The following is a 230,686-nucleotide window of genomic DNA, read 5'->3' as shown; positions in this document are numbered from 1 at the left end:
ACCCAGCCTTTGTAGCTAATGTTAGTACGTCCGACTATATCAGAAAAATCGCCTTCGAGCCCAATGCCGTCTGCAAGTACTACATTTTGTCCCGTTATGCGCCATGACTGCCCAATAAGTATATCCGTGGTAAAATCACCGCCTTCATAACGCCACCTAACACCTAGGGTGGCGCGGCTACCTTCTTCAAACAGATCAAAGCCAGATGAGCGATCAGGCGAAAACAGATTAAGATCGTTTAATTCGAAAGCGCGGCTGTCTTCATTGATAATATTGTTTGGGGTGCCGCGACGCGGCGACACACTGACCTCGAGGATAGGTTCAATCGTATGTGTTCCAGTGCCAGCATATTTCACGAGCGGCCAGCTTATTGTGCCGGTCGCGCGTGCCAAAGTACGCAATTCTCCACCGTCAGCACCGCCAAACGAGCCAGAAAAGGCAGGATCATCTGGTCGATCCGTCTCGTCGAGGTTATAGAGATCCGCGCGCGCAAAGGCGTCGACATCAAGTACAAACCCTTTGGGTGTAATCCAGCGTCTTTGCCAATTTGCACTTGTTGATACACGCTGTGTATCCAGACCGCTTGTCCTGTGTAGGGCAAGTGCATTTCCTCTCAAGCTGATCGTGCCACCTAGCGGTTTAATGGTCGGAATATATTCTACATCAATTAATGGGAGCGCAAATGCGGCTAAGCCTGCATTATCCTCAATGCGAAGGCCCTGAAATGCTATTGTACGAGCAGAGGCATAGGACTCTCCAAAAAAACCTTCCAGTAAGTACTCACTAACTAAAGTATCAACATTTGAGATTTCATACCTGCCAAGATAGGTATCGTCTGAGGCATAATTCAAGCGGTATTGCGAGCGCCAGTTTTTCGAGTGGTTAAATAACCCTTCTGAAGAAATATGCCCGCGAAATTCTTTGTCCCCCGTCAAAGCATTATTGATGTCACGAGCATCTGTATAGGTGATGCTTCCATCGAATTTAAACTGACCATTGCCTATATGTTGACGGTATTGGCCTTTGAGAACCAAACCTTCGCGCGTTGTAATGACAGGAGTTACCGTTGCATCAATGCTTTCATTGAACACATGATAATATGGTATGCCAGCAACGAAACCGAGGTTTCGACTGGTTTGAATGTCGAGTGGTAATAAGCCACTTGCCCGATCAACCGTTGGGTCTGGATGTGAGAAATATGGTGTCCAGAAAATGGGAATGCCAAAAACCTCAAGAAAGGCATCATCGTAGTAAAGGCGGCGTTTGCCCTTGTCGTGCACTACTTTAACCGCTTTTAATTGCCAAAGTGGCTGTTTGCCACTGCCGTCAGCGCAAACTTGGCAAGGGCTGTATGCCGCGCGCTTTAGCGTTGTTCGGCCAGTTTCAGAAATACGCTCACCGGAAAGAGCAACAGCTTGAGAACCGTCAGTCATGATCAGGCGAATATTTTCGACAAACGCGTCCCTTAGTTGGTTCTCAAGTTTTATCTGCGGCGCAATAATGACGTCACCATTTGGTGTTGTCAGTTCCACGGCGCCAACAGCAAGCCCTTCGCCGCTTATTTCGTTATAAAAGACCTCACCGGCTTTGAGTGTATATCCATCGCGTGCAAGTGTTACATTGCCAATCGCACGCACTTCTCGTGTGTCAGGATTGTAGACGAGCTGATCTGCAATAAATTCTACTTGTTCAGATGAAGTTGCAAATGCTTTGTCAGGTGCAGCTACTTTTGTAGTTGCCTTGGGCACATTTTCCTGAGCAGTGGCTTGCCACCACGGAGATGATACTGATGTACCAATAAGTAGTAACGCAATTTTTGCTGGCCTAATGGCGCGTTGAATGAAGTGAATGGATGCAGACACTGGCAATGTTATCCTCAAGTTCTTTGTGTCTTGATAGCGGTCATTGGGCGTGTTCGCAATTACCGATCGACGGGTTTTTCAAGCTTTTAACCTTGTTAGGTAAAAATATGGCAATTTGGTGGGCGTATACTTGCCAATTGTGCCAATAACAGTCATTACACATATTACATCTAATTTTGTAAAGAAAACTGGATTAATGGAAAAGATAGAGGGTTTCATGCAGGTAAACTTTGGGTCATTAGAATTACCAAACGACGGAGCCATTGCGTTTTTGGTAGAAAAAGACAAGCCGTTCTCAGGTTTGGCAGCTGAAGCAGATAGCCTGTCGGGTGGCATGTTATCCAAGGCGCGTGAAGTCAGTCGCTTTACTGGTGCATCGGGCCAAACAAAAGAGATAGTCGCGGTTACTGGATTATCGGCTGATCGTGTGTTGTTAGTTGGCATTGGTGATTTGGAAGCAACGACGGATACAACGTGGATAGAAATCGGAGCAAAAGTTACAGCTGCTTTGGCAAGTTCTGGTAGCAAGTCAGCCGCTATTATTGCGGATATTGATGGTGTTGTTGTTGTTGATATCGCTGAAGGTGCGCGTTTGCGTTCATACAGGTTTGATAAGTATAGAACAAAAGAACCCGAGGCGAAAAAACCAACTCTCAAGGCAATCAGTATTTTATCTAATGATAGTGAGCAAAGCCAAGCAGCTTATGTTGCCAGAGATAAGGTAATAGACGGCGTTTTCATGACGCGTGACCTTGTGTCTGAGCCGGCAAATATTCTGTATCCGGCAAGTTTTGCTGAAGAGGTACAAACATTAACCAAGCTTGGTGTTGTGGTTGAGGTTCTTGGCGAAGCCGAGATGGAAAAACTCGGTATGGGCGCGCTTCTGGGTGTTGGTCAAGGGTCTGCAAAAGAAAGCCAGCTTGCGATCATGCATTGGAATGGTGGCAACAAAGATGACCAACCTATTTCATTTGTTGGCAAGGGTGTTACGTTTGATACAGGTGGTATTTCCCTTAAGCCTGGTCCTGGTATGGAGCAGATGAAATGGGATATGGGCGGAGCTGGGACCGTAACTGGTTTGATGAAAGCACTTGCTGGTCGTAAGGCAAAAGTGAATGTTATCGGTGTAGTTGGCCTTGTTGAAAATATGCCATCAAGTAATGCGCAACGTCCCGGCGATGTTGTTACAAGTATGTCAGGACAGACTATTGAGATCCTGAATACAGATGCAGAAGGCCGCTTGGTGCTTTGTGATGCCATTTGGTATACGCAGGATCGATTTAAGCCAAAGTTTATCATTGACCTTGCAACACTTACCGGAGCCATTATCACAAGCCTTGGGCATGAGCATGCGGGCATATTCAGTGATAGTGATGAGCTCTGTGACCAATTGTCGAAGGCCGGCGCATCAACTGGTGATAAAGTTTGGCGCCTGCCACTGCATGCTAATTACGACAAACTTATTGATTGTGCGGTTGCCGATATGAAAAATATAGGTGGTGCACCTGCCGGTTCCATTACAGCAGCGCAGTTCCTGAAACGGTTCACTAACGATGTGCCGTGGGTACACATTGATATCGCTGGTACTGTTTGGTCAGAAAAAGATCTTCCTTTGTCAGAAAAAGGCGGAACAGGACATGGTGTAAGGCTGCTGGATCGTTTTGTTGCTGAAAACTACGAAGGCTAGAAGGTTTATTAATGACCGATATCCGCTTTTATCATTTGCAAAACCAATCACTTGAGCAGGCATTGCCCAAGCTGATGGAGAAGGTTGTGGGTGGCGGATTTAAGGCGGTGATTAAGGCTGAAACGCAATCACAGATTGATGTACTTGATAAAGTCTTGTGGGATTACGATCCCGCAAGCTTTCTACCACATGATAAGTCTGGTTGCGATTTTCCTGATGTGCAAACGCTATACCTGACAACAAATGATGAAAACCCAAACGAAGCTAATGTTCTGGTTTTAGTTGATGCTGTTAAAACTGCGGACTTGGAAAGCTATGAACGCTGTCTCTATATGTTTGATGGTCGAAACGAAGATATTGTAGCTGCAGCTCGTGAAGACTGGAAATCCTTGAAAGAGGGCGCGCACACCATGTCTTATTGGCAGCAGCGTGAAATGGGCGGTTGGGAACAAAAAGTCTAGCTTACTTACCCCTTTTAAATGTCAGCAAGAATGCTGTTTAAGGCAGCAACTAATTTCCGCATATCTTTCGGTGTATTGTAAAAAGAAGGCGTTACGCGGATACAGTCACCAGCATGTGGGCCCGTTCTGCGCGTTGTCAGCACGCCGTATTCATCGGCGAGCTTTCGCATGAGAGCATTATTTGCTTGTGTTGATGTTACGCCGTCTATCCGGAAAGATGTTAATCCTGCCACCATTTGAGGATCATCTGGCGTCAAGATTGTTATGCCCTTTTTACCACGTATTTCATTAACCCATAGGCTGCGTAAATAGCGAACACGCGCTTCTTTTTGTGCTGTACCAATGAGATTGTGAAACTCGAGCGCTTTGGGGATAGTCATATGTGCCGCAAAATTCCATGTGCCAGTATCAATACGTGCAGAGATGCTTTTGGAATCAGGGGATTTACCCATGTAAGTATCGATGTCAGATATATGATCTTTCTGGATGTAAATCACACCGCAGCCGATTGGTGCACCAACCCATTTGTGAAGATTTACGCCAACGAAGTTGCAACCTAATGATTTAATATCAAAATCTACTTGCCCCACTGAATGCGCAGCATCCAGGATAACGTCTACACCGCGTGCTTTTGCCATTGCCGAAATCTTGGCAACAGGAATGATCAATCCAGTCCAATTGTTGAGGTGGGTAAGCAGCAGAAGTTTTGTGCCGGGGTTTGCGTTTAGTGAACGTTCATAAAAATCAACGATTTGATCTTCCGTTAATGGTTCGCTCTTTGTTGGTTCCGGAAAATTAATTTTGATGACATTAACACTGCGTCGATCTTCCAGCCAACGCATGGCGTTTTTCATCTCTGAATAATCAAGGTCGGCGTACATTACGGTGTCGCCAGCATTTAATTTGTTGTAGCCACCAATAAGGGCCTGCAGCGTTTCTGTTGCGCCGCGTGTTAATTCAATTTCATCAACCGAAACATTGAGGAACGCTGCAACTTTTTCCCGGATTGCGTCAAATGTGTTGCCGAGTTCACGTCGGGCAAAATAGGTGTTGTTGTTGTTTACCCACTCGGTTTGCTGTTTGTACTCATCGAGCACTGGGCGTGCCATGATGCCCCAATATCCATTTTCGAGGTTAGTGATTTGGTCTGTTACATCGTATTGGCTAGCAATGTGTTGCCATACTGATTCTGTCCGCGCACTGTCTTCCAATGAACGTTCTAGACGGACAATTGTTTGATTTGCTCGATTCTTTGCCTTAGCGCTTTCAGCGAAAGTTAAGCTGGCAACGCTAGCTGCTGCGCTTTGCGACAAAAAGTTGCGACGAGACAATGAGCGATTAATTTTACTATCGTTTGTCATCAATAATTCCTTTTAATCGCGGTACAGAATAAAAACCGCGGCCAGCAACACAGCATCTTTAATCAAAAACAGACCTGTGCCTGATAAAAAAGGAAATGTGCCGGTCCAGCTACTTGCGAAGGTTACCAAAAAGCTAAGTGTTACAAGAAATGTTGCCGCCGATAGTATAAGTCCAATATCGTATGCTTTGTTGTTCCACCAGTAGCCTGTTAGCAAAGCAACGGTGATCAGCTCTATAATACCAATGACATTAGACGCTATTTGCTTGCCAAGGCCCGGTAACCACCAGTTGAAGACCGGACTGGATGTTAAAAGTGGCCATACGCCTTCGGCTTCAGGGCCTGTGAATTTCATGGCGCCAATCCACCCAAGAACAAGAATAAGCCCGAGTAACATAATCTCTTTGGCACCGCGTAAGCCTAGAAACCACATGGCGACACCAATTATTGTGAGATATTTTATCAGGCCTTGCCCCGAGCCAATGGCAGGGAAGCCACCAAGGCTGCTGATCCATACAGGATTAGTAAACATTAAGCTTAGAGCGCCAACGCCATATAAAACAATGAAAGCATAACTTAACCGCTTAAAGCGTTGAGGTACGGCATAAACCACAATCAAGATGCCGGTAGCTGTCTGTAAACCTGCAATAGCTAGCAAAATTAGGTCTTTGTATGGCTTCAAATTCGCAGAGAATAAATGCCCATTGATCCAGCCAGTTCCTGCGCTTTCAGATGTGCCAGACATGCCCATAGCGCCCATCCATAAAAATAAACCTGCAAGTGATATAACGGCAAAAAGGTGCGCATTACTTGCTGACGGCATGATTCGATTTAAAAGTGACACTGTATACTCCCCATCATGGGAAGCAGTGTGCAGGCTAGAGGTATTTCGTCAAGTGACTTTTGTTAGCCCTGTTGCTCTGCCTGTGCAGATGCATAAGCTTCTTCAGCCAGTACCCATTTCTCTTCGGCTTTTGCCAAGTCGTTCTTGATCGATCGCAATCTCAGTTGATAACGCGTTACAAGAATGGCTGCATTTTCATCTTCCTGATCCTCGTAAAGATCAGGGTCGGCGAGCGCGTCTTCAAGCTTTGTCTTCTCGTTCTCAAACTTTTCAATAGCTTTCTCAGCGTTCTCTACCGCTCGTTTCATGGGGGCCAGCAATTTGCGTTGCTCTGCAGCTTGTTGTCTCGCTGCTTTTTTGTTTTCGCTTTGTTTCGCGCTACGGTTTTCTGCTTTTGCTCCTGAGCGCAGGGCAAGAAGGTGTTTGCGGTAATCGTCAAGGTCGCCTTCGAATGTTTTTACATCGCCGTCTTCAACTATCCATAATCGGTCGACACAGGCGTCAACAAGGTGACGGTCATGGCTGATCAATAATACAGCGCCGTCATAGCCATTGATGGCATGGATCAGTGCTTCGCGACTATCAACATCAAGGTGGTTGGTTGGCTCATCCAAAATAAGTAACTGTGGCTTCTGGAATGTGGCAATCGCGAACATCAAGCGTGCTTTTTCACCACCAGATAAGTTTTCAACCGCGCGTGTTGCTTTATCTGCGCCGAACCCGAAGCTACCAAGCCTTGCTCGTACCTTTGATTCTATAGCATCCGGCATAAGCTTACTGAGATGAAACAAGGGTGTTTCCGTTGGGATCAGCTCATCAAGTTGATGCTGAGCAAAGTAGCCAATGCCAAGAACGCGGGATTTACTCATTTTACCGGTCATGGGAGCGAGCTTGCTGGCAAGAAGCTTGGCAAAGGTGGATTTGCCGTTTCCGTTCGCGCCTAAAAGCGCAATACGGTCATCCATATCGATGCGGAGATCAAGATTCCTGAGGATAGGCTTGCCTTCCTCGTAACCAACACTGGCCTCATCAAGTGCAATCAATGGTGAAGATAACGGTTCTGGTTTTGGAAAATTAAACGGAATTGTGCTGGATTCCATCATCGTCACAATGGGCTGCATGCGTGCCAGGGCTTTCATGCGGCTCTGTGCTTGCTTTGCTTTACTTGCTTTTGCTTTGAAACGGTCAACAAACGACTGAATGTGACGCCGTTCAGTCTCTTGCTTGGACTTGAGCGCCATCTGGTGCTCCATATGCTGACGGCGCAGTTGTTCGAAACGGTCATAGCCGCCGGTGTAACTATTTAGTTTGCCGTGTTCCAGATGGACAATATGTGTGACAGCTTTATTCAACAAATCCCTGTCATGACTAATGATCAGAACTGTATATGGATATGTCCTCAGGAAACTCTCCAACCACATCACGCCCTCAAGGTCGAGATAGTTGGTGGGCTCATCAAGCAAGAGCAGATCAGGTTCGTTAAATAATACGCAGGCCAATGCAACCCGCATACGCCAACCACCGGAGTAGCTACTGCAAGGCCTCGCTTGAGCAGCTCCATCGAAGCCGAGGCCTGCCAGGATAGTTGCCGCTCGTGCTTCTGCTGAGTGAGCGCCTATATCAGCGAGTCTTGTATGAATGTAAGAAATGCGTTCAGGGTCTGTCGCCGTTAAGGCCTCTGTATTAAGTGATGACATTTCATGGTTGGAATCGAGAACTGTCTGAAGCAGGCTTTGAGGCCCACCAGGAGCTTCTTGTCCTACATGACCGATGCGCGCTGTTGCACGTACCTTTATGTCGCCTGCTTCAGGTGAAAGATCACCGAGTATCATATTAAAGAGTGTTGATTTACCTGCACCGTTACGGCCCACGAGGCCTACCTTATGTCCAGGAGGGATAGCAACCGTTGCTTGTTCAAAAAGCAATCGGTCAGCGATACGGAATGTTATGTCGTTAATATGAAGCATGGACCGGCACCTATCACATCACGTTGCACACTGCAAAGCAAAGCTTGGCAATGTGTGAGAATGCCGTTATAAGGCGCGCGAATCTATTCAACGGCGCAGCGGCGTCGAATTTATTAAGGACAGCACAATGGCTATTCAACGTACATTTTCTATTATCAAACCAGACGCTACTAACCGTAACCTGACTGGTTCAATCAACGCTATTTTTGAAAAAGCTGGTTTGCGTATTGTTGCCCAAAAGCGCATTCATATGACACAGGCTCAAGCTGAAACATTTTATGCCGTTCACAGTGAGCGTCCATTCTTCGGCGAGTTGGTTGAATTCATGACATCTGCACCGGTAGTTGTTCAGGTTCTTGAAGGTGAAAATGCTGTTCTTGCGCACCGTGAAGTAATGGGTGCAACAAACCCTGCTGAGGCGGCTGAAGGCACAGTTCGTAAAGAGTTCGCGCTTTCAATTGGTGAAAACTCTGTACATGGTTCAGACAGCGAAGAAAATGCGGCAATTGAAATTGCTCAGTTCTTCTCAGGTAACGAGATTGTTGGTTAATACCCAATCTTAGTACTAAGCGTTTTATAAAGGCTGCTCTTAATGGAGTGGCCTTTATGCTTTTCAGGCCAAATACATGTGTGTTGTTTGTGTTTTCAAATATTTTGAAAGGGCGAGGTATGCATGGATTTAATAGATTGGCTTTCGCCTTAACAGTGTCATTAGCCTCAAGCGGTGCGTTTGCTAAGCAGGATATCGAAAAAACCGTAAACCTACATTTTCAATATGCTTCACTGTATAAACGTTCAGCCGGGAAGGTGATATTCACTTCTGTATGTTCGCTTTCAACCGGGGATACAGTCATGTACCCGTTATGTAATTTTATGAATCGCTGTGCGAGTGTTAAGGCTAATCCGGTGCCGCGTTGACCAGCTGTCAGATCATCTGTCGCATAAATTTGCGAATCTTGTGCAGTGCCGATACGCTCAACATTGATGCTGGCGCCTTCGTCCGTCACGCTAACAGTAAGAGAGCCTCTTTTGTTAACTGACACTTCGCACTTAACATTGCCTTTTTCTGGAGAAAACTTAATCGCATCTGATAGAAGGTTAATAATCGCTTGTTTTATAAGTCTTTTATCAGCTTTAATTCGATTTTTAGGGTTGAGTTTTCTGGTAATTTTTATTGATTTTTTTTCTGCCTGTAGAGACATGAGATACAAGCACTCATTAATTGCGTCTTCAATACAAAATAATTCATCGTCGAGTACATATTCATGTGAAGCGAGGTCTGTCAGTGTTTGAATTTCGTTGACAGTTGATAGCAGGTGATTTGCACTTTTTTTAATGATGGAACTATATTCCAGATATTTATCAACTGATAGCGCAATAAACTGAGGGTCAGCCATGATTTCCGAGAAACCGATTATTGCATTAAGGGGGGTGCGCAATTCATGGCTCACAGTCGACATAAACTGATCTTTGGCGTTATTGGCACGCTCAACATCAATGAAAGCCTGCTTGAGTTCTTGTTCAGCAATTTCGCGTTGTGTGATCTCAGCTTTTAAAAGCAACGTCATTTTTAACCAGTCTACAAACCCATAACATACTAACAGGCCACCTGGTGCATATCCGAAAATGGGGATAATGAAATCCCAACCAGCTTCATCAGTGAAAGCCAGCATTAAATACCCCAAGGGTGTTTCTTCCAGATAATTAAGGAAACTTGCAATCATGAAAAGCGTGATGCCAAAAAGCGTTAATGCGAGGCCCCGCGTGTTGCCATCAAATTTGCGATACAGATTTGCAAATACCGTTAATCCGATGACCGCGGCAATAAACAACACCATATCTGGATGAATGTATGACATTATTTTACTTCAACCCCATTCGTTGAAATAAGCATACAGAAGCGTGGAATTACCAGCAAGCAACTAATTTATTGCTGATTAAGGGGTAGGGCTTATTAAATTTGTTTCTGGCCAGTTTGTATCTTTGAATACGCATTTTCTTCCAGAAACGCGCACGCGACCTTCGGCAATCATCCGTATGCCGGCAGTGTATATAATATGCTCTTGCACCAGTACCCTCTGGATGAGGCTTTGTTCAGTGTCATCAGGCGTAATCGGCACAGCAGCTTGCATGATTATAGGACCATCATCCATTTCAGGCCTGACGAAATGAAGTGTGCAGCCGCCGAACTTGGCACCGTCTTCTATCGCACGTTCATGAGTATGCAGGCCTTTGTATGAAGGAAGTAAGGATGGGTGAATGTTGATCATACGGTCTTTCCAGCGGCTCACAAAGTCAGCGCCTAAAAGGCGCATGAACCCTGCAAGACATACAAGTTCAACCTCGTTTTCCTTAAGGCGTGTATGTAGCTCTGCTTCAAAGTCAGCTCTGTTTTCATATTCTGTATGATCAATGCAAACTGCAGTTAAGCCACTCTGTCGGGCTCTCTCTAAGCCTTTTGCAGTTGGTCGGTTAGATATTACAACCATAATTTCGGCAGGGTATTCTGGTGCATTGCAAGCGTCTATAATGGCTTGCAGGTTTGTACCGCTGCCAGAAATCATAACTGCAAGTTTAAGTTTGCGCATGGCTTACACATCTCCCGTCATGGATGTCCAAGACTCGCTTGACCCCCATGTGCCAGCCTTGCCTGAAACGCGGCATTTTGGTTTGCCTGTACCTGATCTGATAACGCCAATTTCAAATACGGTTTCACCGTTTGCTTCCAGAATTTTCTTGGTTGCATCAACATTGTTTGGGCCAACGACTGCAACCATACCGATGCCGCAATTAAATGTGCGCGCCATTTCGCGGGTTTCGATATTGCCTTTAGCTTGAAGCCACTGGAATATATCTGGTAGTTCCCATGTTCCTGTATCAATGTCAGCTAACAGGTCATTGGGCATTACACGCGGAATGTTTTCAAGAAAGCCACCACCGGTGATATGGGATAATCCCTTGATATATCCTGCTTTAATTGCAGCAAGGGTGCTTTTTACATAGATTTTTGTTGGTTCTAGAAATGCTTCGCCTAAAGAGCAATCCGCAAAAGGTGCTTTATCGGCGTATGAGTGCTGGTTTCCTTCGATCAATCTGCGAATAAGTGAATAACCGTTTGAATGCGGACCACTTGATGCCAGCCCCAGCAAGACATCGCCTTCGGCTATTGATCTGCCGTCCAGCAGTGTTCCACGTTCAGCTGCGCCCACGCTGAAACCCGCAAGGTCATAATCTCCGGATCGGTACATACCTGGCATTTCCGCAGTTTCACCGCCAATAAGGCCGCAGCCGGACTGCCGACATCCGTCAGCTATACCGGATACCACATCTGTCATTTGCCCAACGTCTAAAGCGCCAGTTGCAATATAATCAAGAAACAGAAGAGGTTCTGCGCCCTGAACAACCAAATCATTGACACACATGGCAACAAGATCAATTCCTACCGTGTCATGGATGCCTGCTTCAATCGCAACTTTTAGCTTTGTTCCGACGCCGTCATTAGCAGCGACTAAAATCGGGTCGGTGTAACCGGCGGCTTTTAGATCAAACAAGCCCCCAAACCCACCAAGGTCTGCGTCCGCACCTGAGCGACGAGTACTTGCTGCGAGCGGTTTAATGTTTTCAACAAGCGCATCGCCTGCATCAATATCTACGCCAGCATCTTTATATGTGTATGATTGTGCGTTTTTAGTTGCCATTTCAACTCACTTTGCCCTGAAGTTGGCGCAATCTTTTGACTATGATGTTTTGCCACTGATTGAGATACTATTTGATCTCGCAATTGTCACATGTGGCGTTATAGTGTCGCCCGATAATTTATGAAAGCACTTATGAGTAACCTATTTAAAAATATGGCATTCTTTTTCCGTGTTTTTCGGATGTTTGTTGCTGTTTTAATATTTTTGCCTATTGGTATTCAGGGTTTATGGGCGCAAACTGATACTACACTGGACCAGTTGTTCACTATTCGTGAAGTCCGGGTTGATGAAATTGCTCGTAGTGCTAATCAAGCACGTCAAGCCGCATTGTTAAAGGCCGAAGAAGATGCTTACACGCGACTTATCAGGAAAATCACACAAGCGGAGCATCGTGATAGGTTGCCAGTACTCGGCACTGCTGAGCGGCAAGCGCTTATTAGTGGTATAGAACTGGTAGACGAGTTGTCTTCAAACCGGCGTTATGTCGCAACGCTAAATGTACGATTTGCACCTAGTCGGGTTAGCGAGTTCCTTGCTGAGTATAATGTTCCGCATGTGCTTGGTACCGGTAATGATATTCTTGTGCTTCATGCCCATAAACGGGGACTTACTGAAATACTCTGGAAACAGGATCAGGTAATTGATGCAGCAAGGGATGAAGTAGATTGGCTTAATCGTATTCGTGGTTATCGTTTTGCACGGGGGGAAATTTCAGAACGGATGTCGATTAGCGCTCATGCTGTGGATGCTTTTGATACAGAAGCTGCCATAAATACCAGTAAAATAAGTGGTCTCGAATCGGTTCTGTTAATCAGTTCTAATATTGGTTTATCGGTGGCTGGTGAAAAGCAGCTTTTTTACCGATTTATTGCAACAGACAGCGGTGTTTCTGCTGAAGGTGCTGTTCCTATTGCTGATGATCAGGCTTCAAGTGAATTAACAGGTGAAGCTGCGGCACTGGCCTTGATGTATGAGCAGGTACTAGAGGCAATCGACGGCGCTTGGCGAGAAAGGTTGCTGGTTGATACTGGTTCACAGGACATTATAGACGTTTTTGTGGCGACATTATCACTTGATGAAATGGCTCAGATTGAACTCAAGCTCTCTGAAATTTCGTTAGTGCAGAATTATAAAATTATTGAAATAGGACTGCCAACAAGCCGGTTTGCTATTTCTTATACTGGTCGCTTGGACCAATTGATCCTTGCAATGCAATTTGCCGGTCTTGAATTAAAGCCGTATGGTTCTCAAATGATATTGGAACATCGTTAATTTAGAAGCTCGAACTTTTCCAGGTTTCGACGGGGAGATGCAGTATGAATCGGTGGGTGTGGATCGCCAGTGTCCTCGTTTTTGTGCTTTTTGTCTATTTGACGAAGGGTGTTTTATTACCGTTTATTGCGGGTCTTGCGATTGCTTATTTTCTTGACCCGGTTGCTGATGCTCTTGAGATGCGAAAAGTCCCGCGTGGTATGGCTGCTGCTATAGTGATTGCCTTATTTTTCTTTATTATCATTGGTGTTCTCCTCGCTTTTTGGCCTGTGCTTCAGTCGCAGTTGGCAGCGGTTGCGAAAACGCTTCCAAACACGCTTGCCAGCTTCAAACCATGGTTAAACCAGGTCATGGCGAACCTAATGGACAACTATGGCGTCGATTTTGGCGCAGACGCGGATAGTATGCTTGCAAACCTTTCCAGCGGACTACTGTCACAAGGGCGCGAAGCTGCGGCTGGTGCACTTAAAGGTGGGTTAGCTTTCTTTAATATTTTGACGCTGATTCTTATTTCGCCGGTTGTCGCGTTTTATCTTTTAAGAGACTGGGACCTGATTATTGCAAAATTGGACAGCTGGTTACCTTCCAAGGGCGGTAATATTGTTCGTGAGCAAGCAAAAAAGATTGATAGCGTTCTTGCTGGTTTTGTTCGTGGACAGTTGCTTGTCAGCACTATAATGGGTGTTTTGTACGGTGTGGGTTGGGCATTAACGGGCCTTGATTTCGCTATTGTTCTTGGTGTTCTCGCCGGTGTTATGTCGTTTGTTCCCTTTGTTGGTGCCCTGTTTGCTGCCATTGTTGCTGTTGCTATGGCAATTGGTCAGTGGGGCTTTGACCCAATGCAAATAGCTTTAGTTGTTGGCGTTTTCTTCGTGGTTCAGACGATTGAAAGTGCGTTTTTGACCCCAAGATTGGTTGGGGAGAGGGTAGGTCTGCACCCCGTTTGGGTATTGTTTGCCGTGTTTGCTGGCGGCGAGGTGATGGGTTTCGTTGGTGTGTTGGTGGCGGTGCCTGCAACTGCAGCTATTGCGGTATTAGTGCGGTACTGGATCGAGCGTTATCTCGAGCATTACCAAGACAAGCCAATAATTTCGCACGATAGTAATGACGATACGGAAACAGAAACAAATGAAATTGCTGCGCCAGACGACTCTGAGGTACTTCAAAGTTAAGTCATGGCTACAGTAAACAATCAAATACCGCTGGACCTTAAGGCACCTGTTAGCTTCGATATGGCTGACTTCATTGTTTCTGACTCCAACAATGAGGCCGTTGAGTTTATAAGCAGGTGGCAGGGGTGGTCGCACCATTTTGTGGCGCTTGTTGGCCCCCGTGCATGCGGAAAATCTCATCTTTTGCATGGTTGGGCCGCTGATGTTGGTGCTGAATTCATTGAGCCGGACGTTGATATTGCGGCCATGAAGCCTGCAGGTTTTTACGTGCTTGATGATGTAAACCAGAAAGATGAATGTGGTAATTTACTTTACGATGATGTTGCGTTGTTTCATTTATACAATTGGCTCAGTGAAATAGGGGCGACTTTGTTGGTAACAGCTGAGGATGCGCCAACTTTGTGGCCGCGTGTTTTACCAGATTTAAAGTCACGCCTGGGCACTGTACCAGTTGCAGCAATTACAGAGCCTGATGATAATTTACTTATTATGCTTCTTGTCAAATTGTTTTCTGATAGACAGTTAGAGGTGAATATAGATGTGATACATTATATACTGAAGCATATTGAAAGATCATTTTCTGCGGTACATAAACTTGTGGAAACTGTTGATAAAGACGCGCTTGCCAGACGACGAAAAGTAACGAAAGCTTTGGTGCGCGAATGTTTAAATTATCAATAACGTTAGACTATAGCTAACTTCGTAGCGCGACTGATGCTGGACCCCTTTGATATTCAATGATATTTGTTAATTACTGAACATGTATTAACTGTAATAAATCTAATGTAAGTCATGCTCTTTTATGATTGAGCGATGAAATAAAGGCAGTTAAATGGCTGATGGCGCAAATACAGAACTGGTTAACTCCGTTAAAGATGACCGACATGACATTAAGCATGCCATTGCCAGTATAAGTAAGGGCGAAAGGTACCTCAACCGTGAGCTGAGCTGGTTACAGTTTAATATCCGAGTTCTTGAAGAGGCACAAAATAATCGCCACCCTTTGCTGGAAAGACTGCGCTTTCTATCCATCTCTGGCGATAACCTTGATGAATTTTACATGGTGCGCGTGGCAGGGCTTCGTGGCCAGTTGGCTTTGGGCGTGGATGTCGTTTCAAGTGACGGCTTAACGCCTGCAATGCAACTTGAGAAAATTAACGTACTTGCTGAAAAGCTTCTGGAAAAGCAACAAGAAGTATGGGCGCTTTTAAATGTTGAAATGCGCAAGGCTGGCATGTCGGTTCTTGAAGCAAATGAGCTTGATGAAACGGAACAAGTGTGGGTGAAAGATTACTTCTTTGACAACATTATGCCTTTGTTAACGCCCATTGCTGTTGACCCTGCACATCCATTTCCATTTATTCCAAATCTTGGGTTTACCATAGCTTTGTCGCTGAAACGGCAATCTGACGGTGAGCCTATGGTTGCTTTGCTGCCAGTACCAAGCCATCTAAAACGTTTTATTCGTCTTCCCAGTACCAGCTCTATTCGATTTATTTCGATTGAACGCATGATTGCCTTGTTCTTTGATCAGCTATTTCCTGGATACAAAATCAAAGGGAGCGGGGTTTTCCGCGTTGTTAGAGACAGTGATATTGAGATCGAGGAAGAGGCGGAAGATCTTGTACGTGTTTTTGAAAGTGCACTGAAACGCCGTAAACGTGGTCGTGTGATCAGACTTAAGGTTGATGCCGATATGCCAAAGCATCTGCGTAAAATTATTGTTTCGCGCCTGAATGCTACAGATGATGTTGTTGTAATGGTTGATGGTATTCTTGGTATTAACGAGACTAATCAGTTAATTGTTGATGATAACCCTGACTTGATCTTCAAGCCATATAACCCGCGCTATCCTGAGCGCGTAAAAGACTTTAACGGTGATATTTTCAAATCAATCGCAGCTAAGGATTTTGTGGTTCATCATCCATACGAGTCTTTTGAGGTTGTGCATTTATTCTTGCGGCAGGCAGCACGTGATCCTGACGTGGTGGCTATCAAGCAAACACTATACCGGGCTGGTTCGCAGTCTATGATTATTGGTGCGTTGATTGAAGCCGCGGAAGCCGGGAAATCTGTTACTGCGGTTGTTGAACTTAAAGCACGCTTCGATGAAGAGCAGAACATCAAGTGGGCACGTGATCTCGAGCGTGCAGGTGTTCATGTCGTTTTTGGCTCTATTGAGCTTAAGACCCACGGTAAGGTGTCCATGATTGTGCGCCGGGAAAATGGCAAACTGAAAAGCTATATGCATTTCGGTACAGGTAATTATCACCCCATTACCGCACGCATATATACTGATCTGTCATTTTTTACCGCTGATCAGGCTCTGGCGCGTGACGCAAACAAAATGTTTAACTATTTGACAGGTTATGTAGAGCCAATTGGTCTTGAGAAACTAGTATTATCGCCTTTTGATCTACGCCGTCATTTGGTTGGCTTGATAGAGCGTGAAATTGAATTTGCACGTGATGGTAAGCCCGCCGCAATATGGGTTAAGCTAAATTCACTTCTTGATAGCAAGATCATTGATAAACTGTATGAGGCGTCTCAGAACGGTGTGCAGATTGATCTGATTATCAGGGGTATTTGCACGCTTAGGCCCGGTTTAAAGGGATTGAGTGAAAATATAAGAGTGCATTCTGTGATAGGCCGTTTTCTGGAGCATGCGCGTATCTGTTGCTTTGGCAATGGTCATAAATTACCGTCTCGTCACGCGAAAGTATATATTTCGTCCGCTGATTGGATGCCGCGTAATTTTAACCGGCGAGTAGAAACGCTTGTTCCTATCGAAAACCCGACAGTACATGATCAAATCATGGGGCAGGTTATGGCAGCCAACTTGAAAGACAACTGTCAGACTTGGCTTATGGACTCGGATGGCAATTTCTCAAAAAGAGAACCAGCAGAGTCTGATGATTTATTTAGCGTTCATGATTACTTCATGAATAATTCGTCGTTGTCCGGGCGAGGTTCTGCGGGTGATGGGGTGCAGGTGGCACCGGTAATGGCATATGGATTGGACGAATAAACTAAGTGTTTGATGTCAGTGGTCATAGTGAACGATATGTAGCCGTTATAGATATCGGTTCAAACTCTGTGCGATTGGTTGTTTTTTCAGGCCGCTCTCGCGTACCTGCAACTGTATTTAACGAAAAACTAATGTGTGGCTTGGGCGCGGAAGTTGGCCGGTCAGGTTTGATGGATAAAAATGCTATTGCACTTGCTGTCTCCACCCTGAAGCGATTTAAAGCTCTGTGTGACCAAATGCAGGTTACCGACACACTTGTTGTTGCAACCGCAGCAGTTAGGGACGCGACTAATGGTGGTGAGTTTGTTGACCTTATTCGGCGGGAAACAGGATTTGAAATCTCTGTTATTGAAGGTAGTGAAGAGGCTAGGCTGGCGGGTTTAGGTGTTTTATCCAGTGACCCTGACGCTTCAGGTATTGTTGGTGACCTCGGTGGTGGTTCGCTTGAACTTGCGCAGGTTCATAAGGGTGAAGTGTTGCAAACGATTAGCCTGCCGCTTGGACCGCTGCGTTTGATGAGCAAGTTTGGCAATAAATCTCGATCAATTCGAAAATTTCTTCGCGCACAATTTACTGCCATAGACTGGCTTGGCGAAATTGATGATCAAAACCTTTATATGGTGGGTGGGGCATGGCGTAATATTGCTAAACTTATGATGAGCGAAAAGTCTAATCCGCTTCCCATCTTGCAAGGTTATAAATCAAACCGGAATGAACTGAGTAGTTATTGCAAGAGGTTAAGTAATCTTGACCCTCAAAACATACCGTTTGCCAGTGATATTCCTGTTAAACGAGTAGAGGTGCTGCCGACAGCCGCTATTGTCCTAAGTGAGCTATTAAACGCAACGCGCGCAAAGAACGGTATTGTATCGGCTTACGGCCTGCGTGAAGGATTGATCTTTGACCAATTAACTGTTTCAGAGAAGAAGTTTGACCCTTTCATTCATGCTTGCCGTGTGTTGGCTGATGAGCGATGCCGTTTTGCAGAACATGCTGACGTAATTTACGATTGGACGCGGTCATTGTTCAAGAAAGAGGCACGCAAACCAAAGCAGCAGCGTAAGTTACACTATGCCATATGTTTGCTGAGCGATATCGCATGGCGTGGTCATCCGGATTTTCGCGCCGAAAAGGCGGTCGAAACGATCTTGCATGGTAATTTTGTTGGTATTAGTCATGTTGAGCGTGCCTATATTGCCGTTGCTCTCAATCAAGCATACGGTGCACCGATTGACGCCCCTCACATTTCGCACATTCTAAATTTGCTCAAGATACGTGAAATCATTGAGGCACGTATGATGGGTGCTGCGCTTCGTTTGGCTCAGCGGCTTTCAGGAGGAACAGTAACAGCCCTTATGGTAACACAGCTGCGTGTCACCCGTAACAAGCTGTGGCTTGGGGTGCCTCAAAGTTACCGTGATATCGCCAATGAAGTTGTTGCCAAGCGTTTGTCTCACCTTGCCCAATTAATGGGTCGTAAATCTGTGATAGAATTCCCTGACGACTTAAACGATATTTCTGTTGGCTAATTAATTTTGACGGTTAATTTGATGGAGCAGCGTTTGTTTTGTTTCTTTTGACAGAGCACCCCAGTGTTGTTCATTAAGGGCTCCTTCTAACGAATAAAGATAGTAGCAGACCGGCATGTTCTTTTCCGGGTGATTTGCGCTAATTCTCATGTAAGCACCCGCTGCGCCCATTTCTTTTAGGTCGTCGTATGTGTGAACGCCGATTTCCCTAAGACGCTTGGCAACAGTTGTACCAATGTTCATGAGTTCATTTACTGGTTTGTTCCTAGCTTGCATGTAAATACCCTCTATATGGATAAATATGTCAGTTTAAATTATCGCTCCTGTCAATATGTGTCAGCAATAAGTTGTTTATTACGTATAGTTCCAGAAATTCGTAACTATGATGATGAAAAGAGAACATTGCGGTATTAGTTGTTTAGCGTTTATGTCTTATTCAAATATTTGACCGGGGGAATTTAAATGAAGGTATTTTTAAAACGCATCGCTGCCGTTTCAGTTTTAGTTTATTCGGTAACGTTAGGTGTGCAGGCGGATGTGCGTCAACTAATCCCTGAAACAACTTTAAAAGCTTTTGCTGAGGAAACCTCGGGCGTTGCAGCGAAAAGAAACCTTGATCAGATTACCTTGTTTCACCGTACACGTGCAAGCCGTCAGTATCATGACGCGGTGGTTCATATTGAAAATCAGCTAAAAGAATATGGATTTGACACAGTTGAAGTCATGGAGTTTCCTGCCGATGGTAAAACGATGTTTGGCACGCAAAAGTCGCGCTATGCCTGGAATGTAGACTTTGCAGAACTATGGTTGCTGGATGGTGAAGGCAATAAAGACAGGCGTTTAGCCAGTTGGGATGCGATGCCCTTGAGTGTTGCACAAGACAGTTTGTCTGGTGCTGCAACAGCCAGCCTTGTTGATATTGGTGAAGGAACGACTGATGCGCACTACGAAGGTTTGGATATTCGCGGTAAGCTTGTTTTAACAGAGAGTCAGCCCGGTGCTGTTGCTGATCTTGCTGTTGGGAAATACGGCGCCGCCGGCATTGTTTCTTATGCGCCTAATCAGAAGACAGCATGGTGGAAAGAAGATGACCGTTTGGTGCGGTGGGGTCATTTATCATCTTTTCCGAACGAGAATGCCAAAACATTTGGGTTTATGATTTCACTGGGTGAAGCGCGAAAACTGCAGGCGCGTCTGCAAAACGGAGAAGAAGTGCACTTGAATGCTAAAATTGATGCACACCATACCGTTGGTACATATGAATTAATAACAGCTACTATTGATGGTGCTGATCCTGTTTTGAAAGAACAGGAAATTGCGTTCACCTGCCACCTTGATCATCCACGACCCGGCGCTAACGATAACGCATCAGGTTGTGTTGCAATCCTTGAATCCGCACGTGCAATGAAGAAGCTGATTGATGAGGGTAGTCTGCCGCGCCCTAAACGGACCATTCGCTTTATCTGGCCCGCTGAAATCGAAGGCAGTATTATCTTTCTTGCTGCACGCCCGGATATTGCCGCGCGTATCAAAGCTAACATTCATATGGATATGGTTGGCGGAGGCCTCGATAGTAAGGCTGTGTTTCGTATTGCAAGTTCACCTTACAGCGTGCCAAGTTTTATCCCTGATGTAGGGCATGCCATTGGTCAATTTGTAAACAATGAGACACTGGCGTTTGCGAGTGGTCTAGCAACAAACTTTCCACTGCATTCTGCTGAAGGTGGTAAAGAACCTTTGATGGCAATCATGGAAGGGTTTTCTTCTGGCAGTGATCATCAGGTGTTTAATGAAGGTAGTTGGGGTATTCCGGGTATATACCTGCATGACTGGCCTGACCGGTATATTCACACCAACTTTGACACCGCAGCGACAATAGACCCAACCAAATTGAAGCGTGCTTCGTTTGTTGGTTCATCAACTGCATGGTTTTTGGCTAACATAGGTGCTGAGAGCATTGAACCATTGCTCGCTTTGTTAAAGAATAATGCTGTCGCAAGAACAGCGGTGTTGATGATGCAAGCACAAGGTATGAACAGCGATGATCGGACAAGGATGAATGATGTCCATTGGAAACATGAGGCAGGCAAGCTCGATAGTCTGTCCATATTTTTGCCTGATGCGAAACAAGAGGTTTCTAAATCAACTAATTTTCTGGACGAATTAAGAGCAGTAGTATCAACATCGACAATTGCTGTGGTTAACGGAAATGCTGCCACTGTATTTACGCGCAATGCAGGGATTAAAGGACCAATGAGCGCATTTGGATATGGCTATCTTGAAGACAAGCTGAATGCTGACGAACGCTCGCTTGTAAAACTTTCAGGTACCTATGCGTATGAAGCGCTTAATCTAGTAAACGGCAAGCGCACAGTGCAAGACATCCGTGATGTACTGTCAGCGCAATTTGGCCTTGTTAGCGTCAGTGATGTTTATGATTACTTGTCAGCGCTTGAAAGCATCAATGTAATTAGTAGATGAAAAACTTTGGAGGCGGGTTAATCTTCGTCTTCAAGTTCAACAACTTCAATGTTTCCACGGTTGGCAGTTAAGGCAAGATTGCCAGCCATTAGTTTACGAGCGTCCTTGCCGAAAATGTCGTTGCGCCATCCATGAAAAGCGCGCAGGTCAATTTTTTCAGGTTCAGCAGCCCATGCTTCAAGTTCTGATGCATTGGCAATCATGCGAGTTGCAACACGTGCTTGTTCGCATTTTATCTTTAGTAGGACTTTCAACAAGTCAGCCATGGGTGGTGTTGCCGGGCGTGGTTTTGCACGTGCAATTTGAGGTAAATCATCATCTGGAATATTACGGCCGCGATCCAGTGCGTCCATGAGGTTCTTACCTGAGCGAGAACGCCCAAATCCATTAGGTACACCACGTATTTTATCAAGGCCGGATGTATCTTTTGGTGGATGCGCCGCTATCTCAAACAAAACTTCGTCCTTAGCGACACGGTTACGTGGAATATCGCGTTCTTGTGCCTCTACTTCTCGCCATTCAGCAAGGCTTTGCAATATACCAAGAAAACGCGGTTTATTGGTTCGAACTTTCAGTCGCTTCCACGCTTCTTTCGGCTCAATTGTGTACAAACCGACCTCGGTCAATGGCGCTATTTCTTCTGCGACCCAAGATTCGCGTCCGGTTTTTTCAAGCTCGCTCTTCAGCTTGCGATATATATCACGCAGGTAAGTCACGTCGCCTATTGCATATGATAGTTGTGTATCTGATAGTGGACGCTTGGACCAATCAGTATAACGCGCAGATTTATCAAGTTGCCCACCGGTTAACTTATTCACCAATGTTTCATAACCAACCGAATCGCCAAAGCCACACACCATAGCTGCTACCTGTGTGTCAAAAATAGGCCTTGGAAGTTGACCAACCATATTAACGAATATTTCAAGATCCTGGCGACAGGCGTGCAATACCTTAACTACATTTTCATTTGCCATCAGGTCAAAAAATGGCGCCAGATCGATGCCTTCAGCAAGCGGATCAATGGCTGAAGCGTCCTCGTCATCAGCAATTTGTATAAGGCAAAGCTTGGAATAATAGGTGTTGTCGCGCAAAAATTCCGTATCGACTGTAACAAATTCCGCCGTTTTTAGGCGGTCACATAATTTGATGAGTTCACTGGTTGTCGTAATCGGCTGAATTGAAGAAGGCTTCATGTAGGTTTCCGTATTTGTTTGGCGCTTCTAATACACAGTTAAGGGCGCTGCGTCACCCTTTCTGTTATGTAATTCTCCTCAGGCCTTGACAATCGGGTTTATTCATGCGTTTTTCCGGCCAAAATCAGCGATAAAATTTCGCCTCATTTACTCTTGTTTATGGTTGTTGTTATGCACGAATTTCGGTCACACACTTGTTCCGCACTCCGCAAAGAAAACGTAGGCGATACTGTCCGCCTTTCTGGTTGGGTACACCGTAAACGTGATCATGGTGGCCTATTGTTCATTGACCTGCGCGATAACTACGGCATGACTCAGTGTGTTTTTGACGTGGACAGTGCATGCTTTGCTGAAGCAGAAGCTGTGCGTGCTGAAAGCGTAATACGTATTGATGGACGCGTAAAAGCGCGCAGTGAAGAGACGATCAACAAAGATCTCGATACTGGTGATGTTGAGATTTACGTTGATGAGATGGAAATTTTGTCAGCTGCTGGCGAGCTACCACTACCCGTGTTTGGTGATACTGATTATCCTGAAGATGTGCGCCTTAAGTATCGTTTTCTTGATTTGCGCCGCGAACGGATTCACAACAATATTCTTCTGCGTTCAGATGTCATATCTGAATTGCGGTCACAAATGACAGGGCAGGGGTTTCGCGAGTTTCAAACGCCAATCCTGACGGCCTCCAGTCCTGAAGGTGCGCGTGATTTTCTTGTGCCAGCGCGTCAGCACCCTGGTAAGTTTTATGCATTGCCGCAAGCGCCACAGCAGTTCAAGCAATTGATCATGGTGTCTGGTTTTGATCGCTATTTCCAGATTGCACCATGTTTCCGTGATGAAGATGCCCGTGCAGACCGTAGCCCGGGCGAATTTTACCAACTTGATGTGGAAATGAGTTTCGTTACACAAGAAGATGTTTTCAACGCGATTGAGCCAGTGATGGTAAACGTCTTCAAAAAGTTTTCGAACAAGAAAATGGATGACGGCGCATTCCCGCGTATCCCGTTCAAAGAATCCATGCTGAAATACGGGAACGATAAACCAGATCTTCGCAACCCGATTGAAATTCAGGATGTGACCGAAATATTCCGCGGTTCTGGCTTTGGCATTTTTGCCAGCATGATCGAAAGTGGTTCAATTGTGCGCGCCATACCTGCGCCTGGTGCTGGTTTGAAATCGCGCCGTTTCTTTGACAGTACAAATGATTGGGCGAAGAAAGAAGGCTTCGCAGGGCTGGGCTATATCAATATTAAAGAAGGCGTACCAGGTGGGCCAATTGCCAAAAACCTTGGTGAAGAAACAACGCAAAAATTGATTGATCAGTTAAACCTCGGGCCGAATGACGGTGTTTTCTTTGCTTGTGATAAAGAATCAGGCGCCGCTAAGCTTGCTGGTGTTGCGCGGACCAAGGTTGGTGAAGATTTGGAACTTATCAGCGATGATGAATTCAAATTCTGCTGGATCGTCGATTATCCAATGTTTGAATATGATGAAGAAGAAAAACGGATTGATTTCTCTCACAACCCGTTCTCAATGCCGCAAGGTGGAATGGAAGCACTTGAGACAATGGATCCGCTTGATGTACTTGCGTACCAATACGACATTGTTTGTAACGGTATAGAGTTGTCTTCTGGCGCAATTCGTAATCACCGCCCAGATATTATGATCAAGGCATTTGGTATTGCTGGTTACGATGAAGCAACAGTGGAAGCCGAGTTTGGTGGTATGTTGAATGCATTCAAATACGGTGCACCGCCGCACGGTGGTTTGGCACCGGGTGTTGATCGTATCGTCATGTTGCTCGCGGACGAGCCAAATATCCGCGAGGTTATTCTGTTCCCGATGAACCAAAAAGCGGAAGATTTAATGATGGGTGCACCGAGCACGGTTGACCCTAAGCAGCTCCGAGAGCTTTATATTCGGACGGTTGAGCCGCCGAAGAAAGAGCAAGAATAACGAGATTTAAATGGAGCCTGATGGCTCCATTTTGCCTTCTAAGACCTAAACCATAATATAAATAGGAAACCGTTCATGAGTGACAATATTCTCATCATCGATTTTGGATCACAAGTAACACAATTGATTGCACGCCGTGTACGGGAGGCTGGTGTTTACAGTGAGATTGTACCGTTCAATCAGGTTGATGATGAAGTATTGAGCAATTTCGGTGCGGCGGGCATTATATTGTCTGGTGGGCCAGCCAGTGTAACAAACGAAGACACACCACGTGCCCCAGCAAAAGTATTTGAGATGGATATCCCTGTTTTGGGTATCTGTTACGGCCAGCAAACAATGGTGGCACAAATGGGTGGCAGTGTTACTGCATCGGACCATCAAGAATTTGGCCGTGCTTTTATTGATATTACTAAGCCATGCGCGCTTTTTGAAGGTGTATTGGGGCAAGGTGACAATGAACAAGTGTGGATGAGCCACGGTGACCATGTGGATGCATTACCTGATGGTTTTGAGGTTGTTGCTACCAGTGAAGGCGCACCGTTTGCTGCTATAGCAAATGAAGAAAAATGTTTTTACGGTGTTCAGTTCCATCCCGAGGTTGTGCATACACCGAAAGGAACGGAACTCCTGCAAAACTTCGTAAGCAATATATGTGGTTGTTCGGGTGATTGGACAATGGCTAGCTTCAGGGAAACAAAAATACAGGAAATCCGCGAGCAAGTTGGTGCAGGCAAGGTAATTTGCGGTTTGTCAGGTGGAGTAGATAGCTCTGTTGTCGCTGTTTTATTGCATGAAGCCATCGGTGACCAGCTAACATGTGTTTATGTAGATCATGGTTTGATGCGGGCAGGGGAAAGCGATCAGGTCGTTACCTTGTTCCGAGAGCATTATAATATAAATCTGGTGCACCGGGATGCATCTGAGCTGTTTCTTGGTGAGCTTGCTGAGGTTACAGATCCTGAACAGAAACGTAAAATTATTGGCAAGCTGTTCATTGATGTATTCGAGGAAGAAGCAAAGAAGGTTGGCGGCGCAGACTTCTTGGCGCAAGGGACGCTTTATCCTGATGTAATCGAATCTGTATCTTTCATTGGTGGCCCGTCGGTTACGATTAAATCACATCATAATGTTGGCGGCTTACCTGAGCGTATGAATATGGATTTGGTTGAGCCACTACGCGAACTTTTTAAAGATGAAGTGCGGGCTCTTGGACGTGAACTTGGCTTACATGATGATTTTGTTAGCCGACATCCTTTTCCAGGGCCCGGCCTTGCTATTCGTATCCCGGGTGAAATTACGCGCAAAAAAGCTGATATTCTACGCAAAGCAGATGCTATTTATCTTGATGAAATCAGGAAAGCTGGTTTGTACGACAACATATGGCAGGCATTCGCTGTTTTGTTACCGGTTAAAACTGTTGGTGTAATGGGTGACGCACGCACATATGATCATGTGTGTGCCATTCGTGCAGTGAATTCAACGGACGGTATGACAGCTGATTATTATCCGTTTCCGCATGATTTTCTGGGGCGCGTTGCCACGCGCATCATTAACGAAGTGCGTGGTATTAACCGGGTTGTTTATGACATTACATCGAAACCACCTGGTACGATTGAATGGGAATAGTTTATGTCATATGTTGGCTAAAAATATGGAGAGGAAATGAAACGTCATAAGTTGATTACATTGTTTTTTTTCCTGGTCATAAGCTTTGTTTATGGTGCCGGAGTTGGAATTTATAAATGGTTTCCATTTGATATTGTACAGTCGGCAAAGCGCAAGCTGGAAATTGCTACCGTTGGTAGGCTGGAATTCTTATCGATAGCGGCTCGAAATGATATCCTGAAATTTGATAGCAAGAGAAAAGAGGTAGCTTGTCCTGCATCAACCGATGGAACCGGGGTAATAGTTTCCTTGGGTCAGAGTAATGCGGCAAATTCGGCAAGCTATCTCTATTCCCCTGATGAAGTGCCTAATGTTATCAACTGGTATGATGGGCGGTGTTATAGAGCACAATCACCACTTTTGGGTGCTACTGGGAGCAAAGGTGAATGGATAAGCCGTACGGCACAGTTTTTGGTTGAAAACGGCACATATGATAATGTGATAGTGCTTTCATTAGGAGTAGGGAGCTCGCCAATAGCCGCTTGGACTTCAGGCAGCAAACTTAATGATAGATTGCTGCAAAACCTTAAAAATATTGGAAACTTATACAATGTTACGGACTTGATTTGGCATCAAGGGGAAACCGATTTGTTATGGGGCGTGGGGCAGTCTCAATATTATAATTCCTTTTTAAACCTCAAACACTCAATAAGATCTGCTGGAATTGATGCACCTATATTTATGTCAATTGCTAGTTACTGCAATGGGGGAGTTTACCCTAACAGTATTACGATGGCTCAAATGGAATTAGTTGAGAAAATTGACGGCATTGAGTTAGGTGTTAATACAGATTTGATGATTACACCACAAATGAGGCACGATAATTGTCATTTTAACCTGACTGGCCAAGATGCTGCTGCGAGTGAACTTGCGTCATTAATTGCAAGTTTTCATAAAACAAGCTGATCAGTATGTCAGGTTGAAATTGGGACACTAACCGTTAAATTGAGACAGTAGCCACAATCAAACAAAGCATTACATTTTAAAGCTTTGTTTGATTAATTGTTAAGTAAGTTTTGGTCTTAACTGTTCTGTTTCCGCAGCCAAAACATTTGCACTGTAACGCCAACCAAATATGTAATCAGGAATGCAAGATAGAAGCCCTGCAATAGCGGGTCTTCTTGTTGTGTTACGATTGGGGCATCAACTGGTAGCCTTCTTAGACCATCGGTGATAGCTGGGATCATATGGAACAGGAAAGTTGCGCTGTAAGCAATGGTTTGCAAATAGATTGATAGCCCGCGGAAAATGTTAGTGGCTTCAGCAATTCGCCCACCAGCAAGCGCAATTAAGGTTAGAACGGCAAGGCCGTGCGCCGGGTTAAATGACCCTGTTGCGTGATATATGCCGAGAGCAGAAGAGGCAGCAATCAACGTGCATATTAAGTATATTTTGCCGCTTGTGTTATCGAAGTGAATAATCTTGTGCTTAAAAAGCGATATAACGCCAGATAAGATAGCGATAATACCTACAATTGTATGAAACCAGCCAAATAGTGTGATCTCAGGCATGCTATTCTCCCTTTCATGCGGATCAAATTCTGAATTTAATCTATAGCATTATATTAGAAAAGCGAATCTAACCCACAGGAAAGTCTACGATGTGTAGGGGTTGAGTATATAAAGATTATCCTGAATTCTCGTAAATTTGATTGGTAACAGCGCACAATAATTCTAAGTTGCTGCCATATTGATTAGATTCGAAGGAATTATCATGTCGACAACACAAAAGGGTATTGCTGTTGATGCACGCCCAAAACGTCAAGCTACAGCAAAGAACATTGCATCGATGAAGGGTGGTACACCTATTGTGTGTTTGACTGCCTATATCACGCCTATGGCAGCAAGGCTTGATAAGCATTGCGATCTGCTTCTGGTTGGCGACAGTGTTGGTATGGTGCTTTACGGTATGGACAGCACTCTCGGTGTGGACTTAGATACAATGATTCGCCATGGCCGTGCGGTTTGTCGCGGTGCAGAGCAGGCACTTGTTGTCATAGACCTGCCTTTTGGTACATACGAAGAATCGAAAGAACAGGCGTTTCGTAATGCAGCACGCGCGCTATCTGAAACAGGTGCTGGTGCCGTTAAGCTTGAAGGTGGCCGCGAAATGGCCGAAACAGTCAGCTTTTTGTCTAACCGTGGCATTCCTGTGCTTGGTCATGTTGGACTGATGCCGCAAAGTGTACATGCTCATGGTGGTTACGGTGCCCGTGGCCGCAGCGTGGATGAATGGCAACCCATTATTGATGATGCCATTGCCATTGCTGAAGCCGGTGCATTTGCTGTTGTGCTTGAGGGGGTTGCCGAACCACTGGCGCGCAAAGTTACTGAAGCCGTGCAATGCCCGGTAATTGGTATTGGTGCCTCAAATGCATGCGATGGGCAGATATTGGTTACTGAAGATATGCTTGGTCTTTTTGCAATTAACCCCAAGTTTGTAAAGCGTTTTGCCGAGATTGGACGCGATATTGAAGACGCTATTGGTGGCTATGCAGATGAAGTGCGTAAGCGTTCATTTCCTGCCGAAGAGCACACTTATAAAATGCGCGGATCAAATTCCTGAATACCTGCCGCACGATTACCACAATTTACTGGTGTCTTCTCGTTGCTAATCGGAAAGCCTTTGGCTATGGTAGCCGCGAATTTAAGAACGAGTCGCGTGCATTTTGTTTAATGCCGCAAGAATTTGGCTCTGCCAAGCAACCACATGAGTTTCCAAGGAGTATGGTGTGTCGGACCTGAATTCAGACCTCCTAACGCAAGAAGTCGATGATGAGGTGCGCAGTGAGCGCATGAAGCAGCTTTGGTCTGCTTATGGAAAATATTTGATTGGGCTTGCCGTTGGTATTGTCATTATCGTTGGTGGACGTGAAGCATATACTGCGTATGTGCAATCTAAAGAAGAAGCTAGCTCTACAGCGTTTGAAGCTGCTCGCGATGCCAGTAGTATTGACGGTATTGATGCTGCTCAAGCATGGACTGATGCGCTACCAGACCTTGAGGGTGGTTACAAAACGATTGGTCGTATGCGTATTGCTGCTGCGGCGGCAAAAGACGGCAATATAACCGAGGCGGTGGCTGCTTATGATGCAATTGCCGCCGACGCTTCTGCTGATGAAAGTCTTCGCAGTTTGGCTCAATTGTTCGCTGGTATGCTCATCACGCGTGAAGGGACAGATTATGAAGACGCTCGCAGCCGTTTGTCTGTGGTCGCTATTAAGGGTGAGCCTTGGTATTATTCTGCTTTAGAACAGTTGGCATTGGTTGATCTTGAAACAGGAGATCAAGAAGCCGCACTTTCTGGTTTTAAGCAACTCACAGATGATCCGGAAACGCCGCAGGCTATACGTGCTCGTGCCCAAGAATTGCGATCTGCGCTTGAGAAAGCACTTGGTGTTGACCCGATTGCTTCAGTAGATGTGTTTGTTCCAGATGGGGGCTCACAATAATGGCTGCTGTGCAAAAAATAACATTGTTAAAACCAACCTTGTTGGCAACTTTGATGTTGTCGTTAAGTGCTTGCAGTTTCTTTGAAGGTGACGGAAAGCCAAAAGATGCTTACGACGACGAAGGCCGTGAGCGTATTTCTATCCTGACGTCTACGCAGACGTTGGATGCGGATTCTGCGATTGCCGGTTTGTCTGTCGTTTTACCAAGACCATACCGTAATGGTAATTGGGCTCTGCCGGGCGGTAATGCGTCACATAGTCTGCATCATTTGGAGATCGGCGATACTTTATCACTTGCTTGGCGTAGTAATATTGGTCGTGGCAATGAAAAATATGAACGCGTTATATCCGGCCCTGTGGCCGCCGATGGGCGCGTCTTTGTTGTTGATATTGAAGGCGATGTGTCTGCCGTGTCATTAGCTACAGGGCAGATTCTATGGAAAACTGAACTCCGTAACCCTGATGAACAAAGTGATGTTGGTTTTGGCGGCGGCGTTGCCTATGCTGGCGGTGTTGTTTATGCGACATCGGGTTTTGGTTATCTTGCTGCCTTTGATGCAACCACCGGAGCAGAGCGTTGGCGATATGATGCCGGAGTTCCATTTCGAGGTGCGCCTACTCTTGAAGGCGCAAGGGTTTTCGCCGTAACGCACGATAACCAAATGATTGCGCTCAATATTGCTGATGGCAGTTTACTTTGGGATCAGGTTGGTATTGCTGAAAACGCTGGCATGCTCGGTGCTGCAACACCTGCGGTTGATAATGGTACAGTTGTAAGTGCTCTGTCTTCTGGTGAGTTGATCGCCATGCTTGGTGGCAATGGTCGGATTTTGTGGCAGGATACACTTTCTAGCTCCCGCAGATTAACGCCGCTTGCAACGCTCGCGGACATTGATGGAAATCCTGTGATTGATCGTGGTAAAGTTTATGCGCTTAGCCATGCCGGTAGTATGGTTGCGATTGATATGCGTAGTGGTGAGCGTTCATGGGAAGCTGATATTGCCGGCGTAAACATGCCGTGGATTGCGGGTAATTTTGCATTTTTAACAACGATTGATGGACAAGTTGTTTGTGTGGCCCTTGGTGATGGTCGTGTGCGTTGGGTGACACAGCTGCAGCGCTTCCTGGATCAAGAGAAACGCCGTGATCTTATCAAATGGAATGGCCCTGTGCTTGCAGGTGACAGATTGCTTGTAACAAGCACGCATGGATATGCACTCAGCATTTCTCCGTACACTGGTGAAGTTATCAGCGGTATTGAATTGCCTGCCGGTAGTAGCACACCGCCAATTGTTGTTGATGGTACAATGGTTCTATTGACTGATAAAGGAGAGCTGGTGGCATACCGCTAAGGTGCCGCCGGATTATCTGTAATGACATTCACACTCGCAATTGTTGGCCGACCAAACGTCGGTAAATCAACGCTGTTCAATCGTTTGGTTGGCAAAAAGCTAGCTATTGTTGATGACACGCCTGGTGTAACCCGGGATAGGCGCGTGGGGCATGGACGAATTGCAGACCTTGAGTTCATCATCATGGACACTGCAGGTCTGGAAGACGGCAACCCGGGGTCGCTGCCTGATCGCATGCGTGTGCAAACTGAACGCGCACTGAAAGAGGCAGATGTTGCGCTGATGTTATACGATGCACGCGCCGGTGTAACACCGACAGACGAGCATTTTGCATCATGGCTCCGCCGCCTTGGTAAACCAGTAATTTTGGGCGCAAACAAATGCGAAGGTAATGCTGTTGTTGACGGTATATACGAAGCATACAGCCTTGGTATAGGCGAACCTATTGGTTTGTCTGCAGAACACGGAGAAGGGCTTGCAGAGCTTTATCAGGCAATTGTTGATGCACTGAATGAGCAAGGTATTGATCCATACGCTAACGAAAAAGTTGATGATGAAAAAACGAAAGAAATTGATACAGGCCCCGTTGAAGGTGACCTTGAGTATGAATTCGTTGATCATGATGAAGAACAAGATGATCGGCCTTTAAGATTGGCGGTTGTTGGTCGGCCTAATGCTGGCAAATCCACACTAATTAATTTTCTCGTTGATGAGGACCGTTTAATCACGGGCCCAGAAGCTGGTTTGACGCGCGATTCCATCGCAGTTGACTGGGAATGGGAAGGCATGGCCGTTAAGCTGTTTGATACAGCAGGCTTACGTAAACGCGCCAGGGTAACTGAAAAACTTGAGAAACTTTCTGTCGCAGATACGTTGCGCGCGGTTCAGTTTGCTGAAGTTGTTGTTTTGCTGTTGGATGCAGAAATTGGAATTGAAAAGCAAGACCTCAAGATTGCTGAACGCGTTGTGGACGAGGGGCGTGCATTAGTAATTGCTCTCAATAAATGGGATGCTGTTGACGACCGTCTTGAAGTGCATCGCCAGTTGAAAGACGCCCTGACAACGAGTTTGCCGCAGCTAAAAGGTGTTACTGTAATAAACTTCTCTGCATTAACAGGGCAAGGCACGCAAAAATTGATGCCTGCAGTTGCAGAGGCCTATGAACTATGGAATTCACGTATTCCCACTGCTGGTTTTAATAGATGGCTTGCCGATACCTTAGAAAAGCATCCAGCCCCGTCTGTTGGCGGTAGACGTATTAAAATCCGGTACGGTGCACAAATTAAAACGCGACCACCGACATTTTCGTTGTTTTGTAACAGACCAGAGTCACTGCCGGACAGTTACAAACGGTATCTGGAGAATGAATTACGCCGCGACTTTGATTTGCCTGGTGTCCCTTTGCGGTTGCACTTGAAAAAAGGTGAAAACCCTTATGAAGGCAGACGTAACAAACCGAAGAATAGTAAGCGCGGTACATATTCTCGCTAGTATCTATGCTTTGAGCAGGCGCCTATCAATACCTTTCTCATGAAGGGTACCATAAAGGTTTAACTGCATTAGTCGTTGTTTTCTGGTCTATTTCTCCGTGTACGTTGACGTGTGTGCGTGATGATTTATATTTCACTCCATGAAATATTTATTGACTGTCGCCGTTATTTTCCTGACAGCAGGTTCAATCAACGCGCAAGAATTGACAAAAATTACATTTGCTACTGACTGGAAGGCGCAAGCCGAACACGGTGGTTTTTATCAAGCCTTGGCGAAGGGTTATTACCGTGACGCTGGGCTTGATGTTACTATTCGCCCAGGTGGCCCTCAATCCGATAACCCAAGGCTTATTGCCGCGGGCGCTCTTGAGGTTGCGATGGCCTCCAATAGTTTTCAGCCTATTAACATGCGGGCTGTTGGCGTTGATGTGAAAGTGGTTATGGCCTCTTTTCAAAAAGACCCACAGGTGATGATGGTGCACCCTCATGTCGAAGCACAATCATTAGCAGATCTGCAAGGGCGTCCTGTTTTCTTATCCGATGCCGCTATCGCGGCATTTTGGCCTTGGTTAAAAGCTGAATTTGGTTTTGAAGATAAACAGATCAGAAAATACAACTACTCATTAGCTCCGTGGCTGGTGAATAAAGAGACCGTTCAGGAAGGATACTTGTCTTCTGAGCCTTTCACTGCTGTAAGAGAGGGAGTGAAGCCAAAGGTCTTCCTATTTGCTGATGCCGGCTATCCGGGCTACGCGGGCATGGTGATGGTGCGCGGTGCATACCTTAAGCAGAATAAAGATGTGGTTAAGGCCTTTGTTGAAGCATCAATAAAAGGTTGGCAAGATTATATGTACGGTAACCCCAATGCCGCCAATAAACTGATATTAAAAGATAATCCAGAGATGACGCAGCCGCTAATTGATTATGCAATTGCTGCTTTTAGGGCAAATAATATGACAGGGAAAAAGGAAAATATTGGCCATATGACGCTGGCACGATGGCGACAATTTTATAATGAAATGAGCTCACTGGATGCGGTGCCGAAAGGTGTCGATGTGGAAAGTATTTTATCGCCTGACTTTATAATGCATGAGCGGGCAAGTGATGGTGAGCGTTAATGCTAACCGCTAAAAACCTTGCTTTTTCATATGACAATGCAAAGCCTGTTTTAGATGGGTTTTCTTTGTCACTTAAAGCAGGCGAAGTGGTTTCATTGTTAGGTCCAAGTGGGTGCGGAAAATCTACCGTGCTACGCATTGTATCTGGTTTGCTGGACGCTGAGCAGGGCAGAGTGGAGTGGCATTCAGACCCTGATGTTGCCTTTGTCTTCCAAGACCCAGCCTTGATGCCGTGGGCAAGCATTGAACAGAATGTTGCACTGCCAAGTCGATTAAGCGGCAAAGTTGATGATAGCCGTGTTGCCGAAGCGCTTGCTGCGGTTAACCTGACAAGCTTGGAAAAACGCTTTCCTGCCATGCTGTCAGGTGGTCAGCGTATGCGGGCCTCTGTGGCGCGCGCCTTGTCTGCAAATCCATCCACATTGTTAATGGACGAGCCATTTGCAGCCCTCGATGAGATTTTGCGTTTTCAAATGAATGACTTGTTGCTTGATTTAGTTGCTGAGCGCGGTTTTGGTGTGCTTTTTGTTACGCATAGTTTGTTTGAGGCCGCTTATTTATCTGACCGCGTGCTTGTTATGCAGGAAGGGAAAGTTGCTGGTGAAGTGATACCGTCACTTGACCGATCTTTGACACCAAATGCGCAACGTGGGTCCAGTGCTTTCGTTAGTGCGGTTGATGCAATGACAACTCTATTGAAGGTGATCGAGCAATGAAGCGCTTTCTATTGCCAATTGCTGCTTTCACTGCGTTGTTATTGTTCTGGCAATATTATGTGACGACAAATGATGTTCCTAAATTTGTCTTGCCCAGCCCAAGCCTTATCTGGCTGGCCATTATTGATAATATGCCATTATGGCTTGATGCGTCTCTTTCGACACTGTCCGTAACAATTAAAGCGCTTTCTGCCGCTATTATCAGTGGCGTTTTACTCGCGCTTGCGTTCAGTTTAAGCAGAACATTTGAAGCCACAATTTACCCTTTTGCCATCATTCTACAAGTGACGCCAGTTGTTGCTATAGCGCCGTTAGTGATCATATGGGTTGGCATTGACAACGTTGAGCGCGCGCAGGTCATTATTGCCTGGATTGTCGCTTTCTTCCCCATTCTGGCCAATATGTCAGCCGGGTTGAAGTCTGTGGATGCAAATTTAAGTGACTTGTTTACTTTATACGGGGCCACACGATTGCAGCGGTTCCGGTTGTTGCTTTGGCCAACTGCGCTGCCCTATTTGCTTGCAAGCCTTAAAGTAAGTGGTGGTTTGGCGCTTATTGGCGGTGTGGTTGCTGAATTTGTTGCAGGCTCGGGGACGGCAACTGGTCTTGCTTGGCGCATTATCGAGGCAGGTAATCGGCTACAAATCGAAAAAATGTTTGCTGGTTTGTTCATGCTGGCCATCATCGGTATGTTGGTTTTCTACAGTTTTGCTTTGCTGGAATATTATGTTTTGAAACGCTTCGGGCAAGAGAATACTTAAGCATTTATTCCTGTGTTTTTAGACACAATACCCACTGTTGCCACTGGTGTTCCGTCTTTGTTAAAGAACGGTGTTGGTTTACTGCCATCTCGTATTTTCCATTTGATAAATTTTGATAAAACTCGAAGGCCGCTAACAAACTTTGAAGATTTCACCTTCAAATCATTTGGTAAAGGTGGCTGTGAAAATTTGACCATAATTTGATTGCTAATAGGTCCGAGCGCAGCAGCTTTGTCATTAGATTTGGCAAAGAAGGTTGTTATAAACCCAATGAAGGGCACTTTGGCGTTAACGGTGTTGCCGATCGGTGTTTTGCAGCAACCAGTGTACCAACGATGCATGCCTTTAGGGTTTAGGCGCATGCAGCATAAGTGTTCAGTGCCAGTTGTTATCTCTATAGTTGCCGGCGACATTTGGAATATGTCTGTACCACCATGACGGTCTAGTATTGTATTCTGTTGACCAAGTTCTCTTGCAAATGCCTGGCAGTCATCACAGTAACAAACAACGTGAATGCCTGTTTTCGGTGAAATATCACGCGCAACACCTTTTACAGAACCACACGAGCATTCAAGATTTAGGTCTGTCATATATTCACCCTCAGTTTATTGCTCTTAATTACACGAAATGTTGGCCTGCATAAACACCGATGCGACAGTTTAGTCCTTGAACGCCATATATTTCCCCGCTACCAAGGCGTCATGATTTTTCAAACGCAAGATAAAGATCGCCGCGTGGTTGGCTATTGGCTACTGTTTATGGTCGCTGTTGTGTTCCTAATGGTGATGGTTGGCGGCGCGACACGCCTGACAGAGTCCGGCTTGTCTATGACTGATTGGCGACCAGTAACGGGCACATTGCCGCCTTTATCAGACACAGCATGGCAAGCTGAATTTGATAAATACCAACAGAGTCCCGAGTACCGGTTACGTAATAGCGGTATGAGCCTCGAAGACTTCAAAGGGATTTTCTATTGGGAGTGGGGGCACCGGCTGTTGGGGCGGTTGATCGGCTTGTTTTTCTTTGTACCCCTTGTTTGGTTCTGGATACGGAAACGTATTCCAGCTGGATACAAGCCGCGCTTGTTAGTGTTGTTTATCCTTGGTGGGTCTCAGGGTCTGCTTGGCTGGTATATGGTGATGTCGGGCCTCGTTGATGAACCTGCGGTCAGTCATTACCGTCTCACTGCACACTTGATGCTTGCGCTGTTTATATTGGCTGCATTGCTTTGGACTGCATTGTCTCTGTTAAACCCAAAACCTGTATCAGGTTCGCCGAAGCCATTGAAAATACTCACTCATATAACAATGAGCGTATTGTTATTGCAGTTAATCATGGGGGCATTGGTTGCAGGGCTGAAGGCTGGTTTAATATTCAATACTTGGCCAATGATGGGCGAGGGCTTTGCCCCGGATGGTTTGTTTGCCATGTCTCCAATTTGGCGCAATGTGATTGATAATGCCATCACTGTTCAATTTGATCACCGTATCGGTGCATACGTTCTTACAAGTTTAGTATTGCTAATAGTTTGGTATGCACGTCGCGCGCCTCTTGAGATAAAGCACGCAGCTACCTATGTATTGATTGCAATTGTTGTCCAAATGTTGCTGGGTATAATAACTTTAGTTTATGAAGTGCCAGTATTTTGGGGAACAGCGCACCAAGGTGGTGGTGCCTTGGTTTTAATAACAATAATAAACCTGATGCATAAGCAGCGAAAAGGGGATGCCATATGACCGAAACAGAGAATTCGGAATATGTAACTATTTATTCAACCGTAGAAAATGAAGACGCCGCAGTGCATATGGCGACCAGTTTGGTGAGAGACAAACTGATTGCTTGCGCTAATCTCAAAAGCGGTATGCGTTCGATCTATGAAGTAGATGGAATTATCCAGTTTGAAAGTGAAGTTATGTTGATCATGAAATCACAGCGTATTCTGGTTGATAAAGTGATTGAACGAATTAAAGAAATGCATAGCTACCAAACACCTTGTATCACAGTTTGGCCTATCATTGATGGTAATGTCGATTACTTATCTTGGATTAAGCATCAAACAATAAATACCCATTAATAATAATTAGTTATTTAGTTATCCAAATGTTTTGAATTATGATGTTATTGTCACTTGTTTGACTAACAGAATATTCATTTGAATTTGCAAAGGCTGTGCTACCGCTTACAGATATGCCCCAGCCTTTGCCATTCATACTGCTACTTACTGCCCATGGATATAAAGAACTGTTACCGAATGGGCTATTGACTGCTGTGTCTCCGGCGATATGGAATTGTGGTGATAGCAAAAGGTCAATATTCTGACTTTTCAAGTACGTATTAACGCTTTCATCCAGAGTGTCGCTTCCGATGACGACGGCATACTTGATGCCGTTTAGGGAGAAAGTAGGTATGAATTCAGCGAGTGATTTTTTGGCAACATGTTGTTCGGCTGCATTTGGGGTTGCTTGCCGAATGGCGTCACCTTGAGGTTTGCCGTCTGGACCAAAAACAAAGCTGGCATGAAATATTGGACCATGACCGTATGTAATGCCGTCGGGATAAATCCCGGGTGTCATCATTAACATAGAGCCCGCAACAATTGTAACGCCGTAGTTTTGAGCGATTGCCGAAAATGCAATCTGATATGTATCAGCGGCGTTTTTGGTTTGCGCCCTTATTGTGGCAGCGATCAAGGGGTCTTCGGCATCGAAAACATAATAGTTCTTTAAAAAGGCGGGCAGGTTGTAAGCGAGCAATGGTATCATTGCTGATTTGATACTAGCTGCACTATAAACGCGTGATTTATGTCCAGTAGCAAGTAGTGGTGTGCCAATATGTGCTGGAAGAACAACAATGGTATTGTCGTTAAACCAGCCTTTTTCCTTTGCTGCATCAAAATAGTCGTTCAATTTAGCTTTAAAATGCCTGCCAGTAGCATAATCTTCTGGCTGCATTACGGGAGCAATGCTTACAACATTAATTGAAGCAGAATCGCTGTTACCGTGATTTTCAAATGTGACCGTGTTGTTTGGTGCCTCAGGTAACTTAACGCTGAATCCTGGCCAATATAGATAGGTAACGGCCCCAAGGAGGGCCGCTATCGTTATTGTCTTTTTCAAATGCCGTTTTAACACAGCTGTTACGATCACTTAAACATCCGACAATTTCACAACTTGTTTGCCAAAGTTTTTACCGCCAAGCATATCAATGAAAGCTTGTGGGGCGTTTTCTAGGCCTTCAGCAACGCTTTCGCGGTACTGCATTTTACCTTCTTTTAACCAGCCAGCACCAATGCCGACCCATTCACGGCAAAGTTCAGGGTAATTTGATACAATAAAGCCCTGCATGCGTACGCTGCGACCTACCAGAATAGCCATATTGCGCGGCCCGGCGGGCATATCGTCAAGTGTTGAGTTGTACATTGAAATCATACCGCATAGTGCAACCCGTGCATTCATGCGCAGGTTAGATATGACAGCTTCAAGAACAGGGCCGCCAACATTCTCAAAGTAGACATCAATGCCTTTCGGGTTTGTTGCTGCCACTGCTTTGTAAACGTCTTCGGTCTTATAGTTGAACGCAGCATCGAAACCGAGTTCGTCTTTGAGGTATGCGACTTTGTCATCAGTGCCAGCGCTTCCCGCCACGTGACATCCCATGTTTTTACCAATCTGCCCGACAACTTGGCCAACAGCACCGCTGGCAGCAGAGACGAATAGGTTTTCGCCTTCTTTCATCTCAGCAACACCTTTCAGGCCCACGTATGCTGTCATGCCTGGCATGCCAAGAATGCCAAGATAATAGGAAAGGGGAGCTAGGTCAGGGTCAACGGCATTATAGCCAGCGCCGTCAGTGACCGTGTAGTTGGCCCAGTCACCCATACCAACAACATATGTACCTTCTTTGAAAGGCCCATCATTTGAAGCAATAACCTTGCCGACAATACCGCCTTGCAGTGGTGCGCCGATCTGGAACGGTGGCACATAGCTTTTTACATCATTCATTCGGCCACGCATGTATGGATCCACAGACATATAAGCTGTTTCAATAACTATTTGACCTGCTGCGGGCTCTGGCACATTGCCTTCAGAAACTTCAAAATTATCAGCGGTTGGCCAACCATGTGGTCGGCTTTTTAGTAGTACCTGCTTGTTAGACATTATGTTTTATCTTTCATTTATGCGGATATCTGAATTTATACTTAGGGCGAGTTTGTTGAGTGAGAACGCCTAAGTTCATTTATTTTTCTGTTGAGAAAATAACGTTGCTTGAAACCCAACGGATGTCGCCGTCAGTAGTGAAGAAGAAGTATTTGCCATTCGGTGACATTGTTGGCGTAAAATCAAACTCTTTTGTGTTAATAACTTGCCCTAGATTTTTGAGATTACCCCATTTTCCATTGGCGCTACGATGGCTTATGTATAGGTCTCCTTTTCCAAACGTGTCGTCTCGGCCTCCAACTGCAACGATCAAGTAGCTTTCATCTGGCGCAACAAACACATCGCCTTCACGCCCTGCGCTATTCACTGGTTTACCTAGATTCTCAGGTGGCTGGTATTGGCCGTCAACGTACTTTGCGACATAAATATCATACCCACCAAGGCCGCCTTCTCTTGTGGAGCTGAAATATAAGTTGCCGCTGTTTGTATAGACAGGGTATATTTCACGAGCATTACTGTTGATAGGGGCAGGTAGTAGCTTTGGTGCACCCCACGTATCTCCTTCGCGCTGCATAACCCACAGATTAACTGAACCTTTTGCAAAGGTACTGGTTGGTGCATTTGAAATGTATATCATGCGTTGCCCATCTGGAGAAATCCAAGGGTCAACTATTTCATAGTCATCCATTTCCTTTAAATGAACACGTTCAGGTAAAGACCAATTATCGTTTGCGTGCTTTTTTATAACAAATAGCCGATACACATCGTTCACTCGCCTGCAAAAATAGAACTCTTTACCATTGGGGTGAAACACTGCGTTCAACTCGACCTGTTCAGTGAGCGATATAATTTCAGGAGCAAGAACAATTGGAACATCTTGAGGTGGAGTGAGCCCCAGAAATGTGTTGTCGTCTTTACTGTGTGCAATGTTGGTTAACCATGTGAGTGCTATCACACAGACTGACATTAGGTATTTTGTATTTAAATAGGTCATATATGTGTTTCTCATGCATGCTTGCGGAGTTAAACAGGTTGATAAGATTTATATTGGTAATGTTACTATGTTTCAATTTTAATTCCATAAACGAGTCGAGAAGTTAGTGTATTACCATATAAATATATGGGGTATATGAATACCGTTTATCTATGGCATTGTTTATATTAATGAATTAAAGATCTTGGTCTGTTTTTAGGCATTGACACTACGTTAAATACCCCTATAACTCGCGCCTGAAATGAATTCGGGCTGCGCAATGTGTGGCTCTCGCTTAAACTGGGACTGCAGCATGAAGTGTTGTGATCCAAACCTAAGGTAAAATTGCGATGAAAACTTATTCCGCAAAACCTTCGGAGATCGAAAAGAAATGGCTCATTGTTGACGCCGAGGACGTAGTTCTTGGTCGTATGGCACAGGCTGTTGCTGTTGTTCTTCGTGGTAAACACAAGCCAATGTACACACCGCACATGGATTGTGGTGACAATGTCATCATCATTAATGCTGCTAAGGTGAAACTAACTGGCAAAAAAATGAGTGACAAAGTTTATTACCGTCACACAGGCCACCCTGGTGGTATCAAATCAGCAACTGCTGGTGAAATTCTGACTGGTCGTTTTCCTGAGCGTGTTGTTGAAAAAGCAATTGAGCGTATGATCCCAAAAGGTCCGCTTGGTCGCCAGCAACTCCGCAATCTGCGCGTATATGCAGGCAGCGAACACCCACATGCAGCTCAAGAACCAGAAGTTTTTGACGTTGCTGCTCTCAATCCTAAGAATAAAAGGTAAGCGTCATGGCAGATCTTCAAGACCTTAAAGAACTGACAGGCCAAGTAGCCGCAGTTGAAGAAGAAAGCGTTGAGCGTAAGCCTGTAGTTGATGCGCAGGGCCGTTCATACGCAACTGGTAAACGTAAAGATGCTGTAGCACGCGTTTGGATCAAGCCTGGTTCAGGTAAGATCACTGTAAACGGTCGTGACCAGGAAACTTACTTTGCACGCCCGACATTGCGTTTGGTTGTAAATCAGCCGTTTCAGGTTTCTGGTCGTGTAGACCAGTATGATGTTGTTGCAACTGTAAAAGGCGGCGGTCTTTCCGGTCAAGCCGGTGCGGTTAAGCACGGTATTTCACAAGCTATCCAGCTTGCTGAACCAGAATTGCGCGCAGCATTGAAAGCTGCAGGCTTCCTGACACGCGATAGCCGTGTTGTTGAACGTAAGAAATATGGCCGTGCTAAAGCGCGTCGTAGCTTCCAGTTCTCGAAGCGTTAATTCACGAACAAATTTCAGTTTCGAGTATTGTTCGAGTACGAAAGGTCGCCCAAATGGGCGGCCTTTTTTGTTTGACTATGAAATGTTTTGGGTCATTGTCTGGTTAAATAAATTCACCTTATTTTCATGTATTGGAATCTTTGATGCGCGCATCCCTTAAGACACTTTTCATCGCTTTTTTCTTTTCGTCTGCTGTATGTGCGGATGATTTTGATGATGAAACGCGGCGTATGCTGGAACTTAGCAATACATTGCAACCCATGACGCAAGTTATGGATCAATTGTTGGCTGCGCAGGCTCCATTGATGGCGCAACAAATGTATCAAGGCATGAGAAATGAAGGCAAAGATGTTACGCAGGAAGATGTGAGCCAGCTGGTTGCGGATTTCCGAGAGCAAATGGTTTCGCAGTTCAGTGTTGAAATTGTACCTATTGTTATTGACGAATATCGCAAGCATTTCACGCTTGAAGAAATGATTGCTTTAAACGAATTGATATCAAAGCCTGCCTTTCAAGCATTTGCGGCTAAAACACCTGCATTGATGCAAGCATCCCAGCAAGCTGGGCAAGAACTGGGTCAAAAGATCGGTGCTGAAGTGATGCAGCGTCTCATTGCGTTAAATCCTAAATTTCAGTAGTACTACCAATGAATTGTAGGGCAAACTTAAATTGCTTTATATGTAGTTATGATCGATAAACGTCAAACGATTGCCGGCATGGCGCTGGGCATGATGGGTGTTGTCACGTTTAGCCTTACGCTGCCGATGACACGCATTGTTGTGGAAACGCTGGACCCGCTTCAGGTTTCCATATGGCGCAGTCTGGCAGCAAGCATTGTTGCTGCATTTATTCTTTTGATTGTTCGTCCTGTTAAACCACAAGCAGCTGATTGGCAGCGTTTACTTGTCTGTGCAGGTGGTCTGGTATTTGGCTTTCCAATTTTCATTGCCCTTGCCATGCAAACTGTGTCGGCAGCTCACGGGGCGGTAGTGGTTGGTTTGTTGCCGCTTGGAACATCAGTGGCGAGCGTGTTCATCAGCCATGAGAGACCTTCAAAAGCATTTTGGGCAGTCAGCACTGTTGGTACAGTGTTGACTTTGATGTTTGTTTTGCGCCAAGCGGAGGGCGCGCTGGCAATCGGTCATGTGTATTCAATGATTGCAGTTATTGTTGCATCTATTGGCTATGCAAATGGTGGCCTTTTGGCGAAACGTCTTGGTGGATGGCAAGTTAGTTGCTGGACACTCATTGCTGCTTTACCGTTTTTAGGTATAGCCACGTTTTTTGTACCACCAATTCCACTTTCGATAGATGTGGTATCTTTTGGTGCATTCACATATTTAGCGCTGATGTCCCAGCTGATTGGTTTTATATTATGGTACAAGGGCATGGCGCTGGCAGGTATTGCGCGTGTTTCGCAACTTCAGCTCTTGCAGCTATTTTTAACTGTGATTGCAGCCAACCTTATATTGAGCGAACCTATTGACGGCGAAATTGCAACGTTTGGGTCCCTTGTTGTGTTGTCTGTCTGGTTGAGCAGTAAAATGAAAGTATCAACATAGATTCTGTACAGGCCTGTTACCACAGGTTTGGACATGGCCTTGCTGACAAGGTAAATGCTGGGAATTTATTTACTAAAAACAACAATTAAAAATTATGTGTTACTTAGCAGATAAACCATTTATCATTGCGATAACATTATCACCGAGAGCTTCAATTGCGTAACCGCCTTCCAGAATTGTTGCGGTTGGTATCTCCAATTTTGCAATGGCGGCACCAATCTCAATAAAATGGTTAGTATCAAGCTTGAAAAAACCAAGAGGGTCATCTTTGTAGGTATCAGCTCCGAAAGATACAACAAGCGCATCGGGTGCGAACTGTTCAAGCGAATGAAGCGCTTTGTTCAATGTTGGCAGGTATTTATCCCAGCCTGTGCCTTTGGGCAGCGGTAAATTTACATTAAAGCCATTTCCTGCCCCGTCACCGACTTCGTCAGCGTGGCCCAAATAATATGGATATTCGTGTTTTGGATCACTGTGAACGTTAACGACCAACACATCTGCGCGGTTATAGAAGATAGCTTGTGTGCCGTTACCATGATGGTAGTCAACATCAAGCACTGCGACTTTTTTTGCGCCGTTATCGCGCATATATTGTGCCGCAATTGCTGCATTATTGAGGAAACAGTAGCCGCCATATTGGCCGGGCATGGCATGGTGGCCTGGTGGGCGCGAGAAAGAAAACGCATGTTGTGTTTGCTTTCTCATTACAGCATCAGCGGTTGATATTGCGGCCTGTGCTCCTTGATAGACAACGCCCCACGTACCAGCGCAAATTGGCGTACCTGAATCAAAGGCATATATGCCGAGTTTCCCATCTATATTTTCAGGTTGAACTTCACGGCGCATTCCGGCGCCTGGCCAAACAAGCGGGAAAATATCACCTTTGCGTCCAATGGCTTGCCACTCTTGCCAAGCAGTATGCAGGAATTCAATGTAGTCAGCATCATGAACTTTTAAAACTGGCTCTAATCCAAAGTCACTAGGAGTATAAAGTGTATCAAAACCATTCTGTTTAAATGCTTGGTCTATTGCGTCTGCGCGGCTAGGGTTTTCAAAACAAGGTTTTAACTCCCCATCCTTTATCTCGCCAGCGCAGTCATGGGCGGCATGTTTGTCGCTATAAAATATCTTCATCGGTTATTACCTATAGTTTCGGTCTTGCCTGAGCCGCACCCAATTCTGCTTCTAGCATGTTGGCAACATGAACCATGGGCCCTTCTGCGAACAAAGGACCAAATACGCTAAACGCCTGAGGTACATTATATTTAATACCTAATGGGTCGAGCTTTGCCTTGAAAACAGGGCGTGTTTCCATAGCGTTGAATCCAGCACGGAATGCAATTTGAGGTTGGCCAGTGTAGTTGGTGATCAAAAGCATGCTTTCGGCATAATTAGGACCAATGATGACATCCACATCTTTGTAAACATCATGCATGACTTGCATGACCTGACGGCGTAGCCGTTCCATGTTGATATAATCTACGGCTGATAACATTCGCGAAATACGAGCGCTGGATGAACGGGCAGGGAACCGAAGCGTATCAATGCCGCCAGAGCGAATTAACTTATCAAATGCGGCTGCTGATTCTGCACGAATGATAGGAAACAGAGCACTGTAGGGCATGTCGGGAATAGATACTTCCTTCAGTTTCATCCCGAGAGCACGTGCAGCATGTAATGCGTCTTTATCAACCTGTGTGATGTTATCGCCCTCAAACGCACTTGGCATAAACCCGATACGCAGGTCTTTATATTTTTCAGGCGTGTAATCAAACCCGTGATCAATGCTGGAAGCATCTTGAGGGTCGTAATGATTGAGTGTGTTTAGGATAATAGCTGTGTCTTCAACGAAGCGTGTCATAGGGCCAGCTTTATCCAGAGACCACGCCAAAGCCATTAGGCCGTGGCGACTAACGCGGCCAAACGTTGGGCGCATACCAGCAACACCGCAACGGTTTGCAGGGCTAATAATTGATCCTAAGGTTTCCGTTCCAATTGCAAAACCGGCAAGCCCGGCTGCAACAGAAGATGCAGGCCCGGCACTAGAGCCGGATGAGCCTTCGTCTAAATTCCATGGGTTTCGCGTAATGCCGCCAAACCAAACATCCCCAAGTGCAAGGGCACCTGATGTAGCCTTACCGAGCAAAACGGCACCATTATCGCGCAATAGCTTAACCAGAGTTGCATCTTGTTCTGCGATGCGATTTTTATAAGGTTCGGCACCCCAAGTGGTGCGAATGCCTTTGGTGTCAGCCAGATCTTTCACTGCATATGGAATACCGTGGAGTGGGCCAAGGTATGTTCCTGCAGCTAGTAACTTATCTGCTGCAGCTGCTTGTTGGCGGGCCAATTCGGCAGTGATGGTTACAAAGCATTCAAGTGAGGGTCCATATTTTTTGACACGCTTAAGGTATATTTCGGTTAACGCAGCGCTTGTAATAGCTCGACCTTTTATCCAGTGCCCCAATTGCGCGACAGAAGCAAAGGCAATGTCTTCCCCTGAAGCAGGCAGTGGTCTGTTGCTAGGTGCTATTGTTAATGTGTTGCCTTGTGGTTTGTAACTAACGCCGGGGAGGCGTGGTTCAAAAGCCGGGGCAGGTGCCTCACCGTTTGAAAAGTCGTGATTGCGGACAGCTTTTACCGCATCAATTTGTCGAGGGTAATTTTCAATGAAGTCCTCACGTTGTTCAGCAGTGTAAGAAATGCCAAGAACACGTTCTGCGCCTCGAATATCTTCGGTTGTTAAGGCATTAGCTGCGCCTTCAGAATCTGCAGGCTGTAATGCACTGGCAGGCGTGGAGTTGACGGCAAAGCTTGCAGTAACCGCTGAAGCCCCCGCTAATGCCAGAAATGAGCGACGATCCGCTACAAGGCTATTTTCCAAATCATGCGCTTCTTGTTCACATGATTCTGCGTTTTCTTTTTTATATTTTTCCACGACATTTCCCCATACCCGTAAATTACTTCAATTCATTGGCACGAAAGACCATGTCTGTCTATTGCAACACAAAATGTTGAAATAGTTGATAGTCTATAAGCAGAGGTAGAGCTTTAGTGTTCATGACTGCAGTGAGGGTCGTCGCAATCATGATTGTGCTTCAGTTGCTTGTGCATTTTCTTCAATAGACGATCACGTTTCATTTTTGAGAGATTATCCAGAAATGTGCGGCCATCAAGGTATTCAATCTCATGCTGAATAACTGTTGCCAGCCAATCGCTTGCCTCTAGTGTATGTTTCTCGCCGCTCTGGTCTTGATAGGATAATGTAATTGTATTGGGGCGCTTAATTTCTGCACGTATCCCAGGGAAACACAAAGAGGCTTCTTCTCGTGCTTCCATCTCTTTTGATGCTTTGATGATTTTCGGATTGATGCAAATAAGTGGTTTGCGAACGCCTTCTTCTTGCAAATCAACGACAATAACACGTTTAAGTATGCCGACCATATTAGCACCTATGCCGATACCGCGCTCTGCATAGAGTGTTTCCAGCATATTGTCGCATAGCTCCCTGATTTCATCATCAATAACCTTAACAGGTAAAGCCTTTTGACGAAAAACAGGATCAGGTCCGATAACAAGGTCGAGTACAGGCATGGGCACTCCAGAAGATAATTACTTTGTTGCTCTCTATAGAGTGATTTTCTTTTTTAGAAAATATATATGATAGTGTCGCGAAAATTAGAGCTAATCGTTATGTTCTTATTGGTAATCGTCGCATTTCAACTGTTAAAGTGAGTAAAATGAGCAAAAATTCCATTTTTCTTGGTGTATTTCTGGTTTTTATATCCACGTTTTCTGCGCAAGCTCAAGAAACACCATCCGTTGAGAATACGAGGCTATATTTCATTGCTCCGAATGACGGCGATGTAATAAATGGTCCAATTACAGTTAGGTTTGGTTTAGCTGGTATGGGGGTTGCACCTGCCGGTATTGAAAAAGCGGGTACAGGTCATCACCATCTTATCATAGATGCGCCTTTACCTCCGTTTGACGAGAATATACCGCTTGACGAAAATCATATGCACTTTGGTGGTGGTCATACCGAAGTAACCATATCCTTGGCACCGGGTAAGCACACACTGCAGTTGTTATTAGGTGATCAAAATCACTTGCCTCACTTGCCGCCGGTTTTTTCTAAAATTATAAACATCACTGTTACAGAGTAAAAGTAGCACAAGTAATGGAGTGGGCTTATGCCACATATTATTATTGAGCATACAGTTAGCGATCAGGCGACTGATCAAACAGCCATAATGCAAACGGTGCATGATGCGGCGATGGCAAGTGGACTGTTCGGTGAAAAAGCTATCAAAGTGCGTGTTAAAACATACGATGCTGCACTTATCGGCGGTGTTGCTGCCGATTTTGCTCACATTACAATTTACCTAATTGAAGGGCGTGATGACGCAACGAAGAAGCAACTAACGGAGGTCTTGCATCAGGCTTTACTGGTGCATTTTAAGAACTACGATTCTATTAGTGTGGATGCGCGTGATTTAACCAAGGCGGTCTATACAAAAACGACTAAATGAGGGAGAGGGTCTCACATGAAACTAAAGAAATATATGATATCAGCGCTGGCGGCATCAATGCTCGCTTCACCGCTGATGGCGAATGACCATGAAAGTATTCCGAACGAAGTTGAGCGTATGCATGGTTTTGCTGCAGGCGTTTCAGCGGATCGTATCGAGAAAGATATTCGTAAGCTGGTGAGTTTTGGCACGCGCCATACACTATCAGATACGAAATCGGAAACACGCGGTATTGGGGCTGCGCGGCGTTGGATCGAGGCTGAATTCAAACGCATCGCTGAAACATGTACTGCGCAATTAGATGTTTACACTATTTCGGATGTGGTGTCGGGCAACCGCATTCCGGAGCCAACCGAGGTTGTAAACGTTATTGCTGTTCAGCGAGGCATTTTGGATCCGGACCGTGTTGTTCTTATGTCAGGCGATATCGACAGCCGCGTATCTGACAATATGAACGCTACAAGCGATTCACCTGGAGCCAATGATAATGCATCCGGCATGGCTGGCACGATTGAGGCTGCGCGTGTTCTTTGCAAAACCAAGTTTCCGGGTACAATTGTGTACGCTGGTTTGTCTGGTGAAGAGCAGGGGCTATACGGCGGCAATATCTTGACAGCACACGCAAACGAGCAGGGCTGGCGCGTTATGGGTGTGCTTAACAACGATATGATTGGTAATATTGAAGGTGTTAATGGTGTTATCAACAATACAACGGCACGTGTGTTCTCTGAGGGCACTCGGGTAACTGAAACAGAGCGTGAAGCACGTATTCGCCGTTTTTCTGGTGGTGAAGTTGATAGCCCAAGCCGTAACATTGCCCGGTTAGTTGATCGTTTGGCTGACCAATATATCCCAAACCTTGATGTTATGATGATTTACCGTCTGGACCGCTTTGGTCGTGGTGGTCATCACCGTCCCTTCAATGAAGCTGGAATGCCCGGTGTGCGGATCATGGAGACCAATGAGAACTATAATCGCCAACACCAAGACATTCGTACAGAAGGCGGTATTGAATACGGTGATGTCATTGAAGGTGTGAACTTCGATTATGCACGTAAGCTTACAGCATTAAATGTTGTAACACTGGCATCAATGGCTGGTGCGCCGCCGTTTCCGGCTGACGTAGCGCTGCAAGGTGCAGTGCGGCCTTCTACGACTATCAAGTGGGACTTGCGCGGTGATGAGCGCGAAACAGCGAACCTACGAGCATTCAAGGTATACTGGCGTTTAACAACAGATAGCCAGTGGCGTTGGAGTAAAACTGTAAGCAAAGATACGCGTGAATTAACTCTCGATAACGTCGTAATTGATAACTATTTCTTTGGTGTTGCTTCAGTTGCGAATGATGGTCTTGAAAGCCCGGTCGTATTCCCGGGTCCGATGGGGGCGTTTGAAAAGCCGCTCGCATCTGAATAAACAAGATAAAGATGATAGCCGGCCATGATGACAAAAGCCTGTTGAAGCAGTCAGAGTTATCGTGGCCGTTTTTTTGTGAAAAGCTTTTTGATGCTGCCATTGCCGCAGTGTTGCCAGACAAATGCTTGCCAAAATATCTACCGGATCCCAAGGATTATGATGCTGTGAAGGTTATTGCCTTTGGCAAAGCTGCAGCTGATATGGCAGCTATTGTTGAACAGCAATGGGTCGGTGTCAATTTAACAGGCGTTGTAATTTGCCCGTATGGTAAAACAAAACACAGTAATGTTTTTGATATTGTCGAAGCATCTCACCCTTTACCCGATAAAAATAGTATTAAAGCCGCTGATTGTGCATTGCGTATAGCTGAACAAACCGGACCTCATGACTTGTTGTTAATTTTGGCTTCAGGGGGAGGCAGTGCGTTAATGGCCAAGCCTGCTCATGGCTTATCACTTGATGATAAAAGGCAGGTAATCAAAGGTTTACTGCATGCTGGTGCGACGATTGATGAAGTTAATCACATTCGCCGTTCAATTTCTGCGATTAAAGGCGGTAAACTCCTGTCTGCTGCTAAGTCGGCCAAGCACGTTGTTACACTCGCTATATCGGATGTGGTTAATGACGATCCGTCCATAATTGCATCTGGGCCATCCGTTCCGTGCCATAATGCCAACCAGGTGAGTATTCAGGATTTGTTTGAAAAATACCCTGCAATACTTCCGAAAAGCCTGGAGGTGTCAGCGCCTGTTGATAGTAAGAGGGTTCCACAAAACAGTTTTAAGGTGATAGCCAACGCCGCCAAAGCGCTCAGTGCTGCTGAAGCCATGTTGGAGCAAAGTGGATGTGACATTGTCAATCTTGGATATAATGTTGAAGGTGAAGCTCGGGACATTGCAGCAAGGCATGCAGACCAGATTGTTAGCCATTACAAGAATAATCAGAAGGGCATGAAACCGATAGCTTTTCTGTCAGGCGGTGAGTTGACGGTTACTGTGCAGGGTAATGGTATGGGGGGCCCAAATCAGGAATATGTATTGGCCATGATGCAGTCTCTGCCCCAAGGAGAATATTATGTATTTGCAGCTGATACAGACGGCCTTGACGGTATTGGTGGTGCTGCGGGAGCATTTATTACGCCTGAAACTTATAGTGCAGCGCGTAATGCAGAATTAAACACAAAAGATCATTTAATAAATAACGATAGTTTTAATTTTTTCAATAAATTAAAGTGTAATTTTAAGGTAAAAAATAAAGCGATTAACGTTAACGATCTTCGTGTCGTTATCTGGCTTTCACAATCAATGCGTTAGCTTGACCTTTCTAAACACGATGATGGGCTCACCGATGCCTGACATACATGTGATATGCAATATATAACAATTTAATATACCACAGGCTCAAATTTGGTTGGATGTGCACAAAGGGGCGGCTTATCCAATTTTACTGCATATGAGCATTTCGTGAGGGCATCGACGTGATAACAATGCGTGAACTTTCAAAGAAAACATTAACGCTTGCTACTGTTCTGCTTGGAATAACTGGCGCGTTTTCAAATGCTGTGACAGCGACAGACTTGGGCACCGTTGAAGCAAGTCACAGTAAGGCCACGCTTATTTCAGAATATTCATCTGCGGCGGCAGGTGAAACAATATGGGTAGGCTTAGAGCTTACACCGCGTGAAGGTTGGCATTCATATTGGAAAAACTACGGCGACAGTGGCGCTGCACCAATATTTGAATGGGTATTGCCGGAGGGCGTCACAGCAGGTGATGCGCTATACCCAACGCCGCACCGGATGCCTATCGGCCCTTTGATGAATTATGGTTATGAGGCGCCGTCAACGCTTTTGGTGCCGCTAACTTTTGATTCAGGATACACCGCGAATGCGCTTCCGATTGAGTTAATCGTTGAATGGCTTGTTTGTGAGATTGAATGTGTACCTCAAGAAGGAACCTGGTCAGGATCATTACCAGTTGGTGACTTGAGTTATGATGAAGGCGCCCGTTCATTTTTTACAGATGCACGTGACCAATTACCAGAAATGGCTATATGGACTGCTGACCTCACGGTCTATCCAGCACAATCAAGACTTAAGGTTTATGCTGGCGCAGATGAAATTGGCACTGTGAAGGAAGCTTATTTTTATCCGGAAGGCGAGGGTATTACTGAGTATGCTGCTGCACAGCAATGGGCATCATCACCTGATGGCTTCTTTGTTGACATGGTCCGCACTGAAGGCGGCCTTGAAGCCAATAGCGGTAAGGGCATTTTGGTTATTACATCCGAAGATGACCAAGATCGCGCCTATGAAATAGATGCTGAGTTGAAAGTTGAGGCGTTGCCTGCTGCTGGAAGCAGCAATGCTACTCCGCCGCAGGTCAATGCAGATTTCCCACTGTGGCAAGCTGGGCTGTTTGCGCTGCTTGGTGGTCTTGTGCTGAACCTGATGCCGTGTGTGTTCCCGGTACTGTCTTTAAAAGCGTTTTCGTTCATTGCTGCTAACAGCAAAACGGCAGGCGAGCGCAAACAAGAAGGTTGGGCATACACTGCAGGTATTTGGGTCAGTTTTATGATCATTGTGTCCGCATTGTTAATTATTAAATCCAGCGGTACAGCTATTGGTTGGGGCTTCCAGCTTCAGGAACCCGCTTTCGTTGGTGCTTTAGTCCTTATTATGGTGCTGGTGGCTTTGTCCCTTTCCGGCATGTTTAACATACAAGTTGGTGTGGAGGGCGCAGGCCAGCAGCTTGCATCGCAGGATGGCAACAAAGGTGCATTTTTCCAAGGCGTACTGGCGACGTTGGTTGCAACACCCTGTACAGCACCGTTAATGGCACCGGCTATTGGTTTTGCGTTAACGCAAAGTGCGCCGGTTGTCTTCCTGATTTTCAGTTTGCTTGCTTTTGGTTTGGCATTGCCGTTTCTCGCGCTTTCATATAGCCCTGCACTTGCCCGGTTGATGCCGCGACCTGGACCATGGATGGAAAAACTTAAAGAAGCACTCGCATTTCCTATGTACCTCACTGCAGCATGGCTTCTGTATGTATTTACCTTGCAAGCTGGGGCGACAGCGACCTTAGCTCTTTTGGTTGCTATTATTATCGCTATTTTCGGCGTTTGGTTATGGCAGGCATTTTCTGGCCGCGTAGGTAAAGCAATTGCAGTTATTATTATGATTTCTGCGGCATCAGCTATCATTATTCAGCCATTCGGTGGCTCGCCGGTATCTAATCCTGTTGAAACAGCAAGTGATATTACGCCGTATACTGAGGAAGCACTTGCAGAATTGCTTGCCGATGATGAAACCGTGTTTGCGTATTTTAGCGCTGAGTGGTGCATTACCTGCAAGGTAAATGAGCAAGTTGCATTGTTCACTGATGAAACACAGGCTTTGTTTGCGCAGAAGGGTATCCGCGTAATGAAAGGTGACTGGACAAACCGTAACGCGGAAATTGCTGAAATTTTAGCACGCTATGGTCGTGCAGGTGTGCCGTTATACTTGCTGTTCCCTAAAGGGCAATCAGAAGCAATTGTTCTGCCTGAAATTCTGACACCCGGCATTGTTGCTGACGCCATTGCTAATATTTAATTACTAATCATCGTTGGAACAAACAGCATGAAAAAGACACTTATTTCATTGTTAATCGTTGCTATCTCTAGCTTTAGTGCATTTGCAGCGCCAGTTAGTGGTCAAAAAGCACCCGAATTTAGCGGCAAAACCATGACAGGTGAAACAATCAGCTTGTCCGATTTTGTTGGCAAACCTGTTGTGCTTGAGTGGACCAATCATGAATGTCCATATGTTGGTAAGCATTATAATAGCGGTAATATGCAGAAAACGCAGCGTGCTTTAACTGAAGAGGGTGCGGTATGGATATCTATTGCTTCGTCAGCGCCCGGCAAGCATGGTTATATCACTGCCGACTTGGCACAGGAGTTAACCACGTCACGCGGTTCTTATACTAACCATTTCATTCTTGATCCTGAAGGCACAATTGGGCGTATGTATAACGCTACATCAACGCCTCATATGTACATTATTGATGAAAAAGGCACGCTTGTTTATCAGGGCGCGATTGATGATATTCCATCAGCATCAGTTCGTAGCCTTCCCAAAGCGACAAACTTGGTGCTGCAAGCTTGGAAAGAACTGAAGGCAGGCGAACCTGTTAGTGAGCCGCACACCAGTTCATATGGTTGCGCCATAAAATACTAGAGTTGTTCACACAGAGATGGAACGGCGCCTTATTGGGCGCCGTTTTTGTTTAAACGCAGGATTAAAGTTTCATTATTGAAGTTAACAGCTTGTTAAGTCTAATGAGCGACACTCTCGCCTAAGTAAAAACTTGTTTTTTAATTGGCACGGGTTTCATCAGGCTATGTTTTTAATCATTGGATTAATTGTTGTTTTAGGAATGGTAACGGGTGGCTTTGTGCTGTCTGGCGGTAATTTCACCATTATTGCTAAGGCCTTACCAACTGAAATGATGATGATCATGGGTGGGTCTATTGGTGGGTTCATCATGGGCAACTCTGGCGGTGTTCTTGGCGGCGCACTAAAAGGGCTTGGTTCGGTTATCAAGGGATCAAAGTGGAGCGCAGAAGATTATAAAGATCTACTGTGTCTCATGTTCCTTTTGGTGAAAACCATTCGCTCGAAAGGTGTGGTGGCCATTGAGGCCCATATTGAAAATCCGGAAGAGTCCAAAATTTTCCAACAGTTCCCCAAGATTGTCGAAGACCATCATGTGCTGGAATTTATCTGTGATTATATTCGTATGCTTACGATGAACTTTGACGATCCAAACTTGATGGAAGACGCGATGAATGCGGACCTTGAGCAACACCATAAAGAAGCTCATGAGCCACAGCATGCATTGCAGAATATGTCAGATGGATTGCCGGCAATCGGTATTGTTGCTGCAGTACTTGGTATCGTTAAAACCATGGGTGCTATCGCGGAGCCTGTTGAGGTGCTTGGTGGACTAGTGGGCGGTGCCTTAGTGGGTACTTTCCTTGGTATTTTCCTCTCTTACCTGCTGGTTGGCCCAATGGCGAACCGCCTTTCTCAGGTTTTGGATGAGGAAGCGTATTTCATGGAAATTATTAAGGTGGTTTTGGTTTCCCACCTGCATGGTAATGCACCGCAAATATCGGCTGAGCTTGGCCGAAGAACGGTACCTAGTCCTTTGATGCCCACTTTCCTTGAGCTAGAAGAAGCATTTGCAGAGTTGCCGCCTGACGTATAACGCATTTACCTAATCGGTAGATTGCATCCTGCCACAATTAAACGTTATAAAAGAACACACTCAAACTATGGGTGTGTTCTTTTATGTGAGTATCAAGGCAATGCAGAACCAACGGAAATTTAGGGTAGGGATACTCGGCGCTAGTGGCTACACAGGAGCTGATCTTGTAAGATTGTTGATCGCACACCCTCATATTGAAATTGTGTTGATGACAGCTGAACGTAAAGCCGGACTTCCAATCGCGCAGATATTTCCTCACCTTGGTACTTATGATTTGCCAGATTTAATAAGTATTGACGAAATAGAATGGCCCGCTGTTGAGTTAGATGTTGTTTTTTGTGCATTGCCACATGCAACTAGCCAACAGGTCATTAAGGGCCTGATGCATGCGACGGGTCATAGTTTGTTAGATGAGTTGTTGGTTGAAACACGTGCAGATATGGCAAACCAGATAGTTGGTGAGATCAAGGTGATTGATCTATCTGCCGATTTTCGCCTGCGCGACCCTAGTGTATACGCCAAGTGGTATGAACGTGAGCACACAGCCAAAAGCCTGCAGGCAAGTGCTATCTATGGTTTGCCAGAATGGTACCGTGAAGATATTCGCGGTGCAAAGCTTGTAGCGTGCCCGGGGTGCTACCCAACAGCGGCTCTTTTGTCACTTATGCCACTACTACACAGCGGTACCATTTTGCCCGATGATATTATTATTGATGCCAAGTCGGGCGTTTCTGGCGCAGGGCGGTCGTTGAAGGAAGCAAATCTGTTTGTCGAGGTTTCGGAAGCGATGCACCCATACGGTCTTGGTGCGCATCGGCATATGCCTGAGATTGAGCAGGAATTATCCGTAGCAAGCGGCAATGATGTAACGATTAGTTTTACACCGCATTTGGTGCCAATGAATCGCGGTGAGTTAGAGACAATATATGTGAAGCTTGCTGAAGGTGTTACTGTTGCTGATGTTAAAGCTAAGCTGAGCGCAGTGTATGCTGATGAGCCATTTGTGACTGTATTGCCGGGTAATGATGCGCCAGCAACGCGGATGGTGCGCGGTTCAAATCATTGCGTTATGAATGTCTTTGCTGATCGTATCAACGGGCGCGCCATTGTTGTCGCCGCAATTGATAACTTGGTAAAAGGCTCTTCAGGGCAAGCCATACAGAATATGAACCTGATGTTAGGTATCGACGAAACAACCGGCCTGATGCAGGCGCCGCTTTTCCCGTAATAGTTTTCCAAGAGTATAATCATGACCACAACTGCCATTTATAAAGACACCAAGCATGGTGGTCGTTTAACCTCATTTCAGGGTATTTGGCCAACGGTGGATGAGGGTGCATTTGTATTTCACGGTGCACAGGTGGTGGGAGATGTGTCTATCGGTGCAGGCGCAAGTATTTGGCATAACTGTGTGCTACGCGGTGATGTGAACAAAATAATGATTGGCACCCGTAGTAATATTCAAGACGGCACCATTATTCATGTAAGCACACGTACGTTTCCTACCATTATTGAAAACGATGTGTTGGTTGCTCATAAAGCGATGTTGCATGGTTGCCGCCTAGCCGACAATTCCTTTGTTGGTATGGGTAGTATGGTTATGGATAATGCGGTTGTTGAAACTGACGGTATGCTGGCTGCTGGCGCAATGCTGACGCCGGGAAAATGTGTTAAGCGCGGTGAATTATGGGCGGGAAGCCCTGCTAAGTTCGTGCGTTTTGTAAAAGATGCTGAAATCGAAAAAAACCGCAGTATGGCTGAACACTACCGTCAGCTTGCCGTGCAGCATAGTTATGATGCTGTAGGGGCTGTTGCACCGACACAGTATCCTTGAATTTTAACAAACTGTCTCTACATGTAGCGCGTTCATAAGCATTTGTTTATGAACCAGTATTTAATTGTAGTGAGAAAGTTTCGTAACCATGCCGCACATCCTCCCTGAACTCCCATATGCACAAACCGCTTTAGAACCTTATGTTTCTGCTGAAACGCTTAGCTTCCATTACGGTAAGCATCATAATGCTTATGTTGGCAAGCTGAATGCCTTGATTGAGGGTACAGAGTTTGAGGATATGTCTCTTGAAGATATTATCAAGGCAACAGCTGGTGTTGCTGCACATGCCGGTATTTTTAACAATGCTGCTCAAATATGGAACCATACTTTTTATTGGCACTCCATGACGCCTGATGGAGGCGGAAAGCCTACTGGTGCACTTGCAGAAATGATTGAGAGAGACTTTGGTGGCTACGATCAGTTTGTTGCTGCTTTTAAGGATGCTGGCGCTACACAGTTTGGCTCAGGTTGGGCATGGTTAGTTTATAAAGATAGCAAGCTGTCCGTTGTTAAAACGGCAAATGCTGAGTGTCCATTAACTGATGGTGTTATCCCATTGTTAACGATGGATGTATGGGAGCACGCTTATTACCTTGATTATCAAAATAAGCGCCCGGACTATATTCAAGTGTTTTTGGATAAGCTGGTAAATTGGAGTTTTGTTGAAGAAAACCTAAGTGCAGCAAAATAAAGGTACAAAAAAAGGGCCGAGTAATCGGCCCTTTTTCGTTAAGTATTGGTTAGCTTAAAATCCTGCAGCGCCGTTTTGTGCGCTGACCATGCAATAAAGCATTGGGATTGAAAGAAGAGTGTTTGTGCGACTGAATAGCATCGCCTTACGCGCGGCAGCAGGTTTAGCGTCTGCATCAGCCTCAACAATACCAAGGGCAATCTTCTGATTTGGCCATATAATGAACCATACGTTAAACCACATGATGATCGCCATCCACATGCCGATACCGATCAGTCGTGCACTTTCATCAAGCGTTAGCGCATCAATCAAATAGCCATTCACCATCGCAAGCACGAGGCCACTAATCAGTGTAAACATGGCGCCCCAGCGGAACCACCACAACGCGTTTGGTGCAATGTGCTTGCCAATAGCGGGCTTCATCTCATCTGGAATAGACGGCATAGTTGGTATTTGAACGAAGTTGAAATACCATAGTAAGCCAATCCACATTACACCTGACAGTACATGAATATAGCGTGCATAAAATGCAATATCATATGGATACCCGGATTGGCTAACCGCCAAAACCAACAGTATCATGATAACAAAACCTGCAATAACAGTGCTTTGTATCGACTCGAGAATTTTACCCATCAATATGCTCCCCTGGATGATCTCAATGTCAAACTGAACAAATCCTAATGATTTAATAGTAAATTAACAAGAGAAACCAAACGAAGCATACTGTTACATTTGGGTAAGCGGGCAAAATGCGTGAAGTAAATAATTCTAATATTTGCTATTTGGATAACGTGGTTGCGTTTTGAAGTCGTTGAGGTCATTTTGCCGCTATGGATAAGACCAGTGCAAATAATAGTTATTGCCGAGACATGGTGCGCGCAGATGATCGAGCGCGTTATGACACAACATTGTTTGCTCCGCGGCACCAGCGTGCGCCGCTTTGGGCGTTGTATGCTTTCAATCAGGAAGTTGCGAAAACGCGAGAGAGTGTCTCAGAATCGGCCTTGGGCGAAATTCGCCTGCAGTGGTGGCAGGATGCGATTGAGGAATTGAAATCTGGAAATTACCGAGAACATCCGGTTGTTGCAGAAATGAAGCAGCATTTGACTGAACCAGCGGTATTGAAATTGATGTCCGAGATTGTTAGTGCACGTAAAAACGATATGTATGATGACGGGCCAGCTGATACAATTGCATTGGCGACTTATGCGCGTAGTGTAGGTGGTGCTTTAAGCGAAGCTGCCGTAAGAGTTTGCGCTGAGAATAGTGAGCACCTTGACGCGGATGTTGTTGAAGCGGCACGTAAGTCTGGCAGTGCGTGGGCTATGATTGGTTTGGTGCGTGCCATACCATTCCACTGGGCAGCAAATCGTAATTTTGTTCCTGGTGATGATGGTAAAGCGGCACTTGCAACCACGAGTGCAGAAAAAATGTATGAGCTGGCTGCTTCTTCCATTTCTGAAATGATTACTTATGCCAAGAGAGAACAGGAAGCGTCTGCAAAGCTGGCTAATGACGCTTCTGCGAAAGTGAAACACATCTTTTTGTTAAATGCGCTATCCAATATTTATTTAAAAAATATGGCTGCAGCTGGTAATAATCCATTCAAGTACCAAGAACCGACCGACCTCAAGCGAATGTGGTCTTTGATGAAAGCATCAATTATCGGATGGTAATAAGCTTTATACCCTTGAGACAAAATAAAACCCGCAAGAATGACTTTTGGTCAATCTAGCAGGCTTTAACTTTAGAAAGTCGTTTAAGCGCTTATGTCAACATTTTCACCTACACCTGGTGCAGTTGAAGATGATTCAATTTCCTTACGCTCAATTTCAGAATCATCCGCGTTGCGGCGTTCTTGTGCTGCTGATTCCAGTGAACCAGAACGACCTGGCGCTGAAATGCTTTGCGCATTAGCAGACGAAGTACTTTGAATATCCACTTTACTTCTCCAATGCCATGCGCTTACCCATTACACACGGCTTCTCTCAGACATTGATAATATAGCCCAGAAAGAGTTAACTTTCTATTTGTAAGCCTAAAAGTCGCTGTTTTTCAGTGTTTTTACTGGGTTTTGTCACTTTTTTCTATTATTGCGAGCATTCTGTGTCGAAAAAAATAATTAAAATTTTATCCATTCGAATCAATTTGGCCGGTATTTTTGTGCTTCTTGCTGGCTGCGCCGCGCCGGTTCCAGAGAGGGCGATTGAGGATGTTGGACCCGTTACTGCATATGCCCGCAACGTATTGGCGGATGAAAATCCAGCTGGTCTTATAAGGTTGGGGGAAGGTTTTGAGCGCTCTGGTGATTATGTCGGTGCAAGGCGACTTTATGCACAAGCTATGGCAGTTGCGCCGGAGTTAATCGATGCACAAATTTCATATGCTCGGGCTAGTGCCAAAGTAGGGCGCGGTGATGAGGCTGTCGCAATTCTCATAAGTATTTTGAATAAAGCGCCTAACAATAGACAAGCGAACAGCACACTGGCCGCTATTCATGCTGAGGCTGCGCGTTACAAGTCTGCAGTAGATATTTTGGTGAAAATAGAAAACCCAACACCGCAGGAGTTGGTTGATTTAGGTAAAGTTTCATATGCACTAGGACTGCAGGATCGTGCGGTTGAGGCTTTCGCAAGCGCTATAAATGCAGCGCCTAATGATCCCGCAGTACTTGAAGCTGCCGCTTTGTCCTATGGTTTAAGCGGTAACTATGCGAGTGCGGTTGGGCTATTGAGTAGAGCCATGGACAATCCAGAACACACAAGTGCTGCACGAGCAAGCCTCGCCAAAATATATGCGCTTTCAGGACAACGTTCAGCTGCAGTGAATCTTGCACGCGGCGTTATGTCAGCAGAAGAAGTAAATAGACTAGAGTTCTTTTACCGTTTATTGCCACGATTTACACCGGCTGAACAGGCAGCTGCGCTGTATTTTAACCATATCCCAAAAGATGCAGTAGCTCGGTTATCGGGAAATGCGACCAATTGACTCTTGAACCAAACGGCACGCGCGGTTAAGCAATGCAGGTAAACCTTCAATTTGTGTTGATACAGGAAGATATGCGTTGAAAGACTGCAAAGACATGACAGAATTAAGGGCAGAGATTGATCGTGTCGATCGATTGATTGTACCGCTTTTGTTGGAGCGCATAAAATTAATTGCGCAAGCAGGGCATATCAAAGCTGATAGAGATGCCGTGCGTGACAATTGGCGCATAGAAGATGTGGTTTCAAAAGTTGTTGCCGAGGCAAAGAAACAAGCAGGTGACGTTGCTTATATAGAAGCGATTTATCGCCATTTGATTGAATATAGTATCAATCATGAATTCACGGTTTGGGATGACGTCAACGAATCTTGAGCTTCATCAAGTGAGCTTTGATATGCGTCACGTTATATCTAGCTAATCGTTATCAGTTTTGTTTTTTTCCGGTCTGTCACCCAACAGAAAACGAGGTCCTGCACCTTTGATGTTGGCGCGGTCTTCAGGGTTGTAAAGCTGACATGCTTTCAGAGACAAACATCCACAGCCAATACAGCTATCAAGTCTATCACGCATTGTTGTCATTGCAGTAATGCGTTGATCAAGGATACTGCGAAAACGTTCGCTTGTTGTTGCCCAGTCAGCTTTAGTGGGAGTGCGTCCATGTGGCAGGTCGGATAATTCATTGGCTATGTCCTGTATTGAAAAGCCGAGTTGTTGAGCAATTAATACAAAAGATAATCTACGCACATCTGAACGCAGGAAACGCCTTTGCCCACCGGCATTCCGAATGCAGCTGATTAAGCCTTTGCTTTCGTAAAACCGTATTGCAGAGACTGAAACGCCGACGCGTTCTGCCAGTTTTCCTATAGATATAAAGTCTGTTCCGCGCATTTCAGAATCTCTCAAAAAATATCTTGACCTCAAGTTAACTTGAGGAATTACGATCGCTAAATCAAGTACATAAATAAACTGAAAGAAGAAGATTATGCGTACAGGAATATTAGAGCATGTGAACTTAACAGTAACTGACCCTGGTAAAACAGCTGAAATGCTAAGTGTTTTATTTGATTGGAAAATACGCTGGAAAGGTCCATCCAGTTTAGGTGGTTTTACCGTTCATGTTGGCGCTGATTCCAGTTACCTTGCATTATATACGCCTACAAAAGACATGAAGCAGGGACCGTCTAAGGACTTGTCCGTTGGTGGGCTTAACCACATCGGTGTTGTTGTGGGTGATTTAGATGCTGTTGAAGCACGCGTTATAAAAGCCGGGTTTGAGCCTAATAATTATGGTGATTACGAGCCAGGCCGTCGTTTTTATTTCTATGATGATAACGGCATTGAGTTTGAGGTCGTAAGTTACACCTAACTAATTAGCTGGAACAAGACAGGCACACTGCTGCTGTAGGGTCTTGTTCCAGTCTTTTGCGAGGAATATCATCTCCGCATTTAAGGCAATAGCCATATTCACCTTCTTCAAGCCTACGTAACGCTGTTTCTATAGCAATTAATTTTTGTTTGCGGCGGGCGGCAATGGCATTGTTCATCGCTTGCCCTTGCATAGCATCGATGCGTGAGAGACGACCAACTCTAGATTGGTCAAGTTCGACCGTACCGCGTGCACCTGAACTGCCTGCATGCAATGCTTCCAGTTCGTGTTTTAACGCCAGAAGAAGTGTTTTCCAATGGTCATCCATATATCAAGTGTCACATGGCACCTTGCGTGGTGCAATGAATATCGTATTACCTGTGACATATATTGGTGAGAGGTTTTGATACCTCTCACCTTATCGATCAAAACTTTTGAGACCCTTTACCAAATTCTGGGTATGCTTCCATACCAAGCTCTGCAAGATCTGAACCGCGTTCTTCATCTTCAGGGGAAAGGCGAATACCGACCGAATATTTTAGTCCAAACCAGACGAGAGCACTTGTCACTGACACGAATAGGCCAACAGCTATTACTCCAGTAAGTTGAGATGAAAACGGTACTTCTGAGTTTGTAATAGGTACTGCTAGAGTGCCCCATATGCCGCATACTAAATGTACGGAGATTGCGCCAACTACATCATCAATCTTGAGCTTATCCAGAAAAGGTACAGCAAAAACAACAAGTGTTCCGCCAACAAGGCCGATTAATGTTGCTTCAATAGGCAGCGGTGTAAGTGGTTCAGCCGTGATGGAAACAAGGCCAGCAAGAGCGCCGTTTAGGACCATTGACAAGTCTACCTTTCCATAAACAAATTTTGTTGTCACAAGGGCTGCAACAGCACCACCTGCCGCAGCCATATTTGTGTTTACGAAGATATTAGAGATGGACACAGCATCAGCCACAGTACCAAGTGCGAGTTGTGATGCGCCGTTAAAGCCGAACCAGCCAAACCAAAGGATGAATGTACCAAGTGTGGCTAATGGCATGCTGGAGCCTGGCATGGGACGCGCTTGGCCATCCACATACCGTCCGAGGCGAGGGCCCAGAATTATGGCTCCCATCAACGCAGCCCACCCACCTGTTGAATGTACAAGCGTTGATCCGGCAAAATCTGAAAACCCCATTTGGTCGAGCCAACCGCCGCCCCATTCCCATGAGCCTTGTATAGGATAGATAAAACCAGCCAGAATAACGGTGAAAACAAGAAAAGGGAGTAACTTGATGCGCTCTGCTACAGTACCAGAGACAATTGATGCGGTTGTTGCAACAAAGACCATCTGAAAGAAGAAATCTGAACCTGCACCGTAACTTGCGGCGTTTACTTTGACATCAGCGGCGAGAGATGCGGCATCATCTGGCGACCATAAAGAGAAAAATGAACCAAAATACTGGCCTACATCTGCATACATTAAGTTGTAACCCATCAGCATCCACATGATGCAGGCAACTGCATATAAGGCGACATTTTTTACACATATTTCTGCAACGTTTTTAGACCGAACCAGTCCTGCTTCCAACATGGCGAAACCAGCGGCCATCCACATCACGAGCACACCACCGATCAGAAACAGGAGCGTATTGAAAATGTACGATGTGTCTGCATCAGCTGCCATTGCAGGCGTTGTTGCAAACATTGCAAAAGCTATCATGGGAATTTTGTTTTTGATTGAGTATTTAGTGAACATTGATAGGTACCTATTGTATTAAATTATAAGGCGTCGGTATTTGTTTCGCCTGTTCGCACACGAACGGCTTGTGCAAGGTCTAGAACAAAGACTTTTCCGTCACCGATCTGGCCTGTTTTTGCAGTGGTTTGGATGACTTCGATGATTTGTTCTGTCAGGTCAGCTGGGACAGCAATTTCCAGTTTCACTTTGGGCAAGAAGTGAATTTCATATTCCGCCCCGCGATAAATTTCTTTTTGACCGCGCTGGCGTCCATAGCCCTGAACTTCAGAAACGGTCATACCCGTAATGCCGATGTCTGCGAGGGCATCACGTACCGGGTCAAGGCGGTGTGGTTTAATGATGGCAATAATATAATTCATAACGCTCCCTGATCGTAACTTCATGATAAAGGCTCATGATCCGGGTGCTGTTTCGCATTAACCATGCCAACCAATAAGCGGTATATTTTTCAATATGTTAGATGTTTCATAAATCAAATTTAATGTTGATTTTGCCTAAAAATTAGAAGGTGATTAAAAATTAATCATTAAGATTAACTAATCACGACCATTCAGATAAACTCGTTCTAACTATGCCAACAAAATTGATACGTTGTTCAGTGGAGGCGTATTGTGTTGTGACAGGCTTGATATAGAAGGGTGTATTATATGAAAATATATGGGGACAAGATTTCAGGAAACTGCCTGAAGGTTAAATATGTCTGCGACTTGTTGAATATTTCATACAATTGGATTGATGTCGATGTGGTGGCTGGCGAAGCAAAGCGCCCTGAAATGGTCGCAAAAAACGCCGTTGGTCAGGTTCCATTCATTGAATTGGATGATGGTCGTACCTTGTCACAATCAAACGCTATTATGCGTTTCCTTTCAGAAGGTTCACACCTCATCCCCAATGATGGATATCAACGTGCGTTAATGGATCAGTGGTTGTTCTGGGAGCAATATAGCCATGAAACTGCTATTGCTGTTGCACGTTTTCAGGTTCGTTTTGCAGGAAAAGCAGTAACGGAACTAAATGAGGCATTGGTTGAAAAAGGCAACAGTGCTCTGGCTGTGATGGAAATGCACCTGAGCGAAGCTGACTGGTTTGTTGGCGATAGATTGTCGTTAGCTGATATTGCACTATTCGCATACACTCAGTACGCGGAAGAGGGTGGCTTTTCTCTATCCAGCAAACCATTTATCACCGCTTGGCTAAAACGTGTTCGTGAGGTTGTGCAATAAACTTAAACTGTTAATTTTGTTCTGATTCAGCTTTGCCTAACGCTAAAAAATACTCTTTCATATCTTGTTTGATCTCGGGAGCCATAATGTAAAGCCCGAGTAGATTGGGGATGGCCATAACAAAAATAAGCGCATCCGCAAATCCAAGAATAGCATCAAGTTTAACAGCAGCACCTATGATAATGAAAACGCAGAAGATGATACAAAACGTATATTCTTTGCCCCGGCTTTCGCCGAAAATGTATGTCCAGGCTTTGGTGCCATAGTAAGCCCAGGCAAGCATGGTTGAAAAAGCAAACATAAGTGCAGCAAAGGATAACGGTAACGGCGACCATGAAATGCTGTTTTCAAACGCAGCAGAAGTCATTTCAATGCCACTGAGGGGTCCATTCATCAATGTTTCAGTAGGGAATGACGTGACAAGGACTAACCCGGTTAATGAGCATATGACAACAGTATCAATAAAAGGTTCCAATAGAGCGACAAACCCTTCTGTCATGGGATTGTTTGTTTGCACCGCTGAGTGAGCAATAGCAGCAGAGCCGATGCCGGCTTCATTGGAAAAGGCGGCACGCTGGAAGCCAATAATCATAATACCAATAACACCGCCGGTCACTCCTTCCATTGTGAAAGCACCAACAAAAATAGCAGAGATGGCTCGTGGTAATTCTGCCGCGTTCATCATGATGACGATAAGTGCGCCAACGATATAGAGTAGGACCATAAACGGTACGAGTTTTGATGTCGTGCGAGCGATTGATTTAATGCCGCCGATGATAATAAGAGCAACGAAAACCGCTAGTGCCAAACCGACAAGCCAACCTTTGCCAATGAGGAAACTATCTGTCCCGCCTGTTACCTGCAGTAATTGGACATATGCCTGATTGGATTGAAACATGTTACCAATGCCAAGGCAGCCTATTACAATGCTGACCGCGTAGAATGAACCAAGAAATTTGCCTAATCTAGTATAACCACGTTTTTCCAAGCCAGACCTGAGATAATACATAGGTCCGCCTGAAACTGATCCGTCGTCGTTAATTTGTCGGTATTTAACACCGAGCGTACATTCAACGAACTTTGTCGTCATACCAATAAGCCCGGCAAACATTAACCAGAATATTGCACCTGGACCACCGAGTGAAACAGTGATCGCAACGCCTGCAATATTACCGATGCCTACTGTGCCTGAAACTGCTGCTGTTAAAGCCTCAAAATGGCTGATTTCACCGTCTACTTCTTTTTTTGTATGCTTTCCACTTACAAGCTCAATCGCATGCTTGAAGCCGCGAATGTTGATGAAGCCAAGGTAAATTGTGAAAAAACAAGCGCCGAATATCAACCAACAAACAATGAGAGGAACATCGGTGCCGTTTATATGTATCGAGTAAAATATGAAACTGGATACAGCATCCGTAAATGGTTGAACCACATTATTAATAGTGGTGTCTATATCATTGGCATTTGCGGGTGAGGCGATGATCATCACGGTGAAGACGGCAATGTAATGCCTGAGTAATTTAATGTATGACATAGCCTTCACTGTCACATTTATTTTTAGCTATGTATAGCTGTCGATTTTGCAACTTTGATATTGATTAAGATAGGTGACCTTCAAGAGTAGTTAAAGTTAGCTACTCTTAAGCGTGTCACCGTTAACTGTGATACGGTAGATCAATCGCTCATATTGCTCATAGTCATTAAGAGCAGCGTGTTGAACAATGCGGTTGTCCCACATAGCGACCATGCCTTTTTCCCAGCGAAAACGGCATTGAAAATCGATACGTGTGGCATGCGCACAAAGATATTCGATTAACGGTTGGCTTTCTTCAACGCTCCAGCCTTTAAAGTGGCTTGTGAACATGGAATTCACATAAAGCGCTTTCTTGCCCGTGACAGGGTGTTGAATAATAACGGGGTGTTCCACCGACTGTGTAACTATCTCGCTTTTCTTATACGAAATAGGTCCATCACCATCATATTTTTCAAGTGCAGAAGGTGATGTATATGCATCTTGCGCAGAATGAATAGCAACAAGCCCTTCGAGTGTTTCTTTCAGCCCCTCTGATAAGTGTTGGTATGCCAACTGTTGATTTGCAAACAGAGTATCACCGCCAACTGGTGGGATAATTTCGGCATACAAAATAGAGCCAAGGCTTGGCTTCTCAAAAAATGAGTTATCAGTGTGCCACCCCACGCCGAAACTTGCAGCTGTGCCTGCAGGCTTATGCATCTTGATAATTTCAGGGTGCTCATCCATGCCATTCACGATGGGGTGCACTTCAAGCGAACCAAAACGTTTGGCAAATCGGCTGTGTTCCCCAAAGGACAAATTTTGATTTCGAAATCCGATAGCACCGTATGTGAATAGTGCGTCCCGAATTTCTGTAAATTGCTCATCGCTGATATTCTCAGATAAATTCACACCCGAGATCATCGCGCCCATTGCGCCGGTTAGCTTTTCGATTTTTAATGTTTTGAAGTTTGTTTCAGTCACGATGAACTTCTCCATACCCTTGCAATATTATGCAGTGAAGTAAATACAGATCAAGGTAAGAGATGAGGCGTTAGAAACCAAGTTTTGCGTCCACCAATTGATTCAGGTTCAACTGCTGGCAGTTTTAGCTTGATAAAGGCGCCTGATGCATACTGCAGGCTGTTATTCGTCTATGATATATATGCCATCACGTTTCAATTCTTCAGCACTAGCTAAGCGTGCCTGATTGTGCGGTTTTTCACGGTACCATGTGTCTGGACTGTATGCTTGATCAGCGGAGCGCACTTTCAAAATGGTAAACATACCACCCATAGTGATGTAACCCATGGGGCCTTGGCCGCCGATCATCGGAATACTGTTGTCAGGTATGACCATGTGTCCTTTCTCAATATGAACACCATGATCGCCCATACCATTTGCGCCCATAATCATATTGTCAGGTAAAGCGTTGGACAATATCTTGCTCAACTCTTGAGGGTCAGTGCCTATTATGAGGTCGAGTTCGTGCCCCATCTGATTCATAACATGATGTGTCATGTGGCAATGCATGGCCCAGTCACCAGGGTTGTCCGCGACAAATTCAATAGTACGCGTTGCACCAGTTGGCACTAGAACCGTTGTTTCAGGCCATTGTGCAGCCTCAGGAATTGGACCGCCATCTGTTTCAGTGACATGAAAAGCATATCCGTGCAAATGGATTGGGTGATGGTCCATTGCAGACAGGTTTCCAAAGCGAATTCGGACGCGTTCTCCAAGCGTTGCTTGTAATGGTTCGGTACCAGGAAAGGCACGGGCGTTGAATGTGAGCACATTAAAGTCGGACATTTCGTTGGGGTCAGGTCTGTGTGTGCCGGGTTTGATGGACCATTCGCTCAGCATCATGACATAATCTCTGTCTGGCACAGGGTTAGCGGGCTGTCGTGGATGAATAACAATCATACCCATCATGCCCATGGCCATTTGAGTCATTTCGTCATGATGACTATGGTACATGAAGGTGCCGTGCTGTTTCAGCTTGAATTCATAAAAGAATGTTTCCTCCGGTTCGATGGGAGGTTGATTCAAACCGCCAACACCGTCCATACCACTTGGCAAAATTATACCATGCCAGTGCACGGTTGTGGGTGCTGGTAGACGATTGGTTACATATACACGTATTGTATCGCCTTCCATTGCCTCAATGGTAGGACCATGAACATGACCATTGTATCCCCAGCAGTTGGCGCTTAGCCCATCAGCAAAGCTATGCATAACTTCTTCTGCGATGAGGTGAAAAACTTTGACCCCATCCACCACTTTAAACGGTAGGGTGGCGCCATTTGGGGTAATAACTGGTTTATAGTCAATATCCGGTATTGCAGGTTTGTAGGTGTCTTCCGCGTTCACAGTTTGTGAAATTCCGATTGAGTGTTTCGCATTTGAACGGCCAGCAAGCATGCTGGTTAAAGACAGAGCACCGCCAATTCGAAACGTATCACGTCGTGAATAGGTCATTAGTGGCCTCCTTCTTTAGTTGTCATGTTACTACTCATCATATTTTCCGTGGTTGTGTTGGAGAGTGTAATGCCTGCAATCATTGCATTGGCGTCTAGCGTGGCCATTGAAAATTGGTATTGAATATCAATAGTTTGCATTTGTTTTTGGGTGAGCTCTCTGCGTGCACGCAGTAACATTAACGGACCGATCTGCATGGCATTGAGTTGGCTTTGATCAAATGCATAAGCGTTATCGGCATTGTTGATATAATTTTCAGTCATTCGGGCTGATGCCGCTTTTAATGATACAATATACTGATGCATCACATCGGCACGATTTCGAATGTATATATAGTAAGCTTTGTAACGGTAACTTGTAGCGTCTAACATTGCTTGTGCACGACCTGTGCGTACTTGCCCCCAATCAAATATTGGTACTGGTACTGTGACGGAAAAACCTTCACCTGCGCCGTCCTCCTCCCGCTCGTAAACGGCTTCAAGTTCAAGGTGTTCAAGCCATGCGGATATTTTGGCCAGTTTAAAGCGTGCTCCTAATGCCTTTAATTTTTGACGTTCGCCATTCAGCTTAAGGTTTGCTTCAATAGCGCCCTTAATGAAAGTGTCGGAATTCATATCAAAGGAAGTGTCAATTATATTGGTACTTGCGCTGACATTGGTGCTGAGAGGTGTGCCTGTTGAAGAAGCTAATGCTTCGCGTGCGTTAAGAACCAACAATTGTGCCTGAGTTTTTTGTACCAACGTTATATCTAGTACACCCATGTATTCTGCTAACATGCCGTCAGTGACATTGCCGGCATCGTGCAATAATTGGACAGTTTTGGCTCCAGCCTCGGCGATAATGAGCTGTTCGTTATAGAGGCGAAGCATTGCCTCGGCGCGCCATAGCCGTAGAAGGTTAGACTGCGCAGAGGTAATAGTGGTAATGATCGCTCGCGTTACGTTTGCTTGCATATTCTTGCGCTCATTTACAGCAGCTTTAACACGTTGATTACGCGTTAAGATGTGACCTACATCAAGAGCAAGCATAAAATCCAGGAGAGGCCGCATGCCATTCCCATTGAAAACAAATTCCCCTTGAAAGGTTGGATTAATGAGTAATCCGGCTTGCAATTCATCGGCGGAAGCAATGTTTAAGTCTTCCATGTAAGCTTGCAAACTGGGGTTATGTTGTAAGGCAGTTTTTATCACTTGATCGTAGGTTAGAGTACCAGATAACGGTGCTGCAGGTGGTAGTTCTCCAAAACGTTCAAGTGTATATGATGTGCGAGATCGAACATCGTCTTGCACTGTTTTTAACTGATTATCTTTTTGATACATACTGCACGCACTAAGGGCGATTGCACTTGCCATTGCGGCAAGATTTTTTGCTGAAGTCATGATTTGCCTCTTATGATTTGGGTTTGCCTTGATATGGCTAGCCTAAATCAGGAGACGGTCTCTGTTCTGAATGGGGCTTAGGTGCTTAAAGTGCCTTTGCTGCGCTTGCTTGGTATAAATAAGAAAACGAGTACGTTCTTCTACCACCTTTGCAGGTTGAACAGCGTAGAATGCTTTATTAATGTCACGTAAGATTTCGTTTTCTGACTGATGGGCTATGGTATCATTGGTAGTGCAGCAATCTTTACATGCGTAATCAAATGTAGTTTTAGCTTTGGACGATTGATCCTCATGACAGGCCGTATTTACTTGAAGGCGTTCACTAGAGGCATCTTGCGTTATTGTGCTGTTGTTATAATCAAACAATGAGCCGCATGGGCACATGTTGATTATGAGCAAAAACGTTAGTGCTATGCGAACAAAGTTAGGCAAATGAAATATTCTCCATGAAACCAATATTTACTTCTTATGTAAATTGAGAGTTATTGTCGAGAGAATGAATTATCACGTTTGCGATAGTAATGATCGCATTTCATAAATTAACTTTACATTTATGAAGTGGCGGGCAGGGTGGGATTCGAACCCACGAAGGACTTGCATCCTTGCCGGTTTTCAAGACCGGTGCATTCAACCGCTCTGCCACCTGCCCGGATAAGAAGATTGATTGAATCTGGAGCGGGTTTTAACGGCAGAATTTGCTGCCGTCCAGCCAAAACTTACCTTATCTGCAAATTCCTTCTTAAAAGCGTCGATAAATTACTGAATTTTGCATGAAAAACGATGTCATTCACCTTGCGCGTCGGTGCGGTAGTTGCTAGAAACTATGCATAGTTAGCCACAACATATCGGGGTTAAGGGATTTGTTGTGACTATATGTTTGTTTTAGTGTCTGCAGGTGAGCCTGCACTCAAAGGGGTTATAGCTGGTGAGCGATAACACACCAATTCCGCCACAAGAGCGCGATATTCAGTCAATTAAAATTGAAGACGAGATGAAGGCTTCGTACCTCGATTACGCTATGAGCGTAATCGTATCACGCGCGCTGCCTGATGTGCGAGACGGCCTTAAGCCGGTTCATCGTCGCATTCTCTTCTCGATGCATGAAAATGGCTATGAGTGGAACAAGCCGTTCCGTAAGTCTGCGCGTATTGTCGGGGATGTGATGGGTAAATATCACCCACACGGTGATAGTGCCATCTATGACGCTCTCGTGCGCATGGCGCAGGATTTTTCTATGCGCGCGCCGCTTGTGGACGGGCAGGGTAACTTTGGCTCTATGGACGGTGATAACGCTGCAGCTATGCGTTATACTGAAGCCCGGATGGCAAAAGTTTCATCTGTCTTGCTTGGTGATATTGATAAAGATACGGTCAATTTTCGCCCTAACTACGATGAAAGTGAACACGAGCCTGTTGTTCTTCCCGCACGGTTCCCAAACCTGCTGGTGAACGGTGGTACGGGTATTGCTGTTGGTATGGCAACCAATATACCGCCGCATAACTTGCATGAAGTTATTAACGGCGTGTTTGCGCTAATCGATGACCCGGATATCGACACCGCTGGTTTGATGGAGCATGTAAAAGGGCCGGATTTGCCAACAGGTGCCAGCATTCTTGGCATAAGTGGCATTAGGCAAGCTTATGAAACGGGTAAAGGCTCGATTACAATCCGAAGCAAAACCCATGTAGAGGAAATTCGCAAAGACCGCGAAGCGATTGTCATCACTGAAACACCTTTTCAGGTGAACAAGTCTTCCATGATTGAGAAGATTGCTGAATGCGTTCAGACTAAGCGTATCGAAGGTATTTCTGATATTCGCGACGAGAGTGACCGGGATGGTGTGCGGGTCGTCATTGAGCTTAAGCGTGATGCAGTTGCTGACGTTGTTTTGAACCAGCTTTATCGATTCACACAAGTGCAAACCAGCTTCGGCATCAATATGCTTGCTATTAATGGTGGCAAGCCGGAGCAGTTGACGCTTAAGGGTGTTTTGCGCGCTTTCATTGACTTCCGTGAAGAAGTGATCACGCGTCGTACGAAGTTTGAGCTGGCAAAAGCACGAGACCGTGCGCACCTGATGGTTGGTTTGGTAACGGCGGTTGCTAATATTGATGAAGTGGTTGCCATTATACGCGGGGCTAGTTCTCCGGCTGCCGCGCGAGAAGCGCTAGGTGCCAAACGTTGGGATTCTGCTGAGATATTGCCTTATCTTGAGTTGATCAACGAGGCAGGTCGGATCAATGATGATGGTACGTTCCAGCTTTCTGAGTTACAAATCAAAGCTATTCTTGACCTTCGTTTACACCGTCTAACAGCACTTGGCCGTGATGAAATTGGCGGCGAACTTGAAGAACTTGCAGAAAAAATAAGAGGTTTTCTCGAAATTCTACAATCGCGTGAGCGTTTGTATGAAGTATTACGCGCGGAGTTGTTGGCTGTTCAGGAAGAATTTGGCAATGATCGCCGTACCGAGATTGATACTCATACGATAAGCTCCTTCGAAGATGAAGACCTGATTGCACGCGAAGATATGGTCGTAACCGTTACACATTCTGGTTATATCAAACGTGTGCCTTTATCGACATACCGCGCTCAACGCCGCGGTGGTAAAGGCCGTTCTGGCATGCAGACTAAGGATGAGGATTTCCTCTCTACAGTGTTTGTTGCCGATACGCACACGCCGGTATTGTTCTTCTCTAACCTTGGTCAAGTATACAAGATGAAGGTTTGGAAACTGCCGGTGGGCAGCCCTACATCCAAAGGTAAGGCTGTTATCAATCTTCTGCCGCTAAAACAGGACGAAACCATTGCAACGATCCTGCCATTGCCTGAAGACGAAAGTACATGGGGTAATTTGCATGTAATGTTCGCTACGGCGAAGGGTAATGTGCGTCGTAATTTGCTGTCTGATTTCTCTAACGTTATGGCAAATGGTAAAATTGCGATCCGTTTCTCGGATGAAGATGATAAATTGATTGGTGTCGATGTTTGCACCGAAGATGATCATATTCTCATGGCGGCTAAAGGTGGTCGAGCGATTCGTTTCAAAGCGACCGATGTTCGCTTGTTCGCTGGTCGTACATCGACCGGTGTGCGCGGTATGAAGTTTGCTGAAGGCGACGAAGTTGTATCCATGTGCGTAATTAATGGCACAAACGCTACAACTGAAGAGCGCGACGCATACCTGAGGGCTGCTGCGTGGAAGTCTGAACCTGGTGAGCAAACTCTAAGTGATGAATTAACCGCAACTATGCAAGCATCAGAGCAGTTCATCATTACAATTACGAATGGTGGTTTTGGTAAACGCACTAGTACTTACGAGTATCGAATTACCAATCGTGGCGGGCAGGGCATATGGAATGTACCCTCAGATGCTGGTATGCGCGCTCAGATTGGTGATGTGATTGCAGCTTTCCCGATTACAGAAGGTGAGCAATTGATGATGGTTACCGATCAAGGCAAGCTTATCCGTACACCTGTATTTGATGTGCGTATTGCCAGCCGGAACACTAAAGGTGTTACGCTGTTTAAGGTTGCTGATGATGAAAAAATTGTTTCAGTTGCCAAGCTTCAGGACGATGAGGAAGAAGATGCTGATGAGGCGCTGACAGATGGTGTAGAAGTAGCTACTGATGAAAATAAAAACTCCGAAAATAATTCGGAAGAATAATTATTATAAATGGTTAGCCTTTTTTGCTTATGTAAAACATTAGGTTAACCATTTATGAAGAGCATTAACAGCGCACCAGTGGCAAGCACGCTGCCGGCAATTTTATTTGTAAATGCTAGTTTATCCTTGTGCTTCAAGAATTGCCGCGCTTTGTTAGCTGTAAACACCCAGCCCATATCCATAATAAAGCTGATAATCAGAAATGTGATAGATAATACAATTAGCTGATTTGCAAGCGGTAGTTCATCACTTACAAATTGTGGAAAGAAGGCGGCAAAAAACAATATTGTTTTTGGGCTGGTTGACGCAATTAACAATGATTTCCTGAAGCTTCTTAGAAAAATAGATTGTGATTTGTTTGCTGTCTTAGTTTGATTGGTTAAATCAGGCGAGTGTCTGTATGCAGTCCACGCCAAATAGAATAGATATGCGGCGCCCAGATAACGGATGCTATCAAGGATTATGGCTGGGAGCGCGGCGATACTGGCAAAACCAAAAAAGTTAATGGCTAAATAAATTATTGATACTAACTGCGCACCCATTGCGACTGCCACGCCGTTTGAATGACTGCCACGCAAGGTCTCTGATACAATCAGGCTTACGATTGGGCCGGGCGTAAAGATAAATCCAACGGTCGCCAGAATAAATAACACATATAACAACGGGTCAATTGGTAGCATTGATGTATCTCTTGGTCGTTGCGATCAGAATTTGGTGAAAAACCTTGTTTTTTCACACATATTCAGGAATGTTGACTGAAAGCAAATTAAATAGCCTCCTTGCAAAGGAATCCCTATGGCGAAGCAACGCATTGGTATTTACCCAGGAACATTTGACCCTATTACTAATGGGCACCTGGATATTATAAAGCGTGGTCTTCGTTTAGTAGACAAGCTTGTGATTGGTGTTGCAACTAACCCAAGCAAAGATCCGATGTTTTCATTATCCGAGCGTGTTGCAGTTGTTGAGCGTGAAACGCACGATATGGCTAAAGTTGCAGGCGTTGAAATTGATGTTATGCCGTTCGATGAATTGTTAATGAAATTCGCTGAACGTGTAGGTGCGGATATCATTATTCGTGGATTAAGAGCTGTTGCCGATTTTGAATATGAGTTTCAAATGACAGGTATGAACTATCAAATTAACCCGAATATAGAGACGGTGTTTTTGATGGCTGATCCCAGATATCAAACCATTGCATCACGGCTTGTTAAAGAAGTAGCAAGATATGATGGCAATATTGAAGCTTTTGTGCCGTCCATGGTTGCAAGTGAAGTTGTTAAAAGAGTAAACGAATCAAAAGTTTAATAAAGTTTAGCAATCTAATTTTAGTGTATAAGTAATGAATAATCTCGACGTTTTGGGAATATTCAAGTTTAAACGAGCATACGATATGAAACAGTTTTTAATTATTATTTCAACGATGATAGGTTTGATAATGAGCGAAGCAAGTAATGCGCAGGATATTGAGTTGAATCTGGACAAAGATAATACGCTGTATATGGATTTGGAATTTGGACGTGTCATCATTGCCATGCGTCCAGATATTGCCCCTAAGCATGTTACACGCATTAAAGAGCTTGCCCGTGAAGGCTTTTATGACGGGTTAACGTTCCACCGTGTTATTGAAGGCTTTATGGCTCAAGGGGGGGACCCACTTGGCACTGGAACTGGCGGATCAGGTGTTAATATACCTGCAGAATTTAATGATGTTCCACATCTGCGCGGTACAACTTCAATGGCACGTGCAAATGATCCCGATAGCGCAGATAGCCAGTTTTTCATATGCTTCACACGCTGTAATGCGCTGGATAATAGTTACACTGTGTGGGGGCGGGTTGTTAGTGGCATGGAGTTTGTCGACATGATCCAACGTGGCGAGCCACCAAGAAACCCAACCAAAATGTTGAAAGTGCAAGTTGCGGCTGATGTTGACAAGTAACACTTAGAACACTCTGCGCAGTTTGAATTGGCTAAAAATGAGCAGCAGCTGGCTTCATTAATACATTTGCTTGTCCTTGGCTTTGGCTTCGGTTAAAAGCCGCGTCATGAACATAGAGCTATTTGATTTTGATCTTCCAAAGGAATCTATCGCGTTGCGCCCAGTGGTGCCGCGCGATAGCGCACGTATGCTTGTCGTTGGGCAGCACCCGGTATTGCAAGATCAAACGGTAACAGACTTACCTGATTTTCTGGAAGCTGGAGATGTTTTGGTTTTCAATGATACGCGCGTAATACCGGGCCGGTTAACTGGACGTCGTGGTGAAGCCAAAATCGAATTGACACTACATAAACGTGAAAGTGCAACAACGTGGCGTGTCTTTGCGAAGCCAGCACGGAAGGCCCGCGAAAATGATATTATTGATTTTGATGGTTTGAAAGCAACAGTGATTGCTGTTGGTGAAGAAGGCGAGCGCACTGTTCGATTCGATATCCCGGGTGTGGAAATGAGCAGCGCGCTTGAAGCACACGGCGTTATGCCTTTGCCGCCATATATTGCCTCACAACGCCCTGTCGATGAGCAAGATAAAATAGATTATCAGACTATATACGCAAGGTCTGATGGTGCTGTTGCTGCGCCTACCGCGGGTTTGCATTATACGCCCGAGTTGATTTCCCGGCTGGATGCAAAGGGCATAAAACGCGCCGTAATTACACTGCACGTAGGTGCCGGTACTTTCTTGCCCGTAAAGGTTGATAATACCGATGATCATAAAATGCATAGTGAATGGGGTGAGATAACACCTGAAACTGCATCAGTGTTGAACACTGCGCGCGGTCGCGGCAAACGTATTGTTTCGGTTGGTACAACGTCTCTACGGTTGCTGGAAAGTGCAGCTGATGAAGTGGGTATTATTCATCCTTTTTCAGGCGATACAGATATTTTTATTAAACCCGGCTATCGATTTAAGGCTGTTGACGCTTTGATGACCAATTTTCATTTACCTAAATCGACACTTTTCATGCTTGTTTCTGCTTTCGCTGGATTAGACGTTATGCAGGAAGCTTATAAGCATGCGGTGAATGGTGATTATCGGTTTTATTCATACGGGGATAGCAGCCTTTTATTTCCTGCAGGCGATACAAAATGAACGAACGTTTCAAGCTTAATATTACTGCCACAGACGGTGCAGCACGCACAGGCAGCATTCAAATGTTGCGAGGCGAAATTAGAACGCCAGCGTTTATGCCAGTTGGTACTGCCGGGACTGTTAAGGCAATGCTGCCTGAGAATGTCCGTGCTACAGGTGCGGATATTTTGCTTGGCAATACCTATCATTTGATGTTGCGGCCAACTGCTGAACGTGTTGCACACCTTGGCGGACTTCATAAATTTATGAACTGGGACCGACCGATATTGACAGATTCAGGTGGCTTTCAGGTTATGTCTTTAACTGAGCTGCGGAAAATGACGGAAGAAGGCGTCACTTTCCGATCCCATCTTGATGGTAGTAAAATATTGCTGACGCCAGAGCGTTCTATGGAAATCCAGCGTTTGCTTGGGTCCGACATTGTTATGGCGTTTGATGAATGTACACCATTCCCAGCCACAGAAGATGAAGCACGCAAGTCGATGGAATTATCTATGCGATGGGCACAGCGTTCACGTGATGGCTTCGATAGCGGTGATGAACATGCTGCGCGTTCTGCATTATTCGGCATTGTTCAGGGCGGTGTATATGAAGAGCTGCGATTCCGTTCAATTGATGCACTGACAGATATTGGCTTTGATGGTTATGCCGTTGGCGGCCTTGCTGTTGGTGAAGGTCAGAAAACGATGTTTGAGGTTCTGGATTTTACAATGCCTCGCATGCCAAAGGATGCACCGCGGTATTTAATGGGTGTTGGAAAGCCTGATGACATTGTAGGCGCTGTTGAACGCGGCATTGATATGTTTGACTGTGTCATGCCGACCCGTTCCGGGCGTACCGGGCAGGGCTTTACATGGCGTGGTGCCATCAACATGAAGAACGCTCGCCATAAAGATGATGATCGCCCGATTGAGGCGTCTTGCAGTTGTCCCGCTTGTACACAGTATAGCCGAGCGTACATTCACCACCTCATTCGAGCAGGTGAAATATTAGGTGCGATGTTGCTTACATGGCATAATTTGCAATTCTATCAGGATTTGATGGAAGGTTTGCGTAACGCTATTGCAGAAGGAAATTTGACACAGCATGCTGCTAATTTCCGAGAAACGTATACTCTTGGTGATATAGACCCTCTATAGATTTATAGCTGATCAATTTACCTCACGAATCAAACGACTGAACTCTATAACCAAGCTTTAGCGGCCTATATGCCGATAATAGCTTTAACTAAAGAGGGAGCAGTCAATGAAATACCTAAATGTGTTTGGCGTAACAATACTGTGGAGTTTGATATCCAGTATATCACTTGTGCATGCACAGCAATCTGATGCGGAATCTGGCCAAAACTATAATATAACAGGGAATGGTCGCACGGCGATAATCGCAACTGAGCGCCAAAAAAAGGGCTGGTATGAAGGTCGGTATAATTATTCGCCAGCAGTCCGCGCAGGTGATTACATATATGTTTCTGGCGCTGTTGCTAGCGCAAGGAGTAGTGATGGCAAACCTATTAGCAGGGAAGAATTTAAAGCGAGCGTAAGGCGCGCCTTTGAAGGAATAAAGGATATACTTGCTGCTGGAGGCGCTGACATTAACAGCATAATTAAAATAACCAGCTTTCACGTTTTTGACAGCCCGTTGATCTCGATTGACAAGAATGATCAAGTTGTTGCTATGGCCGAAGTTAAGAATGAATATGTCGGTGAACCACATCCTGCTTGGACCGCAATCGGCACGACAGCTTTGTTGCCGGATAGAGGTTTGGTCGAGATCGATGTTATCGTTTATGACCCGCAGGAAAAGTAATAAAAAGAATTAAAGATCAACTAACTTAGCTCAGGTTGGTTTGTAGTTTTTTTCTTAGTTTTTGGCTTATTCGGCTTTTTGATAGTCCACTAAGCTTAGTAGTTTTAAAAAAAGTTGTGAAAAGGTAATAGTTTTCCTTGACCAGTCAGCTTCTTGGCCATATGTTCCGCCGCGTTCAGGAGCAATGCTTTTGAATAGTGAAAAATGGGCCCGTAGCTCAGCTGGTAGAGCGGCTGACTTTTAATCAGTAGGTCACAGGTTCGAACCCTGTCGGGCTCACCATTTTCAAAAAGGCTGATGCTTAGGCGTCAGCCTTTTTTGTTTTTGAACTCATTTTATATCTTAAGTATGCGTTGTTGGCCTATTAACAACAAAGTTTATGCGATTTGCCTTGAAAATGACGTGATTGCGGGTTGTTTTCTACCCTTCCTCGCGCCTAATCTAGGCAGATGAATTTGGGGAGTATATATTTAATGAGACAGGCTTTGCGTTCTTTACTTTTAACAGCATCCCTTGCAGGCTGCGTGATGGTAGCAACACCGCTATTGGCATTGCAGGAAACCGCTAATAGTGAAGTGGACGTGCAGGCCGAAAAAGATCCTGAATTTGAAGCGTGGCTGATAGCATTACGTACGGAAGCGCGTGAGCGTGGTATTTCGGATGCAACAATTGAGAAAGCGCTGACAGATGTTACGCCAATTGTTCGAGTTATTCGCCGAGACCGTAATCAGCCTGAGGTGAAACAAACATATGCGCGTTACCTTAAGGCTCGTGTGAGTGATTGGCGCAAAAGCAAGGGTGCACAGGCTCTTTTGGATAATGAACAAAGCCTTGATGCTGCCGCTGAGAAATACGGTGTTCAACCCAGATTTATTACTGCTATTTGGGGTGTTGAAACCAATTACGGCACAGTGCCATTAACGTACTCAGTTTTTGATGCGACTGCGACACTCGCATACGATAAACGACGGGGCCCTCGTTTTCGCCGTGAATTATTCGCAGCTCTTGAAATTTTAGACAGAGGCATGACAACCTTTGATAAATTAAAAGGATCATGGGCAGGGGCCATGGGGCAGTCTCAGTTTATGCCAGAAAGCTATTTGAAGTATTCTGTTGATATGGACGGAGACGGTGAGCATGACATATGGGACAATAAAGCAGATGTTCAGGGCTCGATTGCTAATTATTTAAAGTCTTTTGGCTGGCGTAATGATCAAACCTGGGGGCGTAAGGTGAGGTTGCCTGAGGGCGGCGTTAAGTCTCTTATTGGTAAACAGGAAGATGGCTTAACACCAGACAGGCAATGCAGGTCATTCAAGTCTATGGGGGTATGGCGCGACCTTCAGGACTGGCAGGCAATGGGTATTCGTCGACTAGATGGATCAGATTTGCCGAAGGTGTCAATTCCAGCTGCTTTTATTGAAGGTGATGAGGGTGACGGTGAAGGTTACCTAGTTTACCGGAATTTCTGTTCAATCATGCGTTATAATCCCTCATTTAAGTACGCACTGTCGGTTGGTTTATTGTCAGATGCAATTAATGCTGGTGCCGCAACGCTTGCAGGTGCCCGTTGATTGCCATTTCTAAAGATATGAAGCCAGCCAAGGCGAAGTTAACTCAAGTATTAATCCTGGGTTTTATTGCTGTTGCTCTTGTTGCGTGTTCATCGTCGGCACCAACCCGTACAGTGGGGCGCATGCCACGCAACGATGAAATGCCAAAAGGTGATCAGGGCGTTAAGCGCAAGGTCGGAAACCCGTATAAGGTTGCAGGTGTTTGGTATCACCCCAAAGAAGACCCAACATATGATCAAGTTGGCTTCGCATCCTGGTATGGCCGCGATTTTCACGGTAAGAAAACCGCGAATGGCGAAATATATAATATGAACGCACTTACGGCGGCGCATAAAACGCTGCCGATGCCCACATATGTCAAAGTGACTAACCTAGAAAATAATCGTTCAATAGTTTTGCGTGTTAATGATCGGGGTCCATTTGTTGCCGGACGACTGATCGATGTTTCAAGGCGTGGCGCTCAGCTTCTTGGTTTTGAAAAACAAGGTGTTACACGTGTACGAATTCAGGCGTCCGACGAGCAGGGACGTGTAGCGAGTAGAAGGTCTACTAGCCATCAGGTAAGTGCCGCACCAAGCAGGTCTTCACGGCAATCCCCACAGACAGCATCTGAGGATATGCATTTTGTGCAAATAGGGTCGTATTCCAGTAGGCAAAATGCTGATGTTCAGATATCTGCACTTAGGCGTGCCGGGCATCGTGCTGAATCAAGCAGGCAGGTTAGTGGCAGCCAAACATTCTGGCGTGTAAGGGTAGGGCCTTTTCAAGAACGTAATCTTGCAGAGGATAAGCTTGACCAAATAGTGGCAGATGGGTTTTATGAAGCTCGAATTTTTACGGAACAAAATCGTTAAACATAGTTAAGTGAATAGTAGTGAAAAAGGTTCAGACAATGATAGCTATAGTCAAAAACATACTCCGAAGCACATGTATACTCCTTGGCTTCTCGATTATGGCAGTGCCTGTTGTTGCGCAATCTATGGCTACACCAGCGCGCCAAGCTATTTTATTGGATGCCACAACAAATAGTATTCTATTTGAGAAAGACGCGGATACACCGTTTCCTCCAGCCTCAATGAGTAAACTCATGACGGTTTATCTCGCTTTTGAAGCTATCAAGGAAGGCGAGTTGTCGCTGGATGATGAGGTAGTGGTCTCTGATGAAGCATGGACCGAGTGGAATAACCGTGGCTCGACTATGTTTTTGCGCGCGCGTGATGTTGTGACAGTTGCAGACATATTGCGCGGTATCATTGTTTTATCTGGTAATGATGCGTGTGTTGTTCTTGCTGAACATATGGCAGGCTCTCATGAAACTTTTGTTGATTGGTTGAATGCCAAAGCTATTGATTTGGGAATGACAAATAGCCATTTTGCAAACGCCAATGGTTGGCCTGCTGAAGGCCATGTGATGTCTGCACGAGATCTGGCAACGTTGTCACTGCGGCTTTCTACCGATTTCCCTGATTTGTATCCAATGTTTGGTGAGCGTGAATATCTATACAAAGACTTCCGCTCGAACCGTTACAATCGTAATCCTCTGTTGGGCCGGTTCCCTGGCGCAGACGGCCTTAAAACAGGACACACAGAAGAGTCTGGTTACGGGCTGGCAGCTTCGGCGGAACGTGAAGGCCGCAGACTTGTGCTCGTTGTCGGCGGGCTGAGTTCAACAAGTGAGCGAAACCGGGAAAGTCAGCGTTTGATGCAATACGGTTTCCGTAACTTTAGTCATTACCCTTTATTTCGTGCAGGCGAAACAGTTGAACATGCAGAAGTATGGCTTGGTGAGGATGCAACAGTGCCTATGGCGATTGGTGAAGATTTAGCAATCACTATGTCGCGCCGTCAACGTGCCGAAATGAACGTGTCAGTTAATTATCTTAACCCTGTTGCTGCACCTATTGTTCGGGGTCAACAGCTTGGTGAATTAACTGTTGAGATGCCTGGCCGTCAAACCGTGACAGTACCATTAGTTGCAGCGGAATCAGTTGAGGAAGTTGGCGGGTTTGGTAAAATTGGCGCTGCTTTTGAGTATTTACTGTTTGGTTCGGCGCGTGCAGTTGTTGAAAAACAGTAAGTCTGATTATTGGGTAATTCCATGACACCGCAATTTATCAGCTTTGAAGGCGGCGAGGGTGCAGGCAAATCTACGCAAATCGCGCTTTTGTCGGCGTGGCTTGAACAGCAGAAAGTAGATCACATCATAACCCGTGAACCTGGTGGATCAGCTGGGGCAGAGTTGATCCGCGATTTGCTGGTTAAGGGAGCTACAGATCGCTGGGAGCCAATGACTGAAGCATTGTTGATGACAGCTTCTAGAACCGAGCATATTCACCGGACGATTTTACCTGCGCTTGCGGCTGGGAAATGGGTTCTTTGTGATCGTTTTTTTGACTCTACTATTGCATATCAAGGTGCAGCGCGTGGTTTAGGCATGGATAGTATGCGTCAATTGCAAACTTTGGCATTTGGTGACGTTGCGCCTCATATAACGTTTTTCCTCAACATTCCTGTTGTTGAAGGGCTGATGCGAGCGCGTGGACGCGAAGGCGATAAGCAACTTGAAAACACACGCGAAGACAGGTTTGAACGGATGGATACATCATTTCATGAAGCGTTACATGATGGTTTTGTTCGTCTTACAGAGCAAGAACCGGAACGTATTAAAATGATTAATGCGTCAAAATCTATTTCTGATATTCAAGCTGATATCCGCGGCTATTTTCATCAAATATTGAACAATGCTGATGGATAAAGAAGCATTACATGATCACCCACGTTTCACGCAGGCATTGATCGGCCATGAAGTCGCAGAACGGCAATTCCTTGAAGCAGTAAACGGCGAGCGTATTCATCATGGGTGGCTAATTTCAGGCCCCAAAGGAATAGGAAAAGCGAGTTTAGCGTGGCGTATTGCGAAGTTTTTACTGGTTAATAACCCAGGTAAAGAGGATGCGGGACTGTTTGGTGAAGCATTGCCGGCAGAACCATTTCATTCTTTGTCTACCGATAATGAAAATGACGCTGTCGCGCGTGTCGAAGCGGGCGGTCACGGCGGACTTTTTCTTGTTGAGCGTAGCGAGAATGAAAAAACAGGTAAAATGCGTAATGATATTGTCATTGATGATGTGCGCGGCCTGATTAAGTTTTTTAGTCAAACTGCAGCAGAAGGTGGTTGGCGCGTCGCAATTGTTGACGCTGCCGACGAATTGAATGTGAATGCAGCCAATGCGCTTTTGAAGATACTCGAAGAGCCGCCAGAAAAGGCAATTCTGCTACTTGTAGCTCATTCGCCTGGTAAACTTTTGCCAACCATCAAAAGTCGGTGCCGCAGCTTGGCGCTCAAGCCGCTTCAAAATGATAGCCTAAGTGCCGTATTGGCGATGCGATACCCTGATATGGACATTGCTGAGATGAATGCTATTTCAATGATGGCGGAGGGTGCACCCGGGCGAGCTGTTGAGTTGGTGTCTCAGGGAGGTAGTGGCTTGTACCGTGAACTCGCTGCATTACTTGCGCCATTGCCGCGTTTGGATATGGTAAATGTGCATGCTTTTGCTGCGAAGCTGGGTGCGATCAAGGCTGACGCAGAATACCGTCTATTTGTACAAATGTTAACGGGCTGGTTACAACGCCTGATACGCCAATATGTTACCGGTCAGGCCGCGGATGACATAATGCCGGGCGAAAGTGAGCAAATTACACGGATTTCCGCCTTAGCAAGGGTTGATCAGTGGTTGGACCTGTGGGAAAAGGTTGGACATTTAACGGCGCGGGCTGATGCTGTAAACCTTGATAGGAAACAAGTGATCATATCGATCTTTGCATCATTGAAAGCGACCACACAGGCTTAACCTTTTGGCATTAGTGCCACTACCATTGGTAATGAGATTTTTATGAGCGAACGCCCTTCTTTCTATGTCACGACGCCAATTTATTACGTGAATGACGTGCCTCATATTGGACATGCATACACAACGCTTGCCTGTGACGTGCTGGCACGTTTTAAGCGGTTGGATGGGTATAACGTCATGTTCCTGACCGGAACAGACGAGCATGGCCAGAAAGTTGAGAAATCTGCTGAAGCGGCAGGCGTTGACCCTCAAGCTTTCTGCGACAAGGTGTCTGCGCGCTTTAATGATCTGGCTCAGGCGATGAATTTTTCCAATGATCAATTTATTCGTACAACGGAGCCAAGGCATAAACTAGCGGTTCAACACCTTTGGCGTGTGCTTGAAGAAAAAGGCTATATTTACGCTGATAACTACGCAGGCTGGTATTCTGTACGCGATGAAGCTTTTTATGCTGAATCGGAACTGATGGAAGGTGAGGGTGGTGCAAAGTTAGCTCCCACTGGCGCTGCGGTTGAATGGGTTGAAGAGCCTAGCTACTTTTTTAAACTGTCAGCCTTTGAAGATAGGCTGCTTGAACTGTATGACAGCCAAACAGATTTCGTGATGCCAAAATCACGGCTGAACGAGGTGCGCAGCTTTGTTGCTGGTGGTCTGCAGGACTTATCTATCTCTCGGACGACATTCAATTGGGGTGTGCCTGTTCCAGATGCTGATGGTCATATCATGTATGTCTGGATTGATGCGCTCACGAACTATCTTACAGCCATTGGGTATCCTGATGAAGCAGGGCAAGCATACAAGGATTTTTGGCCTGCTGATGTACATATGGTTGGCAAAGATATTCTGAGGTTTCATGCTGTGTATTGGCCCGCATTCTTGATGGCTGCAGAGCTACCGCTTCCAAAGCGTGTTTTTGCTCACGGGTGGTGGACAAACGAAGGTCAGAAAATATCAAAGTCTCTTGGTAATGTTATTGACCCATTTGAATTGATTGAAAGTTATGGCCTAGATGCCGTGCGTTTCTTCATGCTGCGGGAAGTGCCATTTGGCAATGATGGTGACTTTTCGCGCAGTGCTTTTATTGCTCGTTGCAATGCTGATCTCGCAAATGGAATGGGCAACTTAAGTCAGCGTACTTTAGCGATGATCTTTAAAAATTGTGATGGATCAATTCCTCACCCCGGTATTTTATCTAATGAAGACAGTGAGCTATTAAATAATATTGATAGTTTACTTGATGAAGTGCGCAAGCATATAGATATGCAGGCATTTAATCGGGCGTTCGATGCAATATGGAAGCAGTCAGCTGCTGCGGACACATATATTTCATCGCAGGAACCTTGGAAATTAAAGAAAACTGACCCTGACAGAATGTATACGGTTCTTTACGTTTTGGCGGAAGTTATAAGGCAATTAGCCATTTTGATGCAGCCAATTATGCCTGAATCTGCATGTAAGGTACTTGATCAATTGAAGATTGAAGACCGTGCATTTACCGCACTCGGAGCGACAGGAAGACTTGCATCCGGAACAGTGATTGATAAGCCGGTAGGGGTATTCCCGCGCCTTGAATTGGACGCGGAAGAAAGTGCATAAGCATGACTGAATACGGTTACATCGTCGATAGTCATTGTCATTTAAACTATAAAGGTTTGAAGGAAGAGCAAGCAGCTGTTGTTGAACGCGCCCGTGTAGCAGGTGTGGGGTGTATGCTCGCTATCAATACTAAGCTGAAAGAATATCAGGAAATTATTGATATTATTGAAACATATTCTGATGTTTATGGCTCTGTCGGTATCCATCCGCATGAAGCCGAAAATGAACCGGATGTAGCGCTTGATGCGCTACTGAGCCGAGCAAAACATCCCAAAATTGTTGGTATTGGCGAAACAGGCCTGGATTATTATTACGATAATGCCCCGCGTGATATGCAGATGGTTAATTTCAAAGCGCACATAGCGGCATCTCGTGAGACAGGTTTGCCTGTTATTGTACACACGAGGGATGCGGACGAGGATTGTGTGTCTGTCCTGCGGGAAGAAATGACGAAAGGGCCTTTTCCCGGGGTAATACACTGCTTTACGGCTAGCCAGATGTTGGCTGATGCTGTTTTGGAGTTAGGGTTTTACATTTCGATTTCTGGTATTGCGACGTTCAAAAGCGCAAAAAACTTGCAAGATACAGTGAAAACAATACCTCTTGACCGTTTGCTTGTTGAAACAGATGCACCGTTTTTGGCACCTGTGCCTAATCGCGGGAAAACATGTGAGCCTGCATTTGTGATGGATACTGCTCGCTTTGTTGCTGACCTTAAGAGCGTGCCGTTTGAAGAATTGCAGCAAAAAACCAGTCAGAACTTCTTTGATTTATTCAATAAGGCTGTTCCGCCAGTGCGTGAGGTTGCAGCGTGAAACTGACTATTCTTGGATGTGGTACGTCTGGTGGCGTTCCTAAAATGCCCGAATACTGGGGCGTGTGTGACCCATCCAATCCTAAAAACCGGCGCCGTAGAGCTAGCGTATTAGTTGAAGATACTGATACGACGTTACTTATCGACACAACGCCTGACCTTCGGGAGCAGATGCTCGCTGCGAAGGTTAAAAAACTTGATGCGGTGTTTTATACGCATGACCATGCAGACCATACGCATGGTATTGACGATTTGCGCGGGTTTTTCCATAGCACACGATCGCCGGTACCTGTTTACGGTGATGCACAAACGATTGATTTGCTTAAGCGTCGGTTTGATTATGTTTTTAGAAGTCAGGATGGCTATCCTGCAATATGCCATGCAGGTGTGATCGAAAGTTCGAAGAAGGTTGGATCAATTAAGGTTATCCCGTTTGAGCAAGGCCACGGCAATGGCATAAGTTTAGGTTATCGATTCGGCGATATAGCGTACTCAACTGACTTAAACCGCATGCCTGAAACGGCTTTTCAGGCACTTAGCGGTGTTAAGGTGTGGGTTGTTGATGCATTGCGTTATGAACCTCATCCTACACATTCTCATTTAGCGCAAACTCTTGATTGGATTGAGAAAGTGCAGCCTGAGCGCGCGATTTTGACTCATATGACTTGGGATATGGACTATGAAACACTGCGTCAAGAATTGCCAAAAGGTGTGGTGCCTGCATATGATGGGATGGTCATAGACCTTTAAATGGCGTAACAATAAAGCTGACAAAGACAGCGAATTCGTCCGCCGGAGACAAAAATGGCACAAGAGCCGTGGCGTGTACCAGATTATGACCCTGAAAAACACAAGATCACCCATGATCTTGATGGTAAGCCTCTGCGGTCCAATTACAGCGGTCACACTAGTCCACTCACGCGTGCACTAGCTTTCATCATTGGTATGCTGTTGTTGATCATTGGATTGGCGTTAGCGTTTCCAGCTTCAGGTTTCATTGACCCGTATCTTGTTAAAGCTATCGTCATTATGTTTATTTTTGGCGGTGCTGCTGCGTTTTGGAGCAGATCAAGCATTTTGCGCCTTGTTAAGGTAATGGGTGTCTGGATTATCATTATCGCTTCAATATCAGGGTTTTACTTATATCGGTCCGATTTTAGCGAACGCTTTATGTCTGCTGTAGACCCTGCCGGGGTTGTTACTAGTGGTGACGCGCTGGTTGTAAGGCGCGGCAATGATGGGCACTTTTGGCTAAGGGCAAGCTTTAACGGTGTTCCGATTAAGCTGATGGTTGATACAGGCGCTTCCAATATTGTGTTGAGTCCAGACGATGCGAGTGCGGTTGGACTTCATTCTGGTATACTAGAGTTTAATGGACGTGCTGAAACTGCAAATGGATCTGTGCCATTTGCGCGGTCAACTGTTTCTGTTGTTGGAGTAGGGGATCGGAAGTATTTTGATGTACCTGTAACTGTCAACGGTGCAGAGATGCAGGGCTCACTGTTTGGCATGACAATGTTGAATAAGTTCACCAGTGTTGAATTTAGAGGTGATACGTTAATTTTGAGGCCTTGATCTCAAAATACTGTTAAGTTTCTATTTATATTGTCTTTTCTTAGATGACATAAGAATTTCGTGCTTTCTCTCATTACTCGCTTCTGACCACTCACCAATTTCACTAACTAAGCGATAACAGCCGATACATAGCGTTTGTGTAGTATCTAGCTTACATACGTTGCGACAAGGGCTAACGATTTCTTTTGTTCCTTGCGTCATGTTGTTACGTACATACCCTATTATTAGCAGGATTATTTACCCACTCAATGGCACCTCGTGCCGCCTGATGCCCTTGTGCAAGACACGCTGATAACAAATACCCACCGGTTGGTGCTTCCCAGTCATTCATTTCACCTGCGCTAAAGACACCGGGCAGGGCGTCTATCATTAAGTCACCATTCAAGGCTGTGGATTTCACGCCTCCAGCAACGCTAATTGCCTCTTCTATTGGTCGAGGGCTATCGATTGTGATTGATAATGCCTTGATATTTTCAACAAGTTTTGCTGGTATTTTCATCGCTTCAGCAGATGCAAACTCGTATAATAAACCGAGTTTGACGCCGTCAATACCGATACGTTTGCGGATATGGTTGCTGATAGAGTGTTTGCCGCGAGGGTGTTTTAGCCTCTCTATTAGTCTTTCCGAGGAATAGTCCGGTGCAAGGTCAATTGTTAAACTTGCTGGTTCATCTTTTTTCAGTTGTTCTCGAAGTGCGGATGAAACGGTGTAAATCAGGCTTCCTTCCACGCCGTTTGCGGTGATAACAAAATCTCCTTTTCTGAGAGTGTTACCACAATGGGTCATCACATTCTTGACAGGGCTGCCAGCAAATCGTGTTTTGAAATGGTCACTCCAACCTACATTAAAACCGCAATTCGTGGGTTCAAAAGGACTGAGTGATACATTTCTTTCAGTTAATAAATTCGTCCATTCCCCAACGGAACCAAGTTTTGGCCAGCTTGTCCCCCCAAGCGCCAGGATTGTTGCTTTTGCGTTGACGTGTAGTTTGTTATCTGGCGTCGAGAAACACAGTTGCGCGGAATTTTTCCATCCAGTCCAAGTGTGGCGTGTGTATAGTTTTACGCCTAACGCATCGAGTTTTGATAACCAGTTTCTCAAAAGTGGGGAGGCTTTCATTGTTTTTGGAAATATGCGTCCTGATGATCCGGTAAACGGGTCTATACCAAGTTCATGCATCCATGACGTTATATCTTGGGGGGTAAGTTTATCGAGTGCAGGCTGGATCCATTTTTGTGCCGTTCCGTATCGCGATGTAAAATCGTTATAATTTTCGCTATGAGTGATATTGAGACCAGACTTGCCTGCCATTAAAAACTTGCGCGCAGGTGTGGGCATCCGCTCATAAATATGCACTTTAAGTCCGGCAGTTGCTGCTATTTCAGCCGCCGAAAGGCCGGCAGGCCCGCCGCCTATAATAGCAATATCACAATTATGTTGCTCTGAATTCAATGAAGTTTCCCTTTTAGAACTTGCTTTTACGCGCCGTAGTTTCCTTGGGCAACCTGTTCCATAAAAATTGATCACCCGTTGGTCACGAACATTTGTCAGGCCTTGAGTATCTCATGGCGCGAATTCTTGTTTATGTCGTTCTTAGTTTAGGTGGTTAAGGCGATATAAAACATGTTTGATGCACATGCAGAAAAAGAAGTGCCGTTTTGGCAAGGCAGCACAGATTTAACGGTTCTAGGGACAGGGGCCTGTCTGCCCGGCCAGGCCATTTCCACTGAGGAGTTGCTTGCACATATCGATAGTACATTTGATGTTGATGTTGCTCATCGTGGCAGGGTTTATGCAAAAAAGCTGAATATACAGCAACGATTTCTGAGCCGGGATTTGTTGACACAGTGTGAAGCGCCACGTGTGGGTCATCGCAACCCGGAGCTTGCAGCAGACGCTGTACGTGCAGCACTTGCTGACGCTGGCCTGAATGTTGATGATCTCGGGTATTTAATTGGTCATACAGCGACCCCTGCGATGCCGGTACCGTCCAATATATCCTTCGTAGCGGATAACTTAGCGTTTAGCGGTCCTCATATGGAGCTGAGACAGGCTTGCACTGGGTTTGCTAATGCATTGGTTATTGCTGAAGGGCTTTTGTCTAATCCTGATGCCAAACCTGTTGCTATTGTGGGTTCAGAAACCGGATCCGTATTCTTTAATCCTGACCGTTTAAAAGACGACAGTGGTCAACTTGTGAACATGGTTCAAATGGGGGATGCAGCAGCAGCGATTATATTATGCCCGGCTGGCAGTAAATATAACAAAGCAGCAAAAAGCACAGGAACACTTAGCAAAAATTTTTACGGTCAAATCGGGCTTCAGCGTGAGCCTGGCTTTAGTTTGGATAGCGGCGGATCAAACCAGCCAGTGTCCCCAACAGGTATGCCTGAATTTTCCCATGCATTTGCAGATGTGCGTACAAATGGACCGGAGTTGTTTATGGCGGGTTTGAAAGCTGCGGCGCAGTGTGGCTTATCTGTGGATAATATGGACTATATTCTTCCGCATCAGGCGAATGGTCTGATGGGTATTTTGATGGAACAACATCTAGGTGTACCGCAAAGCAAAGTTGTTGTGAACGCCGATACAGTTGGAAATACTGGTTCAGCAGCTATTTGGCTCGCATTTTCATCAATGCGCAACAGTATGCAATGCGGTGAAAAGCTTCTAACGCTTGGCGCTGAAGCAACTAAATATATGTTTGGTGGCTTTTTATACACGCACGGTAAGCAGGGCCCTTATGTTGCAAAGTGAGCTGCAAATGCTTGTTGAAGCCAAGAACATTAGCAAATCATATGGCAAAAACACTGTTCTACATCCGCTTTCTTTTAGTGTGAAAGCTGGAGAAGTACTTGGCCTTTTAGGTGCGAATGGCGGCGGAAAAACAACAATTTTACGTATAATTACTGGCCTGATTCCGCACACTGGTGGCAAATTAAGTGTGTTGGGCAAGAATTTACCTGAAAACGCTGACAAAGCAGGTAGAGAGATTGCCTATATGGCGCAAGGTTTCAGTATGTACGGTGAGCTTACAGTTCGAGAGAACTTAAAGTTTCGTGCGGATATGTATGGTATTGAGCAACCACAAGCTGTTATTGATGCGTTGCTTCAACAATTTGGTCTGGAAGCATATGTAAACACCCGAGCAATGCACTTGTCAGGCGGATGGGCGCGAATACTACAGCTCGCTGCATCGGTTTTGCCTCAGCCTAAACTTTTGCTTTTGGATGAGCCTACAGCTGGTCTTGACGCGTATGCCCGTCAATTGGTTTGGCAACATATCGACGAGTTGGCGAAAACGGGTACCGGAATTGTGATATCAACGCATGATCTGAATGAAGCATCACAATGTAGCAATGTGTTGTTTTTATCGGATGGTAAACTATTGGCTTCAGGTACTCCAAAAGAAGCTGTTCAATCTTCTGATTCATGTACATACTTATTTAAAAGCAATATATTAAGCAGCATTGCTGATGTTTTAGATGATCGAAGTGTTACATATTCGATTACTCGCGAATATGAGAATGTACGCATTGTCTTAGCGCGCAGTAATCGCAGTGACTTTATGACTGCTGTAAAAGGGCTTGATGCTAACATTGTGGAGCTGGAGCCCACTTTGGTTGATGCAAGCACTATGCTCATACTGCGGCAAAAGTTAAAAGCCGAATATGATTATGTTTGACCGCATTTGGAAAACAGTAAAGCGAGTTATCGCAGTTGCGACGGTAGAAATATACCGTATCCTGAGAGATAGAACCAGTTTTTCGCTCGTTGTGCTGGTACCGGCTTTGCAGGTTATTTTATTTGGATATGCCATTAACTTGGACGCCAAGAATGTACGCCTGGCTGTTGCTGGCGGCACGCCAAGTGCGCAGATACGCATCGTAGAGGCTGCTGATAAATCAGGATATTTTAATGACGTTATACAAAGTATTACGTCCGGCGAGGCTAAATTTTTGCTTGAAAGCGGTAATGTGGATGTCGCGATTGAGCTTGCTGATGCTTCTCGTATTTTTGATGAGTTGGAGAATGATGAAGTTACGGCTTCTGGCAATACGAATAGTGACGTGATTACAAATGTTTATGCTGATGGTGCCAATGTGAATGCAATTGCACCGGCATTGGCTGCTTTAGAGCGCAGCTTATTCCTACAGGTGATGAACAAAAGCGCGCCTGAAAGTGCGGTGATTAGTGGATACGAGTCTATTCGTAGAATATGGCTGTATAATCCGGAAATGCATACATCATGGACAATTCTGCCTGCGTTAATGGGGGTAATTGTAATGATAAGTATGTTGTTGCTAGGTGCTTTAACGTTGGTGAGAGAGCGAGAGCAGGGCACATGGGAAGCCCTTATGATTATGCCAGTTGGCAAGTTTGAAGTGCTTGCTGGTAAGCTTGCACCGTATCTGATTATTGCATTGATCCAATTGTTGTTGGCTCTTGCGGCCTGTCATATCTTATTCCAGTTACCAGTTGTTGGCTCTTTAATGTTGTTTTTAGTAGGTGGACTAATCCTGTCATTTGCGCATTTGGTGCTTGGTTTTGTCATTTCGGCATGTGTGTCCAGTCAATTACAGGCGCTGCAATCGGCTGTTGCGTTTTATCTGCCGTCTATGCTGTTGTCAGGCTTTATGTTTCCATTTTCAGGAATGCCTGAATGGGCGCAATACATCGGAAATGTTCTGCCATTAACTCATTTTGTCAGGTTCTCGAGAAATATTTTGCTAAAAGGTGCAGAGGTAAACGATGTTTACCTAAACCTGCTGCCTATTTTAACGTTCACAGCCATTATAATGTTATGCGTTATACCTTTATATCGGCGTCGTTTAATATAGTCTTATCAAAGCGTTGATTGCTTAAATAGCGCATCAACATGAACAAGAGCAGCGTCAATAACTGGAAAACCTGGACTTTGCCCATCGAAGGCCAAAAATAGATCCGTGCCACCAAGTAAAACGGCATCCGCACCATAATGGGTGTGCATTTGTTTCCCAATATCAAACATGTACGTGCGTTGTTCAGCGGTTGCGTGGCCTGCACGTGCCATATTCATGTATTCGGTACTGACTTTTTCGAAATCCTCACCTTGCGGTAAAATCACATCGACTGATGGAATGCCGCCGTATACATGCGTTTTCATTACTGTCCCGGAGCCAAGAATGCCAATGGTTCGAACCTCTTTAGATATAAAATGCGCATCAAGGGCAGGGATCGCATTAATAACCGGCAGAGGAGAGCGCTCAATCAATTCGTTGATACAAAAATGACCAGCCATTGAAGTAACGGCAACTGCGTCACATCCTGCTGATTTCATGCGATCAACATAAGTAAGGAAAACATCTGCTTGAGCATCATTTTTTCCTGCGATCATGTTATTAATTAATATATCCGTTTCTGCGTGGCAAATGGTTAGCTCCAACTTTGCGCCAGCATCTTTATGGGTTTTAACAAGATTACGGTAATAAAATTCAGTTGCAGCGGGCCCAATCCCGCCAATAAGTCCAAGGTGCATGACAATACCTGTTCATTAATGTTTGCGTGCCCAAAATGCACAATGTTAACGTTTTATGTATCATACAGGCCGTGCAGTTCATTGTTGAACAGTGTTTTGTGATGTGTTTCGATACTTTTCCTTTTCTTTCTATGGTTTTACTTGGTGTGTAAATGGATATTTATGAATAAAAACAATCGACAATCTCCAAATGCTATAGTGATGGTGCGGCCAACTTTCTTTACACCCAATCCGCAAACTGCAGCTGATAATATGTTTCAGATATTAATCAATGACGCTGAGAAAGTGGCTATTGCCAAGAAAGCATACGAACAGGTTACTCAAGCTGCAGATATTCTGCGAGAGCAGGGTGTAACTGTTCACCTTTTTGATGATATAACTACAAGAACACCGGATTCTGTTTTCCCTAACAATTGGTTTTCCACACATGATGACGGTACGGTCGTTATTTATCCCATGTATGTCGAAAACCGCCGCCTTGAGCGTAGAAACGACATAATCGAAGCGCTCAGAATGACATATAATGTTGGTCGCGTACTTGATTATACGGCGCATGAAAACAACGGCCTCTACTTGGAAGGCACAGGCGCCATGGTACTGGATCATGAAGCAAGAATTGCTTATGCCGTGCGATCACACCGTGCGCACAGTGAGTTATTCAAGCAGTTTTGTAATGATTTAGGATACCAGTCGGTGATGTTTGATGCCTGTGACAGTAATGGTGTGCCTGTGTACCATACTAATGTCATGATGTGTGTCGCTTCACATTTCGCGATGATTGGCCTTGAAATGATCAGTGATGCAGATGAGCGCCAAATGGTTGCAGAAAAGCTTAAAGCTTCTGGCAGAGAGGTAATTCCTTTAACGTCGCAACAAGTACATTCATTCGCAGGTAATGCTATAGAGCTATCTGCAGCGCGCGGGAATATTCTTGTCTTGTCACAAACCGCATATGATGCGCTTGAGCGTGATCAAATTCGACTTATTGAGCAGACGACAGTGATAGTGCCGATTGATGTTAGCGCAATTGAGATGGCTGGCGGCTCAATACGCTGCATGATTGCTGGTATACATTTTAATTAAGGATATTTATTTCCCATAATATAAATTATGCGAATATAATAGCAACTAGAATACGGCGATATATCAAAGGGTTAAAAAAGCGTCTTCTGGACGCTCTCTCCTTTAATTTGTACGCTACTCAATCTTAATACGAAGATTTGGGGGCTGTATGAAGACTATTCCTGAGATGCCGTTTGTTAATAATGCACATGATGGTGAGCAACTTGTAATGAACCTTCACAGGGTTCCAGACGAGGCAACTTTAATAACCGCACGTTTCTTTGAAGATGCAGCACTTACCTTACGTAAGCGACATAAAATATGGCAACGTTATCAAGCAATTAAACGCCACGCTAAAAGTATGAATAGAGGTATTGCAAGAAGCCCTATTCGCGTTTTGGATAAGCTGCAACAAGGTCTTGATTTTGATACTGCGGCGCAAGTTGTAGCGGACGAACACGGCATACCGCGAGAGACAATTCACCGCCATTGGCTCAAGGAAATGAAGGCGTTAGAGGCCAAGGCAAAAGAGGCACGAAACGCCGAGATTATCAGCCTTTACAAGTCCGGTAGTACCGATATGGAAATAGCGGACATCGTGTCATTATCTGATCGTCAGGTAAGGCGCATAATCCGTGATTTTATCCAGAAACAAGGTAATAATGCAGACTGATATTGAAGACTTGATTGCACCAAAGCGCCCTTCCCGCACCAGCTATCCGGGCGGCAAAAATGGCATGGGCGTGTATCAGACTATTATCAATAATCAGCCGCCGCATGATACCTATATCGAATGCTTTGTTGGTGGCGGTGCTATCCTCAAACGTAAACGTCCTGCCGGATCTAACATCGTCATAGATAGCGATGCTGCAGCAATTGTGGCGCTGAAAGAAAATCTGATCAAACGTGATGATATTCGCTACCTGATTGGTGATGGTGTCCAGTTTCTACGTGAGTTCAACTTTACAGGCCGTGAGCTGGTGTATGCCGACCCGCCTTATCCGTTTGATACAAGAAGCTGTCAGCGTGACCTGTACAAGCAAGAATGGTCTGACAGTGACCACGAGGCGTTTTTAACGCTTGTCAGGCGTCTGCCGTGCATGGTGATGGTGTCAAGCTACGAGAACGCCTTATACGGCGATATGCTGCATGATTGGCACTGTGTGACCTTTACAGGCTGCACACGCGGCGGACCGCGCACAGAATGCTTGTGGTTTAACTTTCCGCCACCCACTGCCCTTCACGATTATCAGTATTTGGGTGATGGTTTCCGGGAGCGTGAGCGCATTAAACGTAAAGCTTTGAGGTGGAAAGCTAAGTTAGCAAACATGGAGGAACTTGAACGCAAGGCAGTGTTGAGTGCTTTACTAAATTATAATGAGCCTCCAAGCTGCTAAAGCTACGCTTATTAGTGACACTAAAACTGGAGCAACAAAATCAAATAAGATGTACCTGTAGTTACCCTGCAACCTTCTTCCAATAGTTACTCTTCTCGCATCCTTATATGTCATCACCTCAGAATTAAGATGGCTGTCTACTCTGTCGAAATACTCCAGTTGGCGAATACGCATGTCTTCAATATCTTTTATCTGGGCATCACGGTGAGGTTCTGTTTTCGGTAAGCGATCTGTGAGGCGAATAGCTAATATATTAGCTTCATCTTTTGCAGCTACGTGAAGTTCCATCACCTTATCGGCAGAGGTACTTGCTTTTTTTACTCTTTCTCGAAGATTTTTAAATGAGTTACCATCAAATTCTATCCAAAACCGCCAACCATAGGACAATCCATTCACTATTATGAGCAGCATCAAGGCCTTAAGTGCATATTCATACTCTACTTTCAAATTAGTGGCCAAAAGCATGACTTTACCGCACATAGGTTCGTGAAGAACAAGCGTTATTAATAATATGCAAAGTGATATCAGTGTTGTTCTTTGAGCAGTCATAAAAGCTCCTTTTTTATCACCATAAATTACACGTAAAACGATAGCAAATACACAATTGTTCTCTTTTTGTTCTTATGCAATTCTCCGCTCCCCCCCAAAGCACAGGAGAAACCCCAATGGCACAACGAACAAAACGCAGCGACGATCTATGCCCACTCTTGAAAGAAAAATATCTAAAGGCCGTTTGGACGGCACGAAATGTAGCAATTGAAGCTATGACAGACCTTAGCCCGTTCGGTGCAGAGTACCTTCACATGCAAAGCCTACTTCGGTTTGTTGATAGCCATCAGGAACGATACACGGGCAACCGCGAACATTTCCAGTCTGCTGCACCACAAACCCCAACCATTGCACAGCATCACAATGATGCATGAACGCCGTATCTATACTGGCCTAAATGACCCCCTGCTTTTAATGCAAAACGCTGCTCGTATTGGCCACATTGCTGAATGGATACGCATTTACGGTAGTAAGCAGCCCTATGTGATCAGAAACGCCACAGAAGCACGCGACCTCGCTCGCGTGCTGGTTTCTATGGCTGGGCGCGACTATGCAGCCAAAAGCACACCAAAGCGCACAGAGCGCGCCATTCTGTCGTCTATAAGGTATCTGGAAAGGTGTGAAGTTGCTGCTGGTGAATATGCTGGATTTGAAAAAGCATGCTACGATGCACGAAAAAGCTTTAACCACATGCACAAGAGCTTATGCGGCGGCTGGCATCAAAAAATGTTCCCCATGCTTGATAACGGCACTTATCGTAAATCGTGAACCACAGCCTAGAATGGATACTATTAGAATATTATTCCTATCTGTTTTTTACTACACACCAATAATGCGATTTATTCTCGTATAAGGTGGTAAATTAGATCTCGAGATCTTGACCAGGTTGAATGCCGGCTGGAATAATATTCTAATAACGACTGTGGCCGTTACCACCATTTCTGACGATGCTGGAATCAACCCACGCTGCATTTGACGATGATCGATAAAAAAAGGCGGTCACACGGACCGCCTGAGTTGCTTGGGAGGAGTTTGTTAGTTAGCGCCGTTTTCGTTTGCGTGCTGCTGCCTTGCCGCCTTTGCGTCCTGCTCGTTTCGCTGCCAGACTGCCTTTTTTAAAGCGGCCTTTTGCCGTGCGTGATTTTGATGCTGCCATGTCAGGCTCCTTTTGCTTTGCTGCCGAATGTTCTGGATGCAAACCAGAATGAGAGAATGCTTGCGTATGTGGCTTGCACTTCTGGCGTCCAGATAACCTTGCTTGCTTCAAAAGCATCCATGCCAGACTTCATGGCTATCCAGAACAATGAAACCTCAACAAAGATGAAGATAAGCGTATAGAGATACGTCACCACAGGCCGCACGCTGCCCCTGAGTGCGTCAACCTTGCTGTTGCCACTTGGCACGCTCTCGGAGCGCATAGCTGCCTTGTAAGCATCTATTTCACCTTGTGTGGTGGTTTGCTCCATCGTGTTGCCGTGGCGCAGCTTCATGTTTTCGCGCTGCTGTTCCATCATGGCAAGGTCATGCTTCTGGTCGCGGCGCCTTTCAAAATAGCCAAGAATGCGCGGTGCAATGCCAGTACCAAACCCTAACAGCGATCCCAATAGCGACAACATCAACTTGCCGCCTTGATATAGCGAATGACCGTTTCGTCTTTCCAGCGAGGCGACACCGGAATGCCCTTCGCTTGCGCAATAGCATCCAGTTCGGTGCGTGGAAGGCTGTGAAGGTCCAAAGCGCAAGCGCGCTGCTGGTTACGGCGTTTTGCAAATGATCGCCTCATGATGGTTTCCTTTCGCTTTCAACAACAACAAGGCGGCGGTCCATCTTCCAGAGAACATAGAGCACCAAATAGGTCAGCATGTCGCTGCCAGTGGATAAGAGTTTGAGGGCTTCCCATTCCATTATTTGAGCACCTTGTTTGCGGCACTGGCGATAAGGTCACGGTTTTCCCAAGCTAAGTAGCCAGCGGCACCCCATAAGGCGACACGCGACACGCTGTTAACGAGATTGGTGGTTTTCTCGGCGGCACGGCCAAAGTCGTCAACCGTGTCTGTAACGGCAAGTGTTGCAACACCACCAACAACAAACGTAACAGCAGCAACACCGCCCCAAATGATCAAAGGAAGAGGCATTACGCGATCCCCCGATAAAAGATGTGATTGCCAATGTCTGCGACTACTTTGTCAGGCTCTGCCCAGAACGGGTTAACCGTCTTGGTGTGATAGTGCGTGGCACCGCCTGTATTGTCTGGCAATTTGCCTTCATAGACGTTTGCCGCGATTGAAAGTGCCGCTGCAAAGTCAGGGTTGCTATCATCAACAGCAAGCATCTTGTTGCGGTTCGGGTCGCCCTCGTTCCATGCGCTGAACTGCTCAGGCTTAAGCGCTACCGTAACAACGCTGTTGCCCCACCATCCGCCCTGCTCGGCGCGGTTCATGATCACATGGCAAACGGAGCGCATACCTGTCAGGCCTTCGCCGCGTGCTTCGCCCCATGCGGTGCGCGCCATAATGTCGATAGCCTTGTTCATATACAAAACCCTTCCGATTAAGATCAGCCCTATTCCGGCTGTGATTGCTGCAATGCGTGCCATGCTTCAAGCGTGTATTCTGTTGTGCCGTCTTCATCAGTTACGATAACGCAGCCGTTTGGGTACAGGCCGTGACCTTCTGGAAAAACTTGAATGTCTAGTGGTTCAATATCCATTCTTCATTCCTCACAAAATATCGTAATTGATGCGAATTAAGGCGGTAACACCGGCAGGCGTTGAATAAGCTATTGCTGTCCCAGCCGGTACGTGGACTTCGTTCCTCATTCGCTCATACAAATTGTGTTGGTTGCACCACACGATCAGATCATGACCAGCGGCTATGTACGACGGAGCATTACCAGCACCAGCGGTAAGGCACATATTGGCATCGCGTATGCGCACACCGTTAAGGTTAGCCGCTGCCGTGACAACATCTGCTGTCTCACCAGTTGGTTGATAGACGCGCACACTTGTGCCGATCCCACCAATCGATCCACCTTGATCAGTCAGCGGTGCTGTGTTGGTTACAATCCCGCCATCAACAGCAACTTGTGCAGCAAGCTCGCGATCATCAAAAAAGCCGCGCACAGGTAACTCTGGTATGTACAGATTGATAATCGTTACCGTTTGCGCGCTGCCTGTATCGTTATTGACAGTCACTTTCTCAAACGGTGCTTGCCAGCCTGTACCGCGATCAAGCGGCAACGTGCGCTCACCTGCACTGGTTTCAATAGTGAAGGTGAGTTCTTGCGTTGCCGCATAGCAATAAAAATAATTGGCTTGACCACTTAGGATAAATTCACCGCCTGCGGGGATGGTTTCAATGATTGGATCACTCATGCCGCTTTTTTCCTTCCAAGGTAGACACTCGCACCGATACCAACGGCGGCAACCCCTGTCATGATCAGCACATTGCGCTGTGACAGTTTGCTAAAGCTTGCTTCTGTTTGACTGAGCGCGCCGTTCACCAGATTAGTGCTGGCTTGGCTGTATTTTTCAGCAACAGCTTCGGCAAAATCAAAGGCTTCAGATACCGCATCATTGTCGATTTCATTGATGGTGATAGATGCGTTTTGGCCTGCGAATATACCGCCGTCAGCAACATGCACGCTTTCATCAACAAAGTTGTTTGTTGTTGAGCGATTATCGTTGAACTGGCGGTTATCCTGCCTGCTATCAATATTGGTGACATTGGTTGTTTTAATCGTGCGGCTGTTGTCGATAAACTGGCGGTTATCTTGGCGCGCATCAATACGCGTTGTATTGTAAACCCGCGCATCAGTGAACTTGCGATTATCCTGACGATTATCGTTGAACACATTGGTTGTGTTCGTGTTGACCGTGGTTGATGTTGTGCTTCTGGAGCTGCCACCGAACAGTCCCATGCCAGCCCCCTATTTTTTGAAGTACGCAACCGCAAGCGCTGTTGCAGACAAGGCACCAACAGCAGCCACAGGCCACGAAAGGCCCGATAAACCGCCATTACTGTGCGCACCAGCAAAGAAAGCGGGTTGTCTCAGAAATGACGGCTGTGCTGCGGCAATCTGGAAAACCGGACTGCCACCAGAGATAGCTGGGCCGCTGTTGCCGCCGAGCTGTCCAATGCTATCAAAAATGCCAGGTGTCATTTGAAGGCCCACTTCGCTGCTACTGCCAACACCACAACAACACCGCCGCCAATAAGCCACGGCTTGTATTTTGCAAACGTGTCCGTTTGTGCTGGCACTGCGCCTGTCGCTGTTGCACTGCCTGCACGCTGCTCGGCAGTTGCGATCTGTGCTTCAAGGTTGGTTATTTTGAGTTGGTCACGCAGAATAGACTTCTGCGCTTCAAACCCTAATGCAGCCAGCCCAATCTGTCCGGCACCGTCAAGCAGGCGACCGAAGAACCCGCCGCCCGATGGTTGAGCGGCAGATTGCTGTTGTTCATTGTAGGCTGCTAGTCCCGGTGCTACGAATGACATGGTTTTTACCTCTTAGGTGATCCAAGTTCTTCGATAAGAACGTCAAAGCTGTTAGCTGCGTCCATTTCAAACTCCCAGCGCAAAACGCTGTCGCCTGAAACCATTGCGTCAACATAGCGGGATGAAAGCAGTTCGCCGCCAAATGACCATACGTCCGCCTGCGGTACGTAAGCATTGTCTTCAAGCAGATCATCCAGATGTTGCTTGTCGACAAAATCCCATATCAGGAGTTGGTCCAGATACACTTTGAGCGATGTAATATCAGCGCTGAATGCGTGGAATGTATGGAATGCACGACCTTGTAACTGTATGAAGGTGGCTTCGTTTTCACCATCACTGTCGATCAGCACGTTTTTCTTTTTGTACGTGATGATGCTGCCTTGATTGGGCTGCTTTAGGTCAGCAGCAACAAGCGGCGTCGAAACGTGACGTGCGATCAACTTGCGGGCTGTTGCCTGCGCGTTGAGTTTCACATCAATGGTGACTTGCCCGATTTCATTCAGGAAGATGATCGTGCGATCTTCGCCGATGTCAGTGCGGCGTTCCGGCTGCGTAAAGCGGATAGGCAAGCGCCCTGCTTTGACAGTTTGACCTCGCAACTTCTCAAGCGTGAATAGCTGTGCTGGTGTAAAGCGGCGCTGTGTCGTGCCACCAATTTTAAGTTCGATTTCGTCAATGTCTGCGATCATCTCCGCTTCCGTGGCGCGGGTGCCATTTAGCGTATAGATCAGATCGATCTGGTTCAGCGCATGATTTGCCGCTGGTAGCGTCATATTCGCCGTACCAGCCTGCGCACTGACATTGTAAAACTCGGTGTTATTAGGGACAACAAACCGCATGATTTTTACCCCTTATGCCACGTACTTGATGAGCGGCGCATTCGGCCATTTTTTAGCGGCATACGACACCGCGATAAATGCGGTTGCGGCTGCGCCAACAAGAAATGTGAACTCTATAGCCCTATCCATTGTTCTGTCCTTTGATGTGTTTGTAAGTTTCGATTGCAGCAAAGGCGAGCAACGACACAGTGAGGCCAGATATGATAATTTTTGCGTCTAAATATTTGCTCATGAGGTCGATTTTCGCCTTGCGTTAAACAGGCTTCATGAGACTCAGATTTGAGGCAGGCTGTCAAATTTAGGACAAATAACCTTAAGGATAATTTTGAGCCTCGTTATAGCTGGCGAGGAGCGAATCACCCCTCGCCGTGTTTGGCGATGCTTATGGAAAAGCCCGATTGATTGTCGGTTTTCTCGTGTTGTTTGTAGCGATGTATGCCTTGTCGCGGAAGTAAGCATAATGGAACTGCTTAATCGCTTTAAGGCGTGCCATATGGTCGCCGCCGACATTCTCATTCACCTTTTTGAACGTGGCATCACCAGAGAGCCGTAAGGAATAAAAATTGGTGATGTTATCTCTAAAGATCGGATGAATGTTAACGGGCCGCTGTGTACCCACTAGCAAGTTTATTCCCCAATCCCTGCCCTCAGACACTGCCCACGTAAAGGCGTGGCCTTTCTGTGCCTCGGAATGCGGGAAGAAACGCTGCACCTCATCAACATTCAGAACGATCTGGCGATTGTCTTTTTCATCAGCATAACCTTGCTGCCATTTCCAGAGGTTTCGGCAAATCCAATCAAGTGCCTTGATCTGTTTGTTGTTGTCGCCCGGTTCGGAAAACACACGCCAGACGATGCGAAAGCCCTTCTTGCTGTTCCAGTTGCGTTTGATGTACTTCAGCACATCAACAGATTTGCGCGCCTCATGATAGCCCTTGGTGAAACACTTGGCTTTAGGCTTGGTGGTTAACACGATGATACGGCGGCAATGCTTTGTCAGCCCTTCCGCCAATGTCGTCTTGCCGCCACCAGTAACGCCGACAATGATGGTGTGCTCTGCTTCAGTCATCATGATTTATCCACCTGTGGATAAAATACCGTGCACATACCATTAATGGTAATTGACAAGCACCCCAAAGGGTGACTTTATGGCTAACGTTCTCAGCGAGCGATTTTATATTTTCAAGCTGGAGAACGACCCAATGAAATCCCCTGTTAAGTTTAGTTTTGAAGCGCCCGGCAGCGTTGTAATTGCGATTGTAATCGCACTGTTGATTGTTGGCGGCTACAACATCGAACCTTTGCTGGACTATGTCAGAAGGTAACATTACGCGGCCTCCTGTTGCTGTGCTTCCTGCTGTTCAGCGTAAGCTGCTTGGCGGGCATTTACTTCCTTGATGGTTTCCTCTGCCATTTCCACCATCAGCAACCATATGGCACCCCACTCCTGCTTGAGCTTGTTAGCGTGCTTCAGTTTGCGGAGTGTGGCGCGCATAAATTCAGCCGTTTTCCAAAGCTTATCAAACACCTGATCAGACGCCATGCGACCAACAGCACCACGGTTTTTCAATTGCATGGCAGCGATCGGCTCGCCCATAGGGATACGCTGTCCAGCAATTTTCGCGGCTTGGTTCGATACAGCACACATAACACCATAGAAAGCATCTTTGAGCGGGTCGGTTTCCAAAGTGTAAGCATCGTGCTCGGCTTTTTCTTCGGCTTCCTGCCTGAGTTCTTCCTCAGATTTTTCACCGGGCTTAAGGACTTCACCTTCAAGCGGTTCACTATCGTCAAAATCAGGTGTGAACGCTTCGTTTTCAGACCCGTTTACCGCTTCCCCACTTTCTTCTGGCTGGCTTGTTGACTTGTTCTCTGGCTCCGGCGGTATCTTCGCTACATCTGGTATCGTCATTTCCGGCGATGCTGCAGGCGTCTGTTCCGGTGTTTTCACTGGTTCCGGTTTCGCCTTCTGAGGCTGCTTCGCTTTCGGCTGCGATTTCCGCGCCAGTTTCTTCACTTTCAACGGTGTCTTGCTCATGGTCTTCTCTTTCGGTTTCGGACGTTGCGTCCAGATAATCTTGTTTAAGGTCACGGTCAGGGAAGGCACCAGCGGTGCCACGGCATCCACGCGGGCATGCCATAACGGTGCGATTGCCCTTCTGTGCGCCGACCATTGCTTCGGCGGCGGAACCACAAAACGGGCATTTCACCTCACCTATGACAGTTCTTGGCTCAATGCTCATGACTGCACCTCCTGCATGTCTTCCAGTTTGGCATTCAGCATGGCAATTTCTTCCTTGAGCCATTTGGCGGCGGCGTTGGCGGATTTAATTTGAACGGCCAACATGTCATCAATGGCAAAACAAGTTTGAAAAAACGAGTTCATCATTTTGTCACTGTCACGGCCAAGGTCATTCATCTGGAACATGTCATCCCAAATGGCGCTTCGCACAGCGAGCAACTCGGTCAGTGTAGGTGGTGGTTTCTTATCGGGTTTCACGATGCTTTCTCCATCATAACAAGGTTGATTTTGTCCCCGGTAAGTCGTGAGAGCTTGGTAACAATCTCTACACGGCCATTCTGTGCGATCTGGTCTTGCTGAAACGGCGTCAGATCGAAAATCTTTGCTGTGCCACCCTCTATCGGGCCTAATGTTGCGCTTTCTGGTATGCGAAAGTCGGCTGTCTTCCCCTGAAGACAATTGCTCCACATCTCTCGCGCCTCGCTGCTGGTGGCTTCACTGAATTTCGGCATCACCCCGCCCGTGGCAGCGCCACGGTTAACAGCGGGTTCCTTTTTTCTTCTCTTTTGATGTTTCGCCGCAGGGCCGTGAGGTCCGGTGCGCGGCGGCATTTTCCTCGCGTGCGCGTGCGTCACGCGTTTATTATTTATATTATTTATATTGTAGGGTGCAGATTTCGCACCTTTTACGGAGGATTTCGCACCTTTTACGGAGGATTTCGCACCTTTTTCATCGACCAAATTTTTTTGCTCTGGTGCATCATAAGGGTGCAGATTTCGCACCTTTTCGAGCACCATTTCATAGATGTTGTAAGCACCGCGCCCCCATCCGCGCCGCACAGTAATGAGGCCCATTTCCTCAAGCTTTATGACCGCTTCTTGAGTGGTGCGAGGGCTATAGCCAGCCTCTTTACCAAGCGTGCCTACTGTGAGGTGTGCTTCTTCGTCTGTGTCATATGTGCGGATTGCAATGGCCATAAGGACGCCTTTAACGGAACCCCTTAAGGTTGATCTTGATATTGGAATGATCACGTCATGCCTGAGCATATTTGATCCTGATCCCCGTTCCCCAGAGAACACCTTCCGTGCCGGGGATAGGTCACGGAAGGTGTGTTCGAGTGTCTCGAATAGTTCGAGTGACCCGAACAAACACTAAATATTGTGTGATTGTCAAGATATTGTTTTTAATGCGTGCATTTGAGCTATATTTGGTAGCAAAACTTTGTTCACTTGTCGTTAAGGATAACTGGTGTTATATCCTTAAGGATAGAAACGGGGATTTAAGTATGTCGAACATTGAATTTAAACGCATCGGTATCACTGAGTATTTAGATGCGGCCTTAAGGAAGCAAAACCTTCCTTCTGACCGGCAATTGTGCTTAAGGATTGGTGAACCACCAGCAACAATATGTGGGTGGCGATTAGGTAAGAGTTTGCCCCGAAAAGACGCAACTATGATCCGATTGGCAGAGCTGGCAGGGAAAGATGTTGAGCAAGCGTTAATTGATCTCGGTGAATGGCGTGCGGAGCGTGCCAATGATGCCGCAACTGCATCCGTTTATGCCACCATGAGAAAGCACCTACAGCAAGCGCGTCAGGCCACTGCTGGTGCTGCTATGATGATGTGTGTGGCGGTTGGTTTTTCTGCTATTCCAGATAGTCCAGTACACGCTAGTACAAACGCGGTACAGCCGGACATGCAGGGTTCTTCGCATATAAATTATACGCATAAAATATATTCCAAGTAGCCTCAATCATTCTCAAAAATTGTGATGTAATCGTTCACAGAACTTGTCACTCATTGTTCACAGTTGTGACATCAAATACTTTATGAAAAAATTGAAAGCGGCTTCCTACTTTTAGATATAATACATAGCGCCTTACAATAGATTTATTCTATTTTTTCCGCCTTAATTATATAGGTAAGAACATATGGTTCACTACTGTTACCTGAACGGCTTTTCGAACTAAATGTATACGATCCATCTTTGTAAGAAACTGTTTCTCTCTGATCAATAATGCTGCCGCTAACCAATCCAGTTTGTTCCCGCGTAAAACTCCAGTCATTCTCTAAATCGTCTTTATCAATACCGCTTAGCTCATAGATATGAACAATAGGCTTGCTGTATTTTGTGTTGTTAAAAGAGATATGAAGTTTGTTTTCCGTTGGGTCATAAACACTAACATCATGAGTAAAAGATTCATTGTCCATAGGTTCAGAAATTGGACCACTTTCACTAATCAATATCTTATCATTCCGCGCCACATAATAGTTAACTTGATAAGGCATTTGAGCAACTATCGTTTTCCCCTCCTTATAGGCAAAAAACTCACCCTCCCATTGACCTTGGAGGCTGCTATAAATCATTTCAATTTTGGCATCAACAATGTCGTCTCCATTAAAAAATGAGGAAGCCGGTATTGATAGCGCCCCTAAAAAAACAATTATCATTAGTAATTTTATTATCATTATCGTGTCCCTCAATGTGTACTTGCGGAAACGTATAACCAGCTATTATTTTTTCAAGCCCGACGCGATCAAGAGAGCATCTTCTGTGTTAAAATGATTTTTTGTGCAGAATGAAAGTATTCACGAACTTGCGAATGGGCATGCAGCAGCGACAGAATTATCAAATACGTGAAGCTATGTTAACGAGTTGTCGTGCAAATATTAGTCACTGCTTCCTCAAGTCTCGTTTCAAGTGGTTTGGTAATTCTTTTGCCTGTGATCGATTGTGCTCTAGCGCAAAACGCTAGACCCAAACGCTAACAGGCCTTGAAAAGAAATCTGTAACTGCAAAATTTACTTTTACCTAATAATTACAACATTTATAATGTAAATAACTAAATTAAATTTTTAAAATCAATAGTTTATAAAAATTATTGAAACCTAAATTGCATCCTTTGCGAATTAACTATTACCCAGGTAGCCTCACTCGCTCTCAAAAATATCCAATGGTAATATGGCGGTTACCCCTACGTTTGGCACATCAACTAACTGCCCTATTCTTAGATCCACAGCTACGCTTGCAATAATGTAAGCTTGAGGCCTGTCATAGCCGTAAGTGGCAATGATATAGTCAACAATACCATCGAGAGCGTTGCGTGCAGCCAAGTTTATATCATTAGACAAGTTCTCTAAGTCAGCAACCTTGGCGGATTGTAGATATTCCATGCGTGGTGGCACTGACCCTGCTTTTTTAACCGGAAACCCTGTTACAGCGTAAAATTTGGTTGATGGGATATCCAGCAAAGTTGAGGCACCGCTGTAATGAGGGCCGTGACTAAGGTCAGGACCATCCTTAATTATTTCAGCAACCCCCCATACATCTGCGGACATTTCAATAGCCGTTCCGCTTACTTCACCATCTCCTTGAGCATAATGAAGGTCTCCTATGGCAAGTGCGCAGCCATCAATGTAACATGGCAGGTATATTGTTACGCCGGTTTTCAGGTAACGTATATCCATATTGCCACCATGTTCACGAGGTGGAATTGTGCGTAGGCATTCGTCGCGCCTGTTTCCATCTGGGCCGCATATGGCCGCAGGTGAAGCATCATCTGCACTAGGTAAGCGAACGGCACCGCCTGCTTCGGCCAATGCCTGCTCACGATTACGCATTTGTGCAAGTTTAGCTCGGTCAGGCATCGTTGTAACAACACCGGGGAAGCTGGCATTTGGAATCTTGATGCCAGGAATATCATCCGTTACGGCATAGTCCGAGGTTAGACGCCATGATGCAGTTAATGACCCTGGCCCCATCAAATCAGCCGCAAAGCCTCCTGTTCTGGTGTAGGCATGTTTTCCCGGTTTAATTTTGTGAATCGTGAAAGCAACAACATCACCAGCTTTTGAACCTTCAATGTAGACTGGTCCTGTCATGGGATGAACCCGCCCAAAACCGCGATCGCCCTGCTCTTTCATTACATCAGTTTGACTATCAACCGTCCCGAGAAAATCAGCTGCATCACGCGTATGAAATAAAATGGTTTGCCCAGGTTTGGCCCGAGCAGTCATAGGGATGTCAGGGTGTATACGATTGATACACTGCGGGTCCTCAAGACAGCTATCACCCTGGCCACCAACCTCAACTACATCCTGCGCTGTAATCGTTGAGGAAATAAATAAAATGCCTAATGTTGCCGTTAAAGATGAGGCATAACGTTTGTTTAAGTGCATATTATTCTCATTTCTGTTCAACCAAGTTATCGACTTGATGGGGCTGGCGTCTTGCCTGTCATTTCGGCCATGAAAGGTTTAATGCATATTATCTTATGGTGATCAGGATCATATTACTAATATTTTGTAGACTAGGCATGTTCAATCGAGCTCAATATGTTTGACATTTATTGATGCGCACATTATCGGCGAAAGTATGAAACGCATCCTCAAGGTATTCAACCAATTAAATAAAGCACACTGGCTTATCTCGTTGGTCATTGTGAGTATGTGTTTCGCTTATGCTTCATTACCTGTGGCCGCTGACACCGTACATGTTGCTGTTGCTTCAAATTTTTTAAAACCTGCCCAAGATATAAAAATACAGTTTGAGCGTGAAACTAATCATAGTGTGATCTTAAGTGCAGCTTCTACTGGCCAACTCTATAACCAAATCACACAAGGCGCCCCTTTTGATGTGTTTTTGGCTGCAGATCAGATGCGTCCTTTGTTGCTCTCCCAGCATGGTCTCGCAGTCAAAAATAGCCAATATACATACGCTTATGGGAAACTTGCACTTTATTCCGCCAACAGTAGTAGCGAGATTAATGCTACTAGTTTAACGGATATTAAATATCAACGACTTGCGATTGCTAATCCAAACACTGCCCCATACGGTGCTGCTGCAATTCAGGTGTTGAAGAGTTTGGATTTACTCTCGCAAACAGAGCCTCTTTTAGTGCGCGGTGCCAACATTGCACAGGCCTACCAGTTTGTAGAAACAGGAAATGCTGATGTTGGCTTGGTTGCTTTGGCTCAAGTTATTAATAGGCCGGCAACCACGATTTGGCGTGTTCCCCAAACTCATTATACACCAATTGCTCAAGATTTTGTTTTACTGGAACATGGCCGTCTAAATGCTACGGCAAGTGAATTCCTGCATTTCCTCAAGAGTTCAAAAGCTGGCATGCTCATAAAAAAATATGGTTATGATGTCGATCTGCAGGCAAAGTAACACTTATGAATGAGTTACTTATATTTTGGCCACCTATTCAGCTTACATTGCAGCTTGCATTCGCGACGACTATTATTTTGTTGTTGATTGGTGTTCCGATTGCTTGGTGGTTGGCGCGTTCTCGAGCAATTTGGCGAGAAGTTGTCGCTACAATCGTGGCCCTGCCTCTCGTGCTGCCGCCAACTGTACTGGGTTTTTACATGTTAATTGCTCTTGGGCCTGATGGTGCCGGTGGTTGGCTGTCAAGCGTAACTGGTATGCGTTCACTTGCCTTTACGTTTGAGGGGTTAGTGATTGGGTCTGTTATTTATTCTATGCCTTTTGTTGTGCAACCAATCCGTAATGCATTTGAAGCTGTTGGTGACAGGCCACTGGAAGTGGCTGCTACCTTAAGGGCATCGCCTTGGCAGGTTTTTTGGCACGTTGCCCTACCCCTTGCCCGTCCTGGTATTATTACAGGGGCGGTGCTTGGTTTTGCTCATACTATTGGTGAATTTGGTATGGTTCTGATGATTGGTGGTAATATCCCCGGTGAAACAAGAGTACTGTCTGTTGCAATATACGAATATGTTGAAAATTTAGAGTGGGTAAGCGCACATATCCTGTCGGCCGGCATGTTGTTATTTGCCTTTATTGTCATTCTTATCGTTATGTTGCAGCAAAACCGTATTAGGACAAACCGTAATAATGGGTAATCACAGTGAGATTGATGTTTCACTTGCCGGGCGCATTGGTGCGTTTGAGCTAAACTGTAATTTTACTGTCCCGGCCAATGGTGTTACCGCTTTATTGGGCCCCTCAGGGTGTGGAAAAACCACCGTGCTACGATGCATTGCGGGATTGGAAGGGTATCCGGGAAGAATATCAGTGCGCGGCAATATATGGCAAGATAGCGAGGCTTCTAGCCATATGCCAACACATAAGCGTTCGGTCGGGTATGTGTTTCAGGAAGCGAGCCTTTTCCCGCATTTAAGCGTGCGCGACAATCTTTTGTTTGGGACGCTTTTCTCAAGAAGAAAGTTGACTAACGAAGAAGAGAAATCACCATCTATTCCAGAAGTTATTTCTTTATTTGGATTGAAGAACTTACTTGAGCGTTTTCCTACAGCTTTGTCTGGCGGTGAGCGTCAACGTGTTGCGATGGGACGAGCGCTTTTAGCCCACCCCGCTCTGTTGCTTATGGATGAGCCATTGTCTGGCCTTGATCAGCAAACCAAAGACGACATTTTACCTTACCTTGATCGGTTGCATCAAACATTGAAAGTGCCGATGCTATATGTCAGCCATGATATGGCGGAGGTTGCTCGGATTGCTGATCAGGTTGTCATGATGGCAAATGGTCGTGTCGTTAACCAAGGGCCTACTGCTGAGGTATTAGAGCGACTAAACTTCAATGATATTGCAGATCACGGAAATATTGGCGCGATCATTGAGGCTACAATTAACACGCATGACAAAACTATGCATATGACAGAGCTCAAGTTTGGGAGCCAGTCTATCTCCGTTCCATATGTTAATGCGGCTACAGGTACAGAGGTACGTGTTTTAGTGAAATCCAGCGATGTTTCACTTGCTACTGAGCGACCTGAACATATCAGTATAAGAAATGTTTTGAGCGGAAAACTCATTGCCCTCGAGGTAATCGAAGGTACAGCGTTTGTTGATGCTGTCATTGATGTAGATGGTGAAAAAATACGTGCCCAAATAACGCGCTCTGCCGCCAATGATCTTTCATTGGCGACAGGTCAAGCCGTTTATGCACTCGTTAAATCAGTTACGTTTGACCCGCGTTCATTAAGTGCATCGGGTTAAGGTCTAGCGTAAATTATGGCTTTTTAATCATCGTACTACCCTGCAAAACGAATGAAGGGCTACGCAAGGTGCTTATGTCTTTTATCGGATCGCCGCGCACTGCTATTATTTCAGCAAGCATACCCTCTTTTATTGCGCCAATTTTACTCTCCATGTGTAAAAGTTTGGCATTGATGGATGTAGCGCTCATGAGAACATCGATTGGTGCCATACCGTATTCAACCATGAGTTCCAATTCCCATGCATTGTCACCGTGGTCAAAAACACCAACATCTGAACCTGCACACATCGTCACGCCCGCATCCAATGCGGCCTTAAAAGCAGCCTTTTGATCAGTAATGCGTTGTGGGTCAGCCATTTCGCCTTTTTTCCAGCCTTGATATGCTGAAATAGCTTCGCCTGCAGCAAGTGTTGAACACCATGCAACATTGTTATCTTTCATAAGTTTGAATATTTCAGGTGTACCTTGACTGCCATGCTCTATGGTTTCAACACCGCCCAGTATAGCGCGGCGCATGGCTTCCGGTGTTGACGCATGTGCCACAGTATAACGGCCAGAAGAGCGGGCTGTTTCAACAATGGTCTTTATCTCTTCGATTGAGAAAGTCGGCATTGCTTCGCCGTTAGGCCCCCACCGATAGTCAGCATATACTTTAATAAAATCAGCGCCGTTGCCAATCTGGTCGCGAGTGATGCGAATAAGATCATTACCATCACCCTCTTCCGCCCCCAGCGGTACAGACACGTGTTCACCAAACCCTTTAGGGCCGTATGAGCCAGTTGCAACAATAGCTTTACCTGCAACAAGTAGCCGTGGCCCCTCTATCACACCTTTATTAAGCGTGTCTCGGACGCCGACGTCCAGATAGCCTGCACCTTCACTGCCTAAATCACGTAGTGTGGTGTAACCGGCATGAAGGCTGTGTTTAAGATGATTGGATGCACGAATGGCGCGCTCGGCATAGGTTTCTTTTAAAACCTGATCGTTCCAGCTTACTTCGTCGTATGGGTGCAGCAATACATGACTATGTAAGTCAATTAAGCCAGGCATTAACGTATGTCCATTGAGATTGATAACTTCTGCAGTGCTACTGGCGAATGCGCTTGGATCAGCGATACGTGCAATTTTACCGTCTTTTACCAATACAGCCTTACCGGTAATGAGTTTATTGGAAACGCCATCAAATATAGCGTCTGGAACAAGTAAAATATCAGCTGATGCAGCACTGCTTATCATCAGCGCACTGATGGCGATAACTGTTTTAAGTTTATTTAACATAATGGACCCTCCCAATTAAGTTGGCTACTGTATCGGCAAGACTGAGAACAGCAAAATTAAAATGCATGCCATAAGCCTTTCAGGAAACATTTTGGTACATGACTGCATCAACGATACGGGATGGATATGTGACAGAAAAAGTTGACTGTATTGTCATTGGTGCTGGTGTGATTGGTCTGTCGGTTGCGCGCGAACTACAGCAAGCTGGGCGTGAGGTTTTGTTGCTTGAAAAGGCAAACATGATTGGCACCGAAACGTCTTCTCGAAACAGTGAAGTTATCCACGCAGGCATTTATTACCCGAAAGATAGCCTAAAGGCGCAATTGTGTGTCGCTGGTCGCGACATGCTTTATGATTATTGCGATAGACACCATGTACCCGTTAACCGTTACGGAAAACTGATTGTTGCAACGGATGAAACTCAGCGAGACAGCCTTAATGATATATACCAAAAAGGCGTTCAAAACGGTGTTTCTGATCTTGAGCGCCTAGATGCTAAAGCTGTGAATGCTATCGCTCCCGCAGTTAAGGCAGTTGCTGCGATTAACAGTCCCTCCACGGGAGTTGTTGATAGTCATCAGCTAATGCTCTCCTTATTAGGAGACTTTGAAACTTCTGGCGGAATACTGGCTGTAAACTCTCCGGTAAAAGGTGGGCGGTTAACTGAATATGGCATTCAGCTTGATATAAACTGCGAGCCTTCAATATCGATTGAGGCGAAAATAGTCGTAAACTGTGCTGGATTATCGGCAACCGATATTGCTCACAGCATAATCGGAATGACTAAGCAACATATCCCACAAACAAGGTATGCCAAAGGTAGTTACTTTGCTTATGATGGGAAGTCACCGTTTGATAGATTGATCTACCCTATTCCATTTGTGGGAGGTCTCGGTATCCACCTTACGCTTGATGCTGCCGGAGCCGCGCGAATTGGTCCCGATATCGAATGGGTGGATCGTATTGACTACAATGTGAATGCTGATTTGCATGAAAAATTTGTAACAGCTGTACAAACATATTGGCCTGATATTGATCCGTCAAAACTTCACCCTTCCTATGCAGGTGTTCGCCCCAAGATAGTTGCGCCACAAGTGGGGGATCAGGATTTTGTAATTTCAGATATTAGAAGTCATGGGGTTGATGGCCTTTATCATCTATTTGGCTATGACTCTCCCGGATTGACGTCTTGTCTCGCTATTGGCGCCTATATAAAACGTATCATATTGGAACGATCTGCTTGATATTCTTGGCTATATCAATCAGCATGTAAAAAGCTAATTGATTGAATAAACTATAGTTAACCTAAGTGTTTCAGCGCTGTTGCGGGTGGTACAAGATAGAAATGTCTTTATACAAATATAAGGCTTTCATTAGTTATAGTCATGCTGACAAGGCGACTTCGAAACAGCTGCTTAATTACCTAGAGCGTTTTCGAATACCCAAGTATTTAAACAATGATTACTCACACCTTAAAACCTCATATTCGCTTGGGCGATTTTTTCGCGATAGAGAAGAACTTGCCGCTACAGGTTCTTTAGAAGATAAAATAATAAATGCTATAGAACAATCTGAGTATCTCATTGTTTTGTGTTCTCTTGCATCTGCCAAGTCTAAGCGTGTTGCTTTTGAAATTGATGTTTTTTTACGGAGCAACTCCCCTTCCAATATTCTTTGTATCTTGATTGATGGTGAACCAAACTTTGATGTTTCAATAGGTACTGATAGTGAAAACTGTATACCTGAGCCTTTGCGAGAGCTCTCGCAAAAGCGAGGAAAGACACCGCTTGCTGCGGATATGCGTAGCATCGGTGATGGACATAACCTTGCATTTAAGAAAATTGTTGCGGCGTTGCTAGAGGTTGATATGCACGACCTGATGCAGCGCGAAGCCCGTAGATTACAAAAGAAAGTCATGTCACTTTCCGTTGTCGGTGCGGCTGTGATATTCGCTTTGCTTGGTCTTGTGGTTAATGTCCAACTTGCGAAAAATGCCGAAGAATCGGCGAAAAACCTTGCGCTATCTCAGCAGAAACGAGCAGAAGATCTGATCGGGTTTATGGTTGATGATCTCGTTGTTTCGAAATTGCAAAAACTTGGACGCATAGAAGTAATCGACGCTGTGGTGAATGAGCTTGTTACTCATTATGTGCAGCAAGATGACAATAGTTTAACGCCGGATGCTCTGGGTCGTAAGGCGCGTGTGTTTATGGAGCTTGGTCGTGTTTATCTGCGGCGACAAGACGAGAAACAAGCCAAACAAATGTTTGATCAAGCTTATTTCGTGACTAAGAAAATGCTTGAAATTCACCCTGAGTCAACAAGTGCGCTTTATGATCATATACACACTTTGTACTGGCTTGGCCGATATGAATTGGTACTAGGTCGCTTTCAAGAATCCGCAAACTACTGGCGTGAACGTGTTGCGTTATTTGACCGGCTTATAGCGCAACCAGACCTTAATCGACGCGCCTATGCCGAAGTAGGGAATTTACATATTCACCTTGGCTGGGCACTGATGGAATTAGGTGACTATAAAGAGGCCAAAGCTCTTTTTGAACAAGGCCTTAAGGTTCGTATGCATGTTGCTGAGTTGTTTCAATCTGACATTGCATGGATGAACAATGTTGCTGGTGCATATCATCACTTGGCTTGGGCAGATGAGTTTCTTGGTGATAAGGAAAGCTCAATTGAATACTCGCGCAAGTCTATGGAGATATACAAAAAACTATGGGTTGCTGATAAAACAGATCAGCGCGCGCATTTAAACTTGGCGCGCAGCTACCGTTGGCTTGCGGAAAGTAAATATAGCGCTGGTCAATTTAGGCAAGCTAAACAGAATTTAGTTGAATCATTGGAGCACTTAAAGCCTGTGTTAGCCTTTGAACCTGATGATGAAGATAAGCAACTTCAATATTGTTGGAGTGCAGTGCAACTTATTGAAGTTAATGAAAAATTGAATGAGCATGTCCCTTTGGATCAAATGTTGAAAACATATTGTCCAATGGCTGATAGCATAATTCATCAAGGACACGTTAAGGCATATAACAGGCTGCTTAGTTACCGGATAGCAATCACAGATATTGAGCATCAAATAAATGAAGGAGTATCAACACCTCAGCTTCAGCAGAGTATAAATTCATTAACTGCTCAACTTAATCGTGAAACAGATCAAGTACTAAAATCTGTGATGGGAAAACGGATTAAACTCCGTCATGCAATTGCAGTTTTAAAAACAAAAAATAATATCGAAAATAAAGTAATGTTAGATATTAGAAATACTGTAGAACATACTGAAAATAATATAAATATAGCTCATCCTGAAATGGAAAAAATGTTAGGTGTTGCAAAGAGATTGCTCTCATCTAGTTATCAAAGATAGCCTCATTCTACCTTGGCATTGTCTGAGGTTTTATTTTCAATCTCTTTTAATCTGCTCTGATAGGCTCTTGCATAGGGGGCTAAACGAATAGCTTTCCTATATGCAGTTAAAGCTTCTTCACGCAACCCAATGCGTTCTTTAGCTTCGGCGATCAATGAAAGTGCGTAATGGTCACCCGGGGCTTTTAAAAAAGCTTCTTCAAGTAACTCTATGGCCTCATTTGGCTTATTGTGCCGATAAAGCTGTATTGCTGCTTTATCAACGATTTCAGTGTGCGTCTTTACGCCACTGGATATTGGATCTGTTGCAATTGAGCTGTAATCATTAAGGTCTATCTGGTTATTTGAAGCAACAAGTTGTTCGCGCCAGCGTGCCATCAAGGCCTCCTCGGTTGCGAGCACTTGCTTTGTTGTTTGTTTTTCGTCAGCTATTGCCGTGAGATAACTATATGCTTTATTGGCGGCGCTAGGGTTTGACAGGTGCATGTAATAACGAGCGTTCCAATAACGTAAGTCTTCGTTTGGTGCTTTATTATCGATTGGGCGTTTTACAACTGAAAGACGATCGAGCATCATGGACAATGTGCCAAACAAGCTCTCACTGCCTGAATTTACTTTGTGCAGGCCAGTCCATAAAACTTCATCCGTTTTTGGTTCTGACAAGATGAATGTAACAATATTGCCTGTGTCTTCCTTTAGTAGCGTTGCCTTAAGTGAATAAACCGGTGTGGCGTTACCGTACCGCGTGTATATGCCGCCTGTCGGATCTGGTGCATCCAGGTTCCACCAATGGCGTATAACCAGAATATCTGGAACTTGAGCTAGAAAAAAGGAAGATAGTTCACTAATCGCAATTGCTTGGTCAATTTTGTCTTCAGTCGCTTTTGTTGTCCGTACATCGTTAATTGTTACGATCACGCCGGGTTTTTCCGCATTCGCTAGTTGGATGCGATCAGGTGTAAGATTTTCATTGCCTGTGAATAAATAGAGGCCTCCAAGTACCGCGATAGCAATCATTGCAGTATAGAAGATGATACGTTCTGTTGGTTTAGATGTTTCCGAAACAGAATGTGCTTTCCTTTTCGGCAACTCATCAAGCAATCGATATCCACGCCGCGGGATAGTTTCTAGCATTTTGGGATTATTGATATCGTCTCCAAGTGCTTTTCGTAATTTTGATATGGCGACAGGAATGGTTTGTTCGCTTAATTCTCTACCGTCCCAGACAGCTGCAATGATATCGCTTTTTGTCACTAGCCGCCCACGGTTCATGCAAAATGTCAGCAGTAATTTTGCTATCTTATCTTCGAGTTTTACAGCGTGACCATCAGAATGTTGCAGCAGTTTTTCACCGGGAATGAAGACCCAGTGATAAATGTTATGCCTTTGATTTTCAGGATTTTTTGTCATGCTATCTCAGTGAAAATTAAGTGTTCCTATAAGATTAATATACAGTGTGTCATTTGTGGAAAGCTAGCAAGAAGCCGTGAATATGGCTCTGTATTGTAGATTTAAGGTTTCTTAAGGAACCTTAAACGCGCTCATCGTTTAAGTTTTGTATACTAAAAACAACGAAGAGCGAGGAATGTCCTATGCGAAACACAATATTTATTATCACCTGTGTCTTCTTGAGTGCGGTGTTTGGTTCAGTAGCTGGATATACGCAAGAGATGAATGAAGATAACTGGAGCCTTTCAGAACAGGGTGCCGGTTTTGTAGAGCATATGGGTCGTAAGAGTTTGCGATTGAATAATGGTTTTGCTGTCCTGAATAACGGAAATTTTAAGGACGGTATCATTACTTTCGATATATCTATGCCTAAAGAACGAGGTTTTGCCGGTATTTATTTTCGCTGGAATGATAATACGGCAGAGCACTTTTACTTACGATCTCACTTGTCTGAAAAGCCTGACGCTACACAGTACACACCGCGGTTTAATGGTTTAGGTGGTTGGCAGATTTATCACGGTGAACGCTATAGCGTGCCATCAAAATATGATCTTGGATCATGGGCATCAGTAAAGTTAGTGATCAAAGACAATAAAATGGATGTCTACATCAATAGCGACAAACCTAGTTTACATGTCGATAATTTGATGGCTCCGAATGTTGCGGGAAGCATTCGATTTTCTGGTGCTCGGCAAGATTTCCATATTTCAAACTTCCGTGCCGTAGCCGATGCGACTGTTGAAACTATTGGAGAACCAAAACCTCGAGTGCCGTTTCCTGAAAACTTAATAACATCATTTAACGTAGGGAAAACAACAGTTGCTAGTGCCGATGTTGAGAAAGAGGCCATTCTTGATAGCGACTTACTGGCGCAGCAGTCATGGCAAACACTTGAAGTAGACGAGTCTGGGGCAGCTAATTTAGCACGAATATCTGGCCGAACTGGCGATGTTAATACGTTACTGGTGAAACTAGATATCAGCTCTGATGCCGAGCGAATTATACCTATTCAGTATGGTTTTAGCGACAGAGTTACTGTTTTCCTAAATGGTAAAGCAATCGCTTATGGTGACGACACTTATCGTTCTCGTGATTACCGTCATTTAGGCACTGTTGGCTTGTATGACAGTGTGTTTCTTCCGCTTAAAAAGGGCGAAAACCAACTTGTGTTTGCTGTTACTGAAGCCTTTGGCGGATGGGCTATAAAAGCTGCAATGGATCCGGTCTCTGGTGTGACAGTGCGTTAAGCTCCCACATGTCGCATCACTACAGGGAGGTTCAGCGCAATTTGCGCTGAACTTTCATTGTTACTTTAAAGAATTTCAAAGGTTAGGCCAGCATTGCTTATTAAGCGTTTGGTCAGCGGACGCCCCATAATGGATGCTGGAGTCCAAATTCCACCAGTCATGGGGATGTCATCTTGAACTAAACAAATAGCGCTTTCTGCTATCATTTTTGACGTCGATCCATATCCTGGATCCTTATCACCAGTAACAACGGCTTCGATGCGTTCACCTTGTTCGTTTGTTGCTACAAACAGTACGTCATAAAAGCCTGTTTCTCGCTCTTCTTTACTTGGTCCTTCGCCTGGCTTAGGACCATCATCACTAGTCATCGCACTACTTTCCGCAACAGCGCGAGCAGCGGCCTCCCCTTTGTCGCCAGGGCCTGTTACCAGCATTTCATCATAGATGAAGTCTTTGCCGTATTCGTTGCCGCTTAGCAGATTTGAGCGATGTATATTACGTGTATTAATAGGTGCCATAATAAAAGGCGCTACCCAGCTATCGATGACATCATCGAATAATGGCTTTGTTCCACGTGGTTGTTCTGGCCCTTCATACCCTGGTGCCAGTGAAAATGGATCGCGGAGCAATTGTAAAATACTGGGGTCTTTAGCCGCCGCTGCCATTGTTGCCTGAAGGCTCGCGGCGGTACCACCAGAGAAAGTGCCTTTCATTTTGCGTACACGTCCACGGACACGAGGCATTACATGGCCAAATTTTCCTTTGGCAGCATCTTGCAAATATTGAACACCGAGATCGAAAGGTATCGAGTCAAAACCACATGAGAAAACAATTCGTGCGCCGGAATTTTTAGCTGCAGCTTCATATTTATCAATCATCTGGCGCATCCATGGAGGTTCACCGCATAGGTCAACATAATCGGTTCCTGCTTCAACACAGGCTGCGACAAGGTCTGAGCCATATAATTGATAAGGGCCAACAGTTGTCAGAACGACCTTGGTTCTATTTGCCATAGCTCGAATAGATGCAGGGTCACTTGCATCTGCAACAACAAAGGACGTGTCATCAGGGGCGCCAATTTCATTCCTTACAGCAGAGAGCTTCTCGGCACTTCGTCCTGCCATAGCCCATTTTACAGATTTACCGACGCCGTATTGTAATGCCAAATATTCAGCGACAAGGCGTCCGGTAAAGCCTGTAGCGCCGTATACAATAATATCAAATTCTCTTGAATCGCTCATTTAAAGCACCCCTATTTTGATTTCATTCATGAATTAGCGCAAATAGACGCATAGACCAGTACTTACTAAAATACAGGATAATTAAGCGGTGTGTAGATTTAACTAGTTTGAGATTCTTGCTGCCGCATCTCAAGTATGCTGGTTACCTGCATGTAATCTTTAGGTGTATCAACATCAATTGCTGCCTCTGCATCTTCTAGGATAACAGCATGAGCATTGACATTGAGAACCATGGATGCGCGCCGAAATGCGCTTTTGACATCGAACCGGCGCAACATCAAGCCAATAAGATTGATGAAACCAAAGGCTTGGAAAAGTCGCCATGGTGTTTTGCGTTTGCTTTCAAAAGCAACCCAGAAATCCAAGACATTTACTGCTTCCTTATCTGTGAAACCAAAAAGATTTGCGCCAGATAAGCTGGCATTTTTAAAAGGCAGGTATGTACGTTTAGACGAAGGGTGCATCGCAACAATGCTTTGCTTTTCAACAAAACCGACAGACAAACCATCGATTTTGCTAACTTGGTCACAAAATTTATCAACAATTTCAGGCTTTAATAGAGCATGATCTGCTGTTGTAACAAGAAATGGCCACTTGGATGTGGGTTGATCAATTGCCTTTTTCACGCTTGCGCATATTGATGATGCAGGCCCTATTATACTAATGCGATCATCTGACAGTGCAGCTTTGAGATCATTGTTTTCGTTTAGAAGCTCATCTTTGCCATCAAAAACGATTATTATATCATTAATGAAAGAAGATCGCTTTAGAGCATCTAACGCGTAAGCAATCATTGGGCGCCCGACCAGTGGGACAAGAGCCTTGTATGTTTTGCCAAAAATAGAAGCAACAGAGTCATTTGTGCTGCGTGAACCGGCAAGCAAAATGGCAGTAAACCTCACGTTTTTATGGCTCTTTTCAAGCTGATTTGCATCATTATTTGTCTTCATATTATCTGTAACAATAGTATTTACTGTATTAGAGCCCATTGTGAAATCTCGCGGCGGATGCTGGCGTGTAGAATCCCAACACATATTATGTTTCATTATTGCGGCAAGTTCTCGTTTAATGCCTGATAAGTTAAGCAATAACGAGCCTCACAGTAAAACGCAATCAACACTTCTAGCTAAATAAATACGTGAAATGCATGTAAGGTTGCGGGAAAGTTAAATTATTCTATTTCCTGGCTTTTTATGCATGCGCGGTCATAGCCTTTTTTACATAACAAAAGCCAAAATATAGCAATTAACCAGGCGCCAATAATATCTGTAGGCCAATGAACACCAAGGTAAACCCGAGTTACCCCGTTCACAGCGATTACTGCTAAAGTTAGTATGCCAATGATCTTTTTCTGATCGAAAAACCGGGTTTGCATAAGCAAGTAGGAAATTAGAGCGTATACAACAGCAGATCTCAACGTGTGGCCACTCGGAAAGCTGCCGCTTGTAGCTGTAGCAAACTGCTCAACTATGTCTGGACGATCACGTCCAAAAAAGTACTTAGATAATGCAGTAATGATGAATGAACCTGCGGCTGCTATTAAAAACCACTTAGCAGCAACATATTCGCGTGCGTAAAATAAATAGCCAACTATAAGGATTGTAATTACGGCGAGTGTTTTAGAATCACCTAAGTGCGTTAAAGCATAAACGAAATCAATTCGCGCCTCACCGCCTATAGGTACACTCGTATCTCCAGCGGTGCGAAGTAGCAAGACGCCAGCTTCATCAAATTGGATAGTACTACCACTTGTCACCAAGATAGCGAGTAAGGCAAATAGAAACGAAATAACAATTAAAAATGGATGGTTTTTTATAAAAATAACCATAGTACCCCTACTCTAAGTTGCTTGAGCATACTCAATTCAAGGTCGGCTGGCTATGTTCGATTTTGAATAAATAAATAAATTTGGATTCTTCAGTTCCCGTTGAGCTGCCCAAAACCGATCTGTAGCAATAATGTCTGCACCACGTTTTATTATATCAGTGTATGTAATTTGAGTTTTCCCGTCACGGATTTTACTGTCTATTGAATTTTCACGGCCACCTAATGTGCCAACAATTACACGCCAATTACGCGCATGGAGGTTGGCATAATGGCTATTTGAGGCAAGTCTTGTTCCTGTCCATGCAATAACAAGTTTGCTTGGAATACCACTTCTGTCGAATTCTTCAATATCGGCTGTATTAGTCAATCCTACAGACATTGGCATGTTCGGCGCCAAACGATGAAAATCAATGGCTTGATCAATGCTATAGGCTATTGCAGCAGTATAATCATGCGCGCCTGTTGATGTTACAAGATCAGCAACCTTCTTGAAATCAACACTGGGTTTAATATCAAGTGTCAAAATAGTCTTGCCTTTGGCCCATGAAAGAACATCGCGTAAGAGCGGCACTTTAAACGTGGTTAGCGCACCTGTTTCATCTTCAAGAAACAAGCTTTTAACGTCTGCCCAGGTTTTATTTCTCAAATTACCCTCACCGTTTGTGGTGCGATCCAGCGTGTCGTCATGCATAAGAATAAGAGTACCGTCCTTAAGTTGAGCAACATCAACTTCCATAAAACCGTATCCATACTTCAAGGCATTATCCATTGTTTCTATTGCATTTTCTGGAAACCCGGGAGCCGGACCACCGCGATGATGGCTTACTAAAGGTAATGGTATACTTGGTCGGGAAAGAAACGCAGTTAAACCGTCCTTTGGGATATTAAGATAGTATCGCGCGTTCTGATCGACTGGAAACGGCACATCTTCTGCGACAGTTGGCGTGATTGCTAACAGAGATAACCAAAGTATTAGCATCAGTTTAGGCATGATAAGTTCTTTCGCGTGCAAATCAAATATGGCTTGTTATAGTTTATACCATCTCTCCCAATAGCAAACGGGTCAACAGGCAATGCAACAAGAATATTCGATTTCTGACCTATTGGAAATCATGCGCAAATTAAGAAACCCAGAAACTGGTTGCCCTTGGGATATTGAGCAAACTTTTGAGACCATTGCACCATACACCATTGAAGAGGCCTATGAGGTTGACGGTGCAATACGGTCAAAGGATATGGGCGCGCTCGAAGATGAGCTTGGAGATTTGTTATTTCAAACGGTTTTTCATGCCAGAATAGCTGAGGAAAAAGGTGCATTTTCATTTGACAATGTGGTGTCAGCTGTTTGCGATAAAATGGTACGGCGGCATCCTCATGTCTTTTCAGATACTGATATTGCTGATGCTGATGCTCAAACTGAAGCATGGGAAAAACAAAAAGCCAAAGAGCGTGCAAAAAAAGCAAAAATGGCCGGAACATTACCCTCTGCTCTTGATGGTGTTTCTATAGGGCTACCTGCTTTACTGCGTGCGATAAAACTACAAAAACGAGCGGCTCGTGTTGGCTTTGATTGGCCTGAAACAACTCAGGTTTTGGACAAGTTACAGGAAGAATGCGAAGAATTAGTTGAAGCACATAATGACAGCCATAGTCAGGAACATTTACGTGAAGAATTTGGCGATTTATTGTTTGTTATGGCAAACCTCGCTAGGCACATGAAAATTGATGCTGAACAAGCATTGCGAGAAGCTAATGCAAAGTTTGAACGGCGTTTTCATAGTGTCGAATTGAAGTTGTCAGAGCGAGGGAAAACGCCTGAACAATCTAGTTTGGATGAAATGGACCAGTTATGGGACGAGGTAAAAATAGAGGAACGCGATATATAGTCTTGTCACTTTAGCATTAAAAGCTTTTACCTTTGCTATATTTGTTCCAACTCACAGGATCTATGCTTACTTGATAAAACGTACCCGTATCGGTTATTTCTTCGCGTAAAACCTTGCTATTTGCATGAAGCCACGCAGGTGTTTGGCCATCATGAAAAGGAATAGTTATCTCAAGTGTTTGATTTTGTGCACTCAATGTATCATCAAGTTTTTCCAGAAAATCTGAACAGCCATCACCTGTTAAACCTGAAACTGCTGCAATATTACATTTGCGGGCAGACACAGCTTTCCAATGCTCCAATTCTTCTTGAGGGACAAGGTCACATTTGTTCATAACTTCAATAACAGGAGTACCTTCACTAGCGTTCTCCTCATCAATGGCTAATGAAACGCCTAGTTCATGAAGCACTTTTTCCACATCTGTTTTTTGAATTTCCGTATCAACATGTGAAGTATCGCGTACATGCACAATTACGTCAGCTTCTAAAACTTCCTCCAAGGTTGCTCTAAATGCTGCAACCAGTGTTGTTGGCAATTCAGAGATAAAACCAACTGTGTCTGAAATAATGATCTTTCGCCCACTCTCAAGAGTTATGGCGCGCATTGTAGGGTCAAGCGTGGCGAAAAGCATATCTTCAGCCAGGACTTCTGCGTCAGTAACCTTGTTAAACAAGGTCGATTTACCTGCATTTGTATAGCCGACAAACGCAATGATTGGATAAGGCGCCTTTTGTCGGCGCGAGCGATGTAGTGTGCGTGTACGTGTTACTGCTTCGAGCTGCCTTTTAATTCTGGTAATACGATCTGCGATGATACGGCGATCAGCCTCGATCTGTGTTTCACCTGGGCCACCCATGAAGCCGGCGCCGCCGCGCTGGCGTTCCAGGTGTGTCCACGACCGAACCAAACGGCTGCGCTGGTATATTAAGTGAGCCAGTTCAACTTGTAGCTCACCTTCTTTCGTGCTTGCACGATTACCAAATATTTCAAGAATGAGCGCTGTACGATCAATAACTTTTGTTTTTAAGTCTCGCTCGAGGTTCCGTTGTTGGATTGGGCTAAGCTCGCAATCAAAAACAATAAGATCAATGCCCTCTGATTTAGCAAAACGTTTAAGTTCTTCAAGCTTACCAGTGCCGAGATATGTGGCTGGTTTAATTGCACGCAAAGCGATTGCTTCGCCGCCAATGACCTTAACATCAATCGCTTCAGCAAGCCCGAGCGCCTCAGTAACACGCGCATCAGGGCTTCGTATGCCCTCGCGATTGAGGCTGTCATTAGTGTATGGGTGAACAACATATACGCGTTGTTGTTCTGCATGCTTCTTCTGTAGATATGCAAGACCGTCGGTTGACCAACCGCCGCCATTAACTCCATCAGTTAACTGATGTTCCCCATGTTTGTGGTCTTTATTCTGCGCCAATTCAGTCTTCTAAACCTTCTTTTTCAGGCTCAAACAATTGTACTGGTCCGCCGGGCATTACTGTAGAAATTGCGTGCTTGTACACGAGTTGAGAATGACCATCGCGCCGTAAAAGAACACAAAAGTTGTCGAACCAGGTAATAACACCCTGTAGTTTAACGCCGTTAACCAGGAAAACTGTCACAGGAGTTTTTGTTTTCCGAACTGTATTAAGGAAAACATCTTGGAGGTTTTGATTTTTTTCTGACATGGTTCGCTTTTTCTTCTTGTTTTTCCAGTTTCATTCTAGCGGCTCAACATGTGGGTATGTCAGTCGCTTTTTGCAATATCTATCGCATTACTATTTAGCCTGTCTGTTATGTCAGAATGATTGACCTTAGGTCAACAAGGTTCTGTGCTTATCCACGCCATAATGATTTTGCGAGGATTGCCATGAATAATGACGCTTCGACGCGACCGACAAGCATTAACACGGTTAAGATGGCATAATCTGCGTCTGCCAAACTGCTATACCCTGCAAACGCGGGGTCTGCACTGGCAATGAGTGGCCCGGATAATGTCATTGCTGTGAATGATAAAGTAAGGGCGGATTGGAAGTCTATTCCAAGTACGGCGAAGGCTATGGCGCCTATAGCAGCAATGAGTATAAAAGAACCGAGTAAAAGCCAGACGGCATCAACGTCGCCGCGTTCAGCTGTAACATTTCCGTATTTTACAGTGTGAATTCCGTGCGGATGTGCTAGGCGGTCAACCTCGGCTTTTCCAAGTTTAGCGATCGTAAGAAAACGCATTTGTTTTAAACCACCTGTTGTTCCAGCCACGCCGCCTCCGATGCCTGCGAGCATCATTAATCCAAGACTGATAGGTAATAATAAATCACCTTCTGTGGGAATTGTTTCTGGCATAATGCCGTATGTTGCAAGCGCTGAAGTACTTGCAAAAAGAAATGAAACAAAGTTGGAAAAATTGAAGCCGGTAACTGTAAATATAAATAAAGTGGCGGTAACTATTAATAATACACTGATGCGCAGTTCTCGATCTTTTCGCCAAGACGTAGTGCGTGATTTAACACGCAAGTAGTGAAAGTCCCAATTTGAGAGTCCAATAACTAAAAAGATTGAAAGGACCAATTGGGTCAACATGTTTTGGTTTTGCACCATACTGTCCGGTATAGTCCCTGATGTGCTGATCACAGACAATGCCAGTAAAAACGCATTGAAAATTGACTTTCCACTTATGGCAATAAGGCTAAAGCAGATAATTGTTACAGCGGCATAGATGGGCAGAATTGATTTTATGGTTGCTCTTAGGCGTATATACCCAGTTTCGCTGTCACCGAAGTTTAAGGGGGATCTGTGTAGCTGCATGCCGCCACTATTCATTGCCATAAGTAATGACAATGCAAAGCCAACAGCCATCAAGCCACCAATCCAACTTGTAAGTGACCGCCATAGTAAAATGGAGGGCATTACATCTATTTCTCCTTCATATGCTGAGGAGCCATTTGTGGTTATTTGTGACATGCCGTCATATACAGCAGCTACAAACCCGCGGTCTGGAAACATAAAAAACAAAGGCAAACCTGCAATCATTGCAAGGACAAGAATGCCTGTTAGTGGAAGAAAAACAGTGAGGCGCGGAACACGTACACGTTCAGTAGAGCGAAACCCTAAAAATAATGCACCACCAAGAAGCAGAGAAAGAATGGTAGAGGCAAAAAGGCTGTTAAATGCCCTCGCCTCACCAGTGATGGATGCATAAACAAGAGGAATGAGCTGCACGCATGACAGGAAAATAATCCAGGTACCAATAAGATATAAGAGGCGGCTTTTCCACATGTAGTGAGCCTAAAACAAGTCCGCACGCGCGGAGAATAGCTGTTCAATTTTTTTAACGGCGTGCGCTAATGCAAATATTATTACCCGGTCACCATTTTGAAGTTGTGTATCTGCGCTAGGTAGTATGGTTTCGTCTTCGCGTACAACCATACCAAATTTAACTTCACCATGTAGGCGGAGTTCCCCAACAGTTTTTTTCACAACCTCTGAGCCAGCTAAAACTTCGGCTTCAATTATTTCGGCCTGCCCTTCAAAGATACTGTATAAATCACGTATGCGGCCACGCCTTACATGGCGCACTATTGATGATACGGTTGTTTCCCTTGGGTCCATTGCAACATCAATACCGAGAGAGCCAACAAGGTTTCCATAAATTGGGTTGTTAAGCAGCGTTATTGCGCTTTTACACCCCTGTTGCTTGGCCAAAAGCGAAGAAAGAATGTTTACTTCATCATCGTCAGCAACAGACACAACCGTGTCGGTTTGAGCAATGTTGGCTTCAAGTAAAATCTCACGATTAAGCGCGTCACCATTAATGATAACTGTTTTATTCAGTTTTTCAGCAAGCTGTGTTGCACGTTCCGCATTATATTCAATAATTTTTACGTTCTGTTTGCCGTCGCTGTTTTCGAGTGATTGGGCAAGAGCCAAACCAATATTACCGCCTCCCACAATTACAATACGCTGTGCTTGCTCTTCTTCATGACCAAAAACAGCCATTGCGCGTTCTGTTGTAGATGTTTCAACTGCTATTATGATGGAATCACCAATTTGAAGCTGGTCGTCACTGCGCGGAACAAACAAGGTGTCTCCGCGATAAATGGCGGTCACAACGGTTTGCAGGTTTGGGAATAGTTCTGTCAATTGTCTGAGCGGTGTATCCACGACAGGGCAGTTTTCATCTAACTGGATGCCGATAAAGCGCACTTTATTGTCCGCAAAAGGTATCATATTAAAAGCACCAGGCACTTCAAGGCGGCGGCTTAATGCTTGTGCTACTTCAAGTTCAGGAGAGATAATTACGTCAATCGGCAGGTTGTCACGAGAAAACAAATCTGCCCACTGCTGTTTGAGATAAACCTGATTGCGAATGCGTGCAATTTTTGTGGGAATGCTGAAGAGCGAATGAGCAACCTGACAGGTCACCATATTCACTTCGTCTGACAAGGTAACTGCTACCAATAAGTCAGCATCGGCAGCACCGGCTTTGGAAAGCATTTCAGGGTCAGAACCGTGACCAACCAATGCCTGAACATCAAGTGACTCGCTGATTTTTCTAATCAGTTTGTTCGAGCGATCAATAACTGTTACGTCATTTTGCTGATTAGAAAGGTGTTTTGCTATATTGAAGCCAACCTGCCCTGCGCCGCAAACGATAACTTTCATGTCAACTTCATCCGATTATTGCATTCAAGTAGCTGGTTTATACACAGTTTACGTTTCAATGTCTTGTTTGCCTGATAAGCCTAAAGATTTGAGCTTTCTGTGTAAGGCAGACCTTTCCATGCCGATAAATGCAGCCGTTTTGGAGATGTTGCCACTAAAACGATTAATTTGAACTTTAAGGTATTCGCGTTCAAAAGACTCGCGCGCTTCGCGAAGCGGTGTTGTCATAATGGTGTTGTCGCCGTTGTTATGTAGCAATTCGTTGGAGCCTATTCGAATTTCCTGAGGTAAGTCATCTGCTGAAATGAGTCCTTCCGCATCGTCTGGCGCCATGATGATAACACGTTCCATGATATTCTTTAACTGACGAACATTACCTGGCCAATCGTAAGATTGAAGTGCTGCAATTGCATCGTCGCCTAGCCGCATTTTGGGGCGACCTGTCGCTTCGGCCAGTGTTTCAAGAAAACCTATCGCAAGTGCCGGAATATCCTCTCGGCGCTCACTAAGCGCAGCCATTGTGAGTGGTACAACGTTAAGTCGGTGATATAGATCTTCCCTGAACCGGCCTTCGGCAATTTCGTGAACCAGGTTTCTGCTTGTGGCTGATATAACGCGGATATCAACTTTCACACCTGAATTACCGCCAACACGCTCAAATGCTTGATCCGTTAAAACACGAAGTATTTTTGCCTGCGTCGGAAGCGGCATGTCCGCAACTTCGTCGATAAACAATGTACCGCCGTGCGCTTTTTCAAATAGCCCTGTTTTTACAACACCGCCGTTTTGTTCAACGCCAAACAGCTCCTGCTCCATACGGTGTGGTTCCATAGATGCTGCACCCACAACAACAAACGTGCCATTAGCGCGATTTGATCGTGCATGGATTTGCCGTGCTGCTACTTCTTTACCGCTACCTGATGCGCCGTGTATCAATACACGGCTATTAGTGCAGGCAACTTTTTCAATGCTTTGTCTCAGTGTGTTTATGGCCGCAGACCTGCCCGTTATATCAACAGAGAATGCAGATCGTTTTTTCAGTTCTTCATTCTCACGGCGCAAGCGCTCAGCTTCAGTAGCACGCTGCACTGTTAGTAATAGCTGGTCAGACTCGAACGGCTTTTCAATGAAGTCATACGCGCCTTTTTTAATAGCGGCGACTGCTGTCTCAATATTACCGTGCCCCGAGATAACAACGACTGGTAGTTCCTTGTGACGGGATTTAACAAGTTGTAAAATTTCAAGGCCATCTAACCTGCTGCCTTGCAGCCAAATATCCAATATCATCAATGATGGTCGGCGCGCCTCAATCTCGGCTAGGCCACTGTCGCTATCATGAGCTGTTCTTGTTGCATAGCCCTCGTCTTCGAGTATGCCGGCAATCAACTCGCGAATGTCTTCTTCATCGTCAATGATCAATATATCCAGTGCCATATGCGGCAATTTCCTTTATTATTCTGCTGCAGCGGGGTGCTGATCTGAAAGTTCGTTTTGTTTCGCTTTTTCAGCGCGTTTTTGAAGTGTATTATGTGTGAATACAAGTATTGCTTTTGCACCGGTTGGTTGACGATCAGCGATGCGCGCTGAACCACCATGCTCTTCCATAATTCTACGCACAATAGCCAAACCAAGGCCTGTCCCTTTGGTGCGGGTCGTTACATAAGGTTCCATCAGGCGATCTTTTTGATTGGCTGGCAAGCCAAGACCGTTATCTTCAACTGTTATAAGTGTCTTATCTGCTGTCTGCTGCAACGAAACGCGAACAAAGCCTGGTTCAATATTTTCATTATCATGCGTTTTGTCTTTTTCAATCCGACTGTCCACTGCTTCACTTGCATTTTTAATGACGTTAGTCAGAGCCTGTCCAACGAGGCGGCCATCAATTTCAATCGGGGTGATATTATCGCCTACTTCGGTTGTAAAGCTTATCTCAGGTGCGCCGACTTCTTGAAGAAACACAGCCTGACGGACAACATCGGTAATGTCAGTTCCTTTAAATATGGGTGCAGGCATGCGTGCAAATGATGAAAATTCATCAACCATGCGACGTAAATCACCGACTTGACGGATAATTGTATCCGTACATTGTCCAAAAATCTCTTTGTCATTGCTGATTTCTTTTAGGTATTTACGTTTGAGGCGCTCTGCCGATAATTGTATCGGCGTAAGAGGGTTTTTAATCTCATGTGCAATACGGCGTGCTACATCAGCCCACGCTGCTGTCCGTTGATCGGCTAATTGCTCCGTCAAATCATCAAACGTAACAACATAACCGCCGATGCCACCGCCGTCATTACGCTCAACAAAAACGCGCACCATCAAGGTTTGATATTCGCCGTCCATTTCCAGATGAACTTCACCTTTAGCTTCGCCAATATCTGACAATTCGCTTTGTTCAATGATATCAGTGAATTCAGGCAAAACTTCAGTAAGCTTGTTACCAACCAGATCTTCAGGCGTTAGTCTCAACAATTGTAAAGCCGAACGGTTTGGGAGAAATACGGTCGTGTCTTCGTTCAGACCAATGACGCCGGCAGAGACACCTTCAAGCACCTCTTCAAGAAAACGTCGACGCTCGTCAAGTTCGCTATTTGCCTCAATGAGAGCATCTTGATGTTTTGCTAGTTGATCGGTCATTCGGTTAAATGCACGGCTTAATGTACCAACTTCATCACTTGAGGCTACTGTTGGCACACGCGCTTGCAGGTCACCCTGCCCAACACGGTCTGCAGCATCTACAAGGTTTGATAGCGGTGTAACCAAGCGGCTGGAAAACCAAAGGCCAATCCATATCGCGGCAAGCAATATGAGAAGTGCAACAATAATGAATACTACATTGAATTGTAGCTGAATGTCACTGCGTTGACCTTCTAGGTTAACGTAATCTTCAACCGCATCCTGAGTTGCGGTTAAGTACTCAAGTACCTGAGGGCTAAGGTCTCGTGAAACATATAGGAAAGTTGGTCGCAGGAATGAATTTAACTGTATTAAACCCAGAACGTTGTTGCTCTCAAGGTTTGTAGCAATCACGGTTTCGCCTGCTTGCGCGCGTGCTAGCAGGTCCCTTGATATTCGAGGCGTATTAAACGCCAACCCATCGTTCGCACCTGCTAGAATAGAGCCATCTTCACCAGCCCGTTGTTCAATGATAAATACACCGGATAACAAGCGAGTGCTGAGTGCAGTTTGTGCTACATTTTGCAGTGTTATCTGATCTCGTCTCTGAGAAAAATTTAGCTGGTCATAGGCAAAGGCAATTTTGAGCATATCTTTCTGAATATTGGAACGATGCTCAATCATGTATGTTTCAGCAACCTCGAGCGAGTTGTTCAAGGTGAAACGTACTTTCTCACTAAACCAGGACTGAATACCAAAATCCAGAAAGAGTGCGGAAAACACGGTCATGATAATTGGAGGCACAATAGCAATGGCAATAAAGAAACCTGTAACGCGTGCTTGAAGTCTGGAGCCCGCTTTCATGCCTTTTCTTGCAAACCAAATTCGGACAAACCATCGCCCAATCGCGACGCCGAGTGCTAGCAGAAGCGCCAAATTGATTACGAGCAAAACGCGCATCGTTTGCCCCGACGTTACTTCGGTTGGGGCAGATTTTTGGGACATTGTAATATAAGTAGCAATTGCAGATATGACAGCGAGTACAGAAAGCAATACTTCTAGCTTGCCTGCGAGCTTAAGGCGTCGTGCAATTAACATAAATTTTGCAAGACGCCTATTTGGCAATGTCGGTGTTGCAGTCATGATGTCATGCGTATTTTTGTGTATTTTTTGGCTCATAAAAACCTATGATGCATAAATGTCACATTTGTTCTACAAATATCACGCTTAAAATGCGAGAAAAATAAGGCAACAGTTTAATTCACTGGTTGTTTCTTTGTGATTTACGTGTTGCGCGAAGGCATAACGATTTCAAGTTCCCGTATCTTTTTTCGCAGTGTGTTTCTATTTAAGCCAAGCAATTCTGCGGCCTTTACCTGATTACCTGCTGTTGCGGATAGCACTTTTTGAATTAGTGGGCGTTCTATCTCACGCAGAATGCGTGCATGTAGACCGGGTGGAGGAAGGTCGCCTTCATGAAACTCAAAATACTGATCCAAATGCATTCTAACTGTTTGAGACAGGTTACCACCTGTAACGTTCGCCATTATGCTAAGAGGGCCGCCTGCCATTTCCGATGTGGAACGATCAAATTCTGCTTTTACGGTTGCTCCGTTGATTTGGTCACCCGGGTATAATGCACACAAGCGCCGGATAAGGTTTTCAAGCTCGCGAACGTTGCCTGGCCAATCAAAGGATTTCAGGACTTTTTTAGCGCCCTCGGATAAGGTTTTGTATGGCAGACCACTTTCAGCGATTTTAATTAGGAAATGTTCTGCTAAGGCAGGAATATCTTCAGCGCGATCCCGCAAGGGAGGAAGTGAAAGTGGCACAACATTCAGGCGGAAATATAAATCTTCCCTGAATTCACCATCTCTAACCATAATCTGTAAGTTCTTGTTCGTTGCAGCGATAATACGGGTGTTGGTTTTAATGCTGTTACTGCCGCCAACTGTTCGGTATTCGCCTTCTTGTAGAACCCTGAGCAAACGTGTTTGGGCATCAAGAGGCATGTCTCCGATTTCATCAAGAAACAACGTGCCCCCCTTAGCTTGACCAAAGCGTCCTAAAGTACGCGTTTCAGCTCCAGTGAAAGCGCCGCGCTCGTGTCCAAATAATTCACTTTCGATTAATTCTTTCGGGATGGCAGCCATGTTAACTGCAACAAAAGGGTTTTCGCTTCGTGCTCCGTGATCATGCAATGCCCGAGCGACCAACTCCTTACCTGTGCCGCTTTCACCACTGATCAATACTGTGAGTTCGGTATTAACAACGCGCGCCATTGTACGATATATTTCCTGCATAGCAGGTGATGTACCTATCAGGGTATTTTGATCATTTTCTTGATCATTGAGATTGCGCTTGGCTGATTTTTGTAGTGCTTTTTTGACTACACTTACCAGTTCATCAATGTCGAAAGGTTTAGGAAGATAATCAAATGCACCGCTATTGGTGGCCCCCATAGCTGTTGAGAGCGTGTTTTGAGCACTCATGATAATGAATGGTAGCTCAGGTCTGCTGTCGAGTAATTCAGCCATTGTATCAAGACCATTACCGCCGGGCATTATAACATCGGATATTACAACATCGCCCTGCCCGCGTTCTACCACTCGCCTTAATTCGGGTACATCTTCAGCTTCGATAACCATCCAGCCTTCCTGACGAAGGGCTTCGCTCACAACAACACGGATTGTCATATCGTCGTCGGCAACAATGATTGTGGGTTTGTTTTTGCTCATTAGTTTGCGTCCTCAAACATTGCGAGTTGAACCTTAAACAGAGCTCCCCCCTCAGGGTGATTATCTGCTGTTACGGAGCCACCAAAATTGCTTATGTATCTTGCAACTAATGATAGACCAAGGCCGGCACCGCCTTCTTTAGCACTAACGAATGGATCGAAAAGATGGCTAGAAATAGCTGCAGGAATACCGGGGCCATTATCGCGGATAGTTATCTCTATGGGTAGCCGTGTTCGAATACCATCTTTACCTCGCATCCAAATACCATGACGATATGCAGACGATACCGTTATGTCTGCATTTTCACCTGCCGCTTCTGCTGCGTTTTTTACAAGATTAAGGAAAATTTGAACCAGTCGGTCATAGTTACCAACGACTGGCGGCAGTGATGGATCAAAGCGTGGGCGGATTGTTGCTCCTGAAGCGAAGCCTGCAGCAGCGAGGTTTAATACGTGATCTAAAACCTCATGAATGTTTACTGCTTCAAGGTCATCTTGTTCAGATGTGTTGAAGTTCTCCAAATTATCGACAAGATCCTTGATCCTGTCTACCTCTTTGCAAATCAGCTCCGGTAAGCGCGCATGTTTTTCGTCTAATGCGCGTCCCATTAACTGGGCTGCGCCCCTAATGCCTGATAGCGGATTCTTAACTTCATGTGCTAGCATGGCAGCTAAGCCACTAACTGAGCGCGCTGCTGCCTCAACATCATCTCTTTTCTCGAGAAAAGCTGTAATGCGGCGTGGTAAAATAGATAGTAAAATTGTACCTTCGTGATCTATTGGGTTTGCCTGTAAATCGACCAACTCAATATCACCTAAAGGCTGCAGGACAGGAACATCATAACTGTTAAGTGGTGTGTTTTCTTCTCTTGCGCGATTAACGAGACTATGAGCGTCTTTACCGATGCCGCGGAGCAATATTAATTCACTCTCAAGCAAGCTTTCTTTACTGCGTCCGAGAATTGCTTCTGAGTATGCATAAACACCGGCGATACAATTATTTGTATCAATCGTGAGCACACCTTGGCGCAAACTGTTCAATATGTGCTTATCTTGGTCAGGCTGTTGGTTTATTACCATCAGGCCGCAAGCTGATCGCACAAAGGCGAATAGAACGCAGTGATTGCTTCTTTCACAGTTGCAGGATCATCAAGCCTATTAACGTGGTTGCGGAATTCGGCAGAGCCATGCAGACCTTTTGTGTACCAGCCAATATGTTTGCGAGCAATACGAACAGCGGCCTCAACACCGTAGTGAATGAGCATGTCTTCATAGTGTTCCAAAACTGTATTCATTTGCTCATCAAGAGCTGGTGGGGCTATTTTTTCCCCGGTCCTTAAATAGTGCATTGCCTGTGCTACAAACCAAGGGCGGCCATATGTGCCGCGCCCAATCATAACACCATCTGCGCCTGAATCGCTGAGTGCTTGCGTAACATCTTCAAATTCGTTGATATCGCCGTTTACAATAACTGGAAGCGAAACAGCATCCTTAACGATGCCGACTTTTTTCCAATCCGCATGACCGCGGTACATCTGGCAGCGTGTTCTGCCATGAACTACAACCATTTTGATACCTGCCTGCTCAGCAATTTTAGCAAGTTCAGGAGCATTGAAACTGTTGTCATCCCAGCCGAGGCGCATCTTCAGGGTTACGGGTAATGAAACCGCATTAACTGTTGCATGGATAAGCTCTCCTGCATGATCAAGGTCGCGCATTAAGCTTGAACCAGCGTGCCCATTGACTACTTTCTTGACCGGACACCCCATATTTATATCAATGATTGCAGCACCGCGGTCTTCGTTTAGTTTCGCAGCTTCCGCCATTTTTGCGCCTTCACAACCTGCTAACTGAACAGACATAGGGAATTCTTCGGCACAGTTGGTTGACATTTTTTGACTGCGAGCTGTTGCTCTAATCATGGCTTCTGAAGCTATCATTTCAGAAACAACCAACCCAGCACCGTATCTTTTCACAAGTCTGCGAAACGGCATATCTGTAACACCGGACATAGGTGCAAGTATAACGGGGTCTTTGATTTCAACCGGACCAATGCTAATAGCCATAGAAACATATCCTATATGGGAAGTGCCTAATATTTAGGCACTGCTTATGCCAGAACTTCTAATAGAAATCTAGAGCGAGATTTACGATGTCAATACAGCCCGAAAATGGACTATCTGATAGCCCAAAAGACGCCGTTATTTTGGTTGCTGCTGGACGGGGTCATCGTGCTGGCAAAGGTTTGCCTAAACAATATCGCTTACTGCATGGGCGGTCCGTTATCGCTCATACGATTGATGCACTGTTGGAATGCCTTCCTGATGCGGTCATCGTTCCTGTAATTCATGCTGATGACTTTGAACTCTTTAATGCCAGTGGTGTGGAAGTTAGAAACATTCATGAGCCCGTTATTGGCGGTAGCACGCGACAAGCCAGCGTGCGGAATGGTTTAGAGGCATTAGAAGGAAAATCGATTAAGTCGGTGTATATTCACGATGCTGCTCGACCTTTCATAACATCTGAACTGTTCGAGGCTATCTCGATTGCTATGGATGCTGGTGCAAAAGCTGTTGTTCCTGCTCTGCCTGTAGTTGACACGTTGGTACGATTAAATACTGATGATATGCAAGCGAGTAGCGTTGATCGGTCGTCAATTTTTGCTGTACAGACACCGCAGGTATTTCCATATGACGATATATTAAACGCTCACCGTAATGCTGACGATGATAAGTATACGGATGACGCATCAATTTTTCAGGCAAATTGTAGCCAAGTACATTATTGTCCAGGTACACAGCAAAATTTTAAGATAACAACACAAGCTGATTTCTTGAGAGCAGAACAAATGCTGAGAACACAATTAACAGATGTTAGAACAGGCACTGGGTTTGATGTGCACCGCTTTGATGCGGGTGATCATGTTTGGCTTTGTGGTGTGAAAGTGCCTTTTAATTTCTGCCTTAAAGGTCATTCCGACGCAGATGTCGCTTTACATGCTTTAACTGATGCTGTGCTTGCTAGCATCGCTGACGGCGATATCGGTTTTCATTTCCCACCATCAGATGATGCATGGCGAGGTGTTTCCAGCGATAGATTTTTATCGTTTGCCACTGAACGTGTAACTGCCCAAGGTGGTCAGATTACGAACCTTTCTGTAACAATTATATGTGAACTGCCGAAAATTGGCCCTCATATGCAAAATATGCGGCAGAGAATTGCTGAAATTGCGGGTATCGGCATTGATCGTGTTAGCGTGCAGGCAACGACAACAGAACAACTTGGCTTTACTGGACGCGGCGAAGGCATTGCGGCGCAAGCATCGGCAACTGTGCGTCTGCCTGAAAGTAAAAATATATAATGAAACAATCACTTTCGTCATGGAATACGCGATTTAGCTCTCCAGCATATTGGATAGCTGTAGGTTTTGGCTCTGGCCTTTTACGACCAGCCCCAGGTACCTGGGGGTCGTTGGCTGCGCTTGCGATTGCGCACCTGTTTTACGAGATTGGGATTGGTGCGACAGAGTTATTCGTTATTATTATAGCGGCAACCGTTATCGGCACATATGCAATTGATCATATCGAACGCGAAACAGGCGTTCATGATGCCCCAGAAATTGTAATTGATGAGTTTGCAGGCCAATGGCTCGCGTTGTTACCGTTGTTTTATAGTGTGGCATCCATTGAAAAAATAATCGCTGCATTTGTTTTGTTTCGCATATTTGACATATGGAAGCCTTATCCTATTGGTTGGTTAGATAGAAAAGTCTCAGGTGGGTTTGGCGTAATGGTCGATGATTTGGTTGCTGGTGTGTATGCACTTATATGCCTTGAAGTCATTACATACCTTTTCATTTGACGAAGTGAATGGAGCTATCCGATGGATAAAGAAACACTTATTCAGGCCGAAAAAGTACTACGAGCGGCCCGTTTGAAAGGGATGAAGATAGCAACAGCAGAAAGCTGCACGGGCGGCCTTATAGCTGCAGCGCTGACTGAAATTGCTGGCTCTTCTGATGTTGTGGACAGAGGGTTTGTTACATACTCAAATGCAGCAAAACAGCAAATGCTGGGCGTCTCTGCACGTAGTTTAACCGAATTTGGTGCTGTTTCAGAAGCAACAGCAAAAGAAATGGCGTATGGCGCGCTTGCCAATTCAAGAGCAGATATAGCTGTTTCGGTAACCGGTATTGCAGGTCCTAGCGGTGCCACTAAATCTAAACCTGTGGGTACAGTATGGTTTGGATTAGCTGAACAAGGCTCAGCGCCGATTGTTGCTCACATGGTTTTTGAGAACTCGGATCGAAGCGAAGTGCGTAGCAAGACAGTTAAACATGCACTATCAATGATTTTGAATGCATTGGATGTTTAGTCATCGGTGTCACGCCGAGAATATAACTCGTGTGCTCGCTCTTCAAATGCATCTACCATGCGTTCACAGGCTTCAGTAAAAACCCGGCCTATCATTTGCTCTAGAACATGATTTTTGAACTCTAACTCAACGGCAAATTCCACCTGACAGGCACCCTCGCCTTCTGGAATAAATCGCCAATGGTTATATAAGCGCTTCATTGGCCCTTTAATATAGTCAACATCAACTTTACTTGGTTCCAAAAATGTAACGCGTGACGTGAATGTCTCGCGGAACATCTTAAATCCAATGATGACATCGGCATCAAAACTGCTTGGTTTACGATTATATACACGTGCTCCAATGCACCAAGGCAGGAAATCCGGGTACGCTTGCACATCAGCTACAAGTGCAAAAACCTGTTCTGGTGTGTAAGGCAGTATCTTGTTTTCTGTAAACTTGGCCATGTATCACCCTGCATCTATCTAAGATCATCATTAAATTGCCATTCTAGATTGGTAAAGCTCTGATTTAGTACGGACATACACATGATGTTTACTTTAAGAAATAATCATCCAAACCCATTGAATTTCGTAAGAGAATTGACAGCGTACAATCAATAAATGGAAAAGAAATGAAAGTTTCAATATTCACGTTTGCTGCGGTTATTACGACACTGACATACAGCAACGACACGTCGGCGCAAGGTCAACCATCAGGACGGCCTGATATCAAGCCTGAATGGACAGTATCCGTTGGTGGTGGTGTGCTTTTTAACCCGACATATGTCGGCGACGATGATTACCAGCTCTCCCTTTTGCCAAATATTCGTGTGGCGTATGGGAATAGCTTTTTTGCTTCAGTACAAGAAGGTGTTGGATACAATGTAATTAACCAAAATGGATGGCGAGTTGGCCCACTTGTCAAATTTGACTTTGGTCGAGACGAAGGAGGCAATAGCCCGTTCAGAGTAATTGGCAGTGAAACCAATGATCTGGATGGCTTTGGGCAAATTGACTTTACTTTTGAAGCTGGTGGCTTTCTTCAATATGCGGCGCGGAATTTCAGCTCGAAGCTTGAACTTCGGCGCGGAATCAATGGTCACGAAGGCTTTGTTGGTGAATTTGAGGTCAACCGTACTGGTCGTAATACAGTATTTGGAAAAACGGGCATTTTCTCGTTTGGGCCAAAGTTGAAGTTTGCCAATAAGCGTTACAATCAGGCATTTTTTGGCGTGAATGCAGCGCAGGCTACTGGATCAGGGCTTGCACAGTATAATGCAGGCAGTGGTGTCGTGTCTTACGGCGTGTCAGGTTCGCAGATCATACTTCTGTCACGTAATGTCAGCGCAGTTGCTTTTACAGGGTATGACAGGCTTGGCCATGAAGCCAGTGAATCCACCTTAATCGAACAGCGTGGTTCGGCTAACCAATTTAGCGCTGGGTTATTTTTAAGCTATAGCTTTTAAGTTTTATTATTTGCTTTGAGGCTTTTGTTTCTAGCATCACGTAGCTTGGCAAAATCGTCTCCTGCATGATAGCTGGAGCGTGTTAAAGGCGTAGCTGAGATCAAGTGAAAACCTTTGCCTTTGCCCATACGTTCATATGACTTGAATTCGTCAGGGGTGACAAACCGTTCAACTTTTGCATGACGCGGTGTTGGTTGTAGATACTGGCCAATTGTCATGAAATCAATATCTGCCATGCGCATATCGTCCATGACTTGGCTGACTTCTAATCTTTCTTCGCCCAGACCTACCATGATGCCGGATTTGGTAAATATGGATGGGTCAATTTGCTTAACCGTGTCTAGCAAGCGGAGTGAATGATAAAAACGCGCACCTGGGCGAATTTTGGGATACAGGCGTGGCACAGTTTCCAGATTGTGGTTAAACACATCGGGCTTTGCACGAGCAACTTTTTCAATAGCGCCCGGTTTATTGCGGAAGTCAGGTGTTAGAATTTCAATTGTTGTGTGTGGGCTTCTTTCACGGATTGCTTCAATTACGCGAACAAATTGATCTGCACCACCGTCGTCAAGATCATCGCGGTCTACGGATGTGATAACGATGTGATTGAGCCCCATTGCAGCACATGCTTCTGCCGTATTCATTGGCTCTAGCGGATCAACCTGCATAGGACGGCCAGTTTTGATGTTACAGAAGGCACAAGCGCGTGTGCAAGTGTCACCCAAGATCATAACGGTAGCGTGTTTTTTGGACCAACATTCACCAATGTTTGGGCAAGCAGCCTCTTCACAAACAGTGTGCAGGTTTTTGTCACGCATCAGTTTGCGTGTTGCCTGATATTCGCGGCTAACAGGTGCTTTAACGCGTATCCATTTAGGTTTGCGCTGGAACTTTTCGTTATCTTCAGGTTTGTTCATACTGCCCTACTTTATACTGTTCCGTTGAGCGAATAGATTAGCACATACCATTCACAGTTTGACCATTTAAGAATGTGTGGCTGCTTTTACCTGAACGCATAGCTGGTGTCCAGAACAGCGCGATTACTGCAAGTATTAAAAATGGATGGCGCGACCATAAGCATCCAGCACACTTTCATGCATCATTTCAGATAGTGTTGGGTGTGGGAATATGGTGTGCATCAATTCAGCTTCTGTCGTTTCCAGTGTACGTGCAACGGTATACCCTTGAATAAGCTCCGTTACTTCTGCACCGATCATATGTGCACCGAGTAGCTCACCGGTTTTCTTGTCGAAAACCGTCTTAATAAAGCCTTCAACCTCACCGAGGGCAATGGCTTTGCCACTTCCAACAAACGGGAATTTGCCAACACGAATATCAAAGCCGGCTTCTTTGGCTTTTTCTTCTGTCATGCCGACAGAGGCAACTTGCGGCCTACAATATGTACAGCCGGGAATGTTGCCCGTATCAAGCGGATGAACATTGTCGAGACCCGCAATCTTCTCAACAGCGATAATACCTTCATGTGAAGCCTTATGAGCTAGCCATGGTGGCCCAGCTACATCGCCAATCGCCCAAACACCGTTTACACCAGTTTGGCCATAACCATCTGCATCAATGTGGCCGCGATCAACTTTAACGCCAATATCTTCCAGTCCCATATTTTCGACATTACCTGTAATGCCGATTGCCAGAATGACACGGTCAACAGTGATTTCTTCTTTCTTGCCGTTACTTTCAACGATACATGTAACGTTGGTTTTTGATTTCTTTAACTCTGTTACCGATGCAGACTTTTTAATCGTCATACCCTGCTTCTTAAAAGTCTTTTCGGCAAAGGCAGAAACTTCATGGTCTTCTACGGGCAGAATACGGTCCATCATTTCAACAACGGTAACATCGCTGCCCAGATCATTATAAAAACTTGCAAACTCGATACCTATTGCACCCGAACCAATGACCAGCAATTTTTTTGGCATTGTATTAGGAGCAAGTGCATGGCGGTAACTCCAAACCAGATCACCATCTGCTTTCAGGTGCGGTAGTTCCCGTGCACGTGCACCTGTGGCAATGATAATGTTTTTGGCGTTAATATCGCTTGATTTGCCATCTTTACTTTTCACAGATAGCGCATTGGCAGATTTGAAGGATGCTTCTCCTTCAATATGTGTAACTTTGTTTTTCTTTAATAGTGATTTAATGCCGCCTGAAAGCTGTCCTGCAACGCCCCGACTACGTTTTATTATTGCATCAAAATCATAATCGACCGATCCGATTTTAAGACCATAATCAGCGCCGTGTTTAGCCAGATGGTATACTTCAGCGGAGCGAAGCAACGCCTTTGTTGGAATACATCCCCAGTTTAGGCAGATGCCGCCAAGGTTTTCACGTTCAACACATGCAACGCTCATTCCAAGTTGGCCTGCGCGTATGGCTGCAACATAGCCGCCAGGGCCACCACCAATAACAATTAGGTCAAACGAATTACTCATTATGAATCCTCGCAGTTTAGGGCGTTGTATATTCTATATTAAATATGGTCGTGATTTTCTTTACGCAGCGGATCATCGATACCACCGGTATGATCTGTTGATGCATCCTCAATGATCATGACGCTACAGCCTTCACTTGTGTGAGGGCGATGTTCGACACCTTTCGGCACCACAATCATTTCACCAGCATTAAGCGTTACTTCGCGGTCCCGAAATTCCAGATTGAGGGTGCCCTCAATCACCAAAAACATTTCATCTTGGTCATCATGCTGATGCCAGATGAAGTCACCGTCCAATTTGGCCAGATAAATCTGATGGCCATCAACTTTTGAAATAACTTTCGGCGTCCAGGTATCATTAAACAAAGACAGCTTTTGCTGAATATTAATTACATCCATTTCTGTTCTCACAATAACATGGTCATAGGGTCTTCGAGATACCCTTTGAATGCTGCAAGGAATTCTGCACCAACAGCGCCGTCAACGGCTCTATGGTCGCATGACATAGTGCAACTCATTACTGTTGCAACAGCAAGCGCACCGTCTTTAACCACGGGGCGTTGTTCACCTGCCCCGACAGCGAGTATAGCGCCTTGTGGCGGGTTGATGACCGCTGAAAATTCTTTAATGCCAAACATACCAAGGTTAGATAGCGAGAATGTTCCGCCCGCATAATCTTCCGGCATTAGTTTGCCGTCACGTGCTTTTGTCGCTAGTTCTTTGGACGCCTTGGCAATATCTGCTAGGCCCATTTGGTCTGCACCGCGAATTACAGGCGTTACTAGGCCGCCTTCAATCGCAACGGCCATTGAAATATCAGCACGTTCATACCAATACATCTTATCACCAGCAAATTGAACATTAGCCGCAGGCACTTTCTTTAGTGCAAGACCACATGCGCGAATGATAAAATCATTCACTGATAATTTCACACCGCTATCGGCGAGTTTGGCGTTCAATTCTTTACGCTGTGCAAGTAATTTATCCAACTCACATTCAATAGTCAGATAGAAATGTGGAACGGTTGTTTTTGATTCTGTCAAACGCTTGGCAATTGTTTTGCGCATGTTTGACAGTCGTTCTTCACGAACCGGAATGCCATCATGTGCTGGATAGTATGTTTGTGCAACCGTTTTGGATGTGTCTGCAACTGGCGCAGCTTGTATTTCTGTTGTTTGAGCAGAGACTGCTACTGAGCCGCCCTTAAGAGCAGCCTCAACATCGCGTTTAACGATACGCCCATTAGGACCGGTTCCGTTAATTAATGAAAGCGAGACACCTTCCTGCTTTGCAATGCGGCGTGCAAGCGGCGATGCTTTTATGCGGTCACCAGCTGATGGTTGAGCAGGTGCTGGTTTAGGAGTTTCCGTTTTCTGCACTTCTGCTTCGACTTTTTCATCAGGTGCGCTGTTTGGCTGTTTTGCTTCGCTTTTAGTCTCAGGTAACTCTATATCCGCAATGTCTTCGCCTTCTTCTGCTAGAATGGCGATGATCTGACCAACAGGTACATTGTCTGTACCGCCTTCAACGAGGATTTTGGCAACAACACCGTCGTCGATGCTCTCAACTTCCATTGTTGCTTTGTCAGTTTCTATCTCTGCAAGCACATCGCCGGAAGCAACAGTGTCACCAACTTTAACGAGCCATGTAGCTAGTGTGCCCTCTTCCATCGTAGGCGACAGCGCAGGCATGAAAATCTCTATAGCCATTCTATCCTCCTACTCTTCGTAACAAACGGCTTTTGCCGCTGCGATAATTTTGTCAGCATCAACAACGGCGGCCTTTTCCAGGTTGGCGGCATATGGTAGTGGCACATCAACGCTGTTAACGCGTGTTACGGGTGCATCCAACCAATCAAACGCTTGTTCCATCAATTGCGCAGAGATATCGCTGGCAACAGAGCATTGCGGCCACCCTTCTTCTGCCACAACGCAGCGGTTGGTTTTCTTCACACTTTCAATAACAGCATCTATATCTAATGGGCGAATAGTGCGCAGGTCGATGACCTCGGCGCTAATACCCTCTTCCGCCAGTTTTTCTGCAGCTCTTAATGCCTGTCCAACAGTGATTGAGTAGGAAATGATCGTAACATCTGTACCTTCACGGAAAGTGCGTGCTTTTCCGATAGGCACTACATATTCTTCCATATCAGGCACATCGAAGCTTTCGCCGTACATCAATTCGTTTTCAAGGAACACGACAGGGTTCGGGTTACGAATAGCAGCTTTTAGCAAACCTTTGTTATCAGCTGCGTCATAAGGCGCAATAACGATAAGACCCGGTACATTGGCATACCACGATGCATAGTTTTGACTGTGTTGAGCGCCAACACGGCTAGCGGCACCGTTGGGGCCGCGGAATACGATTGGACATTCAACGAGGCCACCTGACATATAGCGTGTTTTTGCTGCAGAGTTGATGATGTGATCAATGGCCTGCATGGCAAAATTGAATGTCATAAATTCAATAACAGGTTTCAGGCCAGCGAAGGCAGCACCAGCACCTAGTCCGGCAAAGCCATGCTCGGTAATGGGCGTGTCTACGACCCGCTCAGAACCAAATTCATCAAGTAATCCTTGTGTTACCTTGTAAGCACCTTGATACTCAGCAACCTCTTCACCCATAACAAATACATCAGGGTCTAGGCGCATTTCCTCTGCCATGGCGTCACGCAGCGCTTCACGCACAGTTATGTTCTGCATCGGTGTGCCATCAGGAATATGAACATCTTCTGCTACTATTGCTGGTTTAGGCTGTGCAGCAGTTTCAGTAACCTCTGTTAATGTTTCTGCCTTAGCGCCTTCGGCGGTATTGCCTTGGTTATCCGGTGCTGAACTAGCTTTAGTTGGCGTATCTAATGCATTAGGGTCTTCGCCTTCTTCCGCCAGAATAGCGATCAAGGTACCAACTTTTACTTCATCAGTACCAGCTTCAACAAGAATTTTGGCAACAACGCCGTCATCTATGCTTTCCACTTCCATTGTTGCTTTGTCAGTTTCAATTTCAGCGAGCACATCACCAGAGGCAACTGTATCACCAACTTTAACAAGCCATGTTGCAAGTGTGCCTTCTTCCATTGTCGGCGAAAGTGCGGGCATCGTAATTTCAATAGCCATTATTCTGCTCCTTACGCCATTACATCTGTATAAAGTTCGCTCAACTCAGGTTCAGGACATTCTTGAGCAAATGCTGCAGCATCAGAAATGATACTTTTCATTTCCTTATCCACGTCTTTCAGAGCAGCTTCGTCCATAACTCCGGCTTTCAGTATCATTTCCTTAACCTGATCAATGGGATCATGTTCTGCCCGCATCTTTTTCACTTCTTCCTTGGAGCGGTACTTAGCAGGGTCTGACATTGAATGACCCCGGTAGCGATATGTTTTCATCTCGAGAATTGCAGGGCCTTTACCTTCACGGCATATCTTTACTGCTTCTTCCATAGCACCGCGAACAGCCAAAACATTCATGCCATCAACTTGCTTGCCTTCAATATTAAAGCTTTCACCGCGGCGGAACAATTCAACCTGCGAACTTGAGCGGCTAACACTGGTACCCATTGCGTATTGATTATTCTCAATGATATAAATAACAGGCAAATTCCATATACGCGCCATATTGAAGCTCTCGTAAACTTGCCCTTGGTTGGCTGCACCATCACCAAAATATGCGACTGACACATTATCCGTCTTACGGTACTTGTTCGCAAAACCAAGGCCTGTTCCCAGCGCTACTTGCGCACCCACAATACCGTGGCCACCATAGAAACCACGAGCGGGATCAAACATATGCATTGAACCACCCTTGCCTTGTGATACACCGCCGGAACGCCCTGTTAACTCTGCCATAACAGCCTTTGGGTCAGCACCTACAGCAAGCAAGTGACCATGTTCGCGGTATCCGCTAATCACTTTGTCGCCGTCTTTCAAAGCTGTCTGAACGCCTGTTACAACAGCTTCTTGACCGATATACAAATGGCAAAATCCACCGATCAGCCCCATTCCATACATCTGACCAGCTTTTTCTTCAAACCGCCGTATCAACAGCATTTGTCGATAAAAGGCAATAAGGTCATCGTCAGATGGTCTATACATCGCTGATTTAACTGCGCGACGACGCGGAGATGCTTTCGTTGATGAAGATTTAGATGTGGATTTTGTTGTGTTTTTCTTAGTGGTCATATCGGCCTTCCTGAAAAGGTCGCGGGGAAACGCCCAACGCTTACAAAACTCGCCTATGGATACAGGGGAAAAATGAAATTTGCAATATCATATAAGTATATGAAATAAATGTGAAATATTAAATTAACTTAAAGTTAGTTAATCGTTTGTGATTAGTTAGTTATAACAATCACTTCGTCGGGGTGTGTAAAGCCAAGACGAACACGGACTTGTTGTTCAAGCATATCGGGGTCAACTTTTGTACCTGACATTGCACGTGTGCGGCTTTCCATCATGAGGCGTTCTGTACGAACAGCTTGAGCGAGGGCAAGTAGTTCTTGTTCTTGTACTTGTAAGTTTTTAAGAGCACTAATACTGTTAGCTCCGTTAAAGGCATGAAAAGCAAAATAAGCCACAAGAAGCATCCAGAACCCAGCCTGCCAGCTGCGCCCCATTCCGTGTATTATGTTTCCGATTCTTTTCATGATTCGAATCATCTCATTCTCGAGTCGCATAAGCAAGAGAAAAGTGAACAAATCAGGCGATTTTTATTGTAAATCGCTATTTTAAAGCTTTGATTTTTATTGTGATTCGAAATGATAGATTATTGCGCGGAAATCAGATGAGTTTGACCACCGCGCAGTGTGGTTTTTTTATTTTTTTAAAATGCTCGTGCCAGCATAAACTGCCGAAGCGCCAAGTTCTTCTTCAATGCGAATTAACTGATTGTACTTAGCCAACCGGTCAGAACGCGCGAGTGACCCTGTTTTTATCTGACCACAATTCAGAGCAACAGCCAGATCAGCAATGGTTGCATCTTCAGTTTCGCCAGAACGATGAGACATTACCGATGTATATTTTGCACGGTGTGCCATGTCCACGGCCTGCATCGTTTCAGATAATGTTCCGATTTGATTAACTTTGACGAGTATGGAGTTAGCAACACCCTTCTCGATACCTTCAGCAAGACGCGTAGGGTTAGTAACGAATAAGTCGTCACCAACGAGTTGGCATTTGTCGCCTATTGCTTCCGTTAGTGCCTTCCAGCCTTCCCAGTCATCTTCGTCCATACCGTCCTCAATGGATATAATAGGATAACGGTTAACAAGATCTGTCCAGTACGCGACAAGTTCTGTTGACGTTAATTTTTTGTCTTCACCTTTGAGGTGGTAAACGCCGTCTTCATAAAATTCTGATGCGGCGGCATCCATAGCAAGATAAACATCTTCGCCGGCCTTGTAACCAGCGCTTTCAATAGCTGCCATGATGAATTTAATTGCTTCTTCGCTGCCACCAAGGTTTGGGGCAAACCCGCCCTCGTCACCAACAGCAGTGTTGTGACCAGCAGCTTTCAGCTTATCTTTTAACTCATGGAATATTTCTGCACCCATGCGTATCGCGTCTGTGCAACTATCCGCATTGACGGGCATTATCATAAATTCTTGAACGTCGATGGGGTTGTCTGCATGCTCGCCGCCATTGATGATGTTCATCATTGGTACGGGCATTACATGTGCATGTGCACCGCCGATGTATCGATATAATGGCATGCCAATGCTATCTGCGCTGGCTTTTGCTATAGCCATAGATATGCCAAGGATAGCGTTGGCTCCTACGCGGCTTTTGTTTTCTGTCCCATCAAGGTCACGCATAATCTGATCAATGGTAAGTTGGTCTTCAGCATCAAGACCGACCAGAGCTTCAAATAGTTCTCCGTTTACAGCATCAACTGCATCTAACACACCCTTGCCGCGGTAGCGGCCACCACCATCGCGCAGTTCAACAGCTTCGTATGCACCTGTTGATGCGCCAGACGGCACAGCTGCACGTCCAAATGAACCGTCATCAAGAATAACGTCAACTTCAACAGTTGGGTTTCCGCGACTATCTAAAATTTCGCGCCCAATAATATCGATAATGGCAGTCATCGAGTAAATCCTAAATAAATGAAATGGCCTGCACTAAATGCAGTAAAACAGTATTTTATTACTCGTAATGCAGGAAACTCGCAAGGACTACTGGTTGATTGTTTTGATGTTACGTGATCAGTATTGGATGATGTTTGCCTGGTCAGGTAAATAACAAAGTGATTGTACTTGTTACGGGGAGATTAAAGTGAATTATTGGAAACTAAAATTTGTCTTGGTGTGTTCACTGGTTTTCATATTCTCAGCTGGCAAATCTATAAGCGCGAGCGAGCTGGATTATGTATCTGAGTTTCGCAGTAATAATGCACTCAGAATATTGAATGATTTTAAAGAATTTCTCTCCATTCCCAATACTGGTGCTCGTAAAGGTCAGAAACAAAAAAATGCAGAGTGGATTACAGAGTATATCGCTAAGCGTGGGTTTGATTCTCAAATTGTGAGAGCTGGCGGAGCGCCCTATGTAATTGCAGAGCGCTTGGTAGATGGTGCAACAACGACTGTATTATTTTATGCGCATTTTGATGGACAGCCAGCTATAGCCGAAAACTGGGCTTCGCCACCATTTGAGCCAACGCTTCGTGCCGGTACCGTTGAAGGCGGTGCGCCCGTCATATCATGGCCTAAGGACAATGATTCCATAGACCCTATGTGGCGGATATTTGCGCGATCTGCGGGTGATGATAAAGCTCCTGTAATTGCTCTGATGGCTGCTTTGGATGCGATGCAAGCAGCTGGTATTCAACCTTCAATCAACATTAAACTTATTTTGGATGGTGAAGAAGAAATTGGTAGCCCAACGCTTGATAAGATTCTGAAGGCACATGGTAACCTGCTTAAGAGTGATCTTATTCTTTTCTGCGATGCGCCTCTGCATCAAAGCGGCAAACGGCAGCTTGTATACGGTATGCGAGGTGCAATGACCCTGGAACTGGAAACATATGGTCCTGCTCGTCCGCTTCATAGCGGCCATTATGGAAATTGGGCACCAAACCCTACGGATATAATGATCCGTGCATTGAATAGTTTAAAGAATGAAGATGGCAGTATCGCTGTTGCAAACTTTTACGATGATGTGCCTTCAATTACACCTGCCGAAAGCGCGGCAATTGCCGCTATCCCTAATATTGATGACAGTCTGAAAAATGAATTGGCATTGGCTGAAAGAGAGCGACCAGAGAAACGCATTGAAGAACTGGTCATGGAACCAGCAATTGTCATTAAGGGTTTTCAGGCTGGAGGTGTTGAGGATAAATCACGCAATATTATTCAGCCAACCGCAAAGGCATCAATTAACTTCAGGCTTGTTAAAAATCAAACACCTAGAGGTGTTGAGCGCAAGATTGAAGCGCATTTCCGATCGCTTGGTTATCGTGTGGTGAGAACCGCGCCGTCACTTGATGATAGGCGAAAATATCCTCGTATCATTAAACTTGATTGGCGTCCTGGTGGTTACGGTGCATTCAAAACACCACTTGATGGCAAAGAATCGCTTAAACTTGTCTCAATACTTGATCAAATTGACGGCCAAAAGACCATGCAAACCCCAACGCTTGGCGGTAGTTTGCCAATCGTGGTTTTTGAGAGAAACCTGAAAGCACCTATCATTGTTTTGCCTATTGCCAATCATGATAACAATCAACATGGACGTAATGAAAACATGCGCATTCAAAACTTGTGGGACGCAATATCGATTTATGCGGCGGTTATACAGAATTACGGCAAGTAACCGTGGTCCATTTATGCTGTCGGTTATTTTGACCGTTGATTAAAGGTCGTAATAATCTTCGATTGCGTAATAGAAGTTGCGAACGCGCTCAATGTAATTGGGAGGGATATTGCCCTCCATGCCTTTGGTGAGCAGAATTATTTTTGCTTTCAAGTCGGCTAAATTGTTGCGTTTATGATCTTTTTCGGGCTCTAGAGACAACCTTAATTCTGCTTCACCTAACAATGCATCAAGCCGAGGCAATGTCCACATCGCAAAACCCTCAGAGAAATTGCGCATATCCAATAGGTTGTCATTTAGTTTGCGCCACGGAAATGATGCTCCTACAAGTTTAAGTTCTTGAAGGCGGAGCCGAAGCTGTAGTTCCTTTGCGTCTTTATCTCGTGAAAATGCATAGGTTCTAGCTGCAGCGAAATAACGTGTAGACGATTGAACATCGCCGGCTGTTCCTGTTGCGTTTGCAGCAGCGATATTCAATGAAAGTCTTCGCGCTGCTGGCAAGTTAGCTGGCTGTAAACTGAGTGCAGTTTGCCACGCCTCTGTAACGCGTGCTTTGTCTTTTCTACTGCTTGCTGAACGAGCGCGAATAAGGGCAAGGTCTGATGATAACGCAGTTGTTGTACCGTAAAAATGTTTTAAATCGCGCCACGCGCTTTCAATTAAACGATCTGCTTCAAATAATTTTTCATTGTCTAGTGTGTCCCGGTAATGCGTCACAATATATTGAGCATCAGTAAAAGCTTTTTGAGCCTGTTTCTGGCGATCTGCATGCGCGGGAGATAGCGCAAGAAATGACATGAAAACACATAATATGAATGTATATTGATGCATCGGAGCCTCGTAAATTTTGTTACTAACACCGGCAAATTTTGCTCGTGCGTAATTAATCAAAACTAGACAATGCAAAAAGGAGGCCGAAACCTCCTAATATATAAAAATTATGCAAATGATTAGCGTGTTTATTTTAAACTAATCTGCTCTGTGCTACAGCAGCCTTGACAAAACTGGCAAATAAGGGGTGCGGATCAAGAGGCTTTGATTTTAGTTCTGGATGGAACTGAACACCAATAAACCAAGGGTGGTCTGGGAGCTCAATTATTTCAGGCAAAGCGCCATCGGGTGACATGCCCGAGAATAAAACGCCGGCTTTTTCGAGTTTCTCAACATATCCAACATTAACTTCATATCTATGGCGGTGTCGCTCTGAAATAACTGTATTACCGTATATCTCTGCGGTTTTAGATCCTTCTTTCAGGTGTGCTGTATAGGCACCTAAGCGCATTGTGCCGCCAAGTTCAGTTTCTTCTGTCCTTGTTTCAATGCTTCCATCTGCACTTACCCATTCGGTAATTAAACCGACAACAGGATTATCGTGTTCTTCAAATTCAGTGGAGCTTGCTTCTGTATGACCAGCCAGGTTGCGCGCAGCTTCAATCGTTGCCATTTGCATGCCAAGGCAGATGCCAAAGTATGGCACACCGCGCTCGCGGGCAAACTTAACTGCGGCTATCTTGCCTTCGGTCCCTCGTTTACCAAAACCACCTGGTACAAGAATAGCGTTTACGTTTTCAAGTTTTGTAATTGCGTCTTCTTGTTCGAATAATTCAGATTCGATCCATTCAATGTTAACTTTAACTTTATTTGCAATACCGCCATGAATCAGCGCTTCGTTGAGTGATTTATAGGCGTCTCTTAGGCCAGTGTATTTGCCAACAACAGCAATTGTTACTTCACCTTCCGGATTTTCAACCCGGTCCATGATGTCTTCCCAGCGGTGCAAATCAGGCACTTGTGAATGTGCAAGCCCAAATGCCTTCAGTACTTCAACATCAAGTCCTTCTTTATGGTAGTTTACCGGAACAGAATAAATGGACGGCGCATCCAGTGCAGGAATAACGGCGGTTTCAGATACATTGCAATAGAGTGACATTTTGCGACGTTCAGAATCTGGGATCGGGTGCTCTGATCGACAAACAAGAATATCTGGCTGAATACCAATAGAACGTAGATCGCGCACACTGTGTTGAGTTGGCTTTGTTTTCAACTCACCTGCAGCGGCCAAGTAAGGCACCAGCGTTAAATGCACAAAAATGGAGCGCCCACGGCCAAGGTCGATTGAAAGTTGGCGAATAGCTTCCATAAACGGTGCGGCTTCAATGTCACCTGCTGTGCCACCAATCTCGCAAAGCATAAAGTCAATATTATCTTGATCAGCCAACGCAAACTCTTTGATGGCGTCAGTAACATGTGGAATTACCTGAACTGTACCACCAAGATAGTCACCGCGTCGTTCTTTGCTGATGATCTGCTGATATATCCGTCCAGAGGTAATATTATCGCTTTGACGTGAAGCAACACCTGTAAAGCGCTCATAGTGACCAAGGTCTAGGTCTGTTTCAGCACCATCATCTGTTACATATACTTCACCGTGTTGATACGGGCTCATTGTTCCAGGGTCTACATTCAAGTAGGGATCCAACTTACGTAAACGTACAGAGTATCCGCGGGCCTGTAATAATGCGCCTAGCGACGCAGACAGGAGCCCTTTTCCTAATGAACTAACAACACCGCCTGTGATGAATATATAACGCGTCATAAAGCCTCTCATGCAAAATGATATAGTCCACTCGTTGTGGACATATCTTTCTCACCATGACTACAGAGCTAATCTGTAAATCAAAATCTTGTTTTTAGTCTCTATAAAAGAGAAGCGGGGGCTCTTGGCCCCCGCGTTTTAGTCTCTTATCCCTCGCCGTCCTGTGGGACGGTTGGTATTTCAGGGAGCACATTTTCCTGATTTTGCTCTCCTTGCTCTATCGCCTGATCAATCACCGAAGCGTTGTCATCGTTGTTGGCTGATATCCAGCCCAATGCCAAAGAGTTAGCAAGAAAGATAATGGCAAGCCATTTTGTCGTTTTGGACAAGGCATCGCCAGCGCCGCGCGCTGTCATCATGCCACCTGCGCCGCCGCCGATACCAAGTGCACCGCCTTCAGAGCGTTGCAACAATATTGTGGTGACCATTGCAATTGCAACAATCAGGTGGATGGTTAATAAAATCGTTTCCATCGGTATAATCCGTCTGGTTATTTAGCGCTATAACGAGCGCACACTACAAAGCGCGGTTTCTATCCTAAATTACGCCTAGTTGCCAAGTGAAAAAGCTATTTTCTGTATGCGTCGATGATTCCGTTGAAATCTTCTGCTTTTAAACTGGCGCCACCAACAAGGGCACCGTTGACGTTTTCAACACTCATAAGTTCATCGGCATTGGACGGTTTAACTGACCCTCCGTACAAAATTGCAATGCCCTTCCCTGCTTCGGTAAAACGGTCAACAAGTTGTTTGCGAATAGCTGCATGAACATCTGCAACATCTTGAACGGTTGGCGTACGCCCTGTGCCAATCGCCCATACAGGTTCATATGCAATTATAAAATCATCGGCTGATGCATCCGAAGGTATAGAATCGATCACTTGTGACAATACCACTGAAAGTGTTTGACCTGCATCGCGCTGTGATTCTGTTTCACCCACACAAATGATTGCTTTAAGGCCAATATGTATTGCTGCCTTGGCCTTTGCTGAAACGATTTCATTAGTTTCGCCGTGGTCAGCACGTCGTTCAGAGTGACCAATTATCACATATGACGCACCGGTATCTTTAATCATTTCTGCACTAATGTCGCCGGTGTGTGCTCCGGAGCTATTCATATGACAATCTTGCGCCCCGATCGCAACTGAGGTTGGCGTTTGCATTGCAAACGCGGATAATAGTGTAAATGGTGGGCAGATCAGCACGTCACAATCTGCTTTTACCCCTTTGTCCAACATCCCAGCTAAAGCATCTAGTTGCGCAATACTGTCACTTAGACCATTCATTTTCCAGTTGCCGGCGACTATCGATTTTGGGTGCGTCATCAATTGTTTCTTTCAATGTCAAAGTTGGTTTGCATAACGAGTGCAAACGGCGATTAACGATGTACCTATCAAATTTCATTTTGTATCGCTAGCGCGATTGATAGATTAATTTGCTCGTTTTGACGCCGAACTACATCGTCAGACTTGTTTTTCAAGGTTTGCAGCGCTAAGGATGCTGTCTTGTAATTAAAGGTGACATGCTGGCAGACTGTATAGTGGTCACATTGGGTATTTGATAAAGGGAGCAACAGCAAATGCTGCTCAAACTGCGCGGGGGTCTTAACTCCTTTTTCGTCACGGCATTACTTGGTCTTCTTATTGCGGCATTCGCAATCTGGGGTATTGGTCCCGGTATGCTGAGTGGGTCAAATCAATCTGTTGCCACTGTTGGCAGCACTGAAGTTGGAACTGACCGGTTTTTTAGGGCGGTTCAACAACGCGCGCAGCAACTACAAGTGCAATTTGGTAGTGACATCAGTACGCCGCAACTTATCCAGATGATGCAACTTGATCGTCAAATTCTGAGTCAGATGATTGTGGATGCCGCTATTCGCGAACATGTATCTAGTCTGGGTTTGCGTGCCACTGATGAGCAATTAGCCAAGCAAATTAGTGAAATTGAGGCTTTTCAGTCTCCGGATGGTAGTTTTAGTCCTCAACTAATGCAGCAAGCACTCTTTAGCTCTCAAACAACGGAGCGTGAACTATTTGACGATATTCGTTCTGGTGTTGCACGGCAGCAATTGCTTGAGAGTTTTTTAATTGAAAACATGGTGCCGCGTAGCCTTGCTGATAACCTTCATGTTTGGCGTGGTGAACGCCGGAATGCTTCGTTAATTAATATTACGTCAGCAGATTTGACTGATATTCCAGCGCCTACTGAAGAGGAAATCGCAACATATTATGAAGCAAGTAAAGCTTCATACATGACTCCAGAACGCCGTTCATACGAGTATCTTCTACTTACACCGGATTATTTTGCTTCGGAAGTTGAAGTGCCTGAGGGAACAGTTGAAGACCTTTATGAGCGCCGGAGTGCTGAGTATGCTCCATCTGAACGCCGTGATATCCTGCAGGTAAATTTTAACAATGAAGAAGATGCTCAAACATTTGTTGAAAGTGTAAACGCTGGCGCTGACTTTGTGGAAACAGCGGTGGCAACAACTGAATTTGTAGCCAATGAACTTGAGCTAGGTGAAAACAATCAAGCAGAGCTTGAAACGATATTTGGTACAGATGCTGCTCGTATTGTTTTTGAGTTGGCGGAAAACACAGCGTCTATCCCAGTTGAAGACATTTCTGGTTGGAATGTATTTATGGTCTCTGAGGTCATAAATACTGAAGCGCGCCCTTTAGAAGAAGTGAGAGCCGAACTGGAGGCTGATTACCGTAATGAACAAGCAATTGATATATTGTTTGATTATCAGGAGCGTATTGATACAGCCTTGGAAGACACAGCGGATTTGTCCGAAATTGCTACAACTGTAGGGCTGCCGCTTGCTGTTGTTACTGGTGTTGATGCAAGCGGTGTGGGCACAGACGGTACACGTGTTGTGACGCAGCAAAATGAATATATTGTTCAATCCGCTGCCTTCCGTGAAGAACTGGAAGCAGAGCCTGAATTGATTGACCTTAACCCAACCGACGCAACAGCTGGTGTTTATATATTAAAGGTAACTTCAATTGATGAACCCGCTGAACAAGCTTTGGAAGATGTACGCTTTCGTGTTGAGACTGATTTGATCGCGCAAAAAAGACAAGCAAGAGCCGGTGAAATCGCTGATGCTGCTGCTGAAAGACTTCGCAACGGTGAAAGTGCAGAATTGGTTGCTGACGAGCTTGGCGGTACGTCATTTGATGCGAACAATGTTGCGCGTAGCAGTGATGGCAATTCAAGCCTTTCTGCTAATATTCGTAATTTGATTTTTGATCTAGATGTTGGCGAAACGGATAGTGAAGTATCTGCTGACGGTAATGGCTATGTCGTGGTTAAAGTGCTTTCTGCTGAGCCTGGTGATCCAGCAACTTCTTTGGCTACAGTGGATACACTGCTTGATCAACTTAACGCTGGCTTTCAGGAAGATTTGTTTGTTCAGTATCAGGCATATTTAGCGCAGCGTTATCCTGCAGAAATCAATAATATTCTCATTAATCAACTATTTACGTCTGAAAACCTTCAGTGATTGATACGATAGACTTCGATGAATTTTCAAATGGCTATAATGCGGGTGCGCCGCAGGTACTATTTCGTTCTTTAGTTGCTGATTTGGATACGCCGGTTTCGGCGTATATGAAGCTTACCAAAGGTGAAACACATAGCTGTTTGCTCGAATCTGTTGAAGGTGGTGATCACCGGGAGAGGTATTCTATCATTGGATTGCGCCCTGACATCGTTTGGCGAAACCGTGATGAAAATGTAGAGATATGCAGAAATTTTCATCAAAATTCTACAGCGTTTATTGCTGATAAACGGCCTCCGCTTGAAAGTCTTCGTGCACTAGTTGATGAAAGTTTAATAGACCTACCGCACCCGTTGCCACCAATGGCTGCAGGTCTTGTAGGGTATATGGCTTACGATATTGTTCGCCAGATGGAAGATATTGGCCCTGCCCGCCCTGACCCACTTGGTTTGGCAACTTCGTTATTTATTCGACCAACTGTGATGGCAATTTTTGATAGTGTAACTAACCTGATAACCATTGTTATTCCAGTTCGGCCAGAAGACGATGTTACTGCTGCCAAAGCCTTCGGTGAAGCTCAAGGCTTGATCGACAGCATGCTGGACCGGTTGGATGCTCAATTGCCGCTTTCTCAATCAGTCGCTGCACCGCTGTTTAATGAGCCAGTTTCCAACACGCCAAAAGAACAATATCTGGATATTGTTAAGCGAGCACAAGAATACATTCTGGAAGGGGATATTTTCCAGGTTGTCCTTAGTCAGCGTTTTACAATGCCTTTTGAATTGCCGCCGTTTGCTCTTTACCGTGCACTAAGGCGCACCAATCCATCACCTTTTATGTATCACCTGTCATTTGACGATTTTGCCATTGTTGGTTCCAGTCCAGAGATTTTGGTGCGGCTAAGAGATAATGAAGTAACAATTCGCCCGATTGCAGGAACACGCAAACGCGGTAAAACGCCGGAAGAAGACCAGGCATTAACTGATGATTTATTGGCAGACAAAAAAGAGCTGGCTGAGCATTTGATGTTACTGGATTTAGGGCGTAATGATGTTGGTCGTGTTGCAAAAGCCGGAACTGTTAATGTGACAGCGCGTAATACTGTAGAATATTATTCCCATGTTATGCATATCGTCTCGAATGTAGTTGGTGATATTGATCCCAAATATGATGCGATTGACGCTTTGTCCGCAGGATTTCCGGCAGGTACAGTTTCTGGTGCACCAAAAGTGCGCGCAATGGAGGTAATTGACGAACTTGAAGTGGACGCACGCGGTCCATATGCCGGTAGTGTCGGTTATTTTAGTGCAAACGGTTCAATGGATAGTGCGATTGTCTTGCGTACCGCTATTGTAAAAGATGGTGAAATGCATGTTCAGGCAGGTGCAGGCGTAGTTGCTGACAGTGACCCTGAATCAGAATATCAGGAATGTGTTAATAAGGCTCGCGCGCTTGTTGTGGCAGCAAAGGAAGCATTGCGCTTTGCCTCTTCAAATCGCGGATAAATGATCATTATTTTGTAACTATTTTGCGCCGTTCATTCGTAATGTTGACGATTTGACTGATGGGCACGAGCTGTAATTCTTTACCCTCTAGTGTTTCTTGCCACCTTTTTAACTCTGTTATTGTTTCAGGGTATGGATGCCCAATACCAACAGCATATCCGCGTTTTCTTGCTATACGTTCAAGCGTTGCTATTTGCCCGCGGATATAATCTGGATTTCGTTCATTATCTAGAAACACATCACGTTTTGCATAGGGTACATTGACGGCATTTGCCGCACGAACGCCAACGCTATCAGGTGTTGTGAGACTATCCACAAAAAGATGGCCGTCGCGTTTTAATCGCGCCATAACGCGGACCATTAAGCCGGGGTTTTCAGTTAAACTGCTTCCCATGTGGTTGTTAATGCCTACATAATTATCGAATCGAGAGAGATTCCACTCTAAGCGTTTGGAAAACTCGTCGAACGTCAAATCCGCAAGCAATGCATTATCGCCGGGATCTGCTGTTTCACGCTGTGACTGCATTGGCAGGTGAACCATTAATTCATGCCCTGCTTCGCGAATAAGCTTTGTTTGTGCCTCAAGATGTTCAGCGTATGGCAAGTATGCCAGCGTTAGCGGACCTGTCATCTTGGCAAAAGTATATGTTGCTTCTTCGTCTAATCCCAAATCATCAATGATAATTGCAATCTTCGGCTTGTCGGTTTCGCTCCAGTTAACGGCATGATGAGTCCAGGCCGCTCTGTTGGCAGTGCTTGAAGGATAGTTTTCAGAAAGTTGAAGAGTTTTTGACTCAACAAGTTCGGGCGTTTTTACATCCGTATTTGTTCCTGCGTATTCTTCTACAATCGCTGTAAGCTCGGCTTGAGATATACCTAAATCGTTAACAGAGGAAACAGCGGTGTTCTGCTCCAACAATGCAGTCATCATCACTCCAAAAATCGTAATAACAATTACAGTATACAAGCCAATTGCCCACTTCTTTGTCGTTACTCTCTGGTTATGACGGGAATACTTCATAGAAAGAAAAACTTACTCTATTTTGCGATACTAAATAAAAGATTTAAGTGAATTATGTGTCACGAAAAGTTTTAGATATTTATGTGGCCTTCTCTTGCCTGTTAAAACCAAGCGCCTTAGTATGAGGGTCGAAATAAATTGCCGATTAATTGGCATTAATGAAGATCATATAATGTATATATTAATCGATAACTACGACAGCTTTACATACAATTTGTACCATTATCTCGTGGAATTGGGCGTGGATGTGGCAGTCTATCGTAATGATCAAATAAGCGTCGAAGATGTAATTGCTAAAAAACCTAAAGGTATAGTCATTAGCCCAGGTCCATGTACGCCGAATGAAGCTGGTATTTGCCTTGATCTTGTCAGGGCGCTTAAGGATACAATCCCTATTCTCGGTGTGTGTCTTGGTCATCAGACAATCGCGCAGGTTTTCGGCGCTTCTGTTGTTAAGGCACCTTATGTAATGCACGGAAAAACCAGCGACATTTTCCATTCAGAAGAAAGCATTTTTGCTAATTTGCCGTCTCCATATGTTGCAACACGCTATCATTCACTGACTGTTGACCCGGAGACAATCCCTGAATGCCTGAAAGTTACTGCACAGACGGATGATGGCATTATCATGGGGCTTTCTCATAAAGAATACCCATTGCATGGGGTTCAGTTTCATCCTGAAAGCATAGCCTCCGAACATGGTCATGATTTGATTAGAAACTTCATTGAGTTTTGCGAAAAAGAAAGCCTGCTTGATGCCTGATCTAGCACCCATATTGAGTGATATCGTTGCAGGTCGAACCTTAAGTGAAGATGAGGCATGTTCTGCGTTTCAGGGAATAATGAGCGGAGATGTCGATTCAGCACAAATTGCTGCTTTTCTGACGGCGCTTCGGATGCGCGGCGAAACCATTGATGAAATTATAGGCGGTGCCAAGGTCATGCGCGCTAATGCTGCGCGCATTAATGCACCTGATGCTACGGTTGATACATGTGGTACTGGTGGTTCCGGAATCGATTCTTTCAATGTGTCGACAGCTGCAGCATTTGTTATTGCCGCAGCTGGGATACCTGTTGCTAAACATGGTAATCGTGCAGCATCATCAAAGTCTGGCTCAGCAGACGTGCTGGAGGCGCTTGGCGGAAACCTTGAACTCAGCATACAGCAAGTTCAGCAAACTCTCGATGAAACTGGTTTTACATTTATGTTTGCGCGTACACATCATCAAGCCGTCAGGCATGTGGTACCAGTACGCTCGGCTCTCAAGTTCAAGACTATATTTAATTTACTAGGACCTCTTTCAAGCCCTGCTCTTGCCAAACGGCAGGTAATGGGAGTGTTTGATCGCCACTGGGTTCGTCCGTTAGCTGAAGTTCTAAGAGGTTTAGGTAGCGACCATGCCTGGGTTGTGCACGGAAGTGATGGTTTGGACGAAATAACGACGACAGGGACGACTTATGTCGCCGAATTGAAAGACAATATTATTACTGAATTCGAAGTTGATCCGGAAGATATTGGTATTAACCTCGTTAAACCTGAGTGTATTCGTGGCGGTGACGCGCAATACAATGCGTTAGCGATTGAAAGTATGATGAATGGAGAGAAATCTGCTTTCCGCGATATTGTTTCACTCAATGCAGCAGCTAGCCTCATTGTTGGAGGCAAGATAGATAGTTTGCAGGCGGGCATAGATAAAGCATGTGAGTTAATTGATAGCGGTGCAGCTAAAGCTACGATGGTACGCTGGGCTCGCTACACTCAGCAATTTGATGGTAAGGCGTGACATGTCAGATATTCTGAAAGAAATCTGTGCACGAAAACAAGTGCATATCTCGGTGAAAAAATCACAAACACCCATAGAGGTATTGAAATCCAGCCTTGGGAATGTGTCTAAGCCGCGCGGTTTTGTGGATGCCCTTAAAGCACAAGTTTCTCTGGAACGTTATGGGTTTATTTGTGAAATAAAAAAAGCAAGTCCATCAAAAGGCCTTATCCGTGCAGAAGGTTTTGTGCCTGCGGAACTTGCAGCATCATATGTTGCTGGTGGCGCTGCATGTTTGTCTGTGTTGACTGATAAGCCATATTTCCAAGGACATGATAGCTATTTGTTAGAAGCACGAGCCGCGTGTGATATTCCAGTTTTACGTAAAGATTTTATGCTTGACCCATATCAAGTCTATGAATCTCGTGCGCTCGGTGCAGATTGTATTTTACTGATTATGGCAGCATTATCTGATGATCAGGCATCCGAATTGGAAGAGATAGCTATCTCATTGGGCATGGATGTCCTGATCGAAGTGCATGACGAAGCTGAGTTAATGCGTGCACTTAAACTCAACAGTCCGTTGATTGGTGTAAATAATCGAAACCTGAAAACGATGGAAGTATCATTAGATAATACACTCGATTTAGTACCGGCTTTACCAAGAGATAGAATTGCAGTTGCTGAATCTGGTTTAAAAACATCAGATGACCTTGCTCAATGTGCCGCGGCTGGCGCTTCTTGCTTTTTAATCGGAGAAACTTTCATGCGCGAGCCAGATGTCTCGGTTGCTGTGCAAGCGCTGCAGAAAGGCGCGGCATGAGCAAGCTAAGTCACACGGATGCTACTGGTGCCGCACATATGGTTGATGTTGGTGACAAAACAGTAACAAACAGGCGAGCTGTAGCTGAAGCATCTGTTGTTATGAAGCCTGAAACAATGCAGCAAATTAAAGACAATGTAATGAAGAAAGGTGATGTGTTAGCAACCGCACGGATAGCGGGCATCATGGCAGCAAAGAAAACACATGATTTAATCCCTCTTTGTCATCCCTTAGCTATTACAAGTGTGAAAGTTAACTTTACATATGCTTCCAAGACTATTTTACATATTGAAGCTACGGCAAAAGTAACAGGGCAGACAGGTGTGGAAATGGAAGCGCTAACCGCTGCATCAGTGGCCGCACTCACTATTTACGACATGGCTAAAGCGGTTGATAAGGATATGCAAATTACCGATGTGCGCCTCCTTTCCAAGGAGGGCGGTAAATCTGGCCTGTATGAACGCGGAAGTGAAAGAGCATCATGATATCAGTTGAGCAAGCATTTGCGCGTATTGTTGGTGATGCGAAGCCTCTGCAAACCGAAAAAGTTGCAGTTGAAAACGCATCAGGTCGTGTCATTGCAAGCCCTGTTGCTGCGCGGCGCTCTCAACCTGGAACGGCTTTATCTGCTATGGATGGATATGCTGTTAATAGTGCGGAGATTAAGGGCAAAGATGTATCTTTAAAGGTTACTGGTGAAAGCGCTGCAGGCCACCCTTTTTCCGGGATAGTTGGTTCTGGTGAAACAATTCGCATTTTCACTGGCGCTGCGGTACCTGAAGGTTGCGACCAGGTCGTAATTCAGGAAAATGTCGAACGTGTTGATGATATAATCAATACTCAAGAAGTATCTAAACCTCAAAATAATGTCAGGCCAAAAGGGGCAGACTTTAACGAAAGACAAGTAGTTTTAGATTCGGGTACTTTTATGTCACCTAAATCAATTGGGCTGGCGGCAGCTGCAGGTCAATCTCATCTGATGGTATATCGTGCACCGAAGATCGCTATTCTTTCGACAGGCGACGAGTTGGCGTCGCCTGACAAAGCGTTGTTTAATCCATATGAAACGGTGGATAGTGTAAAACCTCAATTATCAGCAATGATGAAAGAAATTGGTGCGATAGTTAGCTTTGTCGGCAGTGCCGGCGATAGTCCGGAAGCGCTTGAAGTTGCAATTGATGCTGCAAGTGATGCTGACATACTCGTGACTGTTGGCGGAGCTTCTGTTGGTGATAAGGACTTCGTACAACAAGCGCTTAAAAACAAAGGGTTAATACTGAATTTCTGGAAGGTTGCAATGCGCCCTGGCAAGCCTTTAATTTTTGGAAAACGTGAAAGTCAGTATGTTGTGGGTTTACCGGGAAATCCTGCGTCTGCTTTCGTTTGTGCTATTTTATTCTTGCGTCCATTAGTTGATAAATTAATGGGGCGCCCTGCTCCATTACCGAGCGGTGTACTTTTGCCAACGGCAACCGCTTTACCTGCCAATGGGCCGCGACAACATTACTTGCGTGCTCGCCTTATCGGCAATGCTGGTGAACGTCATGTTGATGCTGCAGCCAGCCAAGACAGTAGTTTGCAGACTGTTTTGGCGCAATGTGATGGCTTGATCATAAGACCTATGGATGCGCCGGCTGCACAAGCTGGATCCCTCGTTCCATTTATACCATTCTGATCAGTTTTGAATGATTTTGTTTTACCTTGACATTCAATCAAATAGTGAACTAAAAGAGAACATAAGGTAAACGAAAATGCTTGGAGACACTATATGTTGACGGCAAAACAGCAACAATTATTGGCTTTCATTGATGAACGTTTAAGTTCAGGTGGTGTATCACCCTCTTTCGATGAAATGAAAGATGCATTGGATTTAAAGTCTAAATCAGGTGTGCATCGGTTGGTAAATGCGTTGGAAGAGCGCGGCTTCATTCGTCGGCTTGCTAATCGTGCCCGTGCGCTTGAAGTTTTAAAGTTACCTGAAGGTTTTCAGGAACATAGTAATAAACCTGCTCAGTCTAGTGTTGTTAATGTAGACTTTGGTATAAATAACAAACGCTCATCAGATGTTGATAGTGATACGAGACAAATCCCACTACACGGAAAAATTGCGGCAGGCACGCCGATAGAAGCGATAGAAAATGCTGATAGTTTTATTTCTGTTCCTCAAGGTATGACAACACCGCGTGATTGTTTTGCATTGGAAGTGTCTGGTGAATCAATGATTGAACTTGGGATCATGGATGGTGACACCGTTATTATTGAAAGTGGTAATGTTGCGCGGAGCGGAGACGTTGTGGTTGCGCTTGTTGATAGAGAAGAAGCCACACTTAAAACGTTGGAAAAGAATGGTGCTGAGATAGCCCTTGTGCCTGCAAATAGGGACCATCAAACACAAGTTTATAAAGCTGACCGTGTTCAAGTACAAGGTAAGCTTGTTGGATTATTCCGCCAATATCATTAGCTTTTTGGATGGAGCTGCTGAGTTACCTTACAGGTAACGGTGTACTCCAGCGTACTTTTAATATTGGCCAAACGTCTTGATTGTCAGGCGATATGTTGTTGTTAGCCTTTTGCAACCAAAGGCCAACAGGACCATATCGCTTGATGTCTTCTGCAGCTAAAAATAATCCAGCTTCTCTGCAATAATTTTTATGCCTATATGATGCTATGACGACTGCACCAGCACTGCATGCAACTCTGGTTGTTTCAAGCGTATTTGAGCGTATGATTTTGAGCGGACTGCCTGATAAATTATTATGCGGTATATTTATTAAACAGGCTCTGGTGTCGCACTTTTGATCGATTTTACGAACTGCAATTTCAGGGTCTACCCCCCAGTAATTCTTCCATGCTTCATCTCGAAAGCCGCCTCGACGACCTCCGACGATTGCGATGCTTTGTTCATCATCAATATGGTATGCGATGACGGTTCCACCGTTATCAATTAATATATCAGCCGGTTCAGCTGCGAGCAGAACTAAAGCAAGAGGAACAGATATGGACCAAAACAACAGCCCATTTCTTCCACTCATAACGCATGAAATAACAATGCAAACCCCACTGGCTGGCAGCAATATTGAATGATAAGGCAAGGAATAAAAAACACCTTCGGAAATTCCTCTAACATATTGAACTAAATACAAAATTACTTCTAAACCATATTCCATAATAATTAATGGAAACGGCTCGATACCTATAAGAATGAACAATAGGCTTAAAAAAGCAGCAGGCATAACAATGAATGCCATTATAGGGATAGCAATTATATTTGTAAGCAAACCTACAAGTGATAACGCTTGAAAATGATATAAAGCAAAAGGAGCTACAGCGATTTGTGCAATTAATGTCGTGCCTGCAGTTGCGAGAATATAAAATATAGTGGTTCTGAATAATGATCGGGTATTAGCGGTTTTCTGTGTTCTTCTTTTATCTCGTCTTATGGCATCTATGTGCTCAAATGCCAAAACTAGAGCCGTAGTTGCAGCAAATGACATATGAAAGCTGACGCTTAATAGTGCCGCAGGATCAATTAAAAGAACAATGAAAGCTGCAAGTGCGACACTACGCAGTGAAACAACTCGACGATCTGTCAAGACCGCAAGAATAGCTACTGAAACCATAATGAAGGCGCGAATGGTGGCCGTGCTTCCACCAGAAACCATCAGATATATGCATGCAAACATCCAGGATAAAATTGCAGCCAGTTTCTTTGGTGAGTATCGCAACGCGACAACAGAAATACTGGCAAAAGCTAATTCAAATAAAGCAAACGCTGCTGCTGTTAACAAGCCCATGTGCAACCCTGATATAGCAAGCAGGTGTGAGAGACCTGTGTCACGTAAATCTGCATTCGTTTCACTATCTAGGTAGTGTCTTTGGCCAGTAATGAGGCTGACAGCAATGCCAGCGTTTATTGGTTCCATGTGTTTTGATATTTGTTGAGCAATATTGGTCCTAAAATTCTCGAGCCACACTTGAAAATTGTACTCTCTCGGCATTGTCGCAATTTTTTGTACTTTTGAAACGGTAAAGCCTTGGGCGACAATATTATTTAATAGGCTATATTGTGCAAAATTGAACCCGCCTGGAACTATTGGACCATTCATCGGGTTAAATACTGCGAGCGTACTGACAGTATCGCCTGCTTTCAGTTTTTCAGGTATTTGAGTGCGAACGTATAACTGTATGTCCGCGTTTAAAATGGGTGTTTTATTGTCAATGTTTGTAACATGAAGTGTTAAGCGGGTGGGCTTGTTAGGTCTTAGCTCTAGACGCTTAACGATGCCGATTATAGAAGCAAAGGTTTCGCGTTCAATTGCGCTTTTAGGAACTGTCTCCATGCGATAACTTGCTGTTGTTAAAGCAAGAAATGCAACCGCGAACAGCAGATTATGCTGAAGCGTAATTTTTTTAAAATACCAAAGTAAATATAATGGGATAACACTAAACAAATACCACCACCAACTTGGCCAAGAGGCGACATAATATAAACGAAGGAGAATTATTGTGGCAAACAAGCTGGTTAAACCCAACAACCGCCAATCTTCATGAAGCTTTATATTTTGAGCCTCAGCTAAACGTGACAATCTATGTGTGTGCGATGAAAAAATATAAACACTCTTGGTAAATTTATTCTGTGAACCACATTTACTCGGTGACAGACTCGCGCCACAGTTTGACACACCAGATTTGTATTCAGCAAAAACATATGATACAAGCCTTATCAAGCTTCTTATACGGTGCTTTTCCAACCGGTTAGCGCTGTTTTTTGACAGAAACAATAGAATTTAAGGCTGAGCGTGCAAAAAGACATGCCCAAAGTAATAACACGGTTTGCGCCATCCCCAACGGGTTTCCTTCACATTGGTGGAGCTCGTACTGCTTTATATAATTGGTTATATGCACGAAGGCATAATGGTCAATTTCTACTTAGAATTGAAGACACAGATAGAAAACGCTCAACTGATGAGGCTGTCGCCGCTATTTTGGCTGGCATGTCGTGGCTTGGTTTGGACTGTGATGGCGAAGCTGTTAGCCAGTATGCTCAGGCAGAGCGCCATAAAGAAGTCGCGTTAAAGCTTTTAGCGGACGGCAAAGCATATCGATGTTATGCAACTAGTGAAGAACTTGCTGAATTGCGTTCAAAAGCGCGTGATGAAGGCAAGCCTTTTCTGGGAGATGTTTGGCGTGATAAAGAACCAGATGCTGAAACGGCAAAACGCCCTTATGCCATCCGGATAAAGATGCCACGCGAAGGTGAGGTAACCATAAATGACGAAGTGCAAGGAAATGTAACTGTCCAAAATAAAGAGTTGGACGACATGATTTTGCTGCGGTCGGATGGAACGCCGACTTATATGCTTGCTGTTGTTGTAGATGATCATGACATGGGGGTGACGCACGTTATTCGTGGGGATGATCATCTTAATAACGCGTTTCGTCAATATCAGGTATATGCAGCAATGGGATGGTCAGTGCCCGTATTTGCTCATATTCCCCTTATTCACGGACCTGATGGCAAGAAGCTATCCAAACGGCACGGAGCCCTGGGTGTCGAAGAATATGCTGAAATGGGCTTTGTACCCGAGGCTATGCGCAACTATTTGCTGCGTTTAGGTTGGAGCCACGGCGACGACGAGATTATATCAACACAACAAGCGATTGAGTGGTTTAACCTGGAAAATGTTGGCCGCGGCCCTGCCCGGTTCGATTTTGATAAACTTGATAATCTTAATGCGCATTACATGCGTACAATGAATTCTGAAACTATCTTGTCACTCGTGAAAAACGAACTAGAAATATATACAGGCGATAAATTAGCTGAAATCGAAATACAGCGCTTACTTGCTGCGATGCCATCAATTGCAGAACGAGCAAAGCGGTTGCCAGATGTTGTGGAGGCTGCGTCTCTTTATTGTAACACGCGCCCTCTAAAACTCACCGAGAAAGCTAGCGCAACTTTATCCGGCAATGGTCCGATGCTGGTTGAGCTAGCAGAAAAACTACTATCTGTTTCCTCTTGGAAATCAGATCAAATTAAGGAAGCTATTATTTCCTATGCAACAGCAAAGGAATTGAAACTGGGCAAAGTAATGCAACCGATCAGAGCTGCCTTAACAGGCGGTTTACCATCAGGTGATTTGACGGATTTGTTGGAAATTTTAGGCCAACAAGAATCGTATGATCGTTTGCTAGATCAAGCAAATACATAAGTTTGACGGAAAACGCTGCGCAGAAGTATATTTAAGAAGGAGTACGACCATGTCTAATGATCCCCTCAAACTCACCGGCACAGGGCTGGATGTTGATCTACCTGTGATGGAAGGCTCCGTGGGCCCTAAAGTAATAGATATCCGTAAGTTATATGCTGAGTCTGGTATGTTCACATTTGACCCCGGATTTACATCGACTGCGAGCTGTGAATCCAAGATCACATACATTGACGGCGAAAAAGGCGAGCTACAATATCGTGGATACCCTATCGAGCAATTAGCTGCCGACAGTGATTTTATGGAAGTGTGTTACTTGCTTCTTTTTGGTGAGCTACCAAGTAAAGCTGAAAAAGAGAAATTCTCTTACGATATTACACATCACACAATGGTTCATGAGCAACTGCACAGGTTCTTTAGTGGTTTTCGCCGTGATGCTCACCCTATGGCCATCATGGTTGGTGTTGTTGGTGCTTTGGCTGCATTTTATCATGACAGTACGGATATAAACGACCCTCATCAGCGAATGGTGGCGAGTTATCGCATGATAGCGAAAATCCCAACTATCGCAGCAATGGCATATAAATACTCTATTGGCCAAGCGTTTGTTTATCCTGATAACGATTTGTCATACGCAGGTAACTTCCTGAAGATGATGTTCTCTGTTCCAGCGGAAGACTATGTGGTTAACCCTGTTCTTGAAAAAGCGATGGACTTGATCTTCATCCTTCATGCTGATCATGAACAGAACGCTTCAACATCAACAGTTCGTTTAGCTGGTTCATCTGGTGCTAACCCATTTGCGTGTATTGCTGCGGGTATTGCTTGTTTATGGGGCCCTGCACATGGTGGCGCTAATGAAGCATGCCTCAATATGCTTGGTGAAATTGGTACTGTAGACCGGATACCGGAATTCGTGGCACGAGCTAAAGACAAGAATGACTCGTTCCGTTTGATGGGCTTTGGTCATCGTGTTTACAAAAACTTTGATCCACGCGCGACTGTTATGCGTGAAACTGCACACCAGGTTCTAAAAGAGCTAGGCGTTGACGACCCATTGTTTGACGTTGCTATGGAGCTGGAGAAAATTGCACTTGAAGACCCATACTTTGTTGAGAAGAAACTGTACCCTAATGTTGATTTCTACTCAGGCGTGATTCTAAAAGCGATGGGCTTCCCGACAGAGATGTTTACTGTGTTGTTTGCTCTTGCTCGTACAAGCGGTTGGATTGCCCAGTGGAATGAAATGATTGAAGATCCAACACAAAAAATTGGTCGTCCTCGCCAACTATTCACGGGAACACCAAAACGGGATTATATTCGAGTTGAAGACAGATAAACCTGAGAATAGATGTTGTTACAGAAAAGTCGACCACAATGTGGTCGGCTTTTTTTGTTGCTAGTAAAAATGAAGTTTATTCGGCGCCCAACATTGCCGTTAGTTTTGCTTGAGCGACTAATTCATCATCGACGTAGGCTTCAGCATCAAACTTCCAAACTGCCCCACCACCACGTGTTTTCGTGAGCTTCATATATAGTACATCACCAGGTACTACTGGTCTACGAAATTTCGCTCCGTCGATACCCATGAAGTAAACAACTTTACCTTTGGCATCATCGCCTAAGTACTGAATGGCTATAACGCCAGCTGTTTGAGCCATGGCTTCTAATATTAGAACGCCTGGCATTACTGGTTTTTGAGGAAAATGACCTGGAAAGAATGGCTCATTCATTGTCACATTCTTGATGCCGGTTGCACTTTCACCGTGAACAATGTCCACCACTTTATCAACCAGTAGGAAAGGATACCTATGAGGTATCATTTCCATTATTTCAGCAATGGATAGTTCCATTAAAGCCTCCCATTCGCTTAATCAGTTGCTCTGATTAATTGCCACCCTGTTCAGGTGTTGCGCCTTCAGCTGCTGGTTGTTGCTGCTGTTGTTGCAACAAAGCAAGCGTTACTGCTGGTAGCTCAACGTCTAGCTGCTCGATAAATTCTGTTGTAACATCAAGACCACTTGCCGAACCCATTACCAAACGTTTGCGCATAATAATTTTTGCGCTACGGTCTTTGAGTATATTACGTATAACCGGTTGACGTGCGCGTTCTACTTGTGTTTGAGCTTCTTGACGCAAGCGATCGAATACGAGTTCCAAGCGTTGTAGCTGCTCTGTTTCGTTTTGATAGCTACGTTGAAGGTTAGCACCTTCGGCTTGATACTCAGCTTCTTTTTGAGCAAATTCAGCCTGATAAGCGTCGTTACCGATTAATGATTTACGCTTTTCAAGATCATCAAATGCAGCTTTTTGACGATTTGAAAAATCGGCAAGTGCTTGCTCAAATGTACCACCCCGTGCGAGGCGATTACGTAGTGCCAGAATAGACTCGCGAATTTGCGTCGTCTGTAAGTTAAAGTCTTTGTATGCAGCAGCTTCACGCTCAACACGCTCGTCATCAACTAGCAGGATGTCTGCAAGTGAAGCAGTTGATATTGTTGCCGCTGCCAATAGGCCAGCTGTCGCAAATTTGATCGTTTTAAGTACGGTGTTCATTGTTATACCCCATGAACTTTTAAAATGTTGTGCCTACATTGAACTGTAGCGTTTGTGTACGGTCACCAAGCTGACGCTTAAGAGCACGTGTTAAATCGATACGGAATGGCCCAAATGGCGACTGCCATGAGAAGCCAATACCAACGGCTACACGAGGTGATATTGAATCACCTGCGATACAGTTGGTATTAAAACCAAATACGAGTGAAGGATCTTCTGCTGACGCAGTTTGGAAGTCCTCGAACTCTCTTCTACTAAATTCACAATTGGGACTATCATCAATTTGGCCGCGGAACAAGGAGCCAGCGTCAACGAATACAGATGCATTAATGCCAGATTCAAGCGCAGCATCCCCTAACGGGAAGAAAAGCTCGCCGCGAGTAATATAGAATGCGGTGCCACCACGTGCGCTTCTTGAGCCTGTGGTTGTGCCTGAGAAGTCGCGTGGTCCGATCCCTGCGATATCAAAACCACGAATACGTGGGCCACCAATATAGAAGCGATCAGAAACCAGAATGCCTTGTCCTAACCCTTCAATTAATCCAGCTTCACCACCTAAGCGGAAGGTCCAACCTGCCCAAGGTGTCCAATAGTTATCAAGATTTAACTGGCTTCTAATATATCTTACATCGCCGCCGAGTCCTGCAAAGTCCTGGCTAAAGGTTATGCGATTACCTCTAGTTGGTCGAATGAAGCTATTAAGTGTATTGTAGTTTAAAGAGTATCCAACAATTGACTGGAAACGTTTTCCGAGAGATTCCTGAAGCGAACGTCCAAGACCCACCGCTAACTCAACATCGCTAAAGTCCCCGTCAGCGTTAGTATCAAAATCATCAGCGGTAATCTCACCGTCGTTGTTAAGGTCAAACCGATCCAAAACAAGCTGGTCATTAGCTGGGTCCCCGTTCAAGGAGGCTTGAACGTTGCTAACAAAGGACGCGAATGTGGAGTTCAACAAACCATTTGGCACAGAAACATCATCCTGACGCAGTGTGTAGCGTGTAGACAATGTCCAGTATTCATTAAGCGCCATACCTGCTCTTAAGGAAAAGCCAAGTGAGTTGGTGTTAAAAAATGAACCAAAGTTTGTAGAATCAATTCTACGTGCAAATATATCAAAGCCTGCTGCAACGCGGCGACCCAAGAAATACGGCTCTGTAAAGCCGAGGTCAATTTCTTGTCGTGTGCCAGATAAACGAACGCCGAGGCGTAAATCATGTGCTTTACCTTGGAAATTTCGCTGGCGAATTGAGAAGTCGAAAATAAAGTTTTCCAAACTGGAAAAGCCTGCCCCAAGGTTCAATTCACCAGTTGCCTGCTCATCGACAGTTACATCTAGCACAAGTCGGTCCGGCAACGAGCCTTGCAGTTGCTCAATTTCAACTTCACGGAAGAAATCTAGACGGCGCAAACGATTTTCAGACCGCGAAACAAGTGCAGAGTTGAAAGCATCGCCCTCTTGCAAACGGAATTCACGGCGGACAACTTTGTCAAGGGTTACAACGTTACCTTTAATATTAATGCGCTCCACATAAACACGCGGTGCATCAAGAATACGGAATGTAATGTTCATGATCCGGTTTTCACGGTCTCTGTTAATTTGCGGTCGCACATCAACAAATGCATAACCAAGTAAACCAGCTGCATTTGAAAGTGATTCAATTGAGTTTTCAATTGCTTCAGCGTTATAATTTGCACCTTCACGCATCAACAAGAATGCACGAAACAGGTCTTCATTAATGTCGCGTATTTCACTTTCCACCTTGATTTCACCAAAGGTGTAAATCTCGCCTTCTTCGACAGTGAAGGTAATAAAGAAATCTTCACGGTTCGGCGTAAGCTCTGATACGGCTGACACTACCCGAAAGTCAGCGTAACCTTCATTAAGATAGTGCTGACGCAAAACCTGTTGATCGTATGCAAGCCTGTCAGGGTCAAATGTGTCATTAGAAGTAAAAATTTTCCACCAACGTGCTTGCTTTGTTGCCAACACGTCACGCAGGTCGCCATCGCCGTATACTTTGTTACCAATGAAGTTGATTTTACTTACTTTGGTTTTTGGGCCTTCTTGAATTTCAAAAACCAAATCGACGCGGTTTTGTTCACGTTGTACTACTTTGGGTTCGATGATGGCAGCGAAACGGCCAGAACGGCGGTACAGCTCAAGCATGCGTTGAACATCTGAACGAACGCGTGCCCGTGTAAATACCTGACGTGGGCGTAAGCGAACTTCTTCAGCAAGTTCTTCGTTATCAAGCTTCTTATTACCTTCAAAAATAATCCGGTTGATAATTGGATTTTCAACAACGCGGACGATCAACGCGCCGCCGCGCTCCGTTAGCTCAACATCAGAAAACAAACCGGTGGCGAACAAAGATTTTAGGCTCGCGTCAAGCAATGAGGGATCAAAAGGGTCACCAGGGCGAACTGATAAATAAGATGCAATTGTTTCCGGTTCAACACGCTCGTTACCCGAAACGCTGATTTGTTGAATGATCGGCACCTGCTGCTCTGCAGCGGGTTGTTGTGCAGTTGCATTGCTGCCTAGAATAAAGGACAGATATAAACCCAAAAACAACAACACGGGCTTGATAATGCGCATAGGTAATAAACTCAAGTTTTGACCCAATCTAAAAGTCTTCTGCATAATGGCGGTGAAATTGGCCTAGAGTGCCATGGATTGCAAGTCATTCAATGTCACAAGAACCATAAAAATGAACATTATTGCCATTCCGGCAGTAAAACTGACTTCTTGGGCCTTCTTACTAAGTGGTGACCCCTTCAATGCCTCCAAGCCATAGAACAACAAATGACCACCATCCAGCATTGGAATCGGTAATAAATTAACTATGCCTAGATTTAGAGAGAGGATAGCAAGGATCCAAACAAAATTTTCGAAACTAATATGGGCGGCTTCACCCACCATGTTGGCTATACGCGCTGGACCACCTAACTCTTTTACAGAACGTAAACCGATTACCATTTGACCAAGCGTTGTAAACATACTGTCGGCCATTGAGGCTGTTTGACGGAAACCCTCGCCGAGTGCTCCAATTGGGCCTAATTCCACTCGCGTTAATGGCGGAGATTGTACACCTAGGTGGCCATATGGATAGCGGTTGCCAAACCGGTCTTCCATATAGCGAACTCCGAGTTCAACCATAACCGTTTGTGTATTACCTGATCTTTCAATGACAATTGGCACACGGCCTGCTGGATAAAGACGGATAATGGCACCAACATCACTGAAACGCTCAATGGTGTCGCCGTTAACAGACAGAATTCTGTCATCTACCAATAGCCCAGCGGCTTCAGCAGCCGACTCTTCCTGTACACTAGCAATAATAGGCTCAGATATGCCGACGCCGTAATTAAGGAAGAAACCTGCAAAAACTACAGCCGCAGCAATAAGGTTAACTGCTGGACCGGCAAAGACGATAAGCGCACGTTGCCAGAGAGGTTTGAAATGATAACAAACGGCTTTCTCGTGTTCTGGCATGTCATTTGGAATGTCACCAGGGTTACTGGCGGCAGATGCATCTCCAAAGAATTTAACATACCCTCCTATTGGAAATGCACTAACTTTCCAGCGGGTACCGTTGCGATCAGTACGGCCAAAAAGTTCTTTTCCCATACCGATAGAGAAAGTATCCACTTTTACACCGAATATACGGGCAACAATAAAATGACCCCATTCGTGAATAAAAACCAGAATTGAAAACCCGCCTATAAAGGCAGCAATCGTAAATAGTAAACCTGGACCTTCAGTTTCCATTTTAGTCTTCCATATCGCTATGTCGTTTGCATCCGTGTTTATACCGCGAATGTTTTATAAAAATGAGTTTAAAATTGTATTTTCTGCATTTCGTCGCGCATTCTCATCTATTTCGAACACCATCGAAAGTGAATGTGGCGCTTTCATGTCGTTTTTGCCTAATACTTCCTGAACAACAGATGAAATATCCGTAAAAGAAATTTTCTTGTTTAAAAATGCTTCAACAGCAATTTCATTGGCAGCATTTAAAACAATGGAAGCACTACCTCCTGCATGCAGAGCTTCTGTCGCGAGACGCAAGCAAGGGAAAGCTTCCAAATCAGGCGTAAAAAATGAAAGTTGCCCTATTTCAGCAAGAGATAAGCGATCAACCGGAGCATGCATGCGTTCAGGCCATGCAAGACTGTATGCAATTGGCGTACGCATATCCGGGCTGCCAAGTTGAGCGAGAACACTTCCATCTACATACTGAACCATGGAATGTATAACGGACTGTGGATGTACCAATACTTCAATTTGTTTAGTCGAGACAGGAAAGAGATGAAAGGCTTCGATAACTTCAAGGCCTTTATTCATCATTGTGGCAGAATCGATCGATATTTTTTGACCCATTTCCCAGTTTGGATGCTTAATGGCTTCGCTGGGGGTGACATTTTTTAGGCTTTTCTGGTCTCGGCCCAAAAACGGACCGCCTGAAGCGGTCAATATGATTTTCTCGACGCTATTGTTTTCGGCGTTATCAAAAACCTGAAAAATTGCATTATGTTCAGAATCGACAGGCATGATTTTTGTCTTATGCGTTATCGCTTCTTGCATCATAATATCGCCAGCGCAGACAAGGCTTTCTTTGTTAGCGAGGCCAATAGTTGTGCCGCATCTTATAGCAGATAAAGTCGGCCTTAAGCCGGCAGCTCCTACAATGGCTGACATTACAAAATCTGCATTGAGCGTTGCAGCTTGTATCAACCCCTCTTCTCCAACTGCTATTTGAATAGCAGTACCGGCCAGTAGCTCCTTTAGAAGCCTATATTGCTTTGGGTCAGCAACAACTGCGAGTTCTGCGTTAAATTCAATCGCAAGCTTTGCTAGAGCTTGTGCATTGCTGTTAGCGGTTAAGGCAGAAATGATAAACTTGTCTGGATTACGGCGCACTAAATCGAGAGTACTCATGCCAATAGAGCCGGTGGCTCCTAATACAGTAATACGTCTTGGCTTAACGGTGCTCATTTATTGCCCTGCACCGTTTAGAATAGCGACAGCAATAACGAGCGCGGTAAAAGGTGCGGCAAAAATAATACCGTCCACACGATCAAGAATACCGCCATGGCCGGGAATAATTGATCCACTATCTTTAATATCCATATGTCGCTTGATAGCACTTTCGTATAGGTCACCAAGTTGTGCGACTAATGCGACAACTGCACCAGCGATTGCAAAATTCAGCGGTGTGCCCCACCCAAATAGATAACTGATAACCAGTGACACCAATGCGGCTAACAACATGCCACCAATTAACCCTGCCCATGTTTTCTTGGGGCTTATCGACGGAGCTAGTTTTGGTCCGCCAATTGACTTACCCGCAAAATACCCGCCAACATCCATTGCCCATACAGCAAAAAACAACCAAATAACCAACAAGCCATCATTATCTAAATGCCGTAACCACATTAAAGACAAAATTGCTAATCCAATATAAGCAACACCTGATAAGCTTGTTGCTACACTGGCTGAACTATCGATTTGGCTGAGTTTGGCCGGTCTGTATAAGAGTAAAATTAGTGCAAACAGCAGGATGATTCCAATTGTCCACAATGCAAACTGTGTTTCTTCTGTTTGAAAAACAAGAATTGGCAAAGGAAGTGTGGATACGCATAGAAACGATCCTATGATGTATGGCTTTTGATTATTTTTTAACATCATGTGCCATTCAGTGGTCATCATGTAGCCACCTATAACGAGAAGCGTATAGAACCACCAATCACCAAGATATATCGCGCCCAGCACGACAGGCAGAAGCGCTAATGCCGAAATAATTCGCTTAAAAAGGTTATCTGATAAACCTAGTGGCATTTATGTGAGTCCTTGCCCAACAATTATGGCCTTGCACCATAGCGGCGGTCTCGAGATTGAAACTCTAAAACTGCATCAGTAAACGTTTGCTGTGTAAAATCAGGCCACAAAACAGGTAAGAACAAAAATTCAGTATAAGCTGACTGCCATAACAAAAAGTTTGAAAGGCGTTGCTCACCACTCGTTCTAATTAGCAGGTCCGGATCAGGTATTTTACTTGTGAACAGATGTTCCTCGATTGTTTTCTCTGAAATATCATTAGGTTTTAGCGTTCCTAGACCGACCTTGGATGCAATCTCTTTTACTGCAAGAGTAATTTCATCGCGTGAACCGTAACTAAGAGCTATCACGAGTGTAATTCGAGTATTGCTTTTCGTAAGCGCCTCGGCTTTATCAATCAGTTTCAGAATGTCTGGGGAAAGTGTATCGCGGCAACCAATAACTTTTAGGCAAACACCTTCTTTGTTGAGTGTACGTATCTCTTTTTTAAGATACATTTTCAACAAGCCCATCAGGTCAGTTACTTCGTCTTCTGGTCGGTTCCAGTTTTCCGATGAAAACGCATACAGAGTTAAATACTGTACGTTATTGATAATAGCGCCCTCTATCGCCTCTTTTACGGCGTCAGCGCCCTTACGATGGCCTCTGCTGCGAGACACTCCAGAGCGAGCAGCCCAGCGGCCATTGCCATCCATAATGATGGCAACATGCTTAGGTGGTGTGGGCGCCTGGCCTGTTTCAGCAGGTATGTCTGCGACAGCTTGCAAAACCATTTGCTTAAACCTGCATTATTTCTGCTTCTTTTGCCTGCAATGTTTCATCGATGCTTGCGACGTACTGATTTGTCAGTTCCTGTACTTCATCAGCATACATTTTGTGATCATCTTCGCTAATAGATTTGTCTTTTTCTTGCCGCTTTAGAGTATCCATACCATCGCGGCGAACATTCCGGATAGCAATGCGTCCCTGCTCTGCATATTTTGCGGCAACTTTAGCGAGTTCAGCCCGGCGTTCTTCGTTCAACTCCGGAATAGGAATACGAACAAGTTGTCCATCGAGCATCGGATTAAGGCCCAGCCCGGCATTGCGTATGGCTTTTTCCACAGCCTGTCCATTTGCCTTATCCCAAACTTGTACCGAGAGCATGCGAGGTTCAGGCACCGTTACAGTGCCAACTTGATTAAGCGGCATGCTTGCACCGTAAACGTCAACGACAACTGGGTCCAAAAGGCTCGTGGTTGCCCTGCCTGTCCGCAAGCCAGCAAACTCATGCCGAAGTGCTTCTACAGCACCTTTCATCCGGCGTTCAATATCATCAAGGTCAATCTCATCGTTGCTCATATCGTCTCTCCTAGCCTACAGTTGTGCATGTACCAGCGCCGTTAAGGACATTAACCAGCTCGTTCTCAGTGTGAATAGAAAACACAACGATAGGAATGTTATTCTCTCTACTCAAAGAAATAGCTGATGCATCCATTACCTTAAGGTCTTGGCTTAACACATCCATATAACTTAATTTTTCATATCTTGTTGCACTTAGGTCAAGTTTCGGATCAGCATTGTATACGCCGTCAACTTGTGTTCCCTTAAGTAAGGCGTCACAGTTCATTTCAGCGGCGCGCAGTGCTGCTGCTGTATCTGTTGTGAAGAATGGATTTCCCGTGCCCGCGGCAAAAATAACAACACGCCCCTTTTCCAAATGGCGTATGGCGCGGCGCCGAATATATGGTTCGCTGACACTTGCCATCGGGATTGCTGAGAGAACGCGTGTGTCCACCCCTACTTTTTCTAAAGCGTTTTGCAATGCCAAGGCGTTCATCACTGTTGCCAGCATACCCATATGATCAGCAGTAGAACGATCTAAACCTTCTGCTGCACCTTTAATGCCCCTGAATATATTTCCTCCCCCAACAACGATACATACTTCGGTTCCAATATCTCTCGCCTGCTTAACTTCACGCGATACGCGTGCAGCCGTTTCAGGGTCAATGCCATATGAGCCATTGCCCATTAAAGCTTCGCCAGATAATTTTAAAAGGATGCGTTTGTAGAGTGGTGTCTGAGACATTTTTAACCCTTTTGTTCCTACACTGAATAGTGCTGCCCCCACAGTGTTGTGCAGCTTATCCGCTTAGAGCACTATTGACCACATTTGAATGTGCAGAAAAGTCAATTTTATTAAAATGGATACAAAAAAGGCCCGAGCGGGAAGCTCGAGCCTTTAAATAGAGCAGATTGACTTAAACGCCTGCAGCAGCAGCTACTTCAGCGGCAAAATCATCTTCTTTTTTCTCAAGACCTTCACCCATTTCAAGGCGAACAAATTGAGTAAGTTCAATTGCGGTACCTGCCTCTTTGGCAGCAGCAGCGATAACCTTGTTTACTGGCGTTTCACCATCAATTACGAAAATCTGGTTCAACAGTACAACTTCTTCAAAGTATTTACGCATGCGACCAATAATCATTTTTTCAATGATTTCTTCTGGCTTACCAGACTCGCGTGCCTTTTCAATTTGAACCTGTTTCTCACGCTCAACAAGTTCCGGGTCAAGGTCAGCTTCATTCAGTGATGCTGGGTTTGCCGCGGCGATATGCATAGCTAGTTGTTTGCCAAGTGGTGCAAGTACATCTTCACTAGCTTCTGATTTCAAGCCAACAAGAACGGCAATCTTGCCCATTCCATCAGCAACAGAACTGTGGATATATGTAGCAACAAGGCCAGTATCAACTTCAACGGTTGCTGCACGACGCAATGTCATGTTCTCACCAATTTTAGCAATTGTGTCTGTTAATGTTTCAGCAACAGTTTTTGATGCCCCTGGGTATGTTGCAGCAGCCAATGCGTCCATATCATTGCCTGTTTCCATTGAAACAGATGCAACGCTAGAAACAAATTCTTGGAATTGCTCGTTACGTGCAACAAAATCTGTCTCTGAGTTAATTTCTACAGCGACAGCTTTTGTTCCAGTTGCTTTAACTGCAACCAAACCTTCAGCAGCTACACGGCCAGATTTTTTCGCAGCAGCGGCCAAACCTTTTGTACGCAGCCAATCAACAGCAGCGTCAAGATCACCGTTGTTTTCGCCGAGTGCTTTTTTACAGTCCATCATGCCTGCGCCAGAAATTTCGCGCAGTTCTTTAACGAGAGCGGCAGTAATTTGTGCCATCGAAGGTCTCCTTGCGGTCTCTCATAGAGTGAGTGAAAAATGCATTAAGCCTGAGCATGATATGCGCAGGCTTAACAGCATTGGTTTATTATTCAGCGTCAGCTTTTTTCGCTGGAGCCTTTTTCGCCGCTGGTTTCTTGGCAGCAGCTTTTTTTGCTGGTGCTTTTTTCGCTGGCTCAGCTTTTTTAGCTGCAGGCTTTTTTACAGCAGCTTTTTTTGCTGGAGCCTTCTTCGCGGCAGGTTTCTTTTCTTCTTTTGCTTCTTCAGCTGGTGCAGCTTCTTCTGCTTTAGCAGGAACTTCTTCAACAGCTACTTCTGTTGTTGCTTCTTCTGCTACTGGTTCAGCAACAACTTCTGCTGGTGCAGCCGCTGCAGCACCAAGGTCAACGCCTTTTGCAGCTAAGTCAGCTTGAATGCCGTCAAGAACAGCGCCCGCGACCAAGTCACAATATAGGCGAATGGCGCGCGTTGCGTCGTCATTACCAGGGATTGGGAAATCTACACCGTCTGGCTTAGAGTTGGTATCGATAACACCAATTACAGGTATTTTGAGGCGATTTGCTTCAGCAATTGCAATGTCGTCACGGTTTGTATCAACAACAAACACAAGATCAGGCAGTCCACCCATGTCTTGGATACCACCAAGTGACAGCTCTAGCTTGTCGCGCAAACGTGTCATTTGCAGCGTTTCTTTTTTAGTAAGGCCTGTGTGCTCTTTACCAAGTTGCTCATCAAGCTGTTTCAAACGCTTGATAGATTGAGAAATTGTCTGCCAGTTTGTCATCATCCCACCGAGCCAACGGTGATTGACATAGTACTGACCGCAACGTTTTGCTGCTTCAGCAATGATTGGGGATGCTTGGCGTTTAGTACCAACAAAAAGTACACGACCACCACCAGCGACTACGTCTCTTACTGTTTGCAGAGCGCGGGTCATAAAGGGAACGGTTTGTGACAAGTCAATGATGTGAATACCGTTACGGTCGCCGTATATATACGACGCCATTTTAGGGTTCCAACGGTGGGTTTGGTGACCAAAGTGTACGCCAGCTTCTAAAAGCGCACGCATATCTACGACAGGCATTGCCATAATTCTAAATCCTTTTCCGGTTAATCCTCCACAGGGTTGCGTTAATATGCGTTTAAATACTCATACCAACACCGGATGGCGTTCTACCAACACAGTAGACTGCCGACCCCTGCGTGTGAAGTCGGGGTCCATATAGGCCTGTAAATACTGAATATCAAGCGTTTTCTTAGCTAACTTTATGATTTTACCGTTTCAACCGATAATTCGCGTTCGGTAGCCTCCGAAACGTCATAGCCAGAGTTTTGCAAAATAGTGAGATCAATCTTACGGCCTTTCTTCGAAAACTCTGGCAATATGCGAACAACAGGGGCTTGCTTACTGGCTAAAAGAGCTGCTTTTACTGTGCTGGAACGGGCTAATTTCATAAGGTTTAGGCGCGTTGGAAACATAAGAGGTATTTGGTCGGCTGCCCAGTCAGCTAATATTTCTCTGGGTTTTACCCACCTCGCAGAAATAGCTTCATTTCCGTCATGTTTTTCATAATGACCTATATCTTCAGCCAGGTAAAAATGAGTATCAAAGCGGCGAGGCATTGTTTCCGGAGTTACCCAGTGCGCGAAAGGTACCATTGCATTAAGTGATAACTGTGCATTTTGCTCAATCAATGCAGCTTCGAACGGCTTTGATTTAGAGAGTGTCGCTTTCATCGGATTGTTACTTAAGACAATATCTACTTCTTCGTGAAGTTCGCGTAAGGCTGCGATACGAAAAGCAAAGTCCTTGGGCACTGTGCGCTCATTTTTCAAATAACGCTTCCAGCGCCATAACTGTGTGTCTTGCTGGTCAACCTTTCCGCCTGGAAACACAAATGCACCAGGAGCAAAACGCATGGTCTTGGCGCGCTCCATCATTAAAACTTCCATGCCGGTGCGCCCATCACGTATTAACAATATAGAGGCAGCTGGATATGCTGGCGGTATAGCTTTGTTATCACTCATAAGAAATTTATACTTCTTCAACCGATAATATGCCAATTTCAGCAGCTATTGCCTGCCGCAGCTCTGGTGACACTTTATAACCTCCGGGTAATCTAAATTCCGCAACACGGCTATCCTCTGCGACAGGAAATTTAACAGTTACCCTGCCCTTACCGCCGGACTTTCGGTCTAATACGGCTTTAATAGAATCAAAGCATGCCGGGTCTTCTACATCGATGAACAACCCTTTTGATGATCTGGCTGCCACTTGCTCTAGGGAGTCGATGCTTCGACAAGATAAACCGACGCTATCATCGTCATCGCGGCGCCTGATAGAGACCGCTACAACAACAGGAGCGCCTTCATCAACAAGGCGGCGCATAGTTTCTATATCATCCCCAAAGTACATGAGCTCATAAGCATCTGTACGGTCAGACAATGTCAACCTGCCAAACTTGTTGCCGCGTTTACTTGTCCCTTCCCGGTATCCAGCAATGGCGCCTGCCATGTTAACGGTTTGCCCAATTAGAACGGAGTCAGTCATCACATCTTTCGCTGAAACGATGCGCTCTCGCTCCAGAATGGTCGTATAGGCATCTAGTGGGTGAGCAGAAAGGTAAAAGCCAAGTGCTTTCTTTTCTTGCTCAAGCTGTTCCGTCGGAGTCCAACTTTTTACGATTGGCAATGCTGGACGATCAATTGTTTCCATTGAAGCGTCGGCGAACAAGCTTACTTGATTGCTAGCACGTTCTTCTGCCATACGCTGCGCCATACGCATCAGAATTTCAGCAGCAGCAAAGGCTTGTGAACGACCTTCCAATAGACTATCGAATGCGCCGGCTGATGCCAAGCGCTCCATTTGGCGTTTATTAACTAGTTTAGGGTCAATGCGATCTGAAAAATCAAACATGTCCTTGAAGGGCCCATTTTCAGCACGTTCATGGATGATCGATTCCATTGCTTTTTCACCAACACCTTTGATTGCGCCTAGCGCGTATCTGACAGCAAGGTTGTGACGTGGATCGTCTTCCTCGCAGTATGATTCCGGCATTGCTTCAACAACAAACGATACGTCGGATTTATTGATGTCCGGTAACAGTAAAGGCACTTCCATTCGTTGTAGCTCTTGTTTGAAAGCAGCCAGTTTGTCAGTGTTCCCCATATCCAGTGTCATGATCGCAGCCATGAATTCAGCAGGATAATTAGCCTTCATATATGCCGTTTGGTATGCAACCAAAGCATAAGCAGCAGCATGTGATTTATTGAAACCATATGATGCAAATTTAGTTACGAGGTCAAAAATATAGCTGGCTTTTTCAGCATCAATGCCTCGTTCAACCGCACCATCGCAAAAACGACCACGCTGTTTATCCATCTCCTCTTTGATTTTTTTACCCATTGCACGGCGAAGAATGTCGGCTTCGCCTAGGCTGTAGCCTGACATCAGCTGTGCAATTTGCATCACCTGTTCCTGGTAAATGATAACGCCGTATGTTTCGTCAAGAATTTCAGCTAAAATTTCATGCGGATATTCAACCTCTTCACGACCGTGTTTACGGTCAATGTAGGTTGGAATATTTGCCATAGGTCCTGGGCGGTATAGAGCAACAATCGCGATAATATCTTCAAATTTATCTGGCTTTAGTCCTTTCAATACTGACCGCATGCCTGAGCTCTCAAGCTGGAATACGCCTGCTGCAGTACCCGCTTGAAGCATTTCATATGAAGTTCTGTCGTCCAGAGGCAAGTTATCAATATCAATATCGATCCCGCGTTTCGCGACATATGCAACAGCGCGTTGCAAAACCGTTAGGGTTTTTAAGCCGAGAAAATCAAACTTAACCAGACCCGCCTGCTCTACCCATTTCATATTAAACTGTGTAACTGGCATGTCTGATTTAGGGTCACGGTATAGAGGCACTAATTCATCGAGAGGCCGATCACCGATTACTACACCAGCCGCGTGTGTTGATGAATGGGCATAAAAACCTTCTAGTTTAAGCGCGCGCTCCATAACACGGCGTGTAAGCTCATCTGAATCAATCTCTGATCTAAGTCTTGGTTCGCCGTCGATTGCTTCCTGCAATGTTGTTGGTGCAGTTGGGTCATTGGGTATCATCTTTGACAGGCGGTCTGTAGCGCCGTGCGGCTGTTGAAGAACCCTGCCACATGCTTTCACAACTGCGCGAGCTTGTAATTTTCCGAATGTAATGATTTGTGCAACACGGTCATATCCGTATTTTTTTTGCACATATTTTATTACCAATTCACGTTTGTCCTGACAGAAATCAACGTCAAAATCTGGCATTGATATACGTTCTGGATTTAAGAAACGTTCAAACAGCAGCGAAAATTGTAATGGGTCAAGATCGGTAATTTTAAGCGCCCAAGCAACAACAGAACCTGCGCCTGAGCCACGACCAGGACCGACAGGAACATCATTATCTTTCGCCCATTGTATGAAGTCAGCAACGATAAGAAAATAACCCGGGAAACCCATCTGATTAATCACATCAAGCTCAAAATCTAACCTATCCCAATATTCTTTTTCCCACTCTTGATCATTGCCGGCTTTTAGCTTTTCAATTTTAGCTTTTTTATCGAGGCGTTGTCGCAGGCCATCTTTCGAGTCTACGCGCAGCATGTCCGCTTCAGATACATCAAGGCCGCTGGTAAAGTTTGGCAATAACGGGTCTATAATGTCGACTTTGAAATGGCAGCGTTGTGCTATTTTAATAGTGTTTTCAATCGCCTCTGGTAAGTCAGAGAAAAGAGTGTTCATTTCCTCTGCTGTTTTAAAACGATATTCAGCATTAAGTTTACGTCGCTCGGTTACCGCAACATATGTGCTTTCTGCCATGCATAGAAGGGCATCATGTGGCTCATACATATCAGGGCTAATGAAGTATGGTTCATTTGTCGCTACGATCGGGACATTGTGTTCGTAAGCTAAGTCTAGAAATGCATCTTCGGTTGCATTTTCTTCATCAGTCCCATGGCGCATGATCTCGCAGTAAAGTCGATCATCGAATAAAGCTTTAAGGCGCAAGAAACACGATTCTGCTTCTTCTGATTTTCCGGATAATAGCAAGCGTCCAACCGGGCCTTCTGGGCCACCTGAAAGACATATTATGTCACTTGTAAAGTTCTCAAAATCTTCGATATTAAAATGAACACCTGACTGTGGATCGCTCTCTAGGTGAGCTTTCGAAACTATTTTCATCAGGTTCTGATACCCGACGTTAGATTGAGCAATTAGGACTAGCTTGCTTGTTTCGTCATTGGCCTTTGATGCTTTTTTTGAAATTTCTTTAGTGCCACAAGGTGTGCCAACAGTTATGGTCACACCAATTATTGGCTGTATTCCCGCTTCGGCAGTGTAAGTAGAAAATTCCAGTGCACCAAACATGTTATTTGTGTCTGTAACGGCAACTGCGGGCATATGATGCCCTATGCATTGCTTAATCAAGTCTTTGACGTGAATAGCACCTTCAGACAAAGAATAAGCCGTATGCACACGTAGGTGTACAAAATCAGCATAGGGCATAAAGAATTACTCCAAACAATTACTGCCAAGCGGCCAGCATGGCCCCAACTAAGGTCATGGCAACAGTTGTGCTACCAAGATGAATGATAAAATGCCGTGTTGTTTTACTTTCGAACGCATAATTTGGGAATGTAGCAGCACCAACAATCAACAGCGCCATAAATGCGCCAGAAATCGCACCGTGTATCCAGTCTGCGTTTGTTATTCCCATCATATTAAAGAGAAATGCCATACCAAAGGTAAGAAATAGCGAAGCGATGAAGCTTTTAATCATGGCACCTGTAGGGCTACCTGATGCTTTGACTTCTTCTTCAGTCATACCCATTTCTTCAAGCCAGGCTTTGCCTGCTATCGGGCCGTACCAAAGGCCACCAACAAACATATATATAATTCCGCCAGCAAAAACTGCTAGCCAATTAATTTCAGCTAAAATACTTGTCATTATTCCCTCTCCCAAGATGAGGCATGAGATTAACGCGGTTCGGGAGATGGCTCAAGTGTGATGGTTCATTCCGAACGCAAAATACCTTCTCGCAAGAAAAGTTGCCTATCCATTTTTGAGGCCAGTGATTTGTCATGCGTAGCAATGAATGCTGAAACGCCAAAATCACGAACAATTTCAATTAGCAACTCAAACACTTTAGTCGCGGTTTCTTCGTCCAGGTTTCCTGTTGGTTCATCAGCGAGGATAAGTTTTGGCTTTGTAACAAGAGCACGTGCAATAGCAACACGCTGCTGCTCTCCGCCAGATAGGCGAGCAGGCACGTGATCAAAACGTTCCTTTAAACCAAGACGTATGAGAATATCAGTTGCAGACTGCGTCGCTTCTTTATCGTTAAAGTTGGCTATTCGTGCCGCTAATGCGACATTCTCAAGTGCTGTAAATTCAGGCATAAGGTGATGAAACTGATATATGAAACCAAGCTTTTCTCGCCGCACTTGAGTCCGCCGGTCATCATTGAGACCTGCTGTATCCTCAGAGTCTATCGACACATTGCCATTACTTGGTTGGTCTAAAAGGCCTGCAATTTGCAATAAAGTGGATTTCCCTGATCCAGAGGCACCGACAAGTGCAACAAGTTCACCTGCGTTGATGGTGACATCTATACCTTTGAGAACATCAATTGTTTTGTAACCCTGCGTGAAGGTGCGGGTAATTTCCTTAAGTTCTAATGCTATTGTGTGTTCCATTTTAAAGCCTACTCATACCTGAGAACCTCAACCGGATCGAGTTTGGCTGCCCGTCCTGCCGGAACAATAGTTGCCAGAAATGTGAGGATTATGGCGAGGATTAGCGTTAGAGAGGTTTCTGTCCAGTCAACGATAGCGTCCAGTTCGCTCAGAAAACGAACCGATGGATCCCACACATTGATGCCAAGTATCGTTTCAACGCCGTACTTCAATTCATCGACATAGTAGATTGATGCAGCGGAAAGTAATGCACCAAACATAATCCCGGCCAAACCGATGACAAGACCAACGGTTACAAATATGCGTCTTATCGACGCGCTCGTAGCGCCCATGGTGCGTAAAATGGCGATGTCGGCTCGTTTGTCTTTCACTAACATAAACAAACTGGAAGCAATGTTGAAAACAGCTACCAATATTATGAGTGACAGAACGATAAACATCATGACACGTTCTGACTGCAGTATGCCAAATAAGGCAGAATTGAAGCTACGCCAACCACGTACAAACGCGCGGTTGCCTGTTATTTCCTGCATTTGGGGAGCCAATTCATCTACCATGTTGGGGTCATCAAGAAAAAATTCGATATTGGTAACCGTATCGCCCATGCGGAAAAACCGCTGCGCTTCAGAAAGGGGCATACCAACAAAGCTTTCGTCAAACTGATAAACACCAATCTCGACGATTGCCGAGACTGGATATGCAAGGTATCTGAGTGTTGAACCAAACGGTGTAGCTACACCGTTTGGGCTGACAATAGTAACTTCATCGCCAACGTTAACCCCTAGATTTCTTGCTAGCTCCACACCGAGAACAACACCTCTATCTTCAAGTGTTGATTCAAGAGTGCCTGATACTACACTGGTAACATTCAGTTTATTTTCCTTAAAGTGATCATCAGGTAAGCCGCGAACCAATGCACCAAGCGCACGACCACGGTTAGTTAACATCACTTGTGACTCGCTAAATGGCAAAGCTGATACGACCCCTGGTATGGCTGAGAGCTCATTTGTCAGGTTTTCATAATCAGCGATTTGGCCGCCGTATCCTTGCACAAGAACATGACCATGATAGCCGAGTATTTTATCAAGCAGGTTTACGCGGTAACCGTTCATGATCGACATTACAAAGATAAGTGCCCATACGCCGATAGCAATAGCGATGGCTGAAAGTATAGCATTCAACGATATAAACCCGTCCGAAGGTGGGCGTAGAATGTAACGTTTAGCAACTGCAACTTCATAACCGCGAGCAAGCAATGAATGTTCCTTTATCTAATTATGAAGCGAGTTTTGACGCAATATCATTGATGGCAACTTCTTGTTTTTCGCCGGTGACACGGTTCTTCAATTCCGCTACGCCATTTTCCAGCCCTCGTTTACCAAGAGCTATCTGCCATGGTAGCCCGATAAGGTCCATATTGGTAAATTTAGCCCCTGCTCCAACGCTTCTATCATCATAAAGTACTTCAACGCCTTTTTCCTGAAGCTCTTCATATATAGTATCGCAAGTTTTTGTGCAGTTTTCATCTTTAGGGCCAAGGTTCATCAGGCCAACCTTGAAAGGTGCAACGGCTTCTGGCCAGATAATACCGTTATCATCATGGCTAGCTTCAATGATTGCACCAGCTAACCGTGAAACACCAACACCATATGAGCCCATTTGAACATCAACAGGTTTTCCCTCCGCATTTTGAACTGATGCCCCCATAGGTTTCGAATATTTATCACCAAAGAAAAATATATGCCCAATTTCTACACCGCGTCCTTTAATAAGACTGTCATCACTTACGGGGCAATTAGTGTCATCGTGCATTTCTTCTGTGGCAGCATAAAGGCTCGTCCATTGGTCCACAATGGGTTGAAGGTCGTCACCGAAGTTTGGTTGAACCGCTAGTGGGTCAAACTTATCGAAGCCTTTATCAAAGAAAACTTCGCTTTCCCCAGTGTCTGCCAGCACAATAAACTCATGGCTCAGATCGCCACCAATTGGCCCTGTGTCGGCACGCATTGGAATGGCCTTTAGGCCCATACGCGCAAACGTACGCAGGTAAGCAACAAACATAGCATTATATGACTTCACACCATCCTCTGGTGTTAAGTCAAAACTGTACGCATCTTTCATCAAGAATTCACGCCCACGCATGACACCAAAGCGAGGTCGGATTTCGTCGCGAAATTTCCACTGAATATGATAAAGATTTATAGGCAGGTCTTTGTATGACTTGATTTCCCTGCGGAAAATATCCGTTATCATTTCTTCATTTGTTGGCCCAAAGAGCATGTGCCGTCCATGACGGTCTTCAATGCGCAGCATTTCCTTGCCATAGTCTTCGTAGCGACCGCTTTCCTCCCAGAGTTCAGATGATTGTATTGTAGGCATCAGCATTTCGATTGCCCCTGCCTTGTCTTGCTCTTCACGAACGATAGCTTCTATTTTTTTCAAAACGCGCAGTCCGAGTGGTAGCCAGCTATATATACCTGCGGCTCCTTGGCGCACCATTCCTGTACGCAACATCAACCTGTGTGAAGCTATCTGCGCTTCTGCAGGAGTTTCTTTAAGTGTTGGCAAAAAATAACGGCTTAAACGCATGATAAATACATTTCCAATTAGATACGCTAAATAATAGTGCTTCTTTTGGCCTTCAATGTAAATTAACGCAATGAGTTTTATGATTATCTCGCATTTTAAGTGGGACGGCAATGTAACATGTTGCTATCGGGTATGTTGTAAATCAGTCACATCATTTGAAAAGAAAGCTGAACATTGATGACGTCGAAGCAGATGTCAGGTGACAACATCAATATCATTTTCTACGAATGTAGTGCACAAGCGGTTATACGCTAACGTGGTCCACGCTCAGGGAGGACGGGTGCTTCATACGGTAGGTTGCGATATACGCGATAAAAACCACTGTCTGGATATTTAAAAAAGCAAGGCATTTTAGCCTTGCTTTTTTATTATGTATTACATTCAAAACTACCGAAAATTTATAAGATCTGACGTGGCTAGAAAGTAATATGCGATGGTAAGCGCCGCAGCGATTACACTTGTTACTTTGGCTTTTGTTTTCAAATTCGGATTAACAGGAGCGCTCTCAGGGCTACCCTTAACCATATCTTCAGGGCTTTCGTGTTGGGCTTTAACGCCGACAGGTAGTGCTGCAAAAAACACCATCCACCACGCAATAACGTAAACAAGAATAATGGTTGCAGGATTCATGTCTACACCTGTTCAATTTCAACCAAAGTGCCGCAAAAGTCTTTTGGATGTAAAAATAAAACTGGTTTGCCGTGCGCGCCAATCTTGGGCTCGCCGTCGCCAAGAACACGAGCACCCTCTGCCTTTAACTTATCTCTTGCAGCGATAATGTCGACGACCTCGTAACAAATATGATGCATGCCACCATCTTTGTTTCGTTCAAGGAACTTTGCAATTGGTGAATTTTCACCGTAAGGGTGCAAAAGCTCAATTTTAGTATTCGGTAAATTTACGAATACGGTTGTTACACCATGATCTGGTAGGTCTTTTGGATCAGAAACATCGGCCCCTAGCGTTGAGCGGTATACTTCGCTTGCAGCAGCAAGGTCTGGTACTACTATTGCAATATGATTTAGATTACCAATCACATGTATTCCCCTTGAATATAACTATGCAAATTCAATTTCATCTTGCCGTGTTATCAATACTCCCACACCTGGGTTCTTACCGATAGAGCTGCGACAAATACGCCGGATAGCAACGCGCACTGTTTCTTCGACGCTGTTATTATCTTGGCGTTTTTTGGATGACATTCGTTCAATAGCACCTTCGACAGCATCTAGAAGTGTATCGTATAATAGCTCCGGTATTTTTGCAGGTAGCCCCAAAATTGCAAGTTGAGGTTCTGCCGAAACAACACCGTCATCTGCTATAATAAGGCTTACAGTCACAAACCCCTGCTGACTGGCCCGCCGTCTCTCTGTAACAGCAAAATTACCTGCTTCAGTAACGACATCACCATCAAGAATCAGCCGGCCAACCGGCGCTTCATCAACAACAAAAGCACCTTCAGAAGTAATCTCAATAACATCGCCGTTCTTTGGCGCTAGTGCATGTTTAACACCTTGCGCGCGTGCAAAAGCAGCATGTTTGAGTAAGTGTCTAGCTTCTCCATGAACAGGTATAGCTACTTTAGGCCGTGTCCATTCGTACATTTTAGCGAGCTCAGCCTGCGCAGGATGCCCCGATACATGGACAAATTCGTCTTTTTCAGTAATGACATTAATTTTGTTCGCAGCAAGTGTATTGAAAAGCTGGCCAAGTGTGAGTTCGTTCCCAGGAATTATTTTCGAAGAAAAGATAACATTATCGCCTTCGGAAAGCGTAAGGTGACGATGTTCATCGCGTGCTATACGCGAAAGTGCCGCTCTGCTTTCACCCTGACAGCCTGTGCAAACGATAAGTACTTTGTCGCGCGGGATATGCGCTGCGTCTTCTTCGTTCATCATTGGCGGAAAATTGGACAGATAGCCCGTTTCCATTGCGGCCTTACTAATGCGCTGCATGGAGCGCCCAAGAAGTACGAGGTGCCTACCAGTCTGTCGAGCCACTTCACCAACTGTATCCAGTCGCGCAACATTTGATGCAAACGTAGTGATTATAATGCGACCAGTCATTTCCTTGCACAATGCAATTAAGCTGTCGCGCACCGCAAGCTCAGAGCCTGATTCGCCAAGGTTAAACACGTTAGTTGAATCACCAACCAGCGCAAGAACCCCCCCTTCTCCCAGCGCCTTTAGCTTGGCAGATGGACAAACAGGTCCGATCAATGGATTATCATCAAGTTTCCAGTCACCTGTATGAAAAAGTGTACCTTTACCTGTTTTAATAACCAAGCCATGCCCTTCAGCAATGGAGTGTGCTAGCGCAAGATATGTGATCTCGAAGCTGCCTAGTTTAAACGCTTCATCAGCTTTAACAACATGGAGCTCAACACGATCGGTCAGTCCTGCTTCTTGAAGCTTGTCACGCACTAAAGCCGCTGTGAACGCGGTAACATAAATAGGGCATTCAAATCTGTCCCAAATATATGGAATTGCACCAATATGATCTTCATGTCCGTGGGTCACTACCAGCCCAAGTAATTGATCTTTCTCACTTGCGATAAAGGATGGGTCAGGAAAGACGAGATCAACGCCGGGAAAATGATCGTCCGCGAATGACATGCCACAGTCAACCATGAGCCACTTACCTTTATGGCCGTATAGATTCAAATTCATGCCAATTTCGCCGGATCCACCTAATGGTAGGAATAGCAAACGATCATCGTTAGTTGAAAAATAAGCCAAATTAGCTATTCCGTTCGTAAATAAGGCGAAGGCCTTCAAGCGTTAATTCGCCAGAAACTTCATCAATTGCGTCTGTTCTATTTGCAAAAATAGGCGCAAGCCCACCAGTGGCCAAAATCTTCATATCTTCACGATGCTCAGCCTTGAGCCGATCTACTAATCCTTCAATCATGCCAACATAGCCCCAAAAAACACCAAATTGCATAGCTTCTTGTGTTGTCTTACCTGTAACACGATCTGTGTCGGGTGCAATTACGGCAATACGAGGTAATTTTGCTGCGGCCTGATGAAGAGCTGAGAGAGACAGGTTTATACCAGGACATATTAATCCACCTAAGTACGCACCGTCTTCTCCAACAACATCAAATGTTGTAGCAGTTCCAAAATCAACGATAACAAGCGGCGCGCCGTATATTGCATTGGCTGCAACAGCATTTACAAGGCGGTCAGCCCCTACTTCTTGCGGATTGGTTATTCGTACGTCTACGCCGAGGTCGATATCTGGTGCACCGACAATCATGGGCTTGCAGTTAAAATACTTTTTACATAACTGTGTAAGAGGCCAAACAACCTGAGGCACAACACTCGCGATAATTGCACCTTCAACATCATCTGTTTTACGATTATGCAGCGCCATCAGCTGACTAATCCAAACCATATATTCTTCAGCTGTACGTTGGTCGCCAGTTGAAATACGCCATTGTTCCACAATGTTTTTGCCATCAATCAATGCAAAGACAGTGTTTGTGTTGCCTGCGTCAATGGTTAACAACATCTGTGTGGTCCTTTTCTTCCTAGTGCTTAAAATCAGGCTTACTTAAAAACGTCACCAGCATATATTTGCTTTGATGAGCCGTCATCCAGCTTTAGTTTTAAGGCACCATCAGGCGCAAGTCCCATCACTCTGGCGTGAAAAGTAGCGTCATTTGTACGAATCTCTCTGCGATTGCCAAGGCCCCAAGCACATGCACTCCATTCTTCAACCAGCAACGACATCTGGTCTTGCGTCCACGATTGCAATCGTTCTGCTAAGTTTTTGGCAAGTTTTTTAAACACAGTTTGCGGGCTTAAAGTTTTATCCAGAATATCTGTAAGCGATGTCGCAATAAACTGTGTGCCTGAAGGCGTGTGTGCAAGGTTTACACCGATACCAATAACGATAAAGCCTGTATTGCCCGCGTGGGCTGTACTGCTTTCAATTAAAATGCCGCTTATTTTTTGTTCATTGACCAAAACATCATTCGGCCATTTGCATTTTACCTGTTCAGGGTGGCAGCCAAGAGCGATAAGGGTGTCACGTAAAGCTAGGGCAACAATAAACGGTAGAGGTGTTATATTCGACAATTGAGCGGAAGGTTGAAAAAGGTAAGAACAAAATAGATTACCGGTTTCTGATGTCCATGGCCGGCCTCGACGACCTCTGCCTGCATTTTGTTTGCCAGCTATGAACCAACTGGGCACAACTTTACCTTTGTTTCCAGCTTCTACCGCAAGGGTATTGGTGCTGTCGCATTCAGGTATGAAAAAAGCATTAGTGCCTTGTGGCACCAATGCTTCCCAATTTGTGTTTGTACTAGTCGTCACTAAAATAACAGAGCGCCGGATGCCCATGCAGCGGCTGCCACAAGTGGTGAAATCAGCAGAAAACTAACAGGCGAATTCAATACCGCAGCAGCACCGACAACAAATGAAACTGCGCCGCCGTGTTCGCCGTCAAATGAAGCGGTTGGTTCATCAAAGAACATAATCTTGATGACACGTAGGTAGTAGTAACAGGCAACGACACTTGCAAGAAAACCAATAATTGCTAGTGGAATTAATCCTGCTTCCACGGCAGCAAGGAAAATATACCATTTACCAAAAAAGCCGGCTAGCAAAGGAATGCCAGCTAATGAGAACATAAATATCGCTATTGCTACGGCCATTGGTTTATTAGTTTGCGATAAACCGGCTAGGTCATCAATGTCCTCAACCATACCTTCGGGTTTACGCATAGATAAGATGGCAGCAAATGCACCTAGTGTCATTGTCAGGTATATTGCAATGTATACCATTAGTGCTTCGATACCGCCTTGTGTGCCGGCAGCAAGCCCGACAAGAGCATAACCTATATGCCCAATAGATGAATAAGCCATCAGGCGCTTAATGTTTGTTTGTACAAGGGCAACAAACGCACCAACTAACATGGATGCAATTGAGATAAAGATAATAACCTGTTGCCATTCATGCGTAAGGCCAGGAAAACCGTTAATAAGAACACGTACAAGCAAGGCAAGTGCTGCAACTTTTGGTGCTGCCGCAAAAAAAGCAGTGACCGGTGTTGGTGAACCTTCATAAACGTCTGGTGTCCACATGTGGAATGGCACGGCTGATATTTTAAATGCCAATCCTGCCAGCAAAAATACCAGGCCAATAACAATACCAATTGCTGGCGTTCCGTCACTACGCAAACTTGTTGCAAGCACATCGAACTCTGTTGTCCCTGCAAAGCCATATATTAGTGAGATACCATATAACAACATGCCTGAACTGAGCGCACCTAATACGAAATATTTCAGACCAGCCTCAGTTGAGCGCAAACGATCACGGTTCATCGCCGCTAGTACGTAAAGTGACAAGCTTTGTAGTTCCAGACCAATGTACAAGCTCATGAGATTGTTGGCTGAAATCATAATCATCATACCAAGCGTGGCAAAAATGATAAGTATCGGGAATTCAAATTTAGCTATCTTGTGTTCAGTAAGAAACTTTCCAGACAACAATATCGCAACGCCACTACCAATATAAGTTAATGTTTTCATGAATACCGCAAACGCATCGGTTACGAACATACCATTAAAGGTAGTTTGTCGTTCACCGCCAACTTGGGTGAACATTAATAGTGCAGCAATCGCAAGTAACAATACTGATAGGTTTGCAACTTGTTTATAGCTTTTGTTACCTTGAAATACGCCGAGCATTAGCAAGATCATTGCGCCAATCGCCAAAACAATCTCTGGCAGTACTGGCAATAATTCGGGAATATTACCGTTCATCGGTATGCTCCTTAACGGCCAACCGCAGCGTCAGGAGTTACATCCTGAGCGGCATGGCCGACATTATTCGAGAAACGTGTTTCAATTAGATTTTCAACTGTGGCATGCAACGGATCAAGGAAACTATTTGGGTATATGCCCATCCACAAGACAACAGCCACTAGTGGTGCAAATATGATTTTTTCCCTCAACGACAGATCAGGCATAGCCTTTACATCGTCTTTATCCAATGGGCCATAGATAAGGCGTCGAACGAGATACAGCATATATGCTGCACCAAGAATAACACCAAAAGCGGCAAAGAAGGCAATCCAGCTATTATAGGCAAAGCTACCGTTAAGGACTAGGAATTCGCCAATAAACCCGCTGGTTCCGGGCAAACCAATCGATGCCATTGAAAACAGAACAAAAATAACGGCGTACATTTTCATATTATTGGCAAGGCCGCCATAGCGACTGATTTCACGAGTGTGCAATCGGTCATAAATTACACCAACAGTCAGGAAAAGAGCACCTGAAACAACACCGTGGCTTAACATGGTGAAAATCGCGCCCTCAATCCCGTTTGGGTTAAGAACAAAAATACCAATTGTTACAAAGCCCATATGAGCAACAGATGAGTAAGCGATAAGCTTCTTAATGTCTTCTTGTACTAACGCTACAAGCGATGTGTATATAATAGCAATAATAGACAACGCAAATACAAGCCATGCAAATTCGTGCGTAGCATCCGGGAACATAGGCAAACTAAAACGCAAGAAGCCATAGCCGCCCATTTTCAGTAGTACACCAGCAAGAATAACTGAACCCCCTGTTGGGGCCTGTACGTGCGCATCAGGAAGCCACGTGTGTACAGGCCACATTGGCATTTTCACTGCGAAAGATGCAAAAAATGCAAGCCACAGCCATGTTTGCACACCTGGCGCAAAATCATAATTCATCAACACAGGAATGTCTGTCGTGCCCGCTTGCATGTACATATACAGCACCGCAACCAGCATCAGAACCGACCCTAAGAGGGTGTATAAGAAGAATTTGAAACTTGCATAAATACGGTTGGCACCACCCCAAACGCCTATGAGCAGGTACATTGGGATGAGGCCACCTTCAAAGAAGACATAGAATAGGAAAATGTCCAGCGCTGAAAACACGCCAATCATCAATGTTTCAAGAATAAGAAACGCAATCATGTATTCTTTAACGCGTGTAGCAATTGCTTCCCAGCTTGATAGTACAACAATTGGCATCAGGAAGGCTGTCAGCACAACAAACAGGACAGATATACCATCAACGCCAATATAGTAGCTGATGCTATCCCCAATCCAGTCGTGTTTCTCGACAAACTGAAAATCGGCAGTGTTATTGTCAAACCCAACCCATAGGAAGATGCTCATGACAAAAACTGTTATTGTCGTCAGTAAAGCTACGGACCGTATATTGCGGTCGGCAATGTCCTGATCTTTATGGTTAATCATTAGAATAACCAAAGAGCCAACAATCGGAGCCAACATCATTAAGGTCAGCATAGGAAAACTATCTAAAAACATACTTGGTCCCAACCCTTAATGCGTGCCGCTTTGTGTCATGAACCAAGTCACGACGACAGCAAGGCCAATTATCATCGCAAATGCATAATGATATACATAACCAGTTTGTAATTTACGTACCCGACCAGCAACATTAGCCACCAATGATGAAACACCGTTAGGTCCAAAGCCGTCAATCGTGTCTTCGTCGCCACGCTTCCAGAACATACGGCCAAGCCAGAAGGCCGGGCGAATAAATATCAGATTATAAAGTTCGTCGAAGTACCATTTGTTCAAAAGGAAGGCATATAGGCCGTCCCATGTTTTGGCCGTGCGTTGAGCAATATCAGAACCGCGCATGTAAAACATTATGGCAATGAACAAACCAAGGAACATGGCAATGAACGGCGCTGCTTTTACTGCAAATGGAACATGATGAGCGGCATCAAGAACATCACCAGCTGTTGTAATTAGAGAACCATTCCAGAAAGCGAAACGTCCATCACCAACAAACGCATCATAGAAAAACGCACCTGCGCCAAATGCACCAACGGCCAAAATCAGAAGAGGTATGACCATTGTCCATGGCCCTTCATGTGCGTGATCAAATGTATGATCATCTGCACGCGTTTTGCCATGGAATGTCATGAAAATAAGACGCCAACTATAAAAGCTGGTCATCAATGCAGCAAGTATACTGAGAACGAAGGCAAATTCAGCACCTTGGCGATCTGCAGCATACGCAGCTTCAATAATCATATCCTTTGAGAAGAAACCTGAGCCAAGATAAGGGACGCCGGTTATTGCCAAAGTGCCGATAATCATAACGATATAAGTAATGGGGATTTTTTTATAAATTCCCCCCATTTTACGCATGTCTTGCTCGTGATGCATTGCGTGGATTACCGACCCTGCGCCAAGGAAAAGAAGTGCTTTGAAGAAAGCATGTGTAAATAGGTGAAAAATAGCGGCACCGTATGCAGAAACGCCGAGCGCAAAGAACATATAGCCAAGCTGCGAACATGTTGAATAAGCGATCACACGCTTAATGTCGTTCTGCACAAGACCAACACTTGCTGCAAATAATGCTGTTGCCGCACCTACATATGTAACAACAGTCAAGGCAAATGGTGAAAACTCGAACACGGGACTAAAGCGTGCCACGAGGAACACACCAGCTGTTACCATCGTTGCTGCGTGAATAAGTGCAGAAACAGGTGTCGGACCCTCCATCGCATCAGGCAACCATGTGTGAAGACCAAGCTGAGCGGATTTACCCATTGCGCCTATAAACAGAAGTAAGCAGATCACCGTGATAGCGTGATACTGTGAACCAAGAAATACAATTTCTGTTTGTTCGTAATTTGCAATGCTGGCAAAAATAACATCAAACTCAACGGAGCCGGTAAGTAAAAATACACCGTAAATACCAAGAGCAAAGCCAAAATCACCTACACGGTTAACAACAAACGCTTTAATTGCAGCAGCGTTTGCACTTGGTTTCTTAAACCAAAACCCAATTAACAAGTATGAAGCAAGGCCTACACCTTCCCAACCAAAGAACATTTGGACCAGATTGTCTGACGTAACCAGCATCAACATGGCAAATGTAAATAAGGATAGATAGGCAAAGAAACGCGGCTTGTCTGGATCTTCCGACATATACCCCATTGAGTACCAGTGCACGAGCGCTGACACTGAATTAACAACAACCAGCATTACCGCGGTCAATGTATCAATTTTAAATGCCCATGAGAAAGATAACGTGCCGGAATTAACCCAATCCAGGACATGAACAGTATGCTTGTTGCCGCCTAGCGCAACATCAGCGAATGCAAACCATGACAATAATGCAGCAATTGAAACCAACAGTGATGTCAGGATCTGGCTGGTTTGATCACCTAGTTGACGACCAAACATACCAACGACCAGAAATCCTATAAGCGGCAGGAAGACAATAGATTCAAAGAACATAACCCTACCCCTTCATTTGGTTGATATCTTCAACCGCAATGGAACCGCGGCTGCGGAAATATACAACAAGAATTGCTAAACCAATTGCAGCTTCAGCAGCTGCAACGGTCAATATAAACATGGCAAACACCTGTCCAACCATGTCTCCAAGAAATGTGGAGAAAGCGACCAAGTTGATGTTAACTGCCAGCAGCATCAATTCCACTGACATCAAAATAATGATGACGTTTTTCCTATTAAGGAAAATACCGAATATCCCAAAAACAAACAGGATCGCGGCAACAGTCAGGTAATGTCCTAGCCCAACGCTCATATCAGCGCCCTAACCTTTCTTCTGCGACAGGGAAACACCTTTGCCGCTTTCTACGTCAACGAGTTTAAATGCATCGGCTGGTTTCCTGAGGTTTTGTGCGCCAATGTTTTGGCGGCGCACACCTGGACGATCACGCAATGTCAGTACAATTGCACCGATCATGGCGACCAGAAGGATTAAGCCGGATGTTTGGAATACAAAAATATAATCAGTGTACAGCAGATGCCCCAATGCTTCAGTGTTAGTGGTATCAGTCAATGTTGGCGTAGGCGCAGAAACATTTTGAGCGACATTGTCACCGAAGTTCCATGCGACGCCAAGTGTGAGCAACTCACCAAGCAAAACAAGACCAATCAAGCCACCTAGAGGGAGGTGCTGCAGCATCCCTTTTCTTAACTCTGTAAAATTGATGTCGAGCATCATGACAACAAATAAGAACAATACTGCTACGGCGCCTACATAAACGACGATCAGCAACATCGCCAGGAACTCTGCCCCCATGAGCACAAATAGGCCTGCGGCAGAGAAAAATGCAAGGATGAGCCAAAGAACACTATGGACAGGGTTTTTGGCGGAAATAACCAATAAACCTGACGCCACAGTAATTGAGGCAAACAAGTAAAAAATAAGATCGGCAAGCGCAATATCCATAAGACTATCTTTCCTTACCTATACGGCGCATCAGCAAGCAGGTTTGCAGCGATTTCTCGCTCCCAACGCTCGCCGTTCGCAAGTAGTTTATCTTTGTTATACAGGAGCTCTTCGCGTGTCTCCGCAGCAAACTCAAAGTTTGGGCCTTCAACAATTGCATCGACAGGGCATGCTTCCTGACAGAAGCCGCAATAAATGCATTTGACCATATCAATGTCATAACGTGTTGTGCGCCTTGAGCCGTCTTCTCTTGGTTCTGCCTCGATGGTAATGGCTTGTGCCGGGCATATAGCCTCACAAAGTTTACAGGCAATACAACGTTCTTCCCCGTTAGGATACCGACGCAGAGCATGCTCGCCGCGAAAACGAGGAGATAATGGGCCTTTTTCATAAGGATAATTAATTGTATGTTTTGCGCGGAAGAAATACTTCAAAGACAACCAGAATGCGGAAATAAATTCTCGCAACAACAGGCTATCTAACGCACGAATTACAGTAGTCATTTTCTAGCCCCCTAACCGTTAGTCGGCAATAAGTCGGCATACACCATGATGCTCGCATACATTACGACAAAGAATAAAGATAATGGCAGGAATACTTTCCAACCTAAACGCATCAACTGATCATAGCGATACCGCGGCACAAATGCTTTCACCATTGCAAACATCCAGAAACCAAAGCCCGTTTTAATCAACAGCCAAATCCACCCTGGAATAAAATCAAGAACTGGAATTGGTGCATACCAACCCCCAAAGAACAGAATTGCCATTACCGCTGACATCAAAAGAATATTTGCATATTCGCCGAGGAAAAATAATGCGAAAGCCATTGAGCTGTATTCAACTTGATAGCCAGCAACCAATTCAGCTTCCGCTTCAGGCAAGTCAAATGGTGGTCGGTTTGTTTCTGCTAGTGCTGAAATAAAGAAAATTACAAAAATTGGCAGAAACGGCCATACATACCAATTCAAAATGCTACCAGCCTGTGCCTCTACAATGTCAGTCATGTTTAATGAGCCTACAGCCATCAATACACAAACTAGTACGAAGCCGATTGACACTTCATAAGAAACCATCTGTGCGGCAGACCGCAATGCACCAAGGAATGCATACCTGCTATTCGACGCCCAGCCAGACATAATGATGCCGTAAACGCCAAGTGAAGATATAGCCAGCAAATAGAGAATGCCAACGTTGAGGTCGGCAATAGCCATTTGAGCACCAAAAGGAATAACTGCCCATGATATGAGCGCCAATGTGAATGTAATCATCGGTGCAATAAGGAAAATTCCCTTGTTAGCACCAGCTGGTATAATCGTTTCTTTAAGAAACAGTTTAAGACCATCAGCGAATGACTGTAGTAAACCAAATGGCCCCACAACGTTTGGACCACGGCGCAATTGAACTGCGGCCCAAATTTTACGGTCGAAGTAAACAGCAAAGGCTACAGAAATCAAAAGTGGCAGAACTATTGCCAAAATAATAAGAACAATTGCGACAAAATAGAATGCCGAAGTTTGTTCTATTCCTAAAAACAGGCCCAACCAAGTTGTCGGGAACCATTCAAAAAATGCTTCAACCATGAGTTCCCGTTGCCTCCTCTGCCAACTCTGAACGCGCATCCACACAGTCACTCATGATCTGACTGGAACGTGCTACAGGGTTAGTTTGGTAAAAGTTGGTAACTGCTACGTGCATTTCAGTATCTTTAATGTCGCCTTCGACACCAAAATCACCCCAAGAATTAACATGTAGCATGTCTAAATCATCAAAATTTGGAACGTCCTTAGCGATGCGCGTACGCAGCTCTTTCAGATTGTTGTACGGTAAAGTATTACCGATTACATCTGATAAAGCCCGGAAGATTGTCCAGTCTTCACGCGCGTCTCCTGGTGCAAACGTTGCCTTGTCTGTACGCTGAAAACGTCCTTCAGTATTAGCATAACTACCGAATTTCTCTGTGTAAGCAGCGGCAGGCAAAATAACGTCAGCGTTTTTAACACCTTCGTCACCGTGTGTGCCAACGTAGACAACAAATGTGTCTTTGAAAACTGATGTATCAATCTCGTCAGCACCTAAAAGAAACACAGCCTTTAGTTTTTTAGCTTGAGCGTCTTCCACAATAGAGCGGATGCCGCCCTGAGTGGTTAAGCCAAGATCAAGCCCCCCAACACGAGCAGCCGCAGTATGGAGGACGTTAAAACCGTTCCAGTTGTCTTTTATGCAGTATTTATCAGCAATGTCGTGCGCCGTTTTTAGGACAGCACTACCGCTTGCGCCCGTAAGGGCTCCTTGCCCAACGATAATCATTGGGTTTTTAGCTGCTTTGAGGGCTTTAGATATTTCGTGTCTGCCACCGAGTACTTTTTTCAGCAAGCTAGCATCGTTGCCGTATTCAGTCGTTGGATATGTGAAATCCTCTGAGGAACCAATGTTAGCAACTTTAAGGCCCATATGGCGTACGGCTTTACGTATCCGTGTATTGAGACTTGGTGCTTCCAACCTCGGGTTGGTACCAACCAACAGGAGATAGTCAGCGTCTTCAACTCCCATGATACCTGAGTTCATCACATAACCGGCTCGGATGCTGGCATCGAGTGCTGCACCGTCTTGGCGACACTCTACGCGTTTACTACCTAGCGTACCCATAAGGTCTTTTAAAGCAGCCATGGATTCCATGTCAGCAAGATCACCGGCAATTGCTGCAATTTCACTGCCTTTTATAGCCTTCAGCTTTTTCTTGATGGCTGCAAAAGCATCGGCCCATGATGCTTCAGTTAGTTTTTTATTCTTACGTACATAAGCTTTGTCGAGGCGGCGAGATTTTAACCCATCAAATACATATCGGGTTTTGTCAGAAATCCATTCCTCATTAATCTCTTCATGCAAACGTGGTAAAATGCGCATTACAGCAGCGCCGCGCGTATCTACGCGAATGTTAGAGCCCAGCGCGTCCATAACATCAATTGTTTCAGTATGCTTAAGCTCCCAGCTACGTGCAGTAAATGCATATGGTTTGGACGTAAGCGCACCAACCGGACATAAATCCACGACATTACCTGACATTTCACTATCAAGCGTTTTCTCAAGGTAAGTGGTGATTTGCATGTTTTCACCGCGGTAAAGTGCACCCATATCTGGAACACCGGCAACTTCTTCTGAAAACCGTACACAGCGCATGCAGTGGATACAACGTGTCATCGTTGTAGAAATAAGCGGGCCCATTTCTTTATCTTCAACTGCACGTTTGTTTTCATCGAAACGATTACGACCGCGGCCGAAAGCCATGGCTTGGTCTTGCAGATCACATTCACCGCCCTGGTCACAAATTGGGCAATCCAGTGGATGATTGATAAGTAAAAACTCCATCACACCTTCACGCGCCTTCTTAACCAGCTCAGTGTTTGTGTGAATAATCATACCATCACCTGCAGGCATAGCGCAGCTAGCAATCGGTTTTGGGGCTTTTTCCATTTCAACAAGACACATGCGGCAATTGCCAGCAATAGACAAGCGTTCATGATAGCAGAAGCGAGGCACTTCAACGCCTACTTCCTCACATGCCTGCAGTACTGTTGTACCAGGGTCTACAGTAACTTCTGTTCCGTCAATCGTAAGCGTGGGCATCGATCTCTCCTGATCCGCGCGCCGTTACTATTCAGCAGCTTTGGCTTGATAGGCATCGATACGCGCTTCCACTTCACCGCGGAAGTGGCGCATCAACCCTTGAATAGGCCAAGCAGCAGCATCGCCGAGGGCACAAATAGTATGTCCTTCAACTTGCTTTGTTACTTCAAGAAGCATGTCAATTTCAGACTTATCAGCGCTTCCTTCAACCAAGCGTTCCATTACGCGCCACATCCACCCTGTACCTTCACGGCAAGGGGTGCATTGTCCGCAACTCTCGTGCTTGTAGAACTCGGATAACCGAGCAATTGCTTTAACAATATCGGTAGATTTATCCATTACGATCACAGCGGCTGTGCCAAGCCCTGACTGGACATCGCGTAAGCTATCGAAATCCATTAAGACTGTATCGCATACATCTTTGGGCAAAACCGGCACTGACGATCCACCAGGGATGACAGCAAGTAAATTATCCCAACCACCACGAACGCCGCCAGCATGTTTCTCAATGAGCTCCTTCAAAGGAATACCCATCTCTTCTTCAACATTGCAAGGGTTGTTAACATGGCCTGAAATGCAGAAAACCTTTGTTCCTGTATTGTTAGGACGACCAAGCCCGGCGAACCATGTGCCGCCTCTACGCAAAATCGTTGGCGCGACCGCGATAGACTCAACATTATTCACGGTGGTTGGACAGCCCCAAACACCAACATTAGCTGGAAATGGCGGTTTAAGTCTTGGTTGACCCTTTTTACCTTCAAGGCTTTCTATAAGTGCGGTTTCTTCTCCGCAAATATATGCGCCTGCACCGCGGTGAACATACACATCAAAAGCGTAGCCACTGCCACAAGCATCTTTACCTAGGAAACCTTTTTTGCGGGCTTCTTCAATTGCTGATTCCAGCGCTTCTGCTTCACGGTAAAATTCTCCGCGAATGTAGATGTAAGCAGCCACAGCGTTCATAGCAAAACCAGCTATCAAGCAGCCTTCGATTAATTTATGTGGATCGTGACGCATTAAGTCACGGTCTTTACAGGTCCCTGGCTCGCCTTCATCAGCGTTAACAACAAGATACGATGGACGACCATCTGACTCTTTCGGCATGAAAGACCATTTCAAGCCAGTTGGGAAGCCGGCTCCGCCGCGACCACGTAGACCAGACTCTTTCATTTCGCCAATAATCCAGTCTCGACCTTTTTCAATCAGAGACTTAGTGCCATCCCAGTCACCACGTTTCATTGCAGCTTCAATACCAGGGCTTTGGTGCCCGTATAGGTTGGTAAATATGCGGTCTTTATCGGCTAACATTATGCACTCTCCCCGTCTTTAATAAAATCAGAGAGCGTGGTAGCGCCGCCAAGAGGTGCACTGGTTTGTCTGTCTGTTTGAGGTCCAGGCTTTACAGTTTTACCATCTGCTAGTGCTTTTAGAATTTCTGTAGCACTTTCAGCGGTTAGGTCTTCGTAATAGTCATCGTTGATAGCAAAAACCGGGGCATTAACGCATGCTCCTGCACATTCAACTTCTGACAATGTAAATTGTCCGTCTGCAGTGGTTTCGCCCATGCCTATACCAAGTTGTTTTTTGCAAGCGCCGATTATTTCATCTGAACCGCGAAGCCAACATGGTGTAGTGCCGCATACTTGTACGTGATGCTTACCAACAGGCTTGTGATTATACATTGTGTAGAAAGTTGCAACTTCTTGAACTTTTATAGGTGCCATTCCTAGGTAGGCAGCAATAAATTCCATAATCTCGATAGTTAGATGCCCGCCATTTTGACGTTGTGCAATATCAAGTAATGGCATAACAGCGCTTTGCTGACGGCCTTCAGGGTATTTTGATATATGTTTCTGCGCTGCTTTTTCGTTTTCAGCAGTCCACTCGAATTTGGCTGTATTAGTCATCGGTCAACCTCACCAAATACAATATCCATCGCGCCAAGCACTGCAGGTGCATCAGCAAGCATGTGGCCGCGACACATAAAGTCCATCGCTTGCAAATGAGCAAAGCCAGGTGCGCGTATTTTACATTTATAAGGCCTGTTAGAACCATCTGAAACGAGATACACACCAAATTCCCCCTTAGGGGCTTCTACGGCAGCGTATACTTCACCCTCAGGAACTTTGAAGCCTTCGGTGTATAATTTAAAGTGATGGATTAGTGCTTCCATTGACTGCTTCATTTCAGCCCGCTTCGGAGGCGCTATTTTATTATCCAGCGACATCACAGGTCCTTCAGGCATCCTCTCGATACACTGACGGATAATCTTCAAGGATTCTCTGATCTCTGCAATGCGAAGCATGAAACGATCATAACAGTCTCCAGATGTGCCAACTGCAACCTGAAAATCCATCTTGTCGTAAACTTCATAGGGCTGGGACTTTCGTAAATCCCAAGGAACGCCAACACTTCTGAGCATTGGACCTGAAAAACCCCAAGTCATTGCATCATCAACAGTTATGGAACCAATATTTACATTCCGCTGCTTGAATATTCGGTTATCAATCAGCAATGATTCCATATCTTGTAATGTTTTGGGAAAGCTTTCCGTCCAAGCCATTATGCGCTCGTCCAGACCTTTAGGCATATCTTGGTGAACGCCGCCAGGCCGGAAATAAGCTGCGTGTAAACGCGCACCGCAAACTGCTTCGTAAAACTCCATAAGAATTTCACGCTCTTCAAAACCCCAGAGAATCGGCGTAAGAGCGCCAACATCAAGTGCATGAGTTGTTAAGTTTAAGAGATGATTGAGAACACGCCCTATTTCACTGAACAACACACGAATATACTGAGCACGCTCTGGTACTTCTGCGCCGAGCAATTTTTCTACCGCCAGCACAAACGCATGTTCTTGATTCATCGGCGCAACATAATCAAGCCGATCAAAATATGGCATAGCTTGGAGGTATTGCTTGTGCTCAATTAGTTTTTCGGTGCCACGGTGCAATAGACCAATGTGAGGGTCAACCCGTTCAATAACCTCTCCATCAAGCTCCATCACCATTCGCAAAACGCCATGCGCTGCAGGGTGTTGTGGTCCAAAGTTCAAGCAATAATTTTTGATATCAACTTCAGCCATTATGAATCACCGCTATTATTGTTGGCATCTGTTTTTTCATCACCAGGCAGGATATACTTTGCGCTTTCCCATGGGCTCATGAAATCAAAGTCTCTAAATTCCTGCTTCAATTCTACAGGTTCGTAAACAATACGTTTTTCTTCTTCTGAATAACGACACTCAACGAAGCCAGTTAGAGGGAAATCTTTGCGTAATGGATGCCCTTTAAATCCGTAATCAGTAAGCATACGGCGCAAATCTGGATGGCCAGAAAAGAAAATGCCGTACATATCCCAGGCTTCACGCTCGAACCAACCCGCAGCAGCATATACACTGACTGCGCTTGGTACTGGTGTGTCTTCGTCAGTTTCAATTTTAATTCGAACACGCTGATTTAATTCAAGTGAAAGTAAATGGTAGACAACATCGAATCGTTTAGCACGCTCAGGATAGTCAACCCCGGTTATGTCTATTAATTGCTTAAAAAGACAAGTCTGATCATCCCTAAGAAATGTCAAAACCTGCGTGATATGATCAGCACGTGCTACAAGTGTAAGTTCACCGTGTTTAATTGACGCTGAAACAATGTCATTCTCGATGGCTTGACTTATATGGTCTGCTATATCTTGCATTACTTTCCACTCTCTTACCGAGGCGTGATGGTATTGATCTCACTGTTAGGTGAGGTTTAAATTATTATCGCTCAAAAGTGCCAGTGCGTCTGATTTTACGCTGTAATTGTAGGATACCGTATAACAAGGCTTCCGCTGTTGGGGGGCACCCAGGCACATATATATCAACCGGAACAATACGGTCACAGCCACGCACAACTGAATAAGAATAGTGATAATATCCACCACCGTTTGCGCAGCTGCCCATAGAGATCACGTAGCGTGGCTCGGACATTTGATCGTAAACCTTACGCATTGCCGGCGCCATTTTGTTGGTCAGCGTACCGGCAACAATCATAACGTCACTTTGGCGCGGCGAACCACGTGGCGCAAAGCCAAATCGTTCCACGTCATAGCGAGGCATGCTCGTGTGCATCATCTCTACAGCACAACAAGCCAAACCGAACGTCATCCACCATAAGGAACCTGTGCGGGCCCACGTAACAAGGTCCTCGAGAGAGGTGACAACAAAGCCTTTGTCTGTCAGCTCTTCGTTCAAGCCTTGAAAAAATTGAGTTTCCGCCGGATTGTCACCATTTTCACGAACGGCAGGGTGATTTGGGCTGACTACTCCCATTCCAATGCTCCTTTATTCCACTCGTAAACAAAACCTACAGTTAGCACAGCAAGAAACACCATCATGGACCAAAAGCCATAAACGCCAATATCACCAAGTGTGATTGCCCAAGGAAATAAGAAGGCAACTTCAAGGTCAAAGATGATGAATAAGATGGCTACCAGATAGAAGCGTACATCAAACTGATTACGTGATTCTTCAAATGCCTCAAATCCGCATTCGTAGGCGGAGAGTTTTTCATCATCTGGGTTTTGATTAGCAAGTAACATCGCTGCTCCAACGAATATTGCGGAGAAAGCAATAGCAATCCCTAAAAAAACAAGGATTGGGAAATATTCTATGAGCAATGACTCCATTGGAGTCCCCTCTTTATGATTGGCCCTAAATACTGCGGCTCTTTTATCGGCCCAATCCTCATCAGTAAAGAGAGAAATTGCCGAAAAGCCATCGTTGTAGAGTATAGGCAGATAATTGGTTAAGGAAAGCCTTATCAAACGCTAATTCGTTGGAATAAATCGAAGTTATTTGAAAAGTAGGTAAAAAACAAAAGCGTACCACCGAAGTGATACGCTTTCATTGAATGATTGATCATTCTTTCGCAAACAAGTGGCGCGAGTGACGGGGCTCGAACCCGCGACCTTCGGCGTGACAGGCCGACACTCTAACCAACTGAGCTACACCCGCGCGTCGCTTGTTGCGGGACGGTGTTTAGGCTTTGGCACTGTCTGTGTCAATCACCTTTTTTAAGAAATATTATGATAATGCAGTTTTTATGTATTTGCGGCTGTCACTAAAGCTATCTTTCTATAGTAATCCCACTCTATAAAGAGCCTATAGTAAGGACTTTGAGACTGATAAACAAAATAACAAACAAAAACTACTAGCCCAAAATTAAAGAACATATTGCAGCTATGCATGATTCACTTATATGATTTTGGAGGGGGTAGATTTTTTAACGGGGACTTCAAATGGATATACTTAGAATCATATTAGCAATAATTCTTCCACCAGTTGGTGTATTTTTGCAGGTCGGAATCGGTCTACATTTCTGGTTGAATATTGTCTTAACATTATTTGGTTACGTGCCAGGCATCATTCACGCCATTTGGGTTATCTTGAAAATAGACTAACCCTGTCGCGTGCACTGAAACATCTCAGGTGAAATAATGCTGACTATGGAGATCATGTTCTCGGTAGTCAGTGTTAATTAATTGCCGGGCAAAAAGCAATATACGGCACCCTCACCTGCTATATGGGCCGCTAAGCTCATCAAAAGCCATGAGTGTTTAATTATATTGATCTTATAAGAAGATGGTGGGCGATGACAGGCTCGAACTGCCGACCCTCTCGGTGTAAACGAGATGCTCTACCAACTGAGCTAATCGCCCATCTTCTAGGAACAGGATTAATCCTGTAATGTGTGGAAATGGTGGGCGATGACAGGCTCGAACTGCCGACCCTCTCGGTGTAAACGAGATGCTCTACCAACTGAGCTAATCGCCCGTAACCACTACAGTGAGCGCGCTTTTAGGCAATAATTATATCGCTGTCCAGCCCTATTTTCGCTTTAAAGAATATTTCAGTGCAAAAAAGAAAACGGCGGAGAAAAATTCCCCGCCGCTTCCTCAAAAATATTGTGAAGGTATTAACCGTTCACAGCATCCTTAAGACCCTTGCCTGCCTTGAATTTAGGCTGCTTAGACGCAGGAATATCAATTTCTTCGCCAGTACGTGGATTACGGCCTTTAGTAGCTGCACGATTTGCAACTGAGAATGTGCCAAAACCAACAAGACGAACGTCACCGCCAGAAGCTAGTGCGCCTGAAATTGCATCGAAAACAGCATCAACTGCTTTGCCAGAATCTGCTTTAGAAAGTTCCGCTGCATCAGCAACGCTTGCGATCAAATCATTTTTGTTCAAGGTATCCCCCTCTGAGTTGAAGAGCTAATCCCGGGAATGATCCCCGAAATGCGAAGGCAGTGTAGTCTTGTAGTTTTCCAATTGTCAAAGCAAAAAACCGCAGAAAACTGCGGTTTTTAGGTTTTTTTTACTTGAATTTTTTCTTTTTAAGCACAAGGGGTCAATGAGTCGTCATTTCATCCTTACCTGAAGGGCCGCTTGATTTCATTTCTTCAAGCGCTTTTGCTTCGTCCCACTCCATGGCTTCTAGTGGTGCCACAAGTGCATGCTCGAGTACTTCGTCCACGCTAGAAACTGCAACAATTTCAAGGCTTTTCTTCACATTGTCTGGAATATCAACCAAGTCTTTTTCGTTATCTTTTGGTATCAATACCTTAGTAATTCCGCCTCTTCGTGCGGCCAAAAGCTTTTCTTTTAGACCGCCGATCGGCAATACACGACCTCGCAGTGTCACTTCCCCGGTCATGGCTATATCTTTTCTAACCGCTATCCCTGTTAGGACAGAAACCATCGATGTACACATGGCGACGCCTGCTGATGGGCCATCTTTTGGAGTCGCACCTTCTGGAACATGTATATGTAAGTCCCTTTTTTCGAAGAATTTTGGATGAATACCAAATTCAATGCAGCGAGAATGCACATAAGACCAGGCTGCTTGTATCGATTCTTTCATCACATCGCCCAGTTTACCTGTCTGTTTGACAAGCCCTTTACCAGGAACAGTGACTGATTCTATCGTTAGCAGTTCACCACCAACTTCAGTCCATGCCAAACCTGTCGTTGCTCCAACTTGGTCATCTTCCTCAGCAAGGCCATAACGAAAGCGCTGAACGCCTGCATAAATATTAAGATTACGAGATGTTACAACAATCTTCTCTTTCGAACCTTCAACAATCTCTTTAAGGCCTTTGCGGGCAAGCTTCGCAATTTCACGTTCTAAACTACGTACGCCGGCTTCACGTGTATAATAACGAATAACGTCCTTAAGTGCGCCATCAGATATTGACCACTCTCCTTCGCGAAGGCCATGATCTCGAATTTGTTTTGGTATTAAGTGTCTTTTTGCAATTTCAAGCTTCTCATCTTCTGTGTAGCCAGACAGATGAATAATTTCCATTCGGTCCAATAGCGGACGAGGCATGTTTAATGAGTTTGCTGTGGTAACAAACATTACATTGGATAAATCGTAATCGATCTCCAAGTAATGATCATTGAACTTACTGTTTTGCTCCGGGTCTAATACTTCAAGCAAGGCTGAGGCTGGATCTCCGCGGAAGTCCTGGCCCATTTTGTCAATTTCATCAAACAAGAATAACGGATTAGTGGTCCCTGCCTTCTTCATTGACTGCATTACTTTACCAGGCATAGAACCGATGTAAGTTCTTCTATGACCACGTATTTCAGCTTCATCGCGCACACCCCCCAATGAGAAGCGCACAAATTCCCGGCCTGTTGACTTGGCTATAGATTTACCGAGAGAGGTCTTACCAACGCCCGGTGGGCCAACTAAACAAAGTATTGGCCCTTTGAGCTTTTTCGCCCTTTGTTGCACCGCTAAATATTCAACGATACGTTCTTTTACTTTTTCAAGACCATAGTGATCTTCGTCAAGAATAGACTCTGCTTTCTTTATATCTTTAAGAACGCGGCTTTTCTTGTTCCATGGAACTCCTAGCATCCAATCCAGAAAATTACGTACTACGGTAGCTTCTGCGGACATAGGGCTCATAGACTTGAGCTTTTTCAACTCAGCCAAGCTTTTTTCGCGTGCTTCTTTGGAAAGCTTTGTCTTTGCTATTTTCTCTTCGAGTTCTTGTGTTTCTTCACGGCTGTCATCATTCTCGCCGAGTTCCTTTTGAATGGCCTTCATTTGCTCATTCAAATAATATTCGCGCTGTGTTTTTTCCATCTGACGCTTCACACGGCCGCGAATTTTTTTCTCTACCTGAAGAACTCCGATTTCACCTTCCATGAAGCTGAAAATTTGTTCTAATCGCTCAGTTACTGAAACTGTAGAAAGTAGTTTTTGCTTGTCTTCTATCTTCAAGGCCAAATGGCTGGCAACTGTGTCTGCAAGCTTGGTTGGGTCATCTATTTGACCGATAGTCACTAATACTTCGGCTGGAATTTTCTTATTTAGCTTAACATAATTATCAAACTGAGTGACCACAGTACGAGCCAGTGCTTCCACTTCATCTTCCTCAGCTATCTCGCCAGCAAGCAAAGTAGCCTTGGCCTCAAAGTAGTCGTCTACGCGTACAAATTCGTTGATCTCTGCTCGGTTAAAGCCTTCAACCAGTACTTTTACAGTACCGTCAGGTAATTTGAGGAGTTGAAGAACTGAAGCAACAGTGCCTATTTCATAGACATCTTCAGGTGTTGGGTCATCATCACCTGCATGCTTTTGCGCAACCAGTAATATCTGCTTGTCTTTTGCCATAACTTCTTCAAGTGCGCGAACGGATTTATCGCGGCCGACAAATAGCGGAACTATCATATGTGGAAAGACAACTATGTCACGGAGCGGTAGAACTGGTAGAAATACTGAATTGGTGTCTTCTGGTAAAGTTTCAGACATATTTGATACTTTCGGACAATAAATAATACTTAACTTCAAGGTTTAGAGTATTTTTGATGCTTTGGAAAAGAAAAATACAGCCTTAAAAGCTTAAAAATGACTTTATACTGGCTTCTATAAGCATTTAAGGCCTGAAACAGATGTTTCAAGCCTTAAAAAGTATATTTAAAGGATAAATTAAGCTGGTTGGTCAGCTTCATCACGCCTTTCAGCGTAAATTTGTAAAGGACTCGACTTTTGATTTACGACATCATCGTTAACAACAATTTCTTCAACACCATCCATTGACGGCAAATCGAACATTGTATCAAGAAGCGTAGTTTCCATTATGGAACGCAAGCCGCGAGCGCCAGTTTTACGTTCAATTGCTTTTTGAGCAATAGCCGACAATGCATCGTCGGTAAATGTGAGGTCAACATCCTCCATATCGAACAGTGCTTGATATTGTTTTAAAAGCGCATTCTTTGGTTGAGAGAGAATTTTAACCAACGCATCTTCATCTAGGTCTTCAAGCGTTGCTATAACTGGCAAACGTCCAACAAACTCAGGAATAAGGCCAAACTTCAACAAATCTTCAGGTTCTGTACCAGCCAAAAGCTCACCAACACCACGGTCATCCGGTGCGCTAACATTCGCACCAAATCCAATAGACTTGCCTTGCATTCTATTAGCAATAACCTTATCGAGCCCAGCAAATGCGCCACCACAGATGAATAGAATATTTGTAGTATCAACTTGCAAAAATTCTTGCTGTGGATGCTTTCGCCCACCTTGAGGGGGCACGCTGGCAACAGTGCCTTCCATGATTTTCAACAAAGCTTGCTGTACACCCTCACCAGATACATCACGTGTAATGGATGGGTTGTCAGATTTCCGGCTGATTTTGTCTACTTCATCAATATAGACAATTCCACGTTGGGCGCGCTCAACGTTATAGTCCGCAGACTGTAAAAGCTTAAGGATAATGTTTTCAACATCTTCACCCACATAACCAGCTTCAGTAAGCGTAGTCGCATCTGCCATAGTGAATGGTACATCAAGAATGCGCGCGAGCGTTTGCGCAAGAAGCGTTTTACCGCACCCTGTTGGCCCAACAAGCAGAATATTTGATTTCGAGAGTTCAACATCATTATTGTTAGTTGCGTGATGCAGGCGTTTGTAATGGTTATGTACGGCAACAGAAAGCACTTTTTTTGCCGAAGCTTGACCAATTACATAATCATCAAGAACACTAAGTATTTCTAGCGGAGCAGGAACGCCATCGCCACTTTTTGAAAGTGCGCCTTTGCTTTCTTCTTTAATGATGTCGTTACACAGCTCAACGCATTCGTCACAAATGAACACTGTAGGCCCAGCAATGAGCTTTCTCACTTCATGCTGACTCTTACCGCAAAAAGAACAGTAAAGTGTGTTTTTGGAATCATTGTTCGTCAAATCGGTCACCGCAAATACTCTCGCTTCTTATATCTTATCGTAAACTGGTTAAAAAGAAGCTTACAACTAAAAAAACTATGTTTCGGTAATGCATGGAATATCACATTGCCGAATAGACACTTCGTTATAAAGTGAATTTACTCGCTTTCTACGTCTTTTCTACTCTCGTAGACTTCATCAATCAGGCCAAATTTTTGAGCTTCTTCAGCACTCATAAAATTATCACGGTCCATAGCAGTCTCTACTTTACTTAGTTTCTGGCCGGTATGCTTTACATATATTTCGTTCAAGCGTTTACGCATCTTCAAGATTTCTTTTGCCTGAATTTCAATGTCAGCAGCTTGACCGCTTGCGCCACCTGAAGGTTGATGAATCATGACACGCGAGTTTGGCAGTGCGTAACGCATACCTGGCTCACCGGCAGCAAGCAAAAGCGACCCCATTGAGCATGCTTGGCCTATACAGATGGTGGCAACTTTTGGGCGAATATATTGCATTGTGTCATACATTGCCAACCCGCTGGTAACGACGCCGCCCGGGGAGTTAATATAGAATGAAATATCTTTGGTGGGATCTTCCGCTTCCAGATAAAGCAACTGCGCAACAATCAGACTTGAAATATAATCATCAACCTGCCCTGTCAGGAAAATAATTCGCTGGCGAAGCAACATTGAATATATGTCAAAGGAGCGTTCGCCGCGGTTAGTTTGTTCGACCACCATAGGCACAAGGTTGTTAGTCATTTCATGCATGATGTCTCTCATAAGCTCGCTCCTGTATGTGCTGCAATATGCTGCATAAGATCTTAATTTAACACATGCGATTTCTAGCAAAGTAACTTGTGCGCTCGCAAGGGAATAACTGTTTCGAACTCAGTAACTTGGTACTTTATTCAGTTATTTAAAGGGAAAAAAACAAAGGGGCCTCAAAAGACCCCTTTAAATCACTACATATTTTAGTGAATACAGCGTTATTTCTTAGTCGCAGCCTTTTTAGCTGGTGCCTTTTTCTTTGCGGCAGGCTTAGCTGCTGCTTTCTTTTCTGTAGTTTTCTTGGCTGGCGCCTTTTTCTTTGAAGCGGTTTTCTTTTTTGTTTTAGCCGGGCTGGCCTCTTCTTCATCTATAGCCCTCACTAAAGCTTCAAGTTCTTCACGAGAGACTTTTTTGTCTTTCAGATTTGCGCTCTCAAGAACAAAATCAACAACTTTTTCTTCAAAAATTGGTGCTCTCAATTGAGCGCGGGCTTCCTCATTGCTTTGGAAGTATTCAAATACCTGCGCTTCTTGACCAGGAAAACGACGCGCTTCTTCGATAATGCGGCGATTAACTTCCTCCTGATTTACCTGAACGTCATTTTTCACGCCAATCTCAGAAAGTAAAAGCCCCAAACGAACGCGTCGTTCAGCGATGGAACGAAACTCATCAGCTTCGTCTTTATCTGCAGGTGCATCCATGCCTTCGAAATCTTCGGCTTTTGCTTCACCAGAAGATATAGCGTCGCGTTTGATTTGCTCCCAAATTTGAGCAAATTCGAGATCGACCATTCCCGCAGGTACGTCAAAAGTATATTTGTCTGCTAATTCATCAAGTAATGCACGTTTCAGGTGCGAACGCGTCAGTGATGCGTTGTCAGTTTCAAGTTGACCTTTAACAGAATCTTTTAATTCAGCTAGCGTTTCAAATCCCATGTTTTTAGCAAGGTCTTCATCAACTTTTGCGTCTGTAGGTTTGCGAACCTCAGAAACGTCTACTGTAAATTCAGCGTCTTTACCGGCAAGGTCATCGGATTGGTAATTTTCAGGGAAAGTAACCTTAACAATTTTTTCGTCGCCAGCCTTGCTGCCAACTAACTGCTCTTCGAAACCAGGAATAAACATGCCTGAACCGAGTTCTAGCTGGAAGTCCTCACCTTTACCGCCATCAAATTCAACGCCGTCAACGCGACCAACATAATTGATCAAAACAGCATCGCCGTCAGCAGCTTTCGCTGTTTTCGGAGCTTTTTTAAATGATTTTTGTTGTCCGGCAATACGCTCAACAAATTCAGCTACATTTTTATCAGATACTTCAGCGACACAACGCTCGAGAGACGGCGCTTTAAAGTCGTCAACTTCAATTGTTGGCAGTACTTCAACGCTTAATTTATACTCAAGGTCTTTCCCAAGAGCAAACTCGCCTTCCATATCAACGTCCGGACGCAATGCAGGGCGAAGGTTTTTGTCTTCAAAAAGCTTCGCGGATGTTTCTTGCATTGTTTCTGAGAGAAGCTGACCTTGAGCGCGCTCGCCGTGCATGCGGCGCAACAAAGAAAGCGGTGCTTTACCAGGGCGAAAACCTTTGATTTTTGCTGTAGCACGAAATTCCAACAAAATTGCGTCAAGACGCTCATCAAGGTCTTTCGCTGGGACGGTAATTTTGTATTCGTGTTTTAGGCCGTCAACCAGCAGTTCTTCGATCTGCATGTCATATTCTCTCTAACTAGTGTGAAACCGCTTTTGATGGGAGTGCCATCATATTTCTGAATTTTGGTGCGGGCGAAGGGACTTGAACCCCCACTTCCGAAGAAACTAGAACCTAAATCTAGCGCGTCTACCAATTTCGCCACGCCCGCGTACCAAAGCAACAAATCGTAATGACTAATGGTTTCATCATTGATCTGTTAATATTCAAAGGTCATCATCACTACACAAAATTACCTATAATATGCAGGGCTGACGCCATTTCAGGGGGGCTTATAGCAGGCACGTGGCGGAGTACAAGTATTTTTATACGTATATGCACTAATTACAGCAATTATTTGCATGTAACCTTATATTAAAAGGGATTTTTCTTGTTATTTTATGGCAAAATCTTGGGGATAGCGTCCAGAAGATCAGAGGCAATTAAACCGCGCCCAACTTTCATACCAGCTTCACCGTGCAACCACACCCCTGCTGATGCGGCCTCAAATGCAGGCATGCCCTGTGTCATCAAGCCGCATATAATTCCTGATAGAACATCGCCGGTACCGCCCACAGAAAGCCACGCAGGGGCATTCGCTGCAATACTTACGCGCCCATCAGAGGATGCAACGATTGTGGACACACCTTTAAGAACAATAGTCGTGCGTGTTGCTTTTGCCGCCTCTAGTGCTGCTTCAACTCTATCGCCATCAAGACTTATCTTTGGAAACAGCTTCGTGAACTCACCTTCATGCGGTGTAAGTACAATATCGCCAGCTTTTAGCTTACTTATTAAGTCAATACGACCAACGAGGCTTGTTAGTGCATCGGCATCTAAAACCAGTTTCTTGTCTTTAGCGCCTACATGTTGAATTAATTCAACTGTTTTTTCGCCCAGTCCAGAACCAGGGCCAATCAATACGGCTCGTATTCTAGGGTCGTTAACAATACCCATAAAGCCAAATGAAGAATCGAACCGCCTGACCATTACATCCATTAATGCGGATGCTTGTACGGCATAAGTCTCGGTTGGAGCAGCAAGTGTAACAAGCCCTGCCCCAATTCTGAGGCCTGCAATACTCGCAAGCCTTGAAGCGCCAAGTGTTGGTTCACGGCCACCAAGCACCAGCATGTGCCCTCTTTCATATTTGTGAGTTTGTGGGCCGGAAAAAGGAAAAGTCTGCCCCCAAAGTGCGGGAATGTTATCGAAAATGTTACTTTCAAGGTCAACAAGAGCAGCTGTGGGAATGCCTATATTGGCAACATGGATGTTATCAGAACCACCAGACAAAAAGCGCCCGGGCGCAATTAGATGAGCCGGCTTTTTGTGACTGAAGGTTACTGTTGCATCTGCTTTTACACATGGCCCCAAAGGTAAGCCAGTGTCAGTACCAATACCAGAGGGTAAGTCAACGGAAAGGGTGAAAGTGGAAGACGTGTTTATCTCTTCGATAATCTTGGCAATTTCACCTTCTATGGGTTTGTTTAGCCCTGTACCAAAGAGGCAATCAACAAGCGCGACTGCATCTCCAAAGCCATTGCCAGTAAAGTCTTCTACAGAGCCACCCCATGCGTCAGCAGCAGACCTTGAGTCGTCAGTTAATTTCTTTACCTGAGTAGAGCACCGAACGGATACAATATATCCCCAGTCTTCCAGATACCGGGCGACAACAAAGCCATCTCCACCGTTGTTACCCGGCCCACATAATATGATAATAGTGCCGCCCGCCTCTAGTGGCGTTCCTATGTAATCAACTAATATTTCGGCAACACTACGTCCCGCATTATTCATTAATTCAGACCCAGACACACCAAGGCTAATGGCTTGCTGGTCAAGCATTTGTGCTTTTTGAGCTGTAAGTAAAACGTGTTGTTTTCTATTCGTTAATGCTTGCACCGTGTCCCCCTGATGCAGCTTAAACGCTATTTTAAGTATGCGTTTACGTTGCTGTAGAATCGCGGCAGTTTAACAAAAGAATAAAGCCCCGGTAGAGGCTTATTGAAAAAAATTTCAGAATGGGGCGAGTGACCGGGATTGAACCGGCGACTTCCAGTACCACAAACTGGCGCTCTAACCAACTGAGCTACACCCGCCGCACTTCTGAAGGTGCGCCGTTTTATGACGAGTAATGATCGTTCGTCAAGCGTGAAAATAGCATAATTAATTTAAGACGCATGTACCGTCGCATAAAGTAACGGCTTATTTTTAGGCACCTGCCTAATAAATGTGCACACATTTGTATCTATTGAAATTTAAATCGCTTCAAAATGGGAGTTTGTAAACACATACGGACCGCTGTTGAATTGGCACGAAGCATGCAAATTATGACGTAATAATAATATTGGGTCTTTTGAATTATGAAGAAAATTGAGGCGATTATTAAGCCATTTAAACTCGATGACGTTAAAGAAGCGCTCAGCGAAGTGGGTATTTCAGGCATCACAGTGCTTGAAGCCAAAGGTTTTGGCCGACAAAAAGGTCATACGGAGCTATATCGCGGTGCTGAATATGTGGTTGATTTTGTTCCAAAAGTTAAATTGGAAGTTGTGGTTGAGGACGGGCAAACTGAACGCGCTGTTGAGGCTATAAAAACGGCCGCACACACAGGGCGCATAGGTGATGGCAAGATATTTGTCAGTTCTATTGAGGAAGCCATCCGGATTAGGACCGGTGAAATCGGCATTGATGCTGTTTAATAAAAATTTTTAAGACTATTTTAGCAGGGAGCTAGCTAATGGCTAAATACACTGATTTATCAATCGAGAGCTTTCTTGAACTAATACAAGAAACAAACGCGGAATGGGTTGATTTACGCTTCACTGATCCAAAAGGAAAATGGCAGCACCTTACAATGTGTGCTGACGTTATAGATGAGGATATGCTTACTGATGGTTTCATGTTTGATGGATCATCAATTGCAGGATGGAAAACAATTAACGAATCAGACATGGTCTTAATGCCAGATTTGGGATCTGCGACACTAGACCCGTTTACTGCTGATATTACCCTTGTTTTATTTTGTGATGTGCTTGAGCCAGGCACAGGTCAACCATATGACCGCGACCCACGTTCAACAGCCAAAAAAGCCGAAGCATATTTGAAATTTTCAGGTGTTGGGGATACGGCCTACTTTGGACCTGAACCGGAATTTTTCGTATTTGATGATGTAAAATTCAAGGTTGGCTATCAAGGCGCAATGTATAGGATTGACGACATTGAAGGCCCGTATAATTCAGACAAAGAGTATGATGGCGGTAACTATGCACATCGTCCACGCGAAAAAGGCGGCTATTTCCCTGTTGCGCCTGTAGACAGTTGCGTTGATTTGCGCGGTGAAATGGTGAAGGTCATGAAAGAAATGGGCCTTAAAATGGATAAGCATCATCACGAAGTTGCCGCTAGTCAGCATGAACTTGGGATAACGTTCGATACGCTAACAACAACAGCGGATAACGTTCAGATTTACAAGTACGCGACCCATCAGGTGGCACACACATACGGCAAGACGGCTACATTTATGCCAAAACCGGTTGCCAGTGACAATGGTTCCGGGATGCACACACACATGTCTATCTGGAAAGACGGAAAACCGACATTTGCTGGTGGCGGGTACGCCGATCTATCAGAAACAGCTTTATATTATATTGGTGGTATCATTAAGCATGCTAAAGCCATTAATGCATTCACAAACCCCACAACGAATAGCTACAAACGCCTTACGCCAGGTTTCGAAGCGCCTGTTTTATTAGCGTATTCAAGCCGGAACAGGTCTGCATCGTGCCGCATTCCCTATACCTCAAGCCCTAACGCTAAACGGGTTGAGGTTCGTTTCCCAGATGCCCTTGCCAACCCATACTACGCGTTTGCAGCAATGTTGATGGCGGGCCTTGACGGTATTGAGAACAAGATTCACCCAGGCGATGCAATGGACAAAGACTTATACGCTTTGCCACCTGAAGAATTGAAAGGCGTTCCAACTGTTGCGGGCTCTCTGCGGGAAGCTCTTGATGCACTGGACGGTGACCGTGACTTCTTGAAGAAGGGCGATGTTTTCACCGATGATCAAATTGATGCATATCTCGACCTTAAATGGGAAGATGTAACACGCCTTGAATTGACACCGCACCCTGTTGAATTTGATATGTATTACAGTTCATAAGGTTTCATAAAATAAATGTGTAAAAGGCTCGCTTAGGCGAGCCTTTATGTCGAAAACTAAAACTTCTGTTTATTCGTTTACTTTTTGGCAATAGCTGTTCGCTAAAGTTGCTTTGTAACAAGAGAAAACTTTAAAGGCACAACAATGCAGGTCAGCTACACTGCTAAACAATTGGAAATCCAACCTCTATTAGCTGCAGCCAATATTAATCCAGAGAGTTTTCTCGCAACAGATTATCTTAATCATTTCAATGAAATAGTGATGTTACTTGAGATGATACCTGATATGCCCGAGTTAATGGAAGATGCTGCAGATTGGGCGCCCAAAAGCTATCCACAGCACTTTAACGACAGCGGCTTTCAGGCCAAGGACCTGGCCATAGAAGCGTATGCTCTTGCGCCCTCTTCTTTTCGTGATGAATTTGAAAACTTATGTGGCAAGATCAATGCTTCGATTCAGGCAACCCTGCAAGGCTTGAAAGCGGTTAACATTGTTGAGCGTGGCGTATCTCCTGCTGCTCAAGCTTTAATACGGCAACGCATAGAAGATATGCAGAACTTGTTGCTGCAATTAAATCAAGTTATTCACGGAAAATACGAAGAGCAAAGAACTGAAACATATTCAGAACCATCTTCGGAAGAAGTACAATCCCAAGAAGACATTGATAAGCTATTTGATTAAGATTTAGGCAGGCGTAAATTCTTCATCATCATACAAAGCTGACAATGAAACGACTTTTAGAAGATCTGGGTATCGTTCGCTCGTCAGGCGCACGAGTGGAAACTGACTAGATTTCACATTCATCACACTTTGAACAACCCATACCGGTGCGTGAGTTGACGATTGAGTGAAGCGAGCTCCTACTTCAGGGGTATTAGTCTGTACAGAATTTAATTGATTCGTATATGATTTGCCAACCAACGATAGGCTAACTTTTTTAAAAATACTTGTTTCGTGAACGCCTGGCATCATTACACCTGTAATTACCGAAATCAAAAACCTAACGGCTAATCTATCCGTTCAAACTTCTAACTAAATACTTCTATTAAAATCAAAATATAGTATTTTTAACAATTATTCAACACAAGATATAGATATGGCTATTAAAGTGCCGCAATTACAGGCGGGTGCTTGACCTTGACCCTTCTGTGAGATACCGGTGGTAATGTAATTGTATTGGGTGAGGTTATGAGCGACCTGTTTGAAGTTTCGCAAACAAAATCAGATTATTCTGCAAAAGACATCGAGGTTCTTGAAGGGTTAGAGCCTGTCAGGCAAAGACCCGGCATGTACATAGGCGGCACGGACGAGCGGGCTTTGCACCATCTTGTCGCTGAAGTACTTGATAACTCAATGGATGAGGCTGTTGCCGGCCATGCCAGTCGTATCAATGTATCAGTACATGAAGATGGTTCTTTATCAATTAGCGATAATGGGCGGGGTATTCCCATTGATCCACATCCGAAATTTCCTAACAAATCTGCGTTAGAAGTTATTCTCACAACACTCCATTCTGGTGGTAAGTTTAACTCCGATGCTTATGCAACATCTGGTGGTCTACACGGGGTTGGTATTTCTGTTGTCAATGCACTTTCCGAGTGGCTCAGTGTTGAGGTTGCGCGCGACAAGAAACTATTCAGGCAAAGCTTTTCTCGCGGTTTATCAATGGGCTCTCTGGAAGATATGGGGCCGGTTGCAAATCGACGCGGAACCAAAGTGAGCTTTTTACCTGACCATGAAATATTCGGAAAAAAACTCAAATTTAAACCATCACGGATATATAATTTAGCCCGTTCAAAAGCTTACTTGTTTCGGGGTGTTGAAATTCGCTTTAAATGCGCACCCGCTTTGATAACTGAAGGTGACACAACTCCTTCTGAGGCAACACTGCATTTTCCTGGTGGTTTGGCCGACTATCTTGTGGACACCGTTAAAAAACGCACATGTGTAACCGAGCAGCCATTTGCAGGATTGGTCGCTTTCCCGGAAGAACAAGGTCGTGTTGAGTGGGCCATTCACTGGCCTGAGTTTGGCGACGGGTTTTCAAGCAGCTACTGTAACACGATCCCTACTCCCCAAGGCGGAACACATGAAAATGGTTTCAGAGCAGCATTGCTTAAAGGACTTAAGGCATATGCAGACCTAACTGGTAACAAAAAGGCAGTTACATTAACACTCGAGGATCTGTGCGGATCTTCCTGCGCTATGTTGTCTGTATTTATTCGTGACCCACAATTTCAAGGGCAAACAAAAGATAAACTTTCAACAACAGATGCGCACCGCCTTACTGAAAACGCTGTGAGAGATGCTTTTGATCACTGGCTCGCAGAATCTCCTGACAGAACAAATGGCTTACTTACATGGGCGCTAGAGCGCCAGGAAGAGCGCCTGCGCCGTAAACAAGAGCGTGATATACAGCGTAAGACGGCGGTTAGCAAACGTAAGCTACGGTTACCTGGTAAACTGACAGACTGTTCTAGCGCTAGCAATGAAGGGACGGAAATCTATATTGTTGAAGGTGATAGTGCTGGAGGTTCTGCAAAACAGGCGCGAGACCGTAAAACACAAGCTATCTTGCCCATACGTGGTAAAATTCTGAATGTGGCCTCGGCTACGCGTGATAAAATTGCTGCAAATCAGGAAATTCGTGACCTAATACAAGCGCTTGGGTGTGGTACACGTGATCATTATGATGGTGATGCATTGCGTTATGAAAAAGTTATTATCATGACCGATGCGGATGTTGACGGCGCTCATATTGCTACGCTCTTAATGACTTTCTTCTTCCAGGAGATGTCAGGCATGGTTCGTGATGGCCGCCTATATCTTGCAATGCCACCGTTATATCGTCTTGCTAAAGGTGGCACAGTTTTTTATGCCCGCGACGATGAGCATAAAGACGAGCTAATGGCGACAGAGTTTGCAGGCAAAAGTAAAATAGAAATTAGCCGGTTTAAAGGGCTTGGTGAAATGCCGCCTGCTCAACTAAAAGAAACAACGATGACTCGTAAAAACAGAACTCTGCTAAGGGTTACGTTGCCGCCAGAATATGCATCACGCGCCGAAGTGAACACGCTGGTTGATAACCTTATGGGGAAAAAGCCTGAAAAACGCTTTGAATTTATACGTGATAACGAAGCGGATATCGAACAATTGGATATATAGGGCCTTGGCATATACGGAACAGATCAAACCTGTCACATAATTACGGCAAATAAATAAGTTTTGATGCTTGATTGAGCTGCAAGCAAGCATACAACGTTGACTTTGTAGACTTCCTGCCTATTCTGCCGCCAAATAATGAATAGTTAAGGACTAGGAAAAAGAATGGGTTTTAAACGTTTAGGGTTAAGTGATCCGACACTGACTGCGGTTGCAGATGCCGGTTATACAGAGCCTACCCCCATTCAGGCGCAAGCTATAACTCAAGTTCTTATGGGCCGTGATGTTTTAGGTATTGCTCAAACCGGTACAGGCAAAACTGCATCGTTTACTTTGCCGATGATTGACATTCTTGCTGAAGGCCGCGCTCGTGCCCGCATGCCGCGCTCGCTTATTCTTGAGCCAACCCGAGAGCTAGCCGCTCAAGTAGCTGAAAGCTTTGAGAAATACGGAAAGAACCATAAACTATCTATGGCTCTCCTTATTGGAGGCGTTAATTTTTCTGATCAGGAAAAGGCTCTAGACCGCGGTGTTGATGTTTTAATTGCCACACCTGGTCGGTTACTTGATCACTTTGAGCGTGGTAAATTGCTACTTAATGGAATTGAAATTCTTGTGGTTGATGAAGCGGATCGTATGCTTGACATGGGCTTTATCCCCGATGTTGAGAAAATATGCGAACGCATTACAAAACAACATCAAACACTTTTCTTCTCTGCAACAATGCCGCCGCCTATCCAAAGGTTGACGCAGCAATTCCTGAATGATCCAAAGAAAATTGAAGTTGCCAGACCAGCAACCACTGCATCTACAATCCAGCAATTTGTTGTTAAAGTTGCGCCACGTGAAAAACGAAGAGCTTTGCGTAAACTGCTGAGCGATGAAGATGTGCAGAATGGTATCGTATTTTGCAACCGGAAAACCGATGTGAAAGAAGTGTACGCTTCTTTAAAGCGTCATGGTTTTAGCGTTGGCCAGCTTCACGGTGACATGGAGCAACGTGATCGCATGGAAATATTACGTCAGTTCAAGGAAAACGAAATTCAATTACTTGTCGCATCTGACGTTGCTGCACGTGGCTTGGATGTGCCTGCAGTAAGTCATGTTTTCAACTTCGATGTTCCAGGACATGCCGATGATTACGTGCACAGAATTGGCAGAACCGGTCGTGCCGGCCGAAAGGGTAAAACCTTTATGCTTGCTACTAAATCTAAAACTGATGTGCGCTTGTTAGAAGCTATAGAAAAGTTGATAGGCAATCCACTTGATATCGTTGACGGATTTGATGTTGGCAGTGACAAAGCAAAACAGCAGAAATCTGATACAGAAGATAAAGTTGTTAAACCACGCGCTAAACGCGCTGACGCTAAGCCTGTAAAAGAAAAAAACAGTAAAGAACGCCCTGCTCGCGAAACACGCCGCCGTACTGCGCCACGAGGTCAGGATCCATCAGCAAATTTTGCCCCTGACGACATGCCCAAAGAGCCTTTTGTCGGCATGGGTCCACATGTACCGTCTTTTATGTCTATTGTTGCGAAGCCTAGTTCTAAGCAAAAACAAACAGGCGAGTAATTCGTTGCTTGCCAGGAAGCAAGGCCGTCCTATTTTAGGTACTAAATCTGAAATAGGAGTTAGGCGTGAACACATATTCTAATATTGAATTTTCTATTGAAAATCATATTGCAAAAATCACGCTTAATCGACCTGAAAGGTTAAATGCTCTTTCAGATGGATTGAAGGCTGATTTTCTTTCCGCCGTAAGGTTCCTTAACCAAAACCCCGGCTCTGCTCGTGCTTTGTTAATCACTGGCAACGGCCGTGCTTTCTGCGCTGGTGCAGACTTGGGCGATGGAATAGTTGACATGAAAAAGGTTGACCTCGCTGAAAGCCTTATCAGTGATTATCATCCTATGTTGCTGGAATTGGCTAATCTTGAAATACCAGTTGTTTCTGCTGTCAATGGCATTGCCGCCGGTGCCGGTATGAGCATTGCTATTTCTGCTGACATTGTCGTTGCCGCACGCTCTGCGTACTTTCTACAAGCGTTTGTTAATATTGGTCTTGTTCCAGATTCTGGTAGTACCTATCTTCTACCTCGCCTTATTGGTAATGCGCGTGCCAATGCAATGATGATGCTTGGAGAAAAAGTAACGGCGGAAACGGCACTGAACTGGGGTATGATAGCAGAAGTGGTGGATGATGAAGACTTGAATGAAAGGTCTCATATTATTGTTTCTAAACTTGCAGCGGGACCAACGCAGGCGCTTTCAGGTATTCGTCAACTTATGGCGGGATCAATGAAAAACAATTATGCTGAGCAGCTTCAAATGGAAGCCGTTGTTCAAAGAAGGATGGGGGCAAGTAATGATTGTATTGAAGGCATTTCGGCCTTCTTGCAGAAACGCCCTGCCCAATTTACCGGTAAATAATGAAAGCTTTCGTCATAACTTTCATGTTTCCATGAAATAGCCACTTTTCATTTCCATCTAGTGTCGTTAAACATAGTCATGTTTGTGAACAAATTGGCAACAAATGAGATTTTCAGTGGTTAATCCTTTAGCTATAATCGGTCGCGTTTTCATTGCTGCATTAGCTGAAGTCGGTAACTTGTCTCAATTTGCTGCCAATGCTGTCAGTCATATTATTCGTCCACCATTTTATTGGCGCCTTACGCTGCAACAAATGTGGCTTATTGGGTATAATAGTCTTCCAGTAGTAGGTCTCACGGCTTTGTTTACCGGCGCAGCACTTGCACAACAAATTTTTGTTGGCGGTAGCCGCTTTAATGCAGAGTCAGTGGTGCCGGGCGTTGTCGTGATTGCTATTGTACGCGAGCTTGGGCCCGTTTTAGGCGGTTTAATGGTAGCCGGTCGTGTTTCAAGCGCCATGGCTGCTGAATTAGGTACGATGCGCGTTACGGAACAAATTGATGCACTGACAACGCTCTCGACTGACCCTATAAAATATCTGGTAGTGCCGCGTCTGATTGCTGCGGTTGCTACTTTGCCTCTTCTCGTACTCATCGCTAACATTATTGGTGTTCTTGGTGGGTTTCTAATCGGTACTGAAAGACTTGGGCTCAATGCAGGAACATACTTGAAAGTTACAACGGACTTTCTTGAGCAAGCTGATGTCATTTCATCGCTTGTGAAGGCTGCAGTATTTGGATTTATCATTGCCCTGATGGGTAGCTACCACGGCTATAAAAGTAGTGGCGGCGCGCAGGGTGTTGGTAAAGCAACCACTAATGCCGTTGTTTCTGCTTTCATCATGATACTGTTAGCAAACTTGATCATCACGGTTATCGTTTTTGGGAGTGTAGGTTAATGGCAACTCCCATGATTTCTCTGTCTAGTGTTACCAAGTCTTTTGGTAATAAAGCTGTGCTTAACGGTGTCGATTTCTCAGTTGAAAAAGGCAAATCACTAGTCATTATCGGTGGTTCAGGTACCGGAAAATCCGTAACATTGAAGTGTATTCTCGGTTTGCTAAAAGCAGACGAAGGCGCCATTTATGTAGACGGAACAGATATAGTACGTTTGTCCAATAGCGAACGAAAGCAGGTTTTAACGCGCTTTGGTATGCTGTTTCAGAGCGCTGCTCTTTTCGATAGTATTTCGGTTTGGGAAAATGTTGCTTTTGGGCTTATTCAGGGCAAAGGCCTAAACAAGAAAGATGCAAAAGAGATAGCAATTGAAAAGCTGAGGCGTGTTGGTTTGTCCCCTGATGTTGGCTTGCTCTCTCCTTCTGAGTTGTCAGGCGGCATGCAAAAGCGTGTTGGCCTCGCCCGTGCAATAGCAACTGAGCCGGAAATTATCTTTTTTGATGAGCCCACAACCGGGCTTGACCCCATTATGGCAGATATCATAAATGATTTAATTGTTGAATGTGTCCAAGACTTGGGTGCCACCACATTGTCAATCACACACGATATGGCCAGTGCACGTAAAATAGCTGACAAAATTGCGATGCTCTATAACGGAAAAATTATATGGCATGGTGACAAGTCACAAATCGACACGTCTGGTAACGAGTATGTCGAACAATTTATCCATGGGCGTGCACAAGGCCCAATTGAAATGGAATTGTTGAAGCGCTGATGGCAAAACCGCAAAAAACATTCGCGTGTGCCAATTGCGGCTGTGTATATACAAAATGGCAAGGTAAATGTGACGACTGCAATGACTGGAACACCATTTCAGAACAAACAGCCGCTGTATCTGGCGCGCCCAAAGGTCTAAGTAAACAAAAGGGTTCTACTGTATCGCTTGTTTCGCTTAATGAACCTGTCGTTAATGCACCACGTACCCTCTCGGGTATCTCTGAGTTTGATCGCGCTTTAGGGGGTGGTTTTGTTGCTGGTAGTGCGGTGCTTATTGGCGGCGACCCTGGTATTGGTAAATCAACGTTACTGCTACAAGCTATGGCGGCACTTGCCTTAAAGGGCGAAGACTGTGTTTACTTTTCTGGCGAAGAAGCGACAGCCCAAATTCAAATGCGGGCCGACAGACTCGGCCTTAGTAAAGCGCCGCTTAAGCTTGGTAGCGAAACCAGCCTTCGCAATATATTAACAACTCTTGATAACGGCCCTGCTCCGAAGGCTGTTGTAATCGATTCGATACAAACTCTCTTTGCTGACCATGTTGAAGCAGCCCCAGGTACGGTAAGTCAAGTACGTGTGTGTGCGCACGAACTGATCAGTTTTGCCAAACGTCGTGGTATCATTGTTCTTATTGTTGGCCATGTGACTAAAGATGGTCAAATTGCCGGACCGCGCGTGCTTGAGCATATGGTCGACACCGTTTTGTATTTTGAAGGCGATCGTGGCCATCAATTCCGCATTCTACGTGCTGTTAAAAATCGATTTGGCGGAACAGATGAAATCGGCGTTTTTGAAATGACTGGCCTTGGCTTGCAAGAAGTGACTAACCCGTCTGAACTTTTCTTGGCAGATCATAACACGCGTGAACCTGGCACAGCTGTGTTTGCCGGAATCGAAGGTTCGCGACCATTACTTGTTGAAATTCAAGCGCTTGTAGCTAGATCAAGTGCAGCAAATCCACGCCGCGCAGTTGTTGGGTGGGATTCGGGTCGGTTAGCCATGGTTTTAGCGGTTCTTGATGCACGTGGTGGTTTAGGGCTTTCGGGTTGTGATGTTTATCTGAACGTTGCTGGAGGTCTCAAAATATCGGAACCTGCGGCAGATCTGGCCGTTGCAGCTGCTTTAATGTCCAGCCTGTCACAATCTGCTTTGCCGCAAGAAACTGTCGTTTTCGGGGAAATAAGTCTTTCAGGCGATGTCAGAAGCGTATCGCAAACTGAAAACAGACTAAAAGAAGCAACCAAGCTTGGGTTTGCTCGCGCTATCATGCCAAAAGCAAAAAAGACAGGAAGCCACGGAATTAAGCCACAAACCGTTGCTAGGGTTGGTGAACTTGTCGAACACTTCTTTCCTGACGCGTGATAGACTGTCGGTAGAAGCAAAGGGATATTGTTATGGATGTGACAACCACTCTTACAGCATTTGATATTGCAGTTATTATTGTAATTGGTCTTTCCGTAGTAATGGCATTTGGTCGCGGCTTCGCGACAGTCGCACTCAGTTTGCTTGCATGGTTTGCCACGATTTTCGGCGTTGTCACGCTCGGAGAATTGCTGACTCCGTATTTACGCAACTATGTTGAGCCGAACTGGTTAGCAGACACGCTTACATACGCAGTCTTGTTTATTGGCGGCTTGATTTTGTTAAAGTGGATTGCAGGTTTGATTGGCGGTATGATTAAAAACAGCCCTGTGGGATTTTTAGATCGTTCTCTTGGTGCTCTTTTTGGTCTTCTACGCGGGATGGTTCTCGTCTCGGCCGTTTATTTTGGTTTCGTAAAACTGTTTCCAGGAGATGAACCTGATTGGATCAGTAAAGCCGAGACAAAACCATTGGTCGCATGGGGTGCTGAAATGCTTAGTACATTAGCAGCAGAGGCGCTTGGTAAAGATCCTGACGAATTTGGTGCTGAATATCTCAAAAGGGCAGAAGAAGCTGTTCCCAATCAGTTCATTAATGACATGCTTGAAGAACAGGCAGCTAAGTACATTGAACAGCAACGTGATAAACTTGATGAGCTTGTCGAAGACGTTGACAATCCTGACTTTTAGGTCAAGTTTCTGAAAGAAAAAATACTTATATCCTCTAGGCACAGCCCCTCATAAGCGATATAGGATGTGAACTTAAGCTATCAAATTTGACGCTTACGCAGGGTTGGTTTCATGAATGACTTAATACACGGTTTTTCACATCCATTCGATGATGATAAATTGCGCGAAGAATGTGGCGTTTTTGGCCTGTATGGCAGCCTTGATGCTTCAGCGCATACAGCATTGGGTTTACATGCTTTACAGCATCGTGGTCAGGAAGCGGCTGGCATAACTGCGTTTGACGGTGATAATTTTCATACTAAACGTGTTTTAGGTCATGTTGCCGATAATTTTACTAGCCAGGATGTAATAGATAGCCTTCCGGGTTATGCAGCTATAGGGCACACGCGTTATTCAACGACAGGTGATACCCTGCTCCGAAATTGCCAGCCTCTTTTTGCTGAGTTTTCCTTTGGTGGCTTAGCGGTTGCTCACAATGGCAACATCACAAACGCGATGCATGTCAGGAAGTCCCTGGTCCAGCGCGGTTCTATTTTTCAGTCAACGTCAGATTCTGAAGTAATTATTCACCTGATAGCAATGAGCAGGTTTCGCACATTGCTTGATCGTTTCACTGATACATTACGCCAACTAGAAGGTGCCTACTCCTTAGTTTCTTTAACGAAAGAAGGTATGATTGGTGTTCGTGACCCGCTTGGTGTTCGACCATTAGTTCTCGGCAAGCTTGATGATGCGTACATACTGTGCTCTGAAACATGCGCGCTTGATATCATCGGCGCTGATTATATTCGAGATGTTGAACCAGGCGAGCTCGTTGTTATCACCAAAGATGGTATAAAAAGTTATAGGCCTTTTCCTGATGAGAAACCGCGGCCTTGCATCTTTGAGCATGTGTATTTTTCTCGGCCTGACAGTTACTTGGATCATATGAGTGTATATGAAGTACGTAAGCGTATTGGCGCTGAGCTTGCGCGAGAAGACCCTATTGAAGCAGATTTGGTAATTCCAGTCCCCGATTCAGGCACGCCAGCCGCAATTGGTTATGCGCAAGAATCAGGTATTCCATTTGAGCTTGGCATTATAAGAAATCACTATGTTGGTCGCACTTTTATTGAACCAAGTGACCAAATTCGACACCTCGGAGTTAAGCTTAAACTTAATGCCAATCGATGGAACATTAAAGGCAAGCGAATCATTCTGGTTGACGACTCTATTGTTCGCGGCACCACTTCGATGAAGATCGTAACGATGATGCGAGAAGCAGGAGCAACTGCTGTACACATGCGTATTGCATCGCCGCCAACAGCGCATAGTTGCTTTTACGGCGTAGATACGCCCGAGCGAAAAAAGCTTCTGGCTGCACGTATGGGAATTGAAGCAATGCAAGAACATATCAATGCTGATAGCTTGTCATTTGTTTCCATTGATGGTCTATACCGCGCTGTCAATCAACCAAATGGCCGTGATGCAAAATCTCCAGCATTTTGTGATGCTTGTTTCACAGGTGATTATCCCACATTTTTAACCGATCAGTCTTCCGATGATGTCGACGCCAGTCAACTGGATATGATTACGCCTATTAACGCGTAACAGGAGCAAACTATATGTCTAATCAACTTGAAGGCAGACTTGCCTTAGTAACAGGTGCGTCTCGTGGCATTGGCCGTGCGGTTGCTATCGAATTGGCAAAGCAAGGCGCAGATATCATTGCTGTGGCAAGACCACGCTCCCAAGCCGCTCTTGAATCATTAGATGATGAAATTCAAGCGTTAGGTCGCAAGTGCACGTTGGTTCCATTTGATATTAAAGACTTTGCTGCAATTGATCGATTAGGCGCTTCTATTTTTGAACGCTGGGGAAAACTTGATATATTTGTTGGTAATGCTGCAATTTTAGGCCCTATTTCGCCGCTTGGTCATATTCCACCAAAAGATTTCCAAATGCTGTTAGATATTAATGTTACAGCAAATTGGCGATTTATTCGCTCACTTGATCCTTTGTTAAAAGCAAGCGAAGCTGGGCGTGCAATTTTTGTAACATCAGGTAGCACAGGTAAATCCAAAGCATTTTGGGGCGGTTACATGATGACAAAAGCAGCAGTTGAGAATTTGGCCTTAACGTATTCAAACGAAAATAACATTAACAATATCAATACTAATATTGTTAACCCTGGTCCTATTAAAACAGATATGCGCGCTAAAGCCGTTCCCGGTGAAGACCCTGACGAATTACCTAAACCTGAAGAGATAGCTAAGCTGTTTGCTGAGCTTGCTTCTCCCACATGCGAAAAAAACGGTGAGATTATTAATTTTTATGAATGGTCAGGCCGCTAACTGACTGTGAAATTAGTTCACGTCAGATTTGTTGTATGTAGCCAGTAACATATTCACCGCATTTGAGACGGTTATCTTACTGTCGTTTAAGTTGGTTTTTACATGACTAATTTTTTCTATTATGTCTTTATTTCGGTAAAAATCTTCCAGTAAGCGTTCTTGTACATGTGTTTTTAGCCAAGTTAGTCGTTGCGTTTGCCGCCGTATCACACGTGCGCCGTTATTAGTCATGATACGCCGGTGTTTTTCTATGTGGTTCCATAATTCAGGGACGCCTGTACCTGTTAAACCGGAACAAACTACAACAGGCGGATGCCAGTCAGGGTTGGCATCGCTCATAATATGTAATGCTGATTTGTAACTATTTACTGCCTGTTTAATTTTCTTTTCAAAAACATCGGCTTTGTTAACAGCCACCATGTCTGCAAGCTCAAGTATTCCTTTCTTTATACCTTGCAATTCGTCCCCTGCACCAGGCAACATCAAGACAAGGAAGAAATCAACCATATCAGAAACCATCGTCTCAGACTGCCCGGTACCAACTGTTTCAACAATAACAGTGTCGAAGCCTGCAGCTTCAAGGATCACAATCGTTTCTCTAGTTGCTCTAGCAACGCCACCAAGTACGCCAGCACTGGGACTTGGTCTAATGAAGGCATTTTGGTCCGCTGACAGCTTATCCATTCGCGTTTTATCACCAAGGATAGAGCCACCGGTGCGTCCGCTGGAAGGATCAACAGCCAAAACTGCTACTTTATGGTTATCGCCTGTCAGCATTGAACCAAGCGATTCAATGAAGGTTGATTTACCAACACCGGGAACACCCGAAATGCCAACACGCTGACTGTTGCCGGCAAAAGGCAGTAATAGGTGCAACAGCTGTTGTGCTTCTTGTTGATGTTGGGCGTTGCGGCTTTCAATTAATGTGATTGCGCGACCAATATAAGCGCGATCACATGAACGAACTCCCTCAAAAAGGTCTTTTACTGAGGGCCGTGTATTCACTTGTTTAACTTCCGGCATAGCCAAGTCGTTCGTTGAGTTTCCCGACTAGTTCTATTGCCGCATCTGTAATTA

At 44.9% G+C, this 230,686-nt stretch carries 223 protein-coding genes, 7 tRNA genes and 1 pseudogene (2 of these 231 cut by a window edge); 101 read left to right on the top strand and 130 right to left on the bottom strand.

Annotation, left to right across the window (positions count from 1 at the left end; translation table 11 throughout):
• Positions 1 to 1,862 carry the 5' portion of an LPS-assembly protein LptD gene (locus tag OEU88_RS11310; RefSeq protein WP_262695281.1) on the bottom strand. Its footprint begins 430 nt before the window's first position, so 1,862 of the gene's 2,292 nt are visible here — the first part of the coding sequence; its start codon is at positions 1,860 to 1,862; its stop codon lies beyond the left edge, outside the window.
• Between the two features lie 196 nt (positions 1,863 to 2,058).
• Here OEU88_RS11310 and OEU88_RS11305 point away from each other — a divergent pair, with 196 nt between their 5' ends.
• Together OEU88_RS11305 and OEU88_RS11300 are read left to right on the top strand one after the other, a co-directional pair.
• On the top strand, positions 2,059 to 3,549 hold the full coding sequence (locus OEU88_RS11305) for a leucyl aminopeptidase (RefSeq protein WP_262695280.1): 1,491 nt from the start codon (positions 2,059 to 2,061) through the stop codon (positions 3,547 to 3,549).
• An 11-nt stretch (positions 3,550 to 3,560) separates the two neighbouring features.
• Positions 3,561 to 4,010, top strand: coding sequence for a DNA polymerase III subunit chi (locus tag OEU88_RS11300; protein ID WP_262695279.1), 450 nt, complete (start codon positions 3,561 to 3,563; stop codon positions 4,008 to 4,010).
• A gap of 14 nt (positions 4,011 to 4,024) precedes the next feature.
• On the opposite strand, the gene OEU88_RS11295 is transcribed toward OEU88_RS11300, so the two are convergent.
• The 3 genes from OEU88_RS11295 to OEU88_RS11285 form a co-directional block, all read right to left on the bottom strand.
• Entirely contained in the window at positions 4,025 to 5,371 is a 1,347-nt protein-coding gene (locus OEU88_RS11295; protein ID WP_262695278.1) for an aminotransferase class V-fold PLP-dependent enzyme, read from the bottom strand.
• A gap of 12 nt (positions 5,372 to 5,383) precedes the next feature.
• Positions 5,384 to 6,214: a YkgB family protein gene (locus OEU88_RS11290; protein WP_262695277.1), complete on the bottom strand. Its 831-nt coding sequence runs from the start codon at positions 6,212 to 6,214 to the stop codon at positions 5,384 to 5,386.
• Between the two features lie 62 nt (positions 6,215 to 6,276).
• On the bottom strand, positions 6,277 to 8,181 hold the full coding sequence (locus OEU88_RS11285) for an ABC-F family ATP-binding cassette domain-containing protein (protein WP_262695276.1): 1,905 nt from the start codon (positions 8,179 to 8,181) through the stop codon (positions 6,277 to 6,279).
• 127 nt (positions 8,182 to 8,308) lie between these two features.
• Here OEU88_RS11285 and ndk point away from each other — a divergent pair, with 127 nt between their 5' ends.
• Positions 8,309 to 8,731, top strand: a complete 423-nt coding sequence (gene ndk, locus OEU88_RS11280; RefSeq protein ID WP_262695275.1) for a nucleoside-diphosphate kinase — start codon at positions 8,309 to 8,311, stop codon at positions 8,729 to 8,731.
• Between the two features lie 220 nt (positions 8,732 to 8,951).
• Here ndk and OEU88_RS11275 read toward each other — a convergent pair whose 3' ends face one another.
• The 3 genes from OEU88_RS11275 to purM form a co-directional block, all read right to left on the bottom strand.
• Entirely contained in the window at positions 8,952 to 10,040 is a 1,089-nt protein-coding gene (locus OEU88_RS11275) for a sensor histidine kinase (protein ID WP_262695274.1), read from the bottom strand.
• 78 nt (positions 10,041 to 10,118) lie between these two features.
• Positions 10,119 to 10,769, bottom strand: coding sequence for a phosphoribosylglycinamide formyltransferase (gene purN / locus OEU88_RS11270; RefSeq protein WP_262695273.1), 651 nt, complete (start codon positions 10,767 to 10,769; stop codon positions 10,119 to 10,121).
• A gap of 3 nt (positions 10,770 to 10,772) precedes the next feature.
• Positions 10,773 to 11,879 carry a phosphoribosylformylglycinamidine cyclo-ligase gene (purM, locus tag OEU88_RS11265; protein WP_262695272.1) on the bottom strand — a complete coding sequence of 369 codons (1,107 nt, stop codon included), beginning with the start codon at positions 11,877 to 11,879 and terminating at the stop codon, positions 10,773 to 10,775.
• Positions 11,880 to 12,011: 132 nt separating this feature from the next.
• On the opposite strand from purM, the gene OEU88_RS11260 reads away from it, so the two are divergent.
• From OEU88_RS11260 to OEU88_RS11240, 5 genes are all read left to right on the top strand, one after another.
• Complete coding sequence (locus tag OEU88_RS11260) at positions 12,012 to 13,151, top strand: DUF2066 domain-containing protein (protein ID WP_262695271.1); 1,140 nt, start codon at positions 12,012 to 12,014, stop codon at positions 13,149 to 13,151.
• A gap of 44 nt (positions 13,152 to 13,195) precedes the next feature.
• Positions 13,196 to 14,323 (top strand): AI-2E family transporter, encoded by a 1,128-nt coding sequence (locus OEU88_RS11255; protein ID WP_262695270.1) that lies wholly within the window; start codon positions 13,196 to 13,198, stop codon positions 14,321 to 14,323.
• A 3-nt stretch (positions 14,324 to 14,326) separates the two neighbouring features.
• Complete coding sequence (locus tag OEU88_RS11250) at positions 14,327 to 15,004, top strand: HdaA/DnaA family protein (RefSeq protein ID WP_262695269.1); 678 nt, start codon at positions 14,327 to 14,329, stop codon at positions 15,002 to 15,004.
• A gap of 151 nt (positions 15,005 to 15,155) precedes the next feature.
• Positions 15,156 to 17,351 carry an RNA degradosome polyphosphate kinase gene (locus OEU88_RS11245; protein ID WP_262695268.1) on the top strand — a complete coding sequence of 732 codons (2,196 nt, stop codon included), beginning with the start codon at positions 15,156 to 15,158 and terminating at the stop codon, positions 17,349 to 17,351.
• A gap of 5 nt (positions 17,352 to 17,356) precedes the next feature.
• The gene (locus OEU88_RS11240; RefSeq protein WP_262695267.1) at positions 17,357 to 18,880 is read left to right on the top strand and encodes a Ppx/GppA family phosphatase; all 1,524 of its coding nucleotides are present in this window, start codon (positions 17,357 to 17,359) and stop codon (positions 18,878 to 18,880) included.
• Here the strand turns inward: OEU88_RS11240 and OEU88_RS11235 are convergent, their stop codons facing one another.
• Positions 18,881 to 19,156: a TfoX/Sxy family protein gene (locus OEU88_RS11235; protein ID WP_262695266.1), complete on the bottom strand. Its 276-nt coding sequence runs from the start codon at positions 19,154 to 19,156 to the stop codon at positions 18,881 to 18,883.
• A 186-nt stretch (positions 19,157 to 19,342) separates the two neighbouring features.
• Here OEU88_RS11235 and OEU88_RS11230 point away from each other — a divergent pair, with 186 nt between their 5' ends.
• Positions 19,343 to 21,361, top strand: a complete 2,019-nt coding sequence (locus tag OEU88_RS11230; RefSeq protein ID WP_262695265.1) for a M28 family peptidase — start codon at positions 19,343 to 19,345, stop codon at positions 21,359 to 21,361.
• A gap of 17 nt (positions 21,362 to 21,378) precedes the next feature.
• Here OEU88_RS11230 and rnd read toward each other — a convergent pair whose 3' ends face one another.
• The gene (gene rnd / locus OEU88_RS11225) at positions 21,379 to 22,554 is read right to left on the bottom strand and encodes a ribonuclease D (RefSeq protein WP_262695264.1); all 1,176 of its coding nucleotides are present in this window, start codon (positions 22,552 to 22,554) and stop codon (positions 21,379 to 21,381) included.
• Positions 22,555 to 22,725: 171 nt separating this feature from the next.
• Here rnd and aspS point away from each other — a divergent pair, with 171 nt between their 5' ends.
• From aspS to OEU88_RS11210, 3 genes are all read left to right on the top strand, one after another.
• Entirely contained in the window at positions 22,726 to 24,510 is a 1,785-nt protein-coding gene (gene aspS / locus OEU88_RS11220) for an aspartate--tRNA ligase (protein WP_262695263.1), read from the top strand.
• 75 nt (positions 24,511 to 24,585) lie between these two features.
• Complete coding sequence (gene guaA, locus OEU88_RS11215; RefSeq protein WP_262695262.1) at positions 24,586 to 26,136, top strand: glutamine-hydrolyzing GMP synthase; 1,551 nt, start codon at positions 24,586 to 24,588, stop codon at positions 26,134 to 26,136.
• A gap of 36 nt (positions 26,137 to 26,172) precedes the next feature.
• Positions 26,173 to 27,081, top strand: coding sequence for a sialate O-acetylesterase (locus OEU88_RS11210; protein ID WP_262695261.1), 909 nt, complete (start codon positions 26,173 to 26,175; stop codon positions 27,079 to 27,081).
• A gap of 116 nt (positions 27,082 to 27,197) precedes the next feature.
• On the opposite strand, the gene OEU88_RS11205 is transcribed toward OEU88_RS11210, so the two are convergent.
• The gene (locus OEU88_RS11205) at positions 27,198 to 27,686 is read right to left on the bottom strand and encodes a DUF2306 domain-containing protein (RefSeq protein WP_262695260.1); all 489 of its coding nucleotides are present in this window, start codon (positions 27,684 to 27,686) and stop codon (positions 27,198 to 27,200) included.
• 202 nt (positions 27,687 to 27,888) lie between these two features.
• Here OEU88_RS11205 and panB point away from each other — a divergent pair, with 202 nt between their 5' ends.
• From panB to OEU88_RS11170, 7 genes are all read left to right on the top strand, one after another.
• On the top strand, positions 27,889 to 28,740 hold the full coding sequence (gene panB, locus OEU88_RS11200) for a 3-methyl-2-oxobutanoate hydroxymethyltransferase (RefSeq protein ID WP_262695259.1): 852 nt from the start codon (positions 27,889 to 27,891) through the stop codon (positions 28,738 to 28,740).
• A gap of 166 nt (positions 28,741 to 28,906) precedes the next feature.
• Entirely contained in the window at positions 28,907 to 29,626 is a 720-nt protein-coding gene (locus OEU88_RS11195) for a tetratricopeptide repeat protein (protein ID WP_262695258.1), read from the top strand.
• On the top strand, positions 29,626 to 30,978 hold the full coding sequence (locus OEU88_RS11190; RefSeq protein WP_262695257.1) for a PQQ-like beta-propeller repeat protein: 1,353 nt from the start codon (positions 29,626 to 29,628) through the stop codon (positions 30,976 to 30,978). The genes OEU88_RS11195 and OEU88_RS11190 overlap by 1 nt, the downstream gene beginning before the upstream one ends.
• Positions 30,979 to 30,999: 21 nt before the next feature.
• Positions 31,000 to 32,469: a ribosome biogenesis GTPase Der gene (gene der, locus OEU88_RS11185; RefSeq protein WP_262695256.1), complete on the top strand. Its 1,470-nt coding sequence runs from the start codon at positions 31,000 to 31,002 to the stop codon at positions 32,467 to 32,469.
• Between the two features lie 139 nt (positions 32,470 to 32,608).
• The gene (locus OEU88_RS11180) at positions 32,609 to 33,586 is read left to right on the top strand and encodes an ABC transporter substrate-binding protein (RefSeq protein ID WP_262695255.1); all 978 of its coding nucleotides are present in this window, start codon (positions 32,609 to 32,611) and stop codon (positions 33,584 to 33,586) included.
• Positions 33,586 to 34,302, top strand: a complete 717-nt coding sequence (locus tag OEU88_RS11175; protein WP_262695254.1) for an ABC transporter ATP-binding protein — start codon at positions 33,586 to 33,588, stop codon at positions 34,300 to 34,302. The genes OEU88_RS11180 and OEU88_RS11175 overlap by 1 nt, the downstream gene beginning before the upstream one ends.
• On the top strand, positions 34,299 to 35,063 hold the full coding sequence (locus tag OEU88_RS11170) for an ABC transporter permease (protein ID WP_262695253.1): 765 nt from the start codon (positions 34,299 to 34,301) through the stop codon (positions 35,061 to 35,063). The genes OEU88_RS11175 and OEU88_RS11170 overlap by 4 nt, the downstream gene beginning before the upstream one ends.
• Here the strand turns inward: OEU88_RS11170 and OEU88_RS11165 are convergent.
• Positions 35,060 to 35,653, bottom strand: a complete 594-nt coding sequence (locus OEU88_RS11165) for a DUF6151 family protein (RefSeq protein ID WP_262695252.1) — start codon at positions 35,651 to 35,653, stop codon at positions 35,060 to 35,062. The genes OEU88_RS11170 and OEU88_RS11165 overlap by 4 nt on opposite strands.
• Before the next feature lie 111 nt (positions 35,654 to 35,764).
• On the opposite strand from OEU88_RS11165, the gene OEU88_RS11160 reads away from it, so the two are divergent.
• Both OEU88_RS11160 and cutA read left to right on the top strand, forming a co-directional pair.
• A complete protein-coding gene (locus tag OEU88_RS11160) occupies positions 35,765 to 36,799 on the top strand; it encodes a COX15/CtaA family protein (protein ID WP_262695251.1) in 1,035 nt (344 codons plus the stop codon).
• Complete coding sequence (gene cutA / locus OEU88_RS11155; protein ID WP_262695250.1) at positions 36,796 to 37,137, top strand: divalent-cation tolerance protein CutA; 342 nt, start codon at positions 36,796 to 36,798, stop codon at positions 37,135 to 37,137. Before OEU88_RS11160 ends, cutA begins: the two co-directional genes overlap by 4 nt.
• 10 nt (positions 37,138 to 37,147) lie before the next feature.
• On the opposite strand, the gene OEU88_RS11150 is transcribed toward cutA, so the two are convergent.
• The 3 genes from OEU88_RS11150 to OEU88_RS11140 form a co-directional block, all read right to left on the bottom strand.
• Positions 37,148 to 38,209, bottom strand: coding sequence for a carbon-nitrogen hydrolase family protein (locus OEU88_RS11150; protein ID WP_262695249.1), 1,062 nt, complete (start codon positions 38,207 to 38,209; stop codon positions 37,148 to 37,150).
• Positions 38,210 to 39,220, bottom strand: a complete 1,011-nt coding sequence (locus tag OEU88_RS11145; protein WP_262695248.1) for an NADP-dependent oxidoreductase — start codon at positions 39,218 to 39,220, stop codon at positions 38,210 to 38,212.
• A gap of 79 nt (positions 39,221 to 39,299) precedes the next feature.
• Positions 39,300 to 40,214, bottom strand: coding sequence for a TolB-like translocation protein (locus OEU88_RS11140; protein ID WP_262695247.1), 915 nt, complete (start codon positions 40,212 to 40,214; stop codon positions 39,300 to 39,302).
• A 329-nt stretch (positions 40,215 to 40,543) separates the two neighbouring features.
• On the opposite strand from OEU88_RS11140, the gene rplM reads away from it, so the two are divergent.
• The 4 genes from rplM to OEU88_RS11120 all read left to right on the top strand — a co-directional run bounded on the left by rplM (position 40,544) and on the right by OEU88_RS11120 (position 43,046).
• The gene (rplM, locus tag OEU88_RS11135; protein ID WP_262695246.1) at positions 40,544 to 41,002 is read left to right on the top strand and encodes a 50S ribosomal protein L13; all 459 of its coding nucleotides are present in this window, start codon (positions 40,544 to 40,546) and stop codon (positions 41,000 to 41,002) included.
• Between the two features lie 5 nt (positions 41,003 to 41,007).
• Complete coding sequence (gene rpsI, locus OEU88_RS11130; protein WP_262695245.1) at positions 41,008 to 41,484, top strand: 30S ribosomal protein S9; 477 nt, start codon at positions 41,008 to 41,010, stop codon at positions 41,482 to 41,484.
• Between the two features lie 143 nt (positions 41,485 to 41,627).
• Positions 41,628 to 42,122 (top strand): DUF2059 domain-containing protein, encoded by a 495-nt coding sequence (locus OEU88_RS11125; protein WP_262695244.1) that lies wholly within the window; start codon positions 41,628 to 41,630, stop codon positions 42,120 to 42,122.
• A gap of 48 nt (positions 42,123 to 42,170) precedes the next feature.
• Complete coding sequence (locus tag OEU88_RS11120; protein WP_262695243.1) at positions 42,171 to 43,046, top strand: DMT family transporter; 876 nt, start codon at positions 42,171 to 42,173, stop codon at positions 43,044 to 43,046.
• Between the two features lie 99 nt (positions 43,047 to 43,145).
• Here the strand turns inward: OEU88_RS11120 and OEU88_RS11115 are convergent, their stop codons facing one another.
• The 3 genes from OEU88_RS11115 to def form a co-directional block, all read right to left on the bottom strand.
• Positions 43,146 to 44,180, bottom strand: a complete 1,035-nt coding sequence (locus OEU88_RS11115) for a histone deacetylase family protein (RefSeq protein WP_262695242.1) — start codon at positions 44,178 to 44,180, stop codon at positions 43,146 to 43,148.
• Positions 44,181 to 44,190: 10 nt separating this feature from the next.
• Positions 44,191 to 45,984 carry an amidase gene (locus tag OEU88_RS11110; protein WP_262695241.1) on the bottom strand — a complete coding sequence of 598 codons (1,794 nt, stop codon included), beginning with the start codon at positions 45,982 to 45,984 and terminating at the stop codon, positions 44,191 to 44,193.
• A gap of 113 nt (positions 45,985 to 46,097) precedes the next feature.
• Positions 46,098 to 46,640 carry a peptide deformylase gene (gene def / locus OEU88_RS11105; RefSeq protein ID WP_262695240.1) on the bottom strand — a complete coding sequence of 181 codons (543 nt, stop codon included), beginning with the start codon at positions 46,638 to 46,640 and terminating at the stop codon, positions 46,098 to 46,100.
• Positions 46,641 to 46,786: 146 nt separating this feature from the next.
• On the opposite strand from def, the gene OEU88_RS11100 reads away from it, so the two are divergent.
• The 10 genes from OEU88_RS11100 (at position 46,787) to OEU88_RS11055 (ending at position 56,771) form a co-directional block, all read left to right on the top strand.
• Positions 46,787 to 47,212, top strand: coding sequence for a DUF4399 domain-containing protein (locus OEU88_RS11100; RefSeq protein ID WP_262695239.1), 426 nt, complete (start codon positions 46,787 to 46,789; stop codon positions 47,210 to 47,212).
• Between the two features lie 27 nt (positions 47,213 to 47,239).
• The gene (locus OEU88_RS11095) at positions 47,240 to 47,578 is read left to right on the top strand and encodes a 5-carboxymethyl-2-hydroxymuconate Delta-isomerase (RefSeq protein ID WP_262695238.1); all 339 of its coding nucleotides are present in this window, start codon (positions 47,240 to 47,242) and stop codon (positions 47,576 to 47,578) included.
• Between the two features lie 15 nt (positions 47,579 to 47,593).
• Positions 47,594 to 48,994 (top strand): M28 family peptidase, encoded by a 1,401-nt coding sequence (locus OEU88_RS11090; RefSeq protein ID WP_262695237.1) that lies wholly within the window; start codon positions 47,594 to 47,596, stop codon positions 48,992 to 48,994.
• An 11-nt stretch (positions 48,995 to 49,005) separates the two neighbouring features.
• A complete protein-coding gene (locus tag OEU88_RS11085) occupies positions 49,006 to 50,307 on the top strand; it encodes a glycerate kinase type-2 family protein (RefSeq protein ID WP_262695236.1) in 1,302 nt (433 codons plus the stop codon).
• Positions 50,308 to 50,480: 173 nt separating this feature from the next.
• Positions 50,481 to 52,586, top strand: a complete 2,106-nt coding sequence (locus tag OEU88_RS11080; protein ID WP_262695235.1) for a protein-disulfide reductase DsbD family protein — start codon at positions 50,481 to 50,483, stop codon at positions 52,584 to 52,586.
• A gap of 27 nt (positions 52,587 to 52,613) precedes the next feature.
• Positions 52,614 to 53,213, top strand: a complete 600-nt coding sequence (locus OEU88_RS11075; RefSeq protein ID WP_262695234.1) for a redoxin domain-containing protein — start codon at positions 52,614 to 52,616, stop codon at positions 53,211 to 53,213.
• Between the two features lie 163 nt (positions 53,214 to 53,376).
• Positions 53,377 to 54,246 carry a flagellar motor stator protein MotA gene (motA, locus tag OEU88_RS11070; protein WP_262695233.1) on the top strand — a complete coding sequence of 290 codons (870 nt, stop codon included), beginning with the start codon at positions 53,377 to 53,379 and terminating at the stop codon, positions 54,244 to 54,246.
• A 100-nt stretch (positions 54,247 to 54,346) separates the two neighbouring features.
• A complete protein-coding gene (gene argC, locus OEU88_RS11065; protein ID WP_262695232.1) occupies positions 54,347 to 55,474 on the top strand; it encodes an N-acetyl-gamma-glutamyl-phosphate reductase in 1,128 nt (375 codons plus the stop codon).
• Between the two features lie 21 nt (positions 55,475 to 55,495).
• Positions 55,496 to 56,080, top strand: coding sequence for a gamma carbonic anhydrase family protein (locus tag OEU88_RS11060; RefSeq protein ID WP_262695231.1), 585 nt, complete (start codon positions 55,496 to 55,498; stop codon positions 56,078 to 56,080).
• An 88-nt stretch (positions 56,081 to 56,168) separates the two neighbouring features.
• A complete protein-coding gene (locus OEU88_RS11055; RefSeq protein ID WP_262695230.1) occupies positions 56,169 to 56,771 on the top strand; it encodes a superoxide dismutase in 603 nt (200 codons plus the stop codon).
• 54 nt (positions 56,772 to 56,825) lie between these two features.
• On the opposite strand, the gene OEU88_RS11050 is transcribed toward OEU88_RS11055, so the two are convergent.
• A complete protein-coding gene (locus tag OEU88_RS11050; protein WP_262695229.1) occupies positions 56,826 to 57,407 on the bottom strand; it encodes a urate hydroxylase PuuD in 582 nt (193 codons plus the stop codon).
• A gap of 197 nt (positions 57,408 to 57,604) precedes the next feature.
• Between OEU88_RS11050 and OEU88_RS11045 the strand changes: the two genes are divergently transcribed.
• Positions 57,605 to 58,450 (top strand): phytoene/squalene synthase family protein, encoded by an 846-nt coding sequence (locus OEU88_RS11045; protein WP_262695228.1) that lies wholly within the window; start codon positions 57,605 to 57,607, stop codon positions 58,448 to 58,450.
• A gap of 83 nt (positions 58,451 to 58,533) precedes the next feature.
• Here OEU88_RS11045 and OEU88_RS11040 read toward each other — a convergent pair whose 3' ends face one another.
• Complete coding sequence (locus tag OEU88_RS11040) at positions 58,534 to 58,716, bottom strand: hypothetical protein (RefSeq protein WP_262695227.1); 183 nt, start codon at positions 58,714 to 58,716, stop codon at positions 58,534 to 58,536.
• 164 nt (positions 58,717 to 58,880) lie between these two features.
• On the opposite strand from OEU88_RS11040, the gene OEU88_RS11035 reads away from it, so the two are divergent.
• Positions 58,881 to 59,762, top strand: a complete 882-nt coding sequence (locus tag OEU88_RS11035; RefSeq protein WP_262695226.1) for a tetratricopeptide repeat protein — start codon at positions 58,881 to 58,883, stop codon at positions 59,760 to 59,762.
• Between the two features lie 94 nt (positions 59,763 to 59,856).
• Complete coding sequence (locus tag OEU88_RS11030) at positions 59,857 to 60,132, top strand: chorismate mutase (RefSeq protein ID WP_262695225.1); 276 nt, start codon at positions 59,857 to 59,859, stop codon at positions 60,130 to 60,132.
• A 42-nt stretch (positions 60,133 to 60,174) separates the two neighbouring features.
• Here the strand turns inward: OEU88_RS11030 and soxR are convergent, their stop codons facing one another.
• On the bottom strand, positions 60,175 to 60,648 hold the full coding sequence (gene soxR / locus OEU88_RS11025; RefSeq protein WP_262695224.1) for a redox-sensitive transcriptional activator SoxR: 474 nt from the start codon (positions 60,646 to 60,648) through the stop codon (positions 60,175 to 60,177).
• A 94-nt stretch (positions 60,649 to 60,742) separates the two neighbouring features.
• Between soxR and OEU88_RS11020 the strand changes: the two genes are divergently transcribed.
• Positions 60,743 to 61,126, top strand: coding sequence for a VOC family protein (locus OEU88_RS11020; RefSeq protein WP_262695223.1), 384 nt, complete (start codon positions 60,743 to 60,745; stop codon positions 61,124 to 61,126).
• A 4-nt stretch (positions 61,127 to 61,130) separates the two neighbouring features.
• On the opposite strand, the gene OEU88_RS11015 is transcribed toward OEU88_RS11020, so the two are convergent.
• The 3 genes from OEU88_RS11015 to OEU88_RS11005 all read right to left on the bottom strand — a co-directional run bounded on the left by OEU88_RS11015 (position 61,131) and on the right by OEU88_RS11005 (position 63,236).
• On the bottom strand, positions 61,131 to 61,454 hold the full coding sequence (locus OEU88_RS11015) for a TraR/DksA family transcriptional regulator (protein WP_262695222.1): 324 nt from the start codon (positions 61,452 to 61,454) through the stop codon (positions 61,131 to 61,133).
• A 97-nt stretch (positions 61,455 to 61,551) separates the two neighbouring features.
• Complete coding sequence (locus OEU88_RS11010; RefSeq protein WP_262695221.1) at positions 61,552 to 62,874, bottom strand: ammonium transporter; 1,323 nt, start codon at positions 62,872 to 62,874, stop codon at positions 61,552 to 61,554.
• 23 nt (positions 62,875 to 62,897) lie between these two features.
• The gene (locus OEU88_RS11005; protein ID WP_262695220.1) at positions 62,898 to 63,236 is read right to left on the bottom strand and encodes a P-II family nitrogen regulator; all 339 of its coding nucleotides are present in this window, start codon (positions 63,234 to 63,236) and stop codon (positions 62,898 to 62,900) included.
• A 288-nt stretch (positions 63,237 to 63,524) separates the two neighbouring features.
• Between OEU88_RS11005 and OEU88_RS11000 the strand changes: the two genes are divergently transcribed.
• On the top strand, positions 63,525 to 64,100 hold the full coding sequence (locus OEU88_RS11000; protein ID WP_262695219.1) for a glutathione S-transferase family protein: 576 nt from the start codon (positions 63,525 to 63,527) through the stop codon (positions 64,098 to 64,100).
• Positions 64,101 to 64,110: 10 nt separating this feature from the next.
• Here the strand turns inward: OEU88_RS11000 and OEU88_RS10995 are convergent, their stop codons facing one another.
• The 5 genes from OEU88_RS10995 to OEU88_RS10975 form a co-directional block, all read right to left on the bottom strand.
• Complete coding sequence (locus tag OEU88_RS10995) at positions 64,111 to 65,634, bottom strand: alanine/glycine:cation symporter family protein (protein ID WP_262695218.1); 1,524 nt, start codon at positions 65,632 to 65,634, stop codon at positions 64,111 to 64,113.
• Between the two features lie 96 nt (positions 65,635 to 65,730).
• Positions 65,731 to 66,597, bottom strand: coding sequence for a TauD/TfdA dioxygenase family protein (locus OEU88_RS10990; protein ID WP_262695217.1), 867 nt, complete (start codon positions 66,595 to 66,597; stop codon positions 65,731 to 65,733).
• A gap of 162 nt (positions 66,598 to 66,759) precedes the next feature.
• Complete coding sequence (locus OEU88_RS10985) at positions 66,760 to 68,091, bottom strand: multicopper oxidase family protein (protein WP_262695216.1); 1,332 nt, start codon at positions 68,089 to 68,091, stop codon at positions 66,760 to 66,762.
• On the bottom strand, positions 68,091 to 69,470 hold the full coding sequence (locus tag OEU88_RS10980; protein WP_262695215.1) for a TolC family protein: 1,380 nt from the start codon (positions 69,468 to 69,470) through the stop codon (positions 68,091 to 68,093). Before OEU88_RS10980 ends, OEU88_RS10985 begins: the two co-directional genes overlap by 1 nt.
• 559 nt (positions 69,471 to 70,029) lie before the next feature.
• Positions 70,030 to 70,119, bottom strand: a tRNA-Ser gene (locus OEU88_RS10975).
• A 276-nt stretch (positions 70,120 to 70,395) separates the two neighbouring features.
• Between OEU88_RS10975 and gyrA the strand changes: the two genes are divergently transcribed.
• On the top strand, positions 70,396 to 73,140 hold the full coding sequence (gyrA, locus tag OEU88_RS10970; RefSeq protein ID WP_262695214.1) for a DNA gyrase subunit A: 2,745 nt from the start codon (positions 70,396 to 70,398) through the stop codon (positions 73,138 to 73,140).
• A 44-nt stretch (positions 73,141 to 73,184) separates the two neighbouring features.
• Here the strand turns inward: gyrA and OEU88_RS10965 are convergent, their stop codons facing one another.
• Entirely contained in the window at positions 73,185 to 73,820 is a 636-nt protein-coding gene (locus OEU88_RS10965; RefSeq protein ID WP_262695213.1) for a LysE family translocator, read from the bottom strand.
• Positions 73,821 to 73,935: 115 nt separating this feature from the next.
• Here OEU88_RS10965 and coaD point away from each other — a divergent pair, with 115 nt between their 5' ends.
• From coaD to OEU88_RS10890, 15 genes are all read left to right on the top strand, one after another.
• Complete coding sequence (coaD, locus tag OEU88_RS10960) at positions 73,936 to 74,448, top strand: pantetheine-phosphate adenylyltransferase (protein WP_262695212.1); 513 nt, start codon at positions 73,936 to 73,938, stop codon at positions 74,446 to 74,448.
• An 85-nt stretch (positions 74,449 to 74,533) separates the two neighbouring features.
• Entirely contained in the window at positions 74,534 to 75,082 is a 549-nt protein-coding gene (locus OEU88_RS10955) for a peptidylprolyl isomerase (protein ID WP_262695211.1), read from the top strand.
• Positions 75,083 to 75,188: 106 nt separating this feature from the next.
• Positions 75,189 to 76,232, top strand: coding sequence for a tRNA preQ1(34) S-adenosylmethionine ribosyltransferase-isomerase QueA (queA, locus tag OEU88_RS10950; protein ID WP_262695210.1), 1,044 nt, complete (start codon positions 75,189 to 75,191; stop codon positions 76,230 to 76,232).
• On the top strand, positions 76,229 to 77,371 hold the full coding sequence (gene tgt, locus OEU88_RS10945; RefSeq protein ID WP_262695209.1) for a tRNA guanosine(34) transglycosylase Tgt: 1,143 nt from the start codon (positions 76,229 to 76,231) through the stop codon (positions 77,369 to 77,371). The genes queA and tgt overlap by 4 nt, the downstream gene beginning before the upstream one ends.
• Before the next feature lie 106 nt (positions 77,372 to 77,477).
• Positions 77,478 to 78,038, top strand: a complete 561-nt coding sequence (locus OEU88_RS10940; RefSeq protein ID WP_262695208.1) for a Rid family hydrolase — start codon at positions 77,478 to 77,480, stop codon at positions 78,036 to 78,038.
• 206 nt (positions 78,039 to 78,244) lie between these two features.
• Positions 78,245 to 78,320, top strand: a tRNA-Lys gene (locus OEU88_RS10935).
• A 191-nt stretch (positions 78,321 to 78,511) separates the two neighbouring features.
• Positions 78,512 to 79,612 carry a lytic murein transglycosylase gene (locus OEU88_RS10930; protein ID WP_262695207.1) on the top strand — a complete coding sequence of 367 codons (1,101 nt, stop codon included), beginning with the start codon at positions 78,512 to 78,514 and terminating at the stop codon, positions 79,610 to 79,612.
• Entirely contained in the window at positions 79,609 to 80,466 is an 858-nt protein-coding gene (locus tag OEU88_RS10925) for a septal ring lytic transglycosylase RlpA family protein (RefSeq protein WP_262695206.1), read from the top strand. The genes OEU88_RS10930 and OEU88_RS10925 overlap by 4 nt, the downstream gene beginning before the upstream one ends.
• Positions 80,467 to 80,504: 38 nt before the next feature.
• On the top strand, positions 80,505 to 81,689 hold the full coding sequence (locus OEU88_RS10920) for a D-alanyl-D-alanine carboxypeptidase family protein (protein WP_262695205.1): 1,185 nt from the start codon (positions 80,505 to 80,507) through the stop codon (positions 81,687 to 81,689).
• A 21-nt stretch (positions 81,690 to 81,710) separates the two neighbouring features.
• Positions 81,711 to 82,367: a dTMP kinase gene (tmk, locus tag OEU88_RS10915; protein ID WP_262695204.1), complete on the top strand. Its 657-nt coding sequence runs from the start codon at positions 81,711 to 81,713 to the stop codon at positions 82,365 to 82,367.
• Entirely contained in the window at positions 82,360 to 83,466 is a 1,107-nt protein-coding gene (locus OEU88_RS10910; RefSeq protein ID WP_262695203.1) for a DNA polymerase III subunit delta', read from the top strand. Before tmk ends, OEU88_RS10910 begins: the two co-directional genes overlap by 8 nt.
• Before the next feature lie 42 nt (positions 83,467 to 83,508).
• The gene (gene metG, locus OEU88_RS10905) at positions 83,509 to 85,062 is read left to right on the top strand and encodes a methionine--tRNA ligase (RefSeq protein WP_262695202.1); all 1,554 of its coding nucleotides are present in this window, start codon (positions 83,509 to 83,511) and stop codon (positions 85,060 to 85,062) included.
• A gap of 2 nt (positions 85,063 to 85,064) precedes the next feature.
• Positions 85,065 to 85,877 (top strand): TatD family hydrolase, encoded by an 813-nt coding sequence (locus OEU88_RS10900; RefSeq protein WP_262695201.1) that lies wholly within the window; start codon positions 85,065 to 85,067, stop codon positions 85,875 to 85,877.
• Positions 85,874 to 86,626, top strand: coding sequence for an MBL fold metallo-hydrolase (locus tag OEU88_RS10895; RefSeq protein WP_262695200.1), 753 nt, complete (start codon positions 85,874 to 85,876; stop codon positions 86,624 to 86,626). Before OEU88_RS10900 ends, OEU88_RS10895 begins: the two co-directional genes overlap by 4 nt.
• Positions 86,627 to 86,680: 54 nt before the next feature.
• The gene (locus OEU88_RS10890) at positions 86,681 to 87,451 is read left to right on the top strand and encodes a retropepsin-like aspartic protease family protein (RefSeq protein WP_262695199.1); all 771 of its coding nucleotides are present in this window, start codon (positions 86,681 to 86,683) and stop codon (positions 87,449 to 87,451) included.
• A gap of 21 nt (positions 87,452 to 87,472) precedes the next feature.
• Here the strand turns inward: OEU88_RS10890 and OEU88_RS17690 are convergent, their stop codons facing one another.
• Both OEU88_RS17690 and OEU88_RS10885 read right to left on the bottom strand, forming a co-directional pair.
• Positions 87,473 to 87,652 carry a DUF1289 domain-containing protein gene (locus tag OEU88_RS17690; protein ID WP_394805255.1) on the bottom strand — a complete coding sequence of 60 codons (180 nt, stop codon included), beginning with the start codon at positions 87,650 to 87,652 and terminating at the stop codon, positions 87,473 to 87,475.
• A gap of 4 nt (positions 87,653 to 87,656) precedes the next feature.
• Positions 87,657 to 88,904, bottom strand: a complete 1,248-nt coding sequence (locus OEU88_RS10885) for a TIGR03862 family flavoprotein (RefSeq protein ID WP_262695198.1) — start codon at positions 88,902 to 88,904, stop codon at positions 87,657 to 87,659.
• Between the two features lie 171 nt (positions 88,905 to 89,075).
• On the opposite strand from OEU88_RS10885, the gene OEU88_RS10880 reads away from it, so the two are divergent.
• The 3 genes from OEU88_RS10880 to OEU88_RS10870 are packed head-to-tail and all read left to right on the top strand — an operon-like array spanning position 89,076 to position 92,293.
• Entirely contained in the window at positions 89,076 to 90,209 is a 1,134-nt protein-coding gene (locus tag OEU88_RS10880; protein WP_262695197.1) for a 3-oxoacyl-ACP synthase III family protein, read from the top strand.
• Positions 90,196 to 91,137, top strand: a complete 942-nt coding sequence (locus tag OEU88_RS10875; protein WP_262695196.1) for an ABC transporter ATP-binding protein — start codon at positions 90,196 to 90,198, stop codon at positions 91,135 to 91,137. The genes OEU88_RS10880 and OEU88_RS10875 overlap by 14 nt, the downstream gene beginning before the upstream one ends.
• Positions 91,130 to 92,293, top strand: coding sequence for an ABC transporter permease (locus OEU88_RS10870; protein ID WP_262695195.1), 1,164 nt, complete (start codon positions 91,130 to 91,132; stop codon positions 92,291 to 92,293). Before OEU88_RS10875 ends, OEU88_RS10870 begins: the two co-directional genes overlap by 8 nt.
• A gap of 5 nt (positions 92,294 to 92,298) precedes the next feature.
• On the opposite strand, the gene OEU88_RS10865 is transcribed toward OEU88_RS10870, so the two are convergent.
• Positions 92,299 to 92,970 (bottom strand): aspartate/glutamate racemase family protein, encoded by a 672-nt coding sequence (locus OEU88_RS10865; protein WP_262695194.1) that lies wholly within the window; start codon positions 92,968 to 92,970, stop codon positions 92,299 to 92,301.
• Between the two features lie 162 nt (positions 92,971 to 93,132).
• Here OEU88_RS10865 and ctlX point away from each other — a divergent pair, with 162 nt between their 5' ends.
• From ctlX to OEU88_RS10850, 3 genes are all read left to right on the top strand, one after another.
• Positions 93,133 to 94,053, top strand: coding sequence for a citrulline utilization hydrolase CtlX (ctlX, locus tag OEU88_RS10860; protein WP_262695193.1), 921 nt, complete (start codon positions 93,133 to 93,135; stop codon positions 94,051 to 94,053).
• Between the two features lie 148 nt (positions 94,054 to 94,201).
• Positions 94,202 to 94,705 (top strand): helix-turn-helix domain-containing protein, encoded by a 504-nt coding sequence (locus tag OEU88_RS10855; protein WP_262695192.1) that lies wholly within the window; start codon positions 94,202 to 94,204, stop codon positions 94,703 to 94,705.
• Positions 94,695 to 95,429: a DNA adenine methylase gene (locus tag OEU88_RS10850; protein ID WP_262695191.1), complete on the top strand. Its 735-nt coding sequence runs from the start codon at positions 94,695 to 94,697 to the stop codon at positions 95,427 to 95,429. Before OEU88_RS10855 ends, OEU88_RS10850 begins: the two co-directional genes overlap by 11 nt.
• On the opposite strand, the gene OEU88_RS10845 is transcribed toward OEU88_RS10850, so the two are convergent.
• The gene (locus OEU88_RS10845) at positions 95,400 to 95,978 is read right to left on the bottom strand and encodes a hypothetical protein (protein ID WP_262695190.1); all 579 of its coding nucleotides are present in this window, start codon (positions 95,976 to 95,978) and stop codon (positions 95,400 to 95,402) included. The genes OEU88_RS10850 and OEU88_RS10845 overlap by 30 nt on opposite strands.
• Positions 95,979 to 96,094: 116 nt before the next feature.
• Here OEU88_RS10845 and OEU88_RS10840 point away from each other — a divergent pair, with 116 nt between their 5' ends.
• Together OEU88_RS10840 and OEU88_RS10835 are read left to right on the top strand one after the other, a co-directional pair.
• Positions 96,095 to 96,352, top strand: a complete 258-nt coding sequence (locus OEU88_RS10840; protein WP_262695189.1) for a hypothetical protein — start codon at positions 96,095 to 96,097, stop codon at positions 96,350 to 96,352.
• The gene (locus OEU88_RS10835) at positions 96,342 to 96,746 is read left to right on the top strand and encodes a hypothetical protein (protein WP_262695188.1); all 405 of its coding nucleotides are present in this window, start codon (positions 96,342 to 96,344) and stop codon (positions 96,744 to 96,746) included. Before OEU88_RS10840 ends, OEU88_RS10835 begins: the two co-directional genes overlap by 11 nt.
• 389 nt (positions 96,747 to 97,135) lie before the next feature.
• Here OEU88_RS10835 and OEU88_RS10830 read toward each other — a convergent pair whose 3' ends face one another.
• The 12 genes from OEU88_RS10830 to OEU88_RS10775 all read right to left on the bottom strand — a co-directional run bounded on the left by OEU88_RS10830 (position 97,136) and on the right by OEU88_RS10775 (position 102,385).
• Positions 97,136 to 97,594, bottom strand: a complete 459-nt coding sequence (locus OEU88_RS10830; protein ID WP_262695187.1) for a hypothetical protein — start codon at positions 97,592 to 97,594, stop codon at positions 97,136 to 97,138.
• Positions 97,594 to 97,761: a hypothetical protein gene (locus tag OEU88_RS10825; protein ID WP_262695186.1), complete on the bottom strand. Its 168-nt coding sequence runs from the start codon at positions 97,759 to 97,761 to the stop codon at positions 97,594 to 97,596. Before OEU88_RS10825 ends, OEU88_RS10830 begins: the two co-directional genes overlap by 1 nt.
• Complete coding sequence (locus OEU88_RS10820) at positions 97,758 to 97,883, bottom strand: hypothetical protein (RefSeq protein ID WP_262695185.1); 126 nt, start codon at positions 97,881 to 97,883, stop codon at positions 97,758 to 97,760. The genes OEU88_RS10825 and OEU88_RS10820 overlap by 4 nt, the downstream gene beginning before the upstream one ends.
• Positions 97,883 to 98,113 (bottom strand): hypothetical protein, encoded by a 231-nt coding sequence (locus tag OEU88_RS10815; RefSeq protein WP_262695184.1) that lies wholly within the window; start codon positions 98,111 to 98,113, stop codon positions 97,883 to 97,885. Before OEU88_RS10815 ends, OEU88_RS10820 begins: the two co-directional genes overlap by 1 nt.
• Positions 98,113 to 98,511, bottom strand: a complete 399-nt coding sequence (locus OEU88_RS10810; RefSeq protein ID WP_262695183.1) for a cell wall hydrolase — start codon at positions 98,509 to 98,511, stop codon at positions 98,113 to 98,115. The genes OEU88_RS10815 and OEU88_RS10810 overlap by 1 nt, the downstream gene beginning before the upstream one ends.
• Before the next feature lie 29 nt (positions 98,512 to 98,540).
• Complete coding sequence (locus tag OEU88_RS10805) at positions 98,541 to 98,687, bottom strand: hypothetical protein (RefSeq protein ID WP_262695182.1); 147 nt, start codon at positions 98,685 to 98,687, stop codon at positions 98,541 to 98,543.
• Positions 98,688 to 98,697: 10 nt separating this feature from the next.
• Entirely contained in the window at positions 98,698 to 99,351 is a 654-nt protein-coding gene (locus tag OEU88_RS10800; protein WP_262695181.1) for a hypothetical protein, read from the bottom strand.
• Positions 99,348 to 99,896, bottom strand: a complete 549-nt coding sequence (locus OEU88_RS10795; protein WP_262695180.1) for a hypothetical protein — start codon at positions 99,894 to 99,896, stop codon at positions 99,348 to 99,350. Before OEU88_RS10795 ends, OEU88_RS10800 begins: the two co-directional genes overlap by 4 nt.
• Positions 99,897 to 99,905: 9 nt before the next feature.
• The gene (locus OEU88_RS10790; protein ID WP_262695179.1) at positions 99,906 to 100,139 is read right to left on the bottom strand and encodes a hypothetical protein; all 234 of its coding nucleotides are present in this window, start codon (positions 100,137 to 100,139) and stop codon (positions 99,906 to 99,908) included.
• Positions 100,136 to 100,474, bottom strand: coding sequence for a hypothetical protein (locus tag OEU88_RS10785; RefSeq protein WP_262695178.1), 339 nt, complete (start codon positions 100,472 to 100,474; stop codon positions 100,136 to 100,138). Before OEU88_RS10785 ends, OEU88_RS10790 begins: the two co-directional genes overlap by 4 nt.
• A 5-nt stretch (positions 100,475 to 100,479) precedes the next feature.
• Complete coding sequence (locus OEU88_RS10780) at positions 100,480 to 101,313, bottom strand: major capsid protein P2 (RefSeq protein ID WP_262695177.1); 834 nt, start codon at positions 101,311 to 101,313, stop codon at positions 100,480 to 100,482.
• A 382-nt stretch (positions 101,314 to 101,695) separates the two neighbouring features.
• On the bottom strand, positions 101,696 to 102,385 hold the full coding sequence (locus OEU88_RS10775) for a hypothetical protein (RefSeq protein WP_262695176.1): 690 nt from the start codon (positions 102,383 to 102,385) through the stop codon (positions 101,696 to 101,698).
• 76 nt (positions 102,386 to 102,461) lie between these two features.
• Between OEU88_RS10775 and OEU88_RS10770 the strand changes: the two genes are divergently transcribed.
• Positions 102,462 to 102,638, top strand: a complete 177-nt coding sequence (locus tag OEU88_RS10770; RefSeq protein WP_262695175.1) for a hypothetical protein — start codon at positions 102,462 to 102,464, stop codon at positions 102,636 to 102,638.
• 2 nt (positions 102,639 to 102,640) lie between these two features.
• Here OEU88_RS10770 and OEU88_RS10765 read toward each other — a convergent pair whose 3' ends face one another.
• The 4 genes from OEU88_RS10765 to OEU88_RS10750 are packed head-to-tail and all read right to left on the bottom strand — an operon-like array spanning position 102,641 to position 104,532.
• Positions 102,641 to 103,225: a hypothetical protein gene (locus OEU88_RS10765; protein WP_262695174.1), complete on the bottom strand. Its 585-nt coding sequence runs from the start codon at positions 103,223 to 103,225 to the stop codon at positions 102,641 to 102,643.
• Positions 103,131 to 103,556 (bottom strand): hypothetical protein, encoded by a 426-nt coding sequence (locus OEU88_RS10760; protein WP_262695173.1) that lies wholly within the window; start codon positions 103,554 to 103,556, stop codon positions 103,131 to 103,133. Before OEU88_RS10760 ends, OEU88_RS10765 begins: the two co-directional genes overlap by 95 nt.
• Positions 103,553 to 103,813, bottom strand: a complete 261-nt coding sequence (locus tag OEU88_RS10755; protein WP_262695172.1) for a hypothetical protein — start codon at positions 103,811 to 103,813, stop codon at positions 103,553 to 103,555. Before OEU88_RS10755 ends, OEU88_RS10760 begins: the two co-directional genes overlap by 4 nt.
• The gene (locus tag OEU88_RS10750; RefSeq protein ID WP_262695171.1) at positions 103,810 to 104,532 is read right to left on the bottom strand and encodes a hypothetical protein; all 723 of its coding nucleotides are present in this window, start codon (positions 104,530 to 104,532) and stop codon (positions 103,810 to 103,812) included. The genes OEU88_RS10755 and OEU88_RS10750 overlap by 4 nt, the downstream gene beginning before the upstream one ends.
• Before the next feature lie 308 nt (positions 104,533 to 104,840).
• Between OEU88_RS10750 and OEU88_RS10745 the strand changes: the two genes are divergently transcribed.
• Positions 104,841 to 105,302, top strand: a complete 462-nt coding sequence (locus OEU88_RS10745) for a hypothetical protein (protein WP_262695170.1) — start codon at positions 104,841 to 104,843, stop codon at positions 105,300 to 105,302.
• Between the two features lie 143 nt (positions 105,303 to 105,445).
• Here the strand turns inward: OEU88_RS10745 and OEU88_RS10740 are convergent, their stop codons facing one another.
• On the bottom strand, positions 105,446 to 106,024 hold the full coding sequence (locus OEU88_RS10740) for a hypothetical protein (protein ID WP_262695169.1): 579 nt from the start codon (positions 106,022 to 106,024) through the stop codon (positions 105,446 to 105,448).
• 462 nt (positions 106,025 to 106,486) lie between these two features.
• Positions 106,487 to 107,734 (bottom strand): acetamidase/formamidase family protein, encoded by a 1,248-nt coding sequence (locus tag OEU88_RS10735; RefSeq protein ID WP_262695168.1) that lies wholly within the window; start codon positions 107,732 to 107,734, stop codon positions 106,487 to 106,489.
• A 196-nt stretch (positions 107,735 to 107,930) separates the two neighbouring features.
• Between OEU88_RS10735 and modA the strand changes: the two genes are divergently transcribed.
• Genes modA through modC form a run of 3 tightly spaced genes read left to right on the top strand, consistent with a single transcriptional unit; the run spans position 107,931 to position 110,540 of the window.
• A complete protein-coding gene (gene modA, locus OEU88_RS10730) occupies positions 107,931 to 108,728 on the top strand; it encodes a molybdate ABC transporter substrate-binding protein (protein ID WP_262695167.1) in 798 nt (265 codons plus the stop codon).
• A gap of 5 nt (positions 108,729 to 108,733) precedes the next feature.
• Complete coding sequence (gene modB, locus OEU88_RS10725; RefSeq protein WP_262695166.1) at positions 108,734 to 109,423, top strand: molybdate ABC transporter permease subunit; 690 nt, start codon at positions 108,734 to 108,736, stop codon at positions 109,421 to 109,423.
• Positions 109,416 to 110,540: a molybdenum ABC transporter ATP-binding protein gene (modC, locus tag OEU88_RS10720; RefSeq protein WP_262695165.1), complete on the top strand. Its 1,125-nt coding sequence runs from the start codon at positions 109,416 to 109,418 to the stop codon at positions 110,538 to 110,540. Before modB ends, modC begins: the two co-directional genes overlap by 8 nt.
• A 13-nt stretch (positions 110,541 to 110,553) precedes the next feature.
• Here modC and OEU88_RS10715 read toward each other — a convergent pair whose 3' ends face one another.
• Entirely contained in the window at positions 110,554 to 111,819 is a 1,266-nt protein-coding gene (locus OEU88_RS10715; RefSeq protein ID WP_262695164.1) for a metal-dependent hydrolase family protein, read from the bottom strand.
• Positions 111,820 to 111,917: 98 nt separating this feature from the next.
• Here OEU88_RS10715 and OEU88_RS10710 point away from each other — a divergent pair, with 98 nt between their 5' ends.
• Complete coding sequence (locus tag OEU88_RS10710) at positions 111,918 to 113,063, top strand: NAD(P)/FAD-dependent oxidoreductase (protein WP_262695163.1); 1,146 nt, start codon at positions 111,918 to 111,920, stop codon at positions 113,061 to 113,063.
• 101 nt (positions 113,064 to 113,164) lie between these two features.
• On the top strand, positions 113,165 to 115,201 hold the full coding sequence (locus tag OEU88_RS10705) for a toll/interleukin-1 receptor domain-containing protein (RefSeq protein WP_262695162.1): 2,037 nt from the start codon (positions 113,165 to 113,167) through the stop codon (positions 115,199 to 115,201).
• A 2-nt stretch (positions 115,202 to 115,203) separates the two neighbouring features.
• Here OEU88_RS10705 and OEU88_RS10700 read toward each other — a convergent pair whose 3' ends face one another.
• Complete coding sequence (locus tag OEU88_RS10700) at positions 115,204 to 116,610, bottom strand: winged helix-turn-helix domain-containing protein (RefSeq protein WP_262695161.1); 1,407 nt, start codon at positions 116,608 to 116,610, stop codon at positions 115,204 to 115,206.
• Positions 116,611 to 116,792: 182 nt separating this feature from the next.
• On the opposite strand from OEU88_RS10700, the gene OEU88_RS10695 reads away from it, so the two are divergent.
• Positions 116,793 to 117,896, top strand: coding sequence for a hypothetical protein (locus OEU88_RS10695; RefSeq protein ID WP_262695160.1), 1,104 nt, complete (start codon positions 116,793 to 116,795; stop codon positions 117,894 to 117,896).
• 65 nt (positions 117,897 to 117,961) lie between these two features.
• On the opposite strand, the gene OEU88_RS10690 is transcribed toward OEU88_RS10695, so the two are convergent.
• From OEU88_RS10690 to OEU88_RS10675, 4 genes are all read right to left on the bottom strand, one after another.
• Entirely contained in the window at positions 117,962 to 119,137 is a 1,176-nt protein-coding gene (locus tag OEU88_RS10690; protein ID WP_262695159.1) for a saccharopine dehydrogenase family protein, read from the bottom strand.
• Positions 119,138 to 119,235: 98 nt separating this feature from the next.
• Positions 119,236 to 120,171, bottom strand: coding sequence for a nucleotidyltransferase family protein (locus tag OEU88_RS10685; protein WP_262695158.1), 936 nt, complete (start codon positions 120,169 to 120,171; stop codon positions 119,236 to 119,238).
• 137 nt (positions 120,172 to 120,308) lie between these two features.
• Positions 120,309 to 120,965: a phosphatase PAP2 family protein gene (locus OEU88_RS10680; RefSeq protein ID WP_262695157.1), complete on the bottom strand. Its 657-nt coding sequence runs from the start codon at positions 120,963 to 120,965 to the stop codon at positions 120,309 to 120,311.
• A 36-nt stretch (positions 120,966 to 121,001) separates the two neighbouring features.
• Positions 121,002 to 121,955 (bottom strand): glycerophosphodiester phosphodiesterase family protein, encoded by a 954-nt coding sequence (locus tag OEU88_RS10675; protein ID WP_262695156.1) that lies wholly within the window; start codon positions 121,953 to 121,955, stop codon positions 121,002 to 121,004.
• Positions 121,956 to 122,037: 82 nt separating this feature from the next.
• On the opposite strand from OEU88_RS10675, the gene mazG reads away from it, so the two are divergent.
• Positions 122,038 to 122,850 (top strand): nucleoside triphosphate pyrophosphohydrolase, encoded by an 813-nt coding sequence (gene mazG, locus OEU88_RS10670; RefSeq protein WP_262695155.1) that lies wholly within the window; start codon positions 122,038 to 122,040, stop codon positions 122,848 to 122,850.
• Positions 122,851 to 122,866: 16 nt separating this feature from the next.
• On the opposite strand, the gene hflX is transcribed toward mazG, so the two are convergent.
• The 9 genes from hflX to dusB all read right to left on the bottom strand — a co-directional run bounded on the left by hflX (position 122,867) and on the right by dusB (position 134,916).
• The gene (gene hflX / locus OEU88_RS10665) at positions 122,867 to 124,273 is read right to left on the bottom strand and encodes a GTPase HflX (RefSeq protein WP_262695154.1); all 1,407 of its coding nucleotides are present in this window, start codon (positions 124,271 to 124,273) and stop codon (positions 122,867 to 122,869) included.
• Position 124,274: 1 nt separating this feature from the next.
• The gene (hfq, locus tag OEU88_RS10660) at positions 124,275 to 124,523 is read right to left on the bottom strand and encodes an RNA chaperone Hfq (RefSeq protein ID WP_262695153.1); all 249 of its coding nucleotides are present in this window, start codon (positions 124,521 to 124,523) and stop codon (positions 124,275 to 124,277) included.
• Between the two features lie 148 nt (positions 124,524 to 124,671).
• Positions 124,672 to 126,111, bottom strand: coding sequence for a potassium transporter TrkG (locus tag OEU88_RS10655; RefSeq protein WP_262695152.1), 1,440 nt, complete (start codon positions 126,109 to 126,111; stop codon positions 124,672 to 124,674).
• 9 nt (positions 126,112 to 126,120) lie between these two features.
• Complete coding sequence (trkA, locus tag OEU88_RS10650) at positions 126,121 to 127,497, bottom strand: Trk system potassium transporter TrkA (protein ID WP_262695151.1); 1,377 nt, start codon at positions 127,495 to 127,497, stop codon at positions 126,121 to 126,123.
• 48 nt (positions 127,498 to 127,545) lie between these two features.
• On the bottom strand, positions 127,546 to 128,931 hold the full coding sequence (gene ntrX, locus OEU88_RS10645) for a nitrogen assimilation response regulator NtrX (protein ID WP_262695150.1): 1,386 nt from the start codon (positions 128,929 to 128,931) through the stop codon (positions 127,546 to 127,548).
• Between the two features lie 18 nt (positions 128,932 to 128,949).
• Positions 128,950 to 131,256, bottom strand: coding sequence for a sensor histidine kinase NtrY-like (locus OEU88_RS10640; RefSeq protein WP_262695149.1), 2,307 nt, complete (start codon positions 131,254 to 131,256; stop codon positions 128,950 to 128,952).
• A gap of 140 nt (positions 131,257 to 131,396) precedes the next feature.
• Positions 131,397 to 132,851, bottom strand: a complete 1,455-nt coding sequence (gene ntrC, locus OEU88_RS10635; protein WP_262695148.1) for a nitrogen regulation protein NR(I) — start codon at positions 132,849 to 132,851, stop codon at positions 131,397 to 131,399.
• Entirely contained in the window at positions 132,851 to 133,930 is a 1,080-nt protein-coding gene (locus OEU88_RS10630; RefSeq protein ID WP_262695147.1) for a two-component system sensor histidine kinase NtrB, read from the bottom strand. The genes ntrC and OEU88_RS10630 overlap by 1 nt, the downstream gene beginning before the upstream one ends.
• On the bottom strand, positions 133,930 to 134,916 hold the full coding sequence (gene dusB, locus OEU88_RS10625; RefSeq protein WP_262695146.1) for a tRNA dihydrouridine synthase DusB: 987 nt from the start codon (positions 134,914 to 134,916) through the stop codon (positions 133,930 to 133,932). The genes OEU88_RS10630 and dusB overlap by 1 nt, the downstream gene beginning before the upstream one ends.
• Positions 134,917 to 135,002: 86 nt before the next feature.
• Between dusB and OEU88_RS10620 the strand changes: the two genes are divergently transcribed.
• The 3 genes from OEU88_RS10620 to OEU88_RS10610 are packed head-to-tail and all read left to right on the top strand — an operon-like array spanning position 135,003 to position 137,224.
• The gene (locus OEU88_RS10620; RefSeq protein WP_262695145.1) at positions 135,003 to 136,211 is read left to right on the top strand and encodes a bifunctional 2-C-methyl-D-erythritol 4-phosphate cytidylyltransferase/2-C-methyl-D-erythritol 2,4-cyclodiphosphate synthase; all 1,209 of its coding nucleotides are present in this window, start codon (positions 135,003 to 135,005) and stop codon (positions 136,209 to 136,211) included.
• The gene (locus OEU88_RS10615; protein ID WP_262695144.1) at positions 136,211 to 136,711 is read left to right on the top strand and encodes a phosphatidylglycerophosphatase A family protein; all 501 of its coding nucleotides are present in this window, start codon (positions 136,211 to 136,213) and stop codon (positions 136,709 to 136,711) included. Before OEU88_RS10620 ends, OEU88_RS10615 begins: the two co-directional genes overlap by 1 nt.
• Positions 136,712 to 136,732: 21 nt before the next feature.
• Positions 136,733 to 137,224: a CinA family protein gene (locus tag OEU88_RS10610; protein WP_262695143.1), complete on the top strand. Its 492-nt coding sequence runs from the start codon at positions 136,733 to 136,735 to the stop codon at positions 137,222 to 137,224.
• On the opposite strand, the gene OEU88_RS10605 is transcribed toward OEU88_RS10610, so the two are convergent.
• Complete coding sequence (locus tag OEU88_RS10605) at positions 137,221 to 137,670, bottom strand: type II toxin-antitoxin system RatA family toxin (protein ID WP_262695142.1); 450 nt, start codon at positions 137,668 to 137,670, stop codon at positions 137,221 to 137,223. The genes OEU88_RS10610 and OEU88_RS10605 overlap by 4 nt on opposite strands.
• Positions 137,671 to 137,837: 167 nt before the next feature.
• On the opposite strand from OEU88_RS10605, the gene OEU88_RS10600 reads away from it, so the two are divergent.
• Entirely contained in the window at positions 137,838 to 138,671 is an 834-nt protein-coding gene (locus tag OEU88_RS10600; protein WP_262695141.1) for a MipA/OmpV family protein, read from the top strand.
• Here the strand turns inward: OEU88_RS10600 and lipA are convergent.
• The 8 genes from lipA to eno form a co-directional block, all read right to left on the bottom strand.
• Entirely contained in the window at positions 138,668 to 139,588 is a 921-nt protein-coding gene (gene lipA / locus OEU88_RS10595; RefSeq protein ID WP_262695140.1) for a lipoyl synthase, read from the bottom strand. The two genes, OEU88_RS10600 and lipA, sit on opposite strands and share 4 nt — an antisense overlap.
• Positions 139,589 to 139,723: 135 nt before the next feature.
• Entirely contained in the window at positions 139,724 to 141,124 is a 1,401-nt protein-coding gene (gene lpdA, locus OEU88_RS10590; protein WP_394805261.1) for a dihydrolipoyl dehydrogenase, read from the bottom strand.
• A 35-nt stretch (positions 141,125 to 141,159) separates the two neighbouring features.
• Positions 141,160 to 141,519: a cupin domain-containing protein gene (locus tag OEU88_RS10585; protein WP_262695138.1), complete on the bottom strand. Its 360-nt coding sequence runs from the start codon at positions 141,517 to 141,519 to the stop codon at positions 141,160 to 141,162.
• Between the two features lie 8 nt (positions 141,520 to 141,527).
• Positions 141,528 to 142,829, bottom strand: coding sequence for a pyruvate dehydrogenase complex dihydrolipoamide acetyltransferase (locus tag OEU88_RS10580; protein ID WP_262695137.1), 1,302 nt, complete (start codon positions 142,827 to 142,829; stop codon positions 141,528 to 141,530).
• A 9-nt stretch (positions 142,830 to 142,838) separates the two neighbouring features.
• Entirely contained in the window at positions 142,839 to 144,236 is a 1,398-nt protein-coding gene (locus tag OEU88_RS10575) for a pyruvate dehydrogenase complex E1 component subunit beta (RefSeq protein ID WP_262695136.1), read from the bottom strand.
• Between the two features lie 11 nt (positions 144,237 to 144,247).
• A complete protein-coding gene (pdhA, locus tag OEU88_RS10570) occupies positions 144,248 to 145,300 on the bottom strand; it encodes a pyruvate dehydrogenase (acetyl-transferring) E1 component subunit alpha (protein ID WP_262695135.1) in 1,053 nt (350 codons plus the stop codon).
• A 152-nt stretch (positions 145,301 to 145,452) separates the two neighbouring features.
• Complete coding sequence (locus tag OEU88_RS10565; protein WP_262695134.1) at positions 145,453 to 145,764, bottom strand: FtsB family cell division protein; 312 nt, start codon at positions 145,762 to 145,764, stop codon at positions 145,453 to 145,455.
• A gap of 168 nt (positions 145,765 to 145,932) precedes the next feature.
• Positions 145,933 to 147,207 (bottom strand): phosphopyruvate hydratase, encoded by a 1,275-nt coding sequence (eno, locus tag OEU88_RS10560; RefSeq protein WP_262695133.1) that lies wholly within the window; start codon positions 147,205 to 147,207, stop codon positions 145,933 to 145,935.
• 187 nt (positions 147,208 to 147,394) lie between these two features.
• Between eno and OEU88_RS10555 the strand changes: the two genes are divergently transcribed.
• Positions 147,395 to 148,933, top strand: coding sequence for a M20/M25/M40 family metallo-hydrolase (locus OEU88_RS10555; RefSeq protein ID WP_262695132.1), 1,539 nt, complete (start codon positions 147,395 to 147,397; stop codon positions 148,931 to 148,933).
• A gap of 39 nt (positions 148,934 to 148,972) precedes the next feature.
• Here OEU88_RS10555 and OEU88_RS10550 read toward each other — a convergent pair whose 3' ends face one another.
• The 4 genes from OEU88_RS10550 to tpiA all read right to left on the bottom strand — a co-directional run bounded on the left by OEU88_RS10550 (position 148,973) and on the right by tpiA (position 152,853).
• Positions 148,973 to 149,731 (bottom strand): hypothetical protein, encoded by a 759-nt coding sequence (locus OEU88_RS10550; protein WP_262695131.1) that lies wholly within the window; start codon positions 149,729 to 149,731, stop codon positions 148,973 to 148,975.
• 166 nt (positions 149,732 to 149,897) lie between these two features.
• Positions 149,898 to 151,529 (bottom strand): CTP synthase, encoded by a 1,632-nt coding sequence (locus OEU88_RS10545; protein WP_262695130.1) that lies wholly within the window; start codon positions 151,527 to 151,529, stop codon positions 149,898 to 149,900.
• 146 nt (positions 151,530 to 151,675) lie between these two features.
• Positions 151,676 to 152,002: a preprotein translocase subunit SecG gene (secG, locus tag OEU88_RS10540; protein WP_262695129.1), complete on the bottom strand. Its 327-nt coding sequence runs from the start codon at positions 152,000 to 152,002 to the stop codon at positions 151,676 to 151,678.
• Between the two features lie 95 nt (positions 152,003 to 152,097).
• Positions 152,098 to 152,853, bottom strand: coding sequence for a triose-phosphate isomerase (gene tpiA / locus OEU88_RS10535; RefSeq protein ID WP_262695128.1), 756 nt, complete (start codon positions 152,851 to 152,853; stop codon positions 152,098 to 152,100).
• 254 nt (positions 152,854 to 153,107) lie between these two features.
• Here tpiA and OEU88_RS10530 point away from each other — a divergent pair, with 254 nt between their 5' ends.
• A complete protein-coding gene (locus OEU88_RS10530; RefSeq protein WP_262695127.1) occupies positions 153,108 to 155,036 on the top strand; it encodes a peptidylprolyl isomerase in 1,929 nt (642 codons plus the stop codon).
• The gene (trpE, locus tag OEU88_RS10525) at positions 155,033 to 156,538 is read left to right on the top strand and encodes an anthranilate synthase component I (RefSeq protein WP_262695126.1); all 1,506 of its coding nucleotides are present in this window, start codon (positions 155,033 to 155,035) and stop codon (positions 156,536 to 156,538) included. Before OEU88_RS10530 ends, trpE begins: the two co-directional genes overlap by 4 nt.
• A gap of 7 nt (positions 156,539 to 156,545) precedes the next feature.
• Here trpE and OEU88_RS10520 read toward each other — a convergent pair whose 3' ends face one another.
• A complete protein-coding gene (locus OEU88_RS10520) occupies positions 156,546 to 157,466 on the bottom strand; it encodes a divergent polysaccharide deacetylase family protein (RefSeq protein WP_262695125.1) in 921 nt (306 codons plus the stop codon).
• Between the two features lie 265 nt (positions 157,467 to 157,731).
• Here OEU88_RS10520 and OEU88_RS10515 point away from each other — a divergent pair, with 265 nt between their 5' ends.
• The 6 genes from OEU88_RS10515 to lexA all read left to right on the top strand — a co-directional run bounded on the left by OEU88_RS10515 (position 157,732) and on the right by lexA (position 162,606).
• Complete coding sequence (locus OEU88_RS10515) at positions 157,732 to 158,322, top strand: anthranilate synthase component II (protein WP_262695124.1); 591 nt, start codon at positions 157,732 to 157,734, stop codon at positions 158,320 to 158,322.
• Positions 158,315 to 159,343 (top strand): anthranilate phosphoribosyltransferase, encoded by a 1,029-nt coding sequence (trpD, locus tag OEU88_RS10510; protein WP_262695123.1) that lies wholly within the window; start codon positions 158,315 to 158,317, stop codon positions 159,341 to 159,343. Before OEU88_RS10515 ends, trpD begins: the two co-directional genes overlap by 8 nt.
• A 1-nt stretch (position 159,344) precedes the next feature.
• Positions 159,345 to 160,145 (top strand): indole-3-glycerol phosphate synthase TrpC, encoded by an 801-nt coding sequence (gene trpC, locus OEU88_RS10505; protein ID WP_262695122.1) that lies wholly within the window; start codon positions 159,345 to 159,347, stop codon positions 160,143 to 160,145.
• Positions 160,142 to 160,630 (top strand): cyclic pyranopterin monophosphate synthase MoaC, encoded by a 489-nt coding sequence (gene moaC, locus OEU88_RS10500; protein ID WP_262695121.1) that lies wholly within the window; start codon positions 160,142 to 160,144, stop codon positions 160,628 to 160,630. Before trpC ends, moaC begins: the two co-directional genes overlap by 4 nt.
• Entirely contained in the window at positions 160,627 to 161,820 is a 1,194-nt protein-coding gene (locus OEU88_RS10495; protein ID WP_262695120.1) for a molybdopterin molybdotransferase MoeA, read from the top strand. The genes moaC and OEU88_RS10495 overlap by 4 nt, the downstream gene beginning before the upstream one ends.
• Positions 161,821 to 161,913: 93 nt before the next feature.
• Positions 161,914 to 162,606, top strand: a complete 693-nt coding sequence (lexA, locus tag OEU88_RS10490; protein WP_262695119.1) for a transcriptional repressor LexA — start codon at positions 161,914 to 161,916, stop codon at positions 162,604 to 162,606.
• 22 nt (positions 162,607 to 162,628) lie between these two features.
• Here the strand turns inward: lexA and OEU88_RS10485 are convergent, their stop codons facing one another.
• A complete protein-coding gene (locus OEU88_RS10485) occupies positions 162,629 to 164,896 on the bottom strand; it encodes a ComEC/Rec2 family competence protein (protein WP_262695118.1) in 2,268 nt (755 codons plus the stop codon).
• A 60-nt stretch (positions 164,897 to 164,956) separates the two neighbouring features.
• Between OEU88_RS10485 and gltX the strand changes: the two genes are divergently transcribed.
• Positions 164,957 to 166,357, top strand: a complete 1,401-nt coding sequence (gene gltX, locus OEU88_RS10480; protein ID WP_262695117.1) for a glutamate--tRNA ligase — start codon at positions 164,957 to 164,959, stop codon at positions 166,355 to 166,357.
• Between the two features lie 49 nt (positions 166,358 to 166,406).
• On the top strand, positions 166,407 to 167,693 hold the full coding sequence (locus tag OEU88_RS10475) for a citrate synthase (RefSeq protein ID WP_262695116.1): 1,287 nt from the start codon (positions 166,407 to 166,409) through the stop codon (positions 167,691 to 167,693).
• Positions 167,694 to 167,769: 76 nt separating this feature from the next.
• Here OEU88_RS10475 and fabZ read toward each other — a convergent pair whose 3' ends face one another.
• The 37 genes and pseudogenes from fabZ to OEU88_RS10290 all read right to left on the bottom strand — a co-directional run bounded on the left by fabZ (position 167,770) and on the right by OEU88_RS10290 (position 206,112).
• The gene (gene fabZ / locus OEU88_RS10470; RefSeq protein ID WP_262695115.1) at positions 167,770 to 168,207 is read right to left on the bottom strand and encodes a 3-hydroxyacyl-ACP dehydratase FabZ; all 438 of its coding nucleotides are present in this window, start codon (positions 168,205 to 168,207) and stop codon (positions 167,770 to 167,772) included.
• 34 nt (positions 168,208 to 168,241) lie between these two features.
• Positions 168,242 to 168,910 carry an OmpH family outer membrane protein gene (locus tag OEU88_RS10465; RefSeq protein ID WP_262695114.1) on the bottom strand — a complete coding sequence of 223 codons (669 nt, stop codon included), beginning with the start codon at positions 168,908 to 168,910 and terminating at the stop codon, positions 168,242 to 168,244.
• Positions 168,911 to 168,929: 19 nt separating this feature from the next.
• Positions 168,930 to 171,527, bottom strand: coding sequence for an outer membrane protein assembly factor BamA (gene bamA / locus OEU88_RS10460; protein ID WP_262695113.1), 2,598 nt, complete (start codon positions 171,525 to 171,527; stop codon positions 168,930 to 168,932).
• Between the two features lie 48 nt (positions 171,528 to 171,575).
• Positions 171,576 to 172,685 (bottom strand): M50 family metallopeptidase, encoded by a 1,110-nt coding sequence (locus tag OEU88_RS10455; RefSeq protein ID WP_262695112.1) that lies wholly within the window; start codon positions 172,683 to 172,685, stop codon positions 171,576 to 171,578.
• Between the two features lie 54 nt (positions 172,686 to 172,739).
• The gene (locus tag OEU88_RS10450) at positions 172,740 to 173,912 is read right to left on the bottom strand and encodes a 1-deoxy-D-xylulose-5-phosphate reductoisomerase (protein WP_262695111.1); all 1,173 of its coding nucleotides are present in this window, start codon (positions 173,910 to 173,912) and stop codon (positions 172,740 to 172,742) included.
• Positions 173,913 to 174,755 (bottom strand): phosphatidate cytidylyltransferase, encoded by an 843-nt coding sequence (locus OEU88_RS10445; protein WP_262695110.1) that lies wholly within the window; start codon positions 174,753 to 174,755, stop codon positions 173,913 to 173,915.
• Positions 174,756 to 174,778: 23 nt separating this feature from the next.
• Entirely contained in the window at positions 174,779 to 175,528 is a 750-nt protein-coding gene (locus OEU88_RS10440) for an isoprenyl transferase (RefSeq protein ID WP_262695109.1), read from the bottom strand.
• 4 nt (positions 175,529 to 175,532) lie between these two features.
• A complete protein-coding gene (frr, locus tag OEU88_RS10435; RefSeq protein WP_262695108.1) occupies positions 175,533 to 176,096 on the bottom strand; it encodes a ribosome recycling factor in 564 nt (187 codons plus the stop codon).
• A 10-nt stretch (positions 176,097 to 176,106) separates the two neighbouring features.
• Positions 176,107 to 176,823 carry a UMP kinase gene (gene pyrH / locus OEU88_RS10430; protein WP_262695107.1) on the bottom strand — a complete coding sequence of 239 codons (717 nt, stop codon included), beginning with the start codon at positions 176,821 to 176,823 and terminating at the stop codon, positions 176,107 to 176,109.
• Between the two features lie 172 nt (positions 176,824 to 176,995).
• A complete protein-coding gene (gene tsf / locus OEU88_RS10425; RefSeq protein ID WP_262695106.1) occupies positions 176,996 to 177,922 on the bottom strand; it encodes a translation elongation factor Ts in 927 nt (308 codons plus the stop codon).
• Between the two features lie 307 nt (positions 177,923 to 178,229).
• A pseudogene (gene rpsB / locus OEU88_RS10420) lies at positions 178,230 to 179,012 on the bottom strand (30S ribosomal protein S2); the annotation flags it as partial.
• A gap of 176 nt (positions 179,013 to 179,188) precedes the next feature.
• The gene (locus OEU88_RS10415; protein ID WP_262695105.1) at positions 179,189 to 179,950 is read right to left on the bottom strand and encodes an NUDIX hydrolase; all 762 of its coding nucleotides are present in this window, start codon (positions 179,948 to 179,950) and stop codon (positions 179,189 to 179,191) included.
• 7 nt (positions 179,951 to 179,957) lie between these two features.
• Positions 179,958 to 183,476 carry a DNA polymerase III subunit alpha gene (dnaE, locus tag OEU88_RS10410; protein WP_262695104.1) on the bottom strand — a complete coding sequence of 1,173 codons (3,519 nt, stop codon included), beginning with the start codon at positions 183,474 to 183,476 and terminating at the stop codon, positions 179,958 to 179,960.
• Positions 183,477 to 183,495: 19 nt separating this feature from the next.
• Positions 183,496 to 183,918, bottom strand: a complete 423-nt coding sequence (locus OEU88_RS10405) for a DUF1761 domain-containing protein (RefSeq protein ID WP_262695103.1) — start codon at positions 183,916 to 183,918, stop codon at positions 183,496 to 183,498.
• Between the two features lie 65 nt (positions 183,919 to 183,983).
• Positions 183,984 to 184,667: an ABC transporter ATP-binding protein gene (locus tag OEU88_RS10400; protein ID WP_262695102.1), complete on the bottom strand. Its 684-nt coding sequence runs from the start codon at positions 184,665 to 184,667 to the stop codon at positions 183,984 to 183,986.
• A gap of 8 nt (positions 184,668 to 184,675) precedes the next feature.
• Positions 184,676 to 185,923 (bottom strand): lipoprotein-releasing ABC transporter permease subunit, encoded by a 1,248-nt coding sequence (locus tag OEU88_RS10395; protein WP_262695101.1) that lies wholly within the window; start codon positions 185,921 to 185,923, stop codon positions 184,676 to 184,678.
• A 19-nt stretch (positions 185,924 to 185,942) separates the two neighbouring features.
• Positions 185,943 to 187,256 (bottom strand): proline--tRNA ligase, encoded by a 1,314-nt coding sequence (proS, locus tag OEU88_RS10390; RefSeq protein ID WP_262695100.1) that lies wholly within the window; start codon positions 187,254 to 187,256, stop codon positions 185,943 to 185,945.
• A 387-nt stretch (positions 187,257 to 187,643) separates the two neighbouring features.
• Positions 187,644 to 187,886, bottom strand: coding sequence for a DUF1467 family protein (locus tag OEU88_RS10385; protein ID WP_262695098.1), 243 nt, complete (start codon positions 187,884 to 187,886; stop codon positions 187,644 to 187,646).
• Positions 187,887 to 187,888: 2 nt separating this feature from the next.
• Positions 187,889 to 188,293 carry a methylmalonyl-CoA epimerase gene (gene mce, locus OEU88_RS10380; protein WP_262695097.1) on the bottom strand — a complete coding sequence of 135 codons (405 nt, stop codon included), beginning with the start codon at positions 188,291 to 188,293 and terminating at the stop codon, positions 187,889 to 187,891.
• A 21-nt stretch (positions 188,294 to 188,314) separates the two neighbouring features.
• Complete coding sequence (locus OEU88_RS10375) at positions 188,315 to 189,994, bottom strand: ribonuclease J (protein WP_262695096.1); 1,680 nt, start codon at positions 189,992 to 189,994, stop codon at positions 188,315 to 188,317.
• A gap of 1 nt (position 189,995) precedes the next feature.
• Entirely contained in the window at positions 189,996 to 190,769 is a 774-nt protein-coding gene (locus OEU88_RS10370; protein WP_262695095.1) for a type III pantothenate kinase, read from the bottom strand.
• Positions 190,770 to 190,807: 38 nt separating this feature from the next.
• Positions 190,808 to 191,542 carry a biotin--[acetyl-CoA-carboxylase] ligase gene (locus OEU88_RS10365; RefSeq protein WP_262695094.1) on the bottom strand — a complete coding sequence of 245 codons (735 nt, stop codon included), beginning with the start codon at positions 191,540 to 191,542 and terminating at the stop codon, positions 190,808 to 190,810.
• A 35-nt stretch (positions 191,543 to 191,577) separates the two neighbouring features.
• Positions 191,578 to 193,029, bottom strand: coding sequence for an NADH-quinone oxidoreductase subunit NuoN (gene nuoN / locus OEU88_RS10360; RefSeq protein ID WP_262695093.1), 1,452 nt, complete (start codon positions 193,027 to 193,029; stop codon positions 191,578 to 191,580).
• An 11-nt stretch (positions 193,030 to 193,040) separates the two neighbouring features.
• The gene (locus OEU88_RS10355) at positions 193,041 to 194,576 is read right to left on the bottom strand and encodes an NADH-quinone oxidoreductase subunit M (RefSeq protein WP_262695092.1); all 1,536 of its coding nucleotides are present in this window, start codon (positions 194,574 to 194,576) and stop codon (positions 193,041 to 193,043) included.
• Between the two features lie 15 nt (positions 194,577 to 194,591).
• A complete protein-coding gene (nuoL, locus tag OEU88_RS10350) occupies positions 194,592 to 196,529 on the bottom strand; it encodes an NADH-quinone oxidoreductase subunit L (RefSeq protein ID WP_262695091.1) in 1,938 nt (645 codons plus the stop codon).
• A 4-nt stretch (positions 196,530 to 196,533) separates the two neighbouring features.
• Complete coding sequence (gene nuoK / locus OEU88_RS10345; RefSeq protein ID WP_262695090.1) at positions 196,534 to 196,842, bottom strand: NADH-quinone oxidoreductase subunit NuoK; 309 nt, start codon at positions 196,840 to 196,842, stop codon at positions 196,534 to 196,536.
• A gap of 9 nt (positions 196,843 to 196,851) precedes the next feature.
• Complete coding sequence (locus OEU88_RS10340) at positions 196,852 to 197,493, bottom strand: NADH-quinone oxidoreductase subunit J (RefSeq protein ID WP_262695089.1); 642 nt, start codon at positions 197,491 to 197,493, stop codon at positions 196,852 to 196,854.
• A 14-nt stretch (positions 197,494 to 197,507) separates the two neighbouring features.
• Positions 197,508 to 197,996 (bottom strand): NADH-quinone oxidoreductase subunit NuoI, encoded by a 489-nt coding sequence (gene nuoI / locus OEU88_RS10335; RefSeq protein WP_262695088.1) that lies wholly within the window; start codon positions 197,994 to 197,996, stop codon positions 197,508 to 197,510.
• A gap of 11 nt (positions 197,997 to 198,007) precedes the next feature.
• Entirely contained in the window at positions 198,008 to 199,075 is a 1,068-nt protein-coding gene (gene nuoH / locus OEU88_RS10330) for an NADH-quinone oxidoreductase subunit NuoH (RefSeq protein WP_262695087.1), read from the bottom strand.
• Positions 199,068 to 201,119: an NADH-quinone oxidoreductase subunit NuoG gene (nuoG, locus tag OEU88_RS10325; RefSeq protein WP_262695086.1), complete on the bottom strand. Its 2,052-nt coding sequence runs from the start codon at positions 201,117 to 201,119 to the stop codon at positions 199,068 to 199,070. The genes nuoH and nuoG overlap by 8 nt, the downstream gene beginning before the upstream one ends.
• 27 nt (positions 201,120 to 201,146) lie before the next feature.
• A complete protein-coding gene (gene nuoF, locus OEU88_RS10320) occupies positions 201,147 to 202,427 on the bottom strand; it encodes an NADH-quinone oxidoreductase subunit NuoF (RefSeq protein ID WP_262695085.1) in 1,281 nt (426 codons plus the stop codon).
• On the bottom strand, positions 202,427 to 203,026 hold the full coding sequence (gene nuoE / locus OEU88_RS10315; RefSeq protein ID WP_262695084.1) for an NADH-quinone oxidoreductase subunit NuoE: 600 nt from the start codon (positions 203,024 to 203,026) through the stop codon (positions 202,427 to 202,429). The genes nuoF and nuoE overlap by 1 nt, the downstream gene beginning before the upstream one ends.
• The gene (locus OEU88_RS10310; protein WP_262695083.1) at positions 203,023 to 204,201 is read right to left on the bottom strand and encodes an NADH-quinone oxidoreductase subunit D; all 1,179 of its coding nucleotides are present in this window, start codon (positions 204,199 to 204,201) and stop codon (positions 203,023 to 203,025) included. Before OEU88_RS10310 ends, nuoE begins: the two co-directional genes overlap by 4 nt.
• A complete protein-coding gene (locus OEU88_RS10305) occupies positions 204,201 to 204,812 on the bottom strand; it encodes an NADH-quinone oxidoreductase subunit C (RefSeq protein ID WP_262695082.1) in 612 nt (203 codons plus the stop codon). Before OEU88_RS10305 ends, OEU88_RS10310 begins: the two co-directional genes overlap by 1 nt.
• Positions 204,813 to 204,876: 64 nt before the next feature.
• Positions 204,877 to 205,428 carry a NuoB/complex I 20 kDa subunit family protein gene (locus OEU88_RS10300; RefSeq protein ID WP_262695081.1) on the bottom strand — a complete coding sequence of 184 codons (552 nt, stop codon included), beginning with the start codon at positions 205,426 to 205,428 and terminating at the stop codon, positions 204,877 to 204,879.
• Entirely contained in the window at positions 205,419 to 205,784 is a 366-nt protein-coding gene (locus OEU88_RS10295; protein WP_394805260.1) for an NADH-quinone oxidoreductase subunit A, read from the bottom strand. The genes OEU88_RS10300 and OEU88_RS10295 overlap by 10 nt, the downstream gene beginning before the upstream one ends.
• 251 nt (positions 205,785 to 206,035) lie before the next feature.
• A tRNA-Asp gene (locus OEU88_RS10290) sits at positions 206,036 to 206,112 on the bottom strand.
• 284 nt (positions 206,113 to 206,396) lie between these two features.
• Here OEU88_RS10290 and OEU88_RS10285 point away from each other — a divergent pair.
• Positions 206,397 to 206,558, top strand: coding sequence for a YqaE/Pmp3 family membrane protein (locus OEU88_RS10285; RefSeq protein WP_262695079.1), 162 nt, complete (start codon positions 206,397 to 206,399; stop codon positions 206,556 to 206,558).
• 182 nt (positions 206,559 to 206,740) lie between these two features.
• On the opposite strand, the gene OEU88_RS10280 is transcribed toward OEU88_RS10285, so the two are convergent.
• The 10 genes from OEU88_RS10280 to OEU88_RS10235 form a co-directional block, all read right to left on the bottom strand.
• Positions 206,741 to 206,816 (bottom strand) — tRNA-Val (locus OEU88_RS10280).
• Positions 206,817 to 206,855: 39 nt separating this feature from the next.
• Positions 206,856 to 206,931: transfer RNA gene (locus tag OEU88_RS10275), tRNA-Val, on the bottom strand.
• A 142-nt stretch (positions 206,932 to 207,073) separates the two neighbouring features.
• Positions 207,074 to 207,349: an HU family DNA-binding protein gene (locus OEU88_RS10270; RefSeq protein ID WP_262695078.1), complete on the bottom strand. Its 276-nt coding sequence runs from the start codon at positions 207,347 to 207,349 to the stop codon at positions 207,074 to 207,076.
• A gap of 160 nt (positions 207,350 to 207,509) precedes the next feature.
• Complete coding sequence (gene lon / locus OEU88_RS10265) at positions 207,510 to 209,927, bottom strand: endopeptidase La (protein ID WP_262695077.1); 2,418 nt, start codon at positions 209,925 to 209,927, stop codon at positions 207,510 to 207,512.
• 177 nt (positions 209,928 to 210,104) lie between these two features.
• Complete coding sequence (clpX, locus tag OEU88_RS10260) at positions 210,105 to 211,370, bottom strand: ATP-dependent Clp protease ATP-binding subunit ClpX (protein ID WP_262695076.1); 1,266 nt, start codon at positions 211,368 to 211,370, stop codon at positions 210,105 to 210,107.
• Between the two features lie 128 nt (positions 211,371 to 211,498).
• A complete protein-coding gene (clpP, locus tag OEU88_RS10255) occupies positions 211,499 to 212,125 on the bottom strand; it encodes an ATP-dependent Clp endopeptidase proteolytic subunit ClpP (protein WP_394805254.1) in 627 nt (208 codons plus the stop codon).
• A 206-nt stretch (positions 212,126 to 212,331) separates the two neighbouring features.
• Entirely contained in the window at positions 212,332 to 213,822 is a 1,491-nt protein-coding gene (tig, locus tag OEU88_RS10250) for a trigger factor (protein ID WP_262695075.1), read from the bottom strand.
• 64 nt (positions 213,823 to 213,886) lie between these two features.
• Positions 213,887 to 213,971 (bottom strand) — tRNA-Leu (locus tag OEU88_RS10245).
• A gap of 227 nt (positions 213,972 to 214,198) precedes the next feature.
• On the bottom strand, positions 214,199 to 215,698 hold the full coding sequence (locus tag OEU88_RS10240) for an NAD(P)H-hydrate dehydratase (RefSeq protein ID WP_262695074.1): 1,500 nt from the start codon (positions 215,696 to 215,698) through the stop codon (positions 214,199 to 214,201).
• 120 nt (positions 215,699 to 215,818) lie between these two features.
• Positions 215,819 to 215,895 (bottom strand) — tRNA-His (locus OEU88_RS10235).
• A gap of 264 nt (positions 215,896 to 216,159) precedes the next feature.
• Between OEU88_RS10235 and OEU88_RS10230 the strand changes: the two genes are divergently transcribed.
• The 12 genes from OEU88_RS10230 to OEU88_RS10175 all read left to right on the top strand — a co-directional run bounded on the left by OEU88_RS10230 (position 216,160) and on the right by OEU88_RS10175 (position 229,609).
• A complete protein-coding gene (locus OEU88_RS10230; RefSeq protein WP_262695073.1) occupies positions 216,160 to 216,498 on the top strand; it encodes a P-II family nitrogen regulator in 339 nt (112 codons plus the stop codon).
• Between the two features lie 38 nt (positions 216,499 to 216,536).
• A complete protein-coding gene (gene glnA / locus OEU88_RS10225; RefSeq protein WP_262695072.1) occupies positions 216,537 to 217,961 on the top strand; it encodes a type I glutamate--ammonia ligase in 1,425 nt (474 codons plus the stop codon).
• A gap of 144 nt (positions 217,962 to 218,105) precedes the next feature.
• Positions 218,106 to 218,642 carry a hypothetical protein gene (locus OEU88_RS10220; RefSeq protein WP_262695071.1) on the top strand — a complete coding sequence of 179 codons (537 nt, stop codon included), beginning with the start codon at positions 218,106 to 218,108 and terminating at the stop codon, positions 218,640 to 218,642.
• Positions 218,643 to 219,149: 507 nt separating this feature from the next.
• The gene (gene parE / locus OEU88_RS10215) at positions 219,150 to 221,126 is read left to right on the top strand and encodes a DNA topoisomerase IV subunit B (protein WP_262695070.1); all 1,977 of its coding nucleotides are present in this window, start codon (positions 219,150 to 219,152) and stop codon (positions 221,124 to 221,126) included.
• A gap of 162 nt (positions 221,127 to 221,288) precedes the next feature.
• Positions 221,289 to 222,695, top strand: a complete 1,407-nt coding sequence (locus OEU88_RS10210) for a DEAD/DEAH box helicase (RefSeq protein WP_262695069.1) — start codon at positions 221,289 to 221,291, stop codon at positions 222,693 to 222,695.
• Between the two features lie 65 nt (positions 222,696 to 222,760).
• The gene (locus OEU88_RS10205) at positions 222,761 to 223,552 is read left to right on the top strand and encodes an enoyl-CoA hydratase-related protein (RefSeq protein ID WP_262695068.1); all 792 of its coding nucleotides are present in this window, start codon (positions 222,761 to 222,763) and stop codon (positions 223,550 to 223,552) included.
• Between the two features lie 103 nt (positions 223,553 to 223,655).
• Positions 223,656 to 224,450 (top strand): MlaE family ABC transporter permease, encoded by a 795-nt coding sequence (locus OEU88_RS10200; protein WP_394805253.1) that lies wholly within the window; start codon positions 223,656 to 223,658, stop codon positions 224,448 to 224,450.
• Positions 224,450 to 225,223: an ABC transporter ATP-binding protein gene (locus OEU88_RS10195; RefSeq protein WP_262695066.1), complete on the top strand. Its 774-nt coding sequence runs from the start codon at positions 224,450 to 224,452 to the stop codon at positions 225,221 to 225,223. The genes OEU88_RS10200 and OEU88_RS10195 overlap by 1 nt, the downstream gene beginning before the upstream one ends.
• Positions 225,223 to 226,587: a DNA repair protein RadA gene (gene radA / locus OEU88_RS10190; protein ID WP_262695065.1), complete on the top strand. Its 1,365-nt coding sequence runs from the start codon at positions 225,223 to 225,225 to the stop codon at positions 226,585 to 226,587. Before OEU88_RS10195 ends, radA begins: the two co-directional genes overlap by 1 nt.
• Before the next feature lie 32 nt (positions 226,588 to 226,619).
• Entirely contained in the window at positions 226,620 to 227,276 is a 657-nt protein-coding gene (locus tag OEU88_RS10185) for a CvpA family protein (protein ID WP_262695064.1), read from the top strand.
• A 111-nt stretch (positions 227,277 to 227,387) separates the two neighbouring features.
• Positions 227,388 to 228,866 carry an amidophosphoribosyltransferase gene (gene purF / locus OEU88_RS10180; protein WP_262695063.1) on the top strand — a complete coding sequence of 493 codons (1,479 nt, stop codon included), beginning with the start codon at positions 227,388 to 227,390 and terminating at the stop codon, positions 228,864 to 228,866.
• Between the two features lie 14 nt (positions 228,867 to 228,880).
• Positions 228,881 to 229,609: an SDR family NAD(P)-dependent oxidoreductase gene (locus tag OEU88_RS10175; protein ID WP_262695062.1), complete on the top strand. Its 729-nt coding sequence runs from the start codon at positions 228,881 to 228,883 to the stop codon at positions 229,607 to 229,609.
• 12 nt (positions 229,610 to 229,621) lie between these two features.
• Here the strand turns inward: OEU88_RS10175 and meaB are convergent, their stop codons facing one another.
• Together meaB and scpA are read right to left on the bottom strand one after the other, a co-directional pair.
• Positions 229,622 to 230,632, bottom strand: a complete 1,011-nt coding sequence (gene meaB, locus OEU88_RS10170; protein ID WP_262695061.1) for a methylmalonyl Co-A mutase-associated GTPase MeaB — start codon at positions 230,630 to 230,632, stop codon at positions 229,622 to 229,624.
• On the bottom strand, positions 230,619 to 230,686 hold the 3' end of the coding sequence (gene scpA, locus OEU88_RS10165; RefSeq protein WP_262695060.1) for a methylmalonyl-CoA mutase. The gene runs 2,080 nt beyond the window's last position; 68 of the gene's 2,148 nt are visible here — the last part of the coding sequence; its start codon lies off the right edge, out of view — the gene reads right to left on this strand; the stop codon is at positions 230,619 to 230,621. Before scpA ends, meaB begins: the two co-directional genes overlap by 14 nt.

The sequence above is a fragment of the Kordiimonas aquimaris genome, assembly GCF_025574485.1.
Lineage (GTDB): Bacteria > Pseudomonadota > Alphaproteobacteria > Sphingomonadales > Kordiimonadaceae > Kordiimonas > Kordiimonas aquimaris.
Note: the sequence above shows the minus strand (reverse complement) of the source record. Positions and strands in the feature narration are given on the sequence as shown.

Coding starts and splice junctions, on each gene's coding strand:
- OEU88_RS10545 (WP_262695130.1), bottom strand. CDS start 151,529: ATGACGCGTTATATATTCATCACAGGCGGTGTTGTTAGTTCATTAGGA.
- OEU88_RS10845 (WP_262695190.1), bottom strand. CDS start 95,978: ATGACTGCTCAAAGAACAACACTGATATCACTTTGCATATTATTAATA.
- rnd (WP_262695264.1), bottom strand. CDS start 22,554: ATGAAGCCTTCTTCAATTCAGCCGATTACGACAACCAGTGAACTCATC.
- OEU88_RS10305 (WP_262695082.1), bottom strand. CDS start 204,812: ATGCAAGATATAGCAGACCATATAAGTCAAGCCATCGAGAATGACATT.
- OEU88_RS10565 (WP_262695134.1), bottom strand. CDS start 145,764: ATGAAAAGAATCGGAAACATAATACACGGAATGGGGCGCAGCTGGCAG.
- OEU88_RS10185 (WP_262695064.1), top strand. CDS start 226,620: ATGGATGTGACAACCACTCTTACAGCATTTGATATTGCAGTTATTATT.
- OEU88_RS10370 (WP_262695095.1), bottom strand. CDS start 190,769: ATGTTGTTAACCATTGACGCAGGCAACACAAACACTGTCTTTGCATTG.
- OEU88_RS10195 (WP_262695066.1), top strand. CDS start 224,450: ATGGCAACTCCCATGATTTCTCTGTCTAGTGTTACCAAGTCTTTTGGT.
- OEU88_RS10475 (WP_262695116.1), top strand. CDS start 166,407: ATGTCTAATGATCCCCTCAAACTCACCGGCACAGGGCTGGATGTTGAT.
- OEU88_RS10910 (WP_262695203.1), top strand. CDS start 82,360: ATGGATAAAGAAGCATTACATGATCACCCACGTTTCACGCAGGCATTG.
- rpsI (WP_262695245.1), top strand. CDS start 41,008: ATGGCAGATCTTCAAGACCTTAAAGAACTGACAGGCCAAGTAGCCGCA.
- OEU88_RS10810 (WP_262695183.1), bottom strand. CDS start 98,511: ATGAACAAGGCTATCGACATTATGGCGCGCACCGCATGGGGCGAAGCA.
- OEU88_RS10445 (WP_262695110.1), bottom strand. CDS start 174,755: ATGCCACTAGGTTTATCAGATAACCTTTTTAAGCGAATTATTTCGGCA.
- OEU88_RS10415 (WP_262695105.1), bottom strand. CDS start 179,950: ATGAGTGATAACAAAGCTATACCGCCAGCATATCCAGCTGCCTCTATA.
- OEU88_RS10695 (WP_262695160.1), top strand. CDS start 116,793: ATGCGAAACACAATATTTATTATCACCTGTGTCTTCTTGAGTGCGGTG.
- nuoL (WP_262695091.1), bottom strand. CDS start 196,529: ATGTTCTTTGAATCTATTGTCTTCCTGCCGCTTATAGGATTTCTGGTC.
- OEU88_RS10770 (WP_262695175.1), top strand. CDS start 102,462: ATGGCTAACGTTCTCAGCGAGCGATTTTATATTTTCAAGCTGGAGAAC.
- metG (WP_262695202.1), top strand. CDS start 83,509: ATGAGCGAACGCCCTTCTTTCTATGTCACGACGCCAATTTATTACGTG.
- parE (WP_262695070.1), top strand. CDS start 219,150: ATGAGCGACCTGTTTGAAGTTTCGCAAACAAAATCAGATTATTCTGCA.
- OEU88_RS10310 (WP_262695083.1), bottom strand. CDS start 204,201: ATGGCTGAAGTTGATATCAAAAATTATTGCTTGAACTTTGGACCACAA.
- OEU88_RS10855 (WP_262695192.1), top strand. CDS start 94,202: ATGAAGACTATTCCTGAGATGCCGTTTGTTAATAATGCACATGATGGT.
- OEU88_RS10585 (WP_262695138.1), bottom strand. CDS start 141,519: ATGGATGTAATTAATATTCAGCAAAAGCTGTCTTTGTTTAATGATACC.
- nuoI (WP_262695088.1), bottom strand. CDS start 197,996: ATGACTACTGTAATTCGTGCGTTAGATAGCCTGTTGTTGCGAGAATTT.
- OEU88_RS10780 (WP_262695177.1), bottom strand. CDS start 101,313: ATGCGGTTTGTTGTCCCTAATAACACCGAGTTTTACAATGTCAGTGCG.
- fabZ (WP_262695115.1), bottom strand. CDS start 168,207: ATGGAACTATCCATTGCTGAAATAATGGAAATGATACCTCATAGGTAT.
- OEU88_RS10865 (WP_262695194.1), bottom strand. CDS start 92,970: ATGCACCTTGGACTTATTGGCGGGATTGGGCCCGCTGCAACTGAATTT.
- OEU88_RS11285 (WP_262695276.1), bottom strand. CDS start 8,181: ATGCTTCATATTAACGACATAACATTCCGTATCGCTGACCGATTGCTT.
- OEU88_RS11055 (WP_262695230.1), top strand. CDS start 56,169: ATGCCGCACATCCTCCCTGAACTCCCATATGCACAAACCGCTTTAGAA.
- meaB (WP_262695061.1), bottom strand. CDS start 230,632: ATGCCGGAAGTTAAACAAGTGAATACACGGCCCTCAGTAAAAGACCTT.
- OEU88_RS10705 (WP_262695162.1), top strand. CDS start 113,165: ATGTCTTTATACAAATATAAGGCTTTCATTAGTTATAGTCATGCTGAC.
- gltX (WP_262695117.1), top strand. CDS start 164,957: ATGCCCAAAGTAATAACACGGTTTGCGCCATCCCCAACGGGTTTCCTT.
- OEU88_RS10795 (WP_262695180.1), bottom strand. CDS start 99,896: ATGGGACTGTTCGGTGGCAGCTCCAGAAGCACAACATCAACCACGGTC.
- OEU88_RS10715 (WP_262695164.1), bottom strand. CDS start 111,819: ATGTTAAATAAACTTAAAACAGTTATCGCCATCAGTGCGCTGATGATA.
- OEU88_RS10700 (WP_262695161.1), bottom strand. CDS start 116,610: ATGACAAAAAATCCTGAAAATCAAAGGCATAACATTTATCACTGGGTC.
- OEU88_RS10690 (WP_262695159.1), bottom strand. CDS start 119,137: ATGAGCGATTCAAGAGAATTTGATATTATTGTATACGGCGCTACAGGC.
- OEU88_RS11165 (WP_262695252.1), bottom strand. CDS start 35,653: ATGACAGACCTAAATCTTGAATGCTCGTGTGGTTCTGTAAAAGGTGTT.
- OEU88_RS11115 (WP_262695242.1), bottom strand. CDS start 44,180: ATGAAGATATTTTATAGCGACAAACATGCCGCCCATGACTGCGCTGGC.
- OEU88_RS10735 (WP_262695168.1), bottom strand. CDS start 107,734: ATGCACTTAAACAAACGTTATGCCTCATCTTTAACGGCAACATTAGGC.
- OEU88_RS11250 (WP_262695269.1), top strand. CDS start 14,327: ATGGCTACAGTAAACAATCAAATACCGCTGGACCTTAAGGCACCTGTT.
- OEU88_RS10495 (WP_262695120.1), top strand. CDS start 160,627: ATGATATCAGTTGAGCAAGCATTTGCGCGTATTGTTGGTGATGCGAAG.
- nuoK (WP_262695090.1), bottom strand. CDS start 196,842: ATGAGCGTTGGGCTAGGACATTACCTGACTGTTGCCGCGATCCTGTTT.
- OEU88_RS10405 (WP_262695103.1), bottom strand. CDS start 183,918: ATGACAAGTATTTTAGCTGAAATTAATTGGCTAGCAGTTTTTGCTGGC.
- purN (WP_262695273.1), bottom strand. CDS start 10,769: ATGCGCAAACTTAAACTTGCAGTTATGATTTCTGGCAGCGGTACAAAC.
- OEU88_RS10875 (WP_262695196.1), top strand. CDS start 90,196: ATGTTGCAAAGTGAGCTGCAAATGCTTGTTGAAGCCAAGAACATTAGC.
- OEU88_RS11100 (WP_262695239.1), top strand. CDS start 46,787: ATGAGCAAAAATTCCATTTTTCTTGGTGTATTTCTGGTTTTTATATCC.
- queA (WP_262695210.1), top strand. CDS start 75,189: ATGAACATAGAGCTATTTGATTTTGATCTTCCAAAGGAATCTATCGCG.
- frr (WP_262695108.1), bottom strand. CDS start 176,096: ATGAGCAACGATGAGATTGACCTTGATGATATTGAACGCCGGATGAAA.
- OEU88_RS10455 (WP_262695112.1), bottom strand. CDS start 172,685: ATGGAAACTGAAGGTCCAGGTTTACTATTTACGATTGCTGCCTTTATA.
- trpC (WP_262695122.1), top strand. CDS start 159,345: ATGTCAGATATTCTGAAAGAAATCTGTGCACGAAAACAAGTGCATATC.
- def (WP_262695240.1), bottom strand. CDS start 46,640: ATGCCTGTACTCGACCTTGTTATCGGACCTGATCCTGTTTTTCGTCAA.
- cutA (WP_262695250.1), top strand. CDS start 36,796: ATGACCGAAACAGAGAATTCGGAATATGTAACTATTTATTCAACCGTA.
- OEU88_RS10760 (WP_262695173.1), bottom strand. CDS start 103,556: ATGAGCATTGAGCCAAGAACTGTCATAGGTGAGGTGAAATGCCCGTTT.
- OEU88_RS10615 (WP_262695144.1), top strand. CDS start 136,211: ATGAAACAATCACTTTCGTCATGGAATACGCGATTTAGCTCTCCAGCA.
- OEU88_RS10920 (WP_262695205.1), top strand. CDS start 80,505: ATGATAGCTATAGTCAAAAACATACTCCGAAGCACATGTATACTCCTT.
- OEU88_RS10285 (WP_262695079.1), top strand. CDS start 206,397: ATGGATATACTTAGAATCATATTAGCAATAATTCTTCCACCAGTTGGT.
- OEU88_RS11300 (WP_262695279.1), top strand. CDS start 3,561: ATGACCGATATCCGCTTTTATCATTTGCAAAACCAATCACTTGAGCAG.
- tig (WP_262695075.1), bottom strand. CDS start 213,822: ATGCAGATCGAAGAACTGCTGGTTGACGGCCTAAAACACGAATACAAA.
- OEU88_RS11090 (WP_262695237.1), top strand. CDS start 47,594: ATGAAACTAAAGAAATATATGATATCAGCGCTGGCGGCATCAATGCTC.
- OEU88_RS10890 (WP_262695199.1), top strand. CDS start 86,681: ATGGCACAAGAGCCGTGGCGTGTACCAGATTATGACCCTGAAAAACAC.
- soxR (WP_262695224.1), bottom strand. CDS start 60,648: ATGCGCGGAACAGACTTTATATCTATAGGAAAACTGGCAGAACGCGTC.
- OEU88_RS10830 (WP_262695187.1), bottom strand. CDS start 97,594: ATGTTGTCGCTATTGGGATCGCTGTTAGGGTTTGGTACTGGCATTGCA.
- OEU88_RS10805 (WP_262695182.1), bottom strand. CDS start 98,687: ATGGATATTGAACCACTAGACATTCAAGTTTTTCCAGAAGGTCACGGC.
- OEU88_RS10740 (WP_262695169.1), bottom strand. CDS start 106,024: ATGATAATAAAATTACTAATGATAATTGTTTTTTTAGGGGCGCTATCA.
- OEU88_RS11160 (WP_262695251.1), top strand. CDS start 35,765: ATGATTTTTCAAACGCAAGATAAAGATCGCCGCGTGGTTGGCTATTGG.
- OEU88_RS10520 (WP_262695125.1), bottom strand. CDS start 157,466: ATGACTGCATTGTTGGAGCAGAACACCGCTGTTTCCTCTGTTAACGAT.
- OEU88_RS11140 (WP_262695247.1), bottom strand. CDS start 40,214: ATGACCTATTTAAATACAAAATACCTAATGTCAGTCTGTGTGATAGCA.
- hfq (WP_262695153.1), bottom strand. CDS start 124,523: ATGTCAGAAAAAAATCAAAACCTCCAAGATGTTTTCCTTAATACAGTT.
- OEU88_RS10355 (WP_262695092.1), bottom strand. CDS start 194,576: ATGTTTTTAGATAGTTTTCCTATGCTGACCTTAATGATGTTGGCTCCG.
- OEU88_RS10685 (WP_262695158.1), bottom strand. CDS start 120,171: ATGTGTTGGGATTCTACACGCCAGCATCCGCCGCGAGATTTCACAATG.
- OEU88_RS11305 (WP_262695280.1), top strand. CDS start 2,059: ATGGAAAAGATAGAGGGTTTCATGCAGGTAAACTTTGGGTCATTAGAA.
- OEU88_RS10745 (WP_262695170.1), top strand. CDS start 104,841: ATGTCGAACATTGAATTTAAACGCATCGGTATCACTGAGTATTTAGAT.
- OEU88_RS11075 (WP_262695234.1), top strand. CDS start 52,614: ATGAAAAAGACACTTATTTCATTGTTAATCGTTGCTATCTCTAGCTTT.
- nuoF (WP_262695085.1), bottom strand. CDS start 202,427: ATGTTAGCCGATAAAGACCGCATATTTACCAACCTATACGGGCACCAA.
- OEU88_RS10815 (WP_262695184.1), bottom strand. CDS start 98,113: ATGCCTCTTCCTTTGATCATTTGGGGCGGTGTTGCTGCTGTTACGTTT.
- OEU88_RS11000 (WP_262695219.1), top strand. CDS start 63,525: ATGAAAATATATGGGGACAAGATTTCAGGAAACTGCCTGAAGGTTAAA.
- OEU88_RS10955 (WP_262695211.1), top strand. CDS start 74,534: ATGAAACAGTTTTTAATTATTATTTCAACGATGATAGGTTTGATAATG.
- OEU88_RS10640 (WP_262695149.1), bottom strand. CDS start 131,256: ATGACTGCAACACCGACATTGCCAAATAGGCGTCTTGCAAAATTTATG.
- OEU88_RS10220 (WP_262695071.1), top strand. CDS start 218,106: ATGCAGGTCAGCTACACTGCTAAACAATTGGAAATCCAACCTCTATTA.
- aspS (WP_262695263.1), top strand. CDS start 22,726: ATGCACGAATTTCGGTCACACACTTGTTCCGCACTCCGCAAAGAAAAC.
- panB (WP_262695259.1), top strand. CDS start 27,889: ATGTCGACAACACAAAAGGGTATTGCTGTTGATGCACGCCCAAAACGT.
- argC (WP_262695232.1), top strand. CDS start 54,347: ATGCAGAACCAACGGAAATTTAGGGTAGGGATACTCGGCGCTAGTGGC.
- OEU88_RS11295 (WP_262695278.1), bottom strand. CDS start 5,371: ATGACAAACGATAGTAAAATTAATCGCTCATTGTCTCGTCGCAACTTT.
- tmk (WP_262695204.1), top strand. CDS start 81,711: ATGACACCGCAATTTATCAGCTTTGAAGGCGGCGAGGGTGCAGGCAAA.
- OEU88_RS10825 (WP_262695186.1), bottom strand. CDS start 97,761: ATGAGGCGATCATTTGCAAAACGCCGTAACCAGCAGCGCGCTTGCGCT.
- OEU88_RS10850 (WP_262695191.1), top strand. CDS start 94,695: ATGCAGACTGATATTGAAGACTTGATTGCACCAAAGCGCCCTTCCCGC.
- dusB (WP_262695146.1), bottom strand. CDS start 134,916: ATGGCTATTAGCATTGGTCCGGTTGAAATCAAAGACCCCGTTATACTT.
- motA (WP_262695233.1), top strand. CDS start 53,377: ATGTTTTTAATCATTGGATTAATTGTTGTTTTAGGAATGGTAACGGGT.
- OEU88_RS11125 (WP_262695244.1), top strand. CDS start 41,628: ATGCGCGCATCCCTTAAGACACTTTTCATCGCTTTTTTCTTTTCGTCT.
- OEU88_RS10515 (WP_262695124.1), top strand. CDS start 157,732: ATGTATATATTAATCGATAACTACGACAGCTTTACATACAATTTGTAC.
- OEU88_RS11085 (WP_262695236.1), top strand. CDS start 49,006: ATGATAGCCGGCCATGATGACAAAAGCCTGTTGAAGCAGTCAGAGTTA.
- OEU88_RS10620 (WP_262695145.1), top strand. CDS start 135,003: ATGTCAATACAGCCCGAAAATGGACTATCTGATAGCCCAAAAGACGCC.
- ntrX (WP_262695150.1), bottom strand. CDS start 128,931: ATGGCACTGGATATATTGATCATTGACGATGAAGAAGACATTCGCGAG.
- OEU88_RS11050 (WP_262695229.1), bottom strand. CDS start 57,407: ATGGGTAAAATTCTCGAGTCGATACAAAGCACTGTTATTGCAGGTTTT.
- radA (WP_262695065.1), top strand. CDS start 225,223: ATGGCAAAACCGCAAAAAACATTCGCGTGTGCCAATTGCGGCTGTGTA.
- OEU88_RS10385 (WP_262695098.1), bottom strand. CDS start 187,886: ATGAATCCTGCAACCATTATTCTTGTTTACGTTATTGCGTGGTGGATG.
- OEU88_RS11180 (WP_262695255.1), top strand. CDS start 32,609: ATGAAATATTTATTGACTGTCGCCGTTATTTTCCTGACAGCAGGTTCA.
- modB (WP_262695166.1), top strand. CDS start 108,734: ATGAATGAGTTACTTATATTTTGGCCACCTATTCAGCTTACATTGCAG.
- proS (WP_262695100.1), bottom strand. CDS start 187,256: ATGCGTTTAAGCCGTTATTTTTTGCCAACACTTAAAGAAACTCCTGCA.
- OEU88_RS17690 (WP_394805255.1), bottom strand. CDS start 87,652: ATGACGCAAGGAACAAAAGAAATCGTTAGCCCTTGTCGCAACGTATGT.
- OEU88_RS10820 (WP_262695185.1), bottom strand. CDS start 97,883: ATGGAATGGGAAGCCCTCAAACTCTTATCCACTGGCAGCGACATGCTG.
- OEU88_RS10800 (WP_262695181.1), bottom strand. CDS start 99,351: ATGAGTGATCCAATCATTGAAACCATCCCCGCAGGCGGTGAATTTATC.
- mazG (WP_262695155.1), top strand. CDS start 122,038: ATGCAACAAGAATATTCGATTTCTGACCTATTGGAAATCATGCGCAAA.
- OEU88_RS10175 (WP_262695062.1), top strand. CDS start 228,881: ATGTCTAATCAACTTGAAGGCAGACTTGCCTTAGTAACAGGTGCGTCT.
- rplM (WP_262695246.1), top strand. CDS start 40,544: ATGAAAACTTATTCCGCAAAACCTTCGGAGATCGAAAAGAAATGGCTC.
- OEU88_RS10680 (WP_262695157.1), bottom strand. CDS start 120,965: ATGGTTATTTTTATAAAAAACCATCCATTTTTAATTGTTATTTCGTTT.
- OEU88_RS11170 (WP_262695253.1), top strand. CDS start 34,299: ATGAAGCGCTTTCTATTGCCAATTGCTGCTTTCACTGCGTTGTTATTG.
- OEU88_RS11030 (WP_262695225.1), top strand. CDS start 59,857: ATGACAGAATTAAGGGCAGAGATTGATCGTGTCGATCGATTGATTGTA.
- trpD (WP_262695123.1), top strand. CDS start 158,315: ATGCCTGATCTAGCACCCATATTGAGTGATATCGTTGCAGGTCGAACC.
- OEU88_RS10530 (WP_262695127.1), top strand. CDS start 153,108: ATGCTGCTCAAACTGCGCGGGGGTCTTAACTCCTTTTTCGTCACGGCA.
- clpP (WP_394805254.1), bottom strand. CDS start 212,125: ATGAGAGACATCATGCATGAAATGACTAACAACCTTGTGCCTATGGTG.
- moaC (WP_262695121.1), top strand. CDS start 160,142: ATGAGCAAGCTAAGTCACACGGATGCTACTGGTGCCGCACATATGGTT.
- purF (WP_262695063.1), top strand. CDS start 227,388: ATGAATGACTTAATACACGGTTTTTCACATCCATTCGATGATGATAAA.
- nuoN (WP_262695093.1), bottom strand. CDS start 193,029: ATGAACGGTAATATTCCCGAATTATTGCCAGTACTGCCAGAGATTGTT.
- OEU88_RS10775 (WP_262695176.1), bottom strand. CDS start 102,385: ATGATGACTGAAGCAGAGCACACCATCATTGTCGGCGTTACTGGTGGC.
- OEU88_RS10785 (WP_262695178.1), bottom strand. CDS start 100,474: ATGTCATTCGTAGCACCGGGACTAGCAGCCTACAATGAACAACAGCAA.
- der (WP_262695256.1), top strand. CDS start 31,000: ATGACATTCACACTCGCAATTGTTGGCCGACCAAACGTCGGTAAATCA.
- OEU88_RS11120 (WP_262695243.1), top strand. CDS start 42,171: ATGATCGATAAACGTCAAACGATTGCCGGCATGGCGCTGGGCATGATG.
- OEU88_RS11245 (WP_262695268.1), top strand. CDS start 15,156: ATGGCTGATGGCGCAAATACAGAACTGGTTAACTCCGTTAAAGATGAC.
- glnA (WP_262695072.1), top strand. CDS start 216,537: ATGGCTAAATACACTGATTTATCAATCGAGAGCTTTCTTGAACTAATA.
- OEU88_RS10790 (WP_262695179.1), bottom strand. CDS start 100,139: ATGACACCTGGCATTTTTGATAGCATTGGACAGCTCGGCGGCAACAGC.
- purM (WP_262695272.1), bottom strand. CDS start 11,879: ATGGCAACTAAAAACGCACAATCATACACATATAAAGATGCTGGCGTA.
- OEU88_RS10340 (WP_262695089.1), bottom strand. CDS start 197,493: ATGGATATTGCGCTTGCCGATCTTATTTTTTACTTGTTTGCCTCAATT.
- OEU88_RS11235 (WP_262695266.1), bottom strand. CDS start 19,156: ATGCAAGCTAGGAACAAACCAGTAAATGAACTCATGAACATTGGTACA.
- OEU88_RS10710 (WP_262695163.1), top strand. CDS start 111,918: ATGACTGCATCAACGATACGGGATGGATATGTGACAGAAAAAGTTGAC.
- OEU88_RS10965 (WP_262695213.1), bottom strand. CDS start 73,820: ATGCTACCAATTGACCCGTTGTTATATGTGTTATTTATTCTGGCGACC.
- OEU88_RS11095 (WP_262695238.1), top strand. CDS start 47,240: ATGCCACATATTATTATTGAGCATACAGTTAGCGATCAGGCGACTGAT.
- ndk (WP_262695275.1), top strand. CDS start 8,309: ATGGCTATTCAACGTACATTTTCTATTATCAAACCAGACGCTACTAAC.
- nuoG (WP_262695086.1), bottom strand. CDS start 201,119: ATGCCCACGCTTACGATTGACGGAACAGAAGTTACTGTAGACCCTGGT.
- OEU88_RS10300 (WP_262695081.1), bottom strand. CDS start 205,428: ATGGGAGTAGTCAGCCCAAATCACCCTGCCGTTCGTGAAAATGGTGAC.
- tpiA (WP_262695128.1), bottom strand. CDS start 152,853: ATGACGCACCCAAAATCGATAGTCGCCGGCAACTGGAAAATGAATGGT.
- eno (WP_262695133.1), bottom strand. CDS start 147,207: ATGACTGCCATTATCGATATTATTGGGCGCGAAATTTTAGATAGTCGC.
- ntrC (WP_262695148.1), bottom strand. CDS start 132,851: ATGAGCAAAAACAAACCCACAATCATTGTTGCCGACGACGATATGACA.
- OEU88_RS11010 (WP_262695221.1), bottom strand. CDS start 62,874: ATGTTCACTAAATACTCAATCAAAAACAAAATTCCCATGATAGCTTTT.
- OEU88_RS10900 (WP_262695201.1), top strand. CDS start 85,065: ATGACTGAATACGGTTACATCGTCGATAGTCATTGTCATTTAAACTAT.
- OEU88_RS11145 (WP_262695248.1), bottom strand. CDS start 39,220: ATGTCTAACAAGCAGGTACTACTAAAAAGCCGACCACATGGTTGGCCA.
- ctlX (WP_262695193.1), top strand. CDS start 93,133: ATGAATAAAAACAATCGACAATCTCCAAATGCTATAGTGATGGTGCGG.
- OEU88_RS10610 (WP_262695143.1), top strand. CDS start 136,733: ATGGATAAAGAAACACTTATTCAGGCCGAAAAAGTACTACGAGCGGCC.
- OEU88_RS10465 (WP_262695114.1), bottom strand. CDS start 168,910: ATGAACACCGTACTTAAAACGATCAAATTTGCGACAGCTGGCCTATTG.
- OEU88_RS11015 (WP_262695222.1), bottom strand. CDS start 61,454: ATGGATGACCATTGGAAAACACTTCTTCTGGCGTTAAAACACGAACTG.
- OEU88_RS10580 (WP_262695137.1), bottom strand. CDS start 142,829: ATGGCTATAGAGATTTTCATGCCTGCGCTGTCGCCTACGATGGAAGAG.
- OEU88_RS10750 (WP_262695171.1), bottom strand. CDS start 104,532: ATGGCCATTGCAATCCGCACATATGACACAGACGAAGAAGCACACCTC.
- dnaE (WP_262695104.1), bottom strand. CDS start 183,476: ATGCCCTATGCTGATTTTGTACACCTACGTGTGCATACGGCTTATTCT.
- OEU88_RS10980 (WP_262695215.1), bottom strand. CDS start 69,470: ATGACTTCAGCAAAAAATCTTGCCGCAATGGCAAGTGCAATCGCCCTT.
- OEU88_RS10995 (WP_262695218.1), bottom strand. CDS start 65,634: ATGTCATACATTAAATTACTCAGGCATTACATTGCCGTCTTCACCGTG.
- guaA (WP_262695262.1), top strand. CDS start 24,586: ATGAGTGACAATATTCTCATCATCGATTTTGGATCACAAGTAACACAA.
- OEU88_RS10840 (WP_262695189.1), top strand. CDS start 96,095: ATGGCACAACGAACAAAACGCAGCGACGATCTATGCCCACTCTTGAAA.
- OEU88_RS10575 (WP_262695136.1), bottom strand. CDS start 144,236: ATGGCTATTGAAATTACGATGCCCGCACTTTCGCCGACAATGGAAGAA.
- OEU88_RS10765 (WP_262695174.1), bottom strand. CDS start 103,225: ATGACGATACCAGATGTAGCGAAGATACCGCCGGAGCCAGAGAACAAG.
- nuoE (WP_262695084.1), bottom strand. CDS start 203,026: ATGACTAATACAGCCAAATTCGAGTGGACTGCTGAAAACGAAAAAGCA.
- coaD (WP_262695212.1), top strand. CDS start 73,936: ATGGCGAAGCAACGCATTGGTATTTACCCAGGAACATTTGACCCTATT.
- OEU88_RS11005 (WP_262695220.1), bottom strand. CDS start 63,236: ATGAATTATATTATTGCCATCATTAAACCACACCGCCTTGACCCGGTA.
- OEU88_RS10675 (WP_262695156.1), bottom strand. CDS start 121,955: ATGCCTAAACTGATGCTAATACTTTGGTTATCTCTGTTAGCAATCACG.
- OEU88_RS11045 (WP_262695228.1), top strand. CDS start 57,605: ATGGATAAGACCAGTGCAAATAATAGTTATTGCCGAGACATGGTGCGC.
- OEU88_RS11210 (WP_262695261.1), top strand. CDS start 26,173: ATGAAACGTCATAAGTTGATTACATTGTTTTTTTTCCTGGTCATAAGC.
- tsf (WP_262695106.1), bottom strand. CDS start 177,922: ATGGCACAAATTACTGCCGCTCTCGTTAAAGAACTGCGCGAAATTTCT.
- nuoH (WP_262695087.1), bottom strand. CDS start 199,075: ATGGTTGAAGCATTTTTTGAATGGTTCCCGACAACTTGGTTGGGCCTG.
- OEU88_RS10550 (WP_262695131.1), bottom strand. CDS start 149,731: ATGTCATTTCTTGCGCTATCTCCCGCGCATGCAGATCGCCAGAAACAG.
- OEU88_RS11060 (WP_262695231.1), top strand. CDS start 55,496: ATGACCACAACTGCCATTTATAAAGACACCAAGCATGGTGGTCGTTTA.
- OEU88_RS11190 (WP_262695257.1), top strand. CDS start 29,626: ATGGCTGCTGTGCAAAAAATAACATTGTTAAAACCAACCTTGTTGGCA.
- lexA (WP_262695119.1), top strand. CDS start 161,914: ATGTTGACGGCAAAACAGCAACAATTATTGGCTTTCATTGATGAACGT.
- OEU88_RS10835 (WP_262695188.1), top strand. CDS start 96,342: ATGATGCATGAACGCCGTATCTATACTGGCCTAAATGACCCCCTGCTT.
- trkA (WP_262695151.1), bottom strand. CDS start 127,497: ATGAAAGTTATCGTTTGCGGCGCAGGGCAGGTTGGCTTCAATATAGCA.
- lipA (WP_262695140.1), bottom strand. CDS start 139,588: ATGAACAAACCTGAAGATAACGAAAAGTTCCAGCGCAAACCTAAATGG.
- OEU88_RS10985 (WP_262695216.1), bottom strand. CDS start 68,091: ATGACCTATTCACGACGTGATACGTTTCGAATTGGCGGTGCTCTGTCT.
- OEU88_RS11230 (WP_262695265.1), top strand. CDS start 19,343: ATGAAGGTATTTTTAAAACGCATCGCTGCCGTTTCAGTTTTAGTTTAT.
- OEU88_RS10295 (WP_394805260.1), bottom strand. CDS start 205,784: ATGGAGTCATTGCTCATAGAATATTTCCCAATCCTTGTTTTTTTAGGG.
- OEU88_RS10400 (WP_262695102.1), bottom strand. CDS start 184,667: ATGGAACACACAATAGCATTAGAACTTAAGGAAATTACCCGCACCTTC.
- OEU88_RS10655 (WP_262695152.1), bottom strand. CDS start 126,111: ATGTGGAAAAGCCGCCTCTTATATCTTATTGGTACCTGGATTATTTTC.
- OEU88_RS10940 (WP_262695208.1), top strand. CDS start 77,478: ATGAAATACCTAAATGTGTTTGGCGTAACAATACTGTGGAGTTTGATA.
- OEU88_RS10200 (WP_394805253.1), top strand. CDS start 223,656: ATGAGATTTTCAGTGGTTAATCCTTTAGCTATAATCGGTCGCGTTTTC.
- OEU88_RS10605 (WP_262695142.1), bottom strand. CDS start 137,670: ATGGCCAAGTTTACAGAAAACAAGATACTGCCTTACACACCAGAACAG.
- modC (WP_262695165.1), top strand. CDS start 109,416: ATGGGTAATCACAGTGAGATTGATGTTTCACTTGCCGGGCGCATTGGT.
- pdhA (WP_262695135.1), bottom strand. CDS start 145,300: ATGACCACTAAGAAAAACACAACAAAATCCACATCTAAATCTTCATCA.
- OEU88_RS11255 (WP_262695270.1), top strand. CDS start 13,196: ATGAATCGGTGGGTGTGGATCGCCAGTGTCCTCGTTTTTGTGCTTTTT.
- OEU88_RS10880 (WP_262695197.1), top strand. CDS start 89,076: ATGTTTGATGCACATGCAGAAAAAGAAGTGCCGTTTTGGCAAGGCAGC.
- secG (WP_262695129.1), bottom strand. CDS start 152,002: ATGGAAACGATTTTATTAACCATCCACCTGATTGTTGCAATTGCAATG.
- modA (WP_262695167.1), top strand. CDS start 107,931: ATGAAACGCATCCTCAAGGTATTCAACCAATTAAATAAAGCACACTGG.
- lon (WP_262695077.1), bottom strand. CDS start 209,927: ATGTCTGAAACTTTACCAGAAGACACCAATTCAGTATTTCTACCAGTT.
- OEU88_RS10450 (WP_262695111.1), bottom strand. CDS start 173,912: ATGAGCACCGTTAAGCCAAGACGTATTACTGTATTAGGAGCCACCGGC.
- OEU88_RS10210 (WP_262695069.1), top strand. CDS start 221,289: ATGGGTTTTAAACGTTTAGGGTTAAGTGATCCGACACTGACTGCGGTT.
- OEU88_RS10870 (WP_262695195.1), top strand. CDS start 91,130: ATGTTTGACCGCATTTGGAAAACAGTAAAGCGAGTTATCGCAGTTGCG.
- OEU88_RS11260 (WP_262695271.1), top strand. CDS start 12,012: ATGAGTAACCTATTTAAAAATATGGCATTCTTTTTCCGTGTTTTTCGG.
- OEU88_RS11080 (WP_262695235.1), top strand. CDS start 50,481: ATGCGTGAACTTTCAAAGAAAACATTAACGCTTGCTACTGTTCTGCTT.
- OEU88_RS11175 (WP_262695254.1), top strand. CDS start 33,586: ATGCTAACCGCTAAAAACCTTGCTTTTTCATATGACAATGCAAAGCCT.
- tgt (WP_262695209.1), top strand. CDS start 76,229: ATGAACGAACGTTTCAAGCTTAATATTACTGCCACAGACGGTGCAGCA.
- OEU88_RS11020 (WP_262695223.1), top strand. CDS start 60,743: ATGCGTACAGGAATATTAGAGCATGTGAACTTAACAGTAACTGACCCT.
- OEU88_RS10230 (WP_262695073.1), top strand. CDS start 216,160: ATGAAGAAAATTGAGGCGATTATTAAGCCATTTAAACTCGATGACGTT.
- OEU88_RS11275 (WP_262695274.1), bottom strand. CDS start 10,040: ATGTCATACATTCATCCAGATATGGTGTTGTTTATTGCCGCGGTCATC.
- OEU88_RS10600 (WP_262695141.1), top strand. CDS start 137,838: ATGAAAGTTTCAATATTCACGTTTGCTGCGGTTATTACGACACTGACA.
- OEU88_RS10440 (WP_262695109.1), bottom strand. CDS start 175,528: ATGGTTTTGCAAGCTGTCGCAGACATACCTGCTGAAACAGGCCAGGCG.
- OEU88_RS10630 (WP_262695147.1), bottom strand. CDS start 133,930: ATGGTAATAAACCAACAGCCTGACCAAGATAAGCACATATTGAACAGT.
- OEU88_RS10930 (WP_262695207.1), top strand. CDS start 78,512: ATGAGACAGGCTTTGCGTTCTTTACTTTTAACAGCATCCCTTGCAGGC.
- pyrH (WP_262695107.1), bottom strand. CDS start 176,823: ATGTCTCAGACACCACTCTACAAACGCATCCTTTTAAAATTATCTGGC.
- OEU88_RS11205 (WP_262695260.1), bottom strand. CDS start 27,686: ATGCCTGAGATCACACTATTTGGCTGGTTTCATACAATTGTAGGTATT.